This is a genomic window from Streptomyces pacificus, from assembly GCF_011766325.1.
Lineage (GTDB): Bacteria > Actinomycetota > Actinomycetes > Streptomycetales > Streptomycetaceae > Streptomyces > Streptomyces pacificus.
Genome location: NZ_BLLG01000012.1, coordinates 1 through 183,379 on the forward strand (window position 1 = coordinate 1; position 183,379 = coordinate 183,379).

At 71.8% G+C, this 183,379-nt stretch carries 139 protein-coding genes and 10 pseudogenes; 54 read left to right on the forward strand and 95 right to left on the reverse strand.

Translation table 11 applies throughout. From position 1 onward, the window contains the following. The coding region (gene tkt / locus SCWH03_RS19215) for a transketolase (RefSeq protein ID WP_173265519.1) at positions 1–2,062 on the reverse strand (2,062 nt) is incomplete at its 3' end. A gap of 145 nt (positions 2,063–2,207) precedes the next feature. Beyond that, a complete protein-coding gene (locus SCWH03_RS19220) occupies positions 2,208–3,065 on the reverse strand; it encodes a universal stress protein (RefSeq protein ID WP_173265520.1) in 858 nt (285 codons plus the stop codon). Positions 3,066–3,669: 604 nt separating this feature from the next. On the opposite strand from SCWH03_RS19220, the gene treZ reads away from it, so the two are divergent. The 3 genes and pseudogenes from treZ to SCWH03_RS29210 form a co-directional block, all read left to right on the forward strand. Then, positions 3,670–5,421, forward strand: a complete 1,752-nt coding sequence (gene treZ, locus SCWH03_RS19225; protein ID WP_173265521.1) for a malto-oligosyltrehalose trehalohydrolase — start codon at positions 3,670–3,672, stop codon at positions 5,419–5,421. A gap of 150 nt (positions 5,422–5,571) precedes the next feature. After that, positions 5,572–6,774 carry a hypothetical protein gene (locus SCWH03_RS19230; protein ID WP_173265522.1) on the forward strand — a complete coding sequence of 401 codons (1,203 nt, stop codon included), beginning with the start codon at positions 5,572–5,574 and terminating at the stop codon, positions 6,772–6,774. Between the two features lie 49 nt (positions 6,775–6,823). Further along, positions 6,824–6,997 (forward strand): annotated as a pseudogene (locus SCWH03_RS29210) (transposase); the annotation flags it as partial. A gap of 327 nt (positions 6,998–7,324) precedes the next feature. On the opposite strand, the gene SCWH03_RS19240 reads toward SCWH03_RS29210, so the two are convergent. The 3 genes from SCWH03_RS19240 to SCWH03_RS19250 all read right to left on the reverse strand — a co-directional run bounded on the left by SCWH03_RS19240 (position 7,325) and on the right by SCWH03_RS19250 (position 9,154). Further along, a complete protein-coding gene (locus tag SCWH03_RS19240) occupies positions 7,325–8,284 on the reverse strand; it encodes a DUF1444 domain-containing protein (protein ID WP_173265523.1) in 960 nt (319 codons plus the stop codon). Positions 8,285–8,478: 194 nt separating this feature from the next. Then, complete coding sequence (locus SCWH03_RS19245; RefSeq protein ID WP_254076862.1) at positions 8,479–8,664, reverse strand: hypothetical protein; 186 nt, start codon at positions 8,662–8,664, stop codon at positions 8,479–8,481. A gap of 112 nt (positions 8,665–8,776) precedes the next feature. Beyond that, positions 8,777–9,154, reverse strand: coding sequence for a winged helix-turn-helix transcriptional regulator (locus tag SCWH03_RS19250; RefSeq protein WP_173265524.1), 378 nt, complete (start codon positions 9,152–9,154; stop codon positions 8,777–8,779). A gap of 76 nt (positions 9,155–9,230) precedes the next feature. On the opposite strand from SCWH03_RS19250, the gene SCWH03_RS19255 reads away from it, so the two are divergent. Next, entirely contained in the window at positions 9,231–9,641 is a 411-nt protein-coding gene (locus SCWH03_RS19255) for a RidA family protein (protein ID WP_173265525.1), read from the forward strand. A 144-nt stretch (positions 9,642–9,785) separates the two neighbouring features. Then, positions 9,786–10,175 carry a VOC family protein gene (locus SCWH03_RS19260; protein ID WP_173265631.1) on the forward strand — a complete coding sequence of 130 codons (390 nt, stop codon included), beginning with the start codon at positions 9,786–9,788 and terminating at the stop codon, positions 10,173–10,175. 141 nt (positions 10,176–10,316) lie between these two features. On the opposite strand, the gene SCWH03_RS19265 is transcribed toward SCWH03_RS19260, so the two are convergent. Next, positions 10,317–10,832 carry an ATP-binding protein gene (locus SCWH03_RS19265; RefSeq protein WP_173265526.1) on the reverse strand — a complete coding sequence of 172 codons (516 nt, stop codon included), beginning with the start codon at positions 10,830–10,832 and terminating at the stop codon, positions 10,317–10,319. A 116-nt stretch (positions 10,833–10,948) separates the two neighbouring features. Here SCWH03_RS19265 and SCWH03_RS19270 point away from each other — a divergent pair, with 116 nt between their 5' ends. Further along, the gene (locus SCWH03_RS19270; RefSeq protein ID WP_173265527.1) at positions 10,949–11,797 is read left to right on the forward strand and encodes a helix-turn-helix domain-containing protein; all 849 of its coding nucleotides are present in this window, start codon (positions 10,949–10,951) and stop codon (positions 11,795–11,797) included. Beyond that, positions 11,794–12,042 (forward strand): DUF397 domain-containing protein, encoded by a 249-nt coding sequence (locus tag SCWH03_RS19275; protein ID WP_173265528.1) that lies wholly within the window; start codon positions 11,794–11,796, stop codon positions 12,040–12,042. Before SCWH03_RS19270 ends, SCWH03_RS19275 begins: the two co-directional genes overlap by 4 nt. A gap of 58 nt (positions 12,043–12,100) precedes the next feature. Here the strand turns inward: SCWH03_RS19275 and SCWH03_RS19280 are convergent, their stop codons facing one another. Then, a complete protein-coding gene (locus tag SCWH03_RS19280) occupies positions 12,101–12,901 on the reverse strand; it encodes an alpha/beta fold hydrolase (RefSeq protein WP_173265529.1) in 801 nt (266 codons plus the stop codon). A 99-nt stretch (positions 12,902–13,000) separates the two neighbouring features. Here SCWH03_RS19280 and SCWH03_RS19285 point away from each other — a divergent pair, with 99 nt between their 5' ends. The 3 genes from SCWH03_RS19285 (at position 13,001) to SCWH03_RS19295 (ending at position 15,001) form a co-directional block, all read left to right on the forward strand. Then, complete coding sequence (locus SCWH03_RS19285) at positions 13,001–14,068, forward strand: MerR family transcriptional regulator (protein ID WP_173265530.1); 1,068 nt, start codon at positions 13,001–13,003, stop codon at positions 14,066–14,068. A 179-nt stretch (positions 14,069–14,247) separates the two neighbouring features. Then, positions 14,248–14,526, forward strand: coding sequence for a hypothetical protein (locus SCWH03_RS19290; RefSeq protein ID WP_173265518.1), 279 nt, complete (start codon positions 14,248–14,250; stop codon positions 14,524–14,526). A gap of 13 nt (positions 14,527–14,539) precedes the next feature. Further along, positions 14,540–15,001, forward strand: coding sequence for a hypothetical protein (locus SCWH03_RS19295; RefSeq protein ID WP_173265531.1), 462 nt, complete (start codon positions 14,540–14,542; stop codon positions 14,999–15,001). 249 nt (positions 15,002–15,250) lie between these two features. Here the strand turns inward: SCWH03_RS19295 and SCWH03_RS19300 are convergent. The 6 genes and pseudogenes from SCWH03_RS19300 to SCWH03_RS19325 form a co-directional block, all read right to left on the reverse strand. After that, positions 15,251–15,619: pseudogene (locus tag SCWH03_RS19300) on the reverse strand (transposase); the annotation flags it as partial. Then, positions 15,619–15,810 carry a hypothetical protein gene (locus tag SCWH03_RS19305; protein ID WP_173265532.1) on the reverse strand — a complete coding sequence of 64 codons (192 nt, stop codon included), beginning with the start codon at positions 15,808–15,810 and terminating at the stop codon, positions 15,619–15,621. The gene SCWH03_RS19305 and the pseudogene SCWH03_RS19300, both read right to left, overlap by 1 nt. Positions 15,811–15,849: 39 nt before the next feature. After that, positions 15,850–16,257: a peptide-methionine (R)-S-oxide reductase MsrB gene (msrB, locus tag SCWH03_RS19310; RefSeq protein WP_173265533.1), complete on the reverse strand. Its 408-nt coding sequence runs from the start codon at positions 16,255–16,257 to the stop codon at positions 15,850–15,852. Between the two features lie 36 nt (positions 16,258–16,293). Next, positions 16,294–17,688 (reverse strand): UDP-N-acetylmuramate--L-alanine ligase, encoded by a 1,395-nt coding sequence (murC, locus tag SCWH03_RS19315; protein WP_173265534.1) that lies wholly within the window; start codon positions 17,686–17,688, stop codon positions 16,294–16,296. A gap of 43 nt (positions 17,689–17,731) precedes the next feature. Next, entirely contained in the window at positions 17,732–18,184 is a 453-nt protein-coding gene (locus tag SCWH03_RS19320) for an indole-3-glycerol phosphate synthase (protein ID WP_173265535.1), read from the reverse strand. A gap of 120 nt (positions 18,185–18,304) precedes the next feature. Next, positions 18,305–19,084, reverse strand: a complete 780-nt coding sequence (locus SCWH03_RS19325) for a pyrimidine reductase family protein (protein WP_173265536.1) — start codon at positions 19,082–19,084, stop codon at positions 18,305–18,307. A gap of 498 nt (positions 19,085–19,582) precedes the next feature. Here SCWH03_RS19325 and zapE point away from each other — a divergent pair, with 498 nt between their 5' ends. The 3 genes from zapE to SCWH03_RS19340 all read left to right on the forward strand — a co-directional run bounded on the left by zapE (position 19,583) and on the right by SCWH03_RS19340 (position 22,872). Further along, positions 19,583–20,638 (forward strand): cell division protein ZapE, encoded by a 1,056-nt coding sequence (gene zapE, locus SCWH03_RS19330; RefSeq protein ID WP_173265632.1) that lies wholly within the window; start codon positions 19,583–19,585, stop codon positions 20,636–20,638. Between the two features lie 70 nt (positions 20,639–20,708). Continuing rightward, positions 20,709–21,134, forward strand: coding sequence for an OsmC family protein (locus tag SCWH03_RS19335; RefSeq protein WP_173265537.1), 426 nt, complete (start codon positions 20,709–20,711; stop codon positions 21,132–21,134). Positions 21,135–21,435: 301 nt separating this feature from the next. Further along, positions 21,436–22,872: an alkaline phosphatase PhoX gene (locus SCWH03_RS19340; protein ID WP_254076863.1), complete on the forward strand. Its 1,437-nt coding sequence runs from the start codon at positions 21,436–21,438 to the stop codon at positions 22,870–22,872. 389 nt (positions 22,873–23,261) lie between these two features. Here SCWH03_RS19340 and SCWH03_RS19345 read toward each other — a convergent pair. After that, positions 23,262–24,374: pseudogene (locus SCWH03_RS19345) on the reverse strand (S1 family peptidase); the annotation flags it as partial. Between the two features lie 371 nt (positions 24,375–24,745). Here SCWH03_RS19345 and SCWH03_RS19350 point away from each other — a divergent pair. From SCWH03_RS19350 to SCWH03_RS19365, 4 genes are all read left to right on the forward strand, one after another. Continuing rightward, the gene (locus SCWH03_RS19350; RefSeq protein ID WP_173265538.1) at positions 24,746–25,534 is read left to right on the forward strand and encodes a peptidyl-tRNA hydrolase; all 789 of its coding nucleotides are present in this window, start codon (positions 24,746–24,748) and stop codon (positions 25,532–25,534) included. Between the two features lie 297 nt (positions 25,535–25,831). Continuing rightward, positions 25,832–26,611 (forward strand): DUF4142 domain-containing protein, encoded by a 780-nt coding sequence (locus SCWH03_RS19355; protein WP_173265635.1) that lies wholly within the window; start codon positions 25,832–25,834, stop codon positions 26,609–26,611. A gap of 227 nt (positions 26,612–26,838) precedes the next feature. After that, positions 26,839–28,155, forward strand: a complete 1,317-nt coding sequence (locus SCWH03_RS19360; protein WP_173265539.1) for an MbnB/TglH/ChrH family RiPP precursor modification enzyme — start codon at positions 26,839–26,841, stop codon at positions 28,153–28,155. 281 nt (positions 28,156–28,436) lie between these two features. After that, positions 28,437–30,041 carry an alpha/beta hydrolase gene (locus tag SCWH03_RS19365; RefSeq protein ID WP_173265540.1) on the forward strand — a complete coding sequence of 535 codons (1,605 nt, stop codon included), beginning with the start codon at positions 28,437–28,439 and terminating at the stop codon, positions 30,039–30,041. Between the two features lie 69 nt (positions 30,042–30,110). On the opposite strand, the gene hemQ is transcribed toward SCWH03_RS19365, so the two are convergent. Then, the gene (gene hemQ, locus SCWH03_RS19370) at positions 30,111–30,830 is read right to left on the reverse strand and encodes a hydrogen peroxide-dependent heme synthase (protein ID WP_173265541.1); all 720 of its coding nucleotides are present in this window, start codon (positions 30,828–30,830) and stop codon (positions 30,111–30,113) included. 4 nt (positions 30,831–30,834) lie between these two features. Further along, a complete protein-coding gene (hemG, locus tag SCWH03_RS19375) occupies positions 30,835–32,280 on the reverse strand; it encodes a protoporphyrinogen oxidase (protein WP_173265542.1) in 1,446 nt (481 codons plus the stop codon). A 206-nt stretch (positions 32,281–32,486) separates the two neighbouring features. Here hemG and SCWH03_RS19380 point away from each other — a divergent pair, with 206 nt between their 5' ends. Then, positions 32,487–33,890 (forward strand): FAD-dependent oxidoreductase, encoded by a 1,404-nt coding sequence (locus SCWH03_RS19380; RefSeq protein ID WP_173265543.1) that lies wholly within the window; start codon positions 32,487–32,489, stop codon positions 33,888–33,890. A gap of 216 nt (positions 33,891–34,106) precedes the next feature. Here SCWH03_RS19380 and hemE read toward each other — a convergent pair whose 3' ends face one another. After that, on the reverse strand, positions 34,107–35,219 hold the full coding sequence (gene hemE, locus SCWH03_RS19385) for a uroporphyrinogen decarboxylase (RefSeq protein WP_173265544.1): 1,113 nt from the start codon (positions 35,217–35,219) through the stop codon (positions 34,107–34,109). 90 nt (positions 35,220–35,309) lie between these two features. Here hemE and SCWH03_RS19390 point away from each other — a divergent pair, with 90 nt between their 5' ends. The 5 genes from SCWH03_RS19390 (at position 35,310) to SCWH03_RS19410 (ending at position 42,220) form a co-directional block, all read left to right on the forward strand. Further along, positions 35,310–35,987, forward strand: a complete 678-nt coding sequence (locus SCWH03_RS19390) for a DUF3000 domain-containing protein (protein ID WP_173265545.1) — start codon at positions 35,310–35,312, stop codon at positions 35,985–35,987. A gap of 419 nt (positions 35,988–36,406) precedes the next feature. Further along, complete coding sequence (locus SCWH03_RS19395; RefSeq protein WP_109296649.1) at positions 36,407–37,069, forward strand: helix-turn-helix transcriptional regulator; 663 nt, start codon at positions 36,407–36,409, stop codon at positions 37,067–37,069. A gap of 82 nt (positions 37,070–37,151) precedes the next feature. Then, complete coding sequence (locus tag SCWH03_RS19400; protein ID WP_173265546.1) at positions 37,152–38,435, forward strand: HRDC domain-containing protein; 1,284 nt, start codon at positions 37,152–37,154, stop codon at positions 38,433–38,435. A 355-nt stretch (positions 38,436–38,790) separates the two neighbouring features. Further along, complete coding sequence (locus SCWH03_RS19405; protein WP_173265547.1) at positions 38,791–40,017, forward strand: thiolase family protein; 1,227 nt, start codon at positions 38,791–38,793, stop codon at positions 40,015–40,017. Between the two features lie 73 nt (positions 40,018–40,090). Next, positions 40,091–42,220, forward strand: a complete 2,130-nt coding sequence (locus tag SCWH03_RS19410) for a 3-hydroxyacyl-CoA dehydrogenase NAD-binding domain-containing protein (protein ID WP_173265548.1) — start codon at positions 40,091–40,093, stop codon at positions 42,218–42,220. A gap of 378 nt (positions 42,221–42,598) precedes the next feature. On the opposite strand, the gene SCWH03_RS19415 is transcribed toward SCWH03_RS19410, so the two are convergent. Next, complete coding sequence (locus tag SCWH03_RS19415) at positions 42,599–43,705, reverse strand: PLL family lectin (protein ID WP_173265636.1); 1,107 nt, start codon at positions 43,703–43,705, stop codon at positions 42,599–42,601. A gap of 173 nt (positions 43,706–43,878) precedes the next feature. Here SCWH03_RS19415 and SCWH03_RS19420 point away from each other — a divergent pair, with 173 nt between their 5' ends. Further along, the gene (locus SCWH03_RS19420) at positions 43,879–44,250 is read left to right on the forward strand and encodes a PIN domain-containing protein (protein WP_173265549.1); all 372 of its coding nucleotides are present in this window, start codon (positions 43,879–43,881) and stop codon (positions 44,248–44,250) included. 13 nt (positions 44,251–44,263) lie between these two features. On the opposite strand, the gene SCWH03_RS19425 is transcribed toward SCWH03_RS19420, so the two are convergent. The 9 genes from SCWH03_RS19425 to ngcE form a co-directional block, all read right to left on the reverse strand. Continuing rightward, positions 44,264–45,775 carry an amino acid permease gene (locus SCWH03_RS19425; protein WP_173265550.1) on the reverse strand — a complete coding sequence of 504 codons (1,512 nt, stop codon included), beginning with the start codon at positions 45,773–45,775 and terminating at the stop codon, positions 44,264–44,266. A gap of 165 nt (positions 45,776–45,940) precedes the next feature. Further along, on the reverse strand, positions 45,941–47,956 hold the full coding sequence (gene dxs / locus SCWH03_RS19430; protein WP_254076865.1) for a 1-deoxy-D-xylulose-5-phosphate synthase: 2,016 nt from the start codon (positions 47,954–47,956) through the stop codon (positions 45,941–45,943). A gap of 206 nt (positions 47,957–48,162) precedes the next feature. Next, positions 48,163–49,467, reverse strand: a complete 1,305-nt coding sequence (locus SCWH03_RS19435) for a sugar ABC transporter permease (RefSeq protein ID WP_173265551.1) — start codon at positions 49,465–49,467, stop codon at positions 48,163–48,165. Then, positions 49,464–50,252 (reverse strand): ATP-binding cassette domain-containing protein, encoded by a 789-nt coding sequence (locus tag SCWH03_RS19440; protein WP_173265552.1) that lies wholly within the window; start codon positions 50,250–50,252, stop codon positions 49,464–49,466. Before SCWH03_RS19440 ends, SCWH03_RS19435 begins: the two co-directional genes overlap by 4 nt. A 362-nt stretch (positions 50,253–50,614) precedes the next feature. Next, positions 50,615–51,727, reverse strand: a complete 1,113-nt coding sequence (locus SCWH03_RS19445; protein WP_173265553.1) for a substrate-binding domain-containing protein — start codon at positions 51,725–51,727, stop codon at positions 50,615–50,617. A gap of 120 nt (positions 51,728–51,847) precedes the next feature. After that, complete coding sequence (locus SCWH03_RS19450; protein WP_173265554.1) at positions 51,848–53,047, reverse strand: ROK family transcriptional regulator; 1,200 nt, start codon at positions 53,045–53,047, stop codon at positions 51,848–51,850. Between the two features lie 201 nt (positions 53,048–53,248). Further along, on the reverse strand, positions 53,249–54,124 hold the full coding sequence (locus SCWH03_RS19455) for a carbohydrate ABC transporter permease (RefSeq protein ID WP_254076881.1): 876 nt from the start codon (positions 54,122–54,124) through the stop codon (positions 53,249–53,251). Between the two features lie 55 nt (positions 54,125–54,179). Next, the gene (locus SCWH03_RS19460; protein WP_173265556.1) at positions 54,180–55,103 is read right to left on the reverse strand and encodes a carbohydrate ABC transporter permease; all 924 of its coding nucleotides are present in this window, start codon (positions 55,101–55,103) and stop codon (positions 54,180–54,182) included. A 78-nt stretch (positions 55,104–55,181) separates the two neighbouring features. After that, positions 55,182–56,633: an N-acetylglucosamine/diacetylchitobiose ABC transporter substrate-binding protein gene (gene ngcE / locus SCWH03_RS19465; RefSeq protein WP_173265557.1), complete on the reverse strand. Its 1,452-nt coding sequence runs from the start codon at positions 56,631–56,633 to the stop codon at positions 55,182–55,184. 555 nt (positions 56,634–57,188) lie between these two features. On the opposite strand from ngcE, the gene SCWH03_RS19470 reads away from it, so the two are divergent. Then, positions 57,189–61,028: a GH92 family glycosyl hydrolase gene (locus tag SCWH03_RS19470; RefSeq protein ID WP_173265558.1), complete on the forward strand. Its 3,840-nt coding sequence runs from the start codon at positions 57,189–57,191 to the stop codon at positions 61,026–61,028. A gap of 399 nt (positions 61,029–61,427) precedes the next feature. On the opposite strand, the gene SCWH03_RS19475 is transcribed toward SCWH03_RS19470, so the two are convergent. Next, positions 61,428–61,796: a DoxX family protein gene (locus tag SCWH03_RS19475; protein ID WP_173265559.1), complete on the reverse strand. Its 369-nt coding sequence runs from the start codon at positions 61,794–61,796 to the stop codon at positions 61,428–61,430. Between the two features lie 170 nt (positions 61,797–61,966). Here SCWH03_RS19475 and SCWH03_RS19480 point away from each other — a divergent pair, with 170 nt between their 5' ends. After that, positions 61,967–62,866 (forward strand): LysR family transcriptional regulator, encoded by a 900-nt coding sequence (locus SCWH03_RS19480; protein WP_173265560.1) that lies wholly within the window; start codon positions 61,967–61,969, stop codon positions 62,864–62,866. A 261-nt stretch (positions 62,867–63,127) separates the two neighbouring features. On the opposite strand, the gene SCWH03_RS19485 is transcribed toward SCWH03_RS19480, so the two are convergent. Beyond that, the gene (locus SCWH03_RS19485; protein WP_254076866.1) at positions 63,128–63,415 is read right to left on the reverse strand and encodes a hypothetical protein; all 288 of its coding nucleotides are present in this window, start codon (positions 63,413–63,415) and stop codon (positions 63,128–63,130) included. 208 nt (positions 63,416–63,623) lie between these two features. Further along, complete coding sequence (gene acnA / locus SCWH03_RS19490) at positions 63,624–66,341, reverse strand: aconitate hydratase AcnA (RefSeq protein ID WP_173265638.1); 2,718 nt, start codon at positions 66,339–66,341, stop codon at positions 63,624–63,626. Between the two features lie 510 nt (positions 66,342–66,851). On the opposite strand from acnA, the gene SCWH03_RS19495 reads away from it, so the two are divergent. The 3 genes from SCWH03_RS19495 (at position 66,852) to SCWH03_RS19505 (ending at position 70,035) form a co-directional block, all read left to right on the forward strand. Next, positions 66,852–67,067 carry a hypothetical protein gene (locus tag SCWH03_RS19495; RefSeq protein WP_173265561.1) on the forward strand — a complete coding sequence of 72 codons (216 nt, stop codon included), beginning with the start codon at positions 66,852–66,854 and terminating at the stop codon, positions 67,065–67,067. 131 nt (positions 67,068–67,198) lie between these two features. After that, the gene (locus tag SCWH03_RS19500) at positions 67,199–68,098 is read left to right on the forward strand and encodes a Vgb family protein (protein ID WP_173265563.1); all 900 of its coding nucleotides are present in this window, start codon (positions 67,199–67,201) and stop codon (positions 68,096–68,098) included. A 407-nt stretch (positions 68,099–68,505) separates the two neighbouring features. Continuing rightward, positions 68,506–70,035, forward strand: coding sequence for a helix-turn-helix domain-containing protein (locus SCWH03_RS19505; RefSeq protein ID WP_173265564.1), 1,530 nt, complete (start codon positions 68,506–68,508; stop codon positions 70,033–70,035). A gap of 299 nt (positions 70,036–70,334) precedes the next feature. On the opposite strand, the pseudogene SCWH03_RS19510 reads toward SCWH03_RS19505, so the two are convergent. From SCWH03_RS19510 to SCWH03_RS19545, 8 genes and pseudogenes are all read right to left on the reverse strand, one after another. Beyond that, a pseudogene (locus SCWH03_RS19510) lies at positions 70,335–70,811 on the reverse strand (ATP-binding protein); the annotation flags it as partial. Positions 70,812–70,875: 64 nt separating this feature from the next. Beyond that, the gene (locus SCWH03_RS19515) at positions 70,876–71,349 is read right to left on the reverse strand and encodes an NUDIX hydrolase (protein ID WP_173265565.1); all 474 of its coding nucleotides are present in this window, start codon (positions 71,347–71,349) and stop codon (positions 70,876–70,878) included. A gap of 133 nt (positions 71,350–71,482) precedes the next feature. Continuing rightward, entirely contained in the window at positions 71,483–71,971 is a 489-nt protein-coding gene (locus SCWH03_RS19520) for a peptide deformylase (protein WP_254076867.1), read from the reverse strand. Between the two features lie 32 nt (positions 71,972–72,003). Beyond that, on the reverse strand, positions 72,004–72,969 hold the full coding sequence (locus SCWH03_RS19525; protein ID WP_173265567.1) for a hypothetical protein: 966 nt from the start codon (positions 72,967–72,969) through the stop codon (positions 72,004–72,006). Between the two features lie 23 nt (positions 72,970–72,992). Next, positions 72,993–75,257: a DUF6571 family protein gene (locus SCWH03_RS19530; protein WP_173265568.1), complete on the reverse strand. Its 2,265-nt coding sequence runs from the start codon at positions 75,255–75,257 to the stop codon at positions 72,993–72,995. A gap of 46 nt (positions 75,258–75,303) precedes the next feature. Beyond that, positions 75,304–75,726, reverse strand: coding sequence for a hypothetical protein (locus SCWH03_RS19535; RefSeq protein WP_173265569.1), 423 nt, complete (start codon positions 75,724–75,726; stop codon positions 75,304–75,306). A 780-nt stretch (positions 75,727–76,506) separates the two neighbouring features. Next, the gene (locus SCWH03_RS19540; RefSeq protein WP_173265570.1) at positions 76,507–76,905 is read right to left on the reverse strand and encodes a RidA family protein; all 399 of its coding nucleotides are present in this window, start codon (positions 76,903–76,905) and stop codon (positions 76,507–76,509) included. Further along, complete coding sequence (locus SCWH03_RS19545; RefSeq protein ID WP_173265571.1) at positions 76,902–78,050, reverse strand: acyl-CoA dehydrogenase family protein; 1,149 nt, start codon at positions 78,048–78,050, stop codon at positions 76,902–76,904. The genes SCWH03_RS19540 and SCWH03_RS19545 overlap by 4 nt, the downstream gene beginning before the upstream one ends. A 163-nt stretch (positions 78,051–78,213) precedes the next feature. Between SCWH03_RS19545 and SCWH03_RS19550 the strand changes: the two genes are divergently transcribed. Further along, a complete protein-coding gene (locus SCWH03_RS19550; protein WP_173265572.1) occupies positions 78,214–79,851 on the forward strand; it encodes an AMP-binding protein in 1,638 nt (545 codons plus the stop codon). A gap of 277 nt (positions 79,852–80,128) precedes the next feature. Beyond that, entirely contained in the window at positions 80,129–80,944 is an 816-nt protein-coding gene (locus SCWH03_RS19555; RefSeq protein WP_173265573.1) for a PaaX family transcriptional regulator, read from the forward strand. Positions 80,945–81,105: 161 nt separating this feature from the next. Here the strand turns inward: SCWH03_RS19555 and SCWH03_RS19560 are convergent, their stop codons facing one another. The 9 genes and pseudogenes from SCWH03_RS19560 to SCWH03_RS19600 form a co-directional block, all read right to left on the reverse strand. After that, positions 81,106–83,682 carry a bifunctional salicylyl-CoA 5-hydroxylase/oxidoreductase gene (locus SCWH03_RS19560; protein WP_254076868.1) on the reverse strand — a complete coding sequence of 859 codons (2,577 nt, stop codon included), beginning with the start codon at positions 83,680–83,682 and terminating at the stop codon, positions 81,106–81,108. Then, the gene (locus tag SCWH03_RS19565; protein WP_173265574.1) at positions 83,679–84,506 is read right to left on the reverse strand and encodes an enoyl-CoA hydratase family protein; all 828 of its coding nucleotides are present in this window, start codon (positions 84,504–84,506) and stop codon (positions 83,679–83,681) included. The genes SCWH03_RS19560 and SCWH03_RS19565 overlap by 4 nt, the downstream gene beginning before the upstream one ends. A 251-nt stretch (positions 84,507–84,757) precedes the next feature. Beyond that, the gene (gene argF / locus SCWH03_RS19570) at positions 84,758–85,795 is read right to left on the reverse strand and encodes an ornithine carbamoyltransferase (protein WP_173265575.1); all 1,038 of its coding nucleotides are present in this window, start codon (positions 85,793–85,795) and stop codon (positions 84,758–84,760) included. A 92-nt stretch (positions 85,796–85,887) separates the two neighbouring features. Beyond that, positions 85,888–87,138, reverse strand: a complete 1,251-nt coding sequence (locus SCWH03_RS19575; protein ID WP_173265576.1) for an arginine deiminase — start codon at positions 87,136–87,138, stop codon at positions 85,888–85,890. Positions 87,139–87,393: 255 nt separating this feature from the next. Continuing rightward, positions 87,394–88,284: pseudogene (mmuM, locus tag SCWH03_RS19580) on the reverse strand (homocysteine S-methyltransferase); the annotation flags it as partial. 112 nt (positions 88,285–88,396) lie between these two features. Further along, on the reverse strand, positions 88,397–89,320 hold the full coding sequence (locus SCWH03_RS19585) for an LLM class F420-dependent oxidoreductase (RefSeq protein WP_173265577.1): 924 nt from the start codon (positions 89,318–89,320) through the stop codon (positions 88,397–88,399). 318 nt (positions 89,321–89,638) lie between these two features. Further along, on the reverse strand, positions 89,639–90,196 hold the full coding sequence (locus tag SCWH03_RS19590) for a DUF6099 family protein (protein ID WP_254076869.1): 558 nt from the start codon (positions 90,194–90,196) through the stop codon (positions 89,639–89,641). Positions 90,197–90,321: 125 nt separating this feature from the next. Continuing rightward, positions 90,322–90,693 carry a nucleotide pyrophosphohydrolase gene (locus tag SCWH03_RS19595; protein WP_173265578.1) on the reverse strand — a complete coding sequence of 124 codons (372 nt, stop codon included), beginning with the start codon at positions 90,691–90,693 and terminating at the stop codon, positions 90,322–90,324. 28 nt (positions 90,694–90,721) lie between these two features. Further along, complete coding sequence (locus SCWH03_RS19600) at positions 90,722–91,135, reverse strand: cell division protein SepF (RefSeq protein ID WP_173265579.1); 414 nt, start codon at positions 91,133–91,135, stop codon at positions 90,722–90,724. A 275-nt stretch (positions 91,136–91,410) separates the two neighbouring features. On the opposite strand from SCWH03_RS19600, the gene SCWH03_RS19605 reads away from it, so the two are divergent. Further along, entirely contained in the window at positions 91,411–93,486 is a 2,076-nt protein-coding gene (locus SCWH03_RS19605) for a SpoIIE family protein phosphatase (protein ID WP_173265580.1), read from the forward strand. 329 nt (positions 93,487–93,815) lie between these two features. Here the strand turns inward: SCWH03_RS19605 and SCWH03_RS19610 are convergent, their stop codons facing one another. The 15 genes from SCWH03_RS19610 to SCWH03_RS19680 all read right to left on the reverse strand — a co-directional run bounded on the left by SCWH03_RS19610 (position 93,816) and on the right by SCWH03_RS19680 (position 109,640). Further along, complete coding sequence (locus SCWH03_RS19610) at positions 93,816–94,562, reverse strand: aldehyde dehydrogenase family protein (RefSeq protein WP_173265581.1); 747 nt, start codon at positions 94,560–94,562, stop codon at positions 93,816–93,818. A gap of 615 nt (positions 94,563–95,177) precedes the next feature. Next, entirely contained in the window at positions 95,178–95,525 is a 348-nt protein-coding gene (locus SCWH03_RS19615) for an alpha-amylase inhibitor (RefSeq protein ID WP_254076870.1), read from the reverse strand. Between the two features lie 296 nt (positions 95,526–95,821). Next, positions 95,822–96,715: a cytochrome c biogenesis CcdA family protein gene (locus SCWH03_RS19620; RefSeq protein WP_173265582.1), complete on the reverse strand. Its 894-nt coding sequence runs from the start codon at positions 96,713–96,715 to the stop codon at positions 95,822–95,824. 6 nt (positions 96,716–96,721) lie between these two features. Beyond that, complete coding sequence (locus SCWH03_RS19625; RefSeq protein ID WP_173265583.1) at positions 96,722–97,303, reverse strand: redoxin family protein; 582 nt, start codon at positions 97,301–97,303, stop codon at positions 96,722–96,724. Positions 97,304–97,515: 212 nt separating this feature from the next. Further along, the gene (locus SCWH03_RS19630; RefSeq protein ID WP_254076871.1) at positions 97,516–98,238 is read right to left on the reverse strand and encodes a Crp/Fnr family transcriptional regulator; all 723 of its coding nucleotides are present in this window, start codon (positions 98,236–98,238) and stop codon (positions 97,516–97,518) included. Between the two features lie 188 nt (positions 98,239–98,426). Beyond that, positions 98,427–98,915 (reverse strand): hypothetical protein, encoded by a 489-nt coding sequence (locus SCWH03_RS19635; protein WP_173265585.1) that lies wholly within the window; start codon positions 98,913–98,915, stop codon positions 98,427–98,429. Between the two features lie 197 nt (positions 98,916–99,112). Then, on the reverse strand, positions 99,113–99,904 hold the full coding sequence (locus SCWH03_RS19640) for a class I SAM-dependent methyltransferase (protein ID WP_173265586.1): 792 nt from the start codon (positions 99,902–99,904) through the stop codon (positions 99,113–99,115). Beyond that, on the reverse strand, positions 99,901–101,547 hold the full coding sequence (locus SCWH03_RS19645; protein WP_254076872.1) for a radical SAM protein: 1,647 nt from the start codon (positions 101,545–101,547) through the stop codon (positions 99,901–99,903). Before SCWH03_RS19645 ends, SCWH03_RS19640 begins: the two co-directional genes overlap by 4 nt. A gap of 10 nt (positions 101,548–101,557) precedes the next feature. Continuing rightward, a complete protein-coding gene (locus SCWH03_RS19650) occupies positions 101,558–102,055 on the reverse strand; it encodes a MauE/DoxX family redox-associated membrane protein (protein ID WP_173265587.1) in 498 nt (165 codons plus the stop codon). Positions 102,056–102,494: 439 nt separating this feature from the next. Continuing rightward, positions 102,495–103,787 carry a hypothetical protein gene (locus tag SCWH03_RS19655; RefSeq protein WP_173265588.1) on the reverse strand — a complete coding sequence of 431 codons (1,293 nt, stop codon included), beginning with the start codon at positions 103,785–103,787 and terminating at the stop codon, positions 102,495–102,497. A 5-nt stretch (positions 103,788–103,792) separates the two neighbouring features. Further along, positions 103,793–104,758, reverse strand: a complete 966-nt coding sequence (locus SCWH03_RS19660; protein WP_254076873.1) for a hypothetical protein — start codon at positions 104,756–104,758, stop codon at positions 103,793–103,795. Next, positions 104,755–106,818: a right-handed parallel beta-helix repeat-containing protein gene (locus tag SCWH03_RS19665; protein WP_254076882.1), complete on the reverse strand. Its 2,064-nt coding sequence runs from the start codon at positions 106,816–106,818 to the stop codon at positions 104,755–104,757. The genes SCWH03_RS19660 and SCWH03_RS19665 overlap by 4 nt, the downstream gene beginning before the upstream one ends. Positions 106,819–107,080: 262 nt before the next feature. Next, complete coding sequence (locus SCWH03_RS19670; RefSeq protein WP_173265589.1) at positions 107,081–107,611, reverse strand: hypothetical protein; 531 nt, start codon at positions 107,609–107,611, stop codon at positions 107,081–107,083. A 35-nt stretch (positions 107,612–107,646) separates the two neighbouring features. Beyond that, a complete protein-coding gene (locus SCWH03_RS19675) occupies positions 107,647–108,897 on the reverse strand; it encodes a DUF7224 domain-containing protein (protein ID WP_173265590.1) in 1,251 nt (416 codons plus the stop codon). Further along, the gene (locus tag SCWH03_RS19680) at positions 108,894–109,640 is read right to left on the reverse strand and encodes an ABC transporter ATP-binding protein (protein WP_173265591.1); all 747 of its coding nucleotides are present in this window, start codon (positions 109,638–109,640) and stop codon (positions 108,894–108,896) included. Before SCWH03_RS19680 ends, SCWH03_RS19675 begins: the two co-directional genes overlap by 4 nt. A gap of 895 nt (positions 109,641–110,535) precedes the next feature. Between SCWH03_RS19680 and SCWH03_RS19685 the strand changes: the two genes are divergently transcribed. After that, positions 110,536–110,673, forward strand: a complete 138-nt coding sequence (locus tag SCWH03_RS19685) for a hypothetical protein (RefSeq protein ID WP_216854769.1) — start codon at positions 110,536–110,538, stop codon at positions 110,671–110,673. A gap of 153 nt (positions 110,674–110,826) precedes the next feature. Here SCWH03_RS19685 and SCWH03_RS19690 read toward each other — a convergent pair whose 3' ends face one another. Both SCWH03_RS19690 and SCWH03_RS19695 read right to left on the reverse strand, forming a co-directional pair. Next, complete coding sequence (locus SCWH03_RS19690) at positions 110,827–111,024, reverse strand: DUF397 domain-containing protein (protein ID WP_173265593.1); 198 nt, start codon at positions 111,022–111,024, stop codon at positions 110,827–110,829. Continuing rightward, a pseudogene (locus SCWH03_RS19695) lies at positions 111,021–111,584 on the reverse strand (DUF5753 domain-containing protein); the annotation flags it as partial. The gene SCWH03_RS19690 and the pseudogene SCWH03_RS19695, both read right to left, overlap by 4 nt. Between SCWH03_RS19695 and SCWH03_RS29655 the strand changes: the two are divergent. The 4 genes from SCWH03_RS29655 to SCWH03_RS29780 all read left to right on the forward strand — a co-directional run bounded on the left by SCWH03_RS29655 (position 111,560) and on the right by SCWH03_RS29780 (position 115,784). Continuing rightward, positions 111,560–111,694 carry a hypothetical protein gene (locus SCWH03_RS29655; protein ID WP_272491093.1) on the forward strand — a complete coding sequence of 45 codons (135 nt, stop codon included), beginning with the start codon at positions 111,560–111,562 and terminating at the stop codon, positions 111,692–111,694. The pseudogene SCWH03_RS19695 and the gene SCWH03_RS29655 sit on opposite strands and share 25 nt — an antisense overlap. A gap of 64 nt (positions 111,695–111,758) precedes the next feature. Further along, positions 111,759–114,074, forward strand: coding sequence for an IS4 family transposase (locus SCWH03_RS19700; protein WP_173265594.1), 2,316 nt, complete (start codon positions 111,759–111,761; stop codon positions 114,072–114,074). A gap of 2 nt (positions 114,075–114,076) precedes the next feature. Then, positions 114,077–114,724: a hypothetical protein gene (locus SCWH03_RS19705; RefSeq protein ID WP_173265595.1), complete on the forward strand. Its 648-nt coding sequence runs from the start codon at positions 114,077–114,079 to the stop codon at positions 114,722–114,724. 88 nt (positions 114,725–114,812) lie between these two features. Beyond that, entirely contained in the window at positions 114,813–115,784 is a 972-nt protein-coding gene (locus SCWH03_RS29780; protein WP_308788880.1) for a transposase domain-containing protein, read from the forward strand. A 128-nt stretch (positions 115,785–115,912) separates the two neighbouring features. On the opposite strand, the gene SCWH03_RS19720 is transcribed toward SCWH03_RS29780, so the two are convergent. From SCWH03_RS19720 to SCWH03_RS19735, 4 genes are all read right to left on the reverse strand, one after another. Then, positions 115,913–117,076, reverse strand: coding sequence for an oxygenase MpaB family protein (locus tag SCWH03_RS19720; protein WP_173265596.1), 1,164 nt, complete (start codon positions 117,074–117,076; stop codon positions 115,913–115,915). A gap of 130 nt (positions 117,077–117,206) precedes the next feature. Beyond that, entirely contained in the window at positions 117,207–118,259 is a 1,053-nt protein-coding gene (locus SCWH03_RS19725) for a polyprenyl synthetase family protein (protein WP_173265646.1), read from the reverse strand. Next, positions 118,252–118,533, reverse strand: a complete 282-nt coding sequence (locus SCWH03_RS19730; RefSeq protein ID WP_173265597.1) for a polyprenyl synthetase — start codon at positions 118,531–118,533, stop codon at positions 118,252–118,254. The genes SCWH03_RS19725 and SCWH03_RS19730 overlap by 8 nt, the downstream gene beginning before the upstream one ends. A 674-nt stretch (positions 118,534–119,207) precedes the next feature. Continuing rightward, positions 119,208–121,745 carry an ATP-binding cassette domain-containing protein gene (locus SCWH03_RS19735; RefSeq protein ID WP_254076874.1) on the reverse strand — a complete coding sequence of 846 codons (2,538 nt, stop codon included), beginning with the start codon at positions 121,743–121,745 and terminating at the stop codon, positions 119,208–119,210. A gap of 81 nt (positions 121,746–121,826) precedes the next feature. On the opposite strand from SCWH03_RS19735, the gene SCWH03_RS19740 reads away from it, so the two are divergent. Further along, on the forward strand, positions 121,827–122,588 hold the full coding sequence (locus tag SCWH03_RS19740) for a TioE family transcriptional regulator (RefSeq protein ID WP_173265598.1): 762 nt from the start codon (positions 121,827–121,829) through the stop codon (positions 122,586–122,588). A 137-nt stretch (positions 122,589–122,725) separates the two neighbouring features. Here the strand turns inward: SCWH03_RS19740 and SCWH03_RS19745 are convergent, their stop codons facing one another. Continuing rightward, on the reverse strand, positions 122,726–123,640 hold the full coding sequence (locus SCWH03_RS19745; protein ID WP_173265599.1) for a LysR family transcriptional regulator: 915 nt from the start codon (positions 123,638–123,640) through the stop codon (positions 122,726–122,728). Between the two features lie 84 nt (positions 123,641–123,724). Between SCWH03_RS19745 and SCWH03_RS19750 the strand changes: the two genes are divergently transcribed. Next, positions 123,725–124,795, forward strand: coding sequence for a threonine ammonia-lyase (locus SCWH03_RS19750; RefSeq protein ID WP_254076875.1), 1,071 nt, complete (start codon positions 123,725–123,727; stop codon positions 124,793–124,795). A 271-nt stretch (positions 124,796–125,066) separates the two neighbouring features. Here the strand turns inward: SCWH03_RS19750 and SCWH03_RS19755 are convergent, their stop codons facing one another. The 3 genes and pseudogenes from SCWH03_RS19755 to SCWH03_RS19765 all read right to left on the reverse strand — a co-directional run bounded on the left by SCWH03_RS19755 (position 125,067) and on the right by SCWH03_RS19765 (position 126,575). Next, entirely contained in the window at positions 125,067–125,753 is a 687-nt protein-coding gene (locus tag SCWH03_RS19755; protein WP_254076876.1) for a hypothetical protein, read from the reverse strand. Positions 125,754–125,782: 29 nt separating this feature from the next. After that, positions 125,783–126,323 (reverse strand): annotated as a pseudogene (locus SCWH03_RS19760) (hypothetical protein); the annotation flags it as partial. Between the two features lie 114 nt (positions 126,324–126,437). Beyond that, positions 126,438–126,575, reverse strand: coding sequence for a hypothetical protein (locus SCWH03_RS19765; RefSeq protein WP_173265600.1), 138 nt, complete (start codon positions 126,573–126,575; stop codon positions 126,438–126,440). 126 nt (positions 126,576–126,701) lie between these two features. Between SCWH03_RS19765 and SCWH03_RS19770 the strand changes: the two genes are divergently transcribed. Next, on the forward strand, positions 126,702–127,907 hold the full coding sequence (locus tag SCWH03_RS19770) for an amidohydrolase family protein (protein WP_173265601.1): 1,206 nt from the start codon (positions 126,702–126,704) through the stop codon (positions 127,905–127,907). A 327-nt stretch (positions 127,908–128,234) separates the two neighbouring features. On the opposite strand, the gene SCWH03_RS19775 is transcribed toward SCWH03_RS19770, so the two are convergent. From SCWH03_RS19775 to SCWH03_RS19790, 4 genes are all read right to left on the reverse strand, one after another. Next, positions 128,235–130,511, reverse strand: a complete 2,277-nt coding sequence (locus tag SCWH03_RS19775; protein ID WP_173265602.1) for a GmrSD restriction endonuclease domain-containing protein — start codon at positions 130,509–130,511, stop codon at positions 128,235–128,237. Positions 130,512–130,995: 484 nt separating this feature from the next. Next, complete coding sequence (locus SCWH03_RS19780) at positions 130,996–131,976, reverse strand: NAD(P)-dependent alcohol dehydrogenase (protein WP_173265603.1); 981 nt, start codon at positions 131,974–131,976, stop codon at positions 130,996–130,998. A gap of 11 nt (positions 131,977–131,987) precedes the next feature. Further along, positions 131,988–132,269 carry a hypothetical protein gene (locus tag SCWH03_RS19785; RefSeq protein ID WP_173265604.1) on the reverse strand — a complete coding sequence of 94 codons (282 nt, stop codon included), beginning with the start codon at positions 132,267–132,269 and terminating at the stop codon, positions 131,988–131,990. Continuing rightward, positions 132,269–132,580, reverse strand: coding sequence for an ArsR/SmtB family transcription factor (locus tag SCWH03_RS19790; RefSeq protein ID WP_216854771.1), 312 nt, complete (start codon positions 132,578–132,580; stop codon positions 132,269–132,271). The genes SCWH03_RS19785 and SCWH03_RS19790 overlap by 1 nt, the downstream gene beginning before the upstream one ends. 571 nt (positions 132,581–133,151) lie before the next feature. Between SCWH03_RS19790 and SCWH03_RS19795 the strand changes: the two genes are divergently transcribed. Then, entirely contained in the window at positions 133,152–134,426 is a 1,275-nt protein-coding gene (locus SCWH03_RS19795; protein ID WP_254076877.1) for a glycosyltransferase 87 family protein, read from the forward strand. Between the two features lie 434 nt (positions 134,427–134,860). Here SCWH03_RS19795 and SCWH03_RS19800 read toward each other — a convergent pair whose 3' ends face one another. After that, the gene (locus tag SCWH03_RS19800) at positions 134,861–135,529 is read right to left on the reverse strand and encodes a response regulator transcription factor (protein ID WP_173265606.1); all 669 of its coding nucleotides are present in this window, start codon (positions 135,527–135,529) and stop codon (positions 134,861–134,863) included. After that, a complete protein-coding gene (locus SCWH03_RS19805) occupies positions 135,517–136,794 on the reverse strand; it encodes a sensor histidine kinase (RefSeq protein WP_173265607.1) in 1,278 nt (425 codons plus the stop codon). The genes SCWH03_RS19800 and SCWH03_RS19805 overlap by 13 nt, the downstream gene beginning before the upstream one ends. Before the next feature lie 721 nt (positions 136,795–137,515). On the opposite strand from SCWH03_RS19805, the gene SCWH03_RS19810 reads away from it, so the two are divergent. Next, positions 137,516–138,565 carry an SGNH/GDSL hydrolase family protein gene (locus tag SCWH03_RS19810; protein ID WP_173265608.1) on the forward strand — a complete coding sequence of 350 codons (1,050 nt, stop codon included), beginning with the start codon at positions 137,516–137,518 and terminating at the stop codon, positions 138,563–138,565. Between the two features lie 104 nt (positions 138,566–138,669). Further along, a pseudogene (locus tag SCWH03_RS19815) lies at positions 138,670–139,020 on the forward strand (transposase); the annotation flags it as partial. A gap of 158 nt (positions 139,021–139,178) precedes the next feature. On the opposite strand, the gene SCWH03_RS19820 reads toward SCWH03_RS19815, so the two are convergent. Both SCWH03_RS19820 and tnpA read right to left on the reverse strand, forming a co-directional pair. After that, complete coding sequence (locus SCWH03_RS19820; protein ID WP_173265609.1) at positions 139,179–139,631, reverse strand: peptidoglycan-binding domain-containing protein; 453 nt, start codon at positions 139,629–139,631, stop codon at positions 139,179–139,181. A gap of 958 nt (positions 139,632–140,589) precedes the next feature. Beyond that, positions 140,590–141,027: an IS200/IS605 family transposase gene (gene tnpA, locus SCWH03_RS19825; RefSeq protein ID WP_173265610.1), complete on the reverse strand. Its 438-nt coding sequence runs from the start codon at positions 141,025–141,027 to the stop codon at positions 140,590–140,592. 150 nt (positions 141,028–141,177) lie between these two features. Here tnpA and SCWH03_RS19830 point away from each other — a divergent pair, with 150 nt between their 5' ends. From SCWH03_RS19830 to SCWH03_RS29930, 4 genes and pseudogenes are all read left to right on the forward strand, one after another. Continuing rightward, positions 141,178–142,002: a helix-turn-helix domain-containing protein gene (locus SCWH03_RS19830; protein WP_173265611.1), complete on the forward strand. Its 825-nt coding sequence runs from the start codon at positions 141,178–141,180 to the stop codon at positions 142,000–142,002. Then, a complete protein-coding gene (locus SCWH03_RS19835) occupies positions 141,999–142,796 on the forward strand; it encodes a helix-turn-helix domain-containing protein (RefSeq protein WP_173265612.1) in 798 nt (265 codons plus the stop codon). The genes SCWH03_RS19830 and SCWH03_RS19835 overlap by 4 nt, the downstream gene beginning before the upstream one ends. Positions 142,797–143,325: 529 nt before the next feature. Beyond that, positions 143,326–143,745 carry a peptidoglycan-binding domain-containing protein gene (locus SCWH03_RS19840; RefSeq protein WP_173265651.1) on the forward strand — a complete coding sequence of 140 codons (420 nt, stop codon included), beginning with the start codon at positions 143,326–143,328 and terminating at the stop codon, positions 143,743–143,745. Between the two features lie 55 nt (positions 143,746–143,800). Continuing rightward, positions 143,801–143,884, forward strand: a pseudogene (locus SCWH03_RS29930) (peptidoglycan-binding domain-containing protein); the annotation flags it as partial. A 256-nt stretch (positions 143,885–144,140) separates the two neighbouring features. Here SCWH03_RS29930 and SCWH03_RS19850 read toward each other — a convergent pair. The 4 genes from SCWH03_RS19850 to SCWH03_RS19865 all read right to left on the reverse strand — a co-directional run bounded on the left by SCWH03_RS19850 (position 144,141) and on the right by SCWH03_RS19865 (position 147,296). After that, on the reverse strand, positions 144,141–144,371 hold the full coding sequence (locus SCWH03_RS19850; protein WP_173265613.1) for a hypothetical protein: 231 nt from the start codon (positions 144,369–144,371) through the stop codon (positions 144,141–144,143). 200 nt (positions 144,372–144,571) lie between these two features. Continuing rightward, complete coding sequence (locus tag SCWH03_RS19855; protein ID WP_254076887.1) at positions 144,572–144,742, reverse strand: helix-turn-helix domain-containing protein; 171 nt, start codon at positions 144,740–144,742, stop codon at positions 144,572–144,574. Between the two features lie 409 nt (positions 144,743–145,151). Next, positions 145,152–146,786, reverse strand: coding sequence for a hypothetical protein (locus tag SCWH03_RS29230; RefSeq protein ID WP_254076878.1), 1,635 nt, complete (start codon positions 146,784–146,786; stop codon positions 145,152–145,154). Positions 146,787–147,017: 231 nt separating this feature from the next. After that, complete coding sequence (locus tag SCWH03_RS19865; protein ID WP_173265614.1) at positions 147,018–147,296, reverse strand: hypothetical protein; 279 nt, start codon at positions 147,294–147,296, stop codon at positions 147,018–147,020. A gap of 508 nt (positions 147,297–147,804) precedes the next feature. Here SCWH03_RS19865 and SCWH03_RS19870 point away from each other — a divergent pair. Next, a complete protein-coding gene (locus SCWH03_RS19870) occupies positions 147,805–150,345 on the forward strand; it encodes a tetratricopeptide repeat protein (protein WP_173265615.1) in 2,541 nt (846 codons plus the stop codon). Here SCWH03_RS19870 and SCWH03_RS19875 read toward each other — a convergent pair. From SCWH03_RS19875 to SCWH03_RS19890, 3 genes are all read right to left on the reverse strand, one after another. Further along, positions 150,342–150,899: a hypothetical protein gene (locus SCWH03_RS19875; protein ID WP_173265616.1), complete on the reverse strand. Its 558-nt coding sequence runs from the start codon at positions 150,897–150,899 to the stop codon at positions 150,342–150,344. The genes SCWH03_RS19870 and SCWH03_RS19875 overlap by 4 nt on opposite strands. After that, entirely contained in the window at positions 150,847–154,539 is a 3,693-nt protein-coding gene (locus SCWH03_RS19880) for an AAA family ATPase (RefSeq protein WP_173265617.1), read from the reverse strand. The genes SCWH03_RS19875 and SCWH03_RS19880 overlap by 53 nt, the downstream gene beginning before the upstream one ends. 657 nt (positions 154,540–155,196) lie before the next feature. Further along, positions 155,197–155,883 (reverse strand): hypothetical protein, encoded by a 687-nt coding sequence (locus SCWH03_RS19890; protein WP_173265618.1) that lies wholly within the window; start codon positions 155,881–155,883, stop codon positions 155,197–155,199. A 117-nt stretch (positions 155,884–156,000) separates the two neighbouring features. On the opposite strand from SCWH03_RS19890, the pseudogene SCWH03_RS19895 reads away from it, so the two are divergent. Both SCWH03_RS19895 and SCWH03_RS19900 read left to right on the forward strand, forming a co-directional pair. After that, positions 156,001–156,129 (forward strand): annotated as a pseudogene (locus SCWH03_RS19895) (RNA-guided endonuclease TnpB family protein); the annotation flags it as partial. 157 nt (positions 156,130–156,286) lie between these two features. After that, positions 156,287–156,754, forward strand: coding sequence for an iron chaperone (locus SCWH03_RS19900; RefSeq protein WP_173265619.1), 468 nt, complete (start codon positions 156,287–156,289; stop codon positions 156,752–156,754). Between the two features lie 14 nt (positions 156,755–156,768). Here SCWH03_RS19900 and SCWH03_RS19905 read toward each other — a convergent pair whose 3' ends face one another. The 5 genes from SCWH03_RS19905 to SCWH03_RS19925 all read right to left on the reverse strand — a co-directional run bounded on the left by SCWH03_RS19905 (position 156,769) and on the right by SCWH03_RS19925 (position 166,625). After that, the gene (locus SCWH03_RS19905) at positions 156,769–156,912 is read right to left on the reverse strand and encodes a hypothetical protein (protein ID WP_173265620.1); all 144 of its coding nucleotides are present in this window, start codon (positions 156,910–156,912) and stop codon (positions 156,769–156,771) included. Positions 156,913–157,276: 364 nt separating this feature from the next. After that, on the reverse strand, positions 157,277–158,365 hold the full coding sequence (locus SCWH03_RS19910; protein WP_173265621.1) for a DEAD/DEAH box helicase: 1,089 nt from the start codon (positions 158,363–158,365) through the stop codon (positions 157,277–157,279). Between the two features lie 3 nt (positions 158,366–158,368). After that, positions 158,369–160,207, reverse strand: a complete 1,839-nt coding sequence (gene drmB / locus SCWH03_RS19915; protein WP_173265622.1) for a DrmB family protein — start codon at positions 160,205–160,207, stop codon at positions 158,369–158,371. After that, on the reverse strand, positions 160,204–163,335 hold the full coding sequence (locus SCWH03_RS19920; RefSeq protein ID WP_173265623.1) for a helicase-related protein: 3,132 nt from the start codon (positions 163,333–163,335) through the stop codon (positions 160,204–160,206). The genes drmB and SCWH03_RS19920 overlap by 4 nt, the downstream gene beginning before the upstream one ends. Positions 163,336–163,385: 50 nt before the next feature. Continuing rightward, entirely contained in the window at positions 163,386–166,625 is a 3,240-nt protein-coding gene (locus SCWH03_RS19925) for a sigma-70 family RNA polymerase sigma factor (protein WP_173265624.1), read from the reverse strand. Between the two features lie 208 nt (positions 166,626–166,833). Here SCWH03_RS19925 and SCWH03_RS19930 point away from each other — a divergent pair, with 208 nt between their 5' ends. From SCWH03_RS19930 to SCWH03_RS19945, 4 genes are all read left to right on the forward strand, one after another. Beyond that, entirely contained in the window at positions 166,834–173,223 is a 6,390-nt protein-coding gene (locus SCWH03_RS19930) for a protein kinase domain-containing protein (RefSeq protein WP_173265625.1), read from the forward strand. 21 nt (positions 173,224–173,244) lie between these two features. After that, positions 173,245–176,214, forward strand: coding sequence for a DEAD/DEAH box helicase (locus SCWH03_RS19935; RefSeq protein WP_173265626.1), 2,970 nt, complete (start codon positions 173,245–173,247; stop codon positions 176,212–176,214). After that, positions 176,214–180,362, forward strand: a complete 4,149-nt coding sequence (locus tag SCWH03_RS19940; protein ID WP_173265627.1) for an Eco57I restriction-modification methylase domain-containing protein — start codon at positions 176,214–176,216, stop codon at positions 180,360–180,362. Before SCWH03_RS19935 ends, SCWH03_RS19940 begins: the two co-directional genes overlap by 1 nt. An 85-nt stretch (positions 180,363–180,447) precedes the next feature. Then, entirely contained in the window at positions 180,448–182,094 is a 1,647-nt protein-coding gene (locus SCWH03_RS19945) for a hypothetical protein (RefSeq protein ID WP_254076879.1), read from the forward strand. A gap of 17 nt (positions 182,095–182,111) precedes the next feature. On the opposite strand, the gene SCWH03_RS19950 is transcribed toward SCWH03_RS19945, so the two are convergent. The 3 genes from SCWH03_RS19950 to SCWH03_RS19960 form a co-directional block, all read right to left on the reverse strand. Continuing rightward, positions 182,112–182,297: a DUF397 domain-containing protein gene (locus SCWH03_RS19950; RefSeq protein WP_173265628.1), complete on the reverse strand. Its 186-nt coding sequence runs from the start codon at positions 182,295–182,297 to the stop codon at positions 182,112–182,114. Positions 182,298–182,475: 178 nt separating this feature from the next. After that, positions 182,476–182,664 carry a DUF397 domain-containing protein gene (locus SCWH03_RS19955; RefSeq protein WP_173265629.1) on the reverse strand — a complete coding sequence of 63 codons (189 nt, stop codon included), beginning with the start codon at positions 182,662–182,664 and terminating at the stop codon, positions 182,476–182,478. Then, a partial coding sequence (locus tag SCWH03_RS19960; protein WP_173265630.1) for a DUF5753 domain-containing protein occupies positions 182,661–183,379 on the reverse strand: 719 nt, incomplete at its 5' end. The genes SCWH03_RS19955 and SCWH03_RS19960, both read right to left, overlap by 4 nt.

Sequence of the window (183,379 nt, forward strand, 5' to 3'; positions counted from 1 at the left end):
GCGCCGCCCCCGGTCCGGCCGCCAGCACTCCCCGGGCCGCCTCCGCAACCCGCTGGGCGGTGAACCCGAACTTTCCGAGCAGCTGCTTCAGCGGCGCGGAAGCACCAAACGTGTGCATACCGACCAGGGCCCCCCGGTCGCCGACATACCGGTCCCAGCCGAACGTCGACGCCTGCTCGATGCCCACCCGCGCGGTCACCGACGGCGGCAGCACCTCGTCGCGGTACGCACGCGGCTGACGGTCGAACAGCTCCCAGCACGGCATGCTGACGACGCGGGCGCCGATGCCCCCGGCCGCCAGCTCGTCCCGGGCCGCCAGCGCCAGGGAGACCTCGGAGCCGGTGGCGAGCAGGATCACCTGCGGTTCGCCCGAGGGCGCGTCGGCCAGGACGTACGCGCCGCGCGTGACGCCCGACGCGGCCGCGAGCCGGGTGCGGTCGAGGGTGGGCAGGGCCTGCCGGGAGAGCACCAGCGCCGCCGGTTCGTGCCGCAGCCGGGCGACGCATCGCCAGGTCTCGGTGACCTCGCCGGCGTCGGCGGGACGGAACACCAGCAGACCCGGGACCGCCCGCAGTCCCGCGAGCTGCTCGACCGGCTGGTGGGTGGGCCCGTCCTCGCCAACGCCGATGGAGTCGTGGGTGAAGATGTGCACGACCGGCAGCTCCATCAGCGCCGACAGCCGGACGGCGCCCCTGGCGTAGTCGGAGAAGATCAGGAAGCCGGACCAGTAGGGCCGCAGTTTGGTCAGGGCCATCCCGTTGGCGACGGCGGCCGCCGCGTGCTCGCGGACGCCGAAGTGGAGGTTGCGCCCTCCGTGCTCCTGCGGCTGCAGGTCGCCCGCGCCGTCGAAGGTGAGCCTGGTCTTCGTGGACGGGGCGAGGTCGGCCGAGCCGCCGAGGAGCCAGGGGACGTTCCGCGCCAGGGCGTTCAGCACCCGGCCCGAGGAGTCCCGGGTGGCGAGGCCCTTGGGGTCCGGTGCGAAGTCGGGGAGATCCCGGTCCCAGCCGTCGGGGAGTTCGCGGCGCTGTATGCGCTCCAGTTCGACGGCCTCGGCCGGCCAGGCGGCCCGGTAGTCCTCGAACCGCTTCTCCCACGCCGCGCGCAGTTCCGCGCCCCGGGCGCCGATGCCCTGGGCGAACCGCTCCCGTACCGCGCCGGGCACCCAGAACTCCTCGTCCTCGGGCAGCCCGAGGAAGCGCTTGGCCGCGCGGACTCCGTCCGGGCCGAGCGGCGAGCCGTGCGCCTTCGGGGAGTCCTCGACGGGCGAGCCGTAGCCGATGTGGCTGTGCACCAGCACCAGGGTGGGGCGCTCGGACTCGGCCCGGAAGTCGTGGAAGGCGCGGGCGACGGCGTCGAGGTCGTTGGCGTCGGCGACGGTGGTCACGTTCCAGCCGTAGGCGAGGAACCGGGCTGCGACGTCCTCGGTGAAGGCGATGTCGGTGTGGCCCTCGATGGTGACCCGGTTCGAGTCGTAGATCCAGCACAGGTTCGACAGCCGCTGGTGGCCGGCGAGGGAGGCGGCCTCGGAGGCGACGCCCTCCATCATGCAGCCGTCCCCGGCGAGGGCGTACACGTCGAAGTCGAACAGCGGGAAGTCCTCGCGGTTGTACGCGGCGCCCAGCCAGCGGCCGGCGAGGGCCATGCCGACGGACGTGGCGACGCCCTGGCCGAGCGGGCCGGTCGTGGTCTCCACACCGCTCGTCCAGCGGTACTCGGGGTGCCCGGGGCAGCGGGAGTCCAGCTGCCGGAAGGACTCCAGGTCCTCCAGCGTGACCGACGGGCGGCCCAGCACCTCGTAGTCCGGGTCGACGGCATGGACCCCGGCCAGGTGCAGCAGGGACCACAGCAGCGTCGAGGCGTGGCCCTCGGACAGCACGAAGCGGTCGCGGTTGGGCCAGATCGGGTCCCGGGGGTCGTATCTGAGGAAGCGCTGCCAGAGCGTGTAGGCGACGGGGGCCATGCCCATCGGTGTGCCCGGGTGCCCGGACTCGGCCCGCTGCACGGCGTCCATGCACAGTCCGCGGATGGTGTTCACCGACAGGGTGTCCAGGTCGTCGGTCATGAGCGATCCCCGTTCTCGGGCTTCTCGGCCGATACCGCCGGTACTTCTCGCATCCTGTCCGGAGCACCCGGCCCGGGCCTCACCCGCGCCGGGTGAACCGCGCCCGGCGGGCGGGTACCGCGATGGCGCTCGCGGGGCGGGCGCCTCAGCCGTGCGGGACGACGGCCACCGGGCAGGCGGCGTGGTGGATCAGGGCGTGGGTCGTCGAGCCGATGTGCGAACCGTGGCCCCGGCGCCTCCCGAGGACCACGAGCCGGGCGTCCGCGGCCTCCTGGACGAGCCGGTCGGCCGGGCGGCCGACGGCCGACTCCTCCGAGACGTCCACCGCGGGGTACTTGTCGCGGTACGGCCGCACCGCCTGCGCCAGCGCGGAGGCCGTCTCGGCCTGCGGGCCCGATTCCGCCTCCGCGGCCGCCCGGTGGCGGTGCAGGAACGGGGCGTGCCGGCTGTGCAGCACATGCAGGGGGACACCGCGGCGGGCCGCGTAGTCGAACGCGAACTCGAGGACCTCGTCCGCGGCGTCGTCGATGTCGAGACCGAGCACGACCCTGTTCCGGCCGTGCGCGCCACGGGCGTCCTCACGGTAGTCGGGCCGCACCAGCACCACCGGGTGTTTCGCGTCCGCGACCACCTCCTGCCCGACGGAGCCGACCATGAACCCGCCGACGCCGCTGAGCCCGTGCGTCCCCACGACCAGGACATCGGCCTCGGACCCTGCGTCCAGCAGCACCCTGGCGGGTGCGTCCTCGACCTCCTCGGCGGCCAGGGTCAGCCCGGGCCTGCGGGCACGGGCGCGCTCCTCCACGGCACCCAGGACGTCCCCCGCCTCCTCGGCCCGCTCCTCGTGCGTCATCCGCACGGCCTGCGGCTGGTGGGGGATCCACTGCGTGGCGTACACCAGCCGCAGCGGGGCACCGCGCAGCGCGGCCTCGTCGGCGGCCCAGTCCACGGCCGCGAGACTCCCGTCGGAGCCGTCCACTCCCACGGCGATCGGTCGGGACATGCTGCCCTCCTTGCCTCGGGCTCTCGCGGGGGGCCGGGCGCGGTGGGCGCGGCCGTCGGCGCGAAAGGACCCCTGACCAAGAAGGTACCGACTCCCGGAAGACCTCGCGATCCTGGCGGTCACGGAGAGTAGTCGGCCAGGTGCGGGCCGGGGAGGCGGACCGCCGGGACCCCGGCCCGTGCGGCTCATCGCCCCGAGGGGAAGCGGGTCGCCCTGCGCGGGGGAGCGAAGCGGGCAGCGGTGCGGCGAAGGAGGTGTCACGCGGTGAGGGGTCGGGGATGGTCATGGCGGGGACCCGGTACCGGCGAGTAGGGCGCCTTCAGGGGGCGGAATCGCCAGGATGGAAGGGAACCACTGCTCCACGACACGACACCCCGGCACCGCTCGGGCACAGCCCGGAACGACACGGCAGGGAACCACATGGCACAGGACCACAGGGCACAGGACCACAGGGCACAGGAGCACAGGGCACAGGACCACAGGGCACGGGACGGGTCGGCCGGCGCACACGCATAAGGGCGCCACCGACGCCGCCACTCCCACCACCGACGGCCACGAAACGCCACCGCGGCCACCGACGCCGATATGACAGGGGATCGATCACGTGCTGTTCGAGGTATGGGCACCGCACGCGCAGGACCGGGTCGACTTGTGGCTGGAGGACACCGAACAGGGGATGGAGCGCGACCCGTCGCGGGAGGACTGGTGGACGGCCGAGGCGGACGCAGATGACGGGGACCGCTACGGCTTCCGGCTGGACGGCGGCCCCGTCCTGCCCGATCCGCGCTCGCGCCGGCAGCCCGACGGCCCGGACGGGCCGAGCGCCGTGGTCTCCCCCGACGCGTACGTCTGGCGCGAAGAGGACCGGCGCGGCCGGGACCTCGCCGGCGCGGTCCTGTACGAACTGCACATCGGCACCTACACACCCGAGGGCACGCTCGACGCCGCCGCCGCGCGGCTCGACGAACTGGCGGAACTCGGCATCACCCATGTGGAGCTGATGCCCCTGTGCCCCTTCCCCGGGACGCACGGCTGGGGCTACGACGGTGTGGCGCCCTGGGCCGTGCACGAGCCGTACGGCGGCCCCTGGGCGCTGAAGCGCTTCGTCGACACGGCGCACGGCCTCGGCCTCGGCGTGGTCCTGGACGTGGTGCACAACCACCTGGGGCCGTCCGGCAACCATCTGCCGGCGTTCGGGCCGTATCTGACGGACCTCCACCACACTCCGTGGGGCTCGGCGGTCAACCTCGACGCCCCCGGCTCCGACGAGGTGCGCGCGTATCTGATCGGCAGCGCGCTGGCGTGGCTGCGGGACTACCGCGTCGACGGGCTGCGGCTGGACGCGGTCCACGCCCTGGCCGACACCCGCGCCCTGACCTTCCTCGAGGAACTGTCCGCGGCGGTCGACCGGTTCGGGGCCGAGGTGCGGCGGCCGGTGTTCCTGATCGCCGAGTCCGACCGGTGCGACCCGAGGACGACCGCCCCGCGCGAGGAGGGCGGCCTCGGGATCCACACCCAGTGGAACGACGACTTCCACCACGCCCTGCACACCGCGCTGACCGGCGAGTCGCAGGGCTACTACGCCGACTTCGCGCGCGCCCCGCTCGGCGCACTCGCCAAGACCCTCGGCCATGTGTTCTTCCACGACGGCACGTACTCGACGTTCCGCGGCCGCACCCACGGACGGCCCGTCGATCTCGTCCGCACCCCGGCGCACCGGTTCGTCGGCTACGCCCAGACCCATGACCAGATCGGCAACCGGGCGACCGGCGACCGGCTGTCGGCGTCCCTCTCCCCCGGGCTGCTCGCCTGCGCGGCCGCACTGGTGCTGACGGGACCGTACGTCCCGATGCTGTTCATGGGCGAGGAGTGGGGCGCCCGCACCCCGTGGCAGTTCTTCACCGACCACACGGACCCGGAGCTCGCCGAGGCGGTACGGCAGGGCAGGCGGCGGGAGTTCTCCGGTACCGGCTGGGCGGCGCGGGACATCCCCGACCCGCAGGACCCCGCCACCCGGGAGCGGTCCTGCCTGGACCGCGCCGAGCGGGGCCGTGAGCCCCACGCCCGGCTCCTGGCGTGGTACCGCGAGCTGATCGCCCTGCGCCGGGGCGAGCCCGACCTGTCCGACCCGGACCTGGCGGCCGTCCGGGTCGCCTACGACGAGGTGGCGCGCTGGTTCGTCTTCCGGCGCGGCGAGATCCGGGTCGCGGCCAACGTCGGCGGGGAACCGGCCCGCATCCCCCTGGGCTACGGGGGCGGCGGGGTGCTCGCCGCCTGGGGCCCGGCCGTGCCGCCTGGCCCCGATGGAGTGCTCGAACTGGCCGCCGAGTCATGCGTGGTGCTGCGCGAGCCGTGACCGCCCCCGCGGGCCGGCCGACGGCCTCACGGGCTCGGCTCGGCAGCGGCGGACCTACGACCGGGCTTACCGCAGGGCGAACTTCACGGAGTGCACCCGCTGGTTGCCGCAGGCCTGGACCGCTCGTTGCAGCCGCCCTACGGTGAGGGCATGAAGGTGGAGGCCGCGCGACTGGATTTCGTACCGCGTCCCATTCTGGAACTGGCCGGTGCGCTCGCCGTACCGCTGATCCTGGCCCCGTTGCCCGCCGGTGCGATCGCCCTCGTGGTCCTTGCCAGGTTCGGCCTCTCGGCGGCCTGGCCGACCTTTCTTCTGCTGGCCGGGCTCGGGTTCCTCACCGCGCTCTTCGTCGCTGGCACGGGCTTCCGCGACACGCTGGGCAGCCTCCGCCATGTCGAGATCCGGTCGTCAGCCGATCCGCCCGAAGTCGTGTTCAGAAGCGTGCGGGGGACCGAGCGACGCGTCCGGCCGGCCGATGTGCAGGCCGTCGGTGTCATCGAGGAGGTGGCACTCGGCGCCAGCGTCAACACCAAGATCGTCTTCACTCTCGCCGGCTTCGGCCCGCTGGAGTGTCCGGACGTCCCGGGGGAACGCGCCGTGGAAGTGGCCGCGTGGCTCTCCGACCGCCTCTCGCCGTTCGCCGTCGGGGTGCGGCACAAGGCCGTCCTGAAGGAGCGGCGCGTGCCGGTCGAGAACTGGTACCCGTTACCTCGAGTGGCGGCCCTGTGGGGGGTGCCGCCCGAGAGCGTCGACGACATGGCGGCCCGCCTCGGCGTGCGTACCGGCGGGGAATCCGTGCAGCTCTACCGACCCGACGACGTGTACGTGGACGGTCACGACCTGTACTTCCGCCGCCGCGCGGAAGTGGAGGCCGCCCGAGCCGCGGTTCTCGGCGACGACCGCCCACCGCCGCCGTGGCTGGACGCCTACCCGGACGACAGCGCCGAGCGCGAGGCGACAAGCGACCTGATAGGGATCGTGATCGCCTGCTACGACCAGCGGATTCGAGCCGCCCGGGACACGGACGACCAGCAGCACCTCGGGCAACTCGGCGCACGGGCGGAGGAGTGCCGAGAGGACCGGGAGCAGCTGGCCGAAGCCTCACCGGTGAGGGCCGCCGCCATCACCGCCGCCTCCACCGTGCGCGTGTACGAGGCGGCGCGCGAGGTCATCGAGGTCATCGCCGCCCGCCACGAGAAGCAAATGGCCGCAGCCCGACGCGAGGGCGACAGGCAGCGCCACAGGGAACTCAGGGCACGCATGGCCGAGTGCGAAGAGGATCTGAAGCGGCTGGCCGAAGCCTCGCCGGAGCGGGCCGCCGCCATCATCGCCGACTACACCACCCGGCTTTGACCATCCCCTCGGGGCGTGGAGCCCGTGATTGCAGGGGAAGTTGGGATTCATGGGGTCCAAGAAGAAGCCGCCGTACGACGCCGAGTTCCGTGAGGGCGCCGTGCGCATCGTGGTCGAGACCGGGAAGCCGGTCGGGGAGGTCGCCGAGGAGCTCGGCATCAACCCGGGCACGCTGCACAGCCGGGTGTCGCGGTGGCGGCGCAACGGAACGACGTCCTCGGACCGGCCCGTGCAACCGACAGCCTGGGCATGGGCTCCTCCATGGGGTGTCGGCCGGTCCGGAAGGGGGCCGGGTGCCGGTGCTCGGCCCCGGCCGACCGGGCCGCGGTCCTCGGCCGGGGAGTGCGGTGCCCGCTCTGACGGGGGCACCGCCCTGCCTGCGGGAGCCGGTGCGAGCGGTGTCCGTACGTCCGCCTCGATCGCATCCCCTCTCCGGGTCGCGCCCGTCCGCCTCGATCGCGTCCCTCCGCCTTCCGGCGGTGCCTGCCGGGGCGGTCGCCGCGCGGTCCGGGAGCCGGCCGGGCCGCGGTCGCCGCCGGGCGACCGGTCCTCAGTCGTCGCCCGGGTGCCGGGCCGCGAGACGTTCCAGCATGTCCTGGAAGTCCTCGCCGACCACGATCCGCAGGCCGTCCCCGTCCAGGTCGCGGTCGCTGAGCTGGGTCAGCGCCCCCGCCCGCCACCAGTAGACGTACGGGGTGATCGCCCCCGGCGTGTCGGCGTACCCGGACGCGGCGAAGGCGGCCAGCGCGTTCAGGGACGGGATGACCCCGGCGTCGCGGATGACGTGGAAGGCGATCTGGTGCCGGAACGGCAGCGCGACCAGGGCGCCGTCCCCCGTGATCTGCTGCCCGGTGACCTGGCGGGCCAGTGTGTCCAGGGCGAGGACGCGGCTGGCCGTGTAGAAGGAGTCGCCGACCACCACCTCAAGGCGCATCCCTCCGGCGTCCCTGATGGTCTCGTGGCCCTCCACGGGCAGGTCCCGCAGATTGGCCATCGCCCGCTCGCGCAGTACCGGTACGTCGCCGAGCGGCGCGAGGGCGTCGTCGGTCAGGATCATCACGCTCTCGGGGAGGTCGAGCGCGAGCACCTCGCTCAGTCCCGGAGCGAGCGGCCGGGCGTAGCGGAAGGTCTCCCTGTCCAGGCCCGCGGAGCCGATCACCCGCGGGTACAGCTGGGACCGGATCCGCTCGGGCGGCATGGTGTCCAGCGCGGACGGCGCGTCCATGGTGCGGAGCACGGTGCGGACGTGGTCCCGAACGACCTTGGGCCATACCCGGGGGCCCCGCTCGTCGTTGTGGCAGACGGCGGCCAGGTTGCCGAGGCCGAACCGGCGTCCTGCGCTGTCGGTGACGGCGTCCGCGTAGACGGTGACCTCCAGGCCCCGTTCGGCGAACGCCTCCCGGACCTGGCCGCGGAAGTGGGAGCCTTCCGCCACCGAGAAGAAGGCGAACTCCGCGTCCCGGGGGGTGTCGCCCCCGTCGCGCTTCGGTCCTCGCCGGAAAAGCCTCACGTCGACCCCCGCTCGTCCTGTGGTGCGGATCGGATCCTGATCGACCGTATGGAGCGCGTGTTCGGTGCTGCGCTGCGCGTGCTCAGGTTTCGAGCGTACCGAGCGCACCAGGGGCTCCGCTTGCCAGGGCCCGGGCCCGCCGCGGGTGACGGCACCGCGCATCCGGTTTCCGGCCGGCGCACACGGAGGGCCGGTCAGCCCCCGCCCTGCCCCTGACCGGCACGAGCCGTGAATCCGGCCAGGAAGAGTGCCAGCCAGCGGGAGCGCACGGCGGGCTCCTGGTCGGTGGGCGCGGTGAGGACCAGCATCAGGAAGTCGTCGACGGTGGCATCGGGGCGAAGGTCCCCGTCGGCGACGGCGGCGGCGACAAGCCGTTCCATCGAGGGCGTGTGCTGCACGGCCCACAAGGCCGGCAGCGCACGCCGCTGCGTGCGGCGGAAGTGCGGCCGGCGGGCGGCCGGCGGGCGGTCGGCGGGCGGTCGGGGCCGGGCCTCACGGAGGCCCTGCCCCCTCCTCCTGCGTGTCGAAGCCTTCGCGGGCGCGTTCGATGGCGGGCATGTTCTGTGCGGCCCAGGCCAGCAGCACGTCGACGGGGTGCCGGAGGGTCTTGCCGAGGGGGGTGATCCGGTACCTGACTGCCACGGGGCGGGTGGAGATGACCTCACGCTCGATGACTCCGTTGCGTTCGAGCCGGCGGAGCGTTGCGGTCAGCGATTTCTGCGTGACCTGGGGGATGGCCCGGCGTAGTTCGTTGAAGCGGCAGGGGTGTTCGCAGAGCTCGTTGAGGACGCTGAGCGACCACTTGTCGAGGATCTGGTCGAGCAGTTCGCGGTGCGGAGGGTCGATGCGGAGTCCGTCGTCGGTATCCATGGTGAAACCTGGTCTCGTTGAAGTGTCTTCCTGCGACTAGATAGCTTACGGATACCTACTTCGCAGGAGAGAAACCATGACCGTCCAGCACTTCACCCCGGAAGGCATGCTGCAGCCGGCCCCGTACCACCATGTCGCCGTGGGCACCGGGTCAAAGCACGTCCACATCAGCGGCCAGGTCGCGCGCCAGGCCGACGGCGTCCCCGTCGCGCCCGGCGATCTGGCCGGACAGGTCGCCCAGGCCCTGCGCAACACCGCCATCGGTCTCGCGGGTACGGGGGCGTCGTTCACGGACGTACTGCGTCTGACGTTCTACGTGACCCAGTGGAGCCCCGAGAAGATCGGCGACTTCATGACCGGCGTGGAGGCGGTCGCCGACGAGATCGGCCTCCGGCTTCCCATGCCTCCGGCCTCCCTCATCGGCGTCGAGCACCTCTTCGAGCCGGACGTGCTCGTCGAGGTTGAGGCGACCGCGCTCCTGGACTGATCCCTTCAGGCCTCGGCCGACCTGTTCACCCAGTCCCTGCACCTCGCGCAGAAGCCGACGGGCCCATGCGAGGCATTGCGTACCCGTCGGCGATACTGGGACGCCCCCGAGCAAGGAGACCCGATCCCCGTGTCCACCACGCCCCTGCCCCGTATCGCCCTCGTCGCGCTGGTCGTCCGCGACTACGACGAGGCCATCGCCTTCTACCGGGACGCCCTCGGCTTCACCGTCGTCGAGGACACCGCCCGGGGCGATGGTTCGCGATGGGTCGTGGTACGCCCCGGCGGCGGCGCGGGCGGTACGGATCTGCTGCTGGCGCGGGCGCACGGCGAGGAGCAGTCGGCGAGCGTGGGCGCGCAGGCCGGCGGCCGGGTCGGGTTCTTCCTCCACACCGACGACTTCGCCCGCGACCACGCCAGGATGACGGCGGCCGGCGTCCGCTTCCTGGAGGAGCCGCGCCACGAGCCGTACGGCTCGGTCGCCGTCTTCGAGGACCTGTACGGCAACCGCTGGGACCTGCTCCAGCCCGCGTAGCGCCCGCGAGGTGCCCTCGCCGCGCGCGGGCTCCCGGCGTTCGCGATCACGGGGGCACCCTGCGCGCGTCCGTATGCGGCACCCGGCGTTCCCCTCCACGTGCGCGTCCGGGGTTCGCGTCGCCCCGGTGGCCAGGGCGCTTCACCGCTGCGGCAGGTCCAGCTCGGCGCGTACCGTCTTGCCGACCGGCACCCGGTCCAGGACCGACCACCGGTCGGCGAGCGCCGCGACGAGCACCAGCCCACGGCCGCCCTCCTCCACACCGCCCTCCTCCACACCGCCCTCCTCACCACGACGCTCCGCACCGGGCCCCGCGCCTTCCTTCCCACCGGGCCGGGGCGGGCGGCACTCGCCCCGCGGGTCCGACACGTCCACGATGAGCTTCCCGGGCTCCAGGACGAGCCTCAGCTCGAAGTCCCGGCCCGGCACGAGCCCGTGGGTCACCGCGTTCGCCGCCAGTTCGGCGACCAGGACGGCGGCCGTCTCGGACATCTCCGTCCCGTGCGGAACGCCCCAGGAGTGCAGTTGGTGGAGCGCCAGATGCCGGGCGAGCCGGGCACCGCGCGGCGTGGAGCTGAAGCGCTGTAAGAACACACGTACGGTGACGGGCGGTTGGGGGGCGGCGGGGATGGCCGGTGGGGTGGCCGGTGCGGTCATGGGTCCCAATTCTGCGGCCGGACCTGGGGTTTCTCCAACAGACCCCCGTGTACGCTGTGTCAGCGTACACGCACTCCGGGTAGACGGTACGGGTCACCATCCGTGACGATGGCCCGATGGCGATGACGGACACCGGCGGAGCCGGTACGCACACCACTGAGCCGGAAGCCTCGGACAGTCTGCGGACGTTCGGGGCGGTGGTCCAGGCCCTGCGCGAGCACGCGGGTCTCAGCCGCGGCGACTTCGCCCCGCTCGTCGGGTACTCCAAGCACACGGTGGCCTCGATCGAGCTGGGCCGACGGATGCCGGACGACGGCTTCGTGGAGCGGGCGGAGGCGGCCCTCGGCAACACGGGCGTGCTGCGGCGGGCCGCGCAGCATCTCTCGCGACGGCCCGGGCTGGCGGCGTGGTTCCGCAGATGGGCGCGGCTGGAGGCGGTGGCGAGCAGCCTCGCCACCTACGAATGCCGTCTGGTTCCGGGCCTGTTGCAGACGGAGGCGTATGCGCGGACGCTGTTCGTCAACCAGCTACCGCCGCTGGGGGACGACCAGATCGACACGCAGATGACGGCCCGGCTGGAACGGCAGCGGCTGCTGAGGGAGCGCCCGAACACGGCGTACAGCTTCATCCTCGAAGAGCATCTGCTGCTGCGCCGGATGGGCGGGCCGGCGGTCACCCGCGAGCTGCTCGACCATCTCCTCGACCTGGCCGGACTCCGCAACATCGAGCTCCAGATCATGCCGCTGGTACGGGAGAGCCACGCGGGACTCGGCGGTCCCGTGCAGCTGCTGGAGACCCGCGAGAACAAGTGGTTCGGCTACTGCGAGGGCCAGGAGAGCGGCCAGTTCGTCTCCGACGCGAAGGTGCTCAGTATGCTCCAGATGCGGTATGCCAGGATGCGCTCCCAGGCGCTTACCCTGGAGGACTCACTGAGCCTGTTGCGTCGGATGCGAGGAGCCCTATGAGCGGCAGCACAGAACTGGCCTGGTTCAAGAGCAGCTACAGCAGTGGCTCCGGCGACGACTGCGTGGAGGTCGCGCTCTCCTGGCACAAGTCCTCCTACAGCAGCAGCGGTTCGGGAGACTGCGTAGAGGTCGCCGCCTGCCCCACCACCGTCCACGTCCGGGACTCCAAGCAGGCCCCGGGCCCCCAGCTCGCCCTCTCCCCCACCGCCTGGGCCCACTTCGTCTCCTACGCGGCCGGGAGCTGAACCGGTCGGGCCCCGCGCCGGGGCCCGACCGCACCCTCCCGGGAGCCGGTCGCCGCGCTCAGGCGCGGGCGCCGAGCCGCCGCCCCTCCCCCGCCGCGGCCCGCAGCAGGATCTCCACCAGCTCGCCGGGGGTGGACAGCATCGGCCAGTGCCCGGCGGCGAGTTCGAAGAACCCCCAGCGCGGCTCGGCCAGTTGCCGGAAGAGCGGGCTGCCCGTGGCCACCAGCGCCTCGACTCCGGCGATGTCCATGCTGCCGCCGTCCGTACAGAAGACGCCCGTCATGGGCAGCTCGTCCACCACGTCCGAGAACCGGACCGGCGTCGTGAGGGTGCCCACCGGCTGCGGCGCGGCGAGACGCGCCAGACGCGCGACCCCGCCCTCGGGGACACCCGCGGGGTTCCCCCACTCCCGCCACTCGTCCTCGGTGGGCGCGGGCACCCGCCAGCCGTCCTCGGCCCGGGCGGGCTGGCCCAGCATCCGGTCGCGTACGGGGCCGTCCGGCATCTGCTCGCGTACCTGCTGGAGCACGGAGAGGCCGTCGCGGGGCAGCGGCGCGTCGACGAAGACGATCCGGCCGACCCGTTCCGGGCGCCGGGACGCGGCCCCGAGCACCGGATAGCTGCCGTAGCAGTGCCCGACCAGCACCACCTCCGGCTCGTCGGCGTGGTCCACGATCTGCACCAGGTCCTCGACATGGGTGTCCATGTCCGTGTCCGGGCCGCCGAGATGGCGGCGGTCGCCCATCCCCGTCAGGGTCACCGGGTACGCCACCGCTCCCGACTCCCTCAGTCCGGCGGCCACGTCCCGCCAGACCCACCCACCGGTGTGGCCTCCCGACACCAGCACAAACGCCGTCATGGGTCCCTCCTCCACGGGGTCGCTTCCCGCCGGGCCGGCCCCCCGTAGGCCGGCCCGGCGCGAGTACCGTAGGAACTCCCCCTGAGGGAGGTTCAAGCCGTGCCGACGAACGCCCCACTGACCATCGGAGAACTGGCGGAGCGAGCCGGAGTCACGGTCAAGACGGTCCGCTTCTACTCGGACCGGGGCCTGCTCCCCGCGTCGGGCCGCAGCACGGGCGGCCACCGCCGCTACGGCCCCGGAGCCCTGGACCGGCTGCGGCTGATCCGCTCGCTTCGGGAACTCGGCCTGCCGGTGCCCGAGGTGCGCCGGATCCTGCACAGCCAGGACGACGGCCCTACGGCCGGTACGGACGCCGACGCCCGTACGGACGAGGGCGGTACGAACGGCGACGCCCATACAGACGAAGGCGGTACGAACGAGGGCAGCACGAACGGCGACGGTAGGGACGATGCCCGTACGGACGACGCGCTCAAGGCCGCCATCACCGGCCAGTTGCAGAAGGTGGGCTCCCAACTGTCCGCTCTGCGCTGGCAGGAGGCGGCTCTGCGGCTGCTGCGGGACTGCGAGGCAGGTGAGCGCACCGAGCGGCTGCGGCTCGTCGGCGCCGTGGCCGTGCCGCCCAGCACGGCGCCGATGGCGCGGTTCTGGCGGTACTGGCTGCCGCCGCGCCTTCCGGCCCGGGTGGTCTCGGCGTTCCTCGACCAGGCCGTGCCGCACCTCCCCGACGACCCGACACCCGCGCAGGTGTGGGCCTTCGCCCGCATGCACGCGCTGGTGTCGGGAAGCTGCTCCGGTTCCGCCCGGCCGCAGCCGGCCGTCCACCTCCCCGACCGGGGCTACCGTCCCGCCGTGCTGTACGACGGTCTCGGCGAGGCGTACGCACTGGCGTCGGCCGAGCTTCGGGCGGGTCGGCCACCCCGGGCGGGCCAGGCGCTGGACTGCTTCGTCTCGGTCTACGCCGTGTCACGCGGCACGGGCGACACCCCGGCGTTCCGCCGGCTCCTGCGCCGCCAGCTGGCCGCCGATCCCCGCTTCGACGTGTACTGGCAGCTCACGGCGGAACTGTCCACCCCACTTGGCGCCCCACCCGAACCGAACCCCGGCTCCGCCCACGACTGGCTGTGCACGGCGCTGAACGCGGGGACCACGCGGCCCCCGGGCTGAACCCGGGCGCGCCTCCCACAGGTACTACAGGGATCTTCGGGGTGTTTCGGGATGGATCGAGTCCATCGAGTTCCACGCCCTGTAGAGCTCGTGACCCGATCTTGTTGAACGGCCCCGGTCGGCCGTGACCGGTGGGATGACTCGGCCGTTTCGGGAAGGTGTGAGCCCGGCTGTGGATCGTGGACGATGACCTGTGGGCGTTGATCGAGCCGTTGCTGACGCTCCGGCCCGAGAGGGCTTCTGACCCTCGACCGGTGCCTGACCGGCGGCGCTTGCAGGGCGTTCTCGTACGTGCTGCGCAACGACAACGCCTGGCAACTGCTGCAGAAAGCGAGCTGTTCGAGATTCTGCGCAGATACCAAGGGTCAGCCGAATCAGAGGCAACCCCTCACGCCAAGCAGCGCATGGCGCTGTACCAGATCATGGAGAAATACAACTCCATCTCCCGGAGCGTCTGAGAAGCTGCTTCGCATGATAGACGCCTCCAATGACATCTACATCCCTCTCGTGCTCCTGCTGAGTGTGACCGGCGCCGTCGTCGCGCCATGGCTTGCCATCCGAGGAGTAAGGCTGCTGTCTCGCACCGGCACCAAGCGGGCCACACTTGCGCTGATCAAGGGTGTCGCAGCCCTGGCATGCGCGTGCTCAGCCGCCGTGTATACCTGGGGCTTGCTGCATCTCATGATTCTGGACGAGAGTGGTCAGGCTCAAGCATGTTCAGAGAGGCTCAACTCTGAGCAGTACGAGTTCGTCGACGGGTACGAATACTCGTTCATCCCCTTGAGTTTCAACTGTCGTGTCAACAGTGGCCAGACGTATGAAGCCGTCGTGCCTGGATACGTGAACCCAACAACAGGCATGTTCGGACTGACTGCTGCAGCCCTGACCGTCGCGGCGCGCTACCACGAGAATAAGGAGGAGACGAAGAAGTGACGGTGAACATCTCTCGCCGGGCCGCTCTGCGGCGTGTTGCCTTCGTGGTGACAGGCACTGCCCTCGGATCGCAGGCCCTTTCCCTTCCCGCCCAAGCAGCGGGCAATGGCCCAGAACCGGACCGGTTCCGCAAGGAAATTCGGAGGATGCAGGAACGCAACGAGCGGGTCATGACCCGCCTTGCGTCGAAGAACGGCTGGGAGATGGAGAAGGTTGCGGACGCCCACGGCCACATCTACACGAGACCTGGTAGTGGAGGAAGACTCCGACCTGGGAGTTCTCTATACGCCCGGCGGTGCCGGTGTACTGGCGTTGCACCCCCGCCGAGGCGTGGCCCTTCTTCACGAAGCCGGTCTCGTCCACGATGAGGACACCGCCGTCGGTGCCAAGGTGTTCGACGGAGTAGGCGCGCAGGTCATCGCGGACGGCGTCGGCGTCCCAGCGTGCGTGGCGCAGCAGCCGCTGCATCGGCCCAGGCCGGACGTGTCCGGCCTGTTCGGCCAGCTGCCTGCACCCGGCCGGAGGAGCAATCCCGGACCGGTGACCACGAGAACGGCGGGTGACGTGGTGATGCGGATGAGGGAACACTGCCGCAACTCGACCAATGCGGCACTTCATCATTGGTCTTCAGCGGCTGATTCTGCGTCGTAGGACTCGAGTTCGATGTAGTCGAGGGGATCCTCGTCACGGCGTACGAGCGGGGGCAGGCCCTCGGTCGCGAACCTGCCGCGCAGCCCCTCCAGCAGGGTTGTCGTGAGATCGGCGTTGAGCGGTGGGCCTTGTACGCCGCACGTCCCCGCAGCTGCCACCCATAGGCCCGGTGGACCGGCGAGCCCACCACACCGGCATCATTCCGCGTCCGGTTCCAGCCGCAGCGCGATCGAGTTGATGCAGTACCGCTGGTCGGTCGGCGTCGGATAGCCCTCGCCCTCGAAGACATGCCCGAGGTGGGAGCCGCAGCGCGCGCAGCGGACCTCGGTGCGGACCATGCCGTAGGCCCGGTCCTCCCGCAGTTCCACCGCGCCCGAGTCCTTCGGGTCGTAGAAGGACGGCCAGCCGCAGTGCGAAGCGAACTTCTCCTCGGAGGTGAACAGCTCCGCGCCGCACGCCCGGCAGGAGTACACGCCCTTGGTCCTGGTGTCCGTGTACGCACCGGTGAAGGCGGGTTCGGTGCCGGACTGCCGGAGCACGGCGTACTCCGCGGGGCTCAGCTCCGCGCGCCACTGCTCGTCCGGCTTCTCGACGTCATAGGCCATGATCGGTCTCCCTCACCGCTAGGGCCCCGGAGGGCCTCAGTCCGACAGACGGGCCAGGATCCTCGGACCGAGGTCCGTCACATCGCCGGCTCCCATGGTGAGAACCAGATCGCCGGGCGCGGCCATTCCCGCGACCACCTCCGGGACGCCGCCCTGGTCGTGGACGGGGGTCACTCGGGCGCCCGCCGCCCGCGCGGCGTCGATGATCAGCGCGCTGGTGACGCCGGGGATCGGGTCCTCCCGGGCGGGGTAGATGTCGAGGACCACGGAGGCGTCCGCCAGCGCCAGCGCACGGCCCATCTCGGTGCCGAGTTCCCGGGTGCGGGAGAACAGGTGGGGCTGGAAGACGACGAGCAGCCGCCGGCCGCCCGCCGCGGCGCGCATGGCCTCCAGGTCGGCGGTCATCTCGGTGGGGTGGTGCGCGTACGAGTCGACGACCTGGACGCCGCCCGCCTCGCCCGTGAGCTGGAGGCGGCGGCCGACACCGGTGTAGGCGGTGAGGGCGTGGGCCAGCCCGGCCGGGTCCAGACCCGTGCGGACGCCCGCGGCGAGGGCGGCGACCGCGTTGTGCGCGTAGTGGCGTCCGGGCACGGAGACGGTGAAGGTGATCTCCCCGGCGTCCGGGAGGGCGACCGTGACCTCGCTGGTCATGCCGCGAGGGGTGATCGAGCGGATCCGGATGTCGGCGCCCTCGTCCTCCCCGACGGTGACGACGGTGAGGTCCGGGCGGCCGGAGACCCGGGCGGCCAGTTCGCGAGCCCCCCCGTGCTCGCCGACGACCAGCGTCCCGCCCGCCGGGACCTTGGCGACGAACGCCTCGAAGGACTCGTGGATCTCGTCCATGGAGGCGTAGTTGGCGTGGTGGTCCAGCTCGACGTTGAGGACGACCGCGACGTCCGGGTCGTACTTATGGAAGCTGCGGTCGCTCTCGTCGGCCTCGGCGACGAACAGGTCGCCCTCGCCGTGCCGGGCGTTGGTACCGGGCCCGGCGAGATCGCCGCCGATGGCGTACGAGGGGTCGAGCCCCAGCTCGGTCAGGGCCACCGCGAGCATCGACGTGGTGGTGGTCTTGCCGTGGGTGCCGGCCACCGCGATGGTGCGCGAGGTGCGCATCAGCGCGGCGAGCGCGTCGGAGCGGTGGACGACCGGCACGCCGAGTTCGGCGGCGCGGGCCAGCTCGGGGTTGTCGGCGCGGATGGCGCTGGAGACGACGACGCAGGAGGCGTCGTCCGCGAGGTGCTCGGCGGCGTGCCCGATGTGCACGGTGGCGCCGAGGGCCCGCAGCGCGTCGGCCGTCGCCGACTCCCTGGCGTCACTGCCCGCGACCTTGGCGCCCCGCTGGGCGAGGATCCTGGCGATCCCGGACATTCCGGCGCCGCCGATGCCGATGAAGTGCGGGCGTTCCATGGCGTGGGGGATGCCGGATGCCATGCGTGTGCCTCCCAGGGTGCGACGTCGTACGAAGGCCCTCAGCCTATTCGCTGTGCGCGAAGAGCTTCAGCACCGGTACGCCGACCTTGTGCCGGGCGCGGGAGGCCCAGTCGCGGTGGAAAAACTCCTCCACGTAGTGGGGCGCGGTCAGCACGATCACCTCGTCGGCGCCGGACTCGTCGACGACGGTCTTCATCTTGTCGATCGGATGGTTCTCGACGACCTGGCCGACGGCCTCCGCCCCGGCGGCACGCAGGGCGTTCACGGAGTGCACGAGGCCGAGTTCCGCGGGCTGCCGGGCCTCGGCCCCCTCCGGCTCCCCGCCCTCGCGGACGGCCTCCCCGAGCTCGCCCATGGCGACGTCGTCGATGGCCCGCAGCAGCAGATCGGCCTGGTCGCCGCGGGGTTGCAGGAGCACGATGAACGACACGGGCTCCTCCCCGTGCAGCGTCGTGACGAACTCCACGTCGGTCGCCGTGAGGGGCCTCTCGATCATCAATACGCTGGTGAACACCTCAGGAGCCCTTCTGCCGGAACCGTCCTTCCCCGTCTGCGACGGGGGTCTGCGAGTAGTGTGCCCCGCCGGGACAAACCGGTGTACGACCTGCCGCCCCTGTCAGGTCCGACGGTATCGGGTGAAGAGGAAACCGGCCTCCTCCAGCAGGGACACCAGGGCGAAACGCTCCGGCACCGCCCGGCCGGATCCGTACGCGATCCGCTGCGCGGTACCGGAGGTGAGTGTCGGCGACACCGTCAGGCACAGCTCGTCGAGTACCCCGGATCCGACGAACTGACCCAGGAGCCTCGGACCTCCCTCCGTCAGCAGCCGCCGCAGGCCGCGCCCGGCGAGCGCCTCGACGGCCCGCGCCGGGTCGACCCCCCTCCCGTCGCCGGCGACGATCACCTCCGCGCCGGCCCTCCCGGCGGCGGCGACCCGTTCCGGCGGTGCGGCCGCTCCGGTCAGCACCAGCGTCGGCACCAGGGGCGAGGTGAAGAGGGGCAGTGAGAAGTCCAGGTCGAGGCTGGCGCTGACCACGGCGACCGCGGGAGCCGGCCCCTGCCCTGCGGCCGCGCGGCGCTCGGTGAATGCCTCCCTGGCGCGCGCGGGGCGGTAGCCCTCCTGCCGCGCCGTCTCCGCGCCGACGACCACGGCGTCGGCCAGCGCCCGCAGGGTGCCGAAGATCCGCATGTCCGCGTCGGACGACAGCGGCTGCGACCTTCCGTCGTGCTGGGCGGCGCCGTCGAGGGACGAGACCATGTTGGCCCGCAGCCAGGGGCCGTCCGCGGCGGGATAGGCGTAGGCGTCGGCCAGTTCGTCCAGCCCCCACTCGCGGTCGGCCGCGGTGGAGATGCCGCGGGGGTCGTTCGGATCGGGCAGGGGGAACAGGCGTCGCATGCCGAGCAGTCTGGCACGGCCCGCGCAGGCGGGTGCCGGGGCTGCGCGGGACTGCCGGGGCTGCGCGGGACTGCCGGGGCTGCGCGGGGCTGCCGGGGGAACGTGATTCCCCGCACGGCACGCCCGCGCACCGCCGGGGCGGCCCGCCCGCGCACGCTCCCGCGCCGCCCGGACACGGCCCGCCCGCGCACGCACGCACTCGTGGAGGACGTGCTTGAGGCGGACCTGGGAGGGCCCGCCCGCGCACGCACGCACGCACCGGGGCGGGGCGGGCGTCTCCGCGGCAGCCCCGAGGCGGCCCCGGAGGCGCGGGCGACCGGGGGCGTCCTCGCGGCGGACCCCGCCCTCACACCACGCATCCGCCCGGTCGCGTACGGCGACCGGATGCGGACATCGTCTGCGGCCGGCGCGTACGGCGGCCCTCCGGCGCTGTGGCGACCGGCCCCAGAGGCCGGTCGCCCGGACTCAGTACAGTGGGTGGTTGTGCCGACCACCGCCATGACCAGACCCGCCCCGCTCTCGCTGTGCGCACGCGAGCCCCGCGTCCCCGCCGACCGCCTGGTCGCGGAGATGGTGCCGCCGCCGCGCTTCGACTCGGTGCGCTTCGGGACGTACGTCCCGGATCCGAACCAGCCCAGCCAGGCCGAGGCGGTCACCGTGCTGGGCTCGTTCGCCGCCGGGCTGGGCGGTGCGCACGCCGGCGGCAGCGGCCGGCGCCGCTGGTTCTCGCGGAAGCCCGCAGCGCCCGCCGCGCCGCGGGGGGTCTATCTGGACGGCGGCTACGGCGTCGGCAAGACCCACCTCCTGGCCTCCCTGTGGCACGCCACGCCCGCCGAACCGGCCCTCAAGTCCTTCGGTACCTTCGTCGAGCTGACGAACCTGGTCGGCGCGCTCGGCTTCCAGCAGACCGTGGCGACCCTGAGCGGCCACCGGCTGCTGTGCATCGACGAGTTCGAGCTGGACGACCCGGGCGACACCGTGCTGGTGTCGACCCTGCTCGGCAGGCTCGTCGAGGCGGGCGTGGCACTCGCGGCGACCTCCAACACCCTGCCCGGCAAGCTCGGCGAGGGCCGCTTCGCCGCCGCCGACTTCCTCCGCGAGATCCAGGGACTGTCCGCGCACTTCCGGCCGCTGCGGATCGACGGCGAGGACTATCGCCACCGCGGCCTCCCCGAAGCGCCCGCGCCGTTCTCGGACGAACAGGTCACCCGGGCCGCCCATGCCACCGAGGGGGCCTCCCTGGACGGCTTCCCGGAGCTGCTGGACCATCTCGCGAGGGTGCACCCCAGCCGCTACGGCGCGCTGACGGACGGGGTACGCGCGGTCTGCCTCACCGACGTGCGGCCGGTGCCGGACCAGTCGACGGCACTGCGGCTCGTCGTGCTCGCCGACCGGCTCTACGACCGGGAGGTGCCGGTCCTGGCCTCCGGCCTCCCCTTCGACCGGCTGTTCGGTGAGGAGATGCTGAAGGGCGGCTACCGGAAGAAGTACTACCGGGCGATCTCCCGGCTGACGGCACTCGCGCGGGACGCCAAGGGGCTCCTCGCCCCCTAGGCTCCGCAGTCTCCAGTAGGTTGGGCCCGGTTGGAACCGATTCGTCGAGTGCTTTGAGAAGGGATCCACCATGGCCACCACGCGCCAGGCCCACACCGTCTGGGACGGCGACCTGCTGTCCGGCTCCGGCGTCGTCACGTTCGACTCCTCCGGCATCGGCGACTTCCCCGTCTCCTGGCCGTCGCGCGCCGAGCAGGCGAACGGCAGGACAAGCCCCGAGGAGCTGATCGCGGGCGCCCACTCCGGCTGCTTCTCCATGGCCCTCTCGCACGGCCTGGCAGGTGCCGGCACGCCGCCCACCCGCCTGGAGACCAAGGCCGATGTCACCTTCCAGCCGGGCGAGGGCATCACCGGCATCCACCTCACCGTCGAGGGCCGGGTGCCCGGTCTCGACCAGGAGGGCTTCCAGGCCGCCGCCGAGGAGGCCAAGAAGAACTGCCCGGTGAGCCAGGCCCTTTCGGGTACGGAGATCACCCTCACGGCGAAGCTCGCCTAGGCCCCGGGCGGCTAGGCCCCGGCCGGCCGGGGCTCGGCACGGCTCGCCGGTCCGGCGCCCTGCCGCACGGACGCCCCGCCGCACGGACGGCTCGCCGCCCCGCCGCACGGACGCCCCGCCGTCTGAGCGCGGCGCCGCGCTCACGCCTGGCCGCCTGAGCGCGGCGCCGGGCGTCGCCGGGCGGCGCCCATGCGGCGGCGCACGTCCCCCGGGGCGCAGGGGCCCGCATGCTTCACGTGTGACCACACGCCTGGTACACACATGCGGGTCACGTCTCCGTCCGCCCGCAGGGAGTCGCCGCATGACCGCAGAACTCACCCAGGACGCAGCGCAAATCGCCGGAAGCCGCGCCACCGGGGCGCCGGACCGCCCCGGCGCCCCCTCCGCGACACGGCGTCAGGTCCTCACCGGTACGGGCGCCGCCGTCGCCGGCATCGCCTTCACCGGGGCCTTCTCCGAGCTGTTCGCGGGGACCGCCGCCGCCCGGGGCCGCAGCGGATACGGTCCCCTGGTCCCCGATCCAGGGGGCCTGCTCGATCTGCCGAAAGGTTTCCGCTACCGGGTGCTCTCCCGCGAGGGCGATCCGCTGCGCTCCGGCGAGGGCCCGGTGCCCGGACGCCACGACGGAATGGCCGCCCTGCCCGGACGCCGCGACAGGGTCCATCTCGTACGCAACCACGAGAACGGGCGCAGCGCCGGTCTCGGTGTCCCCGCCGTCGACGGGCTGACCTACGACCCGGCGGCCAAGGGCGGCTGCACGGCGCTCACGCTCGACCGCCGCGGCGACGTCCTGGACGAACGCGTCGCCATCGCCGGCACCGCCGTCAACTGCGCGGGTGGGCCCACTCCCTGGGGCACCTGGCTCACCTGCGAGGAGAACGAGGACCGGGCCGGCACCAACGGCTACACCAAGGACCACGGCTTCGTCTTCGAGGTGGACGGCGCCGACCCCCGCAGGACCGGCGCCGTACCGCTGACCGCGCTGGGCCGCTTCCAGCACGAGGCCGTCGCCGTCGATCCGCGCCGCGGTGTCGTCTACGAGACGGAGGACGCCTTCGACAGGCCGTTCGGGCTGTTCTACCGCTTCCTGCCGGAGAAACCGCTCGGCGGCACCGGTTCGCTGCGGGCGGGCGGACGGCTGGAGGCGATGCGGGTCCCCGGAGTGCCGGACCTCTCCGCGGTCCAGGAGACCGGTACGCGCTTCGACGGCGTCGAGTGGGCACCCGTACCCGATCCGCAGGCACGTCGAACCCCCGTGCGGCTGCAGGACTTCGGCCCGAGGGGCATCACCCACGCGCAGAAGCTGGAGGGCTGCTACTGGGGCGGCTCGTCGGTCTACTTCGTGTGCAGTTTCGCCCGCAGCACCGATGGATCGGCCGCCGACCACTTCGGGCAGGTGTGGCGGTACGAACCGGAGCGGCGGCGTCTCACCCTGGTCGTCGTCTTCGGCCCGGCGACCGGCCCCCGGCTGCCCGGCGAGTCCCCGGACAACATCTGCCTCGCCCCGGGGGGCGGGTTGATGGTGTGCGAGGACGGCGACGGCGCCCAGCACGTGTACGGGCTGACCAAACGGGGTGAGGTGTACCCGATGGCACGCAACCGCCAGAACACCGGGACCCCGGAGGAGCCCCGCTGGGGCGAGTTCGCGGGTGTGACCTTCTCACCGGACGGCGGGACGATGTACCTCAACTGCTACACGCCCGGTACGACGTTCGCGGTGACCGGCCCCTGGCGCTGAGCGTCCGGGAGGAGCACGGGAGGGCGGCCGGCCCCGGGTGGGACCGCTGCCCCGTCCTCCCGCCCGCTGAGGCCGCGCCGCGGTCCGGGCAGCCGCACGGCCCCGGGCATCCGCCGATGCCCGGGGCCGTGTCGCCGGCGCTGCTTCTGCCCTGGCTCTCCCCTTCCGATCGGAGTTCCGGCCCGGGTTCCGCCCGGGTTCCGGCCCGGGTGGCGGTGGGGGTCGCGGCCGGGTTCCGGTAGGGGGCCGTCCCCCGCACCGCGTCCCGGCCGGGCGGTCAGCCTCCCGGAAGGGCCGGCCATGCGGTCCGTGAGCGGCCGGGGCGGTCAGCGCCACCCCGTGCGGTCCGCGGGGGAAGGACCGGCGGCGGGTCCGGTCAGGCCGGTTCAGCCGATCTGCGCGCCGACCGCCTCCAGCGCGGTCGTCACCGGCTGGAAGAACGTCTCGCCGCCCGAGGTGCAGTCACCGCTGCCGCCGGACGTGAGGCCGATGGCGTTGCCGTCCCTGGTGAACAGCGCTCCGCCGCTGTCGCCGCGTTCGGCGCAGACGTTGGTCTGGATCAGACCGGTGACAGTCCCCTCGGCGTAGTTGACGGTGGCGTTCAGCCCGGTGACCTGTCCGCCGTTGAGGCCGGTGGTACTGCCCATGCGGAAGACCTCCTGGCCGACGGCCGCTTCGGCCGCCTGCCCGATCTCCAGGACCCGCCCATCCCCCAGGTCGACGGCGCTCGGCGCCTCGGTGTTCGGGTCGTCGTACGTCACCAGCGCGAAGTCGCCCTCGCCGGGGAAGACCGACTCCTGGGCGGTGGCGACCGGCTGGCCGCCCGCCTGCTCGGACCACTGTTCGGAGGCGGCGGTGCAGTGGCCTGCCGTGAGGAAGCCGGGCTGCCCGTCCTGGGTTGTGACGTTGAAGCCGAGCGAGCAGCGCGAACCGCCGTTGCTGAAGATGGCGTCACCGCCCTCCAGCAGGGGCTTGAACTCGCCCTTCGACTTCTGGATCCGGGCGACCCCGTCGCCCAGCGACTCCACGGCCGACTCGACGGTGTTCCAGCGTTCGCCGGTGACGGTGCGGTCGGCGGTCACCAGGATCCGGTTGTTCCTGGGGTCGATGGCCCAGGCCGTGCCCGGGACCGCTGCCTCGCTGGAGAGCGTGCGGGTGGCGGTCTTCAGCGCGGAGAAACTGTTCTGCACAGTGCGGGCCACCGCACCGGCCCGCTTGATCTCGACCTCCACATCGTTGTCATCGCCGACGATGTTCACGATCAACTGCTGCTTCGACGCGTCGTAATAGGCGCCGCCGTAGGACTCGCCGAGCTGCTTGCCCAGCTGCTGGAGGAGGTCCGCGGCCGATGCCGCACTCATCTTTCTGGGAGCGGTCCGCTCGTCCTCGGAGCCGGACTGCGAAGCGTTGGCATTCGGCAGCAGTACTGCGGCTGCGGCGATGCCCACCGCTCCGGCTCCGGCGAGTATCGCCTTCCGCTTGGGTATACGCCTGTGACTCAACTCTTCGCCTCCTGGGGGGGTACGGACTCCGGCCGCCGAAGGAGACCGGGAGGGGGGACGCGTCCGGCCCTTGATACGGGCGCCGCCCCCGGATCCGTTCACCGCCCGTGCAGAGATTTTTTGCTGATGCAACGTCAGATGTGCTTCGGCCAGGCGCCGTCGGTGCCCGTACGGGTGCGGTGGGAGAGGGGTGACGCTGCGGTGCGGGCACGGTGGGCAGCCAGCGGGCAGGCCCGCCGTCTCCCGCGGCGGTTCCGCCACAACGGAGGGGACCGGGCAGCAGCCACCCGGGGCACGCGGGGCGGTCGGCCGCGGCCCCACCCGGGTGGGCCGGGCCCCGCCGGCCTCCCGCAGGCTGGCAGAATGCGCAGGTGAACAGCACCGACAGCACCGACAGCACCGACAGCACCACCAGCGGCACCAGCGGCACCAGCGGCACCAGCGGCACCAGCGGCACCAGCGGCACCGAAAGCCCCTTCCGCCAGGAGCCGACGCCACGCGACGAGGCCCCGCAGTTCGTCCTGCCCCTGGTGGTCCGGATCGAGCGGAACGAACCGCCGTCGCGTACCGACGCGCTGGAGACCGCCGCCCGCGCGGTCGTGCTGATGCTCTCCGACGAGCGGTCGTCCGGAGACGGTGAATGGGCCGCACGGGTACGGGACTGGCAGGACGGCCGGATCCGCAAGGTGGTGCGCAGGGCACGCGGCGCCGAGTGGCGCAAGGCGTCCGCGCTGCCCGGCATCACGGCGACCGGTGAGGGTGCCGAGGTACGGGTGTTCCCGCCGGTGCCGCTGGACGGCTGGCCCAGGGAGCTGTCGAAGCTCCAGGTGTCGGGCACGGAGCTGGAGGACCCCGGGCGGCCGTCAGGCGATGTCGGACCCGACTGTGCGCTGCTCTGGCTCAACCCCGGGCTGCGCATGTCGGCGGGCAAGGAGATGGCCCAGGTCGGGCACGGCGCACAGCTGCTGTGGTGGGACATGGACGAGGCCGGGCGCGCGGCATGGCGTGACGCCGGGTTCCCCCTCGCGGTCCGGACCGCCGCCGCCGACCGGTGGGCGGTACTCGCCTCGAGCGGCCTGCCGACGGTCCGCGACGCAGGTTTCACCGAGGTCGCACCGGGCTCCGTGACGGTCGTCGCCGATCACCCGGTGCGGCACTGACGTCCTGCGGAACGGTACGGGCGCCCTCCGGAACGCCATCGGCGCCCGTCCGCGCGGCACGGGGTTCCTCTCCGCTGCGGGGGCGCCCTCCGGCGCGGCGCGAGGACTCCCGCCCCTGCGCCGGACCCCCTCCCGCGCGGCGCGAGGCAGCACCCGCAACGGCACCGAGATCCCCCCGTCCCGGACTGAACGGAACCGCTCCCCCGTACGTACCCCCCGGTACTGCCAAGCAGTCCGAACCGCCGGTGACGTCACCGGGGTTCCGCGGTACGCACATCGGCTCGGGAGGCACACTTGCTGCGTCGCGTCAACGGGACAGCTCTCATCATCGCGGCTCTGGTCGCCACAGTGGGCGCGCTCGCTTTCCCCGTATGGTCCTACGCCGACCGGTCCGGGACTGGCCAGGCCAATCTCAACGCCTCGTCCGTGGGCACCCAGTGGGGACCGCTGACGGCCACCGACCGCGACTTCCTGGTCAAGGTGCGACTCGCCGGGCTGTGGGAACTGCCCGCCGGGCAGCAGGCGCTCGAGCGCGCCCCGACCGAGGCGATCAAGGAGGCGGGCGACCATCTCATCGTCGGTCACACCGACCTCGACCAGCGCGCCCGCGACGTGGCGGCGAAGCTGGGCGTGGAGCTGCCGAACGTGCCCACCGAGCAGCAGCAGGGCTGGCTGAGAGAGCTGTCGGCGGCCAGCGGCCGCGAGTACGAGTACAAGTTCGCGAACCTGCTGCGCAACGCGCACGGCAAGGTCTTCGCCCTCATCGCGCAGGTCCGCCACAGCACACGCAACACCCTGATCCGCCAGCTCGCGTCCGACGCGAACCAGACCGTGCTGGACCACATCACCATGCTGGAGAACACCGGCATGGTGGACTTCGACTCGATCGCCAACGAGGCCGCGGACGGCGCCACGGCCAGCCCCACGGGCCCGCCGCCGCCGGACGGGAACCTGCCGCCGGCGCCGACCCCGGCCGCGCCGCCGGGTGAGATCGAGACCACCTCGCGGCCCTCGACCCAGCCGGGGCCGCCCACCGCCGTCAACACCGACCGGCCCGCTCCGGGGGCGAGCGACTGACGCGGGTCCCCGGGGAGCCCCGGGAGCATTCCGGCGCTCCCCGCGCGCCCCGAGGGGGACCCGCCCCCGCGTGGCGGGCCCCCTCCCCACCGGGCCCGGACACCACCCGGGCCCGGACAACCACCGGGGCGTCCGGAACCTCAAATCGAGCTCTGAACGTCCCTTCCTCGGGATTGGTCATGGCCGTGCGGGGCCATGACCCATCCACACGCGGAGCAGGGGGGCCCATGACGCATCACGAAAGGCTCGGCACCGGTATCGGCTGGCGCCCGGAGATCGCCGCCGCGGTAGAGCGGCTGCCCGGTCTCGACTGGGTCGAGGTGGTCGCGGAGAACGTCTGCCCGGACCATCTCCCCGACTCGCTCAAGCGGCTGAGGGATCGCGGGGTCACCGTCGTCCCGCACGGTGTGTCCCTGGGACTCGGCGGCGCGGCACGGCCGGACCCGCGCCGGCTTGCCGACCTGGCCGAACGCGCCGAGGCACTCGGTGCGCCGCTCGTGACCGAGCACATCGCCTTCGTCCGCGCCGGCGGCGCACTGACCGCCTCGCCCCCGCTGGAGGCCGGGCACCTGCTCCCCGTGCCGCGCACCCGGGAGGCACTGGACGTGCTCTGCGAGAACGTCCGCATCGCCCAGGACGGCCTGCCGGTGCCCCTCGCCCTGGAGAACATCGCCGCCCTGATCTCCTGGCCCGGCGGGGAGATGACGGAGGGCCGGTTCCTGGCGGAACTCGTCGAGCGCACCGGGGTACGGCTGCTGATCGACGTCGCCAATCTGCACACCAACCGCGTCAACCGCGGCGAGGACCCGCTCCGGGCCCTGGACGAGCTGCCCGTCGAGGCGATCGCGTACGTCCATGTCGCCGGCGGAGTGGAGCGCGACGGCGTCTGGCACGACACCCACGCCCACCCGGTGCCGCGGCCCGTCCTCGACCTCCTCGCCGAACTGCGCTCGCGCACCGACCCGCCCGGGGTGCTGCTGGAACGGGACGACGACTTCCCTCCCGAGGAGGAGCTGGCCGCGGAACTGGACCTGATCCGCACGGTCCTGGGCCCACCGACACGGCGGACGCCGGCGGCCCCGGAGGGTGTCCGGGGGACGGCCGGGCCGGGCAGCGGGAGCGATGCGGACGACGACACCGCACGGGAACGTCTCGGGCTTGCGCAGGCCGCTCTGCTGTCCGCGCTCGTCGCCGGGACGCCGGCGCCGGAGGGGTTCGACGCCCGGCGGCTGAGGGTGCAGACGCGGGCGCTCGCCGCCAAGCGGGCCGATGTCGCCGCCAGGGTGGCGCCCGAACTGCCGCGGATCCTCGGGGCCGGCTATCGGAGCGCGTACCTCGGCTACGCCACCTCCCGCCCGATGCGCGGCGGTTACCGCCGGGACGCGCTGGACTTCGCGGAGCATCTGCTGGCCGGTGGGCGGCCGGAGGACCCGGCCGCCCGCCGGCGGCTCACCCGCTGGTGGCAGGACCGGGCGGCGTCCCGTCCGCCGCGCCGCGCCGCACGCTTCGTCCGCGCCGCCCGAGCCGCCCTCGCCGGGAGGTGAGTCCGGCCCGGCCCGGCGTACGACCCCTCGCGGACCGCGTTCCGCGACGGCGGCCGACGGTCGGCGGCCGGCGGCCGTGAGAGGCCGGCGGCGCGGCCGCCCGCCGGACGGGCCGTGGAGCGCCGTGCCGTTCACGTGGCCGGCCGTCCAACGGGCATCGCGGACACGGCATTCCCTGTGCCGCAAAAGGGTCATCGGGCGCGACACCCGAGCAAGCTCCTTTACAAAGCCGGGTACCGCGGTGACCTTCGAGCCACGATCGGTGGCACGAAGGGAACGCGATGAGAGCAGCAGCCCGGTACGGAGCCGCCGGCTCCCTGATCCTGTCGGCCCTCGCGGCGGCTCCGGCGGCCGGGGCGCCCGGGGCGCCCGGGCCCGGCAGCCCGGAGGACCGCGGCACCGTCGTCGCCGCAGCCCGTGCCGTGGCCGCCGGTGTCGCCTTCGGCGCCTGCCCGGCGGAGGAGGACCTGCCGCCGACCGTCGAGTGCGCCGCGGTCCGGGTGCCTCTCGACTACGCCGACCCGTGGGGGCGTCAGATCCGCATCGCCGTCAGCCGGGTGAGGGCGACAGGCGAACCGTCGGTGCGCCAGGGCGCGCTCCTGTACAACCCCGGCGGCCCCGGCGGCTCCGGCATGTACTTCCCCGCACTCGCCGGCGAGCCCGAGTGGAAGCGCATCGCCGAGGCGTACGACCTGGTGGGCTACGCACCGCGCGGTGTGGGCCGTTCCGCACCCCTCTCCTGTCAGCACCCGGCTGAGTTCACCAAGGCGCCGACCGCGGCCCCCGTCCACCCCTCCGCCGCCGAGAAGCGGCAGGGCCTCGCGCGTGCCCGGGCGTACGCGCAGGGCTGCGCCCGCAACGCGGGCCCGGCCCTGCGCCATTACCACACGCTCAACAACGTCCGTGATCTGGAGGTGCTGAGGGCGGCGCTCGGCGAGCGGCGGCTGACCTTCCTCGGCGCCTCCTACGGCGCCTACCTGGGCGCCCTGTACGCGATGACGTTCCCCGACCGGGTGCGGCGGATGGTGCTCGACTCCCCCGTCGACCCGGACCCGGCGAAGATCTGGTACCGCAACAACCTGGAGCAGTCGCTCGCGTTCGAGAGCCGCTGGGCGGACTTCCGCGCCTGGGTGGCCGGTCACCACGCCACCTACGGTCTCGGCACGACGCCCCGGCAGGTCCAGGCGGCCTACGACCGGGCGCGCACCCTGCTGGCGGAGAACCCGGCGGACGGCGCGGTCGGCCCGGGCCAGCTCCAGGCGGCCTTCGCCCGGACCGTCTACAACGACCTGTACTGGCCGCGCCGCGCCCTGGCCCTGTCGGCGTATCTGAAGGGCGATCCGCGGCAGCTCGTCAAGCAGGCGAAGCCCCGCGCCTCGGCGGCCGCCGAGGAGGAGAACGGCAACGCCGTCTACACGGCCGTGCAGTGCAACGACGCTCCCTGGCCCACGGACTGGGGCGTATGGGACCGGGACAACACCGCGCTGGCCCGGCGGGCGCCCTTCGAGACCTGGGCCAATGTCTGGATGAACCTGCCCTGCGCGTACTGGCAGCCGCCGCGGCAGCGGCCGGTCGACGTGCGCACCGGGCCCGGGGAGGTGCCGCCGCTGCTGATCCTGGCGGCGGAGCGGGACGCGGCCACCCCGTACGCCGGCGCCCTGAGGCTGCAGCAGCGCCTGGCGGGTTCGGTGCTGGTCACGGAGCGGGATGCGGGGACGCACGGCATCTCGGGCGGCGACAACGCCTGCGTCAACGGCCATATGGAGGCGTACCTGCTGACCGGCAGGACGCCGGTGCGGCGCGCTTCGTGCGCGCCGCACCCGCAGCCGGACCCGGTGTCGCTGGAGCGGCGGGCGGTGGAGCGGGTGCTGCCGCCCGCCGTCTGATCTTCCGGGTCGGGGGGAGGCGGGCCGCCCCGCAGGGGTCCGCCTCCTGGTCCGGGGCGTCCGGGGCCGTCAGGCCAGACCGGCCACCAGGTCGGCGACGCTCTTGCGGCGCCCGGTGAAGAAGGGGACCTCCTCGCGGACGTGCATCCGCGCCTCGGAGGCGCGCAGGTGCCGCATGAGGTCGACGATCCGGTACAGCTCGTCGGCCTCGAAGGCGAGCAGCCACTCGTAGTCGCCGAGGGAGAAGGAGGCGACGGTGTTGGCGCGGACGTCCGGGTAGCCGCGGGCCATTTTGCCGTGGTCGGCCAGCATCCGGCGGCGGTCCTCGTCGGGCAGCAGGTACCAGTCGTAGGAGCGCACGAACGGGTACACCGAGACGTAGTCGCGCGGGGTCTCGTCGGCGAGGAACGCCGGGATGTGCGACTTGTTGAACTCGGCGGGGCGGTGCAGCGCCATGTTCGACCAGACCGGCTCCAGCGCACGGCCCAGGCGGGTGCGGCGGAAGAGGCTGTAGGCGTCCTGCAACCGGTCGGCCGTCTCGGCGTGCCACCAGATCATCAGGTCGGCGTCGGCGCGCAGGCCGGACAGGTCGTACGTACCGCGAACGGTGACGTCCTCGGCCGCGAGCCGGTCGAACAGCTCCTGGACCTCGTCTGCGTACCCGGCGCGGTCCGCGTCCTGCGGCAGCACGTCCCGCAGCTTGAACACGGACCACAGGGTGTAGCGGATGACCTCGTTGAGGTCCTTCGCCTTCTTACCGGCGTTCGGGATCTTCTCGGGCGCACTCATGGGGCTATTCTCGCCCTTCGCCTGCGGTGCCCGGCACCAGGGGGGCGGTGGCGATGATCTCGTCCGCCGCGCGCTGCCCGCTGCCGACGCAGGCGGGGATGCCGACGCCGTCGTACGCCGCCCCGCAGACCCGCAGCCCCGGCAGCGCGGCCACGGCGTCCCTGACCCGGGCGACCCGCCCGAGGTGGCCGACGGGGTACTGCGGCAGCCCGTCGACCCAGCGGGTGACCGCGGTGGCGACGGGGCGGGCGGTGAGCCCGGTCGCCTCGGCGAGGTCCTCGAGGGAGGCGGCGGCGAGGTCGTCGTTCTCCCGGTCCAGCTGCTCCTCCTCGCCGTGCCGGCCGACGGAGGTGCGCAGCAGGAACAGTCCGGGGGCGCTGTCGGCGACCCAGGCCCATTTCCGTGCGGAGAACGTGGACGCCTTGATCGTGCGGCCGTCCACCGGGGGGACCAGGAAGCCGGATCCGGCGGGCAGTGCGGCCGCGTCGGCGGCGCGGAACGCGAAGGTGACGAGCGCCATCGACGCGTACTCGACCCGGGCGAGTTCGGCGGACGCGGCCGGCGCGGTGCCGGCGAGGAGCACGGAGGCCGACCAGGCGGGGGTGGCGAGGACGACGCCGTCGGCGGTGAGCTCCGCCGCGTCGGTGCGGATCCGCCAGCCGTCGGTGCCGCGGGTCAGACCGAGTACCGGGGTCTCGGTGAGGATCTCGCCTCCGGCGGCCCTGACGGCGTCGGCGACCGCGGACGGGAGGGTGCCGACCCCGCCGTCGAGGCCCAGGAACACGGGGCCGGTCTCGTGCCGCTCGGCGGCCCGGCGCTGCACCTCGCGGACGCCGTCGAGCAGGCTGCCGCCCGCGGCCCTGACCGCGTCGAACAGGGCGGGGACGGCGGCGCGCAGGGAGATGCGGTAGGCGTCGCCCGCGTACACGCCGCCGAGCAGCGGCTCGACGAGCCGGTCGACGACCTCACGGCCGAGGCGTTCGGCCACGAAGGTGCCGACGGAGACGTCCTCCGCCAGCTCCGCCGGGGGCAGTTCGCGCTCCCGCCCGATCCTGGCGACGCCTTCGGCGGACAGCAGCCCGGACAGTGCCTCCGGGTTCCCGGGGACGCCCATCACATGGCCCTGGGGCATGGGGCGCAGGGCGTCCCGGGTCCACACGGAAGCGGTGGCGGTGGCGGGGGGCCGGAGCCGGTCGCCGAGTCCGACGGCGCGCGCGAGGGCGACCGCCTCGGGCCGCCTGGCCAGCATCGACTCGGCACCCAGGTCGACGGGGGCTCCGGCGATCTCCCCGGTCCGGAGCTTGCCGCCGAGCCGGCCGCCGGCCTCCAGCAGGGTCACCCGCACTCCGGACGTGGCCAGCCGGTGCGCCGCCGCGAGGCCGGCGATCCCACCGCCGATGACGACGACACGGCCTGCTCGGGCCCGGGGGTGCTCTGACGTGGGCAGCATGCCCCCACTCTCTCAAACCGCCCCGCGCCGGCCTGCACCGGCTCGGGCGCAACCGCCGGTGCGCCCGAGCCGCGAGGGCGCCGCGACGGCGGTGTCGCGCTCCCGCGGGGCCGGGCACCTCGAGACGGCGCACCGGGCTCCTCGCATCCCCCTGGGGCAGGGCCCCGGGCAGGACCGAACGGCCGCTCCCCCGTAGCGTCTTCCGTATGGAACGCATGGTGGTCATCGGCGGCGACGCGGCGGGGATGTCCGCCGCCTCGCAGGCGCGCAGGCTCAAGGACCCCGGAGAGCTGGAGATCGTCGCCTTCGAGCGGTCGCATTTCGCGTCGTACTCGGCGTGCGGCATTCCGTACTGGGTCGGCGGCGACGTGGAGCACCGCGAGCAGCTCATCGCGCGGACACCGCGGGAGCACCGGAGCCGCGGGATCGATCTGCGGATGCGCACGGAGGCCGTGGAGATCGACGTCCCGGGGCAGCGTGTCAGGTCCCGGGACCTGGAGTCGGGCGCCGAGTCGTGGACGGGCTACGACAAGCTCGTCATCGCGACCGGGGCCCGGCCCGTGCGGCCGGCGCTGCCGGGGATCGACGCGGCGGGCGTGCACGGGGTGCAGACCCTCGACGACGGGCAGGCCCTGCTGGACACGCTCGCCGGGCTGGAGGGCCGCCGTGCGGTGGTGGTGGGCGCGGGCTATATCGGTGTGGAGATGGCCGAGGCGCTGCTGAAGCGCGGTTTCGAGGTCACCGTCGTCAACCGGGGCGAGCAGCCCATGGCGACGCTCGATCCCGCTATGGGCCGCCTGGTGCACGAGGCGATGGAGGGCATGGGCATCACGACCGTGAACGGCGCGGAGGTCACCGCGATCCTGACGGATCCGGAGGCGGGCGCGCCCGGCGCGTCCGGGGGGCCGGGCGCGAGGGTGCGCGCGGTCGTCACGGAGGACGGGGAGTTCCCGGCGGACGTGGTGGTGCTCGGCATCGGCGTCGAACCGGAGACGGGGCTGGCGCGCGCGGCGGGACTCCCGGTCGGGACGCACGGCGGGCTGCTCACCGATCTGTCGATGCGGGTGCGCGGGTACGGGGACATCTGGGCGGGCGGCGACTGCGTGGAGGTCCTGGACCTGGTCTCGGGCCGCGAGCGGCACCTTCCCCTCGGCACCCACGCCAACAAGCACGGCCAGATCATCGGCGCGGGCGTGGGAGGCGGCTACGCCACCTTCCCCGGTGCGGTGGGGACCGCGGTGAGCAAGGTCTGCGACCTGGAGATCGCCCGCACGGGCCTGCTGGAGAAGCAGGCCCGCGCGGTGGGCCTGCGCTTCGTGTCGGTCACGGTCGAGTCGACCAGCCGTGCGGGCTACTACCCGGGCGCGGCCCCGATGACGGTCAAGATGCTCGCCGAGCGGCGTACGGGCCGGCTCCTCGGGGTCCAGATCGTGGGACGCGAGGGCGCGGGCAAGCGCGTGGACATCGCGGCGGTCGCGCTCACCGCCGGGATGACGGTGGAACGGATGACGGCCCTGGACCTGGGCTACGCCCCGCCGTTCTCCCCGGTCTGGGACCCGGTCCTGGTCGCGGCGCGCAAGGCGACGGCAGCGGTGGCGCAGGCCGGCTGAGGATCCTGCGGGCGGCGCCGCGCGGCTACCCGGGAGGCGACGCCACGCCATGCGACGCGACCGCCCGGCATCGGCATCGGCATCGGCATCGGCCGGAATCAACCGGCACCGGCCGGCGCCCTGCGGCAGCGCCGGGCCCGCGCACCGGGGCGGGCCCGCGGCCGCCCCGCGGGTGCGCCGGGGGTGCGCCGGGGCGGTCGCGGGCTCCGCCTGCGGTCAGCGGGCCGTACGGGTGTGGACGTACTCCGTGAGGCGGGTCAGGGCGTCCGGGTCGGTGGTGGGCAGCACACCGTGGCCGAGGTTGAAGATGTGCCCCTCCAGGCCGCGCGCCGCGTCCAGCACCTCGCGGGTCTTGGCCTCGACGGCCTCCGGGGTGGAGAACAGCACCGCCGGGTCGAGATTGCCCTGGAGCGCCCGGCCCGGCCCGACCCGGCGGGCCGCCTCGTCGAGCGGGACCCGCCAGTCGACCCCGACGACGTCCGCGCCGGCCTCGCCCATCGGGCCGAGCAGCTCGCCGGTCCCGACGCCGAAGTGGATGCGCGGCACGCCGTACCCCTCGACCTCGGCGAACACCGTCGCGGAGGCGGGCATGACGAAGCGGCGGTAGTCCGCGGGGGACAGTGCGCCGACCCAGGAGTCGAAGAGCTGCACGGCGGAGGCCCCGGCCTCGATCTGCACCTTCAGGAAGGCGGCGGTGATCCCGGCGAGCCGGTCGAGCAGGTCGGCCCACAGCCGGGGGTCGCCGTACATGAGGGCCTTGGTGTGCTCGTGGTTGCGGGACGGGCCGCCTTCGACGAGGTAGCTGGCGAGGGTGAAGGGGGCGCCGGCGAAACCGATGAGCGGTGTGGCGCCCAGTTCGCCGGTGAGCATCCCGATCGCCTCGGTGACGTAGGAGACGTCCTCGGGGGTGAGGTCGCGCAGCCGGGCGAGGTCCTCGCGGCGGCGCACCGGTTCGGCGACGACCGGGCCGACGCCGGGCTTGATGTCGAGGTCGATCCCGATGGCCTTGAGCGGTACGACGATGTCGCTGAAGTAGATCGCGGCGTCGACCTTGTGGCGGCGCACCGGCTGCAGGGTGATCTCGGTGACGAGTTCGGGCCGCATGCACGACTCCAGCATCGGCACGCCCTCGCGCACCTTCAGGTACTCGGGCAGCGACCGGCCCGCCTGCCGCATGAACCACACCGGGGTATGGGGCACGGGTTCGCGTCGGCACGCCCGGAGGAAGGCGGAGTCGCGCAGGGCGTCGGTCGTCGGCTGCTGGCCCGCGGACGGGGCGCCCCCGGCGGGGGAGGTGCTCCGGGCCGGGGGGAGGTCGTTGGCACTCACGCCCGGAATCTTCGCATGTACGGGCAACGAGCAAGCGCGGGTGGGTGTCCCTCCCTGCGCCGGGCCCGCGTTCCGCCTACGCTTCCCCGCATGGCTGCGGCTCAGGGACAGTTCTCCGATCCATCCGACGGCGCCGAGGACACGGACGGCGCCGGGCGGGGCTCAGCGCCGCCGGCGTTCCGGCTCGCGGTCGACGCGCTGCGCGCGGCGCGGCCGCACCCCGGGATCGAGGTGGACCCGGCCCGGCCGCCGCAGCGCCTCGCGCCGCACGCGTACGCACTGGAGGCGGCGGTCGTCGACGACGGGGAGGACCTGGCGGACGGCCGGCTCGTCCTGCTGCACGACCCGGCGGGCCACGACGCCTGGCAGGGCACGTTCCGGCTGGTGACGCTGGTGCGCGCGGAACTGGAGCCGGAGATGGCGGCCGACCCGCTGCTGCCCGAGGTGTGCTGGTCGTGGCTCACCGGCGCGCTGGAGGCGCGGAACCTCTCGTACGGGGAGCCGAGCGGCACCGTCACCAGGGCGGGATCTCACTACTTCGGAGGACTCGCGGACCGCCGTCCGGCGACGCAGATCGAGATCCGGGCCTCCTGGACCCCGCGCGAGGGCGGTGACGGTACCCCCGACACCGCGGCGCACTTCGGGGCGTGGTGCGATCTGCTGTGCCAGGTCGGCGGCCTTCCGCCCGCCGGCCCCGCGGGCGACCCCGGCGGCGCGACGGCGGGCGTCGTCACCCTGCCGCAGCGCAGGGGCCCGCGGGCGCCCTGACGTGTGCGCGCAGGCCCCGCGGTCCGCCCGCGGGTCGGGGCCGCCCGCCGCCCGGGGCGGGCCCCGGGGTACGGAGGCACGGGGATGCGGGGATACGGGGATACGGGAGTACGGGCGGGTCGATCCGCTCCTCCCGCTTCCCATGCGCCGGGTGTGCGAGCGGGGGGGCGGACCCCTCTCCCCGCCCTCGCCGCGGCATCCTTTCGCGGGCCGCGGGGGTGCGGAGATACGGGATGTCCGGACGGGATCGCAGCATGATCGCTCATGCGTCCTAATTGCCGGAATTGTGACTCACTAAATCGTGATCTTTCTCTAAAGGCGACCAGGTTTGCTGCCGAAGAGGTGGTGACCCCTCAAGCACGGTCCGCCCCGGCTTCATCCCCGAGCCGGCTCCGTCCCCCACCTTCCCAGGAGGCCTGGTGTCCGTTCTCCTCGAGCAGCCCGCAAGCCTGGTCGCCTACCGCCCGAACAAGCCGACGGCCATGGTCGTCGTGGCCGACCCGCGCGTCCGCTCCACCGTCACCCGCCACCTGTGGGCGCTCGGGGTGCGTGATGTCATCGAGGCGTCGTCCATCGCGGAGGCCCGTCCCCGCGTCGGCAACCCGCGCGACATCTGCGTGGCCGACGTCCACCTGCCCGACGGCAGCGGGCTGACGCTGCTGTCCGAGACCCGAGCCGCGGGCTGGCCCAACGGCCTCGCCCTCTCCGCCGCCGACGACATCGGCGCCGTCCGCAACGCGCTGGCCGGTGGGGTGAAGGGCTACGTCGTGACCGGCACGCGCACCAACCTCGGCCACCCAGGCCGCCCCGGAGCCGCCCCGATCGGCGCGGCGGCCGCCCGGCTGCACCGCCGGCCCCCCGGCGCCCCGAGCCACCCGGGCGGCTACCGCGAACTGTCGGGCCGCGAGGTGGAGGTGCTCCGGCTGGTCGCGGAGGGGCAGTCCAACAAGGCGATCGGCGTCTCGATGGGCCTGTCCGCGCTGACCGTCAAGAGCCACCTGGCCCGTATCGCACGCAAGCTCGGCACCGGCGACCGCGCGGGGATGGTGGCCGTGGCGCTGCGCACCGGCATCATCCACTGAGCCCCGCCTTTACACCGGACCAGCGCCCGTCGACGGAACGTTCCGTCGACGGGCGCTTGCCGTTGACGGATACCCTTGACAGGTGACCGACGCCCAAGAGACCGCAGCAGAGCCGGACCTGCGCACCGCCGGGGGCGGCCCCCCGGACGACGGCGTCGCCGCCGAGGGGGCGCCGATCCCCCTGCTGGAGCCGCGGGAGGGCATCCCTCCGGTGGTCTCCACACCCGAAGGACTGGCGTCCGTCGTCGCCGCGTTCGCCGCCGGCTCCGGTCCGGTCGCCGTCGACGCCGAACGCGCGTCCGGCTACCGGTACGGCCAGCGCGCGTATCTCGTCCAGCTGCGCCGCCAGGGTGCGGGCACGGCGCTCGTCGACCCCGTCGGGTGCCCCGACCTCGCCGGCCTCGGCGACGCCCTCGCCGGCAGCGAGTGGATCCTGCACGCCGCCACCCAGGACCTCCCGTGCCTGCGGGACATAGGCATGCTGCCGACCAGGCTCTTCGACACCGAGCTGGCCGGGCGGCTCGCGGGCTTCCCCCGGGTGGGGCTCGGCGCCATGGTCGAGTCGGTGCTCGGCTACGCCCTGGAGAAGGGCCACTCGGCGGTGGACTGGTCGACCCGCCCCCTCCCCGAGCCCTGGCTGCGGTACGCGGCGCTCGACGTCGAACTGCTCGTCGACCTGCGGGACGCGCTGGAGAAGGAGCTGGACCGGCAGGGGAAGCTGGAGTGGGCGCGCCAGGAGTTCGCCGCCATCGCCTCGGCGCCGCCCGCCGCCCCGCGCAAGGACCCCTGGCGGCGCACCTCGGGCATGCACAAGGTGCGCCGGCGCCGTCAGATGGCCGTCGTACGGGAGCTGTGGACCGCCCGCGACAAGGTGGCCCAGCGCCGGGACGTCTCCCCCGGCAAGGTGCTCGGCGACGCGGCGATCGTCGAGGCGGCGCTGGCACTCCCGCCGAACGTGCACGCGTTGACGGCCCTGCCGGGGTTCGGGCACCGGGCGGGCCGCCGGCAGCTGGAGCAGTGGCAGGCCGCGGTGGACCGCGCGCTGTCGCTGCCGGAGGGGGAGCTGCCGCAGCCCGGCCAGCCGGTGACCGGACCGCCTCCACCGCGCTCCTGGGCGGACAAGGACCCGGCAGCCGCGGCGCGGCTGTCCGCGGCTCGGGCGGCGGTGTCCGTGCTGGCGGAGCGGCTGAACCTGCCCCAGGAGAACCTGATCGCGCCGGACACCGTGCGCCGTCTGTGCTGGGAGCCGCCGGCGGAGCCGGGCCCGGAGGCGGTCGCGTCCGCGCTGACCGCGCTGGGCGCGCGGCCCTGGCAGGTCGAACAGGTGGGGCCCCCGCTGACCAGGGCGCTCCAGGCGACCGTCTGAGACCGCCGCTCCCGCGGCGCGCCGGGCCTGCCCGGCGCGCGCTCTCCCCGCGCCGAAGGGGCCCGGGGCGCACCGGTCGACGGCGCACAGGTCGTGGGGCACACCGCGCGCCGGGCACGCCTCTCCGAGCGGGCGGCCCCCGGCGGTCACTCGTGCGTGCCACTGCCGGCAGCGGTGCCGGTGCGGCGGGGAGCGGGGGCGGGCCCGACGCGCGACCGTGTGGGGTGTGACGTTCACCGCTCCCGCGACGAGGGGTGGGCAACCCTGTTACCCGTAAGTAGCATGAGGGCAGCAAGCGCACGCTTAGCCGCGCGTCACGCAGCAGTGCCACCCCGCACCCTGGAGGAGAGCCATCGTGCCTCGTACCGTCAGGGACGTCGTCTTCGTCGACGGCGTCCGCACCCCGTTCGGCAAGGCGGGCCCGAAGGGCATCTACCACGAGACCCGTGCCGACGATCTCGTCGTGAAGGCCATCCGGGAGCTGCTGCGCCGCAACCCGGACCTCGACCCGGCGAGGATCGACGAGGTCGCCATCGCGGCGACCACGCAGATCGGCGACCAGGGCCTGACGATCGGCCGCACCGCCGGCATCCTCGCGGGTCTGCCGCAGTCCGTGCCGGGCTACTCCATCGACCGCATGTGCGCCGGCGCGCTGACCGCCGTCACCACGGTCGCGGGCAGCGTCGCCTTCGGTGCGTACGACATCGCCGTCGCCGGCGGCGTCGAGCACATGGGCCGCCACCCGATGGGCGAGGGCGTGGACCCCAACCCGCGCTTCGTGTCGGAGAAGCTCGTCGACGAGTCGGCCATGTTCATGGGCATGACGGCGGAGAACCTGCACGACCGCTACCCGCACATCACCAAGCAGCGTGCCGACGAGTACGCCGTCCGCTCGCAGGAGAAGGCCGCCAAGGCGTACGCCAACGGCAGGATCCAGCAGGACCTGGTGCCGGTCTCGGTGCGCCGCACCAACCCGGAGGCCGGTGAGACCGGCTGGGGCCTGGTCACCGCCGACGAGCCGATGCGCCCGGGCACCACGCTGGAGAACCTCCAGGGCCTGAAGACGCCGTTCCGCGTCCACGGCAGGGTCACCGCGGGCAACGCCGCCGGTCTCAACGACGGCGCCACCGCCTCGCTGATCGCCTCCGAGGACTTCGCCCGCGAGCACGGCCTGCCGGTCAAGATGCGCCTGGTCTCGTACTCCTTCGCGGGAGTCGAGCCCGAGGTCATGGGATACGGCCCGATCCCGGCCACGGAGAAGGCCCTCGCCCAGGCGGGGCTGTCCATCGGGGACATCGGCCTGTTCGAGATCAACGAGGCCTTCGCCGTCCAGGTGCTCGCCTTCCTCGACCACTACGGCATCGCCGACGACGACGCCCGCGTCAACCAGTACGGCGGCGCCATCGCCTTCGGCCACCCGCTGGCCTCGTCCGGCGTGCGTCTGATGACGCAGCTGGCGCGGCAGTTCGAGGAGCAGCCGGAGGTCCGCTACGGCCTCACCACGATGTGCGTCGGCTTCGGCATGGGCGCCACCGTCATCTGGGAGAACCCGCACCACAAGGACGCCGGAGGCAACAAGTGAGCGAGCGCAGCGAGCGAACCACGGAGAGGTGCAGCATGGGCGAATGCCCCACCGAGCGAAGCGAGGTCGCGGCATGAGCACCACCGCTGAGCTGCTGAAGGGCGCGGCCGAGCTGTTCCCCGGCGAGGTCGTCACCCAGGCCCACGTACGCCACCTCGACCTCCCCGGCGGCGCGGGCAGGTTCGCCCTCATCACGCTGGACAACGGCCTGGACCACACCAAGCCGACCACGTTCGGCCCGCAGTCGCTGGCCAACCTCAACGCCGCGATCGACCAGGTCGAGAAGGAGGCGTCGGAGGGCGCGGTGGTCGGCGCCGGAATCACCGGCAAGCCGTTCATCTTCGCCGTCGGCGCCGACCTCAAGGGCGTCGAGCTGCTGAAGCGGCACGAGGACGCGCTGGCCATCGGCAAGGGCGGCCACGACGTCTTCAAGCGGCTGTCCTCGCTGGGCGTGCCCACGTTCGCGTACTACAACGGCGCGGCGATGGGCGGCGGTGTCGAGGTCGGACTGCACTGCTCGTACCGCACGGTCTCGTCGGCCCTGCCGGCCTTCTCGCTGCCCGAGGTGTTCCTCGGCCTGGTGCCCGGCTGGGGCGGCTGCGCGATCCTGCCGAACCTGATCGGGGCCGACCGCGCCGTCTCGGTGATCATCGAGAACTCGCTCAACCAGAACAGGCAGCTCAAGGGCGTCCAGGTGCACGAGCTGGGCATCGCCGACGCTCTCTTCGAGGGCGCGGACTTCCTGGAGCAGTCGCTGATCTGGACCGCGTCCGTCCTCAAGGGCGAGATCGTGGTGGAGCGCCCCGAGATCGACCGCGGCGAGGCCTGGGAGCAGGCCGTCGCCAGGGGCCGGTTCATCGCCGACTCCAAGGTGCACGGCGCCGCCCCGGCCGCCTACCGGGCCCTCGACATCATCGAGGCCGCCAGGGACGGCGACCTGCAGAAGGGCTTCGACGCCGAGGACACCGCGCTGGCCGACCTCATCATGGGCGGCGAACTGCGGTCCGGTATCTACGCGTTCAACCTGGTGCAGAAGCGCGGCAAGCGCCCCGCCGGCGCGCCGGACAAGTCGCTGGCCCGCCCCGTCACCAAGGTCGGTGTCGTCGGCGCCGGACTGATGGCGTCCCAGCTGGCCCTGCTGTTCCTGCGCCGCCTCGAGGTGCCGGTGGTCCTCACCGACATCGACCAGGAGCGCGTCGACAAGGGCGTGGGCTACGTCCACGCCGAGATCGAGAAGCTGCTGGGCAAGGGCCGCATCAACCAGGACAAGGCCAACCGCCTCAAGGCGCTGGTGACCGGTGTCCTGGACAAGGCCGAGGGCTTCGCGGACGCGGACTTCGTCATCGAGGCCGTCTTCGAGGAGATGACGGTCAAGCAGAAGGTGTTCGCCGAGGTGGAGGCGGTCGCCCCGGCGCACGCGGTCTTCGCCACCAACACCTCCTCGCTGTCGGTGTCGGAGATGGCGTCGAAGCTCCGCCACCCGGAGCGCGTGGTCGGCTTCCACTTCTTCAACCCGGTCGCCGTGCTCCCGCTGCTGGAGATCGTCCGGGGCGAGCAGACCGACGACGCCTCCCTGGCCACCGCCTTCGCCGTCGCCAGGAAGCTGAAGAAGACCGCGGTGCTGACCAAGGACGCCCCGGCGTTCGTGGTGAACCGCATCCTGACCCGGTTCATGGGCGAGATCCAGAACGTCATCGACGAGGGCACCCCGGTCGCCACCGCGGAGAAGGCGATCGAGCCGCTCGGCCTGCCGATGTCGCCGCTGGTGCTGCTGGAGCTGGTCGGCCCGGCGATCGGTCTGCACGTCTCCGAAACCCTGAACCGCGCCTTCCCCGAGCGCTTCACGGTCTCCCCGAACCTCAAGGCGGTCGTCGAGGCCGGCAAGCGCGGCTTCTACGTCCACGACAGCGGCAGGCCGGAGCTGGACCCGGAGGTCACCGCGCTGCTGAAGCAGGGCGACAGCGTCCTGACGGAGGAGCAGGTCCGCGCCCGGGTCCTGGACGCGGTGGCGCAGGAGATCGGGCTGATGCTGGAGGAAGGCGTCGTCGCCGAGGCGCAGGACGTCGACCTCTGCCTGATCACGGGCGCCGGCTGGCCGTTCCACCTGGGCGGCATCACGCCGTACCTGGACCGCGAGGGCATCAGCGAGCGGGTCAACGGCAAGCGGTTCCTGGCGCGGGGGGTGGCGAGCGTCCCGGCGTGACGGTGCGACCCGCGTCTCACGCCGTGTGAGAGGTCGGGACGGCCGGCGGCCTCGGACCGGTGACCGGTGCCGGGCCGCCGGCCGGTCGTCGGCGGTGGCCCGTCGGTCGTCGGTCGTCGGTCGTCGGTCGTCGGTCGTCGGTCGTCGGTCAGCGTCCGGCGGTGCGGCGTTCCGCCGCCCCTGGGCTACCGGTGGTCGGGCCGGACGACGGATACGGGCGGTACGGGATCTCTCCCGTACCGCCCGTTGCCGGTCGCGCAGCACCACGTGCCACGCCGTTCCCGAGTGTGCGGCCCACCACCCGTTCCGGTACACCGCACCCGTCCGGTGCACCGCACCGGGCCGGAAGGACGGCAGGACCGGGCGGCGCGTCCGGCATCACACCCGCGTCCACGCCTCCATCGCCAGCCCGGACCCGGACTCCTGGCGGGTCACGCGCAGGGTGCCGTCGGCGCCGAGGGCGGCGAGGACGACCCGGCCGGTGCCGTCGACGGCGAGGGCCGGAGCGCCGACGCAGGGCTCGCCGGTGGGCGCCCAGTCGAGGGCGGACTCCTTCTCCGTGGGATACGCGGCGAGAACCGGCCGTCCGTCGGCGCCGCGCTGCGCCAGGATCGTGCAGTCCTGGCCGTCGACCGGCGTCCGGAGCACGGCCGGCGGCCCGGAGCCGCCCTCCGAACCGAGCAGCGCGGGGGCTGCCATGCCCTCGCGCCAGGCGTGGACGGCGCCCTTGGCCGCGTCGCGCCAGAAGTGGGTCAGCCGCTCCGGGCCGGTGCGCTCCGAGCAGACGCAGCCGTCGGCGGCGGAGGACGCGATGCCGGCGGCGCGCCGGAACTTCACGCCCCGGGCCTCCTGGTCCCACCGCAGCACGGCCTCCTCCGTCGGGGCGAGGACCTCCATCAGCCCGTGGTCGGTGACCGCAGCGGCGGGGGGCCCGAGCGTCCCGCTGCCCTTGAGGTCGGCCCACTTGTTCCATCTGCCGTTCGGGACCTGCGCCCGGCCGCAGACTCCGCCGCCGCTGTTGCGCACGAAGACGTGGAGGGAGCCCTCCGCGTCCACCACGGCCGAGGGGAGCCCCGTCGTCGCCGCGAGGGCGCGGTCCTGCGCGTACGGGGTGCCGAGGGCGTACCAGTCCCGCATCGGGCGCCCGGACTGGTACTGGATGGCCTGCACCACGTCCGTGGCGACCTCGCCGCCGGCCATCGGGGTGCGCCGCAGCCCGACCAACTGCACATAGCCGTCCGCGCCCTGGGCGATGGCCAGGTAGGGCAGCAGGCCGGGGGCGGGGAACAGCTCGGGGCCGGTCCACCCGGGGCCGCCGGGCCGCTTCTCGGTCCAGCGCAGCACACCGCCGGCGGCCGGGGTGTACGCCGACAGCCGGCCGTCCTTGCCGCGCAGCAGCCACCCGGCGGTCGGCGGGAGCGAGGGATCGGCGGGCAGCGGGGCGGGCACCCGGGCCGCACCGCGCTTTCCGCCCTCGGCGCCCACGGCTGCGGGGACGGCGCCCGTCCGGCGCTTCGGCCTCCGCTCAGACCGCGATGACATGGCCCGTCGCCCACCTTCCCCGAGCGCCCGTTCAGGCGCCCGATGCAGGCGACCATAACACCCGGTGACACCCCGGTCCGCCCGCCCGCGGAGCGGCCTTGTGGCACGCTTCCGCCATGGTCCTCCTCCTGATCGTCGATGGCGCGAATGTGGTCGGTTCGGTACCGGACGGCTGGTGGCGCGACCGCCGCGGCGCGGCCGAGCGGCTGCGCGACAGACTGGTTCCGCTCGCCGGGGAGGGCGTTCGGGGGCACCCCGGTCCTCTCGAGGTGGTGCTGGTGCTCGAGGGCCGGGCGAGGGGGGTCGGGGACGCGCCGGGCGTACGGGTCGAGGACGCGCCGGGCAGCGGTGACGACCGCGTCGTGGAGCTGGTCCGGGAGCACGCGGGCCGCTCCGTCGTCGTGGTCACCGCCGACCGGGGGCTGCGGGAGCGGGTGGCGGCCCTGGGCGCGGGGGTCGTGGGGCCGCGCGCGGTCCGCAGCGGCTGACCCGGTCCGCGCCTCAGAAGTCGGCGCCCCTGCCCAGTCTGCCGAGGCGGCTGTGGGAGCGGCCGTAGAGGTAGTAGACGACCACGCCCAGCGCCATCCAGACGGCGAAGCGCAGCCAGGTCTCGGCGGGGAGGTTCAGCATCAGCCAGAGGGACGCGGCGATGGACAGGCCGGGCAGGACCGGCACCCAGGGGGTCCGGAACGCGCGGTGCAGATCGGGCCGGGTGTTGCGGAGGACGATGACGCCGAGCGCCACGATGACGAAGGCGAAGAGCGTGCCGATGTTCACCAGCGCGGCGAGCGCCTGGAGGCTGGTGAAGCCCGCGATGACGGCGATGACCACGCCGAGCACGATGGTCGCGCGGTGGGGGGTGCGGAACGTCGGGTGGGTGATGGAGAAGAAGCGCGGCAGCAGTCCGTCGCGGCTCATCGCGAAGAACACCCGGGTCTGGCCCAGCAGCAGGATCATGCAGACGGTGATGAGTCCGACGGCTGCGCCGAGGCTGATGGCGCCGGCGAAGAAGGGCCGGCCGACGGCCTTGAACGCGTCGGCGAGCGGAGCGGTGGCCGACATCTCCGTGTAGCGCTGCATACCGGTGACGACGAGGGTCACGGCCACGTACAGCAGGGTGCAGATGAGCAGGGAGCCGAGGATTCCGCGGGGCATGTCGCGCTGGGGGTTCCTGGTCTCCTCGGCGGCGGTGGCCACCACGTCGAAGCCGATGAAGGCGAAGAAGACGATGGAGGCGGCGGTGAAGATGCCCATGACGCCGAAGTTGGTGGGCTCGTAGCCGAACAGCAGCTGCACCAGCGGCGCCATCAGCCCGCTGCCGCCCTCCTCGGGCTGGGCCGGGGGGATGAAGGGGGTGTAGTTCTCCGCCTTGATGAAGAAGGCGCCCGCGACGATGACCAGCAGCACCACGGCGACCTTGATCGCGACGACGATCGCGGTGATCCGGGCGGACAGTTTCATGCCGATGACGAGCACGGCGGTCAGCGCCAGGATGAGCAGGAAGGCCAGCAGGTCGAAGTGGCCTCCCGCGTCGGGCCCGGAGAGCTCCGTCGGCATCCGCACGCCGAGGTTGGTCTCCAGCAGGGCGCGTACGTATCCGGACCAGCCGACCGCCACCACCGCCGTGCCGAGGGCGAACTCCAGGACCAGGTCCCAGCCGATGATCCAGGCGGGGAGTTCCCCGATCGAGGCGTACGAGAAGGTGTAGGCCGAGCCGGCCACGGGCACGGTGGAGGCGAACTCGGCGTAGCAGAGCGCCGCGAGCGCGCAGACGATGCCGGCGATGACGAAGGACAGGGCGGTGGCGGGGCCGGCGTTCTCCTTGGCGGCGATGCCCGTCAGCACGAAGATTCCGGTGCCGATGATCACGCCGACGCCGAAGACGGTCAGGTCCCAGGCGGAGAGCGACTTCCTGAGCGCGTGCTCCGGCTCCTCCGTGTCCCGGATCGACTGCTCGACCGTCTTGGTCCGGAAAGCCCCGGTGCTCCTGGGGGGCTGCTGCTGTGTGCTCACCGGCGTACCTCCGTACCCATGGCCGTCAACCCATGATCGAGAGGGGTGCTCAGACGCCGCCCGCCCACGGGGGGCGTTTCACACGAAAGGACCGGCCGGGAACCCCCTCGGGTACTCCGACCGGTCCAATCGATCCGGTGGTGCGTGCGCCGGACGGCGCGCCGGTCAGTCCCGCACGGGCTCGGCGGTCCTGCTGGGCTCGTCGTCGAGGCGGCCGTCGAGCCTGGCCACCAGGCCGGTGACCTGGCGGGCGATGTCCGGTGCGGTCAGCCCGATCTCGGCCATGACCTCCTTGCGGGAGGCGTGGTCGAGGAAGCGCTGGGGGATGCCGAAGTCCCGCAGCGGCAGGTCGACTCCGGCGTCGCGCAGCGCCTGGGCGACGGCTGATCCGACACCGCCGACGCGGCCGTTGTCCTCGACGGTGACGACGACGCGGTGCCTGGCGGCGAGCGCGGGGAGGGCCTCGTCGACCGGCTTGACCCAGCGGGGGTCGACGACGGTGGTGGAGATGCCCTGCCTGTCGAGGAGGCCGGCGATCTCCAGGCACATCGGTGCGAGCGCGCCGACCGAGACGAGCAGGACATCGGGTCCGGGGGTGCCTCCCATGCCCGACATGCCCGAGGGGCCGTGGGGGGCGGTGCCGGGCTCGCGCAGCACGTCCATGCCGCCGATCCGGCCGACGGCCGGGACGGCGGGGCCGACCACGCCCTTGGAGTAGCGGACCACGGTGGGCGCGTCGTCGACCTCGACGGCCTCGCGGAGCTGGGCGCGCAGCTGCTCTGCGTCGCGCGGTGCGGCCATCCGCAGCGTGGGGACGACCTGGAGGATCGACATGTCCCACATGCCGTTGTGGGAGGCGCCGTCGTCGCCGGTGACACCGGCCCGGTCCAGGACGAAGGTCACTCCGCACTTGTGCAGGGCGACGTCCATCAGCACCTGGTCGAAGGCGCGGTTGAGGAACGTGGCGTAGACGGCGAAGACCGGGTGGAGCCCGCCGGTGGCCAGTCCGGCGGCGGAGGTCGCCGCGTGCTGCTCGGCGATACCGACGTCGAACACGCGCTCGGGGAAAGTCTCGGCGAACTTCTTCAGGCCGACGGGCTGGAGCATCGCCGCGGTGATGGCGACGACGTCCGCGCGCTCCCGGCCCAGCCTGACCATCTCGTCGCCGAACACGGAGGTCCAGCTGGCCGCCGCGGTCTTCACCGGCAGGCCGGTGTCGGGGTGGATCGGGCCGATGCCGTGGAAGCGGTCGGCCTCGTCCTCCTCCGCGTGCTGGTAGCCGCGGCCCTTCTCGGTGAGGCAGTGGACGATGACGGGACCGCCGAACCGCTTGGCGCGGGTCAGCGCGGACTCCACGGCCTCGATGTCGTGGCCGTCGATGGGCCCGACGTACTTCAGGCCCAGGTCCTCGAACATGCCCTGGGGGGCGATGAAGTCCTTCAGGCCCTTCTTGGCGCCGTGCAGGGTCTCGTAGAGCGGCCTGCCGACGACGGGGGTGCGCTCCAGCAGGTCCTTGCCGCGGGCGAGGAAGCGCTCGTAGCCGTCGGTGATGCGCAGCGTGGCCAGGTGGTTGGCGAGGCCGCCGATGGTGGGGGCGTAGGAGCGCTCGTTGTCGTTGACGACGATGACCAGCGGGCGGTCCTTGGCGTCGGCGATGTTGTTCAGCGCCTCCCAGGCCATGCCGCCGGTGAGGGCGCCGTCGCCGATGACCGCGACGACATGGTCGTCCTTCCCCAGCACCTCGTTGGCCTTGGCCAGGCCGTCCGCCCAGCCGAGGACCGTCGAGGCGTGCGAGTTCTCGATGACGTCGTGCTCGGACTCGGCGCGCGAGGGGTAGCCGGACAGTCCGCCCCTGGCCCGCAGCCTGGAGAAGTCCTGGCGGCCGGTGAGCAGCTTGTGCACATAGCTCTGGTGGCCGGTGTCGAAGAGGACCCTGTCCTTCGGCGAGTCGAAGACCCGGTGCAGGGCGATGGTCAGCTCGACCACGCCGAGGTTGGGGCCGAGGTGTCCGCCGGTCTTGGAGACGGCGTCCACCAGGAAGCCGCGGATCTCCGCGGCCAGCCGGTCGAGCTGCTCCCTGCCGAGCCCGTCCAGGTCGCGTGGTCCTCTGATACGGGCAAGCAGCTCCCACCCGTCGCCCACCGCCACATCTGAACGACGCGCTACGCGCGGCTGCGTCACCGTGCCTCCTTGCGTTTCGATCCGGTCGAGCTTGCCGATCCCGCCGAGTCTAATGTCCCGCTCCCGGCGGCTTTCATCGGGCGGCGCGTTCCGCGTCACCCCTTCGGACGACGCGGTGCCCTGGTGTACGGCTGCCCGCTCCCCGGGGGTAACACGCGGCAGTGCCCGGCGCCGGTTCCGGCGCCGGGCACTGCACACGGTGGCCGCTAGGCCCGGCCGGCGGTCTTCTGCGTCTTGCGCGTGACCGAGTCGATCACCACGGTGGCGAGGAGCACCCCACCGGTGATCATGTACTGGATCGGGGTGGCGATGCCCTCCAGCGCGAGCCCGTACTGGATCGAGACGATCACCATGACGCCGAGCAGCGCGTTCCAGGTGCGGCCGCGGCCGCCGAAGAGGCTGGTGCCGCCGATGACGGCCGCCGCGATGACGTTCATCAGCAGGTCGCCCGCGCCGGCGCTCTGGTTCGCTGCGGCGATCTTGGAGGCCCAGAACAGGCCGCCGACGGCCGCGAAGGTGCCGGCGATGGCGAAGACCGAGATCCGCACGGCGGTGACGTTGATACCGGCCCGGCGGGACGCCTCGACGCTGCCGCCGAGGGCGAAGATCTTGCGCCCGTAGGCGGTGCGCCGCAGGACGAAGTCGGTGGACACCAGGACCGCCAGGAACAGCACCAGCGCCAGCGGCAGGCCCTTGTACTGGTTGAACATGTAGGCGGCGGCGAAGGAGACCGCGGCGAGCAGCACCGTGCGGAACACGATGTCGCCGAGCGGCCGGGACGGGATGCCGGCCGCCCGGCGGCGGCGGGCGTCGGTGGAGGCCGAGACGAAGAACACGGCGACGGCCAGTGCGGCGAGTCCGTAGGCGGCGGCCACGTCGGAGAAGTAGTAGGTGGTCAGCCGGCCGACGATGCCGTCGCCGTCCAGGTTGATCGTGCCCTGGGAGCCGAGGAGCTGGAGCATGAAGCCCAGCCAGAACAGCAGCCCGGCCAGGGTGACGGCGAAGGCGGGCGCGCCGATCCGGGCGAAGAAGAAGCCGTGCAGGGCTCCCATGACCGCGCCGCCGGCGATGGCGGCCAGGACGGCCAGCCACTCGTTCATCCCGTGGGTGACGCTCAGTACGGCCACGATCGCGCCCGACACACCGCTGACGGAGCCGACCGAGAGGTCGATCTCGCCGAGCAGCAGCACGAAGATGATGCCGACGGCCATCATGCCGGTGGCGACCATGGTGACGGCGATGTTGCTGAGGTTCTGCGCCGAGAGGAACTGCGAGTTCAGGCTCTGGAAGATGGCGCAGATCAGGATCAGGCCGATGACGACCGGGATGGAACCCAGGTCGCCGGCGTGGAGCCTGCGCTTGAAGTCCGCGAGGTAGCCGCCGACGCCCTGCTCGCGTACCAGGAGCCGGGGGTCGACGGCGGTGACCGCCTCGTGCGCGGCGTGCGCGGCTTCCGCGGTGCCCACCCGGTGGCGGCCGCCGGCGGGTGCCGGGCTCTTGTCGATGCTCACTTCTGCGCCTCCGAGGTGCGCGCCGCACGACGGGTCACGGCGTTGTCCGTGGCGCCGGTGATGGCGGAGATGATCTCTTCCTGCGAGGTGGCCTTCACGTCGAAGACCCCGTTGTTCCGGCCGAGCCGCAGCACCGCCACGGTGTCGGCGACGGCCTTCACATCGGCCATGTTGTGGCTGATGAGGATGACCGCGTGGCCGCGCTCGCGCAGCCGCTCGACCAGGTCGAGCACCTGCGCGGTCTGCTCGACGCCGAGGGCCGCGGTGGGCTCGTCGAGGATGACCAGCTTGGGGGCGCCGAGCATCGAGCGGGCGATGGCCACGGTCTGCCGCTGGCCGCCGGAGAGGGAGGCGATCGGGATGCGGACGCTGGGGATGCGGATGGACAGCGTGCTCAGCAGTTCGCGGGAGCGGCGCTCCATCTCGACCTCGTCGAGGACGCCGTACCTGCGGAGCTCCCGGCCGAGGTACAGGTTGCCGACGACGTCGATGTTGTCGCACAGCGCGAGGTCCTGGTAGACGGTCGCGATGCCCAGGTTCTGGGCGTCCTGGGGCTTGCCGACCGACACCGCCCTGCCCTCCCACTCGATGACGCCCTCATCGATGGGGTGCACGCCGGCGATCGTCTTGACCAGCGTGGACTTTCCGGCGCCGTTGTCGCCCACCAGGGCGACCACTTCACCGGCGTGGACCTCAAGCTCTACGTCGGTGAGCGCCTGAACGGCACCGAACCGCTTGGAGACCCCGCGCAACGCCAGCACGGGCGTAGCGGACACGTGAACCATCTCCTTCGCCGCCTGGACGGCGGGATGCCGCGCCGGATGGGTGGCGCGGAGGGTTGAGCTGATAAGGGAAGAATCGTTTCTGTCCGGTGCCCCGCCCCGATAGCGGGGCTGGAAGGGGGGCGGGGCACCGGGCAGGTTCAGGGAGCGTCCCTCGGGGACGTGGAACCCGGTGCCGCGTCAGGCGGTGTGCGCCCCGTCGCGGCGCCGGGCACGGCCGGTCCGGCGGGTCGCCGCGGGTCGCCGCGCCGCCGCGTCAACCGGGCGGACCCCCGGCGAGGCCGGTCCGGCGGGTCGCCGCGCGTCGCCGCACCGCAATCCGCGCCGCGCTGTCTTCCGACGGGCGGACCCCGCCTGACACGGCACTAGTTCAGGCCGATCGCGTCGCAGTCGGCCTTGAACTTCGCGGTGCAGATGTCGGCGGCGGTGTAGACGCCGTCCTTGATGACCGAGTCCGCGATGTTGTCCTTGGTCAGGGAGACGACCGGGACGAGCACGGACGGGATGCCCTCGGTGGTGGGGCTGTCGACCTTGGACGTGGCGATCGCGTCGAGGCTCTGGCCCTTGGCGAGCGCGACGGCCATCTCGGCGGCGGCCGCCGCCTCCGGCGCGTACGGCTTGTAGATGCTCATGAACTGCTCGCCCGCGACGATGCGCTGCACGCCGGCGATCTCGGCGTCCTGACCGGTCACCGGCGGGAGCGTGTCGAAGCCGCCGGCCTTGAGGGCGGTGATGATGCCGCCCGCCATGCCGTCGTTCGCGGAGTAGACGCCGACGATCTCGTCCTTGCCGAGGGCCGAGATCGCGGCCTCCATGTTGGCGTTGGCGTTCTCCGGCTTCCACTCCTTGGTGTCGTACTCCTTGCCGACGTTCACCTTGCCGTCGAGGACGGAGTGGGCGCCCTTCTTGAAGAGCGCGGCGTTCGGGTCGGTGACGGAGCCGTTCATCATGACGATCTGGCCGCTCTTGGCCTTGTCGCCGAGCGCCTCGAGGAGGGCCTCGCCCTGGACCCTGCCGACCTCTTCGTTGTCGAAGGAGGTGTAGGCGTCCACGGGGCCCTCGGCGAGCCGGTCGTAGGCGACGACCGGGATGCCGGCGTCCTTGGCCTTCTTGACGCCGCCGGCGATGGCCTTGGAGTCCACCGCGTCGACGATCAGCGCGTCGACCTCGTTGGTGATCATCGTGTCGACCTGCTGGGTCTGCAGCGTCGCGTCCTGCTTGGCGTTGGCGTAGACGAGCTTCGCCTTGCCGTTCGTCAGCTCGTCGATCTTCTTCTCGATGAGCGGCTTGTCGAACTTCTCGTAGCGCGCCGTCTGGTTCTCCGGGAGCAGGAGCCCGATGGTGAGGGCATCGCCCTTGGCAGCGCTGGTCTTGGCGTCGTTGTCGCCGGACTCCTTGGCACTGCCGCAGGCGGCGAGGGACACGGCCATCGCGGCGGCCGTCACGGCCACGGCGACACGACGCATCTGCGTGTTCATTCAGAAACCTCCCTGACGAGGCCGCGTCCTTGCGGCCGAGGTGGCAGGAAGTCAACTCGGCTGGCACGCCAGCGTCAAGGAGTAAATCCTTAACGAGATGACAACGTCGCCATTCGTTATCTAAGTGAAGGCGGGCATCCCGGCCGGCGCCGAACCGTCCAGAAGTGTCGAATCGCCCATCTCGCCGAGCACCAGGGCCAGCGCCCCCAGCACCTCGGCCCGGGCTCCGAGCGCCCCGGGGAGGACGGAGAGCCGCCGGGCGGCGCTGGGGATGGCGTACCGGGAGACGGACTCGCGGATCGGGGCGAGCACCAGTTCCCCGGCCTCCGCCAGGCTGCCGCCCAGCACCACTCTGCTGGGATTCAGCAGGTTGCACAGGTTGGCCACACCGCTGCCGATATGGCGGCCGACGTCGGCGACGACCCGCCGGCAGCCCGGATCGCCCTCCCGGGCCAGCTGGACGACCTTCTCCATGGTCAGGTCCCGGCCGTGGCTGGACCGGAGCAGCGGCAGTACGTAGCGGGCCGCGGTGAACGTCTCCAGGCAGCCCCGGTTGCCGCAGCGGCAGACCGGCCCCGACTCGTCCAGGGTGATGTGCCCGATCTCCCCCGCCGTACCGCCGGGGCCGCGGTAGATCCGGCCCCGGATGACGAGTCCGGCGCCGACTCCGCTGGCGACCTTGATGTAGGCGAGGTCGCTGACGCCGCGGCCGCTGCCCCAGACCAGCTCGCCCAGGGCGCCGAGGTTGGCGTCGTTGTCGACGTACACCGGCACCCCGAGCCGGCCGGAGAGCTCCCGGCCGGGGTTGATGCCGCTCCAGCCCGGCAGGATCGCGGTGGAGCCCAGGGTGCCGGTCTCCACGTCGATCGGCCCCGGCACGCCGAGACCGACCCCGACGATCTTCCCCGGGTCGATTGCGGTGGCCGCGACGAGCCGTTTGACCAGCAGCTCCGCCCGGTCGAAGCCCTGCGCTGAGGAGGCGTCCACATCCAGCGGCTCGGACTCCTCGGCGAGGACCTGATGGGCCAGGTTGCCGATCGCGACCCGGAGGTGCGTATGGCCGAAGTCGACGCCGACCACGATGCCGGCGTCCCCGCTGAGCGAGACGCTGCGGGCCCGGCGGCCGCCCGCCGAGGTGGGGGTGACCTCGACGGTCCCGCCCTCCTTCAGCTCCCGGACGATGTTGGAGACGGTGGCGGCGGACAGGCCGGTACTCCTCGCGATCTCGGCCTGGGTGAGCGAACCGGCCAGACGCACGGCGCGCACGACGCGTTCCAGATTGGCCCGATGCAGAGACGTCTGCGACCCCGGAGTCTCCATCGACTCACACACTCCTGCCCGTCACTCCAACATGTGAACTCCAAGGGGAGCCTTTGGGGCCGCTCCCCGTCAAGACCTGAGCGCAAGCCCGCCGTATCCGGACAAGCGCCGTCGACGGTCCCGGCGGCCCCCGCCGGGGCCCCGGGAGCGGATCACCGGGGTGCGGGAAGTGCGGGGGCCCGGCGGCGGAGCGGCGCCGGCCTACTTCAGGGCCCCCGCCGTGAGGCCCGCCACGACCTGGCGCTGGAAGACCGCGTACGCGGCGAGCACCGGCAGCATGGCCATCACCAGGCCCGCGAACAGGCCGGACCAGTCGCCCTTGTACCCCTGGCTGACGGCCAGCTGCACCAGGCCCTGGGAGAGCACCTTGTGCTCGGGCTCGGTGTTGAGCACCGTGGGCAGCATGTACTGGTTCCACTGGCCGAGGAAGTTGAAGATCCCGACGCTGATCAGTCCGGGCTTGGCCATCGGCAGCATGACCTGGAAGAACGTCCGGGTGTGCGAGGCCCCGTCGATCAGCGCCGCCTCCGCCACCGAGGTCGGCAGCGTACGGAAGAAGGCGGTCAGGAAGAACACCGTGAACGGCAGCGAGTAGGCGATGTACACCAGGATCAGGCCGTGGAGGGTGTTCAGGAGCTGAATGTTGTTCAGGACGAAGAACAGCGGGACCAGTGCCAGCATGATCGGGAAGCTCATCCCCCCGATGAAGAGGAAGTAGAGGAAGCGGTTCCCGGGGAAGTCGAACCGGGCCAGGACGTACGCCGCCATCGAGCCCAGCAGCAGGGTGCCGGCGAGGGAGCCGGCGACCACCAGGACGGTGTTCAGGAAGTAGTCGCTCATATGCGCCTGGCTCCAGGCGCGCGACCAGTTCTCGAAGTGGAGCCGGTCCGGCAGCGACCACGGCGAGCTGAAGATCGCGTCGTCGTCCTTGAAGGACGTCATCACCGCCCACAGCAGCGGCATGACGACCATGAAGGCCCACAGCACCAGCACACCGTGCGAGAAGGCGTTGAGGACCCTGCCGCGGCCGCGCCATCCGCCCTCCCCCGGCCCCGCGCCGGAACGCCCGGCCTTCACCTCGTGCGGCAGCGGTTCCGCGGCGGGGGCGGGGGAGGTCTCGGTCGTCTTCAATTCAGTACTCCAGGCGCTCGCGGCGGCCCAGCCTCATCACGGCGGCCGCGAAGGCCAGCGTGACGACGAGCAGGGCGACGCCGATCGTCGTCGCATAGGCCGCCGCGCCGTCGCGGAACGCCGACTGGTACACGTACAGCACCAGCACGGTGGTCGAGTAGTCGGGACCGCCCGGCCCCGTGGTCATGATCTGCACCACGGCGAAGGACTCGGCGCCGAGCGCGAGGATGCCCATGTAGACCCAGCCGGACTGGATGGTGTCCCGCAGCAGCGGCAGGGTGATCCGGAAGAAGGTGGTGATCCGGCCCGCGCCGTCCAGCAGCGCCGCCTCGTAGAAGTCCCTGGGGATGGACGCCATCCCCGCGGAGAACAGGACGACGAAGAAGCCGACCGTGGACCAGACGAGGACCGCCATCACACACCACAGGGCCAGGTCCGGGTCACCGAGCCACAGCGGCTGCACCCCGCCGAGTCCGACCGCCCGCAGTCCGGAGTTGATCGCCCCGCTCTCCGGGTTGTACGCGAACTGGAAGAGCAGGGCGACGATCGCGATCGAGAGCACCTGCGGGAAGAAGTAGGCGATCTTGTAGAACGAGGAGCCCCGCACCCCGGAGACCGCCGCTCCCCTGCGGGGCCGCCCCCCCACATTGATCATGAACGCGAAGAACAGCGCGAGCCCGATCGTCAGCACCGGCAGCAGCAGCGCGAACAGCAGACTGTGCCGGAGCGACGCCCAGAAGACGTCGTCGTCCCAGAGCCTGGCGTAGTTGTCGAGGCCGACCAGAGAGAAGTCCGGGCTCAGACCGGTCCAGTCCGTGAAGGAGTAGTAGATGGACTGGACGAACGGCCAGACGACGAAGAGCGCGTAGAGCGCCAGGGGGGCCGCCAGGAACCCCGCGATGAACCGGTACTTGCCGTGCTGCATGGTTGCCGACCCCGATCCTCAGGAGTGATCCGCCCCGTGCTGCGTGCTCCCGGGGCGCGCCCCGGGAGCACGGGCCGCTCACCGGTGCCGGTACTTCCTGACGGACGGGTCCTGCGCGGCCCGGTCGGCGAAGCCCTGGATCCTGCCGACGGCCTCGGCCGGGGTGAGCCGCCCGGCCATCATCTCGCCGAGACCGGCGACGCCGATCTGCTCCTTCTGGAGTTTGACGTACCAGTCCGGCAGCCGCGGGTTGACGACGTTCTCGCCGGCCTTCTCCAGCGCGGCGAGGCCCGACTCCAGACCCGGCGTCAGCTCGATCCCGTCGGTGCCGCCGTCGAAGGCGGTCAGCGACTTGACCTGCCGGGTGAAGTTCCTCGAGGACTCCTCGCCGAGCATGATCCGCAGCTGCTCCATACCGCCCTCGACGTTCCGCGCCTTCGCCGGGACGATGAAGGGCTCGCCGCCGGAGGCCCAGAGGGTGCCGAAGGGCATCCGGTCCGAGGCGTCGAGCCCGGACGGCGCGGCGACGGCCAGGTCGAAGTCCTCCGGCATGGTGCCGGCCGCCTCGTTCTCCACCCAGGAGCCGTTGGGGATGAACAGCGCCCTGCCCTTGGTCCAGGCGGTCTGGGACTGGATGTGGTCCAGTCCCGGGGTGCCCTTGAGGACGTAGCCCTTGCGCTGGAGCTCGTCGTACGCCTCGAACGCGGCCTTGACGGCCGGGTGCTTCCAGGCGTTCGGCTCCAGGTTGTCGATGGACTCCAGGACCTCCCGGCCGCCGATCTTGGCGATGAACGGGTAGAGCGAGAACGGCAGGTAGTACGGGTGCTTGCCGGCGTACGTCCAGCCCGCGACGCCCTGCTTCTTCGCCTTCTCGCACAGGGCCAGCATCTCGTCCCAGGTCTCGGGGTAGCGCGCGTCGAGCCGGTCGAGCGCGGTCCGCGAGTACCAGACGCCGTAGACCGTGTAGGCGTAGTACAGGACCCGGACCGGTGCTCCGTCGAACCGGCCCATCTCGACGATGCCGGGGCGCAGTGTGTCCCGGACCTTCCTGCCCGGGTCGTCGATCGAGGGCGCGTCCAGCAGCGGGGTGAGGTCGGCGAGCTGCTTCTTGCCGACGAGGACGCCCATGTCCATCTGCTCGGCGCCGGAGTTGTCGATGAGGTCCGGCGGGGTGCCTCCGTTGAACCGCGGCTGGAGCTCGGACTGGATCTTCTGGGTGGCCTTGTGGGTGACCTTGGGGGCCCCGGGGAAGGCCGCGTTGTACTTCCTCTCCGCGTCGATGGCGTACTGCTGTCCGAAACCTCCGTCGAAGATGACGACTTCGAGGGCGGCGGTCCCGTTGACGCCGAGCGGGTTGGTCTTGGTGACCTCGCCCTTCTCGACCTTGGAGCCGCCTGCGCCACCGCCGCTGGCACAGGCGGACAGGAAGCCCGCCGCGGGAAGGGCGGCCAGGCCGAGCGCCGCGGACCGCTTGATCAGGTCGCGGCGCCCGATGCCGCCGCCGTTCGGGTGGCCGGGGGTGGATCCCATGCTCAGTCCTCGCCTTCTCCAGGACTCAGGCGGTGAGCCGGTCGCCCGTCCTTCCTGGGACGAAGGGCCCCGCCACCGCGGTCGATTGCTGAAGCTGGTCGTGCAGGGGTCGTTCCATGGCAGTGGGAACGGGAGTGCCGCCTCGGGCCGCAGACGAGGTTTCGCCTGCCCGTTCCCCCGGCCCTCCGCCGAGCCTGCCGGTGCGGCGGACGCCGACGGGTACAGCCCACTCCCCTTCGGCGTAGCAAGATCGAAGACAGGGTTCCGCGGCAGTCTTGCCCGAGTCGGGACCTCACGGGGGCGGACACGTCGGAAACGCGCGCGAGAACACCTGTACACAGTACGGGGGCGGCCGTGCGCCGTCGCGGGAGTCCCGCGGAAGCGGCCGGATCCGCACCCGGCACACCGTCAACACCCTTGACACCGACAGCCACTTGCCTCCCTACTGGTGCCTGCACAGCACTTCTGACAACGTTGTCCCAGCTCCTGTCCACCCGTGCCCCATGCCTTCTCTGTGCCCTTGCCCACCCCTTCCGGCGGGAGGAAAGGCTTCCCATGCGGCAGCGATCCAGCCCCAGGCACCCCCATCACCCCCGCGCCCGCTCGGCCGCCCTGGTGGCGGCCGCTTCCCTGCTGGTGGTGACGGCGCAGTCGGCGGCCGTCGCCGTCCCCGAGCGGCCCCCGGCCCCCGCGGCGGAGTTCTCCAGTTCCTTCGAGACCGACGAGCCCCAGCCCGCATGGCGCGACACCGTGGACACCGGGCCGGACGGGGCGAAGCGGTCCGCCGGGGTCGACGGCGGCTTCGCCACGGGCATCCCGGGCAATGTCACCGACCGGGTGGTCGAGCTCCGCGCCAGCGGCGAGAACGCAGGCTCAGGGGAGACCAAGGAGAACCTGGTCGACCTCCAGCCGTCCACCAAATGGCTCACCTTCGAACCGGCCGGCTGGGTCGAGTTCGACACGGACGGCCCCGTCAAGGTCGTCACCTACGCGCTGACCTCGGCCAACGACTTCGCCGAGCGCGACCCGAGGGACTGGACGCTCAAGGGCTCGAAGGACGGAGAGGACTGGACGGTCCTGGACGCCCGCGAGGGCCAGACGTTCGACAAGCGCTTCCAGACGAGGACGTACGGCATCGACCCGGCGAAGGCCGGGGCGTACCCGCACTACCGCCTGGAGATCACCGGCAACAACGGGGCCCCGGACATCGTCCAGCTCGCCGACGTGCAGTTCTCCGACGGCGACACCGACAGCCCCGTGCCAGAGGACATGCGCAGCCATGTCGACCGCGGTCCGGCGGGCTCCCCCACCGCGAAGGCCCGCGCGGGCTTCACCGGCACGCGCGCCCTGCGGTACGCGGGCACGCACACACCGGACGGCCGCGCGTACTCGTACAACAAGGTCTTCGACGTCGACACGGCCGTGCGCCGGGACACGGAGCTGTCGTACCGGATCTTCCCGTCGATGGCCGAGACCGATCTCCGCTACCCGGCCACCAACGTAGCGGTCGACCTCGCCTTCACCGACGGCACCCTTCTGAGCGACCTCCGGGCGGTGGACTCGCACGGCGGGCCGCTCACGCCGCAGGGGCAGGGCGCCGCGAAGCGGCTCTACGTCAACCAGTGGAACCATGTGGCGTCCCGGATCGGCTCGGTCGCCGCGGGGAAGACCGTGGACCGGATCCTGGTGGCGTACGACGCGCCCGAGGGCCCGGCGAAGTTCCAGGGGTGGGTCGACGACATCCGGATCGCCCCGAAGGCACCCGAGAAGCGGCTCGCGCACCTCTCGGACTACGCCTCGACGGTGCGCGGCACCCACTCCAGCGGCGCGTTCTCGCGCGGGAACACCTTCCCGGCGACGGCCGTCCCGCACGGCTTCAACTTCTGGACCCCGGTGACCAACGCCGGCTCGCTGAGCTGGCTGTACGAGTACGCGCGCGCCAACAACGCCGACAACCTGCCCACGGTGCAGGCGTTCAGCGCCAGCCACGAGCCGAGCCCGTGGATGGGCGACCGGCAGACCTTCCAGCTGATGCCGTCCGCCGCGAAGGGCACCCCGGACACCGGCCGCACCGCCCGCGCCCTGCCCTTCCGCCACGAGAAGGAGACCGCCCGGCCGCACTACTACGGCGTGACGTTCGAGAACGGGCTGAAGGCGGAGATCGCCCCCACCGACCACGCGGCGATGATGCGGTTCACCTATCCGGGCGATGACGCGTCGGTGCTCTTCGACAACGTCACGGAGCAGGCCGGGCTGACGCTCGACCCGGAGACCAGCTCCTTCACCGGCTACTCCGACGTCAAGAGCGGGCTGTCCACCGGCGCCACCCGGCTGTTCGTGTACGGCGTCTTCGACGCGCCCGTCATCTCCTCCTCGTCCCAGGGCGTCGCCGGCCATCTGCGGTTCGACGCGGGCGAGGACCGCACCGTGACGCTGCGCATCGCCACCTCGCTGATCGGCGTCGACCAGGCCAGGAAGAACCTCGCGCAGGAGATCCCCGCATCCGCGTCCTTCGGCCGGATCAGGGACCGGGCGCGGGACGCCTGGGACGCCCTGCTCGGCCGGGTCGAGGTCGAGGGCGCCACCCACGACCAGCTGGTGACCCTCTACTCCTCGCTCTACCGGCTGTACCTGTACCCGAACTCCGGTTTCGAGAAGGTCGACGGCAAGGACAGATACGCCAGCCCCTTCTCGCCGCAGACCGGCCCGGACACCCCGACCCGCACGGGCGCGAAGATCGTCGACGGCCGGGTGTACGTCAACAACGGCTTCTGGGACACCTACCGGACGACCTGGCCGGCCTACTCCCTCCTCACCCCGGAGAAGGCGGGCGAACTCGTCGACGGGTTCGTCCAGCAGTACCGGGACGGCGGCTGGATCTCCCGCTGGTCCTCCCCCGGCTACGCCGATCTGATGACCGGCACCTCCTCCGACGTCGCCTTCGCCGACGCGTATGTGAAGGGCGTCCGCGGCTTCGACGCTCGGGAGGCGTACGAGGCGGCGCTGAAGAACGCCACGGTGGCGCCGCCGCACCAGGGCGTGGGCCGCAAGGGCATGGAGACCTCGCCGTTCCTCGGCTACGCCTCCACCGAGACGCACGAGGGCCTGTCCTGGTCGCTCGAGGGCTACCTCAACGACTACGGCCTGTCGAGGATGGCGGCGGCCCTCCACACCAAGACCGGGAAGGCACGCTACAAGGACGAGTCCGCCTACTTCCTGAACAGGGCCCGCAACTACGTGACGCTGTTCGACGGAAAGGCGGGCTTCTTCCAGGGCCGCGACGCGAAGGGCGCCTGGCGGGTCCCCTCGGACGCGTACGACCCCCGGGTCTGGGGCCACGACTACACCGAGACCAACGGCTGGGGCTATGCGTTCACCGCGCCGCAGGACAGCCGGGGACTGGCCAACCTGTACGGCGGCCGACCGGGCCTCGCCGGGAAACTCGACACCTACTTCTCGACCCCGGAGACGGCGTCACCGGAGTTCGTCGGCTCCTACGGCAGCGTCATCCACGAGATGACCGAGGCCCGCGACGTGCGGATGGGCATGTACGGCCACTCCAACCAGGTCGCCCACCACGTCGCCTACATGTACAACGCGGCCGCCCAGCCGTGGAAGACGCAGCAGAAGGTGCGCGAGGTCCTCTCCCGCCTCTACACCGGCAGCGAGATCGGGCAGGGCTACCACGGCGACGAGGACAACGGCGAGCAGTCGGCCTGGTTCCTGTTCTCCGCGCTCGGCTTCTATCCGCTGGTGATGGGCAGCGGGGAGTACGCCGTCGGCTCCCCGCTCTTCCGGAAGGCGACCGTCCGCCTGGAGAACGGCCGCGAACTCGTGGTGAAAGCGCCCCGGAACAGCGCCCGCAACATCTACGTCCAGGGCCTGAAGGTGAACGGCAAGCGCTGGGACTCCACCGCGCTCCCCCACCGGCTGCTGGCGCGGGGCGGCACCCTGGAGTTCGCCATGGGGCCGAAGCCGTCGCGCTGGGGCACGGGCAAGGGCGCCGGGCCCGTCTCGATCACCCGGGACGACGAGGTGCCCTCGCCCCGCCGGGACGCGATCCGCGGCACGGGCGCACTCTTCGACGACACCTCGGGCACTCGGGCGGAGCTGGAGGCGGCCGTGGACCTGCCGGTCGCCGGGGCCACGCGGGCCGTGCAGTACACGCTCACCTCCGCGGCGCACGACCGGGCCCCCGGGGGCTGGGTGCTCCAGGGCTCCCGAAACGGCACGACGTGGACCGATCTGGACCGGCGTTCGGGGGAGTCGTTCGCCTGGGACCGGCAGACGCGGGTGTTCACCGTCGCCCGCCCCGGCAGCTACCGGGAGTACCGGCTGGTCCCCGCCGGGGGCGCGGTCAGGCCCGTGCTGGCGGAGGTCGAGCTGCTGTCCTGAGCGCTGCCCGGGGACGGGAACGGAGGCGGAGGCGGGAACGGAGGGCGAGAGCGGAGGCGGGCCGCGTCCGGGACCGGGTCGGGACGCGGTCCCGCCGGGGTGCGGCCTCGCCGTGCATGCGGCCACCGGAGTACGCCGTAGGGCCCACGAGGGGACCGGACCTGCGCGGAGCGTTCCCCCGGTTGCGCCGGGGGAACGCTCCGGGAAGGGCGCGGCTCCGGGCCTGGCCCGGTCCGGCCCAGTCCGGTCCGGTCTGGTCTGTTCTGGCCCGGTCTGGTCTGGTCTGGTCTGGGGACCGTACGCGGGAGCCCGACAGGGACCCCGCGTGGCGGACGGCACGGAGGCCCGTACCTGGGAGGCCACGCCCGGAGAGGCCGGCATGGGGCCGCGGGGCGGCTCTCAGCCTCCGCGGGCGGCCGGAATCGCGACCGCGAGCACGAGCGCTGCGATCGACAGGCCCAGGAAGAGCAGCGGACCCGCGAGGTTGTGGAAGACACGGGCGCGGACGTGGAACACCAGGGCCCCGATGAAGAAGAGCACCAGCCCGGTGGCGGCGGCCTTGCCGATGGTGGTGAAGCCGATGAGGCCGAGCAGCAGCCCCAGGGCAGCGGCGCCTTTCAGCGCGCCGAGTACGGGCAGCCAGGACGGCGGGACACCGACCGCGGCGGCGTTGGCGACCACGAACCGCGCCCTCAGGAAGTTGGCGACGGCCTCCACGGCGTTGGCGGCGATGGTGATTGCGGTGACGACCGCGTAGGCGGTGAACATGGGGCCTCTGTTCGGCTCGGCAGGGACGGGGGGCTGATCGTGACGGGCTGCGGGCGACGCGTGCCCGGCGACGGCCCGGGGCGGCCGGTTTCGGGCGGCCGCCGTGCGACACCTCCAGCCTGCCGAGCACGCTGCGGGGCGTCCAATGCCCCTTTCCATAACCTGGCGGCATGGATGTGGACACCCGGTTGCTGCGCTCCTTCGTCGCCGTGGCCGAAGAGGGGAGTCTGACCCGCGCGGCGGAGCGGCTGTTCGTGTCGCAGCCGGCGCTGACCAGACAGGTGCGGCAGCTGGAAACCCTGCTGGGCGTTGCGCTGTTCACGCGCTCCCGGACCGGTATGGCGCTCACCGAACCGGGCCGGGCCCTGGCGCGCCGGGTCCCGCCGCTGCTGGCGGACTGGGACGGGACGCTGAGGGAGGCCAGGGGCGCGGCAAGCCGGGCGGAGCGGGTACTGAGAGTGGGCTTCCTGGCCAGCGCGGCCAACGAGTCGACGCCGGGCATCATCGCGGAGTTCACCAGACGCCGGCCGGGCTGGCGGGTGGAGATGCGGCAGGCGGCCTGGTCGGACCCGACCGCCGGGCTCGCCGAGGGGGACGTCGACGCCGCCCTGCTGCGTCTGCCGTTCCCCGGTCAGGGTGCGCTGCGCGTGGCGGAGTTGCTGGAGGAGCCGCGGTGGGTTGCCCTCCCCTCCGGCCATCCGCTGGCCGCGCGTGAGGAGCTCTCGTTCCAGGAGCTGTGGGACGAGCCGTTCGTGGCGGCCCCGCCGGACACCGGTCCCTGGCGCGACTACTGGCTGGCGGCGGACGAGCGCGGTGGCCGGCCCGTCCGCATCGGTGCCGTCACCGACCGGCCGGACGACTGGCTCAGCGCGATCGCGAACGGCTACGGAGTCGCGCTCGCGCCCGAGTCGGCCGCCCGTTTCTACGCCCGGCCCGGGGTTGCCTACCGGCCGGTGAGCGGTGTCAGCCCCAGCCGGGTCGCGGTGGCGTGGGCTCCCGCGGACGACGGCAATGCCGTGGTGCGGGACTTCGTCGACTGCTGCCGCGAAGCGGTGACCGGCCCGCGGTGACCCGTCGCCCGCACCGCGCTCAGGGCCGGGGCCCGCTCGTCGCATGGTGCGGAGGGAGGGCGCGGACCGAAGCGTCCGGCGCGGAACGACGGTGCTCACCGGGTGCCCGGGCGCGGGCGGCCCCGGCAGCGGACGGGGACCGTCAGAGCCCTGGGACCGGACGACGACGGCGAAGGACCGCAACCTCGCAGCGGGGATCGAGGTTGCGGCCCCTGGCAGACCGCGTGGGCGCCGTACCGCACGGGTGCGGAGCCCGGCCGGTCACCGGGTGGCCCCGCGGCGGCCGGAACGGCCGTGGGCCCTGCCGTTGCCGAGCCCGGCCGCAATGGCAGTGGCCGTCTCTTTCCCGGAGGTCAGCTCTGCGATCGCGAGGTGCGGCTGGTCAGTGGAGAACGATGCGCGCGCCGCATCGACAAGGTCCTGCGCGCAGGACTCCCGGTCGGCCGGCGACAGCGCAAGCATCCAGGGGAAAGCTCTGGACATCCTCTCGGCGAGCGAGCCACAGTCGTCGAGGGTGACCGTGATGAGCTGCGCGGCAAAGTTCGGCAAGCGGGCACGCCCCTCGGCCTCGCGCTGCGAGACGGAGACGCCACGGTGCGGGGCTCTTGGCCACCGCAGGATTCACCGCTCCGCTCCGGGAACGGATCGCCTGCGATCATGGTCGCAGACGGCGTCTTCCGCCCCGCCGCGCCCGAGCGCCCTGCTCCCGCGCACGAAATGCAGGGGCAGGGCGCTCGTTCACATCAGGTCAATCGGGTCAGGAACCGACAAGCTGGCGAAGCACGTACTGCATGATGCCGCCGTTGCGGTAGTAGTCCGCCTCACCGGGGGTGTCGATGCGGACGACCGCGTCGAACTCCACCCCGGTGTCGGTGGTCACCTTGACCGTGCGGGGCGTCGTGCCCTCGTTGAGCTCGGTGACACCGGCGAAGGAGAAGGTCTCCTCACCGGTCAGGCCGAGGGACCCGGCCGACGCGCCCTCGGGGAACTGCAGCGGGAGGACGCCCATGCCGATGAGGTTCGAGCGGTGGATGCGCTCGTACGACTCGGCGATGACGGTCTTGACGCCGAGGAGCGCGGTGCCCTTGGCGGCCCAGTCGCGGGACGAGCCGGAGCCGTACTCCTTGCCGGCCAGGACGACCAGCGGAATGCCCTGCTCGATGTAGTTGCGGGAGGCGTCGTAGATGAACGACACCGGACCGCCGTCCCGGGTGAAGTCGCGGGTGTAGCCGCCCTCGGTGCCCGGCGCGATCTGGTTGCGCAGGCGGATGTTGGCGAACGTGCCGCGGATCATGACCTCGTGGTTGCCGCGGCGCGATCCGTAGGAGTTGAAGTCGCGGCGCGCCACACCGTGCTCGGTGAGGTACGTGCCCGCCGGGGTGTCGGCCTTGATGGCACCGGCCGGGGAGATGTGGTCGGTGGTGACCGAGTCGCCCAGCTTGGCGAGGACGCGGGCGCCCGCGATGTCGGTGACCGGGGTGGTCTCCATCGTCATGCCCTCGAAGTACGGGGGCTTGCGGACGTAGGTCGACTCGGCGTCCCACTCGAAGGTGTTGCCGGTCGGGATGGGCAGCGCCTGCCACTGCGCGTCGCCGGCGAAGACGTCCTGGTAGGACTTGTTGAACATGTCCTCGCCGATGGCGTTGGCGACGACGTCGTTCACCTCGGCCTCGGAGGGCCAGATGTCCCTGAGGTAGACCGGGTTGCCCTCGGTGTCGGCGCCGAGCGCCTCCCGGGTGATGTCGATCTTCATGGAGCCCGCGATGGCGTAGGCGACGACCAGCGGCGGGGACGCCAGGTAGTTCATCTTGACGTCGGGGTTGATCCGGCCCTCGAAGTTGCGGTTGCCGGAGAGCACCGAGGTGACGGCCAGGTCGTGGTCGTTGACGGCCTTGGAGACCTCGTCCGGCAGCGGGCCGGAGTTGCCGATGCAGGTGGTGCAGCCGTAGCCGACGAGGTTGAAGCCGACCTTGTCGAGGTACGGGGTCAGGCCCGCCTTGTCGAAGTAGTCGGTGACGACCTTGGAGCCCGGGGCGAGGGTGGTCTTGACCCACGGCTTGCGGGTCAGGCCCTTCTCGACCGCCTTCTTGGCCACCAGTGCGGCGGCGACCATGACGTACGGGTTCGAGGTGTTGGTGCAGGAGGTGATCGCGGCGACCGTGACGGCGCCGTGGTCGATCTCGTATGTCGAACCGTCGGGGGCGGTGACCGGGGTCGGCTTCGAGGGGGAGCCGTTCGGGGAGAGCGCCGGGGCGTCGGATGCCGGGAAGGACTCCTTGCCCGCCTCTTCGACGTTGTCGACGTAGGCGCGGACGTCCTGCGCGAACTGCTCGGCGGCCTCGGCGAGGACGATGCGGTCCTGCGGGCGCTTCGGGCCGGCGATGGAGGGGACGACCGTGGAGAGGTCCAGCTCCAGCTTCTCGGAGAAGTCGGGCTCGGCGGCCGGGTCCAGCCACAGCCCCTGCTCCTTGGCGTACGCCTCGACCAGCGCGACCTGCTGCTCGCTGCGGCCGGTGAGCTTCAGGTAGTTCAGGGTCTCGTCGTCGATCGGGAAGATCGCGGCGGTGGAGCCGAACTCCGGCGACATATTGCCGATGGTGGCGCGGTTCGCGAGGGAGGTGGCGGCGACGCCCTCGCCGTAGAACTCGACGAACTTGCCCACGACGCCGTGCGTGCGCAGCATCTCGGTGATCGTGAGGACCAGGTCGGTGGCGGTGGTGCCGGGCCGCAGCTCGCCGGTGAGCTTGAAGCCGACGACGCGCGGGATGAGCATCGACACGGGCTGGCCGAGCATGGCGGCCTCGGCCTCGATGCCGCCGACGCCCCAGCCGAGCACGCCGAGGCCGTTGACCATGGTGGTGTGCGAGTCGGTGCCGACCAGGGTGTCGGGGTACGCCTGGCCGCCCCGGACCATGACGGTGCGGGCCAGGTGCTCGATGTTCACCTGGTGGACGATGCCGGTGCCCGGCGGGACGACCTTGAACTCGTCGAACGCGGTCTGGCCCCAGCGCAGGAACTGGTAGCGCTCCCTGTTGCGGCCGTACTCCAGCTCCACGTTCTGGGCGAAGGCGTCCGGGGTGCCGAACCTGTCGGCGATGACGGAGTGGTCGATGACCAGCTCGGCGGGGGCGAGCGGGTTGATCTTCGCGGGGTCGCCGCCGAGTTCCTTGACGGCCTCGCGCATGGTGGCGAGGTCCACGACGCAGGGCACGCCGGTGAAGTCCTGCATGATCACGCGGGCCGGCGTGAACTGGATCTCCTGGCTCGGCTGCGCCTGCGAGTCCCAGCCGCCGAGCGCACGGATGTGCTCGGCGGTGATGTTCGCGCCGTCCTCGGTGCGGAGCAGGTTCTCCAGGAGGACCTTGAGGCTGTAGGGGAGGCGGGCGGAGCCCTCGACCTTGTCCAGCCTGAAGATCTCGTACGACTCGTCGCCCACGCGCAGTGTGCTGCGGGCGTCGAAGCTGTTCGCCGACACGACAGTCTCCTTCATCAATGTGCGCGTACCGACCGCATCCTGCCGCCTGCGACTCCACACCATCCGCTAAGGTAAGACTTAGTTAGGGCACCCTTACCCAGCGGTCCGGCGGAAGGTGGTTGCGGTTCGCCTTCTGTAGATATCTCGATGTCGAGATAACTCTAGTACATGACCGCTGCCCGGTCATGTCCGGACGCGAGTGATCTCTCGCAGCGAAGGTTGAGCGTTGTCACCGAAGGCTGGTGACCGCTAGGTTTTCTCACCGAAGGCTGAGTGATCGTTTGCGGCTGACTGTCTGGGGAGACGGTGGGGAACCGGTAGGCGCGTACGGCGATCCTGCTCTGGGTGCCTTTGAACTGGACTTCTTCGATAGCGGTCAGCGTCGTCGCACCGCGTTGGGCTCCGGGTGGGGTGTCCGGTTCGAGGACGTACCGCCCGTGCGCAGGTTCCGGTGGAACAAGGGTGGCCGCAGCTTCGCGGGCTGGTACTACGCCGTGACCACGGGCGGCCATGTGGGCCAGGAAGGGCCCCCACAGGACGCGGCCGCCGACCAGACGGCCCGCCTCCGCCATCAACGACTCCACCCGGGCCCTGATCGACGCCATACTCGCCGAACACCTCGACCTCAGAGAGGTCTGGACCCGGCTCATGGACGACCACGACATCTCCGTGTCCTACTCCTCCATCAACGCCTACTTCCGGTCCCGCCAGGGCAGATCCGCTTGAGACAGCACCCAGCACCCAAGTGCCCCGACTGCATCGCGCAGCAGCATTGACCAGAGGCGGCCAAGAAGCGCTCCGGATAGCATCCGCAGTCGCCGCACTCCACCCCACCCGCCGATGAAGGAACCCGCCCTATGCCGCGCCGTCCGACCTCTCCGATCGGAGAATTCCCCGCGTCCGGCAGCGACGCAGGCCCCTACGGAATCACCTGCGGCCCCGACAGCGCACTGTGGTTCACCATGGTCCACCACGGACAGATCGGCCGGGTCACACCCGACGGCGACGTCACCGCCTACCAGCTCGAATCCGCTTCCAGCGGACCGTCGACCATCACCGCAGGACCCGACGACGCGCTGTGGTTCACCGAATTCCGCAGCCACCGGATCGGACGCATCACCACGACCGGGAACATCACCTCGTTCCCGCTGCCGACGCCGGATGCCGGACCCTTCGGCATCACCGCCGGCCCCGACGAGGCACTGTGGTTCACCGAAGCAAGCGCCGACCGCATCGGCCGTATCACACCCGACGGCCACGTCACCGAGTTCCCTCTCCCGCTCTTGGGAGCCTTCCCGTCAGCCATCACCACCGGCCCGGACGGCCGACTGTGGTTCACGATGAACCAGGCGCACGCGATCGGCACCATCGGACTCGACAACAACGTCACCGTCCACCCGTTACCCACACCGGCCGCTGCCCCGGTCGGCATCACCACCGGCGCCGACGGAGCCATGTGGTTCGTCGAGATCGGCGCCGGCCAGATCGGACGGATCACACGGGACGGAAAGATCGACGAATTCGCCCTGCCCGACCCCGCGTCACGCCCGCACGCCATCGCAGCCGACGCCGACGGAAACTGCTGGTTCACCGAATGGGGAGCCAACCGCATCGGCCGGATCACCACCGACGGCCGAATCGACGAACATGACCTCCCCAGCCCGTCCTCCGAACCACACGGCATCACCCTGGGACCGGACGGAGCGATCTGGACAGCCCTGGAGATCGGAACGGTCGCCCGACTCACACCACGCTGAGCCCCAGCTCCCCGGCTGGAGCGGCCTGCCCACGTTCATCGACACCGTCCTTTGCCATTCAATCCAGTCCGCCCAGCTCAGCACCACCCCGCCGGACTCACTTCATTGGCAAAGGACACGAGTGACGGACGCCGCATCGGCGACCGGGGGCCGCAGGCACGCCCGGAGCAGGGCGGCCGCAGCGCGCGAGGGCCGACCCACGACCCGGCACCGGCGGCGGACCGGCCCGCCCCCCTCGGCACCCCCGGCACCCCCGGCACCCCCGGCACCCCCGGCGCCCCCGGCGCCCCGAACGGAGCAATCCGGTTTGCCCGAGTTGAGCAAGTGAGGGAGCATCAAGACCAGGTGTCACCCATTTGGTCCACCCCAATAGACGTCTCATCTCATATCTGAGATAGCCTGCCCCTATGGCAGACGACTACCTCGTACGCATCGGCAAGCTCATCCGTGACGCCCGGCATCATCGGGGCTGGACGCAGTCGCAGCTCGCCGACGCACTCGGCACCAGCCAGAGCGCCGTCAACCGCATCGAGCGCGGCAATCAGAACATCAGCCTTGAGATGATCGCCCGGATTGGCGAGGCGCTCGACAGCGAGATCGTGTCGCTCGGCTACGCCGGTCCCATGCATCTGCGGGTGGTCGGCCGACGCCGCCTCTCCGGTGCCATCGACGTCAAGACGAGCAAGAACGCCTGCGTCGCGCTGCTCTGCGGATCGCTGCTGAACAAGGGCCGCACCGTCCTGCGCCGGGTGGCGCGCATCGAGGAGGTCTACCGGCTGCTGGAAGTGCTGCACTCCATCGGCGTGCGCACCCGCTGGATCAACGACGGCACCGACCTGGAGATCATTCCCCCGGCCCGGCTCGACATGGACGCCATCGACGCGGAGGCCGCGCGCCGGACCCGCTCGATCATCATGTTCCTCGGCCCGCTGCTGCACCGGATGGACCGCTTCCGCCTGCCGTACGCCGGAGGCTGCGACCTCGGCACCCGCACCGTCGAGCCGCACATGATCGCACTGCGCCGCTTCGGTCTGGACATCACCGCGACGGAGGGCCTCTACCACGCGGCCGTCGAGCGCTCGGTCGCCCCGGACCGCCCGATCGTGCTGACCGAGCGCGGCGACACGGTGACCGAGAACGCGCTGCTGGCCGCCGCCCGCCACGACGGCGTCACGGTGATCCGCAACGCCTCCTCCAACTACATGGTCCAGGACCTGTGCTTCTTCCTGGAGGCCCTGGGCGTACGGGTCGACGGCATCGGCACGACCACGCTGACCGTCCACGGCGTGCCCGAGATCGACGTGGACGTCGACTACTCCCCCTCCGAGGACCCGGTCGAGGCGATGAGCCTGCTCGCGGCCGCCGTCGTCACGGAATCCCAGCTGACGATCCGCCGGGTGCCGATCGAGTTCCTGGAGATCGAACTCGCCGTGCTGGAGGAGATGGGCCTCGACCACGACCGCACCCCCGAGTACACCGCCGACAACGGACGGACCCGGCTGGTGGACCTGACCGTCCGCCCCTCCAAGCTGGAGGCGCCGATCGACAAGATCCACCCGATGCCGTTCCCCGGACTCAACATCGACAACGTGCCGTTCTTCGCGGCGATCGCGGCCGTCGCCCAGGGGCAGACCCTCATCCACGACTGGGTCTACGACAACCGCGCCATCTACCTCACCGACCTCAACCGCCTCGGCGGCCGGCTCCAGCTCCTCGACCCGCACCGCGTCCTGGTCGAGGGCCCGACCCGCTGGCGGGCCGCCGAGATGATGTGCCCGCCGGCGCTGCGCCCGGCCGTGGTCGTCCTGCTCGCGATGATGGCGGCCGAGGGCACGTCGGTGCTCCGCAACGTCTACGTCATCAACCGGGGGTACGAGGAGCTGGCGGAGCGCCTCAACTCGGTCGGCGCGCAGATCGAGATCTTCCGGGACATCTGAAAGCCGTCAGAATCAACGCCGTTACACCCCTCCTGACCTGCACTTATGCGAGCCAGGAGGGGGTTCGGCTTCGCCTGTGGGACTTCTCAGGGACTTTTGGGCCGAGTCAGCAGGCTGTCGGCCTCAGGGGCTGAGGGACGGATTGCCCGGCACTACACACGTGATGGGCCACAGGCAGGGTGTCGGCCTGAACAACTTATGGATGAAGAGAAAGGGGGCCGGGTGGTCGACTCACGGCCTTACGGTCACCCTCATACACCCTCCACGAGCCCATCTCACTGCGGAAGCAAGCTCGCGCATCATGAACCTTGCCGGCTCTGCGCGAACCGGTAGGACTGGGTGCCGGTCTCGACGATGTGCGCGTTGAACGTGATCCGGTCAACGATCGCCGTGCAGAGACGGGGATCGGTGAAGGTCTGCTTCCACTCCGAGAACGGAGCGTTCGAGGCGATCGCGATGGCCCGCCGTTCCTCCCGCCCGGTGAAGATCTGGAACAGCAGCTTGGCGCCAGCCTTGTCCAGGTCGAGATGGCCGAACTCGTCCAGACAGAGCAGGTCAACGCGGCCGTAGCGGGCGATGAGACGGATCAGCTTCTTCTCGTCGGCGGCTTCCGCGAGTTCGTTGACCAGGTTCACGGTGGTTGTGTAGCGGACCTTGAGTCCGGCCTCGGCCATGGCCGTGCCGATCCCGATCAGCAGGTGAGACTTGCCGGTGCCGGAGTCACCGATCAGGCAGAGCGGCTGCCCGGCCTTGACCCAGGACGGGTCGGAGAGGGTGCCTGCCGATCCGCTGGCGAACGGCGCCGCCTGCTGTGCAGCCAGTTCGGATGTTGATCGCGCCTCAGTGCTGGATCAGGCCGCCGACCGGGACGGCAGCAACGTGGCCGGTCGCCGGAAGCGTCAGAGCCAGGGCGAGGCCGATGTCGACCAGCGATGACCGGCGCAGGCGAGCGACATCAGGAATCGGAGTCCGGACCGACTCGGCGATTTCGCCGTCCAGCTCCGGCCGTAGCTGGCCGCCAGTGATACGAACCTGGTAGAAGACGCCGACATTCTGATGCTCTGGTCCGCCAGAGATGGCACGTTCGGCAGCGGGGATCACCCGGGAGTCCACGCCCAGCAGGCGTTCGACCACCGCCTCGCAGCCGGTCTCCTCGGCGACCTCCCGGATCACCGCGTCGAACGGATCCTCCGCGTGCTCGACCCTGCCACCCGGAAGAGTCCAGTTGCTCTCACCCTTCGGCGGCACATGACGGGCGAGCAGTACCCGCCCGCCCTCGATGCACACGGCGTACGCCGCCAGCCGGAAACTCATTCCCCCACACCTCCCAACGGACCCTATCCCGACGTCCGAGATCCATGCGGCGCCCTGAGCGCAAAGCGGAGCCAGATCAACTTCTCACGCCTGGAGCCACTTCAGTTCCGTGCAGTGGAGCCCAGAGAGGTGCTTACAGACATCGACGGGGGACCGGTCTCACGCCGGGCCGTATCCGCTTCAGCAGCACAAGACCGCCAAGGTGGTCGATCTCGTGGGCGCTGAGCCGGGCTTCGCCGCGTTGGCAGGTCGCGGCCGCCGGGCTCCCGTCCAGCGTCACCGTCTCCACGGCGACCCGCAACGGCCGAGGAACCGGGATGCGCACGTCGAAGAACGACAGGCATCCCTCAAACTTCTCGTCCATCTTCTCGGAGGCGGCGGTCACTCTGGGGTTGAGCAGCACGATCGGGTCTGCGGCGGGCGGCTGGACGACGGCTGCGGACCGGCCGATGCCGATCTGCGGGGCGGCCAGGCCCGAGCCCTTGCCGGAGAAGTCGTGCGCGCGGCGGATACGTTCCATGGCGTCGAGGAACTGGCCGACGGCGGCGTCGGCGGGCTCCCGCTCGTCAGGGAGCAGGAAGGGGCGGGCGGGCTCGGCCAGGATGGGGGCGCTGAAACTCATGCTGATCAGCGTCCCTGAACGAGCCGCACGCATCAGACTTTGACTTCGCGGTAGGCGGTGAGTGCGCTTCGTTCCACCTCAGCGAGGAGTCCCTGCCGTGTAGGCCCATCCATGTTCCGGTGCTCCGTCCACAGGCGAGTCATGTCGACACCCTGGGTGCGAAGGCGCTCATACCGCTGCTCCTCCGGGAAGCCGTGTAGACCATCCAGCCAGGTTGCCGCGAGGCCCCTCTCCGTCGAGGTGCGGCCGTCGTCGACCCCGTCGACGACGGCCGCACGCCATTCCTGTGCCTGCTTCTCATCCAGGTCACGGGTGACCGAGTCGGCGATGCCGTCGAGAACGCCGAGCGCGCGAGCGCCTTCGGTGGGGGGCACGCTGAGACTGTATTCCTTGGCGTCGGTTGGAACGGCGGTGAGACGCTGTCCGGTGGTCCGGGTCTCGGCCAGACGCAGCATGGCGTAGGCGTCGGGGTCTTCGGCGATGCCGCGCACGACATTGCGCAGGGTGTCGGTCAGGACGGTCAGGTGGTGGGTGCCGTCGGACTCCCACGGCGGTGCTTCGGGGGCAGCTTTGGTCACGAAGTCCTCGATGGTGATGCCGCCGAGCATCGCGTGCAGGTCGGGGGCGTAGTCGGTCAGGGCGACGGCCAGGGGGCGGCGCAGGGCAGGGTCGACGGCGCCGCCCCCGGTGCCCTGGGCTCCCAGCGTGGTGAGGACGTCCTTGAGGGCTTGGGCCTGCGCGAGTGTGTGGTTGCCCTGGTCGTCGCCGACCGATGCCTTCACGATGGCCTCACCGAGGGCCTGGCAGCTCATTCCAGGCCGCACGGCCTCGCCGACGGACTTCTGAACACGGGCATTCACCGTCAGGTCGCTGCATGGAGGAGCCGACTCTCGGCCGAGCAGCAGCCATGCTCCGAGACCGACGAGCAGCGCCAGGCAGATGCCGAGCGCGAAAACTGCTGTGGCAGACCGGGGGCGGCGGGCTGTGTCCTTCGGCATGGTCGACTTCCTGGGTTGCCGGGTCAGTTGGTGGTGTCGGTCAGGTACTTCTGTGTGGTGTTCGTCCCCCGGTCATGACCGTTGAGGATCGCACTCTTGAGCCCTGCCTTTTCGTCGGCATCGATGTCCTGCCGACCGTCGGCCCACGAGTCGACGATGAGGTTCATCTGGTTGTTGGCGCCGAGGTAGTGGTCGGCGATACCCGCGTTGGCTGTGGTGTCCGCTTCGGCCTTCAGGTTGTTGCCCATGACCCAGGCCCAGGTGTCGACCCCGCGCTGGATCGAGTCGCCGAAGGCGATGGAGACCCCTCCCGCGGTGGTGAAGTACAGAGGAGTCACGGCCCCGCCGACGACGTGGTATGCCATCTTCGATTTCCAGTCCGCCGCACTGTAGGCGGACATGCGCTCATCGTTGATCACGTCTTCACGGATGGCGCTGTAGGCGCCCAGGGTGGCTCCCGCGTTGCTGAGGGGGTTGCTCTGGGTGAAGCCGTCGGCGCCCTTGGGGATCTTCTCCATCTCCAGGCTGATGTAGCGGGACTCGGCCTTGTGCAGCGTTGCGTACGCCTCCGGATCGTCGGAGAGGCCGCGCATGAACTGCGCCAGGTCCTTCTGGCTAGCTGCCATGTGGACCTTGTCGCCGTCTCGGAAGAAGCCGTCGCCCGTCGCGGCGGTGACGTACTGGCTGCTGCCCATTCCGCCAAGGATCTGATGGGTGTCCTCGGTGTACGAGGCGAGGGCACGGGAGAGAGGTTCTCGCATGTTCTCGTGCACCTTCTGATCGGGGCCGAGGCCGCTGATCACGTCGTGCATGATGCGGGCCTGCCCCTCGCTATGCGGGGTCACGGGCCAGGGGTCCTGGTTCGGTCCGAGAGGCGGATGACCCGTGGTCGACGACTCCAGGATCAGACCGAGACCTGTGCGGACGTCCCGCTCCTCGCTCTCGCGGTCGGAGTGAGTCTCGATGTTGCCGTGCCACTCCGGGGTGTCGACGAGGTTCCAGTCGCGTTCCTCCAGTAGGTACTGCAGGTTGTCGTTCTTTCCGTCCGGACCGGGGTCGAGGTATGAGGTGGCGGCATCAGGGTCCCTGGCCATGATGCTGAGCACCCCGTCGAGCGGATCGTTGGCGAACCACCCTCCGTCCTTGCCGCTGAAATCACCCTGCAGGTCCCAGACGCCGGGGTCACCGTAACCCTTCTTGTCCTCGGCCGTGCGGATGTCGTTGGCCAGGTCGTGCAGGAAGGAAGCGGAGTAGCCATCGCCCTGCTGCATGAGCGTGACCAGGCTCTGGTACCCGCGCACCTGCTGGCCGTGGCCACGGCTGATCACGTTCGAGCGCGCGCCGGCCTCCTTGAGGTCGAACTTCTCCGTACCGGCCTGCTTCAGCTGCTCCCGGAAGTCCGTGTAGAACTGCGACTTCGGGTCCTGCATGGCGTTCGCCAGGGACTTCGCCAGCCCCTTCTCCAGACCGAGGTAGGTCTGCCGCTGCTTCTTGTCATCGTGATAGGCGAGATCGTTCAGCCGGTTCGTCAACTTCAGCGTGTTCTCCGCGCCCATCCCGTTCAGGAACGTCTGGGTGAACTCGGGCCGGGAGGAGTTGTCACGGAAAGACCGTTGCAGCTGTGCCAGGTCCGCGGCCGAGACCTTTTCGCCACCGTTGATCCGGATGGCGATGTCCTCCGCCCGATCCGCCTCGTACAGTTCGACATCGCTCTTCGCGCCAGCGTTGAAGCCGTCGAGGGTGCCATCAAGCGGATTGCTGTCGACCACGACCGCCTCCAGGGCAATCCGGACACCGTCGTCGGCGTCGGCGACTGCTTTGACCGCCCTCGCGATCGCCGCGTTCCACGAACCCACCGCAGCACGGACGGACTCCTGGTAGCTGGGGTCATGGACGTAGGCGCTGCGTTCGCTGTCGCTGAGCCGCGATGTGTCGAAGGAGACGCGGCCCTGCGCGGAGACGGCCATCCCGGCCTTGACCGCATCGTCACGGACGCTTTGCACCTTGCTGCGCAGGTCGACGAACTGAGTGTGCGCGTCGCGCAGAAGCGAGGCAATGGCCTTCGCTTCCTTCTGAGCGGCCTCGTACTCGTTGAGCGTCACGGTGAACCGGACGTTCGCGGCGTCCGCGCTCAAGCCCTGCCAGTTCTGGCCCAAGGAGATCCCGTGGACGTCCCTTGCATACTGCGTCTCGAGCTTCCTGAACTCGCCTGCCATGTCGTCCCACTTAGTGGCAGCAGTGGTGAGTTTGGACAGGTCGGTGGTCATCACTTCGTGGTACGTCGGCATGCTTTCCCCTGGAGCCGGTGCGCGGGCGGATTGGATCGCAGCGAGCTCAGAGTCCGTCGAGCGCGGATGACTGCCGGGTCTGCAGGCCAACACCAACATCGGTGTTCTGGAGCAGAATCGAGGTGTTACGCAGAGCGCTCTTCTCCGAGCCTAGTCGGCCCATCAGCGCTTTGACCTGCCTCTCCCATGCCTGGTGCGCCTTCTTCAGCGCCGGCGAGGTGTCCCAGCCCTCCCCGTCCTTGCCGCTGAACTCCGTCACCGTGGCGCCCGTGCTCTCCTCGGCTGTGTCACCGGCCTTCTTCGTATCGGGCTCGAGATGCTTCTCGATGGCGTTGGCCGCCGCCTTCTTCTGCGCAGGCGTCGAGGCGAGGTCGGCGGCACCCCCGCCTCCACCTGCGGGCGCCAGCTGGTTCAGTTGCAACTGTGCACCCGATTCGGCTTTGATCCGGCCCCATTCGTCCCAAGCCATGTTCTTCGCCCCGATTAGCTGTTCCCCTCCGGCCAGTGGTCACTATAGCCAACCGGGTGAATCACCCGTCATCGAGGTTGCCTTGATCAGGGAGCTGCCGATAGATAACTTCTGGATTTTGTGGGGGTGTTCAGGGCGGGGATGGGCTGTGTCCAGCGATGGCTGCGAGCTGGTCGGGGGCGGTCACCTTGATCGCTCCGGCGGTGACGGTGTGGCCGAGTGCGTCGAGGTCGGGGGTGGTTTCGCGGACGGCCCTGCCGATCCTCGCCTTGGAGACGCCGAGCAGGGTGGCCAGGGTGGCCTGCTGCAGGGACCAGCGCTTGGTGAGGACGGTGGCGAGCAGGTGGTCGGAGGCGGAGAGCAGGCTGGCCCCGGTATTCCCGCCCCGGTGACGGCCGGGATGACGACTGGCGGGTGGTCGGCGCGGTAGCGGGTGTAGCGCTCAAGTAGATCGGTCCAGGCGGCCGGCCCCAGGCACAGTCCGGAGCGCCTACGCGAGGGCGGCCTGACACCCGCACTGGTCGGCGTGTGCAGCGTTTATGCAAGATGATCTTCAGAAGGTTCGTTTAAGCAGGTCGGAGAGGCCGCAGAGGAGTTCCGCGATATCTGAGGGGGTTCGGGCCCCGGCCGGGGCCCGAGGTGCCCCGTCTGCCCGTCACCGCGGTGACGGGCAGACGGGGCACTGCCGGGTACGGGCGGAGACCGCGGACCGCGGACCCGGGGAAGGGCGAGGGACTCGCCCGGGGGCCGGCGCCGCCGTGCGGTGCGCCCGGGCCGTGGTCAGGGCAGTACGGCGATCCCGTCGAGTTCGACGAGGGCCTCCTCGTCCCAGAGGCGTACGGCGCCGATGACCGCCATGGCGGGGTAGTCGCGGCCGGCGAGCCGGTGCCAGACGCGGCCGAGTTCGGCGGTGCGGCGGCGGTAGTCGGCGACATCGGTGGCGTACACGGTGACGCGGGCGAGGTCGTGGGGGGTGCCGCCGGCCGCGGTGAGCGCGGCGAGCAGATTGGACAGGGCGGTCTCGAACTGCTCGACGAGGCCGTCGCCGACGACCTTGCCCGCGGTGTCGAGTGCGGTCTGTCCGGCCAGGAAGACCAGGCGGGAGCCGGTGGCGGCGACCGCGTGGGAGAAGCCGCCGGCGGGTGACAGCCCGGGCGGGTTGATGCGTTCGAGGCTCATCGGGTGGTCTCCTCGGTGCGGATGCCGGCGTACAGTTCCTTGGCGATGATGCCGCGCTGGACCTCGCTGGCGCCCTCGTAGATGCGGGGGGCGCGCACTTCCCGGTAGAGGTGCTCGAGCAGATGGCCGCGCTGCAGTGCGCGGGCGCCGTGGAGTTGTACCGCCGCGTCGACGACGTACTGGGCGGTCTCGGTCGCGAACAGCTTCGCCATGGCGGACCGGCGCGGCACGTCGGGAGCCCCGGCGTCGTAGGCGCAGGCCGCGGCGTGGACGAGCAGCCTGGCCGCCTCGGTGCGGGTGGCCATCTCGGCCGTCTGGTGGGAGACGGCCTGGAGGTCCTTGAGAGGTCCGCCGAAGGCGTGGCGCCGTGCGGTGTGGTCGAGGGTGGCGTCGAGGGCGGCCTGAGCCATGCCGACGGCGAAGGCGCCGACGCTGGGCCGGAAGAGGTTGAGGGTGTCCATGGCCACGCGGAAGCCGGCGCCGGGCCGGCCGAGTACGTCGTCGGGAGTGACGGGTACGCCGTCGAAGCTGAGGGCGCCGATCGGGTGGGGGGAAAGCATGTCGAGCGGCCGGCCGGTGAGGCCCGGGCGGTCGGCGGGGACGAGGAAGGCGGTGATCCCGCGGGCTCCTGGCGCTTCGCCCGTGCGGGCGAAGACGGTGCAGAAGTCCGCCTCGGGGGCGTTGGAGATCCAGAGCTTCTCGCCGGTGAGCCGCCAGCCGGGGCCGTCGGCCGCGGGGGCGGGGGCGGCGTGAAGGGTGAGCGCGGCGGCGTCGGAGCCGGCGCCGGGCTCGCTGAGGGCGAAGGCGGCGACGGTGCGGCCGGTGATGACGCCGGGGAGCCAGCGGTCGCGCTGGGCTTCGGTGCCCGAGCGGTGCAGCGGGTGGGCCCCGAGTCCCTGGAGGGCGAGGGCGGTCTCGGCTTCGGTGCAGCCGTGGGCGAGGGATTCGCGCATCAGGCAGAGGTCGAGTGCTCCGGCGGTGAAGAGCTTTTCCAGGAGGCCGAGTTCGCCGAGCGCGCTGAGGAGCGGGCGGTTGACGCGGCCGGGTTCGCCCTTCTCCGCGAGGGGGCGCAGTCGCCGGGCGGCGAGGCTGCGCAGTTCGGCACACCAGGCGGTCTGTGCCGGTTCGAGCGAGAATGCGGGCATCCGGTTTCCCACTTCCTGCGGCCTGAGTACGGGGCGGGCGGCGCCGCGCGGCAGCCCCCGAAGCAAGGTTATCGCGAACCGTTGACTGTCGTCACCATCACGCTACGCTCGTTGCGCACCCCACCACGACTGCTGCGCGACCCCACCACGACCAGGGGGCGGAATGGCGCTGACATCCTCGGCCGGTCCGGAGCTGACGCCTTCGGCTCATCACGACACGTTCACGCGGGACCGTCTGCCGCCGCCCGGGCAGTGGCCAAAGCTGCTGTTCGAGCTGCCGGAGCTGCGGTATCCACCACGGCTCAACTGCGGCGCCGAGCTGCTCGACACCACGATCGCCCGCCACGGGGGCGGCCGTGCCGCCCTGCGCGACGGAACGGGCGCCGTCTGGACGTACGAGCAACTGCGGGAGCGGGTCGACCGGATCGCGCATGTGCTGACCGGCGAACTGGGGCTGGTTCCCGGGAACCGGGTGCTGCTGCGCGGCCCGACGACCCCCTGGCTGGCCGCGTGCTGGCTGGCGGTGATGAAGGCGGGCGGCGTGGCGGTCACGGTCCTCGCCCAGCACCGCGCCCGGGAGCTGGCGGTCATGTGCGACCTCGCACGGGTCACACACGCGCTGTGCGACAGCCGCTCCCTGGACGACCTGGTGAAGGCGGAGGTGCCCGGGCTGCGGGTCGCGGCGTTCGGCGGGGACGGGCCCGGCGATCTGCTGCGGCGGTCGGCCCGCGCCCCGGATGTGTACCGGGCGGTGGAGACCGCGGCGGACGATGTGGCGCTGATCGCGTTCACGAGCGGGACGACGGGCCCCCCGAAGGGGTGCATGCACTTCCACCGGGACGTGCTGGCGGTGGCCGACACGTTCTCCGCGCGAGTGCTGCGGCCCACGCCGGACGATGTGTTCGCGGGCAGCCCACCGCTCGGCTTCACCTTCGGCCTGGGCGGTCTGGTGGTGTTCCCGCTGCGGGCCGGGGCGTCGGCGCTGCTGCTTGAGCAGGCGGGGCCGGGGCGGCTGCTGCCGGCGATCGCGGAGCACCGGGTGTCGGTGCTGTTCACCGCGCCGACGGCGTACCGGGTGATGCTGGACGGTGTCGACGGCCATGACGTCTCCTCGCTGCGGCGCTGTGTGTCGGCCGGGGAGAACCTGCCGGCCGCGACCTGGCAGGCATGGCGGGAGCGCACGGGGCTGCGGATCATCAACGGCATCGGGGCGACCGAACTGCTGCACATCTTCATCTCCGCGGCGGACGGGGACATCCGGCCCGGCACGACGGGTGTCCCGGTCCCGGGCTGGGAGGCCCGGGTGGTGGACGGCGTCTCCGGGGAGCCGGTGCCGGACGGCGAGCCGGGGCTGCTCGCGGTGCGGGGGCCGGTGGGCTGCCGCTATCTGTCCGATCCCCGGCAGGAAGGGTATGTACGAGACGGCTGGAACCTCACCGGCGACACCTATGTACGGGAACCGGACGGGTGGTTCCGCTATGTGGCCCGCGCCGACGACATGATCGTTTCAGCGGGTTACAACGTCGCGGGCCCGGAGGTGGAGGACGCCCTGATGGCGCATCCGGACGTGGTGGAGGCCGCGGTGGTGGGCCGTACCGACGAGCTGCGGGGCCAGATCGTGGCGGCGTACGTGGTGCCGCGGGACGGTGCGGAGCGGGACGAGTCGGCCGCCGAGGCGCTGCGGGAGTTCGTGAAGACGCGCCTGGTGCCGTACAAGTGCCCACGGGCGATCGTCTTCGTGGACGCGCTGCCGCGCACTCCGACGGGGAAGCTGCAGCGGTTCCGGTTGCGGGGCGCCTGAGGGGCGTGCCGTGGAGCCCGAGGGGTGCGATGACGGATACCGCACCCCGCAGCGTCCCCGGAGCGCCCGAGTGGGCCGGTGCGCCGCGTACACCGGGCGCCCCGAATGCACCAGGCACTCCGGATGCACCGAGTATTCCGGATGCGCCCGGTATCCCGCGCAGGCCCGGTATCCCGGATGCGGTCGGCATGGGGACGCCCTCCGCCCCGCGTTGCGCCGCCTCCGGCGCCGCACGCTGCCCACCGGGGACGACGGGGACAGACCTTAGAGTGATCACGTGGCCGAACAGCACACTCCCCGTTCCCTGATCGTCACCCTGTACGGCGCGTACGGACGCGAGACGTCGGGGCCGTTCGCGGTGGCCGAACTGATCCGGCTGCTGGGTGTGCTGGGGGTGGACGCCCCTTCGGTGCGTTCCTCGGTGTCGCGCCTGAAGCGGCGGGGGCTGCTCGTCGCGCGGCGGACCGCCACCGGGGCCGCGGGCTACGCCCTGTCGGCCGATGCCCGGCAGTTGCTGGACGACGGCGACGAGCGGATCTTCGGCCGCCGCACGGCGCTGCTGTCGGACGGATGGGTGCTCGCGGTGTTCTCGGTGCCGGAGGCGGAGCGGCACAAGCGGCATCTGCTGCGGTCGCATCTGGGCCGGCTGGGTTTCGGGACGGCGGCGCCGGGGGTGTGGATCGCCCCGGCGCGCTTCTACGAGGAGACGCGCCACACGCTGCGGCGGCTGCAACTGGATCCCTACGTGGACCTGTTCCGGGGCGAGCATCTGGGGTTCGCTGCGACGGCCGAGGCGGTGGGGCGCTGGTGGGACCTGGCGGGGGTGGCCGAACAGCACGAGGAGTTCCTGGATGTGCACGGCCCGGTGCTGCGTGCGTGGGTGGCGCGCGGGACGACGCCCGCCCGGGAGGCCTACCGGGACTACCTGCCGGCCCTGGACTCGTGGCGGCGGCTGCCGTACGCGGATCCGGGACTGCCCGCTGAGCTGCTGCCCGCGGACTGGCCGGGCGGGCGTTCCGCGGCCGTGTTCTCCGGGCTGCACCGGCGGCTGCGGGACGCCGGGGCGCAGTACGTCAGGGCGGACGCCGTGTGAGCCGCGGCAGGTCCCGTGCGGCGGGAAGGGCGCTCGGGTGCGGCGGGTGCGGCTGGGGGCGGTGGGGCGCGGTGGGGCGCGGCGAGGGGACCGCGGGGCCGCGCGGCGTCTCCCCGACGGCGGGGAGGGCCAGGCGGCGACGGGTCTGCGGAGGTACCGGACTACCGGGGGGTTGTCCCGCTCAGGGTGAGGCGCGGTTTGGGGGCGTCGGTGCGGCCGGTGGGCGGTGTGCGGCTGCCGGCGCGGTAAGGCGCGGGCCAGGGTGCTGCGGCGCCCTCGTAGTCCTGCTCGGCGGCCGCGTGGAGTGTCCAGTGCGGGTCGTAGAGGTGGGGTCTGGCGAGGGCGCACAGGTCGGTGCGGCCGGCGAGGAGGAGGGAGTTGACGTCGTCCCAGGAGGAGATGGCGCCCACGGCGATCACGGGGACGCGGAGGGCGTTGCGGATGCGGTCGGCGTAGGGGGTCTGGTAGGAGCGGCCGTACTCGGGGCGTTCGTCGGGGACGACCTGGCCGGTGGAGACGTCGATGGCGTCCGCGCCGCGGGCGGCGAAGGCGCGGGCGATCTCGACGGCGTCGTCGGCCGTCGTCCCGCCTGCGGCCCAGTCGGTGGCGGAGATCCGGACGGTCAGGGGCCGGTCGGCGGGCCAGACGGCCCGGACGGTGTCGAAGACTTCGAGGGGGTAGCGGAGGCGGTTGGCGAGGCTGCCCCCGTAGGCGTCGGTGCGCTGGTTGGTGAGGGGGGAGAGGAAGCCGGAGAGGAGGTAGCCGTGGGCGCAGTGGAGTTCGAGGAGGTCGAACCCGCTGTCGGCGGCCCGGCGGGCGGCGGCGGCGAACTGCTCGCGGACGAGGACGAGTCCGGCGCGGTCCAGCTGGTGGGGTGTCTGGTTGACGCCGGGCCGGTACGGCAGGGGTGAGGCGGCGACGAGGGGCCAGTTGCCTTCGGTCAGGGGCTGGTCGATGCCTTCCCACATGGGACGGGTGGATCCCTTGCGGCCGGAGTGGCCGAGCTGGACGCCGACGGCGGTGCCGGGGGCCTGGCTGTGGACGAAGTCGGTGACGCGGCGCCACGCGGTGGTGTGGGTGTCGGTGTAGAGGCCGGTGCAGCCGGGGGTGATCCGGCCCTGGGCGCTGACGCAGACCATCTCGGTCATCACGAGTCCGGCTCCGCCGAGGGCGCGGGCGCCGAGGTGCACGAGGTGGAAGTCGCCGGGGCTGCCGTCGGTGGCGGAGTACATGTCCATGGGTGAGACGACGACGCGGTTGCGCAGGGTCAGCCCGCGCAGCCGCAGGGGCGTGAACATGGGCGGGGTGCCCGGCGGGCAGCCGAAGTCGTCCTCGACCGCGCGGGTGAAGGCGGGGTCGCGCAGCCTGAGGTTGTCGTGGGTGACGCGTCGGCTGCGGGTGAGGAGGTTGAAGGCGAACTGGCGGGGCGGTTGGCCGAGGTAGGTGTGGATGTCCTCGAACCAGCGGAGGCTGGCGGCGGCCGCGCGCTGGGTGGATTCGACGACGGGGCGGCGTTCGGCCTCGTAGGCGGTGAGGGCCTCGGGAAGAGTGGGGTGTTCCTCGATGCAGGCGGCGAGGGCGAGGGCGTCCTCGACGGCGAGTTTGGTGCCGGAGCCGATGGAGAAGTGGGCGGTGTGCGCGGCGTCGCCGAGGAGGACGGTGCTGCCGTGGGACCAGTGCTCGTTGACGACGGTGCGGAAGGCGGTCCAGGAGGAGTTGTTCCCCCGCAGGGGGCGGCCGCCGAGGGCTTCGGCGAAGATCTCGGCGCAGCGTTCCGCGGACTGCCGCTCGTCGCAGGCGTCGAGTCCGGCGGCGCGCCAGACCTCCTCGCGCATTTCGACGATGACGGTGGAGGCGCCGGCCGGGCCCGGCTCACCGGGGTGTCCGGCCGGTGGGCGGGGGCCGGGTGCGGGCCGCTCGAAGGGATAGCCGTGGAGTTGCATCACACCGTGTGCGGTCTCGGCGATCTCGAAGCGGAAGGCGTCGAAGGCGAAGTCGGCGGCGAGCCAGATGTAGCGGCAGCGGTGGGAGGTGATGCGGGGGCGGAAAGCGCCGGCGTGCGCGGTGCGGGTGGCGCTGTTGACGCCGTCGGCGGCGATGACGAGGTCGTGACGGCCGGCGAGTTCGGCCGCGGTGGGGGCCGGGGTGCGGAAGTGGAGGCGTATGCCCAGCTCCTCGCAGCGGCGGTGGAGGACGCTCAGCAGCGTACGGCGCCCGAGCGCGGCGAACCCGTGTCCGCCGGAGGTGAGGGTGCGGCCGCCGCGGACGATGTCGATGTCGTCCCAGCGGACGAAGGCGCGCTGGAGTGCGCGGTGGACGGCGGGGTCGGCGTGCTCGATGCCGCCGAGGGTCTCGTCGGAGAGGACGACGCCGAAGCCGAAGGTGTCGTCGGGGGCGTTGCGCTCCCAGACCGTGATGTCACGCGCGGGGTCGAGGCGTTTGAGGAGTACGGCGGCGTAGAGGCCGCCGGGGCCGCCGCCGATGACGGCGATACTCAGCGGGGTGCTCCGGCGAGGTGGCGTACCGGGGAGCGGGGTGGCGCGCGGCGGGGCGGCGCGCGGCGCGTCCCGGGCGCCCGGTGAAGCGGACGGCGGCACTCCGGGAGCGCTGGTGCCGCCACCGGGCGGGACGGCGGGCGGGACGGCGGGCGGAGCGGTTCCGGCCTGGACGGCAGGAGGCCGGCCGGTTCCGGCCTGGACGGTGCGGGGCGGGGTGTCCGGGGTGGGCGGCGGGGTCATCGTCCCCGCCAGTGCGGAGGGCGCTTCTCGGTGAAGGCGGTGTGGAACTCCGCGTAGTCCTCGCCGTTCATCAGCAGTGCCTGGGTGGCGGCGTCGAGTTCGACGGAGGCGGCGAGCGGCATATCGAGTTCCGCGGTGAGCAGGGCCTTGGTCTGGGCGTGTGCGAGAGCGGGTCCGTCGGCGAGGCGGCGGGCGAGGTCCGCGGCGGCCTTGCCGGCCTGGCCTTCCCCGGTGAGTTGGCTGACCAGCCCGATGCGTTCGGCCTCGGTGGCGCCGACGGGTTCGCCGAGCATGAGCAGCCTGGTGGCGTGGCCGAGGCCGACGACACGCGGCAGCAGATAGGCGGCGCCCATGTCCCCGCCGGAGAGCCCCACTTTGGTGAAGAGGAAGGAGAAGCGGGCGGTGGGGTCGGCGACGCGGAAGTCGGCGGCGAGCGCGATCACCGCCCCTGCTCCGGCGGCGACGCCGTGGACGGCGGCGATCACGGGGAAGGGGCATTCGCGCAGGGCGCGTACGACCTGGCCGGTCATCCGGTTGAAGTCGAGGAGCTGGGCGGTGTCCATGGCGAGGGTGGCGCCGATGATGTCGTCGACGTCGCCGCCCGAGCAGAAGCCGCGGCCCTCGCCGGCGAGCACCAGGGCGCGCACGGAGCGTTCCCTGGAGAGTTCCGCGAGCAGATCGCGCAGGTCGGCGTAGGCCCCGAAGGTGAGCGCGTTGAGTTTTCCGGGGCGGTCGAGGGTGACGGTGGCAACGCCTTCGTGCCTGGTCAGGCGGATGTGGTGCCACTGCTCTGTGCGGGGTGCGGAGCTGGGAAAGGGGCTCATGGACGGGTGGCCTCCTTCGGTGGGGCGCGTCTCGTCCCACGTCTGCCTGCCACCCGAATTTATCACTCGTCCGTGACTTCCGTCACGAGCACGCGATAGGGCACGGGAGGCACCCCGGCGCGGCAAGGCGCCGGCACGAGCGGGGCGAGGCGGCACCGGCAGCGCCCGGCAGGACACGGGACGCAGGGGGCGGCGCAGACGCTTGCGCCGCCCCCTGCGTCCCGTGTCCTGCCCCGTCCCTGCGCTATCCGCTATCCGCGGCGCGGCTGTGCCCGGCGCGGCTGTCCGGCCCCGGCCATGGTCGCCACGAGCACGGCCTTGATCGTGTGCATACGGTTCTCCGCCTCGTCGAACACGACCGAGTGGGCGGACTCGAACACCTCGTCGGTGACCTCGAGCGCGGTCAGGCCGTGCCGCTCGTGGAGTTCGCGGCCGATGAGGGTGCCGAGGTCGTGGAAGGCGGGCAGGCAGTGCAGGAACTTGACGTCCGGGTTGCCCGTGGCATGCAGGACGTCCATGGTCACCGTGTAGGGGGCGAGGGCCGCGATGCGCTCGTCCCAGACCTCCTTCGGCTCCCCCATGGAGACCCAGACGTCGGTGGCGACGAAGTCCGCACCCTCGACGCCCCGGGCGATGTCGTCGGTGAGGGTGATCGTCGCCCCGCTCGCCTCCGCGGCCTCGCGAGCCGCGGCGACGACGGCATCGGCGGGCCGGTAGTCCCTGGGGGCGACGATCCGCACGTCCATGCCGAGCAGTGCGCCGGTGACGAGATAGGAGTTGCCCATGTTGAAGCGGGCGTCGCCGAGGTAGGCCAGGGCGGTCGCGGTGAGCGGCTTGTCGGTGTGTTCCGTCATGGTGAGGACGTCGGCGAGCATCTGGGTGGGGTGCCAGTCGTCGGTGAGCCCGTTGAACACCGGCACCCCCGCATACGCGGCGAGCGCCTCGACGGCCGCCTGGCTCTCCCCCCGGTACTGGATACCGTCGAACATGCGGCCGAGTACCCGCGCGGTGTCCTTGACCGACTCCTTGTGCCCCAGCTGGGAGGCTGCCGGGTCCAGGTACGTCGTCGACGCGCCCTGGTCGGCGGCGGCGACCTCGAAGGCGCAGCGGGTACGGGTGGAGGTCTTCTCGAAGATCAGGGCGATGTTCTTGCCGCGCAGGCGCTGCTCCTCGGTACCGGCCCGTTTGGCGGACTTGAGTTCCGCGGCCAGGTCGAGAAGGCCGCGGAACTCCTCGGCGGTGAAGTCGAGCTCCTTGAGGAAGTGGCGGCCTTCGAGTTGTGTCGCCATGGTCGGCTGCTCCTGGATCGCTGACGGGACACCGGAAGTATATACGTACCTCTGTATTACTATACGACAGTGGGGGTGGATGCGGGTGGGCGTCAGGTGGCCGGGCGGACGGCGTCCCGCTCGACCGGACAGCTCATACAGCGCGGACCACCCCGGCCACGGCCGAGTTCGCTTCCCGGGATCTCTATCACCTCGATCCCCTGCTTGCGCAGATGGGTGTTGGTCGTCACATTGCGGTCGTACGCGACGACGACGCCGGGTTCGACGGCGAGGACGTTGCAGCCGTCGTCCCACTGCTCCCGTTCCGCCGAGTGCACGTCCTGCGTCGGGGTGAGCACCCGGATGTCCTTGAGCCCGAGGGCCGCCGCGATCGCACGGTGCATGTGCTCCGGTGGATGGTCCGTGACCCGCAGGGAGACGGCGCGGTCACCCGCCGCCGGCTCGATCGTGTACGAGCGCAGCATGCCCAGCCCCGCGTACTGGGTGAATGTGTCGTGGTCCACCATCGTCATCACCGTGTCCAGGTGCATGAACGCCCGGCGCTTGGGCAGGTCGAGCGCGACGATCGTCCGGGCGGAGCCCGCGGCGAACAGTCCCCGGGCGAGCATCTCCACGGCCTGGGGGGTGGTGCGCTCGCTCATGCCGATGAGCACCGCTCCGTTGCCGATGACGAGGACGTCACCGCCCTCGATGGTGGAGGGGTAGTCGTCCTGGCCCTCGGACCAGTGGTGGAACTCCCCCGCCTCGGGGCCGGTGAACTGCGGGTGGTGCTTGTAGATCGCCTCGAAGTGCACGGTCTCGCGCCGGCGGGCGGGCCAGCGCATGGCGTTGATGGAGACGCCGTCGTAGATCCAGGCGGAGGTGTCGCGGGTGAAGATGTGGTTGGGCAGGGGGCCGAGCAGGAAGTCGTCGAGTTCCATGACGTGGAAGCGGACGGAGGACGGCTCGGAGTGGCCGGCGAGGAACTCCCGTTTCGTCACACCGCCGATGAGCGCCTCGGTGAGCGCCCCGGTGTCCATCTCGTCGAAGGCGGCGCGCAGATGGTCCGTGGCGAGCGGGCCGTACTCCTTCTCGTCGAAGACCCGGTCCAGGACGAGTTCGCGGGCCGCGGGGACCTCCAGCGCCTCCCGCAGGAGATCGCCGAAGAGATGGACGGCGGCACCCCGGTCGCGCAGCACGTCGGCGAAGCCGTCGTGCTCCTGGCGGGCGCGCCGGACCCAGAGCAGATCGTCGAAGAGCAACGCGTCCTTGTTGCTCGGTGTGAGCCTCTTCAGCTCCAGATCCGGCCGGTGCAGGATGACCCGGCGCAGGCGCCCGGTCTCGGAGTCGACATGGAATCCCATGCCCCCATCCTGGCCGCCCGGGAGTCACTTCACTCCGCGAACCCCCGGACCGCCCGGGAGCGCGTCCGCCATCGCGCGGCCGCTCGGCGGCGCCGCGAGAGCCCGCCCGGGGCCACCGGACCGGCGGGCAGCCGAGAGGTCGCGGCAGATGCTGCCCGAGGCCTCCTGCGGTACGGCCGGGGACACCGCGCGGCGATCGTCGGCAGGGCGGCGCCCGGGCCCGGGCCCGGGTAAGTGGTGTGAGGTGCGGGCGAGGGCGGCGAGGGCGGCGATGCGGTCCGGTCCGACACCGCAGCATCCCCCCACGAGGCGGGCCCCGGCGGCGGCCCAGTCCGGCAGCCGCCCCGGGTCGAAGGTGATGCCTCCGGACCAGCTGCGGGTGCCGGCGTCCGCACGCTGCCCGCTGTTGGGATAGACCACCACCGGTCTGCCGGTCTCGCGTGCGGCGATCGCCACGGCCCGGTCCGCGTCGGCGGGTTCGCAGCAGTTGACGCCGACGGCGATGACATGGCCGTGGCCCGCGGCCAGAGCGAAGGCCGCCCCGAGGTCCTGGCCCGCGCGGGTGCGTCCACCCTCGATCGTGTAGGAGAGCCACACCGGCACACCGGTGTCCGCCGTGGCACGCAGCAGGGCCGCGGCCTCGTCGGTGTCCGGCACGGTCTCCAGGGCGAGGACGTCCGGGCCGGCCCGGACGAGGGCCTCGATCCGGGGCCGGTGAAAGGCCTCCAGTTCCCGCACCGCCAGGCCGTAACGGCCCCGGTACTCGCTGCCGTCAGCGAGCATCGCGCCGTACGGCCCCACCGAAGCGGCCACCCACACCTCCCGCGCCACCCGCTCCGCGGCCGCGCGCGCCAGCGCCACGCTGCGGGCCAGGAGCGCGGACGCCTCGCCCCGGCGTGCGCCGTGCCGGGCGAATCCCTCGTAGGTCGCCTGGTAGCTGGAGCTGATGAGCACCTGGGCGCCGACCCGCACATACGCCGTGTGCGCGGCCTCGATCTGCTCGGGCCCGTCGGCGAGCAGCCGTGCCGACCAGAGGTCGTCGGAAAGGTCGCAGCCCTGTGCCTCCAGTTGGTTGGACAGCCCGCCGTCGAGGACGAGCGGGCCCTCTTCGGCGAGGGCTGCGGCGAGACTCCGGGCGGGCTTCACTGGCGGCTCCGTTGACGGTGTCCGGAACGGTGGGCTGTGCGCGGAACGGTGGACGGCGTCCGGAGTGGGCTGTGCGCGGAACGGTGGACGGCGTCCGAAACGGTGGGCGGGTTCACTCCAGCTGGGACTTCACCTGCGAGGAGATGAGTTCCAGATGGTCGAGGTCGTGCAGGTCGAGGACCTGGAGGTAAACGCGGGAGGAGCCCGCGGCGGCGTACCGGCCGAGCTTGTCGACGACCTCGGCGGGCGAGCCGGCCAGGCCGTGGGACTTCAGCTCGCCGACCTCGCGGCCGATGGCGGCGGCGCGGCGGGAGACCTCCGCGTCGTCCCTGCCCACACAGACCACGAGCGCGTTGGAGTACACGAGGTCGCCAGACGGACGCCCGACCGCCTCGGCGGCCGCGCGGACACGGCCGAACTGGCGCTCCGTGTCCTCCGGTGAGGCGAAGGGGATGTTGAACTCGTCGGCGTAGCGCGCCGCCAGCCGCGGGGTGCGGGTGGCGCCATGACCGCCGATGAGTACCGGAAGCCTTCGCTGGGCGGGCTTGGGCAGCGCCGGGGAGTCCTGCAGCCGGTAGTACCGCCCGTCATGGCTGAAGGTCTTGCCGGTTTCCGTGCCCCACAGGCCCGTGAGGATCGCGAGTTGCTCCTCCAGGCGGGCGAGCCTCTCCTCGGGGAAGGGGATGCCGTAGGCCCGGTGCTCCTCCTCGAACCAGCCCGCGCCGAGTCCGAGCTCGATTCGGCCGCCGGACATCTGATCGACCTGTGCGACCTGGATGGCGAGCACACCCGGCAGCCGGAAGGTGCCGGCCGTCATCAGTGTGCCGAGCCTGATCCGCTGGGTCTCGCGGGCGAGCCCGGCCAGCGTGATCCAGGCGTCGGTGGGACCGGGCAGGCCGTCCCCCGGCCCCATGCTGAGGTAGTGGTCCGAGCGGAAGAAGGCGTCGAAGCCGAGGTCCTCGGTGGCTCTGGCCACGGTGAGCAGGGTGTCGTAGGTGGCGCCCTGCTGGGGTTCGGTGAAGATGCGAAGGTCCATTCCTCCATCCTGCACCGTGGTTGACGGCTCAACCCACCGCGCCGTGGTTGACGGCTCAACCCACCGCACCGTGGTTGACCGCTCAACCCACCGCACCGTGGTTGACCGCTCAACCCACCGCGCCGGGTACGGGCTCCGCCCCACCGGTCGCTGCGTGCGCGGTCACACGTCGCGGCCGCGGAGCGCGATGGAGCAGACGAGGGACCGGGCCGCACACGGGCCCCAGCCCCGTGGGGAGTGGAGGGCCGGCGGAGCGGGTACGCCGCCCCTGCACGCGGCACGGCGGCCCTTCGGCGGAGTGAGCCGCGTTCCTCCTGCTCAGGGAGGGCTCGCCGTCCACTCCGCCGCGTCCGGGCTGCGGGCGGTGCTCTCACGGCCGAAGACCTCACCGGCTTCCCACCGCCGTTCGCAGTCTCTTCGGCGCTCCCGGTCGCGCTCGCACAGGGTGAGGCGGTGGAGCATGACGCGGACGTGGTCGCTGGACTCGTCCGCGGCATCGATCGCCTCGATGCACTGCCAGTAGAGGCCTTCCTCGTCTGTGGCACAGGCGACGCCGACGAGCGCGATACCGACCTCGCCGAGCAAGGCCCCCAGCGCGTCCAACGACCGCCAGGGATTGCCCACTTCCGTGAGCTGCATGGCTCTCGGGCCACCGAAGCGCAGCGCGGCCGGCTCTGCGAGTATGCCGGCCCGGCCACTCGCCTCGCTCAGCCCGCGCGCCTCGCCTCTCAGCTCCAGGGGCCCGCTCACCGCGAGCCGGCCTCCGATCGCCTGGGCGAGGGCCTGTGCCTGCCAGGCCTCCGCCACGATGTCGAACGCCACGCGGCACTCCGCGAGTGCGCGCCTGCCGATCGCCACGAGTCGTTCCGCATCCATGGACGCCGCCCCCGTTCGTACGACTTTCTGCTCACTGAGTCACTACCCAGAGTGAATGAGCTCCAGACGAAAAGCCAGGGGAATTCGGAAATCTGTGGACAGGTGGCCGCTTGGGGAAAGATCAGTCACTCCGGAGAGTGACGATCGGGCGCTGAAGGGACGTCGGACGCACGTTCAGCGGGCGGGAAGCGGAGCTCGTTGCGGTCGATCTTGTCCGAGAGCGCCCGGAGCACGTCGACCCCGGCCACCTCGCAGAACTGGAGCAGATACGCGAGCACATCCGCGACCTCGTCGGCCACCCGCTGCGCCTGGTGCGGGTCGTCCATCACCCGCGCCGACTCCTCGGGCGTCAGCCACTGGAAGATCTCCACGAGTTCGGCCGCCTCGACCGTCAAGGCCACGGCGAGGTTCTTCGGTGTGTGGTACCGCTGCCACTTCCGCGCCGCGGCGAACTCCGCCAGTCTGCGCTGCAGCGCCCGCACGTCCGGTTCCGCCACGGCACCGGGCTGCCTCCGAAGGCGCTTCCTACGCATGGGGGACGGCGGTCGCCGCGAGGCCGTCGACCTCCGTGCCGACGGGCGCCAGCAGGAACACGTTGCGGTCCACACGGTGCATCCCGCAGCCGAGCCCGAAGACCACCCCGCTGCTGAAGTCGAGGATGCGCTTGGCGACTTCGGCGTCCGCGCTCGTGAGGTCGAGCAGCACCGGAACCCGGGCGACGAGGTACTCGGCGACCTCGCGGGCGTCGGCGAAGACCTGCACGCGCAGCACGACCATCCGCCGCTGCTCCGCCTCGGCGGCGGACGCGGCGAGGCCGTCCCGGGGGATCGTGTGGTGATCCACGCGTGACGGCCACTCGTCGCGGCCCCGCAGCGGCACGACCTGGGCCAGGCCCTCCCACTGCTCGTCGGTGACGTCGAACCTCTCATACCTGCTCATGCAACCATCTTCGCGCCCCTCACCCGTTCGGCCCAACAGCGACACGGGCGAGTCGCACCCGGCCCGGGGAGAGCGGCGCCCGGTCCCGGGGGAGCCGGCCGTGCGGCGCGAACCGGGTGGGCGCCTGAGGGACAGGGCCGTGCGGCGCCGGCGCCGTGCGGCTGCACGGATCGGGGCGCGGGGGGACGATGGAGAGCGCGAGCGCCCAGGTTTCCGGCGGGGCGGGCATGACCTGTGCACAAGCCCTGTGACGGTGTCGGGAGGAGCGGCTGCGGATGGGTGGCACCGAAGCGTTCCCCGGTGACCTGGTACCGGGCACGGAGGCCGGCCCCGCCCCACCCGGCGGGCTGCTCGACGTGCTCGGCCTGGCGCCGGTGGTGCTGGACGCGGAGGGGCGGATCACCCTGTGGAGCCGTCAGGCCGAGGAACTCCTGGGCTACACCGCTCAGGAGGCGCTGGGGCAGCACGCCCTGCGGCTGCTGGTCGCGCAGGAGCACTTCGTGACCGTCCTCGATCTGTTCTCCACCGTGATGGAGAGCGGGGAGAACTGGGCCGGGGTGTTCCCGGTCAGGCACAAGGGCGGCGCGGTCCGGATGCTGGAGTTCCGCAATATGCGGCTCCAGGACCGGGAGGGCGGCTTCTACGCCCTGGGGCTGTCCACCAGCCAGGAGACCCTGCGCCAGGTGGAGCGGGACCTGGCGCTGTCGGTGCGGCTGGTGGACCAGTCGCCGATCGGCCTCGCCGTGCTCGACCCCGATCTGCGTTGTGTGACGGTCAACCCGGCGCTTGCGGCCGTCAGCGGGCTTCCGGCGGAGCAGCATGCGCGGCGCCGGGTGAGCGAGACCCTGCCGTTCCTGGACGCCGCCCGCCTCGAGACCGCCGTGCTCCGGGTGCTGGAGACCGGCACACCCGTGGTGGACCGCCAGGTGCTGGGGCGTACGCCGTTCGACCAGGACACCGAGCACGCCTGGTCGGTGTCCCTGTACCGGCTGGAGGACCCCGGCGGCCGCGTCCTCGGCGTCGCGGTGTCCGTGGTGGATGTGACGGACCGTCACCAGGCCGCCAGGGAGGCGGAGCGGGCGCGGCACCGGCTCGCCCTGGTCGCCGACGCGTCGATGCGGATCGGCACCACCCTGGACCTGTGGCAGACAGCCCGGGAACTGGCCGACGTGGCGGTGCCGGAGCTCGCCGACATCGCCGCGGTGGACGTGCTGGACTCGGCGGTCGAGGGACGGCGTGAGGCGGTGCCGGCCGACGGCACGGCGCTGTTCCGCGCACTCGCCGTGTCGGCGGCGCACCCGACCGTCGCGGTGCGGGCGGCCGACCCGCCGGGCGAGCTCACCCGCTACGACGCCGACCGGCTGGTCACCCGGTGCGTACGGACGGGCGAGCCGATCGTGGTGCCGCACGTGGCGAGCGAGGACCTGCCGCGGATCGGGCGGGACGCGACCGCGTCGGTGCTGCTGGCCGCGGCAGGGGTGCACTCATACCTGGCCGTGCCGCTGATCGCCCGGGGGGAGGTGCTGGGTGCGCTCGACCTCAAGCGTTTCCGCAACCCGATGCCGTTCGACTCCGACGACGTGCTGATGGCCGGGGAACTGGCGAGCCGGGCGGCGGTGTGCATCGACAACGCCCGCTGGTACCAGCAGCAGCGCGACACCGCGCTGGCCCTCCAGCGCAGTCTGCTGCCGCGGCATCCGCCGAGCCTGGTCGGGCTGGAGGTGGCCTCCCGGTACCAGCCCGCGGGAGCGGTCAGCGAGGTCGGCGGCGACTGGTTCGACATCCTCCCCCTCGGCGGCGGCGAGACCGCGCTGGTGGTGGGCGATGTGATGGGCAGCGGGATCAACGCGGCAACGGCTATGGGGCGGCTGCGGACCGCCACCCAGACCCTCGCCTCCCTGGGCCTCGGCCCCGAGGAGGTGCTGCGGCACCTGGACTCGATCACCGCCGGGCTGGAGCCGTACATCGCGACATGCCTGTACGCGCTGTACGACCCGCACCGGGGCAGGGTGTGCGTCTCCACGGCCGGGCATCTGCCGCCGGTGCTGATGCGGCCCGGTGAGGCGCCCGTGCTGCTCGACCTGCCGACCGGGGTGCCGCTGGGTGTCGGCGGGGTGGAGTTCCGCTCGGTCGACTTCGCCCTGAGCCCGGGGGACACGCTCGTGCTCTACACCGACGGCCTGGTGGAGACCCGCGACCAGGACATCGACGCCCGGCTGCATGTGCTGCTCACGCTGACGGCGGGGCCGGCCGTGGGACTGGAGGAGACCTGCGACCGCCTGCTGGGCTCCCTGCGGCGGGGCACGGTGGAGGACGACGTGGCGCTGCTCATCGCACGCGTGCGGGAGTGAGCTCGCCGACGTCCGCGGCGCGTTCGGGCTGGGCGGGAGGGGCACAGCTGTCGACGGGGGTCGTCGTCGTGATCGTGTTCCTTCCGGTCGGTTCTTGGTGTGGGCGGCGGGTTGCGGGCCAGGCAGGGCGGCCTTGCGTCGGGGCAGTACCCCGGTCGCCACGACTGCCGCGAGTACGAAGAGGCCGGCGGCGGCGGCCAGGCCCAGGGCGTAGCCGTCGTTGTGGCCTTCTCGCCATCCGCTGACGAGTGCGGGCGGGCACGGGCCCCGGGCCTGCGCGAGTGCGGGCAGGCAGCAGTAGCGGGCCGCGGAACGCCACGACGGGCCCGCTACCGCTGGATGGTCCCCGGGGTGATCGTCACGCGCTCGCACCGGGTGAAGTCGTCCATCGCCGACGCCTCCCGGGCGGCGCCGCCGAGGGCGCACGGCACATCGGCGGTGGCGACCAGATACCGGGCACCCGCGCCGTCCACCTCCGCGAAACCGTTCACGACGCCGCGCGGCAGCGACTCGGTCTCGGAGAAGACCCCGAAGACCAGGGCGTTGACGCGGGCCGTCTGCCCCGGCATCCGCACCACACTGGTCGTACCGGCCGCCAGGGCCGGGGCAAGGGAGCAGACGAGCAGGACGGCCGGGGACCGGCGCGGCACGATGATCCCCGCCACCCCGCGGGGGCGCCGCAGGACGAGGGAGCACTGCCCCGGGGCGGCCTCAAGCGCGCGGCCGTGCTCACTGCGGACGAGGGAGGCGAAGTACCGCAGCCTCGACGGCACCGTCTCCGCCTCGAAGCGCGCGCGCCGCCTGCTGCCGTCCACCTGGGCCAGTGCCTCGGTCAGCTTCCCCTGGCGCGCGGCGAACAGGTCCGCCATCTCGTGCAGGGTCCTGGCGCGCAGATGCCGGTCGTCCTTCCAGCGCGTCTCGCCGAAGGCCCGCCGGGCCGCCGCGAGCGCCCGTGCCGCCATCTCGCGCCCGTCCGCCTCCCGCTCCCCCGGTGCCGGACGGGCTTCGGCACCATCCCGGGCTCCCGGGCCGACCCAGGCGCCGTCGATCCAGTGCAACGCGGTCCCAGTGGTCATGGCTCACTCCCAGCTTCGTCCGGAGCGATGAGTGAACGGACACGCCGTTGTCCGGTGCAGTGCCGGTCCGACATGGCCGCCGTACCGGACGGCGCCGGGCGCGCTGTGCCGCAGCCGCACCCCGGTCCGCATCGGCCGCCTCCGCGACGCCGCCGGTGTACCCGAGTGGCAGATCCGTCTCGTGCAAGAACGCTGATCGGTCTCGTGGTGGGGTCGCTCGGACTTCCATGGCGCCCGTGGCGCCCGCTCAGCCGGTCCGGGGATGCGGGGATCTGGGGATCTGGGGATCTGGGGATGTCCGGCTGATCTGGGAAAATCGCCGCATCGCCTGCACGCCGGGGGTTCCGGCGGTCGCCGCCGGCTCACCGGCGGGGGCCCTTGCCATGGGCCGTTGCACCATGCTGCCGCCCCCGGGGGAGGTGCGCAACGCGGGGGGCGCGACGCCCGGGGTACCAGGGCCCCCGCTGCCCTGCCGTACACCGCGCCCCGGCGCGACGGCTCCTGTCGCCCGCCGATCCGCCCGGGACCTGCCGCCCGGCGATCCGGGCCGTACGACTGCCCCGGGGGCCCCGGGCGGTACGTGCGGCCCGCCGCGAGGCCCCCGCGGAGCGTGGATCACATCGGTGGCTCGCACAGCCGGACCCGCAGGACTCCGTTGCCGCCGGGGCCGTACCCGGGGAAGGTGACCGTCGCACCCGGCTGCGCCTCACGGCAGGGCACCGCGGTGCCGTCGGTGTACTCCACCGTCAACCGGTACGCGGTGTCGCAGGCGTTGGTGACGTGGGTGTAGCGCCAGGTCGCCGCGTACTGGACGCACCCGGGCGCCGACTCGCCTCCCCCGGCCGCCGGTGCCGCAACGGCCTCACCCGCAGAACCTGCCGCACCCGCAGTGCCCGCCGTGGACAACACCGCCAGCGCCGTCATCGCTGCTGCACCGACTACTGAAGCGGATATCCGCCACATCGAAACTCCTCATTCAGAAGTTGAATGCACGGAAACAGTCTGCCCGAGCAGTCCAGGGGATCGTTGGGATTCGGCCAGCCCTGAAGGTTCAGTTCATGAACTGTTCGGATGTGTCTCCCCCAGCCGTCACCCCGCCGAACCCGCCCCCGCCGCACGCCGGCCGGCGTTCCCGGGCACACCCGGCCGAGCAGTCCTTGCAGCCCCGGGCCGGGCCCTGCGGGGTTCCTTCCTCGCAGGGCCCGGCCCGGTCGCAACCCAGGTGCTCCCCGGCGGCGTTCCGGCCTCCGCAGGTGCCGTCAGCGGGAGCGGCCCGCCGCGGGCGGGGGGACGGCTTCCGCGGCGCGCGGGCGCCGGGTCCGCCGCAGCCGGGCCAGCGCCACCGCCGTGACCAGCAGGGCGGCGAACAGGGCGGCGACCCCGGCATAGCCCACGGCGCCGAGTGCGTCGGCGAGGGTGCGCTGGAGGGCGCCCGCGGCGTCGACGACCGGATCCCGGGTGGCGGGGTCGCGCTGGACGCGGATCTCGTACCAGCCGTAGTACGCCACGTACGCGCCCACCAGCAGGAGCAGCCCGCCGCCGAGGCGGGGGGCTGCGGCACCGAGACGGCGCAGGCGCGTGACGGCGGTGGTGCGGGTGAGGGCGACGGTCAGGGAGGCGGCCCCGACGATCAGGCCCATGCCGGCGGCGTAGGCGATGAAGAGGGCGGCGCCCTCACCGGTGGACCCGGTGCGGACCGCGGACACCACGATCGCGAGGAACGGGGCGATGGTGCAGCCCAGGGAGGCTGCCGCGTACGCCATCCCGAACAGCGCCATGGAGGGGACGGAACGGGTGAGACCGGGCGCCCGGCGGACCTTCGGTGCCGGGGAGGGCAGTCGGCGGCCGGCGAGCAGCCAGGCCCCGGCGCCCGCCATAAGCAGTCCGAAAACGATGGTGAACCAGGGCAGATGACGCTGCACCTGGCCCGCTACGGGCTGCACGGCCAGGCCGAAGATCCCGAAGAGCGCCGCGAATCCGGCGGTCATGGCGGCGGTCGCGGTCAGGGCGCGGCCGACGGCGACGGTGCGGCTGGGGGTGTCGTCGCCGAGGACGAGGAGGGACAGATAGGCCGGAAGCAGGGCGAAGCCGCAGGGGTTGACGGCGGCGAGCATGCCCGCGGTGAGCGCGAGGGCGATCGGCAGATCCGACATCGGGGTTCAGCCGGTGAGTCCGGCGACCTTCTCGGCCAGCCCCTCACCGCCGGGCAGAACACCTTCGTAGACGGTCTCGCCGTTCTTGTCGAGGATGACGTACCGGCTCTGCTCGGTGACGTCGAACCGCTTCCACACGTCGCCCGCCTCGTCGGCCAGATGAGGGAAGCCGCCCGCCTTCGTCTCGGCGACGAAGTCCTTCATGGCGGCGTTCCCGTCCAGGCCCGCCACGCCGACCACGTTGGCCTTGCCCGTGTACTCGGCGGCGACCCTGGCCGTCTCGGCCGCCTGCGCCTTGCACGTGGAGCACCAGGGGGCCCAGAACCACAGCACGGCCGGCCTGCCCGCGAGGGTCTTCGCGTCGAACGGCTCACCGTCCACGGTCGTGCCGGTGAACCTCAGCGCCTCGGGAGCCCCGTCGCCGCCGGTGCCACCGCCGTCCGACGCGGCGGGCGGGGCCGTTGACGGCGTCGCCGAAGGCACCGCCCCGGTGTCTCCGCCCGTGCCGGAGCCGCCTTCGGCGCCGCATCCGGCGAGCGTGAGCAACGTGGCGGCCAGGGCGGTGGGGAGGAGGGTGCGGACGCGCATGGCGGACTCCTGTCGGGTGCTCGGCTCGGTTCCGGTGCGACTGTAGGTCCCGCCGGGCCGACGCGTACGGAGGAGAGGCCTTACGGTTCGGTGACGGACCTTTCCGGTGACGGACCGGTTCATGACCATTCGGTTCATGACCATTCGGTTCATGCCGGTCCGGCACGACGGCGGCCCGCGGCCGTCCTCCGGCGGGTGTCCTCCGGTCGCCGTCAGCCCCCGGCGTCCCTGAGCCGGGCGGCGTCGAGGACGGTGATACGCCCGCGGGCCAGGCGGATCACCCCCTGGTCCGCGTAGTCGTGAAGCACCTTGGTGCAGGTCTCGCGCGAGGTCCCCGCGAGAGCGGCGATCTGCTCGTGGGTGAGCGCGATCTGCGGGTGGCGCCCCACGGGGCGCAGCGGGCCTGCGGGAGGCTGGGCAGCGGTGAGGGTGCTCAGGGTGGTGGCGATGCGCTGGGCGACGGTCTTGAAGACGCTGTCCGACAGGCGCTGCTCCAGCTCGGCCAGGCGGCGTCCGAGGATCGCGGTGATACGGGCCGCGATGCGGGCGTCGGACAGCAGCAGCCGGTTGACGTCGGCCCGGCTCATCACGCAGACGATGACGTCGTCGAGGGCCTCCGCGTAGTTGTCGTACATGTGCTGGCCGAGCAGGACCATTTCGCCGAAGATCGTGCCCGGGGTGATGATCGCCGTGGTCAGCGCCCGTCCGTCGGCGGAGACCCGGAAGACCCGCACCCGGCCCTTCTTGAGGATGAACAGCACCTCGCTCGGCTGGTCCGGCGAGTGGAGGATCTCGCCCGCGCCGTAGGTCTTCATGGGCGCCGCCTCCGCGATGGCGGCCATCTCCTGCTCCGAGAGGTCGCAGAAGATGTCCACCTCGGCCAGGCACCACGTTCCCTGCCCGCCCCCGTCGCCGTCCGTGTAGGCGTGGGTCATCGTGTGCGTCTCCTCCCGTCGTCCCGGGGCCCAGGGCGGGGGCGCATCGCCCCACGCCGGGCCGGCCAGCGCGTCGGCGCTGTCGGCCAGACAGTAGGACACCGCCGTGCCGTCGTCGCACGACCGGCGCGGCGCGGCGCCCGGCCCTGGGCCATCGGGGCGGGGGCTCGACGCGGGCGGTGCAGGGGTCATCGGACGGCCGGTCCGCCGCCCCGGTGGTTCGCGGCCTGGGCGATCGCGGCGTACGTCAGACCGGTGAGCAGCCCGAACACCAGATGGGCGCCGAAGCTCGAGGCGGTGACGGCGTTCCACTCGAAGACCGGCATGCCCATGTTGGCGGGCATGATCCACAGCGCGCCGACGAACCACCACAGCACGCCGTAGGCCAGCCCGAGAACGGCACCGGCGGCGATCCGCTCGGCGTACTGCCCGGCCAGTACGCCGAAGACCGCACCGGCGAAGAGGGCGATGGCCAGGTGCACGACCCAGCCGACGACGGCGTTGGTCGAGCCGAGCAGCCCGGCGACCATGGTGATCATCGCGGTGTCCGCCATCGGCCTCGACACCGACATCCAGATGCCCATTCCGACCCCGCCGACCAGGCCGGCCGCGGCGCCCCACACCGCGTGGACCGGGATGACGGCCGTTGTCGGGGATACATGCATTGTGGCTGCCATGGTGAGCGCCCCCTCGCGTGGGAGTGGGAGTGGGAGTGGGAGTGGTGTACGTCCCTGGCGATCCACGCTAGGGGCGGCAGCGGCGGCGGGTATGTGAGGCCGCTTACGTACCCGGCGGTAGTTCGGCGCCTGGCGGATCTCGGGCCAGGCTGGTCTCACGGGGCCGGTCCCACAAGGACGGTCCCACGGGCACGGCTTCAGCCGGCCGGCCTCTCGGCGGTCAGCAGGGCGTAGCCGAGGTCGCCACGGGCCACGGCGCCACGCGCCGCCTCCAGGACGGCGGGGGCCGCGCCCGGGTCGACGCCCGCGTCGGCGAGTCTGGCGGGCGAGGTGATGCGCAGCAGGTTCAGCCGGGCCTCGATCTGGTCGATCATCCGGAGCATCGCGGCGTCGTGGCGCTCGGTGGTGACGGTGCGCAGCCCTGCGCCGGCCAGGACGGCGGCGTACTCGGTCAGTGGGCGGGCGTCGGCGACGCAGGCGATCCGGGCGCCGACGCTCCTGAGTTCGGGCGGGAGCAGGTCCGGGGCCGCGGTGACGTCGGTGATGCCGACCCGGCCGCCGGGACGCAGCACCCGGGCGAACTCGGCGGCAGCCCGGGCCTTGTCGGGGAAGGTGCACAGCGCGCACTCGCACACCACCGCGTCGAACACCCCGTCGTCGTAGGGCAGGTGCTCGGCGTCGCCGGTGACGAACCCGGCCCGCTCGGCGAGTCCGGCGGCCTGGGCCGCTCCCTGGGCGAGGGCGGTGTTGGCGGCGGAGTAGTCGACGCCGTCCACGCGCACGCCGTAGACGCCGGCGAGCAGCAGCGCGGTGGTTCCCCGGCCGGAGGCCACGTCCAGCACGCGGCCGTCGCGGGCGAGCCCCAGCGCGTCGGCGAGGCGGCGGGTCAGGGCGGTGCCGCCGGGGTGGTAGGAGTCGCCGAGCAGCAGGGCCACGACGTCCCGGGAGTAGGCGTCGGCGCAGCAGCTCTTGACCTCGTCGCTGTTCACGGCTGCTCCCGGGCGTCGGTGCGGGCGGTCTTCGAACCGTACGGGGTGGTGGTGAGCCGGGGGGCGAGCGGCAGGGCGTTGGGGACGACCGGGGCGACGGGCACCCCGGACATCCGGGCGCGCACCTGCTCGCGGTAGCCGACGGAGTTGTAGGCGCAGAACGGGATGAGGCGCCCGTCGGGGGTGATCTCCTCGACACAGCACTTCATCAGCTGCTTGACGTTGAGCGTGTAGGGGTCCTGGAAGTCCTGGACGACGATCATGAATGCCTTGTCGTCGAGCTGCTTCACCGCCTGCGGCAGGTCGATGCCGCAGCTGTCCGCGCAGTCCAGTGCCTCGGCGGTGGCCCGCAGTCTCTCCTCGGTCGTCGCCGTGCCCATGAACGCGGAGGCCGACCACAGCTTCTCCAGTGCCTCGCGGACGGCGGTGTCGGGCATGACGCGGTTGGCGACGTAGTCGAGATGGTCCGCCACGTCGAGCAGCCTCGGGATCGGCACGACGGTCCGGTCGCCCGGTTCGCCGTCGACGAGGAGGTAGGTGATGGAGCGGCAGGTGGGGAAGCAGCAGGGGACGGGGAAGAAGTCGCCCTTGCGGAACCAGTCCGGGCGCTGCTCGGTGATCAAACGGATGACGTCGGGGTTGGTGAGCCGGTTCAGCGGGTCGAACTCCAGGTGCCGGCCGGAGTGGGTGACCGGCTGGAAGGCCACGGAGCGCACCGCGGGGTGGTCGATGCCGTACTCGACGACCGCCCCGAGTTCGTGCTCGTTCAGGCCGCGCTCGACGGCGGCGACGAGGGTGACGGTGAGACCGGCCTCGGCGCAGTTGTCCAGGGCCCGCCGCTTGAACGAGCGCAGGTCGCGGCCCCGGATCTCCCGATGGGTGCGCTCGTCGAAGCCGTCGAACTGGAGGTAGACGTTCACCGACCGGCCCGGCGTCCGGTTGCGTTCGCCGAGCCGGGCGGCGAAGTCCCGGTCGGTGGCGAGGCGGATGCCGTTGGTGTTGAGGTTGACGCACGTGATGGGGCGGGCCTGGGCCAGGTCGATGAAGTCGAGGATGTGCTTGTGGATGGTGGGCTCCCCGCCGGAGAACATCACCACCTCCGCCTCGCCCTCCGACTCCACGAAGACATCGAGCATCCGCTCGCACTGCTCGCGGGTGATGGAGTAGCCGTCCCCGTGGTGCCCGGAGTCGGCGAAGCAGATCGGGCAGTCCAGGTTGCAGCCGGTGTTGACCTCGATGATGCCCAGGCAGGCGTGCTGCTTGTGGTCAGGGCACAGCCCGCAGTCCAGCGGGCAGCCGTCCCTGACCTCGGTCTGGAAGGCCAGCGGGATCGTGCCGGGCTTGTTGAACCGCGCCGAGGCCATGTACTCCTCCGCGTCACCGTAGACCAGGGCCTCGAACTCGCCGTGGCCGCGGCATCGCTTGCGCAGGTAGACCTTGTCCTCGCGGATGTTGACCTGTGCGTCGACGGGTGTCTTGCACACGGGGCAGATCGACTTGGTGAACTCCACGAACACCTCGTCGCGGTCCGCCTTGCGCCGGGGCGCGGAGGCGCGGGACGGCCCACCGGGCGACGCGGGGGACGGCCCATGGGACGGCCCACCGGGCGACGCGGGGGACGACCCGCCGGATGGCAGGGGCATGGCCAACTCCTCACTCGGAAGGGTCTCGGCGGTCCGGCGCCCCGGCCCCGGCCCCGGGCACGACCCCGGGCACGGAGACCGCCGAGGGCCCTGCGGCGGTCGCGGGCGCGGTCCGGAGGGCCGTGCGGAGCAGCACACCGGCGTAGAGCAGCAGCAGCGCGTCCTGGACGAGGACGAACCAGCTCAGACTCTGGACGAGAAAGACGCCGAAGCAGCCGCAGTTCGCCACCGTGAGCCCGCGGGCGAACGCCTGGACGGCCAGCAGAGCCCACACCACGGCGACGCCGGTGAACACGAGCACCGGTGCGAGCGCTCGGGAGCGCGGGCGGGCCAGGAACCACACCCCGGACACCAGCTCGCCCGCGATCAGCGCCACGGCGAGCACGGCCGCCGCCGGGCCGGCGACCAGTCCGTAGGCGGCCAGGATCCCGGGCATCTGGGGAAGGGACGCGAGCTGCCCGGCCGCCATCGCGACGAACAGCGCGCCCAGCACGAGCCGCAACACCATGCTCCGCACGCTATGCCGACGGTGCCGCCGATCTCTGTAAGCGCGCTCACCGAAGCGGCGCCCCGGCGCGGGTGATCCCCCGGATGTGTGCGTACCGGGGCCGGCGAGGGGCGAACGGGCCCCGGCGGGCGACACGGGCAGCGCGGCAGCGGCAGCTACGCGGCGGCGGCACGGGCGGCAGCGGGTGGGCGAACCCCCGCGGACGACGCGGCGGACAGCGGCGCAACGGGCCCCGGCGGGCCACACGGGCAGCGCCGCAGCCCGGCAGCGGCAGCTACGCGGCGGCGGCACGGGACTGCGGCGGCACGGCCGCGTTCACGCCGTCACGCTGTCACGCTGTCCGGCGCGGCTACCCCGCCGGCAGGTGTCCCGGTGCCCGGCCCGACCGCCCCGCGGTCATCGCACCGCCCGAGGTGGGTGGGGCCGGCGCGGGCGGTCCTCACGCGACGAGCAGTCCGATGCCGCAGAGGGTGTATCCGATCATGAGAACCAGCAGGGGAAGGCCTCCCGCCACCGCCCGGGCCGGCGGGAACAGGCGAACCGACCGGTCGTGCGCCGCGACGACACCGAGGATGTGGCCGGTGACCACGGCCGTCACCTGGAGGGTGGCGAGGCCCGCCGGCCCGAGTGGCGGGTCCGGCGCGGTCGCCCCGCCGGCCCCGGCGCCGTCGACGGCGAGCACCAGCGTCCGGGGTCCCTCGGTCGTGAGCAGGGAGAAGTAGTGGGCGACCAGATAGCCGGCGGCGATCGGCAGCAGGGAGTGGGCGAAGGCGCCGAGCGGCCGCGGCACCGGCCCGGCGATCAGCCGGGCGCTGCCCGCGCACACCACGTAGAGGAGGGCGATGCCGGTCACGGTCCCGACCAGTCCGGCGGTCGCGGTCGCGGTGCGGCCGAGCGGAGACGTCTGCAGCGTGTTGATCCACCAGGGCGTGTCCGAGAAGCCGTCGTAGGCCGTACTGCCGAGCAGCACGCACACCGTGGCCACCAGGCCCGGGTTCACGGGGGTCGCGTCGAGTCCGTTGAGGGGGTTGCGGAGGACGAGCCGCCCGTCGGCCCCGCGCCCCAGGGGTGCGAGGCGGGCGAGCAGTGCGGAATAGACCTCGAACGCGTCGCACCGGTCGAACCAGACGCGGCCGCAGACGGCCGCTCCCGCCAGCTGCACGGCGGCGTAGGAGAGCAGGAAGAGCAGCAGGGCGGTGCGGGAAGCGGGGGCGGGGGAGGCGAGTTCGAGCCAGGTGAAGGCCAGCAGCCCGGCCGCCGCCGGCCAGTGGCCGAGCCGCAGGGCCGGCTCCCGCCGCCCGGTGTCGGGGGATCTGCGCAGGGCACGGCAGCCGAGCAGGTGCAGCGCCCGCAGCGGGTTGAGCAGCCGCCACACGGGGCCGAGGAGCATCGAGGCCGGTATCAGCCCCACCCAGAGCAGCACATAGACCGCGCCGGGCGCGGGGTTGCGTGCCGGGTCGTCCGGACCGGCCACCAGGTGGACCAGTACGGCGGTGGCGGCGACGAGCCCCAGCGCCCGCAGCCCGCCGCGCAGGGCGCGGGAGTCCGCCGCGCGCTGGAGCACGGCGGGCAGCGGTCGGCCGGAGCGGTCTCCGCGGAAGCGGGACTCCGGCCAGAGCAGGCCCAGTGCCAGGAAGGAGAACAGCAGCGCGGCGAACGCACCCGCATAGGCGTGGAAGGCCGAGACGGGCAGATCGTGCCGGGAGCCGACTCCGTGGGCGAGAACGTGCACCCCGCTCACCGGACCGCGAGCTGCGCCAGCACCAGACCCGAGCGGTGCGTCTCGATCTCGAACAGCCCTGCCCGGTCCATGACGACACGGAGGGTGGTGGTGCGGCCGGCCTTGAGCTCGGCCGAGCGGTCCACTCCGTGGACGTGCAGTTCGTCGTCGGTGTCGCTGGTGACCCGGAGGTCGACGGGCCGGCCCCTGCCCACCTCGATGCGCCCGGGTGCCGGGCTGATCCGGCCTTCGGCGATGGTGATCTCGACGGTCCGGGCGGCCTGGCCGGACTGGCTCGGCCCGCTGGACGGGGACTCGCGGGTCGAGGACCCACCGGACGGGGTCTCACCGGACTGGCCCGCCGGCCGGTCGTCCCCGGGCTCCGGGGTCGCCCCGGGCGATGCGCCGGGCGACGCACCCGGGGACGCCCCGGGCGATGCGCCGGGCGACGCACCCGGGGACGCCCCGGGCAGCCGCACGCTGTCCTGGACGGGGCGTCCCTCCACGGCCCAGGCGGTGTGGTCGTCGGCGACGAGCCGGGCGGTGAGCGTTCCGCCGCCGGGGGGTATCCGCTCGGCGGGCAGGTGGTGTCTGCCGCCGTACACCCGGGCGATCTTCTTGCCGTCCAGCATCAGATGGGCGTGACCGGTGCCCAGGACGGCCGCGCCGCCCACGCTGTCCGGGGTGAAGCGGAAGCGCCCGACGGCGAGCCGGACGTTCCAGCCGTCCTCGGTGTCGGGCCGGACGGTCAGCGCGACGGTCGGGGCGTCCCGTGCGGGTACCTGCCGCAGGCGGTCGTGAGCGTGCTCTCCGTGGTCGCCGGGCAGCAGCGTCCCGGCGGGGCCGGTGACCACGTCGTGGCCCGTGCCCGACCCGTGGTGCGTGGTGGGGCGCTCGGTGCAGGAGCCCACGGCGAGGACCAGGGCTGCCGCGGCCAGCGCGGGGGCCGCCCGCCGGGGACGGCGGTCCCTGCCGGGCCTCATGACGCGGCCCCCGGCCGCGGCGCACCGGCTCCGTCCGGGGCGTTCGCGGCGGCGGACCGGGAAGCGTCCACCGGCCGTGCCGCGGCCACCACCGCCCACACGACCCACACCAGGCCCAGCAGTCCGCGCAGCCAGGCCGGGCCGAGCGGTGTCCACGGGACCATGACGACCGCCTGGTCGAAGGCGTCCAGCAGGGTCAGCAGGCCCATCGCCACCGTTGTCCAGCCGAAGGCGGGGCTGCCCGCACGCAGGGCGAGCCCGGTGGCGGTCCACCAGATCCCCAGGAGCAGCAGGGCGAGCGCCGGGACGATCGTGGCGGACAGGGAGAGCGTCTCGCCCGCGACATCGAGGACCAGGCCGGCCGCGCCGAGCGCGGTGGCGACGGCGACCCAGCGGTTCCCGCGCAGTCTGCGCCACCACAGCAGGCCGCCGACCAGCGCGAGCACGCCCGCGATCGCGAGGGCGGTCTGCACCTCGACGCGCTCGATCCCGCGCGCGCCGTACCAGTCGCAGCCCGCGGGAAGCCGCCGCGCCCCGGCGCTGTAGTCGGAGCAGACGATCAACTGGGCGAGTTTGACCGGCTCCCCGAGGAGCCGGTGCGATCCGCCGGACACCGCGCCCGGCTCGTCACCGCACACCGGCAGGGTGCGGGGGGTGCTGCCTGAGGTGTCGTCCTGCCAGCAGTTGCCCTCGCCCTGGCCGTCCCACCAGACGTCGACGCGGTTGGGGTCCGCCGTGCCGTCCCGGTCGGTGCCGAGCTTGTTGGCGTGGAAGCGGTTGTGGTGGGAGGTGTCGGTCTGCCGCGACCAGGACTCGTCGCCGCGGATGTAGGCGGGGACCGCGTTGAGGTGGAACCCGACGCGCTCGTGCCCGTAGACCCAGTTGCCCTCGAAGACGTTCCAGTTGCCGCCGGCCACCATGACCCCCGTGCCGGGTGGCACGGACGTCTGGGGGCAGACCACGCCCCGCTCGTAGCCGCGTTCGGCGGGCGGCTTGGCGCAGGTGCCGTCCACGACGTACCGGTAGTAGTCCTGGTTGTTGCTGTGGATGAGGTTGCGCTCGAACCGCGCGTGGTTCTGCGGCAGGCCGGGGTGCCCGGGGAAGACGCTGTCCATGGACGCGCCGGCCATGTTGTGGTCGAACTCGTTGTCGTGGGCCCAGACCGAGTCGCCCGCGGTGCCGGAGTAGCCGAGGAGGTTGTGGTGGCTGCGGCAGCCGGTGATCTCGATGGAGTAGCGCGGCACGTCGTACCCGCGGCCGTCGTTGATGTCCGAGGCGCTGCCCGGGTAGATGCCCGAGTCCCCGTTGCCGTACGACTCGCAGTCGCGGTACAGGCCGTGGTCGCTGGCGAAGGTGAGGAAGCCGTACTCGTCGTTCCAGCGGGTGAGCACCCTGTCGATGACGAAGCCGTCCACGGCCAGCACGTAGAGCGCGTTGAACGTGGTGCGCTGGGCGGTGAAGTTGCGGAAGTAGACGCCGCCGGAGCCGTCGGCGCGGATGGCGTTGAGCTTGCGGTAGCCGGCGTCCACGACCACGTCGAGGGGTCCGGCCCCGGTGCCCTCGATCTGCAGGTCCCGCTTCCCGAGGATCGCGACCAGGTTCTGGTTGTGCGGGCACTGCTTCTGCTGTGCGTAGGACAGGACCTGGTAGCCCTGCCCGGCCCGGGGTGCCTTCAGACGGGCGCATTCTCCGGCCGGTTCGGGCTGCGAGGGTTCCTCCTCGTAGCGGCCGGGCAGCACGGCGATGGTCATCCCCGGCCGGTCCACGGCGTCCACCGCCTGCTGGATATGGCGGTAGCCGTCCCGGACGCACTGCTCGTAGAGCCGGAGGTTGTGTTCGCGCAGCGCTTCGGGGAACCGGGCGATACGCCGCTGGAAGTCGCCGCTGTCCGCCTTGCAGACCAGCAGGTCCGGTGCTCCGTCGCGGTACTCGGGGACGCTGCCGGTGCCGTCGGGGAAGGCGACCTCGCGCTCCTCGTGGGCCGGCGCCGTCGTCGCCGTGCCCAGCAGCAGGGCGGCGACGACGGCGAGGGCCGTCATGATTCGACGTGTCCACGTCATCCACATGGGCTGAAAAGTAGAACGCGTCCCAGAATTTGTGAAGGTCACGGTCCGGCCGAATCACGATCGCGGCCGGCCCCGCCGGCGGCCGGCGGTACGCGCCGGTCGATGGCCGGCACCTCCCGGGCTTCTCCGGTCCCGCCCGCGACCGGGCCCCGAGTCCCACAGACGCTCGGGCCGCGGTGCGGCCCGCCCTTCACCAGGACCGTGGCCCTGGCACCGGGGAGCCCGCGGACCGGTGCAACCGGCCCCCACGGAAGGTCTATGCACGGTGCCTCGCACCCGGGATCGCGAGTGCGAGAGCGAACAGGACGAGGGCCACGACCCAGGCCGGGAGGCTTCCGGCCGGGTAGAGCGTCAGGGCCCACCAGGTAGGGGATGCGTGGCCGCCTGGATCGTAGGCGCGACCCAGGATGAGGTTGAGGAGGAGCAGCAGCAGTCCGGCCGCCGTTGCGGTCGCTTCGTTCGCGAGACGCCGGGTGACGAGGGCGAGGGCGAGCAGAACCGTGATGTTGCGGGCGATGTCCATGCCGACCAGGAACCCGGCAAGGTGAGCCAGTACCACGGTGAGGACGAGAGCGGCCGTGTCGAGCAGGTGAACGGGCACCACCGCAGTGCTCTCGGCTCCGCGGAGGTTTCTGTCCAGGCAGTACATCGTGGTGACGACGACCAGCACAGGGGTGAAGTAGGCGAGTTGCGCACCCGACAGGCCACCGGTCAGGCTGGGAACGGGAACCTGGCTCGCGCCCACCGTCCAGCACACCAGAATGAGCAGGAGGAGCGCCGCAGGCACGGCCCACCAGCGTCTTACGCCCACCGCGTACCGGTTCATGTGCGGGCCTGGGGGCAGTGGTTCCGGTTCACGGCTGCCTCGCCGAACCAGTCTGCCTGCCGCTGCGCGGAAAGCCGCCGGATTCCCTGGAGCGACGACCAGTCCGCGGGGAGCATGCGCTCCCGTACGAGTGACTCGTCCATGCCCATCACCAGCATGGCCCATGCGGTCGGCAAGCTCGCCGGCGGGCAGCCGGTGGCTTCGGCGGATCCGGCGGTACCGACTACCGCCGACCGGGCCAGGTCCGCCCGGTACTGGTGAACGTCCGTCTGTGAACGGAGAGGCGGAAGAGACCAGTACAGCGGCCAGGTACCGGACTCGACGGAAACGCCCGACGAGGTGATACGCAGTTCGCGGGGTGGGGTGACGCCCGCGGCCCGAAGACGGTCGAGAGGCGCCAGGGCGTCCTTGCGGAGCTGTTCGACGTAGGGCTCGTACTCGGGCGGTACGCAGACCTTCGGCGACTCTCCGCTGCAGGTCAAGGCGACAGCTCGGGGACTCGTGGGGCGTTGGTAGCCCCACTCGGCCACCAGCATGCGTCCTGTGATGAGCGTCAGTGCCACCGCGAGGACGCCGACGACCAGCCCTGCTGCCCGCCGTCGAAGGGAGACGACGGGCCAGAGGGACAGGGCGAGGCAGCTGACGACGAGCCAGGGGACGAGGTACACGGCGGGGTCGCGGACATCGGTGACGGTCGAGGTTCCGTCCACGAAGCCGCCGAGATGGCGCATCCAGGCATTGGCGAGCGTGTGCGGCACGGAGAGCCAGGCCCAACAGCCGATGCCGGCCGCGGGGGCCGCGACGCTTCTGGGCAGCAGCCCGCCGAGAAGCCAGCCGATCGCCAGCCAGCCGAGGGGCAGGACGAACAGATGCGCCACCGCGAGCCATCCGGCTCCGCTCGGCCAGACCCCGACGGCCCTGCGAGCCATGACGAGAGCCCCGGCCGTCAGGACGCACTGCAGAGCCAGCGCGGGCGCTGCGGCCCACAGGAGACGTTGGGCAAGGCGACGTGCACCTGTGGTCCCTACGGCGCCCAGGAGGCGGTGGCGGCCCGCATCCCACGCGGCGGCCCCGGCCGCTGCCGGAGCGATGACCGCCAGCCCGTAGGAGGCCAACTCCCCGGACTCCACCCCGTACCCCGACTGCGCGGTGTAGGTGACGTCGTCGATGTACAGGCCGGTGTAGAGCAGGGCGGGCAGGAGCAGCCATGGTGCGGCCGAGGAGCGGAGGTTCGCCCAGGTGATCACTCGGCCCCCTCCAGCAGCGACGCGTACGCGCTCTCGAGGCGCCGCCCCGGTGCGCAGTCCGGTCGTGCGTGGGCCGAGAACCGGTCGACCGAGCCCTGGAACCGGGCCCGGCCCGACTCGAGGACGACGACGCCGTCGAAGGCCTCGTCGAGGTCCCCGATGTCATGTGTGGAGACGATCACATGGGCAGAGCCGCGCAGCGAGATCAACAGGTCGAGGAACCGACGCCGCTGCTGCGGATCGAGTCCCACGGTGGGTTCGTCGAGGAGGAGCAGTTCGGCCTTGTGGACGAGAGCCTGCGCGATCGCGATCCGCTGCTGCTGTCCGCCGGAGAGCGTCTTCACCTTGCGGTTGAGTTTGTCCGTCAACTCGACACGAGCGATCGCGTCCGGAGCCGCCCGCCAGGCCTCCCGCTCGGACATCCCCTTGAGCCAGCCGACGTACGCCACATGCTCGCGGCATGTCAGCCCCGGCAGGAACCCGGGCCGCTGCGGCAGCCAGGACACCCTGTGCCGGTAGCCGCGCACGTGCTTGCGGGCGGCCGAGTCGAGCCGCCCGTACCGCACGCGCCCCGCCTGCGGCTTCGACGCGCTCGCGCCGAGCGAGAGCAGGGTGCTCTTGCCCGCGCCGTTGGGTCCGAGAAGGACGGTGTGCCCCGGGGGGAACGTCAGATCGAGACTGTCGAGGACAGGTCGTGACGTGCGCGGGTATCGGAAGGTGCAGGATTCGAAGAGCAAGGGCATTCGGTGGTACCTCGGTGCCGAAGGGAAGTGCCGGGCCGGGATCGAGATCGTCGGTAGGTGACGGCAAGCGACCCGACCGTCGGCTTGAGATTCGCGGCGGCCACGCTGACGGCGAAGCAGGAGTCACCCGATCTGTGACCGGGCCAACTACCTGCCGATGTGGCGCTACTACCGGCGAGGCAGTGGGTGAACACCGCCGTCGAGTACGCCGGGTCGGGTCCAAGGGTGTCCTTGTTGCGAAGACGGACCTCCGCACCACACCCCCGGTGGAGCCGGTGGACTTGATCGTGGCGGTGCCACCGGTTTCGTGTCGGCGACGGGCCTCGGGGCCGGGAGCGACTCCCGCACGGACAGCCGGACCAGCTTGCCGCCCGCGCGGGCGGAGCGAGCAGGACAAGCACGGCAGCAGCACCGAGCGCGACGGTGCCCACCCGGCGGCCCGAGTGGCGCAAGGCGTTCAAACGGCTGGACTCATGTGCGGTTTCCCCCTGAGATCGACCTTGCAAGCGAGGGAGACGGTACGCAGAGACGAATTGACCGATCAAGCATTCGATACGGTCTCAGCCGCAAGATTGGCTCATTTCACGTCTTTTCCCCGCAGGCCACCGGGAAGATCACCCGTCGTACCGGGCCGGACGGCTCCGACAGTGCCGCCTCGGCGACCCTCAGCAGCATGCCCTCCTTGCCTCGGCCGGTGTTGCTTCGGCGCTGGTGGGGGCTCCGCGTGCGCGTTCGCCGAGTTCGGCCAGGCACCGCAGACCGCGGGCGCGGAAGCGTGCGAGGTCTCCGCGCATACGGGAGAGGGCCTTGCGGATCCGGACGGATCGGACCGCGTCGATGTGGTCGACGGCTGGCGCCAGGTGATGCACACCTGCTCGATGCTGCGGTGGTTCAGGTGCATCTCGGCGGCCGCGCCCCCGGCGGCACGGTGACCACCGTGGACAGCCCGATGCGCGGCACCCCGTTCTTCCACGCCGCCCGCGCGCTCGTCGCCGAAACAGACCGGGCGGCAACCCGCGAAGCGTCCCGCTGAAACGGGCCCCCCGTCTGATCCGGCCGAGTCACCATCGAGGACCCGCGGATTCCGCCGTCCGTGATCCCCTCCACCACCCGGCGGGACGCCATCCGGCCAAGGGCAGGGCATATGGCTGTGCCCCCGGTGCAGAACCGGGGGCACAGCCGTCGCTCACCGAACGGCGAAGCCGACGAACGCGGCCCATGCTTCGGTGCCGACCGCAAGGCCGCGACGGGCCACGTCCTTGGAGTCGCGTATACGCACGGTGTGAGCGCTGACGGCGACCTCGATACACTCCCCGCCTGAGCCGGTGCTGTAACTGCTCTTGAACCACGCCAACGCGGACTCGGGGCACTTCTCGGCGTTCATTGTTCTCCCAGCAACTCTTCGACGAAGGCCAGTGACGCACGAGGGGTGAGTGCTTGGGCCCTGAGGATTCCGTACTGCTCCTCAAGCTCCCGGACCGCCTGACGCTCGGTATGCAGGCGACTGTCCTTGTACCCCTCCACGTAAGCGATCCTGCGCCCGTCTCGCGTCTCGATCAAGGTGAACGGCCCCTCCAATCCAGCGTGCTCCTCCAACTCGGTCGGCACCACCTGAATTTCGACATGACGAAGCTGACCGGTTAGCAGAACATGCTCCAACTGGCCTCGCATGACGGCCCGACCTCCGAGCGGCCGCCTGAGCACCGACTCCTCGATGACAAAGCTGATCGTGGGCTGCTGCATGCCGGAGAAGACCCCCTGCCGGGCAAGGCGGGCCGCCACCCGCTCCTCGATGACGTCCTGCGCCAGCAACGGCCGCCACATGGTGAACACGGCGCGCGCGTACTCGTCGGACTGCAGCAGCCCTGGCACAGCCTTCGTCGCGTACACATGAAGCTCCACCGCTTCCCCCTCCAGCCGTGCGGCGTCCCGGAAGAACGCCGGGCATGCCGGAGCGGCGCACCCACGACTACGTCCGCAACGGGCTGACCACCTTGTTCGCCGCGTTCGACGTCGCCACCGGCGAGGTCATCACTCAATGCCACGTAGCATAAGTTGATCTTGTTGTTGGGGTGGGTTCACGTCACCCCGCCCGTCGGGTTGGCTACCGTGCCGGGCATGGATCAGGACGCGTTGCGGGAACGGAAGTTGCAGGATCTGGTCTCCGTGGGGGTCCTGGCCGCCGATGTCTCGCGTGATGTGATCGACGAGGTGGTGGCCGAGTACGGCAGGCAGGCTCGCCGCTCCGACGGCAAGCTGCCCCCGCATGTGGTGGTCTACCTGGTCATGGGCTTGGCGTTGTTCCGCGGCGAGGACTACGAGGAGGTCGCCGCCCGCATGATCGAGCCACTGGCCCGCCTGGGTGCCTGCCGCAGCGGCGATCCCGTGCCCACCGCCAGCGCGATTACCCAGGCCCGCAAGCGGCTGGGCCCGCAGGTGATGCGCGAGGTCTTCCGCCGCACCGCGGTGCCGGTCGCCGATCTGCTGACCGGCGGCGCCCATCTGGGCAGCCTGCGGCTGGTCTCCTTCGACGGCACCACCCTCGACATGCCCGACACCCCCTCCAACGCGGGCGCCTACGGTTACCCCGGATCGGCCGGCGAGCGCTCCGCTTTCCCCCAGCTGCGTCTGCTCACTCTGATCGAGGACGGACCCCGCGCTCCGCTGGCCGCCGAGATCGCCCCGTGCCACGGCAAGGGCAGCGGCGAGCGCACCCTGCTCGCCGGTCTGCTCGACTACCTCGAGGAGGGCATGCTGGCCACCGCGGACGCCGGGCTCTTCGGCTTCGATCTGTGGTGCCGGGCCGCGCAGACCGGGGCCGAGCTGCTGTGGCGGGTCGGAGCCGGCCCGGAACTGCCCAAGGTGAAGGAAAGCCGGGACCAGCCGGCCGACGGCAAGCGCCTCGACCAGTACAAGGACCTCCAGAAGCACCTGAGCCTGACCCTCGCCAACGCCACGCAGAGCGCGAGCCCCGACATGGCGCGCTGGAAATTCGAGATGCTCCAGGCCGTGGAGAAGCCGATCGGCCCCGGCATCGGTGTCTCCGGCTACGTCGTGATGAGCAACCTCATGCGCGCGGGCGACTACGAGGACGACTTCCTCGAAAGCTACGGCCGCAACATGCTCGCCAGGGAACAGGAGGGCGTACGCGACGGGCGCCGGCGCGAGCAGATCTGGGGCTACCACGGCGGCGGCCTTTGGCCCCACCTGAACTCCACCGGCACCGACTTCGGCTTCGACCCGATGACCGGCTACATGAAGGCCCTCTCCAACAGCCCGGACGCCGCGACCGCGTTCTTCAACGCCGAGTTCATCGGCAAGGACACCGAGAACAACCCCTTCAAGCGCGACACGGACGGCGACGGCAGGAAGGGCCACATCGGCCTCTCCAACTTCCAGTACCTCTTCGAAGAACGGAACTGGATGCCGGACCAGGACTCCGAGGGCGAGGACAGCATCGCCGGCAAGAACTACCTTGCTGCGGCACTGGAGGCGGCCACCACCGGTCATCCGGCCGGCGAACTCCCGACCCCCGCGACCGCCGCCCACACCGAGGACCAGGCCAAGCTCTACAGCGAGATAGTCAAGTCCGTCTCGGAGGTCCCCTCCCGCCTCGCCGACAACGGCTTCATGTCGGACAGCCTAGGCCAGATCTCGGCGGAGTACATGGCGGACATCCACCGGGGGCTGCGCCCCGCCGACAAGAACGAGGACCTGCTCTACCCGGTACAGGGGGCGGCTGCCAAGCTCGGCGAACAGGACCTCACCCGCTTCATGTACGTGGTCGGGCAGAACCCCGAGGGGTACGCGGCACTCACCGTGGGCCAGCATGCCTACACGGCGTCGGCGATGGAGTACCACTTCGCCCATCCTGAGGCTTTCGTGAAGGATCCCCGTTACTCGCCCACCCAGAACATGGAGATTGCCATCCTGGACATCGCCCAGAACGCGGGTGAGATCCAGGGAACGCTGGGCGCGGGCAGGGCATACGCTGCCGAACTGGACGCGGGCAACAAGGACGCCGAGTTCAACGACGCCATCACGAAGGCGGGTGAACTCGGCGAGTCCCTCGTGGGCATCGGCGTCGGCGCCGCCACGGCGTCGGCCGTCGGCCCGGGCGCGGTCGTAGCGGGCGGCGTGGCGGAAACGGCGGCGGGCGAGATCATCGGCAGCCTCACCGAGGGGCTGATGCGCGACAGCTCGGACGAGGTCATCTACCGCAACGGCGAGGAGATCCAGGCGACCCGCGACTCCACCTTCCGCCTCGTGGAGAAGGCCGCACAGGCGGCCGGTGACCAGGCTGGGACGCCCTCGCCGCACATCGTGGCCCTGGTCGGTCGCGAAGCCGAGATCGGGTTCGGCGGCGCGCAGGACAGGATCAGGGACTTCGTTGACGGCGTGGGTGTGCCGAAGGCGCTGGAGAAGGACAAGTGATTATGAAGCTGACGAGGAAGCGGGCCATCATCGCGCTCTCAGTGTGCCTTGCGCTGGTCGCCGCCTGGGCGGGCATCAGCTACGCCACCAACACTCCGCCCTTCAAGAAGCCGAAGGGGACCGTCGAGGCGGCCGAACTCTGTCCGTCTTTCGGGAACTCGCAGGAGGTGGCGGGCATTCTGAACCGGCTTCTGCCCTACGCGACCAGTTACCGGATCTCCCGGGAAGGGGGCACCCCCCGCAGCCCGAGCCCCACCGACCTCAACCACCTGTCCAGCTGCACCATCAGTGGTGACGGCCGGCGCTTGCTTCTCGTGCGCACGGAGATGGGCGGCTGGAGCAATGAGAAGAGCTGGCGGGACGAGGTGCTCGGCAACACCAACGGGCGGCGGCCGACACCCTTCGACGCCGGACGCTGGGCTTTCTCCACAACCCCGGAGATCCTCCGGGTCGGAGCAGTCTTCTCTGCCTGTGTCCCCTACGGTGACTCCGGCCTCAGCACCTACGTCCAGCTCCGCGACCCCGCCCCCGCCGATCGTCTCGACGACCTCCGCCGCCTCACCGAGATCGCCGCGGAGCGGGCCCACGAGGCGGCCCACTGCACCCTCCCCGCGGACACCCCGCAGCAGCAGGACGCGGCAGGGCGGTAGGACGTGAGGGGGGAGGGCGCGACCGGCGGTCGGGCCCTCTCGGGGTGTCTCAGCAGCCAGTGTCAAGACCGTGAAGTCAGCGGTTGGGGTGGGGTCGTCAAATGGGCTGAGACGAGCAACGGAGTCCCTGGTAGAACGGTGTCGACCAAGATCACCGTGCAGGAACTCCGTTGGATATCCAGTCTGTCATCACCCATACCGTCCGTGTGGCCGGGGGCGGTTCGCGCCCGGCCACCTCGGTGAACTCACGCGGCACATACCCTTCGAAATGATCGACGAGGCGCTGCGTGAGACAGGTACCGTCCAGTCACGGCTGCGGGATCTGCCCTCCCGTGTGGTCGTCTACCTGATGCTGGCCGCGGGCCTGTTCCCTGAGACCGGCTATCCCGGGGTGTGGCGCAAGCTCACCGGGGCGCTGGTCGGTCTGCCGGTCGCCGCGCCCTCGGCGAGCGCGCTGGCCCAGGCCCGCCGCCGTGTCGGCAGCAAACCGCTGCGCTGGCTGTTCGACCTGCTCAAAGGCCCCCCGGTCGATGTGCGGGCACCCGGGACACGATGGCGCGGCCTGCTGGTGACCGCACTCGACGGCACCATGAGCACTCACTCATCCGCTACCACCTCCCCCGGCCAACGCACCCCCGCACCGGCCGTCACGCTCCGTCCCGCCTACACCCGCCCGCCGCACACCTACAGCGACGCCCCGTGTACGCGTCGTATCCGGTCACGTGGGGACGGCACCGACAGCGTGGACCACATGAACAGCGGAACTTCCCCCGCACGGCGACCCGACGAGGCCGAGACCGAAGCCGAAACCGAACCCATGGGTGCGTCGAGGATCAGGAGCGAGGCCGAGGAGGCGGCAGAGGAGGAGGCGGAGGCCGGGACCACCCGCCCCGTCAGCGAGTTCACGATGGCCTTCGTCTCCTCCCCACGCGGCGCACGCCTCGCCCGCCGACTGGTGTCCCAACGGCTCGACGCATGGCGGCATCCCTTCGGCGGCCGGGTAAACGACACGCTCACGCTGATCACCGCCGAACTCGCAGCGAACGTGGGCGCGCCATGAGGCGCTCTGCTGGGCCTGTTCGGCACAGCGGCCACGCACCCCTGCCGCCGCCCCGTTCGGGACGGCGGACGCGGACGCCCTACCGGGGCCGGGGCCGCGGAGGCCCTACCGGGGATGCGGCGGCGTCCTCACCCGGCCACGGTCGGCGCCGGGGGCGTCCAGCGGTGGGTGCGCGGCACGCTGCCGCCGACGCCGAAGTCCTTCTTCAGCTGCTCCGGGATGGCGTAGTGCATGACCCGCCCCCGGGTGAGGGAGGACAGTTCGAGGACGGTGGTGAGGTGGCCGAGGCGGTCCAGGGCCCACGCGCCGAGCGGGGAGCGGTCCTCGATGCCCTCCAGCGCACCCAGCAGGGTCGGGACCATCCTGGCGACGTTGTCCCAGGCGGTGCGGGGCACCTGGAGCCAGTCGGCGCAGGTGTCGCCGACCAGATAGCGGATGAGGGCGGAGACGATGGGGTCGAAGAAGGTGCCGGGGACGACCTCCTCGTAGAGGTCGATCAGCTGCCGGGTCAGGTGCGCGCCCTCTTCTGAGGGGCCCATGTGGCGGAGCATGTACAGGTCGAGGAACTGCCGCGCCTCCTCCAGGTTCTTGGGTACGGCCTCCTGGTCGACGCCGAGGATCGCGCCGACCACGCGCCAGGCGTAGAAGTAGGCTTCGGCGCCCTCGGTGGACATGTGGATGTTCAGCCGGTGCAGGCTGTCGAGGACGAGGAGGGAGAAGAACATCTGCCCGCCGATCATGTCCTCCTGGCAAATCGGCGTCCCCAGCGCCCCGGTGTCCCAGCGGTCCTCGCGCTTGAGGTGGTGGCGGATCGACGCGTGCAGCAGACGCACCTTCTGCGCGGCCGGGATGAACCGGCTGCCGGCCTCGAAGGCGTCGGGCTGCATCAGGTAGACGGTGAACTGGCCCGTCTCGGCCATCCGCTTCGACGGGTAGTCCAGACCGTGGGTGGCCGACAGCAGTCTGGCGACATGCGGGACGACGTAGCAGGCGGGCATGGAGGCGAAGGAGAGCGCGGTGGCGATGTGGACGTTGTTGTCGATGAAGAACAGCCGCGCCCTCTCCATCTCCCCCCAGTCCACCCAGGCGGGCGGGGTCCCTGTCGCCTGGAGGTACTCGCGGGCGACGTCGGGCAGCCCCTCGGGCAGCGGCGAGCCGGCGGTGGAGACGTGGCGCATCAGCGAGTTGAACGTACCGACCTCGCCGCGTTCGAAGAGGGTGGCGACGACGGCGTCGGCGAGTTCGTCCCCGGACCGGCGCAGGGCGTCCATCGAGGCTTCGGTGCAGGTCATGTCGGAAGTCCTTCCCGTCAGGCCGCACCTGGTGGGGAGCGGTCCTGCCGCGCTGTCGGTCAGCGGGTCGGCGGTGGCGGTCGGCGGTGGCGGTCGGCGGTGGCGGTCGGCGGTGGCGGTCGGTAGTGGGTCAGTGGTGGCGGTCGGTGGCCAGCCGGGCCAGTTCGGTCAGGGCCTGTCTCGCCGCACCGGGCAGGTCGAGGCCGTCCAGGCGGCCGACGGACTCCCCCACCCTGTCGGCGATCATGTCCTCCACCTGTTCCGGCGCCTTGAGCGCGCGCATCAGCTCGCGTGCCCGACGCAGATCCGCCCCGTCGAGGTCCTGGCGCCCCAGCAGGACGGCGAGTTGCTCGCGCTGCGCCGGCCCGGCGGCCTGCCACGCCTGGGCGAGCAGCGTGGTGGGCCGGTGGCCGCGGAGGTCGTCCAGGGCGGCCTTGCCGGTGCGCTCGGTCTCACCGAACAGGCCGAGCAGGTCGTCACGCAGCTGGAACGCCTCCCCCAGCGGCAGCCCGTAGGCGGAGAGGCCGGTACGCAACTCCCGCGCGGCGCCACCGAGCAGGCCGCCGATGAGCAGAGGCTGCTCGACGGTGTACTTGGCGGTCTTGTAGCGGACGACCTTCAGGGACACGCCGGTGTCGGGGCGGGTGCCGGACGTGAGGATCTCCAGGCATTCGCCCGCGACCAGTTCCCGGGCGAGCTCTCCCCACAGCGGCCGGGCCCTGGCGAGGTAGGCCGCGGGGAGACCGCTGGTGGCGAACAACTGGCCTGCCAGTGCCATCAGATGGTCCCCGACCAGCATGGCCAGTGACCGGGCGGCGGCATTCGCCCGGGGGCGGCCGGTGACGGCGGACCGCAGGGCCATGTGCGCCGTGGGCAGATGGTGGCGCAGCGGGCTGTCGTCGATGAGGTCGTCGTGGACGATGGCCGCGGCATGGACCAGTTCCATCGAGGCCGCCGCCCGGGCCATCGCGTCGCTGTCGGGCTGGCCGGCGGCACGCCACCCCCAGTAGCAGAAGGCGGCACGTAATCGCTTGCCGTGCCCGACCGACGCCCGCAACTGATCCGCCACCGGCCGCAACGCCTCGTCGATGGCGAGCAGCCGTCCTGCCTCCTCGGATACGAAGTCGGCCAGCAGGGCGTCGATCCGGCCCTTGAACCCGGCCGGGTCCCAGCGCTCAGGCATCGCCACCGGAGGCCGCCCGCCTGGCCTCGGCGTGCCGGGCCAGCACCTCCAGATGGGCCGGCGGCACCGCGAGGCGGTCCACCGCGATACGGCCGCGGGCGATCAGGTCCTGCTGCGCTTCCCGGGCCAGTTCCGGTCCGTCGGAGCGGCGCAGCAACTGCCGCACGGTCCCGGCGACGGAGCCGGCGGTGCTCACCACGAGGTCCGCCAGCCCCGCCGCGAGCAGTACCGCCTGCTCGTCCAGCCCTGGCCCGCTGCGCGGAGTGTGTGTCATCCGATCCCCCTGTACTGTCGATCAGCTGTGACGAACGGCCGGCGGCGGGCCGCGGGCGACGGGTGCTGTGGATGGTGGGTGGCGGGCGGTGGGCGATGTGCTGCGGCGCGACGGCGGTGTGCGGCCTGCGGCGTCGGCGGGCGCCGCATGCGGTATGCGGTGCACGACGAACGGCCAACACGGCGGCAGCACCCCGCATATGCACCCGTCGCTGCCACACTTGCCCGAGCGGCTTCGCCTCGTTGCCGGGGTGGTGGGCCCCGGCCCCCCGACCACCGCCGCCCCGGCGTGGACGCCCTGACCGGCATCAGCGGCAGCACCCCGGTCCACGCCGGCCGGCGGAGTCCACCCGTGACGTGCTCCCCCACGCTTCTCCTCAGGTCACGGCGGCACGGCTTCGTGCCGCTCGCTCTCCAGGAAACCCGACGCACGGCCGAAGGCGCCGTCCTCCCCACGCAAACCACCCCTTCGTGGGACGGAACCGCCCGCAGCCCCACCCGCGCCGCCCACGGCGGTCGCCTCCGCCGGAGCTCCCGACTTCGCGCCGGGCCGCCCCGTAATGCCCGCGCCGCTCCGTACTGCCCCGTGCCGCCCGTACTGCCGGTGCGGGGCAACGCAGGGCGGCCCGGGGGCGTCGCGGGTGCGGGCGCACGGCCGCGCCGGTCAGGCGCCGGTCAGGCGCCGACGTACTGTGCCAGGTGCTCGCCCGTGAGGGTGGGGCGGGCGGCGACCAACTCGGCCGGGGTGCCCTCGAAGACGACCCGTCCGCCGTCGTGGCCGGCGCCGGGACCGAGGTCGATGATCCAGTCGGCGTGCGCCATCACCGCCTGGTGGTGCTCCACGACGATCACCGACCTGCCGGCGTCCACCAGCCGGTCCAGCAGCGCGAGCAGTTGCTCGACATCGGCGAGGTGCAGGCCGCTGGTGGGCTCGTCCAGAATGTAGACACTTCCCGCCCCGGCCATCTGACCGGCCAGTTTCAGACGCTGGCGCTCGCCGCCGGAGAGGGTGGTGAGCGGCTGGCCGATGCCGAGGTAGCCCAGGCCGACCTCGGCGAGCCGGTCGAGCACGGCGCACACGGCCGGCGTACGCGCGGCACCCGTGCGGAAGAACTCGGCGGCCTCGGCCACCGGCATCCCGAACACCTCGCTGATGTCCCGTCCTTCCAGGCGGTACCGGAGGACCGACGCCTCGAAGCGCCTCCCCTCGCACTCCTCGCAGGTGGTGGCGACGCCGGCCATGATCGCCAGGTCGGTGTAGACGACGCCGGCCCCCTTGCAGGCGGGGCAGGCCCCCTCGGAGTTGGGGCTGAACAGCGCGGGCTTGACGCCGTTGGCCCTGGCGAACGTCCTGCGGATCGGTTCGAGCATGCCGGTGTAGGTGGCCGGGTTGCTGCGCCGGGAGCCCCTGATGGGCGACTGGTCCACCGTGACCACGCCGTCTCTGCCGTCCACCGATCCGTGGATCAGGGAGCTCTTGCCCGATCCCGCGACCCCGGTGACCACGGTCAGCACGCCGAGCGGGATGTCCACGTCGACATCGCGCAGGTTGTGGGCGTTCGCGCCGCGTACCTCCAGCACCCCGGTCCGCTCGCGTACCGACGGCTTCACCGAGGCGCGGTCGTCGAGGTGCCGCCCGGTGAGGGTGCCGCCGGCCCGCAGTCCCTCGACGGTGCCTTCGAAGACCACCTCGCCGCCCTCGGCCCCGGCGTACGGGCCGAGGTCGACCACATGGTCGGCGATGGTGATCGTCTCCGGCTTGTGCTCGACGACCAGCACGGTGTTGCCCTTGTCGCGCAGCCGCAGCAGCAGCTCGTTCATGCGCTGGATGTCGTGCGGGTGCAGCCCGACGGTGGGTTCGTCGAAGACGTAGGTGACGTCGGTGAGTGCGGAGCCCAGGTGGCGCACCATCTTGACGCGCTGTGCCTCACCGCCGGAGAGCGTGCTCGAGGGCCGGTCGAGGGAGAGGTAGCCGAGGCCGATCGAGACGAACGAGTCCAGGCTCTGGCCGAGCACGGCCAGCAGCGTCCTGACCGACGGGTCCTGCCGGCCGCGGACCCACGAGGCGAGGTCGCTGATCTGCATCGCGCAGGCGTCGGCGATGTTGATCCCGTCGATCCTGGCGGACCGGGCCGTCTCGCTGAGCCGGGTGCCGTGGCACCCGGGGCAGACCGCGAAGGTCACCGCCCGCTCGACGAAGGCGCGGATGTGCGGCCGGAGCGTCTCCTTGTCCTTGCTCAGGAAGGACTTCCGCACCCGCGCGATCAGGCCCTCGTAGGTGGTGTTGATCCCCTTCACCCTGACCTTGACCGGGTCCCGGTGCAGCAGGTCGTGCCGCTCCTGCTCGGTGTAGTCGCGGATCGGCTTGGCCGGGTCGAGGAAGCCGGACTCGGTGAACGTGCGCACCACCCAGCTGTCGGGCTTCCAGCCGGGGACGGTGACCGCGCCGTCGGCGAGCGACCTGGCGTCGTCGACGAGTCGGGCGGGGTCGATGTCCGAGACGGAGCCCGTGCCCTCGCACCGCAGGCACATGCCGCCGACGACGCTGAAGCCCTTCTCGGTCTTCTTGCCGTTGACCACCAGCACACCCGACGCGTCGGCCGAGGCGACGTTGAAGGCGAACGCCTTCTGCGAGCCGATGTGCGGCTGCGCGAGCCGGCTGAAGAGGATGCGCAGCAGCGCGCCCGCGTCCGTGGCGGTGCCGACCGTGGAGCGGGGACTGGTGCCCATCGGCTGCTGGTCCACCAGGATCGCGGTGGTCAGCCCGTCGAGCACGTCGACCTCGGGCCGTGCCAGGGTGGGCATGAAGCCCTGGACGAAGGCGCTGTACGTCTCGTTGATCAGCCGTCGCGACTCGGCGGCGATCGTGTCGAACACCAGGGAGCTCTTGCCGGAGCCGGAGACTCCGGTGAACACCGTCAGCCGCCGCTTGGGAATCTCGAGACGAACGTTCTTGAGGTTGTTCTCACGGGCCCCGTACACACGGATGCGGTCATGGCCCTCGGCGGCAGGCGGCACGGACGCCGCGGACGGCACAGGCGGCACAGACGGCACGGACGGCACAGACGGCGCGGCGCCCGTAACCGCGTCCGCGCCCGCGGTCCCGTCCGTACCCGTGGCAGCGCCGACCGTCATGGCGCCCCTTCCGTGTGTCCGGCGCGGCAGGCCGCCGTCCTGCGAGACGGTGACGAATTCCTGAGGGTCACGATTCATGGAACTCAAGCGTATATCTGCAAAACCGGTGGAGACTTCCAACGGTGATTTCCCCGTTCACCCCGGATAAAGTCTCAAGGCGTGAAGCATCTGCGCCCCGTCGACCTGGCCCGTGAGCACGGCATCTCCACCCAGGCCGTCCGCAACTACGAGCGGGACGGCTACCTCCCGGCCGCCCTGCGCGCCCCCTCCGGCTACCGCCGCTACACCGAGACCCACGCGACGGCCCTGCGGGCCTATCTGGCGCTCGTCCAGGCGTACGGGCACGCCATGGGCGGCGAGATCATGCGTTCGCTCAACACGGGCGACCTCGACGCCGCGCTGACGGCCGTCGACCGCGGCCACGCCCAGCTGCTGCGCGACCGGAGCACCCTGGACGCCGTGGGGCGGGCGGTCGAGCACCTCACCTCGGACCGCGGCGCCGCCGAACACACTCCCGCCGACCGCACCCCGCTCAGCATCGGCGAACTCGCCCGCCGGCTGGGAGTCACCGCGGCGACCCTGCGCAACTGGGAGGCGGTGGGCATCCTCGCCCCGGTCCGGGAACCCGTCACCGGGCACCGCTCGTTCGGCGCCGCGGACATACGCGACGCAGAACTCGCCCATCTCCTGCGGCGCGGGGGCTACCCGCTGGCGCACATCCGCACGGTGGTCCGGCAGGTCCGCACGGCCGGAGGCACCGAGGCGCTGTCCGCCGCCCTCGACGACTGGCGGGGGCGGCTCACCGCCCGCGGTGTGGCGATGCTCGAGGCGGCGGCCCGGCTCGCCGGGTACACGGCGCTGCTGGACACCGCCCGGGCCGGACGGCGGACCACCGCCCAGCGGGAGCTGCCGGGTCGATGAGACCGGGTGCCGTCGCCGTGTACGGGTGGGCACGCGGCGCCCGCTGCCCGGCAGGTCGCCGACCGGGCGACATCCATCGGAGCGGAGGCGGTGCTCCACGACCGGCGGCCACCCGCCGACGGCCACGGCGATGTCCCTCAGGGCGGGGGCAGCGCCGTGAGGGACATCGCCGTGGCCGTCGCCTTCGCAAGGTGTCCGAGCAGGGCCGCGACGGCCGGCGGGTGCGGCGGCTCTCCGTGGACCGCGGCGCTGACCACCCTCTCCTGGTCCGGCAGCCGTACCGGCCGCACAGCGTGGTCGAGTCGGGCCGCCAGGGCCAGACCGGGCAGCGTGGTGACGCCAAGCCCGGCGGCGACGAGGGCCTGGACGGCGACGTAGTCGTCGGTGGTGAAGGCGATGTCGGGGGTGAAGCCCGCGGCCTCGCAGCAGCGCACCAGCCGGGTGCGGCACCGTTCGCAGCCGGTGATCCACCGTCGCGTGGCGTGGTCGCCGATCCGGTCGCCCGGCAGGCCGGCCGGGGTCACCAGGTAGACGGGCTCGGTGAGCAGAGGAGTTCGGCGCAGCCCGTCCTCGGCTGCTGGTGGGCCCGAGTACGGGCCCGAGTAGTCGAACAGCAGGGCGATGTCGACCTCGCCCGAGCGCAGCAGCCGGGTCGCCTCGGGCGGTTCGGCCTCGGTGAGGCGCAGTTCGACGTCGGGGTGCGCGGCGGCGAACGCGGCGGCGGCCGGCGGGACGAAGGTGCCCAGGGCCGAGGGGAAAGCGGCCAGACGTACCCGTCCCGCGTGCAGGCCGGTGTGGGCGGCGAGTTCGTCCTCTGCGGCCTCCAGGCGCCCCAGGATCTCCTCGGCCCGCTCGGCCAGCATCCGGCCGGCGCCGGTCAGCCGGACGCCGCGCCCCACCCGCTGCACGAGCCGGCTGCCCGTCTCGGCCTCCAGCCGGGCCAGATGATGGCTGACCGACGGCTGGGCATAGCCCAGGGCGCGAGCGGCGGCGGTGACCGAGCCATGGCGGGCGACCGCGGCGAGCACGCGCAGGCGGGTGACGTCGAGCATGCGGACAACATATCGATGAGCTTGATAGGTGGGCGCGAGAACTGGCATTGGACCGATGCGGCGGCATGCCGGGACGATGGCGGCATGCCCAAGCCTCCTGCCTTCGCCGACGTCCTCGCCGCCCGGGACCTTCTCTCCGGCTACCTGCCCGCCACCCCGATGTGGTCGTATCCCCTGCTCGACGCGGTGGCCGGTACGACCGTCCACGTCAAGCACGAGAACGCCCAGCCCGTCGGAGCGTTCAAGGTGCGCGGCGGGCTGACGCTGCTGTCCGGCCTGACGCCTGCGCAGCGCGCCCGCGGCCTGGTCACCTACTCCACCGGAAACCACGCCCAGTCCCTGGCCTACGCCTGCGCCGCCTTCGGCGCCTCCTGCACGGTGGTGATGCCGGAGACGGTCCCCGAGGCGAAGGCGCGGGCGGCGTCTGCGCTCGGCGCCGAGGTGGTACTGCACGGTCCGGACATGGGTGCCGCGCAGGAGCGGGCCGAGCAGCTGGCGGCCGACGGCGACCGGCATCTGGTCAGTCCCGGCGACACCCCGGCCCTGCTGGCCGGCGTCGGCACCCTGTATCTGGAGCTCTTCGAGGCCCGGCCCGATCTCGACGCGGTCGTGGTGCCCGTCGGTTCCGGCACCGGAGCCGCGGCGGCCTGCCTGGTCGCCGCGGAACTCGCCCCGGACTGCCGGGTGATCGCGGTGCAGTCGTCAGCGGCACCGGCGGCGCACGACTCGTGGCGGGAGGGCGTCTGCGTCCGTCGCCCCAACCGCACCACCGTGGAGGGCCTGGCCACCGGACGGGGCTTCACCCTGCCGCAGCACGTCATGCGCTCCCAACTCGCCGACTTCCACCTGGTCTCCGACCAGCAGATCGCCGCGGCACAGCGGCTCCTCGCCGGCCATGCGCACACCCTCGCCGAAGGCGCCGGAGCCGCCGCACTGGCCGCCGTACTGGCCAGGCCGCAGGAGTTCACCGGGCAGCGCGTCGCCGTGGTCTGCACCGGCGGCAACGCCTCCGCCGGCGATATCGCCGCACTGGGCGAGGGGACCGCGCGGGACGGGGGTGTCACACTGGACGGGGGCGCTGCACTGCGCGAGGGAGCCGCCTCGGACGAGGACCCCACAACGGACGAGGGTGCCGCATCAGCGCCGAGGGGATGATCACGTGGGACCGCGGGGCATACGCAGTGCTCGTCCGGGTCCTCGCCGAGAGGGGCGAGGGGCTGCTCCGCACCGTCCGGCGAAGGGAGCCGGGCCTGACCGGGCATGAACCGTGGATGAGCGCGGGGCCGGCCCTCGCCGAAGGCGAGGTCCTCGCGCCGCCCGTCCGCGGCGCAGCAAAGCCGGCACCCGGCACCCGGCAGACGTCCCCTCCACCGGACGGGAAGAGCCCCTGGCCCCTGATCACGGCCGTTCCCACAGGCGCCGGCGGCTACGCGGGGTCCAGCACGGGACGCGCCGGAAGTCCGCCGCTGTCCTCACAGCGCAGTTCCCTGGCCATGGCCAGGGAGACGGAATGGGCCACGGTCGCGTAGGCGTCCTTCAACGCCTCGGGGTCACCCTCGGGCGGCTTCGGCATACCCCAGCGCTCCACCCCGACGACGATGTGAGCCGCCGAACGCGAGTTGCCCAACTTGACGCTCTTGCAGCCGAAGAAGACATACGCCTTGTCCTCAGCCGCCACGGCCCGCTCGCCCATGTCCAGCTCGGTGAAGTTCGGGGCCGATGCGGCCGTCGGGGCCCTGTCTTCGAGATTCCAGGTGATTCTGAGCTCGAAATCCGGCGTGCCAAGGGGGTTGTAGACACGGCATACATCCTGGGTCAGGGTGGGGACCGGGTAGGCCTCGATGAGGTCCGACGCGGACTTGGCGACGGTGTACCTTTCCGCCGACGCCTCGAACCGCGATGCCCCCGTGATCACCTTCAGCGCCTTGGAGGCGTCGGCGGACACGGCGTCACCACCGCAGAGTTGTGTCCCCCCAACGACCCCGTAGTCCGTCGGAGTCCCGTCCCCGCCTCCGCCCCCCGCACAGGCGGCAGCCGCGAGGAACAACGAGCCGACCACGGCCGCGAAGAGGGCCCGTCCGCACGCCGACCTACGACTGACCACTGTCCCCATCCTTCATGTGTCCTCCACCGCCCACCGCCTCAGCCAGTCTCAGGATCGTTGCCCTGCTGCCTCTCGCGGTCGTTGCCGACCCCGTAGCCGATCAGCATCGACTCGCGTAGGTCCTGGGCGAACTCGCCATTGTTGTCCACGTTGTTATTCCGCAGGAAGCCCTCCATTGGAGACTCGGCCATGCTCTCACCCGCCGTGTAGATCTTCTTCTTCTCCTCCGCGGCGAGCTCCTCCACCTTCTCCTTGTGCTCATCCACCGCGTTGTCCGACACTTCGCCGACCACCTGGCTGATGACCTGCTCGGCAGCACCGCTGGCAGTGTCGACCGCCAGCGGGACGAGCACCGCGTGCCGCCCCCACGGCCGCGGTCGCGGGCAGAAAAGCGACACCCGCCGCGATACCCGCCGTGGCCCCGAACGCGACCCAGCCCGCCCGCTCGGCAACCGCTTCCTCGTAGTCCTCGTGGGTCTTGAGGCTCGTCGCCTCCACCTGGTCGGCCCGCGACTGGTCGAGCATGCCCTGCACCTCGGCGCCCACGCGCACGGTCGCCCTGGCTGCGCCCTCGTTGAGCACCCGGCGTCGCCTTCGGGTGGGCAGCTGGCGCAGACCCTCGACACTCACGCTGTTGTAGTCATCAGCGGTGTTGGAGCCGGCCGAGCCCGGTCGCAGCCGGTTGACCAGCAGTTATTCGGTGTTGTCGCAGAACATCAGCGGCGGGTGGTGGCCATGTCCCTTGAAGTTCGCCTCGGCGCCCTCCTTGTCGGAGTGCCAGGGGGCGGGGCGATTGGCCGGAATCCCGCTGGCACGTTCCCCGTCGCCCACCTTGAATGAAGATCGTCCGGGTAGGCGGCGCACAGGTGGAGAGGTTGCGCGAGCGAGCGGCATCCGCGGCGACGCTGCGGGAACCTGCTGCGGACGCCCGCCATGCAACCCCGTAGGAGACCGACCATGGACGCGCTCGTCTCAGCCGGACGCATGCTGACCGGTCCGAGGGGCCGGCTGCTGCCGGACGGGGCCGTCCTTGTCCGCGGGGGCGTCATCACGGACGCGGGGCCCCTGGCGGACGTCAGGACACGGGCTCCGGACGGCATCGCCAGGTACGACCATCCGGAAGGGACCCTGCTGCCCGGCCTGATCGACGCGCATGTCCATCTGGCCCTGGACGCCGGCCCCGACCCTGTGGCCGCCTTGCGCGAGGCCGACGACGCAACGCTGCGCAACGGTATGGCCGAGCGGGCCGCGCAACTGCTCCGTACCGGTGTCACCACGGCGCGGGACCTCGGTGACCGCAACGGCCTGGCGATCCGGCTCCGCGACGACATCGCAGGCGGGCACCTTCCCGGCCCGCGGATCCTCGCCGCGGGAACGCCGCTGACGGGGCCGGGCGGCCACTGCTGGTTCCTCGGCGGGGAGGTGCGCGGCGAGCGCGCCATCCGCGGCATGGTCCGGCGCAACGCGGCTCAGGGCGTCGACGTGATCAAGGTGATGGCGACAGGAGGCGGCATCACCAGGGGCGGGCCTCCCGTCTGGGCCTCCCAGTTCACGCCCGCCGAACTGTGCGTCGTGGTGGAGGAGGCGGACCGTGCGGGCCTGCCCGTGGCGGCCCACGCGCACGGCGCCGAGGGCATCGCCGCCGCAGTGGCCGCCGGGGTGGCCACGATCGAGCACTGCACCTGGATGGCCCGGGACGGATTCGATGTCCGGGAGGACGTCGTGGCAGAGATCGTCGCCAAGGGCATCCGCGTCTGCCCGGCGGCCAGTCCCGACTGGCGTGGCTTCGCCGAACGCTTCGGCACCGAGCGCGCGGCGGAGATGTTCGGCCGCTTGGGGTGGATGCGCGAGCGGGGCGTGCGGCTGATCGCCGGCACCGACGCAGGCGTGAGCCGTGCCGTCTTCGACGATTTCGTCTCCAGCCTGGAGTTCTTCGCACACATCGGCTGTACACCCGCCGAGATCATCGACCTCGCCACCACCGAAGCCGCCCGCGCCCTGGGCCTGGGCGGCACGACCGGGCGCCTGGAGCCCGGCCATCGTGCGGACCTGCTGGTCGTCCACGGCGACCCCGTCAGGGATCTTCGGGCTCTGCGCCGAGTGGCTCTGGTCATGTCCGGCGGGCGGGTCCATCTGCCGCGGATTCCGCCTGTGTCCGGGTGAGGCGGCTCGACGGGTTTCTCGAGGTCTTCGCCGGACGCCTCGACGACATCGTCCCGGAGCTTCCCGCCGGCCGGCGAGGTGGTGGCGCCCCTGTCGGAGGCCCGGTGGGAGGGCGTGAAGCTGCGGGTATGTCCGCCGCCGGACGCCCGCCCCACCGCGGCCGGCCGGCAGGCGGGCCCGCGGCACGCACGGAGCAGGGGTCGGGCACCTGGTGCCGGCGGTCCGCCGGCACTCCCGAGGCTCCGCCGGAATCGGCGCCAGCGGGGGCGGCACGGGTGTCGCTTCGGTGTCGGGACATCGCGCGCGACGGCCGGCCGGAGGGCATGCTCACCCCCAGTGCTCCTCCTGGTACCGCAGGAGGTCATCGCCGTGGAGTTGCCTGGTGGCGTTGCCGACCCGCACCCAGAAGTCGGTGAAGTCGCCCCCGCCCTTCACGGGTTTGGCGAACACCGGCTTGCCCGCCGCGGCAACGCTGATCTGGCAGACGGCGTTACCGGAGATCTCGGGGAAGCGTACGCGGACGGTGGTCGCTGTCGGGGCGGACAGGCTGCTGTCGAGGAGTTGGCGTACGAAGAGCTCGTATCCGTCCGCGCCCGCCCGCGACTCCAGCGTGGCGAGGTCGTTCTCGATGCCGAGGACGCTCCCGTCGTCGGCGACGCCGATGAACAGGTTTCCGCCCTCGCCGTTCAGGAAGCCGCAGACGGCCTTGACGATGTTGTGCCGCAGGGACTTGTCGGACTGCCGGGTGTGCACGTTCCAACGGGCGCTGGCCTTGAACTCGGTGCCCTGGGACTCACCGGCGGCGATCATGTCGGCCGGGGTCGTGGGGACGTACGCGGGGCGTTCCCCCGTGAGGGTTTCGAACGCTTCCCGCACGACCTTGGCGATCAGCTGGCGCCGCCGCTCCAGGAAGGTGGCGTAGTCGAGCTGTGCCCAGCCGACCGGAAGCGCATGCCACCGCACCTGCCGCTCGAGGACCTGGGGGTCCATCGCGTCGGTGACCCTCGGCCAGTATTCGTGGGGTGCGTCGGTGGTGGACTGCTCGGCCGCCGGCCATGTCACATAGGCCATGTTGGCGATGGCGTTGACTTGGCGCCGGTCGGTGATACCCAGTCCGGCGAGCGCCTTGCGGTGGAACAGGTTGCTCCGGTCGACCGTCTTGGCGGGTTGGACCGAGGGGTCCATCAGATCGCGGATTCGCCGGTTGCCGAAGAGCATCTCGGCGTCGAGGATGTTGAGCGCCGCCTGGTAGGCGAACAGCACCGGTGAACGCGACGAGGAGGTGTCCAGCCGGTTCGGCAGGGAGATGTCCCAGTAGTCGCCGGTGAAGTTCGCTGCGGTGATCCGGTCGAGTTCCGCGATGAAAGCCCGGCCGTCGCCCGGCGGAAGACTGCCGATCCGTCCCAGGTCGAACTCCATCTGCGACTCAGGTGAGTTGGAGTACCGACCGGTGGTGTGCGCCATGAAGAACCACCGGCCGATCACGGGGCGGAGTTCGTCGACCGTCAGTCCGAAGTCGTGGCGGCCGATCAGCCAGACCGTGTAGCTGTACAGCAGGGCGTTGTCGGATGTGATCATCTTCCGGCCGAGGAAGCCGGCTGCCGTGATGCACTGGAAGAACTCGTGCCAGCTGGTCAGGTCCAGGACTTTGGTCTGTGCCTGGGCGAGCAGGTCGAACTGCTTCTGCCGTCGTTCGGAGGTGACCTTGCCGGTTTCGAGGTCCTTTCCCCGCAGGACGCTGTAGACGTGCTGCAGCCGGGCGCGGCGGAAGGCGACAGCGACGGCTACCCGCAGCAGCTGGTCCGGGCTGGGGTCCAGGAAGGCGTTGCGGGGGCTCGGACCGGCCGGCCCTGCGACCACCGCGCAGCGGCTGAAGTCCTCGAGCTGGCGGCGGCCCTTCTCCCAGTGGACCGACATCAGGGTGAGGATGAAGTCGGACTGGTTGAGCTTCACTCCTTCGGAGTTGATGCGCACGAAGATGTCGGCGACCTGCTCCTCGTCGGCCGAGTCGCCCAGCTCCACGACCTGGAAGTGGAACCCGTGCAGATCCCTGACCCTGTACACGCGTTCTTCGAGCTCGTCCTTGACGGCGTCCGGCAAGGGCTGCCCGCCGGCCTGTTCGAGGCGTTGGAAGAACTTCCGGACGGTCGACTTGTAACCGCCCCTGGCCCAGAGCGCGGTGATGTCCGGAATGAAGTGGGCGTCACGCTCGATCGCGGCGTCCGTGACCTCGAACGTCTGGTCCTCGGGGCGGAACGCGATCCGCACGTTGATCTCGTCGAAGGACTTGGAGACGATCTTGCGTCCGGTGAGCACGGCGAACAGGGCGGTCAGCCGCTGCTGCCCGTCCACGACCAGCAGCTGAGGTGCCCGGTCACCGGCTTCCGTTCCGATCCGACGCGTCCCCACCTCGGCACCGGTCTCCCAGAACATCAGGGTGCCGATCGGGTAGCCCCGATACATCGAGTCCAGCAGATCGCGGGTCTTCGCCGCAGACCAGACGAACGGGCGCTGGATGTCGGGCAGTCCGATACGGCCGCCCTCGATGTTCTCGATCAGGTGCCGGAGCGTGTAGTTGGTATCGCGATACAAGGTGGGCGGCACGGCCGGGGGCTCCTTACGTCCGCGGGCAACTGGTCGGCGGAAGCGGTCATGGCGTGGGAACGGCATCAGGTTTCTACCACGCGTACCGGCCGCACCGCAGGGTCCCTGGCCGCTGGCTCCCGTCACGAGGGGCGCCCTCGGCGAGGGGCGCCGTTTCCGCGGGCTCCGGTCCGGCGCCACCTCCCGTGCCGCACACGGGGATTGGGGCTCAGACCGCTCAGACCGCCTTGCCAGGACCGAGACGGCCGTGCACGCCGCGGCGGGTGACCGGGAGCGCTCCGGCCTCCAGGACCGACCTGGACCGACCTGGCTGACCGGTCTGATTGGTCTGCCCGGTCTGCCCGGTCTGCCCGGTCTGCCCGGTCTGAAGAGAGCTTCATGCACCGGTAGTTGACGGCGACCGGGTGTCCCTGGAGCTGCTGCGGGCAACCGGCCGGCGGTCTCGAACAACGACTGCTCGAAACCGCCGGGTTGGGCGGTGGGCTCAGAGGGTGACGACGACCTTGCCCCGGGCGTGCCCGGCTTCGAGGTAGCCGACGGCCTCGGGGAGCTCGCCCAGGGGATAGGTCCGGTCGATGACCGGCGCGACCTTTCCGGATTCGAGGAGGTCGCGGACCGCCTCCAGGCCTTCCTTGGCAGGGTCCGTGATGAAGAAGACCAGCCGCTGCCGCGTGAAGCGCGACAGCACGAGCGCACGGGCCACCCGGCCCAGGGGGCCGAGGAAGCGGCCTCCCGCGCCGCTGACGAGGACGAGCGTCCCCTCCGGGGCGAGCACCCGCCGGTACGCCGACAGCGGACGGTTGCCCACGTTGTCGAGGATGAGGTCGTAGCGCCGCTCGCCGGTGGTGAAGTCCTCCTGGGTGTAGTCGACGACGTGGTGGGCGCCGAGGGTCCGGACCATCTCCACGTTCGCGGCGCTGCACACGCCGGTCACGTCGGCACCCAGTGCCACGGCGATCTGCACCGCGAACGTCCCCACGCCGCCCGCCGCGCCGTTGACCAGTACCGTGTGCCCGTCTCGCAGCCGCCCATGGCGGTGCAGGGCCAGGTAGGCGGTGAGCGCCGCCACCGGCACGGACGCGGCCTGCGCGAAGTTCAGACCGGCCGGCTTCTTCACCACTCCGGCGTCGTGGCGGATCGTGACGTACTCGGCGAACGTACCCAGACGGTCAAGCCCCTGGCATCCGAACACCTCGTCTCCCGCCCGTAACGTGGTGACGTTCTTGCCGACCGCTTCGACGTGTCCCGCCAGGTCGGCGCCCAGTCGGCCGGTCCTGGGCCGTGACAGCCCGCCCTGCACCCGTGTGATGTAGGGCGTGCCCCGCATGGTGTGCCAGTCCAGCGGATTGACCGAAGCCGCCCGGACGCGGACGAGCACGTCGTCGTCGCCGACGACGGGCATGTCGAGGTCCTCGACCTCAAGGACCCCGGGTGGGCCGTAGCTGTGGAACCTGATGCCTCGCATGGTGCCGCCTCTCATTCGACGCTCAGCAGAATCTGTTCGATCGACGCGGTCCGCGCACGCAACTCGGCCAGGTCGGCAGCCACGCGTTTCTGCGCGTCGAGGGTGTTATCGGCGAGTTGTTCGAAACGGTGCACGAGCTGACGCAGGTCGTCCGCCCGGGCGGCCGAGTGCTTCTCCTTACGGGTGTCGAACAGGCCGACGATGACCACGGCGACCAGAAAGGCCGCCACGATGACCACGACAACAAGGAAGATCGCCGAAGGCCAGGACATCTCCCCTCCGAAGGGGTCCATCAGGTGTGCTCCTTGGGTCGGGGACCCTTCTCCGGGTCCTGCTTGGTGAGGGTCTTGGCCGCCTCGGCCACCGCCGACGCGGTCAGGTGCAGGCTGAAGTCGGTGACGTCGTAGTACTTCATGGCCTTGCCGTCCTCGGACAGCTCCAGCCGGCCGACGACCAGGCCCGCGACTTCCAGCCGCCGCAGGTGCATGTGCAGGAGCGGACGGCTCACTCCCAGCTCACGGGCCAGCCGGCTCACGTAGTCGCGGCCCCCGGCCAGTGTCGCGACGATGCGCAGCCGAATCGGATGGGCGAGCGCCGCCAGCATCTCGACCAGTTCGTCTCCGCTCGGGCCGCTTGCTGTCACAAAACACCTCTACGTGTAAGTAGTTTCTGACACGTGTCGAGCCTAACTTGCCGTCACCGGTGCCGGCAAGGGCGAATCCCGGAACAGCCCGAGGCGGGCAAGGCAGGATCCGGAGTCCTGGAAGCCGACGTCCTGTAAGCCGAAGTCCTGGAGCAGGCCCGGGCGGAGGCGGATGCCGCGCGCGAGCAAGCCGAACGGGCCGAGCGGGCCGAGCAGGCCGAGCGGGACCGGGTGCGGCGCGGGCGCAACCCCGTAGGCGTGCGCCTACGGGGTTGCCGGTTCCTGCACCCACGTCGGCCGAACGGCCGCTCCCGGGGACCGGACCTGAAGTCCCCTCATGGTGAGTCCGGTTGCCGTCGCACGCGGGATGCTCCGCGTTCCGGGACGGCGCGAGAGCCGATGCGGACGGGACGGCGGGGCAGGCCCGACCGGGGATGGCACGGTCGGGTAAACCCGACCCCCAGGTCTCGACCTGGGCGTCATGACGGCGCCGGCCAGGGACGGGTGTGATGGACAGGTGCCTGTTCTCCCGATGCAAATACCCGTTAAACGACGGCTGTTGTGGTCCGGCGGCTGGTTTCTGGCGCTCGTGTGGGCCGGGGTGTTCCCTCTCATCGCGGCACCCGGACCGCACCGCCTCTGGGGGGCGTGCGCCTCCGCCGGCTACCTCTGCGCGGCAGCCGCCGCGCTGTGGCCGCGAGGGCTGCGCCTGTCCCTCGGGGCGGCCCTCACCGGCGCGGTGGCCGTGCCGCTGCTGGTGCTGATGGCCGGCGGCGGCGCGCAGAGCGAGGTCTTCGTCATCGAGCGGTCCGGGATGCTGACACTGAGCCAGGCGACCCCGTACCTGGCCGACCCCCGCTCCGTGGTCGAGGTCACGCCGTATCTGCCGGGCATGGCGGTGTTCGGGGTGCCGCGCGCGCTGATCGGCGGCAGCGGCCCGCTGACCGGGATGCTGGGTGACGCCCGGCTCTGGTGCGCGGCCGTGTTCCTCGGCTGCCTGTGGGCGGCGCGCCGCGCGACCCGGGCGGGCAGCGGGCGGGCGGGCAGCTGGCGGGCGGGCAGCTGGCGGGCGGGCGCCGGAGGCACGGTGGACCGGAGCCTCCTCGGCGCGTTCGCCGCCTCCCCGGTCGTGGCGCTGCCGCTGTGCGTCAGCGGTGTGGACCTGCCGTTGACCGGACTGCTGTTCCTGGCGCTGGCGTACGCGGCACGGCGGCGACCGGCGGCCGCCGGGCTGGCGCTCGCCGCCGCCTGCTCCCTGAAGTGGACGGCGTGGCCCGCCATCGCGGTCGCCGTCGCGCTGCTCGCCCAGCGGGGCGGGACCCGGGCGGCCGTGCGGGGGGCGGCCGTGGCGGTGGCGGGCACCGTCCTGCTCGTCCTGCCGAGCGCCCTGCTGTCACCCGGGCCCCTGGTGCAGCAGGTGTTCGCGTTCCCGACGGGGCGCGGGCCGTGGCAGACGCCGGCGGCCAGTCCGCTGCCGGGCCGGCTGCTCGCCGACCTGGGCCCGGCCGGCTGGTACGCGGCGGTCGCGCTGCTGCTGACCGGCGGGCTGGCCGTCGCCGTGTCCCTCGTCGTGCGGCCCCCGTACGGCCTCGTGTCCGCAGCCGACCGGCTCGCCGCCGGCCTCTGCGTGGCGTTCCTGCTCGCCCCGGCCGGGCGGTTCGGGTATCTCGCCCTGCCGGTCACCCTGGCGGTGCTGGCCCGACTGCTGGGCGGCGTCAGCGGGGGTGAGCCCGTACGCGGCCGCGTCGTACGGTCCTCCAGGCCCGCGCGGCCGGCTCATGCCCCGGCCGTACGGAGTGGCCGGTGAGCTCCCGCCCCACCACGGGGGTGGCAGCCGCCCTGCGGCGGGGCGCCCGCCGGTTCCCGTACGCCCGGTTCGACACACCCGGTTCGACACGCCCGGTTCCGGTTCGGAGGACGATGTGGCGGGCCTGCGGGCGTTCGTGCGCCGGTGTCGGTGTACGCGGGTCTCGAGGACCGTGCGACGCGGCCTCGTACGGGAGGTACCCCTGGATGCGGCCGGCACTTACCGGGCCGCCCGGCCTGGTGCACGACGCGGGACCGGGCCGCCGATCTGGGGCAGGCCGTGTCGGCGCCGCCCGGAGGAGGACTGACGGGTCGAGGGCCCTTCCGCGGGGGACGGTGACACGGCCCGGTCAGACCGGCCCAGACCGGCACACACCGGACCGCCTCAGACCGGCCCAGACAGGACCGGCCCAGACCGGCCCAGACCGGACCGCCTCAGACCGGCGGGGCCTCGGGGCGGAGGTGGGCGAGGACCGCCAGCACGCGGCGGTTGCCCTCGGCCGGGTCGAGCTGAAGCTTCATGAAGATGTTGCCGGAGTGCTTGACCACCGACGCCTCCGTGATGGTCAGCCGCCGCCCGATGGCCTGGTTGTTGAGCCCCTCCGCCATCAGGGCCAGCACCTCCCGTTCGCGGGGCGTGAGATGCCGCAGCGGCTCCTCGGCGGTCCGCTGCCGCAGCAGCACCCGCACGACCTCCGGGTCGATGACGGTCTGCCCGCCGGCGACGCGGTCCAGCGCGTCGAGGAAGTCGGTGACCTCCCCGACGCGGTCCTTCAGCAGGTACCCGAGCCCGCCTTCGGCCGACGTGCCGCCGCTGAGCAGCTGGGTGGCGTAGGCGGTGGCGACGTACTGCGAGAGCACCAGCACGGGCAGGCCGGGGTGCCGGGCGCGCAGTTCCAGCGCCGCCTTCAGACCTTCGTCGCGGAAGTCCGGCGGCATCCGCACGTCGGTGATGACCACGTCCGGCCGGTCGGCGTCCACGGCGCGCGCCAGTTCCCCGGCGTCCCCGACGGCGGCGGTCACCTCGTGTCCGACGCGGGACAGCAGCTCCACCAGGCCGGCGCGCAGCAGGACGGCGTCCTCGGCGAGTACTACGCGGAGCACGGCACCTCCACCCGCAGTCGGGTGGGCCCCCCGGCGGGGCTGGTCACGACGAGCGTCCCCTTCAGCACGGCCACCCGGTCCGCCAGTCCCTGCAGACCGGCTCCGGCGGCCGGATCCGCGCCGCCGTGCCCGTTGTCGGTGATGAGCAGGACCAGCTTGCCGCCGCGCAGGCGGCCGACGACGGCGACCTCGTCGGCGCCGCTGTGCTTGGAGGCGTTGGTCAGTGCCTCGGTGACGGTGAAGTACGCCGTCGTCTCGACCGCCGACGGCAGCCGGTGCGGCAGGTCGATGTCGACGGTCACCGGGATCGGGTTGCGCAGGGCGAGTTCGGCGACGGCGGCCGGCAGCCCGTGGTCGGTGAGGACCTGGGGGTGGATGCCGCGCACCAGGGAGCGCAGCTGGTCAAGGGCGTGTCGGGCCTCGCCGCGGGCGCGGGCGATCAGCGGGGTGGCCGGCGAGTCCTGGCCGCGCAGCTCCAGTTCGGCCAGGCCCAGGGTCATGCTGAGCGCGACGAGCCGCTGCTGCGCGCCGTCGTGCAGGTCGCGCTCGATGCGGCGCCTCTCCGCCTCGAAGGCGTCGATCAACCGGGCCCGGGAGCGGGTCAGTTCGATGACGCGGGTGCCCAGGTCCTCGTCCCGCGCCGACAGCAGGGACTGGGCGACCCACACCTGCGCGCCCGCGAGCAGCCCGCCCGCATAGGCCGAGACGAGCAGTCCGAGCAGTCCCGCCGCGCTGCCCGGCAGGGCCGCGACGGGGTCGGAGATCGGTTGGCCGGGCACCAGCATCACCGTGTCGGGGGCGATCGCCCACACGATGACGGGCGTCGCCGTCAGCAGCACGGACAGGCCGAGCAGGGCGGTGAAGCCGATCCCCGTGGCGGTGAACACGACGCCCAGGGCGAGCGTGTACCCGAGCTCCCGCCAGGTGGCCCGCTCGCGCAGCCGGGTGCGCAGCCACGGCCGGGCGCCCGTACCGGGCAGGGAGCCGTGCGGGTCGAGGAGCGCCTCCGGTTCGACGAGCCGCAACCGCCGCCGCTCCAGGGCTGCGACGGGGACTCCGAAGACCGCGGCCGCCATGAGGACGAGCAGTCCGACGCCCACCGCGGACAGGCCGACGCCGACGACGAGGAGCGCGGCGAAGAGCAGCAGCGCGACGAAGCCCACGACGGTGCCGCTCACCAGGAACGCCCAGCACCGCGGCGGCCAGGTGGAGAGCACGAAGCGCAGGGGGCGCCGTCGCATGGCTTCCCATACGGCGACGGTCATGGTGCGTGTCCCTCCGAAGCCGTGGCGCGTGCCGGTCCACCGGGTACCCTAACCGGCCGGCGCGGCTGGATGGACGGCAGGGAGAACGCTCCCTCCACGGCTCCGAGCAGGCCCGATCTGCTGCTGGTGGCACGCGCTCCGATCACGAGGAATTCGGCTGCCCCGCGCCCGCCACGCACCCGCCACGCGCTCGCCACGCACCCGCGCCCGATTCCGGCCTCGGGACTGGTAGGCCCGCATGTTGAGGTGTCGGGTATTCAGCGGATGCGGCCGGCTTCTGATTACCGAGCGGATCTCATCGTGATCTGATCGGGTGACGAGCCGGCCCATTACGCACCGAAGCGCCGGCTCTTGGGCCGGTCCATCTCCAGCAGGGCATTGCCCAGCGGTTGCCGCGTGCGCCGACCGCTTCCGCGGCGCGTACCGACTGCGAGTCGATGATCGCGGCGGTCGGGTCGGTGTCCCGGCCCTCCGGCATCCGCCGTCGTCCTGTCTCCCGTATCCGGTCTCCCCCGTCCCGTCGTTCGGCTCCTCACCGCACGGGGGCTACGGTCCGGCGGTCACGGCAACGTGAAAGATCTGATCATTTAGCTCGATCGTGGGTGATCGGCCCGATTCGCGGAACGGATGGTTCCGCAACCTGGATGATCTTGGGTGCTGCCTTCGCTTCGCCTGGGGCCACCCGCCGTCCCCGGCGTCTCTTGCCGATCCTGGAGGATCCGTGCGACACCCAGTCTCCCGCCTGCGCTTCCGCGCACTGACCGTGGGGCTCGCGCTGACCGCGTCCGCCCTCCTGCCCTCGAGTTCGGCCGGTGCGGCCGGTGCGGCCGACCAGTACGAGTGGGCTGCGCTGGGCGACTCGTACACCGCCGGCGTCTTCGCCGGTGACCCGCTGCCCGCGCTGGGTGACGCGTCCCGTGACGGCTGCGACCGCACCAGCGGCGCCTACCCTGGCCTGGTTCAGAAGGAGCTTGACGAGTTCCCGTTGGGCAAGGACGTCCACCTGGCCAACGTCAGCTGCGGCGGCGCCGTCATCACGGACATCGGCACGACCAAGCAGACGCCGATCAGTCCGGTGGAGATGCCCGAGGCCGGCTGGGCGACGGTGGACACGCAGATCAAGCGGGCCGGTCTGAACGACCAGACCGACGTCGTCACCATCGGCGTCGGCGGCAACAGCCTGCCCTTCGGCGGCATGCTCCTCAAGTGTCTCGAAGAGGGCGCCAAGGTCTCCGGCTCCTGCCGCGAGCACTACACCAACCCCCCGGAGGGCGAGGAGAGTATCGAGCACAAGCTCGCCCGGGTCCAGGAGGAGTACATCCTGATGCTGGCCGAGGTCCACAAGGCCGCACCCAACGCCAAGGTGATCACTGTCGGCTACCCGGCCGTCCTGCCGGAGGACGGCAGCGCCTGCAACCGCCTCGCCCTGACCGAACTCAGCCTCATCAAGCACGCCGATGTCGACTGGCTCCGCGACGACGTGCTGAAGCAGCTGAACAGCAAGATCGAGCTGATCGCGAAGTTCTTCGGCGACCAGTACGTCGACGTCTACTCCTCCAGCGTCGGCCACGACGCCTGCCAGCCCGCCGGCGAGAAGTGGGTCCAGGGCCTCTGCGGCGACGCCGGGGCCTACTGGCCCGCCGCGATCGGCAAGCTGAACTGCGGCGTCGTCGGCAAGCGCGCCACCCTGGTCCACCCCAACGCGGCGGGCCACGAGAACGTCGCGAACCACGTCGAGCGAGCCATCCGCATCGCCCTCCTCGACCGCTGACCCGACACCGACACCGGAGCCCCGGGACACCAGCACCGACTTCGGCTTCGGCTTCGGCTTCGACCCGGTGACCGGCTACATGAAGGGGCGGCTACACGAAGAAGGACTTCCCGCGCTTCCTCGCGCTGCTGCTGCACCGCCGCCTGGACGGCCCGGTCACCGTCGTCTGGGACAACCACTCCAGCCACATCAGCAAACACGTGAAGCAGTACGCGCAGCAGCAGGACTGGCTCACGCTCATCCAGATTGCGTTCTACCCAACGGAGTTGACATCTGCCGAGTTGCTCTGGGCCCACGCCAAGGAGAAGATCGCGAACCGCACCTTCCGTTCGAACGACGAGCTGCACCGGGCCGCCCGCAACGCCCTCCGGTACGTCCAGCGCCACCTCGAACTCCTTCTCGCATTCCTGGCCGAAACCGTCCTCGAACTCGCCCCACCAGCGTCAAGCCCGTAGTCAAGGATCAGTACTCGACCGCCGCTCCCGCCGAACTTGTTCACATCGCTGCGAACAGGCGGCCCACCGCCGGCGAAGTTCTGAAGCGCACACACAAGACAGCCCAAGGGCGGGGACTCCACACGGAGTCCCCGCCCTCAGGTGTTGCTCCTACATGTTCAGCACCAGCCGCTGCAGGCGTTGGCGAAACGCTTGAAAGCCGCCTGGGTGCCCGACCCGGCGATCCCGTCGATCGCCCCGGTGTAGCCCCAGCCCTTGAGCAGACGCTGCAGCGCCTTGATCGTGCCCGATCCGACGATCCCGTCGATCGCCCCGGTGTAGCCCCAATGCGCCTTGAGGTTGTTCTGGAACGCTTTCCAGCTGTTGGTGCCCAGCAGGCCGTCGATGGCTCCGGTATAGCCCCAGTGCTGCCTGAGCCAGCACTGCGTGTACTTGGCCTGTGTGGTGCTCAGCCCGAGGTTGACCACCGCGAGCGCGGCAGCCTCGGAAGTGGCAGCCGGTACCTTGGCCGACTCGGGTGCCGCCAGGGCGGCACTTGCCCCAGCCAGGCTTCCGGCGGTGATCCCGACAGCGGTAACAGTGCTGACGAGCGCCCTTGTCAAAATGCGCATTCGTTTCCCCCACGGTTGTGGTAGACCGGCGGTAGACCCTAACTCGGCAGTGGAATAAGGGTCTGATGGCAAGGTTGACGATACCTTTCCCGCATCGCCCGGCTAGGCCTGCTATCGGCCAGATCGAGAACGGCCGGCACGAGCCAATTGCTGACTGAAGCCGGCGTCTTGACGGTGTGCGGGTGTTCGAGTTCCTCCATCGGATTCACCGAGGGTAAACCCACCGGCGGCCGACGTGGTGTTCACTGAGGTTTTCTCAGCGGTAATCGTTTCCAGACCTCCTTGTTGTCGTCTTTTCGTTTTGCCGTGTGGTCGTGTTGTCGTTGTCGGTACCGTGTGGAGCAATCCGCGACGGGACGCCGCGGAGGTCATCCGCTCAGAGCCGTCGAACTCACGGCCCTGCGGCTCGAGGTGGTGGTTCGAGGCGTTCCCCGGCGTGGGCTGCGAACGTGGCTGTGTGGGTCCGGACCGGGCACCGGCGTTCGCGCAGCCGGTGCCAGCGAGCCCGGCGACGGCCGCGCCGGCTGGTGCCCGTCCCGTGCACGCCTCCCAGGACACGTGGCCCCCTCCTCTCCGACGGCGCCCCTGGACCGGATGGGCCAGGGGCGCCGGTTACTCGCCCCGCTTGGCCTCGACCCTGTCCTGTCAGCCACCGAGAAGGCCACTGTCAGCCATATCTCTGGTATCCCACGGCACATCCCAGCCTCTGAGCTGCTGGGATGCCTCTTGGTATGACAAGCGCATGGGACGGGGCGGCAGAACGCTCGGGTAGCATCCCTCCACGGAAACGTCAGCCGCGAAGGCCCTGTGTGTCGCGTACGGGGAGGGGCCGGGGCGACATTCGTGCCAGACGCAATGCAGGGGGGCACGTGACTCCACCCACGCGTAGACGCGCGGGCTTCCTGTGCCGGTGGCTAGGCCACGTCGCAGAGGACCAGCCCGGCCCTGATGAGCACGTTCACCGCGCCGGCGTGGTCCGCGTTGGCCGCCTTGGGCGTTCCCCCTGGGTGCTGATGTACTTCTCGACCGCGGCCGCCGACACGGTGCCGGCCGATGCCGCGAAGTACGACGACGACCACAAGGTGGGCATCCGCGACTTCAGGTGCGGGAACTCCTCGCGCAGCACGCGGGAGGTGAAGCCCTTGAACTGGTTGGCCACATACGAGGCCGAGGACTTCGGGTCGTGCCTGACGAAGAGGTGGACGCGGTCGGGCGTCACCTCAAGGGTGGTGATCTCCCAGCCGCGTTCGTCCGCCTTCTGCCGGATCAGTTCGTCCAGGCGCTCCGCGACCCGTCCGTCGAGGACCGGACGGCGGTACTTCGGGCACCACACCACGTGGAGCCCGAGGTCGTGCACGCCGCCGGAGAACCGGCGAACCTTCCTGACCACAGCCATACGATCACTATACATGTGCCGCGGGTCTAGTGCGGCAGAAGGGTGCGCTCAGATGAACAGCACAGATCCGTGCACTCAGTTGAGGCCAGAGCAGCCCAGAGAAGCCATTTCCCACCCCGCCGAAGCGGGGCGTCCCCTGGCCAGAGACTGATGGCGCGCTGGAAGGAGCTGCCTGCCACGCTGGATCAGCGGGAGCGGCAACTCGTGGTTCAGTTACGTCGGCTGAAAGACCACAGCGGGCTGAGTTTCGCGGCCCTCGCGGCGCGGACGACCTACAGCTCGTCGTCCTGGGAACGCTGGTTCAACGGCAAGAAGCGGGTGCCCCGCAGGGCCGTCATCGAACTCGCCCAGGCGTGCGGTACGGACCCCGTGCGGCTGCTGGCACTGCACGAGATCGCCGAAGAGGCACGCGGGACGGACGCCGCCGCGTCCGGGGAGGGGAAGGCCGGGCCGCCGGTGCCGGCAGCCCGCGTCGCCGACCGCGACCCGGTGGCGGAGGCCGATGCAAGGTCCGCCCCCAAGACGAAGGTCCTGACTGGTGCCCTGCCGAGACCTCGCTCAAGGTTGCGGTATCGAATCGCTCTCGGTGTGGCGGGCGCGCTGGCTGCGGTGTTCGCAGTCGGCCTGATCACCGGCATGCCCCTGCGGGACGACGCATCCGGGACGGCACCGGCATCGAATGCGGCCACCGACTACCGGTACGGAAAGACCTACGCGTGCGATGTCTCCCGCAAGGACAACGGGCTCCACGCCGGCTACAGCATCGCTCGGGACTCGCTTCTCGACATCAACAGCACCGGTTGGGACGTCGTGGAGGCGCAGTGCCTGGTGCGTTGGCACGGCTCCGACCCGGGCGACACCGACGGCGTCTACGGGCAGCGGACCAAGGACGCCGTCACCGCGTTCCAGAAGCAGCGCGGGATCGGCATCGACGGCATCGTCGGGCCCGACACCTGGGGGGAACTGCGCAGGTGACCGTTTCTGGGCTGCCGGAAGTGCGCCGGCTTGTCGCGGAGCTGAGGAGTCTGCGGGAAGCGTCGGGCCTGAGTCTGTCCGAACTCGCCGCCCGTACCCCGTACAGCAGGTCATCCTGGGCCCGCTACCTCAAAGGGGAGCAACTGGCACCACGCGATGCCGTCCTGGCGCTGTGCCAGGTGGCGCAGCAGCGGCCGGACCGGCTGCTCGCGCTGTGGGAACTGGCTGACACCACGTGGAGCGGGCGCGTCGGGTCGGGGCCGGACGGTCCCCCGCCCGTCGGGAGCGAACCGGCTGAGGCGGAGCAGCGCACGGTGCGGCACGGATACCGGAGGCGCTGGTCCGCGGTTCTGGCAGGGGTCGGGGTCGTCGTCGCCGCGGGTACCGGCGCCCTCCTTGTTTCGGAGAGGCCCTGGGACGACACCGCGCGGCCACCGGCGTTCTCCCCCGGCTGCTCCGGCCTCGACTGCGATGGCCGGGACCCGCTGGAGATGGGATGCGGTGTCCAGCACCTGGTGACATCGTCCGCCGTGCGTACCTTCGCCGACGGGCGGCGTGTGGAGATCCGCTACAACGAGACATGCCGCGCGGTGTGGGCGCGGGCGCTGCGGCTGCGACTCGGCGACCAGGTCGAGCTGACGCGTCCCGGCACCCGCCCCAAGATCGTGCGAGCGACGGACGAGGCCCACACCCTGGGCTACCTCTCGACGCCGATGACCATGGCCGACCGGCCAGACGGAGCACGCGTGTGCGTGGCGTCGATCACGGACGAGCGGTTCTGCTTCAGCCCTTGACCACCACGGGACCCTGTTCCTGACGGAGCATGACCCGGCGACGCCCGGTGGCTCCGGTCGGGCTCCGCTCGGGCCCCGGTCGGGATCCGGTCGGGCCCCGGTCAGGATCCGGTCGGGCCCCGGTCGGGATCCGCGGACCCTGTTGCCTTCCCAGCGGCCTCGCTCACGGTTCCCCGCCGCCCGCTGGCCTTCGTGGCCGGGCCGCGCACGAGGCCGCCCTGCGACCGGCACCCGATGCCGCCGGCGACCGAATGCCGTCCCGACCGCCGGGGGACGTCCCACCACCGGCCCTCACCGGGACGCGTCCCAGCAGGTCAAGGCGTGGGACGTCCCGGATGTCCCCGAGTGGGGCGGCTGACGTTGCGGGGGGCCGCGCCGAGCCGAAAGGCTTGCCCCACCACGGCAGCGGGCCGCCGGTCTCCCAACGGCCGCCGCACCGCCGCACGTGCCGGCACCGACCCCTCAACGTCCAGGACGGAGACCTCCTGTGTCCCTTCGACCCTCCGCGCTGCCCGCCGGTCGCGCCTCGCTGCACCCCGGCCGCTCGACCACCCGTGCCGGCCGCCTCCACAGGGCACTCGCCGTGGCGGCCGGGGCCGCCCTCCTCCTCGGCGGAGCGCTCACGACGGCCCCTGCGGCGTCCGCCGCTCCGGCCGCCGACACCTGCCGGGGTGTCAGCACGGTCGGCCTGTACTGCGGTTACGACGCCGGCACCACATGGGCCCAGCAGGGCAGCAAGGGCGCCCATGTGAAGGAGATCCAGGCGCTCATCAACGAGACCACGTTCTACCGCAAGGCCAGCGGCAAGAGCCTCGCCGTAGACGGGGACTTCGGCCCCGCGACCAAGGCGGCCGTGGCCTGGTTCCAGTGGTACTACATCGGCGAGGCGGCGTCCGACGGGATCGTCGGCCCGCAGACCTGGAAGGCACTGCGGTACGGCAAGCGCTGACCCGCCTCGGCACCGTCCCGTCCGCCACCTCCCGAGAGGAGCACATGCCGTCGTCGCCGTCCAGAAGCGCATGAAGCTCACCGCTGACGGCATCGTCGGCCCGAACACCTGGCGCAAGCTGCGCAGCCCGGGCGGCTGACGCACTTCCCCGGCCCATGTGCCGGGAAGGACGGGGGTACGGAGCAGGGCCGGGCGACTCGCCCGGCCCTGCTCCGCGTGCTTCCTGAAGTGCCCCGGAAGTGTATGCAAGGACGGGTCGCACCTGGTCGTGAATGCAGACGGCTGTCGTGTGAAGTTGCGGGATTGGTTTGAGGCGCGGCCTTTCGGTGTGGCGGTCAGGGAGTGGCGGTGGATCTCCAATTGTGCGTGTGATCCCCGGTTTCGGTAACCGGGGATCACGTGGTATGTGCCATAGCGGCGACAAGTGGTTCGCCCCGGTGTTGCTGCTCTGACCGGCCCCCCCCTGGGGTGGTGACGCCGAAGACGCCCTCTTCCTGGTAGGCGAGGTAGAGGCCGTTGCAGTTGCTTTCGCCATCGATGACGTCGACGCCCCGGAGGGCGGCTTCGTCGGCGTCGCAGTCGACCTTGCGGAGCTGAAAATGGGCGGCGGTGCTGTCATTGGTCATACAGTCACCGCGTTCGACGCCGACTGCCGAGGAGCATCCGGCGAGCCGGCGTGACGGTGAGCACTGCCAGGAGACAGGCGGCTGCGCGTTTCATGCTGGTGCTCCCCCTTTAATGCCCGTCAAGGGCGTGTGTGCCGAGGGATATTCCACCGCGGGCGCCGGGCTGTGACCAGGGGTTTGGCCGGGTGCGGCGTGTCTGGTCAAGTCTTTGGTCGCTGCTGGTCAAGACGACGGCGGCGGGTGTGCCTGGGGGTGTGGCCGTAGTGGGCGGTGTAGGCGCGGGTGATGTGGGCCCGGGAGTTGAAGCCCCACCGGTGGGCGATGGCCTGGATGGGGGTGCGGGCAAGGCTCGGGTTGGTCAGGACCGGCACCCGCCGGGCGTTCGAGCAGGGCCCAAGACGCCATGCTGCGCGCCAACCCCGCCGACTCCGGCCGGTGTGGATGCTCGCCTTCTACGACCAGGCCGAGCTGGACTCCCTGGCCCTCTCCGCGCACTTGGCCCTCGGCGACTACTCGACCGCCGAGTACCACGCCCACCGCTGCCTGTCCGCCCTCCGACCTCACATGGTCCGGTCTCGGGCCATCACCACCACGCGACTCGCACATGCCCAGCTCGCCCAGGGCGCCCCTGACGCCGCCACGGCCACCGCGATGACGGTTCCCGCCGAGGCTGCTACGCAGCACGCCCGGGTCACGCGCATGCTGCAGGAGTTCGGCGCCGTGCTTCGCGCCACCGCTCCCCGTGATGATCCGCGCAATCCGCTGACGGATGTGGCGGGGTCACCCGGCCAGCACGATGGCGTGCGGCGACGGTGCGAGACGTGCCCGGTAGCGGCGGATCCCCCAGCTGCGGTGCTCCAACTCTGCCGCCACCAGCACCTCCGCCGTGTTCGGCCGGTCGGGCACGAGTTCCACCAGCGCTGCCACCGGGTGGTCGCCGACCAGCGGGAGGCCCTTGACCTGGCGGAACTCCCACTGCGGGTTCGGCTGGGACGCGCCGTGGCCGCGGACGATCCACTCGTCCCTCTCCGGCCCCGCACCCGGTGGCTTCTCCACGCCCACGTCCAGCAGACCTGCCTTGACCGTGAAGCTCACGCCCATGCCGGAGCCGACGACCGGACGGGTGCGCTCGCCGGGGTCGATCAGCCGCGCGACGGGCCGTGCCCGGCCGTCCGGTGTGGACAGTGCCACCCCCGCGGCGCCGGCGGCATCCCGGTGAACTCCCTCCTCGTCCGCAAGGATCTGCGCCAACGACGCCCAGAGCCGGGGCTTTCGCGTCCCGCCGTCCAGCTCCAGAGCGCGCACCACCAGGTCTCCCGCCTCCACCAACAGCCGGTGGGACTCGGCATGGAAGGGCTCCTCGTCGGTGAACCACGTGCGGTACATGTCCGCCTCCAGCCGAGCGGACCAGACGGTACGCATCCCGCGGGCGTAGTGGTCGGCGGCGAAGTCCTCCGCTCCCCGGGTGGCCATCCGCAACCGGGCGGCGGCCAGCAGCCCGGCTTCCAGTTCGGCGGGATCGCTCAGCCTGTCGATCAGCCGTGACACCACCGCATCGGCTTCCTCGAACACCGCGCGATCGCACCGGTCCGCCACCAGGTGGACGGCCGACTCGACGGTACGGAGCGCCGCGTCCCGCCAGGCGGCCTCCGCCCCGCAGGAGTCGGCGACCTCGGCGACCAGCCTCCAGTAGACGTACATGAGCTCGACCAGACCGCGGTGGTCGAGGAACTCGTCCCGGAACAGCAGTTCCACCATCGCCTCGGCGGACAGCGCTTGATCCGCGTGTTCCGCCAGGGCTCGTCGCGTCTGCTCCAGCTCGCGCGCCTGTTGCTTCGCCTGGGACAACGACAGGATCCGCTCGCACGCGAAATGTGCCAGCTCCATCAGCGTGCCGACCGGGTCGATAAGGAACCTGACCGTCGGCGGGCCATTCTCCTCATCACGCGGTTCATAGCCCGGCTCGCCGAAGCGCACGGGGCCGGCACACACCATCCCCTGCCGCGTTTCGAAGTCGAGCGCGCCGATCGGATCGTCCATGGCAGGCAGCACGTGGGAGACGACCAGCATGACCGAACCCGAGGCGATCGCCGTCTCCCGCCAGCCCGGCGGCCCTTCCAGGCGGAGGTCGTGCACAAAGGACGCGCCGTCCGGGCTGAGGACAGACAGCACGCCTCCGTCGTCCTGCGTGACACACCACTTGTGATCGACAGGGTGGCCGAGGGGCAGTTCGTTCAGCGAAAGGAGCACCGGAAGGCCCCACCAGCCGTTCGCGCGGGTGAACAGGCTGCCTCCGGCTCCGTCACCTGCGGTGAACGGGCTGATGCCGGCCAGCCCTACCGCCAGTGCGGCATGCCGGACACCGTCCACCTCCACCATGAACGCCCACCCGGTGATGTCCCGCGACAGCCTCACGCCGTTCCCCCCGCGTCAACCGGTCATCAACGGATTCAACAATGGCACGTCCCTGGTCAGACCCGATCGCTCCCCAGACCCGCGGTAAGGATCTTGAGTGCGGCAATGCGGCACGCGTCGAGGCAGAGCGCTCCCTGCGCGATGACATCAGGGGTCGAGCGAGTCACTGCCATGACCGGCATCCGGGTACGGAACCGCGAGGGAACCGTGCCCCAGGGGCCGAGCCGTACGTCACCCACCCGGTTCGATACGGAGGACGGCGGCGGTGTCGCGGATCTCGACGACCTGAAGGCTCATAGCGTCGTTGATGGTCGCGGCGGGTCCCTCGGCGCAGCTGAGCTCGACTCCGCCGCCGCCCTCCGACGACACGCCGCCGCCACCGGAGCTGCCCGAAACGCTGTAGCCCGACCCTGTCAGCGGCGCAGCCATCTCGACCCGGCTGCCAGTGATCGCCGTCACCTTGATCGGCCCGAGGCCGTACGTCTCCGGCACGGTCACGACGTCCCCCACGGCGACCTCAATCTCGCAGGTCCCGTCAGCGCACGGCCCGGTCGGCGAGGGCGACGGCGTGGCCGTCTGTGTGGGAGTCGGCGCGGGGTCGGACGCCCGTGCCCCGGAGCCGGCCCCGCTGGGCCGGCCCTCGGCGGAGGACCCGTCCGAGGAATCCGAGGAACACGACGTGAGAGCGGCGAACACGACAGCGGCAACAACGGCGGCGGAGGACGTTCTACGCATCATGGTTGCCACGGAACCGCGCCCCGACCGGGACCCCTCCCGCCTCACCCGGCAGTTTCAGGTCATCAGCCCAGCGCTAGGAACGACGTACTCTCTGAGGAACCGCATACCGACGGGGAGTGCAGCACATAGAGGTTCTGGGACAGCGGCGGTTGCAGGTTGCCACCCCTCCCCCGCCTGGGATCCGTCGAGGAGCGACCACATGGCGTGCCCGCAGTCCCGCCGGAGTGCACGGACGCTGGGCAGGCGTGAGCGGGAGCCGGAGCAGAGTCAAGGGGGAGTCGTGCGTGGGACGCGGGTTCGGAACGAGGTCAAGGACTCGATCGTCTTCGGCTGCATCATCCAGGGTGCGTCTATCAACGTGACGCTGCCGCCGCGGGTGGAGCCGGCGCTGGCCGGACTCCGAGCGTCGGCCCGGGTGTTCGTGGGGCGGCAGGCGGAATGCGATGCGCTGCTGGCTGAACTGGCACCGCGCCGTCCGCAGGCGGGCGAGCCGGGGCCGGTGGCTGTCGTGAACGGCCTGCCGGGGGTGGGCAAGACCGAACTCGTACTGCGGGTTGCTCATCGAGCCTGCGCCCGGCCGGGGTGGTTCGAGGGTGGCGTCCTGTTCGTGGACCTGCGCGGGTATGAGCCGGAGTCGCGGGTGTCCGCCGCTCTGGCGCTCGGATCGCTGCTGCATTCGCTCGGCATACCGCAGGACATCATCCCCGCCGACGCTCAGGCCCGGGAGCGCCTGTACCACTCGGTACTGGACGCCTACGCGCGGCAGGGAAGACGCATCCTCGTCGTGGTGGACAACGCCTCCAGCGCGGAACAGGTGCGGCCGTTGCTTCCCGGGGACAGCCACACCCCAGCCTTGGTCACCTCACGGCATACCTTGTCCGACCTCGGCAATGCCACGCTGCACCGGCTCGACACTCTCGACGACGCAGACTCGGTCGACCTCCTGCGCCGGCGTATCCGCCACCAGCACGGCACCCACGACACACGGGTGGACGACGAACCCGAGGCCGCCGCAGCCGTCGCCCGCCGGTGCGGCCATCTCCCCCTGGCCCTCGGCATCATCGCGGCGCTGCTCGCCGATACACCGGGCCGGTCACTGGCAGACCTGGCGGCAGACCTCGCCGACCGGCAGCGCCGCCTCGACGAACTCACACGCGAGGACGCATCGGTCCGGGCCGTTTTCGATCTGTCCTATGCCGGGCTGCCGGCCGAACAGGCCAAGGTGTTCCGGCTCCTGTCGCTCGCTCCAGGCCCCGACGCGGGTACCGCGACCGTCGCCGAGCTCACTGCGCTGGAGCAGCGAACTGTCAAGCACGCGTTGCATGCTCTGCAGCGCGCCGGCCTCGTCGAGACCGGAAGGACCAGCCTGCAGGGTGACGTCCGCTGGACGCAGCACCGGCTGGTGCGCCTCTACGCCCAGGAACGCGCCCGCGCGGAGGAGGGTTTCGACGCGCTACACGACGCCTTCGAGCGGCTGCTGCGGTACGTCGAGGAACGGGTGGACGCGTTCACCCCAGAAGGGCTCGCCAACGACACTGCTCCGTTCCAGGACTTGCGGGAGGGGTTGCACTGGCTGGCTGAGGAGAGGCGGGCACTGACAGCCCTCGGCGAATCCGCGGCCGACTGCGGCCATCCCGGAGCGATACCGCGCTGTCTGCATCTCAGCTACGTGCTGCTGGCCTTCCTCCTCGTCCACGGCAGAGGAGAGGATGATGTCCTGGACGTGACCGAGGCCGCAGTCAGCCTGGCCCGACGGCAGAGCGATTCCGTAGTGACAGCCTCGGCCCTCATCACTTATGGAGACTCCCTGTTTGGGGCAGGGCGCAGCGCGGAGGCTGTCGTTGCCTACCGCGAAGCCCTGGAGTTGCTCCGCGTGGCCGGTGGCACTCCGGACGAGCCCACCGCGCTCCACAACCTCGGCTTGGCTTTGTCGAAACGGGGCGAAGAAGAGGCGGCTCTGGCGTGCCTTGAGCAGGCACGGGAGCTGTACGAAGCAGCAGGCGACCTTTCCGGGACGGCCAGTGCTCTGGAGTCTCTTGGCAGTGTGCACTCCCGGGGCGGGCGACACGAAGCGGCGACAACGGCGTTCCAGCGGAGCATCGACATGTTCGACGAGCTGGGGGAAACAAGGCGTGCTACGCATGCCCGAATAGAGCTCGGGATCGGCTATAGGGCCGCTGAACAACATCATCAGGCAATTGCGATGTACAACCTGGCCCTGAGCTGCCTGCGCCCTGGTGATCATCGAAGGCGTCGGCGCGTGCTGCACCTGATCGGCGACTCACAGATCGAGCTGGGGAACTTCCAGATGGCCATCGACGCGTACACCGAGGCCGCTGAGTGCGCCCGGGACAGCGGGAGCGAGTTCGATGAGCATCTGTCGATGCTCAAGGCTGCCACAGCGCTGCGAAGAGCCGGCCGTCGCCGCGAGGCCAGGAGGGTGCACAAAAAGGCCCTGCGCGCCCGGCTGGGAGGCGATGTACGCCGTGCGGCACATGGGGCACGGCAACTCGCGTCTGACGCCCTGTTCGAGAAACGCTACGGGGAGGCCGCTAGGTATTGGATGGCCGCCGAGTACCTCCTCGAGGAGACGGGCAACGAGGATGACACAGCCGTGGCGCGGGAACTTCGGGAGACCAGCGAGAGCCTCCACCGTCGAGACCGGCGGATATGGGCTGGGTTCGGCCTCTCGTTCGCCCTGACCATGCTGGCCACAGCAGGCTGGTTCTTCTCCTTCGGCATGAACGGCTTGTTCATAGGCATGGGTCTCTTCGCCGTCCAGGGAGCCATGCTGTACGTGTCGGAGCGCCGACTGCGCTAGTTCCCAGCGGGCCGGAGATCGCCGTCGTCATCGCCGGTTTCCGCATCTGTATCCGGGCTCGTGTCACCGCGCGTGCCCCCCGCTGCAGACAGCGGCCCCGAGACGGTAACGGCATAGCCCTGGACCACACTGCCGTGCACCGTCCCCCCGCTGACGTGATTGGACACCGTGGTACGACCGGTGTCCCGCTCCGCCGCACCGACGACCTCCCGCAACTCGGCCACCGCCACAGCCCGTTCCTGCTCCGGCAGCGATTCCAGCAGCATCTCGAACCGTGTTCGCCAGGCTGCCTCCTCGCCTATGCGGACTGCTGCCGCCCGCTCGGGATCGGCCTGGCCCAGCAACGACGCGCTGTGGTCCAGCCGCTCCAACTCCCTGCTCTGCAGGGCGTCGTCCCCGCGCCCGAGCAGACGTGCGATCCGGTCCCGCAGCACGGTCCAGGCATCCGTCCCCGCCGCCTGCACCACCGCCATGCCACCGGCCGCGGCCAAGGCCATCACTTCAGAGCCCACCATGTGTTCCCCCTGTGTTCCGTGTTCGATCGGGCAGATCATCGTCGTTCCGTCTGGATGAGATCTTTATGCTCAAGTGCTCACGCTGTCGAAACCGCTTCACCCGGCGCTTCACGCGCCTTACCGTTCGACGCCTCGTCCAGCGCTCCTTCACACGGCTGAACAGGGTCCGCACCCTGGAGTCGGCGGTCTGTCTGGTGCAGGCCGTCCGGTCCCGGGCTGTCTGACAGGCATCGGCAAGGCCGACTCCGAACCCCAGCAGGAGCGCCACTCCGAGCTGCCTCCACACGCTCGTCGCCACCAGCGCCCCCGCACAGAGGGCCAGCAGGTGCCACCGCCGGTACAGCGTGTACCGGATGCTCTTCACCGGGTGCCGGCCGAACAGGCCCTGCCCGGCTCCGGTCCGGCCGCGCCGGTAGGGAACCCGGCTGCGCCACCATGTCAGGGCGAGCCTGTCCCGGGCCTGGCGCAGGTGCCTGATCGCTGTCCACCGGCCGTCCTTGTCGCCCGTCTCGCGTGCCAGCCTCGCGGCCAGGACGTGCGCGCCCACCGCCTCGTCGTAGCGTCCCGCATCGTGCAGGGTGAGTCCCAAGCGATGCAGCACGAACGCCTCCTCGGAGCGATTCCCGGCGCTCTGTGCCATCCGCAGCGCGCGGCTCAGGGCGACCAGCGCCTCCTCTGGCCGGTCCAGCGCGCGCAACGCGTCGGCGAACTGGTCCAGCAGCCGTACCGCTTCCGAAAGGTCGCCCCGGTCCTGGTGGTACCGAAGGGCCCGCTCGCAGCAGTCGGCGGCCTCCTCGTCGTCATCTCCGGTCTGCAGCAAGGTGAGGCCGCGCAGTTGCCAGGCGATTGCCTCGGCGTCGGGCCGGGAGAGCCGGTTCGCCACGTCCGCCAGCCGTGTGTAAGCGGCGACGGCCTCCTCGTAGCGCCCTTGCAGTCCCAGTGCGCCGCCGAGCCTGAACAGGAGACCGCATTCACCGCGCAGGTCACCGAGTTCGCGCAGCATGATGTGCGCCTCGGTCAGGGGGGCCAGTGCCTCGTCGTGGCGCCCGGCGTCGGACAGGTTCCGGCCGATGTAGCCCAGGACCCGGGCCTCGCCGTAGCGGTCACCGATCCGCCGGTGCTCGTCCCGCATCTCCCGCAGGAAGCCGATGTCGCCGTCGTAGGGCCTCACCCCGCCGTAGGAGTCGTATCCGGTATCGGCGAGCGCAGCGCGGAAGAAGGGCATGGTGGCCAGGGCCTTCAGCACATCGTCATTCCTCCGGATCGCCTGCTCCCGGACACCGGGGAAGTCGCGCAGCGCGGCCAGCGCCTTGTCCGGCACCAACTGCTCGGACGTGCGCTCCAGGTGTCTCTCGACGGCGTCGCGGTACCCCTCCATCAGCTTCAGCGGGCCGAAGAGACGATACGGCAGCTCCGCGTCCTCGTAACGCCACATGGCCTCCTGGTAGACTGTGGTGGCCTCCTCGTACCGGCCCAGGCCCCGCAGTACGTCACCCCGCAGCCCGAGCAGGGCGGCCTCACGCGCCGGGTCGCCGTCCGTCTCCTCCAGGACCTCGCGGGCGCGGAAGCAGACCATGAGTGCCTCGTCCAGCCGCTCCCTGTCCTTGAGCAGCCCGACGACCGTCATCAGCCGGTCGGCCTCGCCGAACCGGTCCCCGGCGTTCCGGCAAGCGAACCACGCCCCGAGGTAGGCGCGTAACGCGTCGTCGCCCGGATCGGTCGTCTCCCGCAGGATGTCGCCGAGCGTCGTCCACAACGCGGCCTCGATCGAGTGGTCACCCACCTCACGCGCCATGGTGCGTGCCCGGAGGAGGGCCAGGACCGCCGCGTCGACGTCGCCGGACGCCTTCAGCGTCACCGCGAGCTGCCTCGTCAGCTCCAGTTCGCGGCTCCGGTCGCCGATCTCCGAGGTGAGTTCCAGGGCTCGCCGGTAGGCAGTGGCAGCGGGTTCGAAGCGGCGGGCCAGCCGCAGGGTGCCGGCCAGGTTCGCCCCATGCTCCAGACGAACGCGCGGCTCGGCCGAGGCGGCGAGTTCATGGGCCTCTGTCCGGACGCCGATGGCTTCTTCGAACAGCCCCAGCCCGGTCAGGGCGTCCCCTGCCCGCCCCAGCGCCGTCAGTTCCAGATGGCGGTCGCGCTCGGCCCGGGCCGCTCTGACGGCAGCCCGGTACATCATGGCTGCCGCTGCCAGGCGCGGGTACCTTCCGTACCTTCCGGGCGTCTCCTCCTGGAACAGGTACACGCCGAGGTCCAGGGCCAGCCCGAGGCCGTGGCGGCGCAGCTCGCCGTCCGTGCTGGACAGCTCCTGCGCCACGAAGTCGGCGACGCTTTCGAGTTCGAGCTCCAGCCAGGCCCCGGCGGCATCCCGGTCGGCGAAGCGCGGTGCCGGGCGGGTGTCCGGGGTCAGGTGGGAGAGGGCCTCGCGGGTTCTGGTGAGGTAGTGGGTCCGCAGGCGGTCGAGGGCCCGGACCCGCTCACCCTCCGCGTCCGGGCGGCGGGCGTTCTTCTCGTCGACGTACGCCCTGACGAGGTCGTGCAGCAGCCACCGGCCGTACTGCGCGTCGGCCTCGATGAGATGGGCCCGGGCCAGTGCCTCGGTGAGCAGCCCCGCCCGGTGCTCCGGCAGGTCGGCGAGGGCGGCCAACGCGCCGGTCGAGGCGCTGTGGTCGTCCGTGACCGTGAGGGCGTGGGGCAGCAGCCGGAGCAGCTCCGCCTGGTCCTCGGGCAGTGCGTCGTACGACAGGTCGAGAGCGGCCCGTACGCCGATGTCGCCGCGCTGGAGCTGGTCGAGCACACCGCCGTCGGCCTGTGGGCCGTGGGCGGCGGAGGCCAGGTCGGAGGCCAGGTCGGCGAGCGGCCGTCCCGGGCTGTCGGCGAGCCGGGCGGCGACGATGTGCAGGGCGAGAGGAAGGTGGCCGCAGCGGCGGACCACCGCGACCGCCGCGTCGGGCTCGGCGTCGATACGACGGTCACCGGAGCCACGGCTCTGTATGAGGGTCCGGCGGAGGAACGCCACCGATTCTTCCGGCTCCAGCACGGGCAGGTCGACGATCGTGGCATTGGGGAGGTCCGACAGCCGGTGGCGGGAGGTGACGAGGACCGGGATCCGCGGGTCGGCGGGCATCAGCGGCCGTACGTCGGCGCTGTCGGAGGCGTTGTCGACGACCACCAGGACCCGCCGACCCTCGTCGGCCCAGGCTCCGAGTACGGAGCTGTACATCCCGGCCCGGTCCTGCGTGCCGACGGGAACATCGCCGATGGCCAAGGCGCGCAGGAAGGACGCCAAGACCTTCTCAGGCTGCAGCCTGTGTTCCGGCTCGGCCGCGTAGCCCGCGAGGTCCGCGAAGAGCACCCCGCCGTCGAACCAGCCCTGCGTGCGCAGCGCCCGGTGCGCGATCTGGAGGGCCAGCTCCGTCTTCCCGACCCCAGGTTGCCCGGATATCACCGTGATCGGTGCGGCCTCGGTGGCGTCCGGGCTCAGGGCCGACACCAGGTCGCGCAGGAGGGCCTCGCGGCCGGTGAAGACGCGTGAGGCCGGGGGGAGGCCGGCCATCGCGGACGTGAGCGGCGCGGGCAACTGGGCATACACCCTGTCCGCCTGGATGAAGTTCCCCCAGACCGTCCCGCCTCTGAACTCGTTGCGGACCTCTCTCCGGCCATCGCCATCAGCCGCGCTCACCGCGTCTCTGCCCCCGTCCCCTGTACGCCCGACAGGCCATCGGAGCATCCGATCATCCCCGCCGCCCAGTCAATTGTGCCCTCCAGCGAAAAACAATGACCGTCACGAGGCAGAGCAGACACGAGTGGTTTTCCGAACTACCGGCTCCGCTGAGACCTGTATGTTCTGGTGGTCTACTTCGCGAACGGGTAGGGGAGCGAAGCCTTGGGACCTGCGATCATTGGGCTGATCGGTGGGCTGCTTGGCCTCGATTCGTCTGCGGTCTGACCGGTCCCGCTGATCCGGTGTCTTGCCCTGGTTTGTCCGTCCGGTCGGTTCAGGGGCCTTCGCATGCGCTGCGGGAGCGTCGGGTTCCACGGGCCCGAGGGGGGGTGCGGTCCTCTCCTCTCCTGTGTTGTCGGGGTGGTGAGTGGGCCGTCAGGTGCGGGCTGGAAGCGTGGTGGCGCGTTGCCAGGCGGTGGTGAAGGCGGCGGCCCAGGGCCAGGTCAGATCGAGGTGGAGGGTGCGTGTGCGGGCGTGGGTGGTGAGGCGGGCGGGCAGGTGGTACAGCTTGGTGCGTAGGGTTTGCGGTTCGGCTGCGGCGAGTTCGGGTTCGTCGTGCAGGAGGAGGAGCCGGGTCCAGGCGTCGAGGTCGGCGGCGATGGTGGCGGCCAGGACTTAGGCGGTGTTCAGCTGCCAGGATTTCGAGGGCAGCAGCCCGAGGCCGATCCGTTTGATCGCTTTCACGCGGTCCTCGACCTCGGCGTGGTCACGGTAGAGGGCGTCGGTGAACCACGCCTGCCCGGACCCGGGCACCTTGGAGAGCCCCTGGTGGGCGGGGATGTTCGTGGCGACGATCTGGTAGCGCCAGCCAGTTTGTTCCTCGAAGGCGGTCAGCTTCTTCAGATCCCGGCGTGAGGGCTTGACCCGGCGCACGATCAGCCGCATCCCCTCGGGCCAGCCGGTCAGGTCACGCAGGCCGGTCAGCTCGGCGACCTGGTAGGAGACCATGTCACCGTCGGGGCCCTTGATCTCGTGGAGTCGGCCGTCCTGCCGCAGCGCGGCCGTCCACACCCTCTCCGGCAGCAGTGCGATGGCCTTCTCGTCGGCCGTGTTGATGGCCCAGCCGGTCACCCAGCGCACCCGGCGCCGGCTCGTGGACAGGCTGGCGCAGGCCGGCTGGACCAGCGCCGTCCCGCGGTCCCGCCGGCCCGGGCCGGTGCCCTTCGGCAGTACGGCACCCAGGGCCCGGGTCAACCCGACACGATCGGCGACCTTCCGCAGCAGCACCACCCCCGCATGCCCGACCAGGTTCTTTCCGTCGGCCCGCACGACGAGCCGGTGATCCCATTCGATACCCTGCACCTGTTGGGTGTCTCTTCCTTGCGACGGTTTTGATCTAGATAGTCCAAATCATCGCAGGTGGGAGGCACCCTTCTTCTGTTGGGGCGTCAGAGCACGTTCTTAGCTGAATACATGAGGCTGGCGGTGGAGGACTTCCGACCGAAGCTCCTCGCCAAGTCCACCATGGCCCGCAAGGCCGCCGACGCCGCCATCGACGCCACCAAGACCGCACTGGTCGAGATGGCCCGCAAGCACGGCCGCACCGTGCTTCACCAACGCCCGCAGCTCGGCGACCTGTTCCACAGAGAGCTCCATGACGATGGATCGAACCACACAAGATCCAGTAATGCTGACGGAATCACGAGACACTAGGGTGAGATCAGCAGGGAAAGTCCGGGAAAAACCACTAACTGGGGGAACGAACATGGCCACCAAGAGCACCGACACCGCCGAGTCCTACGACGGCTTCACCGAGGACGAGCGGGAGGCGATGAAGGACCGCGCGAAGGAACTGAAGGGCGCGAAGGCCCGCGGCACCCGCTCCAAGGCCGCCGCCAAGGCCGACGGCGAGGCCGACCTCCTCGCCAAGGTCGCCGAGATGGCCGACGAGGACCGCGTCCTGGCCGAGGGCGTCCACGCCCTGGTCAAGAAGGTCACCCCCGGCCTGACCCCCAAGACCTGGTACGGCATGCCCGCCTACGCCAGGGACGGCAAGGTCGTCCTCTTCTTCCAGAGCGCCGCCAAGTTCAAGGCCCGCTACGCCACCCTCGGCTTCAACGACCCGGCCACCCTCGACGACGGCGACATGTGGCCCACCGCCTTCGCCCTCGCCGCCCTCACCCCCGAGGTCGAGGCCCGCATCGAGGCGCTCATCACGAGGGCCACCGCCTGACGACGCCCCGCCGGTCAGGTCCGCGTCCCCGCGCGGTGGTCCCGGAGGAGCGGAGGAAGGTCGTCGACGACGCTGTACGAGTACGACTCGCCCGCCCGGCCCCGCTCGATCGCGGTGGCCGGCGGCTGGGCGGCGTCCTCGGCATGGACCCACGACACCGTCCCGCCTCCGCCCGGGGACACAGTGAAGGGTCGGCCGGCGGCCCCGGCGAGGGGGATTCCGCTGTGCTGACCAGTGCACCGCCTGCCGCCTGCACGGGAGTTCTCCGCCGTGTCCACCGCGTCCGCGCGGTTCACGCCGTCCGTTCAGGTGCGCCCACGCACCCGAGGCCGGGGGCGATTCTTCGGCACTGGGAAAGCCCCGGTCGGCCAGGAGCAGCATGCCCGGGCCAACCGGTCCAGCAAACGCCCCGCACGTCGTCACCCACGGTTTGCCCGGGGGACATCACGCCGGCGAAGGAGAGCCTGTTCGCCGGCCTCGTGCAGGGCAGGGCCCAGCAGCGCCACCGGTCGGCCTGGGGCCCTACCCGCGGACCAGCACATCGCGGGGGATCGCCTGCAGATGCGTCGGTTCCTGGTTTCCCGCATGGACGAAGTGCAGTGCGTGACGCGCCCGGGTGGCCAGCACGTAGTAGGTCATACGCAGCTCCGCCGAGGAGGGGTCCACGGCTGCGTCCGTCTCGGTGTCCGGCACCACGACGGTGTCGAACTCCAGCCCCTTCGCACTGGCCCGGTGGACGATGACGATGCCGGGGCGGGAGAGGTCGAGCGCCCGGTACCGGCCGCCGGTCGCCTGCGCCGTGTACGTCTGCGGCCTCAGCCGGGGGGCCTTGCGTTCCAGGCGCGACAGCAGATCGAACTGCGTCCGGGTCGAGTGCACCACCACTCCGACGGTGTGGCTGCGCTGCCTCTCGGCAAGCCCGATCAGCAGGTCCGTCACCGCTCCCGGGTGCGGCAGCGCATGCAGCCGAGGCAGAGGTCCGTCACGGCCGGGCAGCGCGGGCGGGTGCCTGCCGGTGTGGAACCAGGCGGCCAGCTCCGCCGTCTGCCGGGTGTTGCGGTGGTTGCCGTCGAGATCGTGGACGGAGCAGTTGCCCAGCCCCTGGGCGATCTCGTCCAGGGTGGAGCGGGATTCGGTCAGCCGCTGGCACTCGTCGGCGAACACCGTGGTGGGCGCGCCGATCATCCGGCAAAGCCGGTAGAACTCCGGCGGCAGGTCCTGCCCTTCGTCGACGACCAGGGCAACGGGGCCGTCCTCTTCGGTGAGGACCGCCCGTTCGTAGAAGGCGGGCCAGTCGAACCATCCGTCGTCGGTCCGCGGGGCGTCCGGCCCGTACCAGCGGGCGAGCCAGCCGTGCACCGTCTCGACCCCGACGTCCGCGCTGTCCAGGCAGAGCTCCGACACCAGCGGCCACAGCGACTGCCGCAGGAGGTTCGACCGGGTCAGCAGGACGGTACGGGTGCCGGTCAGGGCGAGCATCGCGGCCCGCTGCGCCGCCAGGAGGCTCTTGCCGCTCCCGGGCGTCCCGTTGACCAGGTGGTTCCCGTCGAACGGCAGCCCGTCGAGCAGGGCCCGCTGGGCCGGCGTCGCATCGAGGTACGTCAGGGTCATGGCTCACTCCCGGGCAGCCGCCGCACGGGCGGCGGCCACGATCGGCTCGAAGAATCCGGGGATGCCTCCCCCGCCCACGACGAGCGCGCGGTCCAGCAGGGTGTTCCCGGTCTCGCAGCTGGTCTCGGGGAGCAGCGCGCAGGCGTGGCAGGCCGCCCGGTTGAGGTTGCCGAAGCCCTGACCGGTGTGTTCCGAGCACAGCGGATCGGCCGAGCACCAGGCGGCTGCCTCCGCCGTCCTCAGCAGCGTCTCCGCGAGCCGGGGCGGCTCCCCCTGCTGCACGAGACCGCCCAGCGTGCCCTCGGCGTCGCCGGCCGCCGTGTACACGAGGATCCCGCACTGGCCGTGTTCGGGCCGGGCGTACACCCGCTCGCGGAGACTGGCCGTGGCGTAGCCGGACTCGAAGGACAGCTGGCGCACCACCAGGTGGGCCAGGCTGTGCAGGAGTACGAATCGGGGCGGCAGTTCGGGGCCGGTCAGCGCCTGGAGCCGGTCCTTCTGGAAGGACCGGTCGAGGTCGGCCCGGAGCCCGGCCACCCTGGAGCGGACGGCGGGAAGGACTTCCCAGGCGGCGAGCTCGTCGGCGTCGAGGGTGATCAGGACGCCCTCGCCGAAGACCTCGACCGCGGGCAGCCAGCGCAGCTTGCGCGAGGTGTCGGCAGGGACGAGGGCGGCGTCCGGGGAGACCCGGCTGAAGCCGGACAGGGCGCGGACTTCGCGCAGCCGGTCGGCGAGGACGATCCGTCCCGTCCGGCGGTGCAGCCCGGCCCATGGCCCGGTCCTCTCCCCGGCGAGTCCGAGGGTGGTGCCGCGTATCGAGAAGTCGCCGGTCAGGGGCGGTTCGGCGGCGGTAAGCGCCGCCCATTCCTCACGGCGCAGGTCGGGTCCCGCGGCGAGCGCGGCGTCCGCGGTGCCGGTCCGGGCCGGCGTACCGGTTCCCGTCTCCTCGGCGAGGAGCGCGTCGAGGAGGCCGTCGTCCACGCCCGTGTCCTCCTTGATCATGTCCCGGAGGACCTCCGCCCGCGGGGTCCCGGCGGTCTTGCAGAGCAGCACCCAGTACTCACTCTCGCGGACGCGTTCCGCGAGGGCCTCCTCCCCCGCGGCAGGCAGGTCGGTCTCGGGGAGGGAGAGCGCCGAGTGGACCAGCGGGTAGTAGAGGTTGCCGGCCGTACGCTGGACGACCTGCACGGGCTTGGCGCAGTCCACGGCTTCGCCCAGCCGCTGCCAGGGGTTCCTCCCGGAGCAGCGCATGCCGTGCGTGCCGAGGATGTCCAGCAGGTCCCGGGAGGCCCGGCAGCCGGGTGCCGCGCACGAGACGGACAGGGCTTCCAGGCCCGTCACGCGGTCCGCGACCCGGAACCGCAGGCGTTCGCGCGAGCCGCAGGACTGCCGGGCTGCGGCGTCGAGCCGGGCGTGCGCCCAGAACCACCAGTCGACGTCGCCGAGGTGTCCGGCGGCGCAGATCTGGACGAAGCGCATCGGGGCGAGCCGGCGCACCGGTGTGCAGGACGGGCAGCTCGGCGGGGTGCCGGGCTTCTCGTCGGCGATGCGCCACCGCACCATGCGGCGGCAGGAGCCGCAGAACAGCCAGGCCGGAAAGCGGATGTAGGGCGCGCCGGGGGCGTCGGCGCGGTCGAAGCGGTCGTCGAGCGCGGCGGGCGCCGCGAAGAAGCCGCTCACCCCGAGCCGCGCGGCCAGGCGCGGGGAGGCCACGGGCCGGCGCTGCCGCGGCCAGTCGCCGATGCCCGTCGCGACGAACGATTCGCCCTGGATGTCGAAGACCGCGCCGACCCCGAACGGCAGCACCGTCTGGGCCTGTCGTACCCGGAGCTTGCGCGTCACTGGTCGGCTCCCTTCACCGTCACCTGGCATTCGCGGTCCACGCTGCGCATGGAGTGCAGGGTGTCCCACAGCCCTCCGTGCTGTTCGAAGTTCTTCAGCAGGTTGTGCTGACCCTTGCCCTGGCCGCGGTAGTAGAGCTCCTTGCCTTCCTGCTCGGCGTTGCGTGCCGCTTCCTCCCAGGCGGCGAGGATCTCGGCCAGCTCGGTGCGGACGGCGTGCGCGGCATGCCGGTCGCTCGCCCCCGCCTTCCGTGCCAGCGTCTCGGCGAGGGCCCGAGCCTCGTCGAGCCTGGTGGGCAGTTCCCCTGCCTGGTTCTCCCCGCTGAGCCCGAGCCGGTGGCGTACGAGGATGACGAGCGCGGCATGCAGAGCCCGTCGGCGTGAGGGGAGGGACCAGGGCGTGACGCTGGTCGGTTCGACGTGACGGTACAGGGCCCGGTGGTAGGGGCCGAAGGTCTCGTAGTGAGAACGGTCCCTGGGACGGGTGGCGTTGAAGAAGGTGACGACGAGACCGGGCACATTGTGCCGGCCGACCCGGCTGGTGGCCTGGATGTATTCGGCGGTGGTCTTGGGCTGGCCCTGCATCAGCATCAGGGCGAGCCGTTTGACGTCCACGCCGACCGACAGCATGTTGGTGCAGGGCAGGAAGGACACGGCGTCCTGCTGGTCCCAGGACTTCTCCAGCCGGTCGAGCAGCAGGGGCTGTTCGGTCCGGGCGAGGTTGCTCGTCAGCTCCTGCACCTGGTGGTCGGCCAGCGGGCGCACACCCGCACCGGCGTCCAGGCCCGCGAGCTGGGCGGGGATGTCGTCCGCCGCTGCGGTGACGGTCCGGCCGAGTTCCCGCAGGCTGTGGTGGTAGGCGACCAGGGTCCAGTAGGCGTCCCGGTGTTCCTCGGGCAGTTCCCAGGCACCCTGGAGCATCGCGGCCGCGGTGGCGACGGCGGCGCGGCCCGCGGTGTGTCCCTGAGCCATCACCCCGAGGTAGCGGCGGCCGGGGCGCGAGGTGTCGGGTTCGGCGAAGTAGGAGTAGCGGGCGTCGAGACCGGCCGGCGGGAACAGTTGCACCTCCGACCCGTACAGGGCGCGCACCTGTTCGCCGGAGCGGCGAATGGTGGCGGTGGAGGCGACCACCTTCGGGCCGGTTCCGTCCGCCGTGCTGCACAGGCCGAGAATCGCGGCCTCGTAGAGGCCGACGGTCGTGCCGAGCGGCCCGGTCAGCAGGTGCAGCTCGTCCTGGATGACCAGGGAGGGCGGTCGGCAGCCGGTCTCCGCGCCGAACAGCCTTCCGGCCCGGGGCTCCCAGGCGAGCCGGGCGAATTTGTCGACGGTCCCGAGGACGAAGGTCGGCGGGTGGTCGTAGAGCTGCTGGTCGACGACGGCGACGGGCAGCTCGTCGTGGAAGACGCAGGTGTCGCGGGGGCAGAAGAAGGCGAACGAGCCGGCCTCGGCCCTGATGCCGTAGTCCGCGTGGTCGCCGGAGCGGTGCTCCGGCACGATCCGGGTCCCGCACCAGGGGCAGCGATCGAGGATGAACACGTCCTCGGGACGGGCCGCGGCCCGGATGTCCTGCGCCGCCTTCACCGCGGCGTCGTAGGAGTTGGGCGAGGTCGCCTCGCCCACCCACAGGCCGATCGTGAACGGCTCCGCCCCGAAGTGGCCGGGATCGGCCCTGCGCAGCGTCTCCAGCGCGCACACGGTGGTCGCGGCACGCTGGAACTGCTGGGTGGTCAGCAGGCTGAGGGTGTACCGGCTGAGGACGGCCGTACCACCGCCCCTCGGATCCCGCCGGCGCAGCACCATGACGAAGGCGGCGAGCAGCAGGTACGCCTCGGTCTTGCCGCCACCGGTCGGGAACCAGATGAGGTCGGTCAGGTTCCGGTCGGGGTGGCGCGGGTCGGCGACTCCGTCCAGGGCCAGCAGGAAGAACGCCAGCTGGAACGAGCGCCAGGTGGCCTCGGGGTCGGGTGCGGGGTCCGCCTGTACGGGGTCGCGGCGGGAGCGGCGCGACCCCGCCTGGTCGCGGGCGGAGTGCCTCATCTGCAGGGCCATGGCGAGGTTGGCGGTGCGGAAGGCGTCCAGCAGTTCCGGGCAGCCGGGGTCGCAGAGGGTGCGGACCCCGGATTCCATGCGGGCCACGGCGGCACCGATCCGCTTGAGCACCCGTTCGGCGGCGGCGCGGCCCCATTCCGGCACCTCGGTGCGCAGCTGCTGCTCGTACCAGTCGCGGTAGCCGGTGGTGAACTCCGTGAGCTCCCTGCGGAGCTGTGCCACGGGCAGCGCCGGGTCGGCCAGGTGCAGCACGTTGAGGACGGGTGCGCCGACGAGCCCGGCCGGCCTGGTCGCGGGCACCTCGGTTTCCGGCAGCACCGCCGCGCGCAGCCCGGTGACGGTCCCGCCGTCGCGTTCCTCCTCGACGGAGCACCCGTGACCGACGGCGTGGGTGCGGACGTGCCGGTACTGGAGCCTCAGCTCCTGTTCCTCGGGGTCCCGGCTGGCCAGCCGGACGCTGGGGTACTGGAGTACCCGGCCCTCGCAGGGCCGTACGCCGAGGCCGACCTGGAAGAGCATCCGTTCCCACTGGGCCGCGCGGCCGAGGGCCGGTTCGGTACGGGCGGCGTTCACCAGGGCGACGGTGACCAGCTGCCCGGCGCCGAGGGGCCGTCGGCGCAGCCGCAGTTCGGCCCGCCCGTCGAGGACCGGGACGGGTACGGGGACGGCTTCCTGGTCCGGTCCGACGCGGTGCGTCTCGTCCTGGAGCGGGATCCGCTGCCAGCGGCGTCCGTGCTCGCCGTCCGCCGGCAGCGTCCGGTAGCGGGCACCGCCGCAGCTGATCTCCAGAGTGGGGCTGTCGGTGTAGAAGCTCAGGCCGAGGGAGGACGGCAGCCAGGCGTTCGACTCCGGTACGGGGTCGTCCGCCGGGTCGGTGTCGGCGGCCGCGCCCTCGGTTCCGATGCCGTCTCCGTCCTCGGCCGCCAGCGTGAGCTGCCTTTGCAGGTCCGCGTCCTGGGGGTAGAGGGTCCCCATCAGGTACTGGCGGTCGGGTGGCCCGTCGAGGATCTCGTCCTCGCCCAGGACCGGGCCGACGAGCTGGCGGTTGAGGTAGTCGACGAGTTCTTGTCTGGGGTCCATGGGTCCTCGGGAGATGGCTCGGACGGTGGTGGCGGGCGGCGCACGGGCGATCAGCCGCGGCCCCGCATGTCGCGCGGGGTCCGGCGCTCGGGCGCCGTGGTGAGGGCCGCTATCTGGGCTTCCAGTTCGGCGACCAGTCGGTGGGCGTCACGCGCGGCGGTTTCGGTCTCCGCGATGCGCTGCGCCGCCCAACGCTCTACGGCCTCGATCGCGGCGCCTGCGTCGTCCTCGGCCTCCCGCAGTGCCGCCTCCCGCTGGGCGACCGCGAATCGCGCCCCCCGGAGCTGCTCCTCCAAGGAGCCGATCTGTGACAGGTGCTGCCTGGCGGATTCCCGCGCCCGCTCTTCGGCCCGTGCGGCACGCTCCTCGGCCTCCCGCAGTCCCGCCATGAGCGCGGCGGTCTGCGTCTGATGCTCCGCGCGCTCGCGCCGCAGCCGGGCTTCGGCTTCTTCGCGGAGCCCGGCCGAGCGGGCGTCGGCCTCCCTGCGCAGTGACCGTTCCTGCCGTTGCAGGGCCCGGTCGACCCGCCCGAGGTACGCGGCCTCCAGCTCGTCGAGCCGGCGCTCGACCTCGGCGTCCAGGGCCGCGTTCCACTCCGCGGCAGTGTGTCGGGGACGCTGTCCCCGCGCCGCGGCCGCCAGGACGGGAGCGGAAGGGACTACCGTGCTTCCCGCGGATACGCCTGCCCGCTCCGGTTCCGCCACCGCCCCGGCCGCCGCTGCGGGCTCTGTCCCGGTCCCCGCAGGCCTCTCCGCCGTGGCGGCTCCCTCCGGGGCGGCCGGACCGGTCGCGGCGGCGGACGCCGCCGGGGCCACCGGCTCCTTCGTGAACTCACGCAGGGCATCGCGGACGGCGAGGCGGGATTCCCGGTGGACCAGGGGGCGTTGGGCCAGGTAGAACCTCGGCGACACCCCATTCAGCGCCTGGAAGGACCGGTCGAGGAAGTCCGCAGGGCGCATGCCGGAGTCCTTGAGCGAGTCGAACACCTTCTGCAGCACTTCGAGGGCGGCGACCACGGGACGGTCCAGCGTGCCCCGCCGTTTCAGCACCGCCACCACGTCGTCGGCCGCGGGCCGCCCCAGCACGTGGGCCAGTTCCTCGTGGCCGAGGGCCAGCAACACGTACTCGGAGAGCCAGGCCACGCTCCCGGAGAACTGCACCGGGATGGCCAGCGCCCGCTCCCAGTCAGGAGCGTACGGCCCTCGCGGTAAGCCGGCCTGGAGGGGAGCGGGAGCGGCCACGTGAGCCGGAGCGGGCGCGCTCGGGGAAGCAGGTGGGGGAGCCGACGCAGACGCGGCCACCGGCTCGGCCGCGGGAGCAGGGTCGGACACCGGCGCGGGCACGGCCGCCGGCGCGGGAACGGGAACAGGCTCGGGAACGGGCTCGGGCTCCGACACAGGCGCAGGCGCGGGCACGGGCGCAGCCTGCGGCGCACCAGCACCAGCACCCGCACCCGCACCCGCACCCGCGCTCGGCCCAGCCTCCGACCGTGTGGCATCCGGCCGCACCACCGGGTCCTGCCCGGCGACGGATTCGGCCCCGGTACCCGGCTGCCCGGCCTGGGCGGCACCGGCAGCGTGGGCGAATCGGGCCACGCGGGCGGCACGGGCCGTCTGGACAGCGCGGGCGGCACGAGCAGCGCGCGCCGCGCGGGCGGCACGGGCCGCCCGCTGCGTGCGCGTGGCGCGCTTGCGCGGCTTCGGGTCGGGCGGCTCCCTGTGCCCGGGACCGAAGCCGGCCTCCAGCAGCATCTGCCGCAGCGTCTCGAACGCCTTCATTTCCACCTGGCGGATGCGCTCACGCGTGACGTCGAACTCCCTGCCCAGGTCCTCCAGGGTCGACCGCTCCCCGTCGTCCAGCCCTGTCCGGCGCAGCAGGATCCTGGCCTCCCGCTCGCCGAACCGTTCCAGGAATGACAGCAGGTACGCACGGTGCATCTGCTCCATGGCCAGCCGCTCGGCCGAGGGCAGCGGACGGTCAAGGGCGACGAGGTCGCCCAGGTGGGCGCCGTCCGCGACGATCCGGTCCAGGGAGTCCGTGCGGCGGCTCAGCAGCAGGATCCCCTCCACGCGGTGCACGGGCATGTCGCACACCACGGCCAGGTCGGCCGGGCGCGCGGGCCGGCCCTGCGACTGGAGCGTCCGCTCGGTCATGGCGACCTTGCGCATCTTCTCGTGCATGTGGACGGGGATGCGGATGACGGCCCCTTCGTCGGCGACGGCCCGGGTGAGTCCCTGCCGGATCCACCAGGTGGCGTACGTGGAGAACTTGTAGCCCTGGGTCGGGTCGAACTTCACCGCCGCCCTCATCAGGGCCCGGGCCCCGTGCTGGAACAGGTCCTCGTAGTCGAGCCCCTGCTCCAGGTACTTGGGAACGATGCTGCGGACCAGCCGCTGGTTGTGGACGACGAAGCAGTTCCGCGCCCTGACCCGGATGTCGGTGGCGGGCAGCGCGGCGATCTCCGCCTCCGTCACCGGCCGGCCGATCCCCTCTGCTCCACCCCGTACCAGCGCTCCGAGTCCCACCTCTTCGGCTGCCGACAGAAGACGGCTCTCCGGCCGCCGGATGAAGCGGCTCTCGTCAAGAAGGGCACGGGCGGCCTCGACGGCCCGGCTCACGTCACCGACCGCGGGCGGCGAAACGGCCGGCAGGAAGGGCTCCGCGTCCTCCGCGTCCTCCGCGTCCTCCGGGCCGTCCGCGTCCTCCGGGCCGGCTGTCGGCACGGACACCTCGGACAGCGGCACGCTCGGCGCCGGCCGGACGGCAGCCTCATCCCTCGGCCCGGGTACGACGCTTCCGGCGGCAGTCCGCGCCGGCGGCCGGGGCGACACCCTGGCGCGCAGCGTCCGCTCCTCCTCCGGCGTCAGCCCGCACAGGCGCGCGACGCCGGCGACCGTCTCGGCACCCACGCTCCCCCGGCCGCCCTGGTAGCGGCCCAGGAGGCCGTGTGCCAGGTCCACCCGGCCCGCGGCCGGCGACGACGACGGCTGCGGCTGCGGCTGCGGCTGCGGCTGCGGCTGCGGCTGCGGCTGCGGTGCAACCTTCCGGGTGTCCCGCCGGTCCTTGCTGATGTGTTCCGCTTCGCCCCGGACCCCCAGCCCCAGGCGGGCCAGCTCGTCGCGGAGTCGGTCCTGCTCCCCCTGCACCAGCCCGAGCCTGTCCACGCTCAGGAGGAACTGCCGCTCGGAGACCACACCCGACACGGCGGCGCGCATCAGTTCGCCGTACAGCTCACGAAGGGCGGCCCGGAGTTCGGCGGCACTGCGTTCACCTCGGCCCTCTGCCTTCACGGCGTCCCTCCCTCGCCCTGCTCCCGGGAAAACGCTAGGACCAACCTGTTTACATTGTCAACGTGTCTCATATAGAAGTTGCAGGGCGCCTTGTGTACATTCCACAGCTCAACGGACGTGCGATCCGGGCGCATTCCGCCTCTGCGAACATGAACGGGCATCTGCCGCGCACACCGGCAGGAGCCACCAGGGCAGGGCAGGGCATGGCATGGCATGGCAGGACGGGACGGGGCGGGCCGGGCGTCAGGCCAGCCAGACGGAGAGAGGGGTGGCAGTGGCCGAGCGGCTGATCGGGGGCCGGTTCCGGGTGACGGGGGTCATCGGGTCCGGGAACATGGGCGAGGTCCACCGCGCCGAGGACCTGCACCGGGCGGAGGGCACGGCGGCTCGCACCGTCGCCGTGAAGACCATCCTCCGGCGCCGGTCCGGCGCCCATCTGGACACCGCTGACGACGCCAAGGCCGTCCAGCGGTTCGCCCGTGAGGTCCGCATCATGCGCCGCCTGGAGCACCCCAACCTCACTCGCCTCGTCGACGGAGGCGTGGACGAGGCGGACGGCCGCCCCTACCTGGTGATGGAGTACCTGGACGGCGAGACCCTGCGCGACCTGATCGAGGAGGAGCGGCAGCTCCCCGTGGCCTGGGCCGTCGCCATCGGCGCGCAGATCGCCGCCGGTCTGGCCGCCGCGCACGCGGCCGGGGTGGTCCACCGGGATCTGAAGCCGGCCAACACCATGCTGACCACGGGCGGCACGGTGAAGGTGCTCGACTTCGGCATGGGCCGGATCGTGGACGACCCCGCGGACGCGAGGCTCACCAGCACGGGGGTGAGCGTCGGCACCGCCCGCTACATGGCGCCCGAGCAGTTCGAGGCCCGCCAGGTCACCCAGGCGGCCGACCTGTACGCCCTCGGCTGCGTCCTGTACGAGATGCTGGCCGGCGTGCCTCCGTTCGTCAGCGGATCGGCCTACGAGCTGGGCCGCAAGCACGTCGAGGAGATCCCGGCGTCCGTGAGCACCGTACGGCCCGCCACCCCCGCGGCCCTGGCCCGGCTGGTGAACCGGCTGCTGGCCAAGGACCCCGCCGAACGCCCCGCCGACGCGGTGTCCGTCCGCGAGGCCCTGCTCCCGCTGCTCCCGGAGGCGTTCGCGGCCGACGGGACGGACCCCGGCGAGGAGGGTTCCGCGCTCCCCCACTGGAGCGCGCTCGACCCGGTCCGCCCCGTACGCCGCGCCGCCCCGGCCGCGGCGGTGCCGCCCGCGGCGCCGGCCGCCGAGCGCCCCCGCCGGGCTCCCTCCGGTCCCGGCATGGACGTCTTCGGTGTCCACCGCACCCTGATCGAGGACTACCGCTCCTTCACCGAGGGCGGCACGGTCATCCGCGACGACCGCATCGCCTCGTTCGTCGAGGACGACCTGAACGCCAAGTCCCAGTGGCCCGACCCGTGGCTGTCCCTGAACCCGTTCTTCGCGAGCGGCGGTACGGTCGTCGAGCTGGCGGGGCAGGGCGTGCTGCACCCCGAGTGCGCACGGATCTTCCAGGCCCGCAAGACCCAGGGCGGCACGGTGTGCGACGGCCGCCCGCTCACCCTCCACCAGCACCAGCGCGAGGCCGTCGACGCCGCCGCTTCCGGCGAGTCGTACGTGCTGACGACCGGCACCGGCTCCGGCAAGTCGCTCTCCTACATCGTGCCCATCGTGGACCGGGTCCTGCGCGAGCGCGAGGCAGCGGGCCACCGGGCGGCGAAGCGGGTGCGCGCGATCGTCGTCTACCCGATGAACGCGCTCGCGAACAGCCAGCTGAAGGAGCTGGAGAAGTACCTGCGCGACGGGTACGGGGCCGGCCGCGAGCCCGTCACCTTCGCCCGCTACACCGGCCAGGAGGACGACGGGCGCCGCAGGGAGATCCGCGACAACCCGCCGGACATCCTGCTCACCAACTACGTGATGCTGGAGCTGATGCTGACCCGCCCGGCCGATCGCGCCAGCCTCATCAGCATGGCCCGCGGCCTGGAGTTCCTCGTCTTCGACGAACTGCACACCTACCGCGGCCGGCAGGGCGCGGACGTCGCCCTGCTGATCCGACGGGTCCGCGAGGCCTGCCGGGCCGACCGGCTCCAGTGCGTCGGCACGTCCGCCACCATGTCCACCGAAGGAACCGCGGACGACCGGCGCCGGGTGGTCGCGGACACCGCGACCACCCTGTTCGGCACGCCCGTGCATCCCCGCAATGTCATCGTCGAGACGCTGGTCCGGGCCACCGACGAGGCGCCGGCGACCGTCCCGGCGGACCGGCTGCGCGCGCCCGGCGCCCCCCGCGCGTACACCGACCTGGTGCGCGATCCGCTGGCCCGGTGGATCGAGACCCGGTTCGGCCTGGCCGTGGACGGCGGCCGGCTGGTGCGGCAGCGGCCGGCCCAGATCGAGGTCGCGGCCCGGGAGCTGGCCGGCGCCTCCGGCGTGGACGCCCAGCAGTGCCGGGTGGCCATCGAGGCGACGCTGGAGGCCGGCTCGGAGGCCCGCCACCCGGTCACCGAGCGGCCGCTGTTCGCGTTCCGGCTGCACCAGTTCCTGTCCAAGGGCGACACCGTGTACGCCACGCTGGAGGACCGGCTCACCCGCCACCTCACACGCTCGTACCAGCTCGAACAGCCCGGCGGCGGCGGCAAGCTGCTGATGCCGCTGGCGTTCTGCCGCGAGTGCGGCCAGGACTACCTGACCGTCTGGCGTACCGAGAAGGACGGCGAGGTGCGCTACGAGGCCCGCCGGGACACCGCCGCGACCGGCGGCCGGCAGGGCGACGGCTATCTGTACGTCGACCACGACCGGCCCTGGCCGTCCGCCGTCCAGTACGCCGTCGACGACCGCCGGCTGCCGGAGTCCTGGCTGGAGGCGGACGACCGCGGCCAGGAAGTCGTCAGGAAGTCCTACCGGGACCGGGTGCCGCGGGCCGTCACCGTCGACCCGCGCGGCGTCGAGGGCCGGGACGGGCTGCGGGCCGCGTTCGTCCCGTCCCCGTTCCTGTTCTGCCTGCACTGCGGTGTGGCGTACGAGCAGACCCGCGGCAAGGACTTCGCCAAGCTGGCCACGCTCGACCGGGAAGGCCGTTCCTCGGCCACCTCGCTGATCTCCGCCTCGGTGGTCCGGTCGCTGAAGTCCGTTCCCGAGGAGGCCCTGGAGAAGGAGGCACGCAAGCTCCTCACCTTCGTCGACAACCGCCAGGACGCCTCGCTCCAGGCCGGCCACTTCAACGACTTCGTGCAGATCACCCAACTGCGTGGGGCGCTGTACCGGGCGGCTCTGGACGCCGGCGAGGACGGCCTGCACCACGAGGACCTGGCGGCCCGGGTCGGGGACGCGCTCGGCCTGCACCCGGCGGACTACACCGACGGCGGCCGCAAGCCGGCCCCGGCCATGGCCCGTGCCGCGGCCAGGACCCTCCGCGACGTGATCGCGTTCCGGCTCTACCTGGACCTGGAGCGGGGCTGGCGCATCACCATGCCCAACCTGGAGCAGACCGGGCTGCTGGAGATCGACTACGCGGACCTCGACTGGGTGGCGGCGGAGGAAGACCCCTGGGCCACCGCCCTCCCGGTGCTGCGCGAGGCCGATCCGGCGCTGCGCGCCGAGATCATGAGGGCGCTGCTGAACGAGATGCGCCGGTCGCTCGCCATCGACGTGTCCTACTTCCGGGACGACTTCGACGCGCTCCAGCGGGCGAGCGAGGAGCGGCTCGCCGACCCGTGGGTGCTGTCCGCCTCGGACCGGCCCAGGGTCGGCACCGCCTACCCGCACCCCTCGGGCAAGGGCATGGACCGCTCGGCGCTGTTCCTCTCCGCCCGGGGCAAGTTCGGCAAGTACCTCGGCCGGGCGGACCGGTCGTTCGGGGAGCTGGACACCGACGCGCTGCAGCAGGCCATCGCCCAGCTGCTCAAGGTCCTCGCGGAGGCCGGACTGGTCAAGGAGGTGACCGAGGCGCCCCAGCGCGCCGGGCGGTTCCGCAGGCCGGCGGACTCCGCGGCGACCGGCTACCGGGTCGCCGCCCAGTGCCTGGTCTGGCGTGCCGGAAGGGGCGAGACCGGCACCCACGACCCGCTGACCCGCACCTATCAGAGCGGTGACGGCCCTCGTGTGAACACCTTCTTCCGCGACCTCTACAAGGAGGCCGCGGGGGCGCTGGCCGGCCTGTTCGCCAGGGAGCACACCGCACAGGTGTCCCCCGAGGAGAGGGAGAAGCGCGAGAACGCCTTCCGCGAGGCCGAACTGAAGCTCCTGTACTGCTCTCCGACGATGGAGCTGGGCGTCGACATCTCCTCGCTGAACGCGGTCATGATGCGCAATGTGCCGCCCACCCCCGCCAACTACGCGCAGCGGTCGGGCCGGGCGGGCCGCAGCGGCCAGCCCGCCCTGGTCACCACCTACTGCGCCACCGGCAACAGCCACGACCAGTACTACTTCCGCCGTTCCGAGCGGATGGTGGCGGGCGCGGTCGCCCCGCCCCGTCTCGACCTGGCCAACGAGGACCTGGTCCGCTCGCACCTCCAGGGCATCTGGATCGCGGAGACCGGCCTGAAGCTGGGCCGGGCCATGTCCGACGTCCTCGACGTGCCGGCGCCCGACAGCGGCGACCGCCTCACCCCCGCCCTGGAGCTGCAGCCCGACATCCGCGAGGGCTCCCTCGACGAGGCGGCGAGGCGCCGCACCGTGGACGGGGCACGGCGCGTCCTCGCACCGCTGCTGCCCGACTTCGCGGACACCACCTGGTGGTACGACGAGTGGATCGAGGACCAGGTCCGTACCGTCCCCGGGCGTTTCGACCAGGCATTCGAACGGTGGCGCAAGTTGTTCCGCTCCGCGCTCAGGGACTACTACATCCAGAGCGAGCGCCGGATCGACTACAGCCTCACCGAAGGCGACCGCAAGCGGGCCAACACCCGCCAGCGCGAGGCGTGGACCCAGCTGAACCTGCTGATGAACGAGAGCGCCGACAGCAAGTCGGTCCTCTCGGACTTCAACCCGTACCGCTACCTCGCCTCCGAGGGCTTCCTGCCCGGCTACAGCTTCCCCCGGCTGCCGCTCGCCGCCTACATCCCGACCGTCGGCCGCTCCCGCGGCGACGGCGACTTCCTCCAGCGGCCCCGCTTCCTCGCCATCCGCGAGTTCGGTCCCGGCGCGCTGATCTACCACGAGGGCGCCCGCTACCAGGTCACCCGGATCCAGCTGCCGCCGGACTCCTCCGGTGACCTGGCCACCAGCGAGGCCCGCCGCTGCGCCCAGTGCGGCTACCACCACGACCCGAAGGACCGGGACGACCGCTGCCGGATGTGCGACGAACCGCTCGGCTCGTCGACGTACGGACTGCTGCACCTGCACACCGTGTACACCACGCGGCGGGAGCGGATCTCCTCGGACGAGGAGGAGCGGCGCCGGGCGGGCTTCAGGCTGGAGACGTCCTTCCGCTTCCATGACCACGGCACCCGCAGCGGCCGGCTGAACGCCTCCGTCACCGACACCGCGGGCGCGCCGGTCGCCGAGCTGGCGTACGGCGACTCGGCGACCGTCCGCATCACCAACACGGGCCGGGTCCGGGCCAAGAGCGACGAGCCGCCGGGCTACTGGCTGGACCTGGCCGACGGCCGCTGGATGAACGACGCGGACGCGGCACAGGCGTCGGGCGACTCCGGCGAACTGCCGGTGATCGACGAGGCCGGCAACGAGCGGCGCCGCAAGAAGCGCGTCATCCCCTTCGTCGAGGACCGCCGCAACATCCTCGTCCTCACCCTCGACGAGGCCCTGCCCGAACCGGTCGCCCTGTCCGTCATGTACGCCCTGGAACGGGGCATCGAGGCGGCCTTCGAGCTGGAGGACGCGGAGCTCACCAGCGAGCTGCTGCCCCCGAACGACGGCCCGCGCCGGCGCCTGCTGTTCACGGAGGCCGCCGAGGGCGGCGCCGGTGTGCTGCGCCGCCTCCAGGCGGAGAAGCACGCGCTGGCCGAGGCGGCCCGGGAGGCCCTGTCCATCTGCCACTTCGGCGCGGAAGGCGAGGACCTGGGCGGCCCCCACCCCGACCGGCCGTGCGCGCTCGGCTGCTACGAATGCCTGCTCACCTACGGCAACCAGCTCAGCCACGCCCTGCTCAACCGGCACACGGCGCGGGACCTGCTGGTCCGGCTGGCGTCGGCGTCGGCCACGCGCGACCCGCGCGGCGAGTCCCGGTCCGAGCAGTTCCGGCGCCTGCTGGACGGGGGTTCCGGGACTCCCACCCGGGTGGAAGACGCGGTCGCGGAGAGCCTGGGCAAGCCGGCCCAGGACGATCTCCTCACCTGGCTCAAGGCCCGGGGCCTGCGCCTGCCCGACGAGGCCGAGAAACTGGTCACCGAGGCCAACGCCCTGGTGGACTTCGTCTACCGCCTCCCCGGGGCGAAGGTCGCCGTCTTCGTCGACCTCCCGGGCGTGGAGACGACGGCTCTGCGCGACGAGGACGCGGAGGAACGCCTCCAGGACGCCGGCTGGGACGTCATCCGCTTCCCGCACGACACCGACTGGGACGAGATCGTCCGCCCGCACTCCCGCTACTTCGGCACGCCCGCCGCCGACTGACCCGAGGACGAGACGACAGACATGGCACTCACGTACACCGCCGGATCGCTGGTCACCGCCCGCGGCCGGGAATGGGTGGTGCTCCCGGACAGCGAGCCCGATCTGCTGGTGCTGCGCCCGCTGGGCGGTACGGACGACGACATCGCCGCGGTCTTCCCCTCCTTCGAGGAGGTGGAGCCCGCCCGGTTCGCCGACCCCGAACCGGCGGACCTCGGCGACCAGCGCGCGGCCGGCCTGCTGCGCACCGCCCTGCGCATCGGCTTCCGCTCGGGCGCCGGCCCGTTCCGCTCCCTGGCGGGCATCGCGGTCGAACCGCGCGCCTACCAGCTGGTGCCGCTGCTGATGGCGCTGCGCCAGAAGACGGTCCGCATGCTGATCTCCGACGACGTCGGCATCGGCAAGACCGTCGAGGCCGGCCTGATCGCGAGCGAACTGCTCGCCCAGGGAGAGGCCACCGGCCTGGCCGTCCTGTGCTCCCCCGCCCTCGCCGAGCAGTGGCAGCAGGAGCTCCGCACCAAGTTCGGCATCGACGCCGAACTCGTCCTCTCCTCCACCGTCTCCCGCCTCGAACGCGGCCTCGACCTCGGCCAGTCCCTCTTCGACCGCCACCCGAACGTGATCGTGTCCACGGACTTCATCAAGTCCCCCCGGCACCGCGACGACTTCGTCCGGCACTGCCCCGACCTGGTGATCGTGGACGAGGCCCACACCTGTGTCGCCGCGGACGACACCTCCGCGGGCGCCCAGAACCAGCTGCGCTACGAACTGCTGTGCCGGGTCGCCAAGGACCCCGACCGGCACCTGCTCCTGGTGACGGCGACCCCGCACAGCGGCAAGGAGTCCGCGTTCCGCAACCTGCTGGGCCTGGTCAAGCCCGAACTCGCCACCGTGGACCTGGAGTCCAGGACCGGACGCGAGCAGCTCGCCCGGCACTTCGTGGCCCGCAAGCGGGCCGACGTACGCCAGTACCTCACCAGGGAGGACGGGCTCGGCGACGACAGTCTCGCCGAGCGGACCGCCTTCCCCACCGACCGCTCCTTCAAGGACGAGACGTACAAGCTGTCTCCGGCCTACCGCGCCCTGCTCGACGACGCCATCGCGTACGCGGGCGAGCGGGTCGAGGCCGCCGGCGGCCAGGGCAAGCGCGAGGCCAGGATCGCCTGGTGGTCGGCGATCGCCCTGCTGCGCTCCCTGGTGTCCTCGCCGCGCGCGGCCGCGAAGACCCTGAGCACCCGCTCGGCCGCCGCGGTGGCCGGCTCCCCGGAAGAGGCCGACCGGCTCGGCGCCCCCCTCAACAGCGACGCCTCGGACAGCGACACGCTGGAAGGCATGGACGTGGCGCCGGGCGCGGAGACCGGGGAGGCGGCCGGCAGCCGCCTGGCCGAACTCGCCCAGCGCGCCACGGCCCTTCAGGGCACGGAGCACGACCTCAAACTGAAGGCACTGGTCAAGCACCTCAAGGCCCTGCTCGCGGACGGCTACCACCCGATCGTCTTCTGCCGCTACATCCCCACGGCCGAGTACCTGGAGGCCGAACTGGGTGAGCGGACGACCGAGGACGGCAGGAAGAAGCGTTCCCCGCTCGGCGCGAACACCGTCGTCAAGGCCGTCACCGGCACACTCTCCCCGCAGCAGCGCGTGGAGCGCATCGACCGGCTGGCGGAGGCGGCCGGGGACGACCCCGCCGCCCGCCGGGTGCTGATCGCCACCGACTGCCTGTCGGAGGGCGTCAACCTCCAGCACTACTTCGACGCGGTCGTCCACTACGACCTGGCCTGGAACCCGACCCGCCACGACCAGCGCGAGGGCCGCGTCGACCGGTACGGCCAGCGCCGCGACGAGGTCCGCGTGATCACCCTGTACGGCGCGGACAACGGCATCGACGGCAAGGTCCTGGAAGTGCTGATCAAGAAGCACCGCCAGATCAAGAAGGACCTCGGCATCTCGGTCTCCGTACCCGACGAGATGTCGACGGGCGTCACGGACGCGATCGTCGAATGGCTGCTGATGCGCGGCCGCGAGGACCAGGGCGCACTGTTCGGCGCGGACGCGTTCAAGGCCGGCACGGCGAAACTGGAGAACGACTGGAACTCGGCGGCGGAGCGGGAGAAGGCGTCCCGCTCGATGTTCGCGCAGCGCGCCGTCCACCCCGAGGAGGTGGCCCGCGAGGTCGTCGCCCTCCGCGACGCCCTCGGCGGCACCGGCGAGATCCGCACCTTCGTACGCCAGTCCCTTCAGGCGCTGAACGCCGTGCTGCGCGGCACAGGAGAGGACTTCACCGCCCAGGTCGGCGGTACTCCGGCCGGTCTGCGGGACGCGCTCGCCCCGCTCGTCGGCACGGACACGGTGGACCGGGACCGCCCGGTCCCCTTCCGCACCGACCCGGCGACCGGACGCGGCGAGGCCGCCCTGGTCCGCACCGACCCGGTGGTGGGCGCCCTCGCCGCGCACGTCCTGAACACCGCGCTCGACCCCCGGGCCGAGGGCCCCCGTCCGGCCCGCCGCTGCGGCGTCATCACCACCGACGCGGTCACCACCCGTACCACCCTGCTGCTGGTCCGGTACCGCTTCCACCTCACCCTGCCCTCCCGCAGCGGGGAGAAGCAGCTCATCGCGGAGGACGCCCGCCTGCTGGCCTTCCAGGGCTCCCCGAAGAACGCGGTGTGGCTGCCGCAGCAGGACGCGACCGCCCTGCTGGACGCCACCGCCTCCGCGAACACCGACGCGTACTTCGGCGAGCGCACCATGACCCGCGTCCTCGGGCGGCTTCCCGAGGTGTCGGAGCACCTGGCGGCATACGGCGAGGAGCTGGCCGCCGAACTCGACGCCTCCCACCGCCGGGTGCGCGCCGCGTCCGGGGACATCGTCCGCGGCCTGACGGTCACCGCCCAGAAGCCCGCCGACGTCCTCGGCGTCTACGTCTACCTTCCCGCCGACCCCGCCGCCCCTGCCGCCCCTGCCGCCCCTGCCGCCCCTGGAGCGTCCGCCTGATGTCCGCCACCACCCGCAACCAGGTGTTCACCGCCGTCCACACGGTCGGCGCGCTGCTGCCGGCCGACATGCTGCTCCGCATCTCCGAGGGCCGGGTCTCCAAGGACCTCAAGGGCATGGCCCCGGCCGACTACCGGATCGCCGGCTCCCGCACCGTGCGGGACGAGGCCGAGCGCCACTGGGACAACCTCAAGGGGCTCTGGCTGGAGCTGCGCGAGAAGCTGCCGTACGCGCCCGAGTCCTCGGTACCCCCGGACACCACCGGCTACGCCGGACCCAACTGGCTGGACCCGCTGTTCGAGGCCCTGGGCTTCGGCCACCTCACGGCGGTCGGCGCCGACGGCATCCCCGCCGCCGACGGCACCAAGACCTTCCCGGTCACCCACCGCCGCGACCACACCCTCGTCCACCGCACCCCGTGGAACGCCTCCCTCGACAAGCGCCGGACCGCCGGCAGCCCGGCCCCGCAGTCGCTCCTCCAGGAGGCCCTGAACCGCACCGAACCCCACCTGTGGGCCCTCCTCACCAACGGCCGGCGGCTGCGCCTGCTCCGCGACTCCAACGCCCTGGCCACCACCTCGTACGTCGAGTTCGACCTCGAAGCCATCTTCGACGGCGAGCTGTTCCACGAGTTCGTCCTGCTGTACCGGATCCTGCACGCCTCCCGCTTCGAGCCCCCGGCCGGGGCCGAGGGCGGGGCGGGGCAGCGCGGCTGCCGGCTGGAGCTGTGGCGGGACGCCGCGCTCCGCTTCGGCGCCCGGTTCCTGGACGACATCGGCGAGGGCGTCCGGCTCGCCCTCAAGCAGCTCGGCACCGGCTTCCTCAAGCACCCCGCCAACACCGCCCTGCGCGCGGACTTCGACCGCGAGACCTACCACGCGGCCCTGCTGCGGCTGGTGTACCGCCTGCTGTTCGTCTTCGTCGCCGAGGACCGCGAGGCACTGCACGACCCGGAGGCCGACCCGGAGGCCCGCAAGCGCTACGCCGACTACTTCTCCACCGCCCGCCTGCGCGACCAGGCCCGCCGCCGCCAGGGCACCTCCCACTCGGACCGGTACCAGGCCCTCCGTCTGGTCCTCGACGCCCTCGGCGACGAGAGAGGCCGCCCCGAACTCGGCCTCCCGGGCCTGGGCGGCCTCTTCGACGACACGGCCGCGGACGCCCCGCTCAAGGGCCTGTCCCTGTCGAACCGGCACCTGCTGGCCGGCGTACGCCACCTGTCGGTCGTCTTCGACACCGAGGCCAAGCGGTGGCGGAGCGTGGACTACCGCACCCTGGACGCCGAGGAACTCGGCGTGATCTACGAGTCCCTGCTCGAACTGGTCCCCCAGTACAGCGCCACGGAACAGACCTTCGAGCTGGTGAACCGGGCAGGCAACGAGCGTAAGAAGACAGGCTCGTACTACACCCCGGGCTCCCTGGTCGAAGTCCTCCTCGACTCCACGCTCGACCCGGTCATCGACGACGCCCAGAAGCGCGGCGAGGCAGCGGCGGCCGAGGCCGGACAGCCCGACGCACGGGAAGCCGTCGAGCGGGAGCTGCTCTCCCTGACCGTCTGCGACCCGGCGTGCGGCTCCGGCCACTTCCTGGTCGCGGCGGCCCGCCGCATCGCCAAGCGGGTGGCGGCCGTACGCGACCGCACGCCCGAGCCGACCCCGGAGAGCATCCGGCACGCCCTGCACGACGTCATCGCCAGATGCGTCTACGGCGTGGACCTCAACCCGATGGCGGTGGAACTGGCCAAGGTCTCCCTGTGGATGGAGGCCCTGGAGCCCGGCAAGGCCCTCGGCTTCCTCGACGCGCACGTCAAGCACGGCAACGGACTCATCGGCGCCACGCCGAAGCTGCTGCGGGGCGGCATCCCGGACGAGGCGTTCAAGCCGGTGGAGTGCGACGACAAATCGGTGGCCACGCGCTGGCTGAAGGCGAACAAGGACCAGCACAAGGGCGTCGTCACCCTCGACGCGGCGATGGACGAGGAGGTCAGCGTCACCAACGCCGCCTTCGCCACCGAGCTGCGCCGGCTGATGGACGACGCCCCCACTGACGGCGTCGCCCAGGTCCGCGCCCTGGCCGAGCGCTACCGCGCCTGGGAGGACTCCCCGGAGAACCGCGACGCCCACAAGCTCGCCGACGCGTGGTGCGCGGCGTTCATGTGGAAGAAGACCGACGACGCACCGGCCCCGGTCACACAGCGCGTCTTCCTCGCCCTCCAAAGCCCCGAGGGGGCGGGGACCCTGGAGGAGACCCACCACGAGATCGCCCGCCTGAGCGAGGAGTACCGCTTCTTCCACTGGCACCTGGAGTTCCCCGACGTCTTCGACGTCCCCGACGACGCGTCGGCTCCGGGGGTGGACCCGGTGACGGGGTGGGGCGGCGGCTTCGCCTGCGTGCTGGGGAACCCGCCGTGGGACAAGGTCGACTTCGAGGACAAGAAGTACTTCAGCGTCATCGAGCCGAAGCTGGCCGAGATCTCGGGCACGGCGCGCCGTACGGCGATCGCGGCATGGGCGGCCGAACACGAGGAGGAGGGCGCCCGTTACGCGGCCGCGCGGCGCAGGGTCAAGTCCTCTTTCCTGTTCCTGGGGTCGTCGGGGGCGTATCCGCTGCTACGGAAGGGGTTGTCGGTCAAGGGGGTCAACTCCCTCCAGACCGACCAGCTGTTCACGGAGCGATTCGTCTCCATCACGGCCCCGCAGGGGCGCTGCGGGACAGTCGTCCCGACGCAGATCGCCACGGGCGCGGGCGCGCAGTTCCTCTTCCAGGACCTGACCCGGCGTGGTGCGGTGAAGCACCTGTACGACTTCGAGAACGGCAAGCGGGAGAAGCTGTTCCCGGCGGTGCATGCGAGCTACCAGTTCTCGCTAATCTCCCTCGCGGGCCGCGACCTGACCGAGCACGCCGCGAGGTTCGCGTTCTTCCTGGGACACCCGGACGAGCTGGACGGCGGACGGGCAGTCTTCGAGCTCTCGCCTGAGGAAATCGCTCTCATCAACCCGAACACGGGGACCCTGCCGGTATTCCGCACGCGGAGGGACGCCGACCTCACTGCCGCCATCCACGGCCGCATGCCGGTACTCGTGAACGAAAGTAGCCAGGAGGGGAATCCGTGGCGGCTCACGTTCAAGAACCTCTTCAACATGACCGACGACTCTGACCTGTTTCAGAATCGCGCCACGCTGGAGGCAGAGGGTTGGGAGTTGGAGGGGAACGTCTTCGGGCGGGAGGGAGAACGGATGCTGCCTCTCTACGAGGGCAAGATGGCCCACCTCTTCGACCACCGCTGGAACCACTACTACGGCCTGGCGAACGACGACTACGAGCGCGTCCCCACGGTAAGCAAGAAGGACCCGTACGGCGTGACGATGCCGCGCTACTGGATCCAGCAGAGCGGCCGGATCCACACGATAAGGAACGGCAAGGAGATCAATTCCCCAGGTGTGAACCTCCGCCTGGAGGAACTCCGTTGGGAGCGAGGGTGGTTGCTCGGATGGCGTGATGTCGCCCGCACTACTGACAAGCGGACAGCGATTCCGTCGTTTCTACCGAAGACGGCCGTTGGGCACACGTACCCCCTCATGTTCCCTGCCGGACCAGTCGAACTCACCGCGGCCTTGGTGGCGGCCCAGAGTTCCCTGGTGTTTGACTTCGTGGCCCGCCAGAAGGTCGGCGCCATCCACATGGCCCTCATGACGTGGAAGCAGCTCCCTGTCCCCCACCCGAAGGACCTGGCCTCACATGTGCCCTTCGTCAAGGGACGCATGCTGGAACTGGTCTACTGCGCATGGGAGATGAAAGAGCTTGCCCAGGACCTCGGCGACACCGGCGCCCCCTTCACCTGGAACGAAGGGCGCCGCGCCCAACTCCGCGCCGAGCTGGATGCCTACTTCTTCAACCTTTACGGCGTCTCCCGCGAGGACACCGACTACATCCTGGAATCCTTCCAGACCGAGAACGGCGGTCTGAAGAACAACGAGATCGCCAAGTACGGCGAGTACCGCACCAAGCGCCTCGTCCTCACCGAGTACGACCGCATGGCCGCATCCGGGCTCAGCATGGAGAACCCGCTCATGGACGGCGAGAACTACAGCTCGACCCTGACCCCGCCCCCGGGCCACGGCCCGCGCCACCCCAACCGCGACACCTGATCCACCGCTCCCCGCACAGCGCACGAAGCATCTTGGCGGTCGGCTGGCACCCACCCGTCGGCCGACCGCCAGGGAAGGATCCTCCATGGAGCCTCGCGGCTACCGCATGGTCGTCTCGACCCAGCAGGACTTCGTCACCACCAGCGCACTCACCGAGCGTCAGCTCTACACCTGGCTCAATAACAAGAGGTACGACACCTCCGCACTCGACGAGGGCCGCAACGACATAGCACCGAACGTCACCCTGGACCAGGACTCCGCCTCGGGCCGCCGAGGCGCGTACACGCGCTGGCGCATGCGGGAACCTGACACCCCGACCAGCGGCACCTGGCAGTCCACTCTGGTCGTCCGCGCCGACCACCGCGACGACCACCGCCGTACCTGGGTACAGGTGGACGTCGAGCACCGGCCCGCATCGGCCGACCAGTTCCCCACCCGTGCCAACACTCCTGCCATCGCCCAACTCCTCCTGGACGCGCTCCAAGCCCGTGACGGACTGGCCGACGTGAAGGCCAAACCGGCCCTCATCGACAGGGACGACGTCACCAAGGTGATCGAAGAGCTCTGCGACGTGGAGCGCCGCCTGCCGATCGTCGTCGCCAGCGTCCCGTTCGGAGTCGACCCGGACGCCTGGGCCGAATCCACGGTGGAGAAGGCGTACCGCTATCTCCCCGGGCTCGCCGTGCTCTACGTGCTCTCACCCGAGGCACAGGCCCATTTCAACCAAGCGCTGGAATTCCACCCGGTGTTCGGAGGCGGCATACGTACCTACCTCCCGGGCATCGATCCCGCCTGGAAGCCCGACGCACAGCGGCACCCGGTGATGTCGCGACGCACCATCGCGGCGAACCCCGACAAGGCGGCCTCCACCCTGGCCTCGATCCCGCAACGCCTGGCTCAGCGCCAGCCGCTCCCGGGAGTCCTGGACAGCCTGCCCATCCAGCGGACCAGGCCGCGCCCCCAGGCCCACGGCTCCGAGCTCCAGAAGCTGACCCACGAGAACACCACCCTGAACGAAATGCTCAGCGAGGCGGAGCAGACCGAGGCATCGCAGGCGAGCCGGATCAGCGACCTGAGCGCGGAACTCGACAAGACCGAGCGCAACGCGAACGGCCTGTTGGGCGAGAACGAGGAGCTCTACGACCAGCTCCAGTCGGCCCAGCGTAAGATCCGATACCTCCAGGAGCAACTGACCTACGCCGGCAAGTATCAGGCCGCCTACACGCCCTCGCACGGCCCCGAGATCAGTTACCCGGAGACCTTCGCCGACCTCCTCACCCGTCTCGGTGAGCTGCCCCATCTCTCCTTCACAGGCAAGGAGAAGATCACGCGGGATCTCGACAGCCAGTCGGTGGACAACTGGCTGCGGGTGGCGTGGGACGCCTTGCTCGCCCTGAACGACTACGCACAGGCTTCGTCAGAAGGCGCGGCGGGTGGTGACTTCCTCAGCTGGTGCAAAGCCGAGGAATCGCGCACCCATCCCTTCCCGGCGGCGAAGGTCGCGATGCGCGAATCGGCCACCGTCACCGCCACCGAGAAGCTGCGCCGGGACCGGATCCTGCCGGTACCGCCGGAGGTGCACCCCGACGGGAAGATCTTCATGCAGGCACATCTCCGGATCGGCTCCGGCAACACCATCGCACCGCGCCTGTACTTCTACGACGACGGCCCGAAGACCAGCCGCCTCTACATCGGCTACCTGGGCCCGCACATGCGCAACACCTTGACCTGAGGGCCTCGGCGACGCGATCAGTGATCGACCGCGTACCGCACGAACCGCTCCCAGCCTTCGCGGCCGACCGTGAAGGCTGGGCGGGTCAGGTCCTTGGAGTCCCGCACGTGGATGGCATGCTCGGTAGTGGCCACCTCCACGCAGTCATCGCCCGCAGAGCCGCTGTAGCTGGACTTGAACCACACGAGTTCCGTTGCGCTCATAGCTCTCCTCGCAGTCTCTCCAGCAAGTTCATGCAGGCACACCTGCGGATCGGCTCCGGCAACACCATCGCACCGCGCCTGCACTTCTACGACGACGGCCCGAAGACCAGCCGCCTCTACATCGGCTCCTCGGCCCGCAGATGCGTAGCACCCTCACCGGAGGGCCTCGGCCACGCGATCAGTGATCCACCGCGTACCGCACGAACCGCCCCCACCCTTCGCGGCCAACCGCGAACGCTGGACGGGTCAGATCCTTGGAGTCCCGCACGTGGACAGCCTCTTCAGTAGTCGCCACCTCCACACAGCTGTCACCCGCAGAGCCGCTGTAGCTGGACCTGAACCAGGCGAGTTCCCTCTCAGTGCTCATAGCTCTCCTCGCAGTCTCTCCAGCAAGCCCCTTGATTCGTCGTGGTTCAGGGCCTGCGACCGCAGTGTGTCATAGCGCTGGTGGAGGAGGCTGACCTCCTTCCTGTCGGCGATCAACCGCCCGTTCTCCTGACCCTCGGAGTAGGCAAGACGCCGCCCTTCCCCAGTCTCAAGCAGTTGCAGGGGGCCATCAAGGCACGCGTGCAAGCCAGCAGCGAGAGGCACGACCTGCAACGTGACGTTTCGCAGTGCACTGTGCGCAAGTACGTGGTCCAAGAGGTCCCGCATCATCTGCGGTTCCCCGAACCTGCGCCGAAACGCGGCCTCTTCCACAATGAAACTGAAGGGAACGCTCGTCCGTTCACGCAGCATCACCTGCCGTTCGAACCGAGCCACAACCTGCGCTTCCAACTGCTCGTCGGACAGCAGCGGGATCCGCTTCTCGAACACCGCCCGCGCGTACGCCTCCGACTGCAACAGCCCCGGCACCAGCCTGCACTCGTACGTGCACAGGCTCACCGCCCTCTTCTCCAGCCGCGCCCACCGCCGGAACCACGCCGCCAAGCCCGGCTCACCCCGCGACAGGTGACGGGCCGCCTTCCGCAGGGCGCCCGTGTTCCCCAGGGCCTCCTCCGCCCGTTCCACGAACGCCTCGTCCGGCATCCGCCGGCCCAGCTCCACCGACTCCACCGTGTGCTTGGAGAACCGGACCCGGG

Coding starts and splice junctions, on each gene's coding strand:
- SCWH03_RS19620 (WP_173265582.1), bottom strand. CDS start 96,715: ATGTCGGATCTGCCGATCGCCCTCGCGCTCACCGCGGGCATGCTCGCC.
- SCWH03_RS19900 (WP_173265619.1), top strand. CDS start 156,287: ATGGCCACCAAGAGCACCGACACCGCCGAGTCCTACGACGGCTTCACC.
- SCWH03_RS19935 (WP_173265626.1), top strand. CDS start 173,245: ATGGCACTCACGTACACCGCCGGATCGCTGGTCACCGCCCGCGGCCGG.
- SCWH03_RS19540 (WP_173265570.1), bottom strand. CDS start 76,905: ATGAGCCTCGAACGCATCAACCCGCCCGGGCTGTCACCCGCCGGCGGC.
- SCWH03_RS19250 (WP_173265524.1), bottom strand. CDS start 9,154: ATGGATACCGACGACGGACTCCGCATCGACCCTCCGCACCGCGAACTG.
- SCWH03_RS19340 (WP_254076863.1), top strand. CDS start 21,436: ATGACCGCAGAACTCACCCAGGACGCAGCGCAAATCGCCGGAAGCCGC.
- SCWH03_RS19495 (WP_173265561.1), top strand. CDS start 66,852: ATGTGGGCCAGGAAGGGCCCCCACAGGACGCGGCCGCCGACCAGACGG.
- SCWH03_RS19875 (WP_173265616.1), bottom strand. CDS start 150,899: ATGATCTGCCCGATCGAACACGGAACACAGGGGGAACACATGGTGGGC.
- SCWH03_RS19365 (WP_173265540.1), top strand. CDS start 28,437: ATGAGAGCAGCAGCCCGGTACGGAGCCGCCGGCTCCCTGATCCTGTCG.
- SCWH03_RS19550 (WP_173265572.1), top strand. CDS start 78,214: ATGGCGCTGACATCCTCGGCCGGTCCGGAGCTGACGCCTTCGGCTCAT.
- SCWH03_RS19650 (WP_173265587.1), bottom strand. CDS start 102,055: ATGGTGTTGCGGCTCGTGCTGGGCGCGCTGTTCGTCGCGATGGCGGCC.
- SCWH03_RS19420 (WP_173265549.1), top strand. CDS start 43,879: ATGGTCCTCCTCCTGATCGTCGATGGCGCGAATGTGGTCGGTTCGGTA.
- SCWH03_RS19410 (WP_173265548.1), top strand. CDS start 40,091: ATGAGCACCACCGCTGAGCTGCTGAAGGGCGCGGCCGAGCTGTTCCCC.
- SCWH03_RS19630 (WP_254076871.1), bottom strand. CDS start 98,238: ATGACCCACGCCTACACGGACGGCGACGGGGGCGGGCAGGGAACGTGG.
- SCWH03_RS19945 (WP_254076879.1), top strand. CDS start 180,448: ATGGAGCCTCGCGGCTACCGCATGGTCGTCTCGACCCAGCAGGACTTC.
- SCWH03_RS19780 (WP_173265603.1), bottom strand. CDS start 131,976: ATGCGAGGCATCAGGTTCCACAGCTACGGCCCACCCGGGGTCCTTGAG.
- SCWH03_RS19635 (WP_173265585.1), bottom strand. CDS start 98,915: ATGGCAGCCACAATGCATGTATCCCCGACAACGGCCGTCATCCCGGTC.
- SCWH03_RS19280 (WP_173265529.1), bottom strand. CDS start 12,901: ATGACGGCGTTTGTGCTGGTGTCGGGAGGCCACACCGGTGGGTGGGTC.
- SCWH03_RS19275 (WP_173265528.1), top strand. CDS start 11,794: ATGAGCGGCAGCACAGAACTGGCCTGGTTCAAGAGCAGCTACAGCAGT.
- SCWH03_RS19460 (WP_173265556.1), bottom strand. CDS start 55,103: ATGCAGCACGGCAAGTACCGGTTCATCGCGGGGTTCCTGGCGGCCCCC.
- SCWH03_RS19830 (WP_173265611.1), top strand. CDS start 141,178: ATGGCGCGCTGGAAGGAGCTGCCTGCCACGCTGGATCAGCGGGAGCGG.
- SCWH03_RS19525 (WP_173265567.1), bottom strand. CDS start 72,969: ATGCCGAAGGACACAGCCCGCCGCCCCCGGTCTGCCACAGCAGTTTTC.
- SCWH03_RS19805 (WP_173265607.1), bottom strand. CDS start 136,794: ATGACCGTCGCCGTATGGGAAGCCATGCGACGGCGCCCCCTGCGCTTC.
- SCWH03_RS19795 (WP_254076877.1), top strand. CDS start 133,152: ATGCAAATACCCGTTAAACGACGGCTGTTGTGGTCCGGCGGCTGGTTT.
- tnpA (WP_173265610.1), bottom strand. CDS start 141,027: ATGGCTGTGGTCAGGAAGGTTCGCCGGTTCTCCGGCGGCGTGCACGAC.
- SCWH03_RS19615 (WP_254076870.1), bottom strand. CDS start 95,525: ATGTGGCGGATATCCGCTTCAGTAGTCGGTGCAGCAGCGATGACGGCG.
- SCWH03_RS19450 (WP_173265554.1), bottom strand. CDS start 53,047: ATGGAGACTCCGGGGTCGCAGACGTCTCTGCATCGGGCCAATCTGGAA.
- SCWH03_RS19220 (WP_173265520.1), bottom strand. CDS start 3,065: ATGTCCCGACCGATCGCCGTGGGAGTGGACGGCTCCGACGGGAGTCTC.
- SCWH03_RS19530 (WP_173265568.1), bottom strand. CDS start 75,257: ATGCCGACGTACCACGAAGTGATGACCACCGACCTGTCCAAACTCACC.
- SCWH03_RS19445 (WP_173265553.1), bottom strand. CDS start 51,727: ATGAACACGCAGATGCGTCGTGTCGCCGTGGCCGTGACGGCCGCCGCG.
- SCWH03_RS19255 (WP_173265525.1), top strand. CDS start 9,231: ATGACCGTCCAGCACTTCACCCCGGAAGGCATGCTGCAGCCGGCCCCG.
- SCWH03_RS19335 (WP_173265537.1), top strand. CDS start 20,709: ATGGCCACCACGCGCCAGGCCCACACCGTCTGGGACGGCGACCTGCTG.
- SCWH03_RS19745 (WP_173265599.1), bottom strand. CDS start 123,640: ATGCTCGACGTCACCCGCCTGCGCGTGCTCGCCGCGGTCGCCCGCCAT.
- hemQ (WP_173265541.1), bottom strand. CDS start 30,830: ATGAGTGCGCCCGAGAAGATCCCGAACGCCGGTAAGAAGGCGAAGGAC.
- SCWH03_RS19610 (WP_173265581.1), bottom strand. CDS start 94,562: ATGACCACTGGGACCGCGTTGCACTGGATCGACGGCGCCTGGGTCGGC.
- ngcE (WP_173265557.1), bottom strand. CDS start 56,633: ATGGGATCCACCCCCGGCCACCCGAACGGCGGCGGCATCGGGCGCCGC.
- SCWH03_RS19700 (WP_173265594.1), top strand. CDS start 111,759: ATGGATCAGGACGCGTTGCGGGAACGGAAGTTGCAGGATCTGGTCTCC.
- SCWH03_RS19950 (WP_173265628.1), bottom strand. CDS start 182,297: ATGAGCGCAACGGAACTCGTGTGGTTCAAGTCCAGCTACAGCGGCTCT.
- SCWH03_RS19470 (WP_173265558.1), top strand. CDS start 57,189: ATGCGGCAGCGATCCAGCCCCAGGCACCCCCATCACCCCCGCGCCCGC.
- SCWH03_RS19265 (WP_173265526.1), bottom strand. CDS start 10,832: ATGACCGCACCGGCCACCCCACCGGCCATCCCCGCCGCCCCCCAACCG.
- SCWH03_RS19245 (WP_254076862.1), bottom strand. CDS start 8,664: ATGGAACGGCTTGTCGCCGCCGCCGTCGCCGACGGGGACCTTCGCCCC.
- SCWH03_RS19585 (WP_173265577.1), bottom strand. CDS start 89,320: ATGGACCTTCGCATCTTCACCGAACCCCAGCAGGGCGCCACCTACGAC.
- SCWH03_RS19690 (WP_173265593.1), bottom strand. CDS start 111,024: ATGAACGCCGAGAAGTGCCCCGAGTCCGCGTTGGCGTGGTTCAAGAGC.
- SCWH03_RS19920 (WP_173265623.1), bottom strand. CDS start 163,335: ATGGACCCCAGACAAGAACTCGTCGACTACCTCAACCGCCAGCTCGTC.
- SCWH03_RS19750 (WP_254076875.1), top strand. CDS start 123,725: ATGCCCAAGCCTCCTGCCTTCGCCGACGTCCTCGCCGCCCGGGACCTT.
- SCWH03_RS19590 (WP_254076869.1), bottom strand. CDS start 90,196: ATGGATGCGGAACGACTCGTGGCGATCGGCAGGCGCGCACTCGCGGAG.
- SCWH03_RS19820 (WP_173265609.1), bottom strand. CDS start 139,631: ATGCGCATTTTGACAAGGGCGCTCGTCAGCACTGTTACCGCTGTCGGG.
- SCWH03_RS19230 (WP_173265522.1), top strand. CDS start 5,572: ATGAAGGTGGAGGCCGCGCGACTGGATTTCGTACCGCGTCCCATTCTG.
- SCWH03_RS19325 (WP_173265536.1), bottom strand. CDS start 19,084: ATGCGACGCCTGTTCCCCCTGCCCGATCCGAACGACCCCCGCGGCATC.
- SCWH03_RS19390 (WP_173265545.1), top strand. CDS start 35,310: ATGGCTGCGGCTCAGGGACAGTTCTCCGATCCATCCGACGGCGCCGAG.
- SCWH03_RS19505 (WP_173265564.1), top strand. CDS start 68,506: ATGGCAGACGACTACCTCGTACGCATCGGCAAGCTCATCCGTGACGCC.
- SCWH03_RS19930 (WP_173265625.1), top strand. CDS start 166,834: ATGGCATGGCAGGACGGGACGGGGCGGGCCGGGCGTCAGGCCAGCCAG.
- SCWH03_RS19850 (WP_173265613.1), bottom strand. CDS start 144,371: ATGACCAATGACAGCACCGCCGCCCATTTTCAGCTCCGCAAGGTCGAC.
- SCWH03_RS19535 (WP_173265569.1), bottom strand. CDS start 75,726: ATGGCTTGGGACGAATGGGGCCGGATCAAAGCCGAATCGGGTGCACAG.
- SCWH03_RS19625 (WP_173265583.1), bottom strand. CDS start 97,303: ATGCGCGTCCGCACCCTCCTCCCCACCGCCCTGGCCGCCACGTTGCTC.
- SCWH03_RS19360 (WP_173265539.1), top strand. CDS start 26,839: ATGACGCATCACGAAAGGCTCGGCACCGGTATCGGCTGGCGCCCGGAG.
- SCWH03_RS19515 (WP_173265565.1), bottom strand. CDS start 71,349: ATGAGTTTCCGGCTGGCGGCGTACGCCGTGTGCATCGAGGGCGGGCGG.
- SCWH03_RS19605 (WP_173265580.1), top strand. CDS start 91,411: ATGGGTGGCACCGAAGCGTTCCCCGGTGACCTGGTACCGGGCACGGAG.
- SCWH03_RS19940 (WP_173265627.1), top strand. CDS start 176,214: ATGTCCGCCACCACCCGCAACCAGGTGTTCACCGCCGTCCACACGGTC.
- SCWH03_RS19785 (WP_173265604.1), bottom strand. CDS start 132,269: ATGGACCCCTTCGGAGGGGAGATGTCCTGGCCTTCGGCGATCTTCCTT.
- SCWH03_RS19755 (WP_254076876.1), bottom strand. CDS start 125,753: ATGGGGACAGTGGTCAGTCGTAGGTCGGCGTGCGGACGGGCCCTCTTC.
- SCWH03_RS19560 (WP_254076868.1), bottom strand. CDS start 83,682: ATGACCCCGCCGCCCACCCCGGACACCCCGCCCCGCACCGTCCAGGCC.
- SCWH03_RS19545 (WP_173265571.1), bottom strand. CDS start 78,050: ATGCCCGCATTCTCGCTCGAACCGGCACAGACCGCCTGGTGTGCCGAA.
- SCWH03_RS19440 (WP_173265552.1), bottom strand. CDS start 50,252: ATGGTTCACGTGTCCGCTACGCCCGTGCTGGCGTTGCGCGGGGTCTCC.
- SCWH03_RS19270 (WP_173265527.1), top strand. CDS start 10,949: ATGGCGATGACGGACACCGGCGGAGCCGGTACGCACACCACTGAGCCG.
- SCWH03_RS19770 (WP_173265601.1), top strand. CDS start 126,702: ATGGACGCGCTCGTCTCAGCCGGACGCATGCTGACCGGTCCGAGGGGC.
- SCWH03_RS19665 (WP_254076882.1), bottom strand. CDS start 106,818: ATGACGTGGACACGTCGAATCATGACGGCCCTCGCCGTCGTCGCCGCC.
- SCWH03_RS19720 (WP_173265596.1), bottom strand. CDS start 117,076: ATGACCTGCACCGAAGCCTCGATGGACGCCCTGCGCCGGTCCGGGGAC.
- hemG (WP_173265542.1), bottom strand. CDS start 32,280: ATGCTGCCCACGTCAGAGCACCCCCGGGCCCGAGCAGGCCGTGTCGTC.
- SCWH03_RS19725 (WP_173265646.1), bottom strand. CDS start 118,259: ATGCCTGAGCGCTGGGACCCGGCCGGGTTCAAGGGCCGGATCGACGCC.
- SCWH03_RS19480 (WP_173265560.1), top strand. CDS start 61,967: ATGGATGTGGACACCCGGTTGCTGCGCTCCTTCGTCGCCGTGGCCGAA.
- SCWH03_RS19660 (WP_254076873.1), bottom strand. CDS start 104,758: ATGAGGCCCGGCAGGGACCGCCGTCCCCGGCGGGCGGCCCCCGCGCTG.
- SCWH03_RS19645 (WP_254076872.1), bottom strand. CDS start 101,547: ATGCCCCTGCCATCCGGCGGGTCGTCCCCCGCGTCGCCCGGTGGGCCG.
- SCWH03_RS19520 (WP_254076867.1), bottom strand. CDS start 71,971: ATGAGTTTCAGCGCCCCCATCCTGGCCGAGCCCGCCCGCCCCTTCCTG.
- argF (WP_173265575.1), bottom strand. CDS start 85,795: ATGGCGACACAACTCGAAGGCCGCCACTTCCTCAAGGAGCTCGACTTC.
- zapE (WP_173265632.1), top strand. CDS start 19,583: ATGACCAGACCCGCCCCGCTCTCGCTGTGCGCACGCGAGCCCCGCGTC.
- SCWH03_RS19320 (WP_173265535.1), bottom strand. CDS start 18,184: ATGATCGAGAGGCCCCTCACGGCGACCGACGTGGAGTTCGTCACGACG.
- SCWH03_RS19380 (WP_173265543.1), top strand. CDS start 32,487: ATGGAACGCATGGTGGTCATCGGCGGCGACGCGGCGGGGATGTCCGCC.
- SCWH03_RS19910 (WP_173265621.1), bottom strand. CDS start 158,365: ATGACCCTGACGTACCTCGATGCGACGCCGGCCCAGCGGGCCCTGCTC.
- SCWH03_RS19565 (WP_173265574.1), bottom strand. CDS start 84,506: ATGAGCCCCTTTCCCAGCTCCGCACCCCGCACAGAGCAGTGGCACCAC.
- SCWH03_RS19680 (WP_173265591.1), bottom strand. CDS start 109,640: ATGCCCTTGCTCTTCGAATCCTGCACCTTCCGATACCCGCGCACGTCA.
- SCWH03_RS19955 (WP_173265629.1), bottom strand. CDS start 182,664: ATGAGCACTGAGAGGGAACTCGCCTGGTTCAGGTCCAGCTACAGCGGC.
- SCWH03_RS19575 (WP_173265576.1), bottom strand. CDS start 87,138: ATGGGATTCCATGTCGACTCCGAGACCGGGCGCCTGCGCCGGGTCATC.
- SCWH03_RS19600 (WP_173265579.1), bottom strand. CDS start 91,135: ATGAGCAGGTATGAGAGGTTCGACGTCACCGACGAGCAGTGGGAGGGC.
- murC (WP_173265534.1), bottom strand. CDS start 17,688: ATGGCATCCGGCATCCCCCACGCCATGGAACGCCCGCACTTCATCGGC.
- SCWH03_RS19730 (WP_173265597.1), bottom strand. CDS start 118,533: ATGACACACACTCCGCGCAGCGGGCCAGGGCTGGACGAGCAGGCGGTA.
- SCWH03_RS19295 (WP_173265531.1), top strand. CDS start 14,540: ATGATAGACGCCTCCAATGACATCTACATCCCTCTCGTGCTCCTGCTG.
- SCWH03_RS19500 (WP_173265563.1), top strand. CDS start 67,199: ATGCCGCGCCGTCCGACCTCTCCGATCGGAGAATTCCCCGCGTCCGGC.
- SCWH03_RS19475 (WP_173265559.1), bottom strand. CDS start 61,796: ATGTTCACCGCCTACGCGGTCGTCACCGCAATCACCATCGCCGCCAAC.
- SCWH03_RS19735 (WP_254076874.1), bottom strand. CDS start 121,745: ATGAATCGTGACCCTCAGGAATTCGTCACCGTCTCGCAGGACGGCGGC.
- msrB (WP_173265533.1), bottom strand. CDS start 16,257: ATGGCCTATGACGTCGAGAAGCCGGACGAGCAGTGGCGCGCGGAGCTG.
- SCWH03_RS19705 (WP_173265595.1), top strand. CDS start 114,077: ATGAAGCTGACGAGGAAGCGGGCCATCATCGCGCTCTCAGTGTGCCTT.
- SCWH03_RS19790 (WP_216854771.1), bottom strand. CDS start 132,580: ATGCTGGCGGCGCTCGCCCATCCGATTCGGCTGCGCATCGTCGCGACA.